Here is a 230686-nt window from a genome sequence, read left to right as displayed (position 1 = left end):
CAGGCGCTAAAGTTTGGCTGCGGTTCGGTAACACCCCGCTCCGTGCCCGCCACTTTCGCCGTATAACCGCTCAGGAAGTGGTACATTGCCTGTGCCTTCGTCAATTTGCTGATGGGCGGCAGCACACCAAAGGCATCGGCCGTCAGGAACATCACGTTGCGCGGATGATGCCCGTACCCTTCCGGGTCGGCATTAGGGATGTGGGTGATGGGATAGCTGGAGCGGGTGTTTTCCGTGTGCGTACCATCATTCAAATCTACCCGGCGCGTATCGTTGTCAAAAATCACATTTTCCAGGATCGTGCCAAAGCGGCGGGTTGTCTCATAAATTTCCGGCTCGCCCTTCGGGTCCAGGCGAATGACTTTAGCGTAGCAGCCGCCTTCAAAATTGAAAACGCCATCATCGCTCCAACCATGCTCGTCGTCGCCGATTAAAGAGCGGGTGGGGTCGGCGCTCAACGTCGTTTTGCCTGTGCCGCTAAGACCAAAGAACAGGGCGGTGTCGTCGCGGTCTGTGCCATAGTTGGCGCTGCAATGCATGCTCATTACTCCCGCTTTGGGCAGGTAATAGTTCATGGCGGAGAAGATACTCTTCTTGATTTCGCCGCCATATTCCGTGCCGCCAATCAATACCAGCCGCTTGCCAAAATCCAACAGGATAAATGTCTGGCTGTTGGTTCCATCTAAGGCTGGCTCGGCTTTAAAGCGCGGCATGTCAATGACGGTGAACTGGGGCACGTGTTTTTGCAGCTTTTCCCGGTTCAATTCACGGATAAACATGTTGCGGGCAAACAGGTTGTGCCAGGCATATTCGTTGATAATACGAATGGGCATCTGGTAGCGCGCATCGGCGCCAACGTAGCCATCAAAGACAAAAATGTCCCGGTTTTGGATGTAGGCCATCATTTTGCGGTGCAGCGCATCGAAGTTTTCTTGGGAAAAGGGACGATTGATTTTTCCCCACCAGATGTCGTTTTCGCTGCTGGGTTCTTTGACAACAAATTTATCGTTGGGCGAACGGCCGGTGTGGTCGCCGGTGCTGACGACAATCGGCCCCAGGTGGACGATGTTGCCCTCGCGTCGGCGGATGATTTGTTCGTACAACATCGAAGTGGACAGGTTCCAGTAGACAGTACCAGGATTGCTGATGCCGTGATTTTCTACGCCATATTCGCTGACAAATGGACCAAAGTTTTGCATGGGTTTTCTCCTCTAGTTAAATGCGAAACGATTTGTGAAATGTATCACAAAAAGAATTGATGACAATGTGACGTGGGTGGTGTAATGGTTTTGGTGACGAATATAGTATACCTGAAACTTTGCCCAGCGTCGTCCGTATAGCGGGTAATAATCGTTTTGGGTGACTACCAGGTCTGTTTGGAAAAGTTGGTTGGTTGGTTGGTTTGATAGTTTGCTTGCCAGCCCGCTCATGAACCAACCAACCCACTGAGGAGTCACCATTTTGGACTAAATTAGGAAGGAGTACGGAGCGATGAGCGATGATATTTCCCGTTTGAAAGAAGAAGAAAAAGCGCAGTACATTGAAATAGGCAAGGAAGAGTTGGAACGGCCGTCACGCCGCGCCAGCCAACCCTGCGCGCCTTCGGCGATTTCAACGCATAAAAATTGGGTTGGGGGCGTGATTCTGATTGCCATTGGTTTGATTTTTCTTTTCACCAATCTGGGCGCTTTTTCGCTGAACAATTGGTGGGCCTTGTTCATCTTGATTCCCGCCGTGTCTAATTTTGGCAGCGCGTGGGAGGATTATCGGGGCAACGGCCGTCTGACCAAATCTGGGCGTGGTTCGATCACTGGCGGCCTCATCCTGACGCTCATTGCCCTTACTTTTATCTTTGAGTGGCCCTGGGGCATTATATGGCCGGTCTTCCTGATCATCGGCGGCATTGGCGCATTGTTGGGTGGCTGGTTTGATTGAGTGAATGTATCGTAGCGTATTGGTAGATTAGACCGGGATGCAGTCAGGCGAGTTGTTTGATTGCATTCCGGTTTTTTGTTTGGTTGTGGCCGGTGGGTTGTGGGTTGTGGGTTGTGGGTTACGGCCGTTACCCCCTTTTCCCTCCCCTTGTTATAATACCCAAAATCAATCCACGCCTGAGAATATATCTGGCAGGTTAACCCATGAACGTTGAAATCCAACAACAAAAGAATGTGACAATTGTGAAGTTGAAGGGCGAGATGGACCGCCAAACCGTGCCGACGCTTCAGGAAAAGTTACTGCCGCTCATTGTCCCTGGCTGCAAAATTTTGCTGGATATGAGCGACGTGAGTTATATGTCCAGCGCCGGGCTGCGGGTGTTTTTGTTGTTCTACCGGCAGGTGGATAACCAACACGGCCGTATCGTTCTGACCGGTTTACAAGAAATGTTGTACGACACCATGTCTATCACTGGCTTTCTGGACTTCTTCCAGACCTACGACACCGTTACCGAAGGGCTTGCCGCCCTGCAATAACCTTTTCAGCTATGCAACGAATAGACATTTACCCTACCCACCGCTACCAAAACTTCCTGCTGCGCGCCGGACGGCCGTATCCCCTGGGCGCCAACTTTGTGCCCGGCGGCGTCAACTTCGCCATCTTCTCCCGCTACGCCGCCGACTGCACCCTGGTCCTCTTTGAAAAAGGGGCTGACCAACCCTTTGGCAGAATCCCCTTCCCCACCGAATTTCGCATTGGCAACGTCTATGCCATGGTCGTGTTCGATCTGGATTACGAAAACATCGAATATGGCTATCAGTTTGATGGACCCAACAAGCCCCATGAAGGCCACCACTTCAACAAAGAGCAATTCCTCCTGGACCCCTACGCCAAAGCGATCAGCGGGCGCGATCTTTGGGGCAGCCCGCCCAAAGACAGCCAGTTTCAGCATCGCGGCCTGCTGGTATACGACGATTTTGATTGGGTCCATGACCGCATGTTGGGCATTCCCGCCGAGGACCTGGTTATTTATGAAATGCACGTGCGCGGCTTTACCCGTCACCCATCGTCCAACGTCAAATACCCCGGCACCTTTGCCGCCATCCGCGAGAAAATACCTTATCTGAAAGAATTGGGCGTCAACTGCGTCGAATTGATGCCCATCCACGAATTCGATGAGCTGCACAACACCTTTGTGGACCCGGACACCGGCGAACCGCTGAAGAATTATTGGGGCTACGGCACCGTCGGCTTCTTTGCGCCGAAGGCGGGTTACGCGGCCACCGGCCGGCTGGGAATGCAGGTGGATGAGTTTAAGGCCCTGGTAAAGCTTCTGCACCAAAACGGTATTGAGGTCATTTTAGACGTGGTGTTTAACCACACGGCCGAAGGGGGCAACGACGATGACCATACTTTCTCGTTTCGCGGGATAGACAACAAGACGTATTACATGCTGCGGCCAGACGGCCGTTATTACAATTTCAGCGGCACCGGCAACACCATGAACTGCAACAACCCGGTGGTGCGCAACATGGTGCTGGACTGCCTGCGCTACTGGGTGGCCGAATACCACATCGACGGCTTCCGCTTTGACCTGGCCTCTATTCTGGGGCGCGATACACGCGGCAACCCGCTGTCGAATCCGCCGCTGCTGGAAGCGCTGGCCTACGACCCGGTTTTGGGCAAAACCAAGCTCATCGCCGAGGCGTGGGATGCCGGCGGGCTGTATCAGGTGGGGTCATTTCCGGCATACGGCCGTTGGAGCGAATGGAACGGCCAATACCGGGACACCCTGCGCCGTTTCGTCACCGGCGATATGGGCCAGGTAGGCGCGCTAGCCGAGTGCATCCAGGGTTCGCCCCACCTCTACCAGGAACGCGGACCCACAGCTTCCATCAACTTCGTCACGGCCCACGATGGCTTTACATTGGCCGACCTTTTCTCGTACAATGAAAAACATAATTGGGCCAACGGCGAAAACAACCGCGATGGCCACACGCCCAATCACAGTTGGAACTGTGGCTGGGAAGGTCCCACCACCGATCCGGAAATCAACGCCCTGCGACGACGGCTCATGAAAAACACGGTCGCTATTTTGATGGTCAGTCAGGGCGTCCCGATGATTTTAATGGGCGATGAAGTCGGCCACACCCGGCAGGGCAACAATAATGCCTACTGCCAGGATAACGAACTCAGTTGGTTCGATTGGACCCAGGTAGAAACGAATTCCGACATCTTCCGCTTCTTTAAAAACTGCATCGCCTTCCGCAAAGCCCACCCCGTGCTGCGCGGCCGCACCCATTTCCGCAACGAAGATTACGTGGGCAGCGGCTATGCCGACATCTCCTGGCATGGCGTTGAAGCCTGGAATGCCGATTGGTCTTACCACAACCGCACCCTGGCGTTTATGCTCTGCGGCCAACATGCCCGGCAGGGCACGGTGCAGGATGATCATATTTATGTCGCCATGAACATGCACTGGGAAAGTCATCAGTTCGAACTGCCCAATCTGCCGGATAAGCGCCGCTGGCGGGTGGCGGCCAATACCGGGATGGCCTCGCCGCAAGATATTCACGAACCGGGTCAGGAAATGCTTTTGGCGGAACAGGAATCTTTTCTGGTTGGCGCGCGTTCGGTCGTTATTCTGGTAGGGCGTTAACGGCGCAGCGAAAACCTGGTCAGGTTAGACCTGACCTGAATGCGCGCTAAAGGCGGCGAAACCCGGATGAAAGCGCTTCGCGTTGAGGGCACGTTACAAGCGATAGAGCCGGCGGTCCAATTTGCGATGCAGGCCGCCGCAGAGGCTGGGCTGGATGACCGGGCGACTTTCCGGGTGCGCCTGGCGGTGGACGAACTGGTCACCAACATCATCACGCATGGCTATCTGGAAGCTGGCCGTTCTGGGGATATTGCCAGTTTCGTCGCAGGTGGATGAAGCAACTTGACGATTTACCTGGAAGACAATGGCGTGTCATATGACCCACGCGGAGCCAACGCCGGATTTGGAAGCGCCCTTGGACGGAACGGCCGTTAGGCGGCCTGGGTATTTATCTCGCTTTATGGGCAGTGGATCAGTTCCACTACGAACATGACCACTTCGGCAATCGGAGCATATTGGTTTTGGAACGGCCGTGTTCCAGACAAACCTGTTGAAAACTCATTCCTCACCCCAACCATGACCATCAGTTATGCCCACGTACTGCTCATCGATACGGATGAAGCCCGCTTAAAAACTTTAACCACCCCCCTGGAAAAATACGGCTGGTACGCCATTACCACCTGCCGCACGATTTCCTCAGCCCTCTTTATTCAACTAAGTTCCCGCCTTTTCGATATCATCCTCATTGAAATTCAACTGGCCACGCAAAACAACGCCGAATTTTTGCGCCGCGTCCAGACCAATCCCCGATTAGCCCAGATTCCCATCATCATTTTAGCCGAAGACGAAGAAACAGATTTGGTCGTTGCCTGTCTGGAGTTGGGCGCCGTAGATTATCTGCGCGCGCCAACCATCCCTGCCCTGGTCAAAGCCCGCCTGACAACCCACTTGCAGCAGCGCGAAGTGCGCTCCCAGGCGCTCTCTTGCCTCAACGCCTTCAACGACATGAAAAAATTAGCCGATGACCTGCGCCAGGTCATTCTGCCCCTGGGCATTTCCCTTTCCACCGAAAAAAACTTCGACCAACTGCTGGAAAGCATCGTTGTGGAAGCCAAAAGCATCTGCAATGCGGATGGCGCCACCCTCTACCTGCGCACGGCTGACGATCATCTCGGTTTTGCTATCTTGCGCACCAACTCGCTCAATCTGGTGTATGGCGGACCCGGCGGGCAGCCCATGCCTTATGCGCCGCTGCCTCTGTTTAAGCCGGAAACGGGTTATCCTAACCATGACAATGTTTCCACTTACGTAGCCCTTCATGGGCAGTCTGTGAACATTCCCGATATTTATAACAGCCCTGAATTTGATTTTTCCGGCGTCAAGCAGTTCGATGCGCAGCACAACTACCACACCGTCTCCTGCCTGACGGTGCCCCTGAAAAATAATGACGTGATTGGCGTTTTGCAACTGCTCAATGCCAAATCGGTTGTTGACGATCACATTATCCCTTTTTCCATTTACCATAAGCTGGTGGCCGAATCGTTGGCTTCGCAAGCGGCCGTTGTCTTACATAACCATGTCTTGCGGCAGCGACAAACAGACCTGCTGCAAGCCGAACGGGAATTGGAAATCGGCCGTAAGGTCCAGACGGAATTTTTGCCCACAAGCATCCCGCAGCCGCCAGGCTGGGACATCGCCTACCATTTTGAACCGTCGCGGGTGGTGGCTGGCGACTTTTACGACGTCTTTCACATGCCCAACAGCAAAATCGGGCTGGTTGTCGCCGATGTGTGTGATAAGGGGGTAGCGGCGGCCATTTTTATGGCTCAGGTGCGCAGCCTGCTGCGCGCCTTTATTCAACAACATTATTTTCTAGGCGATCATGGTTTGTTGGCCCATCAAGTCCCTGTTCCGCCGCCGCCAGGCATTACCGCCTTTCGCCCCATTGATCTTGCCGCGCTGCTGGATTCAGTCATGCTGACCAACGTCCAGGTTGGCAGCAACCATAGCAATTACAATATGTTTGTCACGCTCTTTTTAGCTTTTCTGGACCCGGAAAGTGGCGAATTGATTTATGTTAACTGCGGCCATTTGCCGCCGCTGGTGTTGGATGAGACGGGTGTGCGGCAAAAGTTAATGCCCACCGGCCCGGCCGTTGGCCTGACGCCGAATGCGCGTTATCAGGTTGGTTCGGCCCGCTTGCAACCCTGGCGAGACGCTGCTGGCCTATACGGATGGCATTACCGAAGCGCGTAATGTAGATGGGGAGTTGTTTGGTAAAGAACGATTGGCGGCCGCCGTGGCGATACGGCCGTCGTCCGCCACCGACCTTCTGGAGCATATTGTCTCCCGCGTTTACGACCATCGCCATCCAGCCGACCAATACGACGACATCACGATGCTGGCCGTTCACCGCCAGCCCGCCTGAACCTATGTTATAATCAATTCAGGTTATTGTTGGCCGCATCAGGAAGGGGAATCTCATGGACAAAGAACAAGCAGAAGATGAAAATGACGACATCGGCGAAGAATCGGCAGCGCGCCCTTAAAAATTCTGGATCAAAACGCCGAATTTAGCTCGCGCACCACGCCGCCAGTCCCAATAGGCTACAACGCAGTCGCCACCAATGAACGGCTGTTACCAGCATCGCCGCCGGAATACAAAAGCGACGGCAGCCTGAAAACTGCCTACTACGAAAGTGAATTGGCCCGGCTGCAAGACGAACTGGTGAAACTGCAATATTGGGCGGTCGAAACAGGGCTGCGCGCCATCATTGTGTTCGAAGGGCGCAGCGGCGCAGGCAAAGGGGGCGTGATTAAGCGCATCACCGAAATGACTAACCCGCGAATTGTGCGGGTGGTGGCCTTGCCAAAACCCAGCGACCGCGAACGGACCCAGTGGTGGTTTCAGCGTTATGTGGCCCATTTGCCGGCCGCCGGCGAAATCGTTTTGCTGGACCGCAGTTGGTACAACCGCGCTCTGGTGGAGCCAGTAATGGGCTTTTGCACGGAAGACCAATACCGCGAGTTTTTACGTTCCTGTCCGCAGTTCGAGCGCATGATTGTGCGTTCAGGCATTATTTTGTTGAAGTATTGGTTCTCGGTGAGCGACGAAGTGCAGGAAAAACGGTTCCAGGCGCGGGCAGAAACACCGGCTAAGCGCTGGAAGCTTAGCCCAATGGACCTGGAAGACCGGCGGCGCTGGGTGGAATATTCTAAAGCCAAAGACCGCATGTTCGACTACACAGACATCAAACAAGCGCCCTGGTATGTGGTAAACGCCGACGACAAAAAGAAGGCGCGTCTGAACTGCATTACCCATATCCTCAGCGCCATTCCCTACGATGATTATACGCCACCGCCCATTTCTCTACCGCCACGAGAAGTAGATACCGGGTATATCCGCCCGCCCATCAACGAGCAGACGTTTGTGCCGACTATCTACTAGTATCCGTAGGCCGAAGTCCGTATCCCGTTATCCGGCAATTCCAATTGTGGTAGGGGCGGGACAGCGCGGATAGGCAGCAGCCGCGGCGGATGGCACTTTCTTGCGCCGTCTCGCCCATTTTGGCTTGAACCGGGCGAGACAGGCGGCGGCAGGGGTGTCGGAGAATGGTCGAGACGTTGGCCCGCCTGTCCCGGCCCTACGAGCAGGTTCATCATTGGAATTGCTGCCTGTTATCCGATGGCATTTGCCAGAGTTAGCGTCCTACGGAATACGGGATACGGATTCCCGAATACGGGTATTAGAGTGGTTATTACAAACGATCCATTCGGTTCAATCCGCCGGCCGGGGCAGGTTTGGCATGTGCTGGCGGTTGGACCACCAGGCGTATATCTTCTGGCCGCCAATGACGATGGCGATGACGATGGCAAATTGCAGCAGCGTCTTGAGTACACCGGCGGCAGCCCGGCCGTCGAAACCGCCGGCTTCATCTTGATCGCCGTGTGACGGCCGTTCCCTGAATTCCCCCTCGGCCATGAAATTCGGCCGTTCTCCTCTTCCCTCACCATCCCCGGCACTAATCCAGCCCTGCGCGTTCAGGAAGTAGGTCCCGCCCACAATCAGGCCGATGGTTAGCAGCAGGCCCAAAACGACAAACCCAAAATTCGATTTACCCGGTTGCTTATTTGTAGACATAGTTTCCCTTTTTGCTGCCTCTGTCCCGTAACATTTAGTCGCCTGCTTCCACATTGGGCAGCACGGCCGTTTTCCGTTTTGGCTGCCAGCCGAACAGGTACTTCTTGCTGGCGCTGACAATCCATTTCCAATGGAGGGCGATGTGCAGCCCCACAAGCCAGACCACCGCGTCGGCCGATGTGGTGTGGAGCCATTTCCAGCCGCCGCCATGCGTACCCTGTAAGCCGAGAAAAGGCAGAACCTCTTCGGAAATCATCAGACCGCTGAAGATGATCAGCGTGAACGCTGTCAACAGGACCAGATTCAGAATAAAGTTGATGCGCGATTGGCGGGCCAACTTGCTGAAAAAGCGGCGGGTTGTTTGGTAAACCCAACGCCAGTGGAGCAAAATATGGGTCAGAAAAGCGCCGGCCAAAGCCAGACTGAGCCATTCATGAATCGCCATGCCGGTAAGATGGGGCTGCAATGCCACCAAAAAACCGGATACAATGGCCAGGTTTACCCACAAGTTCTGTTTGGTTGCACTCATTTTCTTTTTTGCTGTCATAGCTGCTGTCATAAAAACCTCTTGCTGTTTTGGGCATGTTCATCTTGCTCAAAATGAATCATGCCTTTTTTGTGATGCGTGCAATGTAGCGGTAAAGGATTCAGAAAAAGTTAAGAAGCGATTGCTAAACGATTCAGGTTGGGGCTGCGGTCTGGCGTTTGTGTTCGGTAATCCGTGTTTCGTAATCCGTGTTTCGTAATCCGTGTGCCGTGTGCCGTAGGGCGCAGCTCTGGCAAATGCCAGCGGAAAACGGCATATGGACCTGGGTTTGCGGCTGCCAGTTTCGTGCGGTGTTGATCGGAAACGTTATAATCTGGCGCAGTCCACACACCTTCGGGATGCCTGCGGGTGCGACGAAACAAAAGCGCAGCGAAAGGGAAAACAACATGAGTATCACCGGTCTTAACAGCAGTCAGGTCGCCGAGAGGCAGCGCAGCGGCCAGGGCAACGACGTTAAATTAGCCACCAGTCGCACGTATCGAGACATTATCCAGGCCAACGTTTTCAACCCAGTTAATGTGGTGTTATACGTTATCGGCCTGGGTATGCTGATCATCGGTGACACCACCAGCGCCATTACCACTGTGGGGTTGGTGGTGTTCAACGCGGCCGTGGGCATCGTGCAGGAAATACGCGCTAAAAAGAAGTTGGACGAGATCGCTTTGTTGGCCCAGGCCAAAATCACCGTCTGGCGCGACGGGACCGAACAGCAGGTAGACTCGGCCGATCTGGTCTTGGGCGACGTGCTGATCATCGCCGCCGGTGACCAGATTCCGGTGGATGGCCTTATCGTTGGCGATGGCAAAATCGAAGTGGACGAATCGGCCCTGACCGGCGAATCGGACCTTGTCGCCAAAGCGCCGGGCGAGGAGGTTCTGTCGGGCAGCTTCTGCATCAGCGGCAAAACGTTGGTGGAAGCCACCCGCGTCGGCGAGCAAAGTTTTGCCAATAATCTCACCCAAAATGCGCGCGAGTTTAAGACGGAATTTACCCCCTTGCAGCGCGATGTGAACCGCCTGCTGCGGGTGCTGCTGCTGATCGTCCTTTTCTTTAGTATTTTGGCGGTTATCAGCCTGTTTGTGCTGGACCTGACTTTTGGCGTCTGGTTGCAAATGATGGCGGTTATCACCGGTTCGGTTTCCGCCGGGCTGCTGACGCTGATCACCCTGAATTATTCTTGGGGCGCGGTGCGCATTGGGCAACAGGGTGGGTTGGTGCAGCAGTTGAATGCTGTTGAATCGTTGAGTAATGTCACCGTGTTGTGTACGGACAAAACAGGCACGCTGACGGCCAACAAGATTAAATATGAAGATGTGTATCCCGTCGGCGCAGCGAAAGCGGATGTGGAACGGCTGCTGGCCGATTTTGCCGCCAGCGCCACGGCCATTAACAAAACCAGTCAGGCCATATTGGATGGTCTGGCGGGGCAAAAACGGCCGTTAGCCGATGAGGTCGCCTTTTCTTCTGCCCGCAAATGGTCGGCGGTAGCCTTTGCCGGGGGCGGCGTCTATGTCTTGGGCGCGCTGGAAATGCTGCAAAGCCACTTCGACATGCCCGCCGCCGCCCGCCAGCAGGTGGCCGATTGGTCCGACCAGGGGCTGCGCGTGTTGGTCTTTGCCGGCAGCGACAGCGCCGTTGCCCTGCACGACGCAGCCAACGAACCGGCCCTGCCGCCCCTCACCCTGATGGGCATCATCAGCTTCAGCGATGAACTGCGCGAACACCTGGCGGAGACTATCCGCGCCTTCATAGACGACAATGTCAAACTCAAGGTCATCTCCGGCGACAACCCGCAGACGGTAGCTGCTCTGGCGCGACAGGCCGGCCTGCCCGGCGACCTGCGCGCCGTGTCTGGCCCGGAATTGGCTGAGATGAGCGAGGGGGAATTCCGGCAAACGGCCGTAGACGCCACCGTTTTTGGCCGTATCAGCCCACAGCAAAAAGAGGCGTTGGTGATGGCCCTGCGCGACAGCGGCGAATACGTCGCCATGATCGGCGACGGCGTCAACGACGTGTTGTCGTTGAAAAAGGCCAATATGGGCATCGCTATGGAAAGCGGCAGCACGGCCACTCGCTCCGTCGCTTCCATGATCTTGTTGGGCGATTCCTTTGCCGCCATGCCCCCGGCGCTGCAAGAAGGCACACGCATCATCAACAGCATCCAAAACATCCTTAAGCTGTTTATGGTGACGGTCTTTGCCCTGCTGCTGCTGATTGTCAGCATTGCTATGTTGGGTCTGGGCTTTCCATTTAATGCCCTGCAAAACACCTTGCTTTCTTTCTTTGCGCGAGGTGTGCCGCCGTTTGTATTGGCGATAACGGCCGTTACCCTGCGCCAGCGCACCACCCTCAGCGAAAATATCTTGCACTTCACCCTGCCGGCCAGCTTCACTCTCTTCCTCTTTGGGCTGTTCATCTACATAGCTGTCTTTTTCATGGCCGGGCAAAACCTTCCCCTGATGCCCGTTACGCCAGATATGGTCGCCGAATTGCGCCAAACTATCCCCACCGGCGCCGGCGACCTGACAGGGGAGCAGCTGCAGCAAGCGGCCGTCCTGTTAACCGCCCAAACGGCGCTGACCTCATTTTTTGTCTTTTCTGGCATTATGTTAATGATTTTCGCCGAGCCGCCGTTGGCCTGGTTTGCCGGTGGCGCGCCCTACCGCGAGCGTAATTGGCTGCCGGTGACCGCCGCCGCTGGCTTACTGGTCAGTTACCTGCTGGTGCTGGCGCTGCCCAGCCTGCGTATCTTTTTCAGCCTGGCCCCACTGCCCCTGCCGCTGCATATCGCTATGGGTTTGTTGACGGCCGTTTGGGTGCTGTTCCAACGCTGGGTCTGGCGCGCCCGCATCCTGGAGCGCTTCCTCGACCTGGAACACTGACCACCTAACGAATCAAAAAACATACCCCTGTCAACAAGATTGGAAGCAGCTAAGCTATGTTGCCTCCCCGCTCTATCCTGGCTAAACTTCTGTCTTAAGTCATTGGTACGCCGGAAACTTCCATGCTGCCAATTAATTGCCAGGTTTGGCACGTTCCATAACCTACCATATCTAGTTTTAAGGAGATATTCATGAGTGATTTGATTGTGTTGTCCTTTGCGAATGAAGCCAGCGCTTTCCAGATGCGCGACAAGCTGCTGGACATGCAAAAGCTCCAGGTTATTACCCTGGCCGACGCTGCCATTGTCGTGCGCGACAGCAATGGCAAACCCAAAGTCAAGCAGCTTCACAGCCTGGTTGGCGCCGGCGCGTTGGGTGGCGCGTTCTGGGGAATGCTCATTGGGCTGCTCTTTTTCGCCCCCTGGCTCGGTTTTGCTGTGGGCGCGCTGAGCGGCGCGTTGAGCGGCGCGCTGAGCGACATTGGCGTAGACGATAATTTCATCAAGGAAGTTGGCGCGGCCATCGAGCCGGGACATGCCGCTTTGTTCTTGCTGGTTGTCCGATATACCGCAGACAAAGTACTGCCGGAACTGGCTTCCTTCGATGCCAAAGTGTTGCAGACTTCCCTGTCTGACGAAGCCGAAGCCAAACTGCGCGCAGCTTTTGGCGCCGACGATATTCAGGAAGATTAATTGTAAGAACCTGAAAAAGGTCCGGCACGGCCGTTTCTGGCCTGCCGGACCTTTTTTTGTACCTGAATCACGTCACAAAACACCCCTAACTGGTCGGGTCCTTCTTTTGCCACCACCCCACGCCCATTTTGCAATTGCTCAAGAAAGGGTATGATTCCCTTGCTTCGCCGCGCTGAATGCGGCGCAAAATTGAACCATGAGATGAGGAGAATTGTATGAAAAAGCTAAGTTTGATCATTCTGCTGGCGCTGCTGTTGGCGCTGGCTGCCTGTGGCGGGCAAGAGCCAACGCCAACGCCCATCCCGCCGACCGTTGAACCCACCGCCGCGCCGACCGAAGCTCCGCCAACGGCCGTACCCACCGAAATCCCACCCACCGTTGAACCCACCACCGCTTCCCCCCTGGACGCCATCGGCCACCAGCCCGACCCCGAGTTGATAGATGTGACCTGGCAGTGGACAGCGGTGACAACGGCCGTTGAACAAACGCAAATCAACGACCCCACCCGCTACACCATCGTCTTCAATGCCGATGGCACGGCCAACATCAAGGCCGACTGCAACACCGTGCTGCTAAACTACGCCAGCAACAACGGCCAGATCGCTACCTTACAAGGCATTTCCAGCCTGGTGGCCTGCCCCGAAGATTCGCTGGACCAGCAGTTCCTGACGCTGTTGAACAACGCCGCCCTTTACTTTTTTCAGGATGGCGACCTGTTCATAGATACCTTTGCCGATGCCGGTACGCTGCAATTTGTAGCCCAGGAAATTGTGGACCTGCCCGAACCGGCCGCTGCCGTGGCTGCGGCCACCGTAACCGCCCCTGATGGCATTTTCTTGCGCAGCGGGCCGGGCACAGAGTTCGCCTATGTCGGCACCGCTCCCACCGGTGACAGCGGCCAGATCATTGGCCGCAACGCCGACGGCGATTGGTGGGCTATCGCCGCCGAGAGTTTGCCGGAAGGTAAAGTATGGGTGGCCGCCGCGTTTGTCGAGGCGGTCAACGCCGGCAGTGTGCCGGTCATTTACCCGGAACCGGAGCTGACGGGCGTGGTCTGGCAGTGGGTTTCGCTGACGACGCCGCTGGATGAAACGGCCGTCACCGACCCCGCCCGCTATACCATCACCTTCAACGCCGATGGCACGGCGGCCATCGAAGCCGACTGCAATGCCGTCGTCGCCAGCTACACCCTGGACGGCAGCAGCCTGACCATCACCCCAGGTCCAACCACCCTGGCGGCCTGCCCCGAAGATTCTTTGGGCGACCAGTTTGTCAGCAACCTCAGCAATGCCGCCATTTACTTCTTCCTGGACGGCGACCTGTACCTGGACATGTTCGCCAGCGCTGGTACGCTGCGCTTCACCGCTCAGGAACTGGTGGATTTGCCAGACCCGGCCGATGACAGCGCGCCGCGCGGGACTGTGACGGCGCCCGACGGCATTTTCTTGCGTTCCGGGCCGGGCACGGAATACCCCTACGTGGGCACGGCTCCGGTTGGCGACAGCGGGACCATTATTGGCCGCAGCGCCAACGGCCAGTGGTGGGTGGTAGACGCCCCCAGCTTCCCCAACGGCCAGGTCTGGGTGTCAGCTCTCTTCGTCGAAGCAGTGAACGCCGACGATGTGCCGGTGATCCCGGCGCCGCCGCTGGAACCCACTTTACAGGGCATCACCTGGCAGTGGGTCTCCCTGACCACCCCCGTGGACGAGACCATTGTCAATGACCCCGGCCGTTACACCATCCGCTTCAACGCCGATGGTACGGCCGGCATTAAAGCCGACTGCAATACGGTGCGGGCCACCTACACCACCGACCAGAGCAGCATCGCCATTACTCTGGGGCCGACGACTCTGGTGGCCTGCCCGGAGGATTCGCTGGAGCAGCCGTTCTTAAGCGGGTTGGGCAATGCGGCCGTCTACTTCTTCCAGGATGGCGATCTGTACCTGGACATGTTTGCCAGCAGCGGCACACTGCGCTTCATCGCCCAACGTTCTGGTGGTTCGGGCACGGCCGTTGCCACGCCCGATACACAAGAACCGGTTTCCACTGTCAGCGGTATCGAGTTTCAGGTGGTCTCCTTTGGCCCATTGAGTGCGGTGCAGCCGGTGTTGGACGGGACGACGCTGACGGCCGTTTTCGGCGACAGTGAGGTCTCTGGTTCGGCCGGCTGCAACACCTACACCGGTCCACTGAATCCGGTCAACGACTTTTTCACTGTTGGTCCCATCGCCAGCACCCTCATGCTCTGCGACGAGCCGATTATGCAGCAGGAACAGGCGTATCTAGCCGCCTTGCAAGCCCTCACCGGCTATCAGTGGGGGTCCGAACGGGTAGACAATACTCGCGTCGTCACCGCCGGCCAACTGTTCTACACGTTGAACGGCGTCAGCGGCGTCATCAACCTGTTGGTTCCGTAAAAATAGTCACCTCCCGGAGGCTGCCAGCCTCCGGGAGGTTTTTTCGAGTGGCAAGCCGATGAAAACGATGACCCGTCCCATGCAAATGCTCACCAGCGGCCTGGCTTATGGCTTTGGGCTGCTGTTGGGCAATATAATGAGCTTTTTCTTGTTTAACCGGGTTCCGGCCAACTGGTTCCTATACGGCAATCCGGTGCTGCGTCTGTTGTTTGGCGTCTTGCTGGCCTTTTTCATCGCCGGGCTGGGCGGGCTGCTGGGCGGGGTCGTCGGCGGCTGGACGCTGCCGACGATTGGGCAGGGCAAGGGGCGTTGGGGCTATGTCTGGCGCAGCGGCATTACCTTTGGCGTCGGTTACGGCCTCTTGCTTTTCCCCATCATCCTCATCGTTTCTCTGTTGGCCTTTTATGATATTTCTTCCACGCCCGTTTTTGTCTTTAACCTCATTTTTGGCATTGTGGGCCTGATTTTTGGCCTGATTGTGGGGAGTTCGTTGGGTTTGTGGACGGCCGGCCGCCGGTTTCCACCCATCACCCGCTGGAGCGCCGCCGGTTTTGGCCTGGGCGGCGCTGTGTTAGGGGCGACTATCTGGCGATTCGTGTTCAACGTATTCGACGGCGATGTGGATACCGGGCCATATGGCTGGCTGCTGTTTGGCCTGTTGCTATTTGGCGCGTTGGGCGGCGCAAGCCTGGGGCTGGCTTATCACCGGATGGCGGCTGACGCGGATGAGCTGCTCTCGCCGACGCGCGCCCTCACCTGGAGCGGCTGGCGTAATCGCTGGCTGATCGCTGTGATTGTGCTGCTGCTGTTGGGCGTTTTCCTGCGCCCCATTCTGGCCGCTGTGGCTGATTTGTTGACGCCGATAGACTCTGGTTTGCAGCCGGTGCTGGCCCTGGAAACGACGGGCGCGCATTGGTTGAATGGGACGGCGCTAACGGCCGTTCCCACCCTTTCCCAACCAGCCATTGCCGCCAACGGCAGCGGCCGTCTCGTCCTAGCCTGGGTGTACGAAGACAGCCTGCTGCTGCAAGAAGGGCAGTGGTCGGCCGCCGACCGGCAAACCGTGTGGCAAACACCTACCACCATCCTGACCAGCGCGCCATCTGAACCGGCTGTCGCCCTGGCCGCCGACGGCCGTGTCTACCTGGCCTGGGCATCCAACAACGACATCTTCGTCAGCCAATGCCAGCAAGGGGCGTGTCTGACGCCAACAGCCATTCCCCCGGCCAATCTGTGCGCCCAGCCGCCGGTTTTAGGTAACAGCCAGCCCGCCCTGGCCGTCCAGGGTGATACGGTGCTGCTGGTGTGGGCCAACCGGGCTGGGATTTTGCCCTACGTCGCCTGGTCGGTGGCCGGCGCGCCGCAGCCCACGGCCGCTGGCTGCGTGCCCACCGCCGCCGCCGCGCCCCAACTAGACGAGAGCTTCCGCCTGGTTTTTACCAACGAGGCGGGCGCCATCGGCCTGGCCCAGTTTGATGGCCTGAATTGGACCGCGCCAGACGTGTTGGCCGACGGCCGTACCCCGACCATCACCCACGACGCCAATAACCAGCCCCATGTCGCCTTTTGCACCGACGAAGGTGTGGTGTACCAATACGCCGGGCAGACGGAACTGGTGGCCGCCGGCGTCTGCCGCAGCCGTCCGGCGCTGGCCCTGGATGCAGCCGGGCAAGTTCACGCGGTCTGGTATGGCAGCGAAGTGACCAACGCCACCGGCGCGGCTCACGCTGCCAGCGTGGTCTACGAAAGCGTGCGCGCCACCAATGGTTGGACGCCGCCGGCTTTGGTGGGGCGCAGTTTCCCAGATGCACGGCCGTCGCTAACGGCCGTGCCCGATGGCAGCCTGCACCTGGCCTGGGCCGCGGCCGACGGTCTGCAATACGCCGCCTACGTGCCATACGCCTGCAACCCAGCCGATTTGTCTTACCTGAGCCAGATTTTGTACGACGTCGCCCGGCAGCCCATCTACCAACCGCCCGATGTCCCGGTTCCCTTCTGCCAAAACCAATATGATCGCCTGGTGTTGACCCCCAACCCGCTGCCGGAATATGGGCTGCCCCAACCGCCCACGCCCAACGGCGCGTTCGACGTGATGGCGGACCTGATTCGCGCCGCCCAGTACGAAGTGTTGTTTTCCACCATGTGGTACGACGCGGCCAGGAACAACGACAGCCCCGGCAGCGTCGTCGCCGGAGCCATCGGGGATTTGTACCGCAATTTGCAGGCCCACCCGGAGCAGTATCCGCGCGGCCTGACGGTGCGCCTGATGCTGGGCAACCCGCCGGAATTGGCGCGCGGCGAAACGTCCGGCCAGCTTTGGACGCTGCTGGGGGATTTACGCGCGGCGGGCATAGACAAAATGGAAGACGAGGCGCTGGGCTGGCGGCTGGAAGTGGCCGATTATGATGGTAATTTTCCCCACAGCCACGTCAAGACGCTGATCGTGGATGGCAAAATCACCATCGCCGCCGGATTTAACATGTCCCACGACCATTTCCCTTCGGACCACCCCTCAGGTCGGGGTGGCGACCGCTTTGACGTGGGGCTGCAAATGACCGGGCCGGTGGCGCAGGGTTCGCTGCGCATGTTCGACGATATGTGGCAGGGGGCCGATGGACGCCACTGCCTGGAATTCAATCCGCCGATAGGGCTGCCCTGGCAGGCCACCTGCTACGACCGCAGCGCCACGGCCGATCATGTGCCCGAAGTGCTGAAGTTTTATCTGCCCGGCGACGACGCCATCGCCTTTTCCCTGTACCGTTCGCGGGTTCATGACCGGGCGGACCAACAGACGGCCGATGTCATTGCCGCTGCGCGAGAGACAGTAGACATCCTCCATGTGATGTTCACCTTGCACATGGTTTGTAACTTGAACGTCTTGTTCAATGTCTGCAATGTGGATGATGCGCCAATTTACACCGATGCGTTGATTCAGGCAGTGCAAAATGGGGCGCGTCTGCGGATTCTGGTGAAACCGGGGCCATTTGAAGGCATTGAGAACAATGTCGCTATGGGCGCCCTCACCACTCGTTTGGACGAGTTGGGATTACTGGATCAGGTAGAGATTCGTTTCTTTAGAGGCCCGGTCCATTCCAAAGTGGTGGTGGTGGATGACCAACTGATGATTATCGGCAGCCAAAACTTGCACTACAGCGCTTTTGGCGTGGGAGGCGGGCTGACAGAATACAGCCTCGCCACTGAAGATGCGCAGGCGATTGCCGATTTTGAGCAGGTGTTTGAGGTGGAATGGGCGCGGGCAAGGTTACGGCCGTAACTTCAAGATACGTTTAGACCTGTCAGGTCTAACCTCAGCCACCCATATTCATGCTGCTGTCCATCGCCTCTTCGCGGATTTCAGCGTTGACTGTCATCTCGCCGGCATTGGCAAAATTGAGAGTCACAGGGATTGTTTCTCCCAATTCCAAAGCGCGCGTCTTATCAATGCACATGACATGCAGGCCACCCACTTTTAGTTCCACCGTCTCGCCGGCCGGGATAACGATGACGCCGCCAGTGACCTGGCGCATCCCCATGGCATTGTTGTCCATCATGTACATTTCATGTAGTTCCACCACGGCGCAGACGTTAGCCGAGGCGCTCAACAACTGCTCGTCTTTATCGGTATTGTTGACGATGGTCATGTAAAAAGCGCCGTTGGGCGCGGCCATGGGCGAATTGCGTCCCCACACGTTCATGACCAGCAACTCATCTGACTCTGCTTGCGATGTCATGCCCATGTTATCGGCAGCCTTCCCTGAACAGCCCACTCCCATGACCAGCAGTGCCATAACCAATGCTGCAATGATACGGTTCATCGTACACGCTCCTCCATCTTCTCAAAATATGTGAAGATGTGATAGATTTTGAGATATATATCATTGTATAACGTCTGTTTTACAAGCGCAAAAACAGGATTCAGGTGGTAGGGAATGGATTACGACATGCAGGGGCCAATGGGAGCGCAGACGGTGATGAACGGCCGTCTCGTAGATTATTTTGCCGGTTGTGGCTATCTGGGGCTGCAAAACCACCCCGTTGTCAGGCAGGCGGCCGTGAACGCCCTGACAACTTATGGTCTGGCGAATTCCGGCGGTTTTGGCAGCAGCCATCCCATCTACCGCCAATTGGAGGAAGCGGCCTGCGCCTATTTTGGCGCGGCGAAGATGTTGTATTATGCTTCGGGCTACCTGGGCAACGCCATCCTGTCTCAGGGCTTGCAAACTCGTTACGAACGGATTTTTGTGGATGAGCAGGCCCATTACAGCGTATGGGATGGGGCGCGCACGGCCGGTAAGCCGCTGCACGCTTATCGCCACCTGGATGCGGACCATCTGGCACAGTTATGTAAACAAGAACTGCGGGCTGGGGAACGGCCGTGCATCATGACCGATGGCGTCTTTCCGGTGTCTGGGGCGATTGCGCCGGTGGGGGAGCTGTTGGCGGCGATACGGCCGTATGATGGCCTGCTCTGCCTGGACGATGCCCATGCCACCGGGGTGTTGGGGCAAAACGGCCGGGGCACGCTGGAGCATTTTGGCATAACCGATACGGCCCAATGCTTCACCGGCCACACCCTCAGCAAAGCGTTGGGCGCATATGGCGGCTTCGTCGTCGGCAGCGCCGCGCTGATAGGCGAACTGTCCGCCTACGCCAATGTACAAGAAGGGGCCAGCCGTCCACCACTTCCGGCCGCTGCTGCCGCCACAGCCGCCTTCAACCTGCTGCGCCATGATGACTCGCTGCGCCGCCAATTGCAAACCAACGTGACCCATGCCCGCCGCGCCATTCGCGCCCTGGGCTGGCCGCTGGCCGAGACGCCGGTCCCCATTCTCTGCCTGACGCAGCAGCCTGGTTTGGACCTGGCGCGCATTCAGGCCCGTCTTTTCGACCAGGACATCCTGGTGGCCCACTCCACCCGCTATACCAGCGTACCGGATGGCGGCGCCTTGCGCATTGCCATCTTCGCCAGCCACACCCCGACGCAGATTGACCATTTGGCAGGCGCGCTGGGGAAACTGCTTTAGGCGTTGGTCTGAGGAATCAGTGACCAGTATTCAGTGTTCAGTACGGAACACTGAACACTGACCACCGACTAACGCGGACGCATCAGGCAGTAGACGAAGCCGTTCATCTGCACCAGTTCCACCGTCTCGTAGCGCTGCCCAATTACATCCAGCACGGGCGGCGGGTAAAACTGCGCCCGCAGGACAACTGAATCAAACGCCTGCGCGTCCAGCATTGCCAACATTTCCGTCAAATCCACCTGATTGTTGTTGTACAGATTGAGAAGCTGCGTCGGATTGGTAACAATGTCGCGGCCCACGTAAAAGTTGAACCCGGCGTCTTCGGCGAAGGCGGCCGTTTGCCCGGCGGCGACAAAATTGGCGATCTGAATCCCGGCGGCCGTGTCCGCGGCATTGGGTGGGCGGCCCAATAGGGAGACCCCGGCCGAATCTACATAGGGGATCATCTCCGGGTCGCGTGGGGCGGAGCAAGAGGTCTGCGGCGCAATCCACACCTCGGTGGGTTTGCCCAGCGCGGCGGCGATGGTCCGTAGGGCGGGCACGTCTGTGGGCATGTGGAACATTTTGTTGGCCTGGATGAGAAACAGCAGGCCGATGGCCGTGAGTACGGCCGTTTGCCAGCCAATCAGGCGACGGCCGTCTCGCTTTTCCGCCCACGCCACCACGCGATAAAATGCCAGTCCGGTCAGAATGCAGCTCGCGGCAATGGCCGTGGCAAAATAAGACTCGCCCGCGCCCCATTTACCGGCCGTCACGCTGTTTAATACCGCCGCCACAAACCAGATGGCATACAGCGACAGCCGCTCGAAATACAATTGGTAAACGGCAAACAGCAGCGCCGTCACAGCGAGAACGGTGTGCAGTGTGAACCACTGCCGGAACAGGCCAATGGCCTGCTCGCGGATGAACGGATTCAGGTTGGCGGTGACGGTGTTGAGCAGCCACATGCCGTTGGTGGACCAATCAATCCACAAAAAGATGAGGCCGGTCACCAGGGCAAAGGGAACAGCCCACAGCACCGCCCGTTTGGGCTGGCGGATGAAGAAGAAGATGAAGACAGCGGCCACGGTGGCATACGCAAGCTGCTTGGTATAGCCGGCGGCCAGAAGCAGGAGCATGACAACCAGAAGACGGCCGTTCAACCGCTTCCCCGTCGCCTCTTCTTTGGCAATCGTTGCCGCCATCAATACCACCGCCACTGTCTCGAACATCACCATGAACATATGCTGCCGGAACAGCGGCCCCACGTGGTAAACGTAATTGGATGCCAGAAACGCCAACCCCGCCAACGCCGACAGCCACCACCGTTTGCCTTCGCGCTGCACGGCATAACCAATAGCTGCGGCGGTGATGAGCGTGCCCAGGTAAGAGACCAGCCGGCCGGTCCAATACTGCGGGCCAAACAACCAGACCAGCGGCACAATGACCACATGGAACAGCGGCGGGTAATTGGAGGAGTAAAATGGATAGGTATTGTTGTCGCGGTACGGCCATTGGCCCTGGCTGAACAGCAGGGTATCCATCAACTCGAACCCTTCGCCCTGATCATAATCGAAGGGGAATTGGAAGAGGCGGTAGGCGTAAATGGCGTAGACGATAAAATAGCCGACGAAGGCGGCCAAAGCCAGGCCGATGAGGACGCGGGGCAGGTAAAAAACGAGCTTGGTGGGCAGGGAAACGGCCGTTGACCCCCCTGCCATCGTAACAGATTCATCGCTCATGCCGGGCGGTCCCCCAGGGGCAGCAGCGTCAGACCCACCAGGATGATGGCCCCGGCGGCCAGCAGCGCCAGCCGCTGCGTCGGCCCAATACCCTGAAAACTGCCACCACCCAGCACGTCGTTGGCAAAAGAACCAACGGCCGCCAACGCGCCCAAAGCAATAAACGCATATCCTAATTGTCGTTTTGTCATTGATCTATCTTTCCCTGCAAAGGTTTCAAACAGCGCCCAAGTTTATCCTAAAACGACGCCGGGTAAAACCGGACGCGAGCAGCCCATCCAACTCTCGCCTGCTGCTGCTGAACCGGCTAAAATCAGGCGCTATCAACTTTTTCCCAATCCGGGGGCCTGAACATACACAGCCCAACCGCTCCCCATTTAGCCAGAGGAGACCAACCATGTTACATGAATCTTTCGTCACTACGACGCGCGGCCTCAACCGCGACATCCCCCCCATGCGCCTGTACGAAAAGGCCAAAAAGTTCGGCATCTGGAACCCCAGCGACATTGATTTCCGCCAGGACATCACCGACTGGCAAAATCTGGCTGCCGACGAGCAAGACCTGCTCCTGCGGCTGACGGCCCTTTTCCAGGCGGGCGAAGAGGCCGTTACATTGGACTTGCTGCCCCTGATCCAGGTCATCGCCCAGGAAGGCCGCCTGGAAGAAGAGATGTACCTCACCACTTTCCTCTTTGAGGAAGCCAAACACACCGACTTCTTTCACCGCTTCCTGGACACTGTTACCGGCACGTCCTTCGACCTGAGCCATTACCACACCCCCAACTATCGCACGATATTCTACGAGACCTTACCCCAGACGCTTCAGGCCCTCAGGCAGGACGTTTCCCCGGCCGCCCAGGTGAAAGCGGCCGTTACCTACAATCTGCTTGTCGAAGGTATGTTGGCGGAGACCGGCTACCATTCTTACTTCACCGTGTTGGAACGCAATAACCTGATGCCCGGCGCGCGGCAGGGCATCCACTTGCTCAAGCAAGACGAATCGCGCCACATCGCCTACGGCATCTTCCTCATCTCTCGCCTGGTCGCCCAAGACGACAGCCTGTGGGATGTGGTCGAAGAGACGATGAATGAGCTGCTCATTCCTGGACTGGGTGTCATCGGCGACGCCTTCGACTGCTACGACCCCATTCCCTTTGGCTTACAAGAGTCGGAATTTATAGACTACGCCACAGCGCAATTCCAAAAACGCATCGCCCGCGTCGAACGCGCCCGCGGCGCTACTCTGGACGACATCTACCGCGTCACCCAGGCCGTTATTGACCAGAATGATGGATGAGGCGGAAGCCGTGAGCCGTAAACCGTAAACAGTAAGCCGTAAGCCGTAAACGGAACACGGAACACGGAACACGGAAGCCACCCGCAAATTTTAAGGCGATGGGGGATTGACGGCCGTTTCCCCCACCATCTATAATGCAAGTAGAACACATTAACAATTTCCGTTTCCATATTACCCCGGTTGATACATAAGCGGGGTCAAAAGCGCGTTACCGAATCTCCTCTGGTGTGCCAGCTCGCTTTCGGCGGTATCATGAGGCCGGAGCCAACATCTGTCGTCGGCCGCTAAGAGATTCAATAAACATACAAACGCCTCCTTATTGACCATCCCCCCGACTTATGTCCCTCACCGGGGTTTCTTTATTAACGCAAAAACGCCCACACAAGTGGGCGTTTTTTGTTTGCCTGTTGCGGGTTTGTATAACCCACTCACCTAACCAACTTCCTCAATCACATATTCTGTGGTCACATGCACTCCGGCCCGCTTGAAAGTGATGCTGGCCGAACAGTATTTGGTCATGGAGAGTTCGATGGCTTTTTCTACGGCCGTTGAGTCAATCCCCTTGCCCTTGATGGTGTAGACAATCTTCACGTCCGTATAAACCATCGGATACTCCCCAGCCCGGTCGCCATCAATAAACACCGTCAAATCCTGCACATCCTGGCGCATCTTCTTCAAGATCGACACCACATCAACGCCGGTACAGCCAGCTACCCCGGCCAAAAGAACTCCATCGGGCTGCCGCCCGTCTCGTCGGCTTGTGGCGCTTTAAATAAAACCTGATACCCTGCCCCCAGCGTCGTCACAAAATTCGTGTCTTCGCCTGTCCAACGCAGGGTCGCTGTTTTACGATGTGCCATTAGCTTTCCATCCTTGTCATCAAATTCAATAAATCATCCACCAACGCCGCCCGCTCTTCGGCGGTACTGTCCTCGTCATTCAACAAACACTCACGGGCATACGCCTGCAAAAACAGATTTGTCGCTGTCTTGACGGCCGACTGCACCGCTTTCAACTGCTGCACAATCTCGCGGCAGTCTCGCTCTTCGTCCACCATGCGCTGTACACCGCGCACCTGCCCTTCAATGCGGCGCAGCCGCACCTGAATGTCATCTTTTACGGCCGTTGATTGTACGTTCATAAGATTTTTCATTACAAAGGAACAAAAGGCACAAAGAACAAACTTTGCTCCTTTGTCCCTTTGTTTCTTTGTATAAATTCCCTTCTTCAATTACCGGCGCACGGCCGGTCTAGCAGCCGCCCGCTCAAGAGAAGGGGCTGCTGGGTGGCCGCACACTCAGCGGGATGCTGCTGCGCGACGCGCCACCAACGGCGGCTACCGCACCAATAGATTTGCGCGTGTGCTGGCTGCCACACGTAGGGCATTCCTGCGCGTCGCCTGCTTCCGACATGCGCAGTTTTTTCTCAAAAGGCTGCCCACAATCGTGGCAAACATAACTGTACATCGGCATAGTTTTGTATTGCTCCTTGCTTCACAATATACTCTGGGGGAGTATAGCGCAGACCAGCGTAAAATTCAATCATCCGTGCAAGAACGTTATATAGGGCGTGTTCCGTAAACCGTAATCCGTGTTCCGTTTACGGACTACGGATTACGGCCAACACCGCCTCTGCCGGCAGTCCATAGCGCGTATTGCCATCCCGCCCCACCACCGTGTGGGCCATCAGCAGGCTGTTGTAGATTGCCTCTTCCACCGACTCAATAACAGCCAGCGAGAGGGCGCTCATGATCGGCTGTTCGTCGAGAAACGGCCGTTGCCCCACCACTTTCTCTGGCCTGTCCAAAATCCGGTACGCCGTACTAAAAGCAATCACAAAATCACCGCTGCCCCCGTGACCGGTAGACCCAGTGCGCGCCAACCCAAACGCCGCCCGGCGGCACAACCGCCCCAACTGCCGCGCATCCAACGGCGCATCCGTCGCCAGCACAACCATGATGGAGCCTTCATTGCGGGGATGGGGATTAAGGGCTGAGGGTTGGTTTCCCTGCCCCGTCCCTAACCCCCTGTCGCCGCCCGCGATCTCCGGCCTTAACTTTGCCCCCACATTCACCCCGGCAATTGTCAATTCCTCCGGGCTGCCAAAATTGCTCTGCACCAGGGCGCCGATGATAAACCGGCCCTGTTCTGGCGGCAGGCGGCGGCTGGCGGTACCGATGCCGCCCTTCCAGCCATAACAGCTTGTGCCCGTGCCCGCGCCGACCACGCCCTCGGCTACCGGGCCGGTGGTCGCAGAAGCCAACGCGGCGTACACGGCCGTTTCGCCAATCGGTCGCGCCTGCATATCGCTCAGAAAGCCATCGCTGGTCTCGCCCACCACCGGGTTGACGCTGGCATAACCCTGCCGCCCGGTGGCCGCAAAACCCAGGCCAATGTGCGGGTTTTGGGCAATCATCACGCTGATCAGGGCGTCGGCCACTCGTGGGCCGTTCAGCGTGCCAGTGAGGGCGATGGGCGTCTCCAGGTTGCCTAATTCGCGCACCTGCTCAAAGCCGATCACCTTGCCATAGCCGTTGATGGTGTGGACGGCTGCGGCCACTTTTTCGGCATACAGATTACCCAGATGTGGCAAAACCACCGTCACCCCGGTGCGAAATGGGCCGTGTCCGGTCCACGCCCCCTCGCCCTCGACCAGCGTAAAATGCCCCACCGCCACCCCGACCACATCCGTAATGGCGTTCAGCGGGCCGGTGGGCAGACGGCCGTCATAAATTCCCAACTCGCGTATTCGCGGCATCAAACCTCCAATATTGCGGATTGCGGATTGCGGCGGAAGATTCTTATCCGCAATCCGCAATCCGAAATCCGAAATTCTTCTCGCTTCCCGTATCAGCGCCCGCGCCAAAATGCGCGTCGGGTCAATGGCGATCATGTCGTGGATCTGCGCGGTCTCAATTGCCAGCGGAATTTCCGTGCAGCCCAGGATGACGGCTTCCGCACCTTGCTGGCGCAGCGCCCGCGCCCCGGCCATCAACTGCGCCCGCGCCTGATTGGTCGGCGCGCCGGTGGCCTTGATACCATACACCGGGTCGTAAATGGCCGGGTGAATTTGCGCCGCCTGCATCGCTTCATCCGGCGCAAGCACAATAAAGCCGACCTCCCCCAACATCTGTGGGTAGATTTGCGCCCGATATGTGCCCGTGGTGGACAGCACGCCAACAGTTTGGATAGCCGGATGGTTATCGCGCAGATGCCTGCCTACTTCGCGGATCATGTGCAGCAGGTGGATCTGGCAGTTGGCGGCGCGCAATTCAGCCATAATCACATCAAAAATGGGCGCGGCGTGGGCTGTGTTGCAGGGGATGCCGGCCACCTGCGCCCCCATCGCCGCCAGCTTTTGCAGCTGGCCGGCGATGGCGTAGGCCGGGTTTTCGGCGACGATGCCCAGCAGGTATTCGGTACGGTCCAGGATTTCGTCTGGCTGCGAGAGGCTGTAGATGGGCAGGTGGTCCTGGTCGCGGTGAACGGCCGTTTCCGCCAAAATCTTGCCCAGTAAATCCAGCCCGGCAAACGGCCCCACTCCGGCCACAATGCCAATCGGTTTATCGCCGACCATCGCTCAGGCTCCGCCAAGATTCTGGGCCAGAAACTGCTTCATCTGCCGCCAGGCGTCGCCGGCCGCGCCTGGTTGGTTGTAATTGTCTTCGGTGACAAAAGCGTGGCCTACCCCCTGGTACACGGTGATGTTTGCCGGTGCGCCCAGGCTGTCCAGGGCGGCGGCAAATGCGTCCACTTCACTCAGCGGAATCTGGGCATCCTCGGCGCCAAATATGCCTAAAAGCGGCTGGCTGGCGATGGGTTGCAGCGCCGCTGGGTCTGTTTCTAGTGACCCGTACAGCACGATGGTCGCCGCCAGATTCTCCGGCTGGCGCAGGCTGATTTGCAGCGACTGTTCGCCGCCAAAACAGAAGCCCAACGCCGCCACCCGCGCCGGGTCTACGCCGGGCAGCGCCCGCAGGTAGGCTAACCCCGCATCCAGGTCGGCGTGAATTTCCTCCGTCGGCGTGGTCAGGCGCAGGAAGAGCGCGCCGGGAACCTGTTCCGCCAGATTGCCCCGGTAAGCATCGGGGACCAATACCACGTAGCCTTCAGCGGCCAGGGCGTCGGCCAATTGGGTGATGCCATCGTTGAGGCCCCACCATTCATGCAGCATCAACACCGCCGGGAAGGGTCCCTCGCCGGGCGGTTGGGCCAGGTAGCCCAGGAGTTTCGTGTCGTCTGCCCCGCTGTAGGCGATATTGCTAAAATCGGCCGTTTGCGAACCAGCAAGCACATCGAACAACATCACACCACCGATTACCAGGATGAACAACAGCAGCAGTACGGCCAACGTCGCAGCAATTCGTTTGATCCATTTCACGGGCAATATCCTCCATCACGCCAAAAATTTGTTCCGATAGTACCATGTTATCGGCAACTGTGTCGGTATCTAAATTTCACACTAATCATGCTGGTTTTTGTATCTTTGATTTGACATTTGTCGAATCATTTTGTATTATTTTACTGTGAAAACACAGCAATAGAATGCCGACTGCCCGTCGGCTTGTCGCCGGCAAAAGGCTGGCACGCTGGACAGAAAGGAGATAAACATGGAACCGCCAAACGATCCTTACATTATGGACAAATATCAGGCAATCATGGCTTCTGGCCTGGCAGAGGTGGACAAAGTCAAAGAAGCCTTTTCCCTGATCACCGACGCCATTATCCGGCACGGCGAGCAGGAGATTGAACTGCGCCGGGCGATGAATGACCGGGAAAATCTGATCAAGGAACAAATCAAACTCAGCACGGTGCGTACGATGCGGGGCGTTTTTTCCGGAGCGTATCACGCGGCTACCGGCAGCAAGCCCTGGGAAAATGAACGATGAGCGCGGAAAGTGACCTGACAGCGCGGGCGCAGTTGTTTAAAGCACTGGGACACCCGGCGCGGTTGTTGATGGTGAATCTGATTCGCAGCAAGCCGCGACATGGTGAAGAGTTGGCGGCTATTTTGAACTTGCAGCCGGGGACTATTTCTCATCATCTGGGGCAGTTGAGTGAGGTGGGGCTGATAACGGCCGTCAAAGACCAATATTACCAGGTGTATTCGCTGGCGGAAGGGGTGTGGCAGCGGTCGTTAGCCGACCTGGTACAACTCCCCCTGCCAGATGTCAACGCCAGCGTAGAAGCAGACGCCTACCGCGACAAGGTGCTGAAAACGTTCTTTCTTCATGGGCAGCTAAAAACTCTGCCGGCGCAGCTAAAAAAGCAGCAAATCGTTCTGGAAAAAATCGCAGAGGCTTTTGAGATCGGGCGCGATTATTCCGAGAAAGAGGTCAACTTTGTTCTGCTCGATTTTCACGAAGACGTGGCCGCTTTGCGGCGGGGCCTGATCGAGCACGGCCTGATGACGAGGGAGAGAGGCGTGTACCGGAAGCCGTAACCAGAAAGCTGTTACCCGGCGGTCTGCTGCGTCTTGGAGCTAAAGCCCCAGGCTAAACAACGACGCCCCGTAAACGGGGCTAGAGACGACCGTGACGGTAACGACAAGCCTCCCGGAGGCTCCCCAGATTATTGAGATGTTACAATCTAAAGGTGTAAATTATTCAAATCTCGTTCCCAGGTCGAGCATATCGCCGATCACGCCGGCGGCCGTCATCTCTACGCCCGCCCCTTTGCCGCAAATCATCAGCGGCTCATCGTCATAGCGACCGGTGCGGAAGCTGATGAATTTGAGGTTTGCCAGGGCGCTGCCGGCGGGCACGGCCGTTAACCCCACCACCCCTTTGCCGTCACGCAGATGGGCCAGGTAGCGCAAAACCTGCCCGTTGGCCTGGGCGACAGCCACACGCTGCCGCACTGCCTGGTCTAATACGCTGACCTGGGCCATAAAATCAGGCACGGTCAGGTCGGCCAGGTTTTGTGTGTACAGTGACTCGACCTGGATGTCGGCTGTTTCCAGCGGCCAGCCGGCCATGCGGCCGAGAATCATCACCTTGCGCATGACGTCCAGGCCGCCCAGGTCTTCGCGGGGGTCGGGTTCGGTGTAGCCGCGCGTTTTGGCCTCGGCGATGGCCTGGGAGAAGGGCACGCCCTGGTCCAACTGCTGGCAGATAAAGCCCAACGTGCCGCTGAGCTGTCCCTGAATCTCGTGAATGGGGTCGTTGGTGTCCAACAGGTAGCGTAGGGTAGCAATCACTGGCTGTCCGCCGCCGACGGTAGATTCGTGGCGCACACGGGGATGGTGGAAATAGTGCTGCGCTGTCGCCCAGGGGCCGGCGAACGCTTTTTTGTTCGCCAGGACAACGCCGTAGCCGAGTTCGAGGGCGCGGTCCAGGGTGGGTTCCAGGCCGGACACGGCCGTTACGTCTACCACGATCACCTGTTCCAGCCCGGATTCGGCCAGGATGTTGATGATTTGCAGGGGTGACGGCCGTTGTTCGCCCACCGGCTGCCCCTGGGCTTTTTGCGCTACAATCTGGCGCAGCTGCGCATCGGACAACCCGGCAGGCTGAAACTGCCAGGTCTGGCTGTCGCACACAGCGACGATGGTGAAGTGGACGTGATTGCGGGTGGCGGTGGGGGAACGGCCGTCTACAATCTGTCGCAGCACCGCCGAACCCACGCCGCCCGCGCCAAAAAGAACAACGGGAATGTGCTTCATAATTTCACTCTTGATCTGTTTTCTCTTGGGCTTGTTGCCACAAATGGGGAAAGTAAGCGAGCGCTTTTTGTTTTACAGCATTGTCCAGATCATCAGGCAATGATTCAAGCAGAAAAATGGGGGATTGCCACAAGGCATTGCTGGCAAGAGGATAATATTTTAGTTGGCCGCCCGACAAACCATACCATTCAAACAATACACCCTGCGCATCTCGACCAATGAGACGTCGGCCATCAACTTGCCAACTCAATTCACGGGGATCTGGCAAATCAACTGGGAATTGAAAAAGTTGATAGCGTCCAGATTTTCTCTCCCATTGCAAAACAAGATAGAAACTTTTGGCCGTGTCCACAAGGCCACCATTCACAATACTGACTTTATTGTGCCACTTTTCAACGACTTGAATCAACATTGCCCCGGCGAGTTGAGGTTTTTTATGATAATCTTCTTGTGTTAGACTTGCGGCTTTAATCGCATCCCAAAACTCTCCTGTTGCATTTGATACTTCTATACAGGGCGTTCGCTCAAATAAACGAGCAAAAGTCCAATTCAGATTGCCATATCGGTGAAGTGGTTCAGAAGCCAGCAAAACCGATATGACAGCTACAAAAAACAAGCACTTTACCAATCAAATACCGTCAACAGGCCCAATCCACCCCTGGTTAACCGGTTCAGGCCACAGTCCAGTTGGTATACAACGTAGCCGACAAGCCTAACAGAGATAAAATGCGCTGCTGCACGGCCGTTAACGGCGTCGCCTGACAGACCCGCTGCCCGGTCAGATGGATAATGCTCAGGTTGATGTTGTCAAAGCCTCCAGCAGCCGCTCCATCGTCGGCCGAGCCGTGGCCCGCTTGGGGTTGCCGGGGTAGATGCCACTCAGTTCTGACTGTTGGTCGGCCAGAGTGCGACGAGCCGTGTAATCGCCTAAGGCCAGCAGTCGCGCCGCCAGCGAGAGCAAATGAAACAAGCCCTGCGCATGGTCATCCCGCTGGACATAGACCGGGGTGATGGAGAGCATATTGCCTTTGGGACGGCGGAAATGTTCTCCTCGATATACTGGTCGCGGTAAGCCAGGACGGCCTCGGTCAAAGAAAGCGACGCCTGCGGCGCATTGGTCAGGTAGATACGCCAACCAGCCCGGAACAGCGCCCATTCAATCGCCGCCTCGTCTCGCTTGACCTGCACCTGGTAACGAATGTCTTGCTCTACCGTGCCGGTTGACCGCGATAGCCGCGGATGGCGCGTTCTGTGACCTGGCGAGTGTAGCTGACCGGCAACAGACCGGCCGCGATACTGCTTTTCAATAGCGGCAATGGCTTTTTGTAAACTCGCTTCATCGGTGATGGGGCGTTTACCCCGCCCTGGCGCAGGCGTTAAGTCCCGCAGCGCCCCTTCCGCTTTGGCCAGCCGCTGCCGCAAGTTCGCCTGTTCGGTCTGTTGGTAGCTCAACGAGCGCACCACCAGACAACGCTCCGACCAGACGACATGCTGTGGCCCACCCCAGCCTGATGGGCGCGGCTGACCTCGAATCCTTCGGCGATGGCCAGGAGCAGTCAGGCTCTTGTCCCTCCTCAGGCTCATCGTCGGGCAGGAAAACCGGCATCGCCGCGCCGCCGTCAGCCCACCACCGGCGCAGGTACTTGTCCAGCAGACCCGGTTCACTCTTGCCATCGGGCAGGGGCGTCAGATAGTGGTCATGGCCCGCCGCAATCGTGGCCCGGGTGTCAAAGGCGCTCATCTTGCTGTCGCCGACAATGAGCAGTCCATTCCGGGCCAGCATCTCTTTCACCCGCTGGTAGCAAGGCACATACAGCGGGTCATCGGCCCGATTGCCAGGAACCACATCCAGCGCCAACAACAAGCCCAACGGGTCGAGGCTGGCCAGCATCGCTTTGAACTGCGGTTCATAGACCCCTTCTTTGTTCTTCCCCACCTGAAACAACAGGTGACCCGCCGGGTCGTGATACACGCCGGCGGTTGTGCCATCCAGCCGCACGATGTTCACCGACCGCAGGTCGTAAACGCGCAGCAACCGATTACCCAACAGGCTCTCGATCCGCCGCCACTGGTCAGGCTCGTGCAGTTCCCGCAGACAAATCGCCAGTCGGTCATCGGTGAAGTCAAGCTCGGTCAGTCCTGTCCGGTCAACTGCCGCAAAGAAACCTGATGGGTTGCCACCCACTCTTGAACCCGATCCATCCGATGGTTGTACGCCGAGATGATGTGGCTGGAGCCAGATGGAGATCACCCAACCCATGCTCAGTCCCTGCCAATTCCCGGTGCGGTTTGATGACGGTATCAATGGTGGACTGAATGCCCATCTTTTCGATAAACCCATACAAGAGCGGCAGGTCATCCAGCCGTTCAACACTGATTGTGAATTCTGGCATAGTCATGCCGCCAATTTTACTATTTACCGCTCAATTTGAGCGAACCTCGAGTCTATAGTTACCCGCTTTTGCTTTTCGACAGTTCCGAGCATTCCGCGCATCTTGCAAGAAATGCCATAATATGCTCCCGTGGAACTTTTAATGGGCAATAACACATCATAGATCCATTTGCTTTCCAACCCTTGTCCATCAAAAGCAATTGCCACGGACCTCTCGAAGTCTCGCCATCCGGGCAAAGTTCTATCGCCATCTTTTAACATACCCGTACCATCTTGATAGGTACTCAGAATTAAGCGAAAGCGCTCAATCTCTTGAGAATTAGGTTTTCTATCTACGAATGGTAGGTTCATAATTTATGTCAAGTTTTGATTGTTGCAGATTTAATTCAAGTTCATCTTTGAGCAAATCGTCTGTTGATACATTGAACAATCTTGCAGTCTTTAAGACAAATTCTACATTTGGTACTTTGTAGCCGGATTCAATTTCGCTAATATAACTATGCGTGGTGTAACCTAATTGATTGGCCAGCCATTTGAGAGTTACATTATGAAATTTTCGCAGATCATGTAATTTTTCACCAAAGCGTTCCATAATTTAGTTTCAGAATACTTTCCATTTAAGCCAAAAAACCTTTATACTCTTGTTGAAGTAGAACAAATGTCTAAAATCAATGTTGCATCCCAAATGATTTCATGATAAAATGTCTCCATTAGAGACATTTTGGATATATTTATGAATACGACGCAGAAAATGATCAATAGTCCAGTGCGATGGGTTGGTGGTAAATCCCGTTTCCGAAAATATATCATTCCTATCCTACCGGAACACACTTGCTACGTAGAACCATTTGCTGGAGGAGCCTGGGTGCTTTTTGGCAAACCGCCAAGCGCTGTTGAAGTCCTCAATGATATTGATCAAGAGCTAATAAACTTTTTCCGCGTCCTAAAACATCAACCAGAAGAACTTATTGCCTCTTTTGAATGGGAATTAGTGTCTCGAAACGAGTTTGAAAGATTGGCTGATTTAGACCCTCTTACCCTAAATGCTATTGAGCGCGCTCATCGCTTTTATTATTTAATCATGGCTGGATGGGGTGGTGAATTAGACTATCCTCGTTTTCAGACAAGTATATCAGACGGTGGGCATGGCAACCGTCTGATCGGAGCTCTAAAACATCTCCGGCAAAAATTAGAGCCTGTACACAAAAGATTGAGTACGGTCATTATCGAGAATCTAAGTTGGGAAGACTGCATAGATCGCTATGACAAACCACAGACGATCATGTACATCGATCCTCCCTATCCGAATAATGGCTGTAATTATAAGCACAATATGCAGGATTGGGCAGATCATCAACGATTGGCGCATCGTCTAACGCAGTCGAAGTGCAAATGGATTCTTTCTTCTTACGATATGCCTGAAATGCACGAAATGTATGACGGCTACAACATCATCACTGTGCAAACATATTCGGGGATGAACACGAAGAAAAATGGTTCCGAGCGGGTGATTAATCAAGAAGTCTTGATCACGAACTTTGATGTACAAACGCAGGAAAAGCTTCAGGAACGTCGGCCAACAACAATTCTACAGCCCTCTTTGCTCGATTTCGGCCCCCAAACCAATCCATAAGAAAGCGAAAGACCCCATCTTGCGATGGGGCCTTTCTTGCGCCGTAGCACTACTTATCTCGAACGAGGAGGTAGTGCTACGGCGCGACTAGCTGAATAACTATCCACAAGCACCACCTCCTTGTCATTAGGATGGCGTCGCAGCGTTTGCTGCCAATCAATGTTAATGATGGGCGCATTATGGCACAGATAACGGGTGATGTCAACCGAGATGAGAAATCCCTCACCCCATTTCCGCCAAAGCGGTTAACACCCGGTCCACTTCTTCGGCGGTGTTGTAATGGACAAAACCGATGCGCACCAGGCCGCCTTTATCCAGCAAACCGAGCCGTTCCATGACGGCAATGGCGTAATAGTGACCGTCCCAGACGAAGATGCCCTGCTCGCCCAATTTTTGAGCGACCTGCGCGGGAGTGAATCCTTCCAGGCTTATGGCAAAAGTTGGTGTGCGGTGTTCCAGACTCTCAATATCTGTGATCCCATATACGTGCAAGCCCGGCACTTTTGTCGCCCCTTGCAGAAACCGTTCGCTCAGGCTCATTTCGTATTCTTTGATACGCGCCATGGCCTGTACGAGTCGTTGGCGGCGGGAGCCTACGGCGTCGCCGATGTCGGCAATGTAATCCACAGCGGCCGTGACGCCAATCAGACTTTCAAAGCTCTGCGTGCCGGTTTCCCATTTGTCGGCCGGTTTTGACGAAGCCGGGCGAACTTTGTAAGCCGTCATAGCGTCAAGCAGATCGTACTTGCCATAGAGAGCGCCAACGTGACCGCCAAAGAATTTATAAACGGATGCTGCCAGAAAATCACAATCCAGGTCTTGTACGTCTATGGAGCCATGGGGAGCGTAATGGACTGAATCCACATAGGCCAGCGCACCGGCTGCATGGACCATTTCGACTGCTCGCTTGACATCAGTAATGCTGCCGACGGCATTGGAGGCTAAGGTGATGGCAACCAGGCGCGTTTTTTCGTTGAGCAGATCAGGCAGCGCTTCTAACTTCAGGGTGCAATCGGCGGGGTCGAAATCCAGCCAACGCACGGTGACGCCGCGGTCTTCGGCAGCCAGCAGCCAGGGGGAGATATTGGCATCATGGTCCAACCGGGTGACGACGATTTCGTCATCGGGCTGCCAGGTGCGGGCGATGGCCCGGCTGATGGCAAAGGTGAGACTGGTCATATTTTGGCCGAAGACAATCTCTTCCGGCCGGCGAGCGTTGTAGAAGTCCATCATCGCCATCCGCGCGGCCTCGACGATAGCGTCACTACGGGCGCTGGTGAAAAAGGGGCCGCCATGATTGGAAATGCCCACAGTGAGTGCTTCGCTGATGGCGTCAATGACGCGCTGTGGAACCTGGGTGCCGCCGGGGCCGTCGAGGTAGACGGCCGTTTTGCCATTGATTTCCAATTGTAAAGCGGGGAATTGTGCCCGCAGCGGAATAGGGTTGAGGAAGGGAGTTTGAGTTAACATGCGTAGATTATAGATGTTACTAAATCGGATGTCATTTAATCTGTACGCAATCTTCGTACAGGTCGGTGAGGTGATAGGATTCAATTCCGACTGCACAAAAATGTGGGGAACGGCCGTTTGCCGCCTTAATCACCTTCCTCACCTGTTTCACTTGGACAAATGAGCCACGGCTACGGCCGTTTCCGTGATCTACGGACGGGTAACAAGCTGCGGCTATTGGGCGTTTTTCAGTGAGACTTTTTGGCTTGCTCATCCGTTATACTAAATAGCAAGACAATTTCGGAACAAAGCACATGCCTGAAGAAGTGACCGCAGCCGTTATCACACGCGCCCAGTCCGGCGATACGAGCGCTCTCACTGATCTGTATGAACATTACAAATCGGACGTCTACCGTTACCTCTATTACCGCGTCGGTCGGCCGCAGGTCGCCGAAGATTTAACCGCCGAACTCTTTATCCGCGTAATGCAGCATTTACCGCGCTACCGGACGGGCCGTGTCCCATTCCGCGCCTGGCTTTTCCAGATAGCGCGTAACCTGGCGATTGACCATATGCGCAAATCGGCCGTGCGCAACCATATTGACCTGGATGAGAACATGCCCGCCGACTATGATGGGCCAGAAACGGCCGTTGACTACAACCTGACCATCGAACGCCTCCAACAAGCCCTACGCCGCCTGACTTCTGATCAATGCGACGTAATCATCCTTCGTTTTGTGGCTGAGATGCCCATTAACCAGGTGGCTCAGACGCTTAACAAAAGCGAAAGCGCCGTCAAAGCTTTACAAGCCCGCGGTTTAGAGGCCCTACAACGCATTCTGGGGCCGCAGAGAGTTTTCTATGGCTGACCGAGATGACATCCTACAACAATACATTGCCAAATTAGAGGCCGGTATACCGCTGGCAGAGCTTTTAGAGCAGATACCGGAAGAGGACCGCTATCTGCGCGACCTGCTGCGCCTGACGTCCGCTATCCGCACGGCGCCCCGACCGGAACCCGATCTATCTCTCAGCCGGAACAACACAGTGGAAAGTTTCATTCAGGAACAGGCCCGTAAGCAAAAGCGACAAGCGCCGGTTCAGAAACGGCCGTTTCTCCCCGATTGGCGCGGTTGGGCTGTGCCACGTCTGGGCCTCTCTGGTCTGGCTGCCACAGCCCTACTGATCCTGGCCATTGCCTGGTTCACCTCGCTAAATAACCAGATACAGTCCGTTGCAGCCCTTACCCTGATGGATGTCAGTGGACAAATCGAGTTTTCTACACAGGATGGCGCCACCTGGCAGCCGATTCGGGCTGGTACGCCGTTGCTAACCGGGCAGCGGCTGCGAAGCGGCCCTGATTCGACGGCCAATCTGCAATTTACCGATGGCAGCCAGTTACATCTGGCCGCGAACAGCGAATTGACGATTGCTGTGCTGGCGCAACGTCCGGACGAGGCGCTGGTGGTGGAATTGCGCCAACACGTCGGCCAGACCCGGCATCACGTCAATCCCTTGCGCAGCGCCAGCGCCTCCTACGTCGTCCACACCCCCTCTGGCGATGCCGAGGTACGCGGTACGATCTTTTCCGTGGCAGTGGCGACCGACGGCCGCGCATTTTTTGCTGTAGACGAAGGGCAGGTAATCGTGACGACGGACGGAACGGCCGTTGCCATTGCTGCCGGGCACGCCGTCGGCACACAGGTTGGGCAGGCCCCGCCCTCACCGCTGCGTTACTTTCGCAGCCAGGGCGAGCTGTTGCGTATGGATCGTTCACTCTGGCAAGTTGACGAGTTGTTGGTTTACGTCACCGAAGAGACTGTCTTGACGGGTGAATTTGCCCTGGGCGATTGGGTGGAGATTACCGGTCGTATTTTACCCAACGGCCGTTGGCAGGTAGACAGCGTAGAGTTGGCCGCCCCCTCAACCCACCAATCCGCCTTTACCGGCGTGCTGCAAGCCATCACCCCCCGGCTCTGGCTGGTAAACAGCATCTCAGTAGAGGTGACAGAGCAGACAGAACGGCCGTCTGACCTGGCTGTCGGCGATCTGGTGCGCGTGGTGTATACACTTGCCGCCGACGGCCAACGTCTGGCCCGGCAGATTACGCTGCTGACCCCTGCCCAAACCGAACGCCCGGAGATCGGCGAACAACCCGCCCGGCCCAGTCTCTCGTTTGGGCCGGATGAATTAGAGGCGACCGGCTGCGAAACCAGCTATCTATTGACCGGTTTCCTGGAAAATAGCGGCGACTCGCCTCAGGATGCCGCAGCCGAAGTAGCCCTGGGTTATGCTCTGCTGCCCGGCACGCAGTTTGTCGAATCCGTCACCCTGAACCCGGCCGATTGGGAGAGTATCGCCGCCGGGGAGACGGTCTCCTTCAATGTTCAAGTGGATTTAGGCGCGGCCTGGCTGGATGCGCCAGCGGAGACGGAAGTGAAGTTGCGGCTGTTTATTACTGCCGAGAGTAACCGCCCCGGCCATCATTTCACCCGGCTGACTATCACCCTGGTCCAGACGTGCCCTCCACGCGAAACCACACCGACGCCTTCAACCACGGCCACGTCACCAACACCTGGGGTAACGATCACACCATTTCCTACAACCATCCCTGGCGACTGCACCGGTGTGTCGCCGCACCCGGAAGGAGCGCGGTTGAGCCAGGTCTATGGTGTACCTTACACCGAGATTATCGGCTGGTTCTGCGAGGGATTTGGCTTCGGCGAAATCGATCTGGCTTATGGTTTGAGCCAGGATACGGGAACGGCCGTTGCCGACATCTTTGCCATGCGCCGCCAGGGACTCGGTTGGGGTGAAATCATGCAGTTGTTGGGCGGGCGACCCGGTCCACCCTCCATCCCACTGCCAACTCTACCATCTGTACCTGGGGCATCGCCAACGGCCGTGCCGATTATCCCAACCCCCCCGGTCAACCTGACCATCCCGGTGACTCCGGTGGTCCCATCGCCGACTGTCCCGCCAACCACGCCCTCAACCACAGAAGAACCAGGCCCGCCGATCACCTTGCCGGTCCCCAGCCTGACGCCGCCAACGCCGCCTGTGTCGCCCAACACGCCACCGACAGCCACGCCATAAAGCGTCACGCAACAAAACGCCGCTTGCCGTTCGCAATCCGACTACCTCACCATCAGCACCGCACCGATAACCCAGACTCGGCCGGCATCACAAATAGAAATCAGCAGTGAACAGAAGCGAATTAGCCTCTGGATAGTTCAACGCGGCTGATTATCGGATAGCGCGGCTGTTTGCTTCACGGCAAACGCCGCACAAGGAGAAAAAAACATGTATAGGATAGCACGCTTATTGGGATTGCTTGCCCTGCTCGCGGCGCTTGGCGTCACGGCCACGGCAGCGCAAGAGAGTTGTATCGCCACCGGTCAATCAACCGAAGAAGTGCTGCCAGGGATCACAATCACCTGGGACAGCGCCTTTCATTGTGAAGATGCGCCCGACGAAGGGGAGTATGAATTCACGGTCGTTGTCAGCAATGACGCGAACAGCAGTGAAGCGGTGATCATTGACACGCTGGCGCTGACGCACACGACCCCGCGGCCCCGCGGCCAGGCTCCAGAAGCCACAACTGAGGCTCCAAGCCTGCCCACCATCATTGACCCTGGCGAAAGCCAGAGTTTCACGGTCAGCGGCAGCTATACACTGGTCTCAGTTGGCGCAGAGAAACAAGCGAACCTGCATTTCCGCGCCAGTGGCTATGGCCCGACGATCGAACCTTTTTACCTGGGATTAAACGCGATGCTGCGTGGCGAGGGTGTGGACGAACCAGGAAATGGCACTGAACCTGGCGGCCCGCCTTCCTGGGTTCCTGGCCCGCCTCCTTGGGCAGGGGACGACGACGATGACGATGGTGATGGTGAAGGACCGCCGGCCTGGGTTCCTGGCCCGCCGCCAGGTGTCGGCCGTCCAGGGAGAGGTGGTGGATAACCATGAAACGGATATTGGTTGTGGATGACCATGGCGGATTCAGAACGGAAATTAGCAAGCTGATTTCTTTGGTTCAGCCACAGGCGCAGATTTTGCAGGCGCAAAACGGCCGTGAAGGTTTAGACCTGGCGCGCAGTGAGCGACCAGACCTGATCTTGCTGGATGTGAACATGCCCTTGATGGATGGTTACGAAACGGCGCGCGCCCTAAACGCCCTGCCAGAGACGCGCACCATCCCGCTTATCGCCATGACACTATCCGGCAGCGAGCATTCGGCCACGCTGGATCACTTACGGCCGTTTTGCCGCTCCGTCCTGTTAAAACCCTTCGGCGCAGCGCAGCTGGGCGCAGCGCTGTATCCGCAAACGTGACAGATTTGGTGAACCTGTCACGCCTCCTAAATTCGTGGAGGTAACAAAATGTTCAAGCCTTTACAATTCGTGATCGTCTTGACCGTGTTACTCCCGAGCGTCATCTTCGCCCGGTATCAACCGGCCCAGGCAGACCCGATGGTCACAGAAACTGTGCAGTTGACCGCTCCCGACGCCAATCCTCAAGCCCGTTTTGGCCTGTCAGTCGCCATCAGCGGCGACACGGCCGTTATCGGCGCGCCGGCCGCCACCAACAACGCCATCCCTACCGGCGAGGTTTACCTCTTCACCTACGACGGCAGCGACTGGCTCGAAAGTGACAAGCTGCTGCCCAGCGCCGTTGGCGATACGTACTTTGGCTTCAGCGTGGCTGTGGATGATGATACCATCGCCGTAGGCGCGCCTTACAGCAGCAGCGGCACGAACAATTCCGGCGCGGTTTATGTCTTTGCCGCAGATGGCGGCGGCTGGAGCGAGGTGGTGCGCTTTGCCACAGGCGGCGGCGGGCCGGTATTGAGCGATCTCTTTGGTTGGGCCGTTGCCCTTAACGGCGATTTGTTGCTCGTTGGCGCACCCCTGGACGACATAGCTTATGTCTACAATCGAGATGCGGCCGGCTGGCAGGAAACGGCCGTTCTCAGCGGCGACGATACGCAGTTTGGCGACCGCTTTGGTTTTGCCCTGGCGACGGATGGGGAACGTATTCTCGCGGGCGCGCCGCAGGATGATAACACCGGTAACAACGCCGGGGCGGCTTTTCTGTTCCTGCCGGACGGGAGCGGCGATTGGCAGCAAGAGGCCAAACTGCTGCCGACTGGCGCCCGCTTTGGCTGGTCGGTGGCGCTGGATGGGGCGACGGCCGTTTCCAGGTTTATAGCTTGCGGCCCGAGACCAGCTACACGTTTCAGGTGCAGTCATGCACCGGGTGGGATGGCCTGACCACCTCTGAGGTGTTGACGTTTACCACACCCGATTTCGTTCAGTTTTTCCTACCGCTTACCCGGCGTTAAGAGGAGGCAAGCAGAGGTTCAATCTAGCCAGCCTGTCGCAAAACTCGCGGCAAAGCAGCCTGAGGTTGTAATGGTAGCACGTGCGGAGAGCGCGGAGGTATGTCAAAAACCTCCGCGCTCTTCACGTTTTTGTGGTTAATTGTTCAGCGCAAAAACGGTGACGACGCCTGGGGTGTCTCGCTGACCGGGAGCGCCGGCGAAGATAACACCGTTGGCGGTGGCAACGGCCGTTCCCATGTGGGCAAACGGCGCAGGGACCGGGGCATATAGCTCGGCCTTACCGGTTGTCTGGCCGTTGGTGATGCGGAAAGCAAAGGCGCCACCTGATTCCTCTACGTCACTCCGGCCTTCGCTTTCACGCATCCCGACTACCAGTACACCCCCATCAAGGGCCACCGACCAGCCAAAGCGGCTGCCGGGGCGCAGACCCTCTGGCGCTAAACGCGCCGCCTCCGTCCAACTTCCGCCTGACTGGCGGGTGAAGAGAACGGCCGTTCCTCCCCGGTTAACTGGCACATTGGCCGCCGGCGCACCCACTACCAGGCTGTTCTGGGAGAGGGCCACGCTGTAGCCGAATTGGTTGCCACCTGTACCGTCGCGCAGCATGGCCGTCTGCCGCCACTGCCCATTGGTGAACTCATAACTATAAACAGTGGCGTTCAGGTAAGCGCCGACGACCAGGCTGGAGCCACGGATGGCCACCGCCCAGCCAAACAGATCGCTGCCGACAGCACCCCCGCTCAGACCACTGGTTAGACGCGCCTGCTGCTGCCAAGCCGGCCCCTGCCGGGTAAAGATGGTGGCTGAGCCGACGTTGAGCATTTCACCCTGGTAGCGGTAGGGCGCGCCAACGACGGCCGTGTCCCCATCCAGCGCCACCGACCAACCAAACCGTATATCTTGGGCGGAGCCGGGTAGCAGCTTGGCAGTCTGCTGCCAACGGCCATTGCTGAATTGGAAGACGTAGGCCGCGCCAGCCTGCCACCTGGCGGCGCTGTGGCCGCTGGCCCCCACCAGGATGGTCTGGCCGCTAATAGCCACAGCGCGACCAAAGTTGTCGTTGGCGGCGCCGTCGCTGGCCGTCAGGTGAGCCGTTTCGCGCCACTGGCCGCCTTGCCGCGTGAAGATGGTGACGGCGCCCTGGCCGTTGTTGGCTTGGGGCGCGCCGATGACGGCCGTTGTCCCATCTACCGCGATAGCCTGACCAAAGCCATCGCCGGGATGGCTTTGGCCGGGTTGCAGGCTGGCAGGGGAGCTGACGGATAACGGTTGGGGTGTCGGCGGCAGCGTGGGAATCGGTGTGGGAACGGCCGTTGCCGCTATAATCGCCCTGTTTACGTCATTGGGCTGGCTGCTGGTCTCCGTTTCCGGCCAGATAGCCACAATCAACATCACGATGATAAAAGCGCTAAACAATTGCAGAATTAGTCTGTTCATGCGGTTCCCTCTCAGGCAGACCTGACAGGTCTCTGAGACCTGTCAGGTCTTATTTTTATTGCCCACTGGCGACAATGCCGGAAGCAGTGCTGTCATAGGCCAGACGCATGGCCTGTTCCAGCGTTTCGCTCATGTACGACTGCCCGCGCATCACCACGACGACACGCTTTAACTGTGTATTTGAGTTTTGCTCTGAACGGATGAAAATGGGTTCCACGTACACCACCTCCTCATCAATCAGCAGCAGGGAGGTGTGGCCGCGAATCACTTCCGTGCCCATGCGGTTCCACCAGGAGATTTTCTCCGAGATGTCCGGGTCCTGGTCTATGATGGCGTCGGCCTGTTCCGGCCCGGTGATGAATAGGCCTTTCGGAACCATGAGGACAAAGAGACGGCCGTAATCCTCACCATCCTGATACACCATCGGCATGGCTCGCAAGTTGCGCGCTCCTTCCGGCGTGAAGGGCATTGTCATCACAAACTGCTGCTTTTCGGCCGCCTCCGGCAGCAAGCCACCCGTCTCCACCAGCATGTGGTATGGCTCCACCGAGAAGGTGATCGCCTTGCCCCGGTCCATCACCGGCCCCAATACCTCGTCCGCATCGTCCCACATATCTTCCATATTGAAGAAGTACATCGGGTCGTTCATGTGGTAGTAGATGTAGAGATCGTCGAAAAGCAGGTGGAACAGCTGCAGCGGGTAGGTAAGCTGCTGGCGCACTTCTGGCGGCATCTGCTCACCGTCGGTGAAGAGCGAGGGGTAGATGGCCGCCCAGCTGTTAATTACCGGGTCGTCGGCGATTTTGTAAAGCTGCACCTGGCCGGTGGCGGCGTTGATGGTGGCCTTGACCGAATCTTCCACGTAGTTGAGCCGCCGCGTTTGCACAGTTTCCGGGGCGCGGCTAAGCGATTTGTCGCCGATGGATTCGTGCTGGCTGTAGGGGTACATATCGGTGGTGGTCATGGCGTTGACCAGCCAGGTGATCTCGCCTTCGACGATGGTGGCATAGGGGTTGGCCTCTAAAAAGAGGAAGGGGGCGACGCGATCCAGGCGTTGCAAAGGCTGGCGGAAGTAGTGGACGCGGGTTTCCGGGGTGATGAGGGTGCTGAAAACCATCTCCCAGAATTCGCCGCTGCGCCAGCCGAAGACCAGCCGCTTGAGCAGCGAATCCACCTCTACGCCGGCCGGCACGTCGGCCGGCAGGACGATTTCCGCCCGTCCCTGGTCGGTGGGGTAATCCAGTTCGGCCATGTCGCGCACGTTGCTGACGGCCATGCTGGCGTTGCCTTCGCCATAGTAGACGGCCTGGTTAACGGCCGTTATCTCCGGCCAATCCGCCTGCACCGGAATTTGGCTGCTGACAAAATCGGGATCGCCATCGGTCGTGGTCTGGCCGACGGGGGCCATCGCCAGGCCATGCCCATGGGTGAAGAGCATGAAACGCTGCCCCCACCAGGCCAGCCAGGGCTGCGGTTCCAGGATGGGCAGTTCGCGCACGGCGCTCGCCAGCACCACTTTCTCGCCGTTGATGGTGTAGCGCAGCACGTCTACATCCAGAAAATTATAATAGGTGCGCAGCTTTTCCTGCTGGCGGAAGATTTCCAGCGAGGGGCCGTAGATCATGTTGTCGCCGCCGGTTTGCAGGATGCGCTGCGAATGCTGCGGGTCTACTATCTGTTCCAGGTAGCTGACGTAGGTGGGCCACAGCGGGGCATTGCGCATAGTGCTGCTGTTCAGGATGTACTCCAGGCTGGGCATGGGATCACTGTTGTTGCGTGGTACAAACTCGATTTCTTCAATCTGATCCAGGCCATAGGCCAGGCGGGTGGCTTCCAGGTGGCGCTCGATATAGGGCAGTTGGATGACGGGCTGATTGGGAGTGACAAGCAGGGCGTCGCGCACGCTGACCAGACCGGCGAAGGCAAAATCGGCCAGAATGAGCAGCAGCACGGCCGTTCCCGCCCAGCGCACTCGTTTCGGCCAACGGCCGTTGCCCCGTCCACTCGTTTGTTGGCGCAGCGCCCACAGCAAGACCACAAAAGCAGCCGTGAGGCCGAGGAGGATAACGGCCGTTACCCAAATCTGGTTCAACGTCGAGAAGAGGCCGGTCACGTCTATGTAGCTGGCCCCCGTAAACACACTGGCGCTGTAACTGTCCTTTAGCAGCAGATTATAGCGACCCAGCCACACGCCAAAAGCAGTGCTGATCCCCAAGCCGGCAAAAGCAACAAGCGTCGGCGCGGTGGCGACTGTGCCCAGCCAGACGGCTACCCGCGACCCGGCGGCGTTTCGGGTGATCTGACGCCGCGCAGCATAGGCGCACATCACCGACGAGACCAGGGCGATGGCGAACGACCACATGGCCGCCCGCCACATCACCCAAAAGGCGGGCAGCGTGAAGACGTAAAAGCCCACGTCCCGGCCAAAGATGGGGTCTGTTTCGCCAAAAGGTTGGCCTTGCAGCAGCAAAAATTCATGGTAATAGGTAGTCAGCCAGGCGCCGGCCAACAGACCGACCAATCCGGCCACGCCCAGCGCCAGGCGGCGCGTTCTGGCGGGCAGGGGATGGACAAATGCGGGCACGGCGACGGCCGTCGCAAACAGCAGTGCGCCGCTGACAAACAATGTCGCGCCCATGCGGAAGTTGGTCCAGAACACGTCGCTAAATCCCATGCTTTGCAGCAGCCAGTAATCGGACAGCAGCAGCGTCAGCCAATCGAAGAAGAGGACAGCCAGGGCCACCCAGGCGACGACGACGGCCCGCCGCCACAGTTGGGCGATGGCGGGCATTTGCGGGATGGGGACGGCCGGGATACTGCTCAGGGCGTCTTCGTCGAGGTCGGTGCTGGTGGGGAAAACGGCCGTAGACCCTGCAGCGTCGGGCATGGGGCGATAGGCCAGCTTCACCACGGCTCGCAGCGGCGTTTGCGCGGCGCGCCAGGCGAGCGTGACCAGGCAGAACAGGCCAAAGGCCAGGTAATAGACGATGCTGTAGAGGATGGCGACGGTGGCCGCTTCCGGCAGACCGACGCCGCCCAGGTAGAGCGCGGCCACAAAACCCCATTCAAACTGCCCGATGCCACCAGGCGTGAGGGGCACTTGCCGCGCCAGATAGCCGCAAACAAAGGCCATCAGGATCAAGTCGAAACCGACGTGCAGCAAGACCTGTTGGGTGGAGAAGGCCATCGTCAGCAGGTAAAGGACGATGTCTTCCATGCCGAAGAGCAGCAGGGAGAGGAGAACGAAGCGCAGCAGGCGCGACGGCCGTTGCAGCAGTTCGCGCAGGTGGGCTTTGGCTGCGGCAAGGGGGGAAACGCCGGTGGTGGGGGAGAAGAACGGCCGTGTCCACCAGTAGGCCACGCCCAAGATAAACAGGGCGCACAACGCCTGGCCCAGCCAGGCGGCCCAGCCGATAGTCAGCAGCCCCAACAGGGCGAATATACTCATGGAAATGAGCAAAAACAGCCGCAGCAAAAACAGCGTCGAGTAAGCCTGCCGGGGAGTTGCGCCTTCTTGTTGCAAAACGGCCGTGGCCGCCGTCTCGCCCAGATGCAATGGCAGAAACTTGCTGTAAATGAGGCCCGCTCGATAAGCGCGGGCGTGTCGCCCAAACGATCCGGGAATGGCATGGTAGCGGGCGAAGTCGTGAAACTGCACGCCGCGCAGAACCCAGAATAGGAAGAGGATGGCAATCGCCAGCAAGACCACCACCCACTCCACCGGCTCCTGGGCTTTCATGTAATACACGTGGTCGGCCACCCCCTGCACAAAACCGGCGTCGCGGTCATGGTATTTCACCACGCCGGCATCAATCAGCAGGCGCAGCAGGCGCGTGTTCGCCAGGATATTCCAGGGGCCAGCAAAGTAGATCAGACTGCCGAGCAAAACAAGGCCGCTCAAAACAGAAAGCATCAGGGATGGCCAGAAATCGCTGGCTTTTCTCGTCTCTTGCCCCTGCTCCTGCGGGGCAGACAATACTGTAGAAGTAATAGGTTTGGATTTCATGGAATATCTACTGCCTTTGTTAACTGGATTTGGAACTACGCGCTAAATCCAGTGCAACTGCATCCAACCATCACTGAGAGTTTGCATCTCTGCTAATAGCCGGACCACACACAATGAGGGCTGTTTACTACCCGGTCAGTCAGATTCTTATACGGTGTGCAAGAATCCTCGCACAGAGGCGCGGAGACGCAGAGAAAAAACTTTGCACATCTACGTCTCTGCGCGAGAAAATTGGTTCTGATTTGTCCAGGTTAGGGAAATAACCTGCCGGGCATTGACATGCCCGACAGGTTGTTGGTAGTCGGGTCAGCAGCTATGTCAGATACAACTCGTATCCGGCATCTTACTGCCAGCCGCTGCGAATTACGGAACGTTAATTACTGTCTCACAAGTAGTGGCTGTGTCGTTGCCAGCGCCACCATCACAAACATCTACACCTGCGTTGCCGGCCAGGGCATCATTACCATCACCTCCGTACAGGCTATCGTGGCCAGCGCCGCCTTGTAGGATGTCATTACTGCCTTCACCATACAAGATATCATCGCCAGCATCACCAAAGAGCCAGTCGTTGCCTTCGCCACCGTACAGGATGTCATTATGCTTATCTCCATGGAGAACATCCGCACCGTCACCGCCGTAAAGCAAATCATCGCCATCGCCGCCACTCAGTACGTCATTGCCAGCGTCACCATGGAGAGTGTCGTTACCGCCATTGCCGGACAGGGTGTCGTTGCCATCGCCTCCATGCATGGTATCAGCACCGGCGCCACCATTCATGTTGTCATCGCCGCTGTCACCATACATGGTGTCGTTGCCACCACCACCATACATCAGATCATTACCTGCACCGCCATACATCATGTCATTGCCAGAGTCTCCGTAAAGGATGTCGTCACCGTCATCACCATGGAGCCAGTCATCGCCGTCACCACTTCTCAGGAGATCATTGCCATTGCCGCCGTGCAGGGTATCATCACCAGCGTTGCCGGTCAGGATGTCGTTGCCATCACCACCATCTAAGGTGTCGTTATCAGCGCCGCCACGTAAGTCGTCGTCGCCGCCTTCACCATAGATGGTGTCGTTGCCGCCACCGCCAAGAACGAAATCATTGCCATCACCGGCACAGATGAGGTCATTGCCATTCAGTCCACGGATCTCGTCATTGCCGCTTGTGCCGACCATGACATCATCTCCGGTCGTACCCCGCAGCAAGCCGTTATATACCTTGCCGTTATCAGGTCCGCCCACGACTTTGCCGAAAGCGTCCACGTAAACCGTGGCTGGCTGGCCCTGGCACGAGGGGAGTGAACTTGCCACCACCACCTGGAACGACTGCGTAGCCGTGCTAAGACCATTGCTGGCCGCAACCTCTACGGCAAACGCACCAGGTGAATTGGGGAGCCAGACGATTAGCCCCGTGCTGCCGTCAATCGTCATGCCATCAGGTGCAGTCAGCAAGCTGTAGGTGATCGGGCCGGGGAAGGCCGTGGCAGCCACAGCATAGCTGTATTCCACGCCGATTTCGCCGCTGGTGATCGCCAACGACGTGATTGTCGGCCCGACCGCGGACACATCTGTCAGGCCGTACTCGCCTAGCACCTGCTGCCGAATCAACACGCCTTCATACGGGGTGCCGAGTAGTTCGGGGTTGGGATCAGGCGCGTAGAACTCAGCGCTGGGAACGAAGCCGGCCATGGCCAGGATGTAACCGAAGTTATCCTCGAAGTCCATGATCCTGGGAGCATCGCCGGGTTGGTTGATGATCACATACCTGATATCTTCCAACGTCATGGGGTCCAGCCAGGTGGCGGTTGTGTTGGGCAGGTAGCCGATGTTCGTGCCTACCAGATGCGGATGGCAGTACTCCAGTTCGCGCTGGTCTTCGCAGTCGAAGTAGCGCCAGGCCCTGGGTGGTGGCAAAGGTCACATTGACGTTACTGTTATTGAGCGTGCCTGGCAGAATCTCCAACATGGCGCCGCGGAAATCGCCGAACTCCTGACGGATGCGCACCGTTTGAGTTTCACCAGGCGCCAGGCCGAGGAGTTGGCTGATGTTGCCGGGGATCGGTTCGCCGTTCTCATCAATCAGGATGGCTGGCTCACCGGCGCAGGCTGCATCGGAATCCTGGTCGGCGGCAAACAGACCGCTCTTGACGCAGATGAAGTTGACGTTGCCCTTGAGGATGGGCGTGAAGGGACCATTTTTCTTCACTGACTCCAACTGGTAAGGCGCCGGGTCGATCCCATTGACCGGATCGACATGGACGAAGTCGAAGATGATCTCTTTCCCCTCGCGGTCAATGTTATTCGTCCAGACCATCTGGCCAAAGAGCAAGCCGTTGCCGATGACGTTGGGGAATTGACCAATGTCGAGGGCGGCATTGTAGCAGGCGCCATCGTCTGTCAGGCTGGTACACAATGGCAGGGTCGGGTCAACACGTACATCCCGCCGATCCTGAGTGTAGCCATCGAGCGTGCCAATGTCCGCCAGGCTGCGCTGCTTGGTCTGGTAGTTGAAGGCCGTCAGGTAGGCATTGGGGTTGGCCGAGGTATTGGCGATGAGCATGGTGAACTCGATCACGTCGCCGCCGTTGATGCCCGCGCCAATGGACACGTCCAGATCGTAGAAATGGGCTGTGGCCGACGTGCGGAGCTGGGCGCACTGCGGTTTCCGGGAATCGGGGTCGGCGATCGGGTCACACGGACCACCCGGATCTTCTTCGGGGATGGTCTCTTCCTTCCAGGCTTCAGCTTCGGTTACGTTGAAGAAGGCGGTATACTGAGTGGCGCTGCCCAATGCGCCATAGCTCCCGCCTACCATTTGCTGCGTCAGGGTGCCGTCACTGTTGACCTTGTAGAACTCGGCAACCGGGGTGAACGGCTTGGCGCCGCAGCGCAGACCATCCGGCACCGCCGGGTTGGCACAGAGCGTGTCATAGGGGAACATGGGGGCGGTGTAGTTGCCGTCGCCGTCGAGGATGGGATTGCCAAACTCGTCTATGGCGTATTCGCCGAAGCCATGCAGGATGGCGGCAAAGTTCTGAATGCCGGGCAGAAGGTCGCCGCTACTCAGGAACCCAAAGACTGGGCTGGCGGTTGGGTTACCGTAGCACGAGGTGCCTTGGATGTGGTCCAACCCGTAGGTCTCGCAGGTGTGGTTGCGTCCCAGGATATCGCTGAAGGATAAGCCGCGCCGCGGCAGGGTCAGATAGATTTGATTATCGAAGGTGAGACCGTCTGCCAGTGGAGCGAAGGTCGGGTTGAAGGCGCCATCGGCATCCCGGAAAACCTTGTTGTCCGCGAAATCAGGGATGGACACGACGTTGGGGTCAATGACTGCCGGATAGGAAATTAAGCTCTGAGAATCGGTATAACCGTCGTTGTTGATGACCGGTGTGTAGTAGGTGATACCGTTCGGCCCGATCTGCTCAACACCCTGAACCAGTCCGCGCAAGGTGCCTGGTTCGACCACATGCAAGGCGCCGTCGGTTGTGCCAGACTCGATGCGGATGCGTACTGTCTGGCTTTGGCCCGGATAGATGCCCATGATGGGGACTTGCAGTTCCGGCAGGCCGTCGAAGTCAGTATCGGCGCGGTTGCCGCCGCATTCCAGTGATTCCTCTTCCAGCCCGGCGTTGAACTCCGGAATGTAGTCGGTTGAACTGTTGATGCAGATGCCCTTCCAACGACCGCCAAAGAGGCCGTTGGAGGTGCCGTTCTTTTTGACCGAGGCCATCATGCCTTCTGCGCCGCCTGAGACGAGTTGGCCATAGAAGGCTTTGTCGCCGATGCGACTGGCCAGTGCTGGTGACTCGGAGAACTTCGACTGGAAGGCAAAGGCAGTCATCACCGCGCCCGGATCCGTTGAAGTGTTAGTCAGGGTAACGTCAAACTCGATGGCATCACCGCCGATGACGCCGTCTCCGGGGAGGACGACAATGTTGCTGATTTCAGCGGTCATAGAGGATGCAAAACTTGGTATTCTGCCGCCAGGAGGGCCGCCGCCGCCTTCTCCTTCCAGTTCAAACGGGTAAGTGATGAACTGGCCGGTTGTGTCGTTGGTACGGCCGGTTTGGAAGGTGCCGCCAGGGGCATCCGGCTCAGTCGGCTGGTTGTTTTCTACGTTGACGATGCGCACGGCCGATGTGGTTGTCTCGGAGCCGAAGGTGGCAACGGCCGTTAGTTCATGGGCGCCATCAGCAAACGCAGTAGTGTCCCATGAGACCGCCCAACCGTTCGAGCCATCCTCATCTGTGCCAATGCTGGTTGCGCCCACAAAGAACTCAACCTCGTCGGCGGTTATAACACTGACAACGCTGGCCGTAACCGGCACAAATCCACCGACATACTGTCCCTCGAATGGGGAGGTGAGGGCGACGAGTTTGACTTCGGCTGCATCCGAATCCGTGTTGGTCACATCCACGTTGGTGCCCAGTTGCGCTGTCCAATCGAGATCGGGGTTGCCGTCGCCGCTGTCCACCGCCACCGAGATTCTGAGGTTAACCTTGCCCTTGAAGACGTCGGTGACGCCTCTGTATTGAACATCGGTGAATTCGATCTTGAACAGCACGCCGTCATCGGCCGGAATGATATCCAACGGTGGATTTCCGTCCGCCTCCTCGGGGGTGAACAGGACACACGGGCGCGGGGTCGTCTCATCGGTGCAGACGTCTTCCGGCATCGAGATGAATTCCGTCGGTCCCGTGGTGGTCTTCCAGATCACCGGGATGACGAGGGTATCACCGACCGTATAGTTGAAATTCTTGAAGGCGGAGGTCCAGTCAATGAACTCGGTCGTGGCGTCGTTGATGCCGTTGCGATTGAAACTGACTACACCGGTATTGCCGACCGGGATGCTGCGCGAGTACGAATCAGTCGTGACGCCGCCATCGTTGCTCACCGTGAGAGTGACCACATATACGCCGGGGGCGTTGTACGTATACGTTGGGAGTTGGTCAGTGGAGTCAACAACATTGTCTCCATCGAAGTCCCATTCCCAGGAAGTAGGTGCGCCGCCACTGCCATCGAGGAAGGCACAGTCGAGCAGATTGCAGTTGCCCCAATCGAACGGGAAATAGGCTTCCAGGTCGGCGACTGGCGCGACCAAATTCACGTCAATGGAGTCGGTGGCGATCTCGGCTCCATCGGGATTGGCGTTAGTGGCTGTGGCGGTAATTGTGTAGGGGCCGGGGGCGAACGCATCGCCGTTCCAGACAGCCCGCCATCTGCCGCTGCCGCTCGGGGTCTCGGTCGCTGGAATGGTCGTGCTGCCGATGGTGAAATCAACCGCGGTTGCCGGCCATAGGCTGCCGGGCGCGGCATTGTCAAAGCCGGTCATGGAACTGGTGCGCGCTTCCAGGGCGACAAAGCGGCTGACGGTATCGCCATCACCCGGGGCGGTGATCGCCACATTGAGGTCATTGAAGATATAGGTTTCGACAAAGTAGGTGGCTGTGCGCCCCCCTGCGTCTTCTGCGGTTGCCACAAGCAGCCAGGAGCCGTCAGGGATCGTTGTGGTGTCCCAGTTACGGTACACCCAGCGCTTTGCCCCTTCCAGGGTGGCGGCGCCGATTGGGTGGATGGGGCTGCCGGTTGGGTATGCGGGAGCGCCAAGAGGCCGACCGTAGTGGGGATTCTCGACCGGCTCTCCGAATGATTCAAATTCACCGAACGGGGTGAGAATCCTTGGGTCGGCATCAGCCAGATCGTAAAGATCGAAGCGCACGCTCGTGACCGCATACTCACCAGTGGTGAGTACTTCAAGGTCTTCAAAACCGCGTATGTCTTCCTGGTTGTCGGGCAGGAAGATTCTCGCCGTGAGCATATTCTGGATGCGAATATTGATGGTGTCTTCGGCGGTGGTCCCACCGGTCTCGGTGACGACGATGCTTAGGTTGTCATTGGTCGGTGGCTTGGTCAGATTAACGGTGGCATCGTCTATGTCATCCCCATCGGTGTCAATGTTGTTGTAAGTGTCAACGACTGTCGTTGTGTCCCAGGAATATTCCCAGAACCCGGTGACCGGGTTGAACACCCCATCGCCGATCTTTGATGGGACTGCGTTCTCATGGGCGCGGTAGAAGAACTCCACGCTGTCAATCCCTACATCACTCGCCGCATTCGCCTGCAGGGGAACGGTCCCATAGAGGATCGCGCCGTCTTCTGGCAAGATAATGCTAGATGATGAGATAGCGGCCGTAACTGTTGGGGGGAGGCTGCTAACCAGGCCCAGGACAAGAGAGGCGGTAACGAACAGTAGCAGCCACTTGGGGTTTTGTCGAAAGATATGCAGATGTTTCATCACGAATTCCTCCTTCGGATGAGCGGATGCCGGGTGTGTCCGCTTGCACAAGTAATTGAGATAAGAGAGTTATGGTAAAAGAGAGGACGTTTTCCACAGATCACTTCATAGACTATCTCCTTGCAGGCATCCTGGTGATTGCTTGAGAAAGGCCATTATGGGTGATACAAGGTCGGCGACTTTGGCCAATACCACGTGATTGAACTGGCAAATAAAAATTCTGTTGTGTACTGAGGAGAGGATGATGAACTGAAAACGGCCGTTTTCCCCCACATGCCTGGCCCTGATAAACAACTCGTCAGTCAGCAACTCCTCGTCTATGATGACGACCAGAGGGCGCTGCTGGTTGATGACCTGCATCATGGTTTGCGGCGCGCCGGGCGTGAGGCGATGAACCTGCAAGCGGCCTTCCTGGTTGAGCAATTGTTCCAAAGCATCGCCCAAGAGCCGCTGCGCGGTCACGACAAAAACGCTTGCGATGGCCGGGACGGCCTCATCTACCGGAGGAACCATCACTACCTCTAGACATGAACCAATACAAAGGGAGGCGCTGAATTAATTGACGTGCGTCGGGCAGGCATCTGCGGGCGGCAAAACACACTGCCTCCTGACAGCTATGGGGCTTGCGTGGCAATGCTGGCAATATATTGTAAGTATAGGGGGAGGCGGAAACGGCCGTCTATGACCCGGCGCGCTATTCTGGGGGGTATGGTAGTACTGCTTTAGGTGGCGATCAGGGGGACTTTTTTAGTACTGGGGTACTACTGACTAGAGGTTGTAACGGCGAGCAAAACTGGCAGCCTCGTAGCGGCTGTTTAGCTTGAGGGTACTCAGGATATGGCTGATATGATTTTTTACAGTCTGCTCGCTGATGAATAAATTGTTCGCAATCTCTCGATTGGTAGCGCCTCGCCGGAGTTCACGTAATACTTCAATCTGGCGCGCTGTTAACTGCGCCGCAATCTCCGGTTCAGATGCTTCGTGGACGGGTGATTGGGCGAATTCTTCCAGGATACGGGAAATAGAAGCGGGGGACAGCGCCACCTCGTCGTTTCCCAGGCCGCGCAGGTAAGCCAACAATTGGTCTACAGGCGTATTCTTCAGCAAGTAACCCCTGGCCCCGCAGCGGATGGCCTGAAACAATCGCTCGTCGTCTTCATGGATGGTGAGGAAGACGATTTTGGTAGACGGCCGTTGCGCCAGAATCGCCTGCGTTGCCTCCAGCCCCGTGCCATCAGGCAGGCTAAAATCCATCAACACCACGTCTGGTTGCAGGCAAAGGGATTTGGTGATTGCTTCTTTGACTGAGCCAGCCCCACCCACCACAGTCAAATCTGGCTGTTTATTCAGCAGGCTGGCAATGCCTTCCTGGAACAAAATATGGTCGTCAACTACAAGGACTCGCATCATAGTTTAGGCAATTGGTTTAGCCACAAAGATCAACCTGCCGCAAGGTCGGCAAGTTAGGCCCCATCGTCACTACCGACTGTAGGCAAAGTAGCACGCTGCTCTTACAAGCAAACTTAATGCGCCAAAAGGGAGTCTGACCGGCTAAATGCCAGGGCTTTGCCCGCAAGCAGGTTGGTAGTGGCGGCTTTACCGCCCTGCCCGGCTAAAGCGTTTACGCCAAGCCAAAACTGGAAGTCGGTCCAGACTGGTCCAATCTAAAAAACCGGAAGTGATTCTTGGACAATTCCTAAGAATCGCCAAAAGGATAATGGAGTCTAACCTGGGTTCCCTGACCCGGCTGCGAACGGATTGACAGCTGCCCCTTGATCTCTTCGGCGCGCTGCCGCATGACAAGCAGACCAACCGGCCCATAGGCTGCCGGTTTATCAGGATCAAAGCCCACCCCGTCATCGGTCAAACAGACCATTAGATCATGTGGCGTCCAGATTATGGTCATCTCTATGTTGGCCGCCTGGGCATGGCCTTGAACGTTGGTCAACGCCTCGCGGAAAATGAACAAAATCTTGTGCTGCGCTAAGGGGGGGATGGGCGCAGCCTTACCTTGAAGTTGATGATGAAACCCAGCGCCAATTCGTTCGGCCATCAGCCGCGTTTGCAGCAGCAGCTCTTCGGTCAGGTCGGGCGTGCTATCCGGCTGAAGCGTGAGCATGGTGTAACGGACCTGTTCATATGCTTCGTTAGCGACATCACGCATACGCTCAATGTCCTGATGAACGGCCGGATCGTGCCGGAGGGTCTCTTCCACTGTCAGTTGGTCCAGTTTCAGGCGCAGGTAGGAGAGATTTTGCCCCAGGGTGTCATGCAGCCGGCGGGCGACACGCTCTCGCTCCTGGCGGGCGGCTTGCGCTCTGAGAAACTCCGGGCGATCCAGGGCGGATGTCTCTAAGGAGATGGCTAACGCAGCAACGAGATGGTTAAAAATGCTGATTTGCTCAACGTTTAATTGCTCGGTGGCCGGCAGATAGATTTGCAATAACCCGATGAAACGGTCGTTGCTCCAAAGGGGGAGGCAGTAGCCGCGCAGAGCAGCGTCAGGGTGTGGCGTCGAGAGGAAGGGATGCAGTCCCTGTTCGGGTGGGTGATGTTTGAGGCCGCAAATGGTGGGAGAAACGGCCGTTTCCCCCAAAACCCCACCTTCTTCATCGCTCAACCAGAATTCAGCCACATGTTTCAATACCTCATCTGCCGGATCGTAATAGAAGAGCGCAGCGCCGACAATCGGCGCGATAAGCTCCGGAAAACTGACGATGACGCGCAGCAGTTCATCCCAATTGGCAGCGCGGTGCAATTCCTGCTGAATCTTCTTTTCCCAGGCTTGTTGGCGTAGGGTCATGTTCCGTTGGTCTTGGGTCTGAAGCAGCAAATTGAGCAGCAATCCGACAGCAACCGGAAAGGCGACGCCGTAAAAGAGGATTTCCCGCACAAAATGGGCGTCCACCGGGTTGGGTTCGCCCCAATGTTCAATCACCTCGAACAGCAGCGCCGAAGCGCCCAGCAGCAGGACGATAAGCCAACGATGATTCAGAAGCGTTTTTATAAAACGGCTCTTTAACCTCTGAAATGAACGCATCGTTCGTTACCTGTCTAAAAAAGTTGTCACCTTGCCAGGAGGATTGTCCGGGGGTTGGTCTGGAAGCGTCACGCGCAGCCCCTCTGGCAACAATTCGTTAATTCTGTTCGCCAACGATTCGATGTCGCGCCGATCTTTCATCACAAAGGCGTTTGCGCCGTTACTCAGTCCGCGCTGCCGCTGATCGCCAATATCCATGACCGACATCAAAATAACCGGCAGCGCCCCGAATTGTTTGTGAGCGCGGATCAGCCTGGTTAGTTCCAAACCATCCAGGTCTGTCATGGACAAATCGGCTATGACCAGGTGAACAGGTTCTCTGTGCAGCAGTTCCCACGCTTCCATGCCGTTTGCGGCTGTAAGGACCTGGAATCCGGTCTTCAGCAGTGTCTCCTGGACGAGAATACGCATCACCAGGGAATCATCCACCACCAATATCTGCGCCGGGCTGTTTCTTTGCGATGTGTTGTTCATTGGTTGGTTAACCTTTCTCAACCGCGCTGCGTTGCGGCCCTGATCAGGTCCGTAACATTCAGCACGAGAATGACCGCCCCTGTTCCTAAAATTGATGCGCCAGAGATATAAGGCATGTGAGCCAGGGGCAGCGGCAATGGCTTGATGACAATTTCCTGGACCTCGCCAGGCTCGTCCACGAGCAAGGCCACCGGTTGTTCCAGCGGGCCGATGAAAACGGCCGTTTGCCAAACCTGCGCCGCCAAGCGATCCGGCGAATGACCGTTTCCTTGCAGCGCCTGGCCCAGGCTGATGGCGGGTATCGGTTCTGCGCCGGGATGCAGCAGGCGTAAACGGCCGTTTTCCCCCTGCACCTGCTCCCACGCTACCCGCGCCAGGTGCGCCACCTGGCGCGTGGGCAGGGCAAACATCTGCCCGGCCGCCCGGACGAGCAAACAACAGGACGAGGCGATGCTGACCGGCAGACTGAGGGAAAAGCGAACGCCCTGGCCGGGGCGGTTTTCTAGCGAAATCACCCCGTGCAGGCTCTCGACAGCCTGACGCACAATATCCAGCCCAACGCCTCGCCCGGAAACGGCCGTTACCGCCCCGGCCAGACTAAAACCTGAGCGAAACAACAGCCAGAGGGCTTCCTGTTCATTCAACCGGTTCGACTCGTCGGCCGTCAGCAGGCGTTGGCGTATGGCCTGCTCTTTTATCCTGGCCTGGTCAATACCAGCCCCATCGTCGCTTATTTCCAGGAGAATGCCGCCACCGCGCTGAACGGCCGTGATGCTGATCTGGCCGGCCATCGCTTTTCCGGCAGCGCGCCGCTTTTCCGGCGTTTCCAGGCCATGATCAATGCCATTGCGCAGAAGATGTTGCAAGGGGGATTTGAGTTGCTCTAATACAGCGCGATCTAACTCGATATCGCCGCCTTCCAGATGCAAGACTACCTCCTTACCCAACTCATGGGCCAGGTCACGGGCGATACGGGGTAAGGCGTCAAATATCGTCGTTAGCGGCAGCATTCGCGCCTGGTGTACATTTTCTTGAAGCTGGGCCAAAAGCTGGCTTAGGCGGCGGTGGTCGGTTTCGGCACGGCGGTACAGATCGCTGATTTGGGTGTGCGCCGGGGGCGGCACGCCCACCTGTGGGACAAATGGGTCGGAGTTATAAGACAGTTGGCGCAGGTACCGCAGATTGCGTTCCAGACTCAGGCGGCTGATTTGCAGCTCATTGACTAGATTGAGAATGGTATCTAATCTGCCCACCGTGACACGGATGGTTTCCTGAGACGCGGGTAGGGCGGCATCTGGCGCCGCGGTTTCCGCCGCCGCCAGCGTTTGGGCCGATTGGGCAAGGGCTGTCTGCGGCGTGTTGATGTGGGCAACGGCCGTTTCCAGCCGGTTCAGCAGCAAATCCAGGGCCGGGTTTCCCTCTGATGGCCCGGCAATCAGGCTGTTAATGCCGTCGAGAGTCTGGTAGATAAGGTCAAAAACGGCCGTCTCTGGCTCAACTCCGGTTTGTTTAATCGCTTCAAACAAAGCTTCCAGCCGGTGCGTCAGGCTGAAGACATCTTCCAAGCCTAAGGCGCGGGCCGTGCCTTTCAGATTGTGGGCTTGCCGCAAAATGTTGGCCGTCAGGTCAGCGCGATGGGCTGCGCCTGGTTGTTGTTCGAGCGCCAGGCAGGATTGGGTGATAGCCTGAATCACATCCTGGGCTTCTCCGGCAAACAGGTTTAGCAACCTTTGCTGTAGCTCGTCGTCAGGTGTCATGGTTTGCCATTGCCTGTCCGGCTTGCCGGTACAGCCAGGCAAGGATCGGCGAACAAGGCGGGTAGATCAATCACGGTGATCTGCTCAGAAGTTGTGCCGGTTATATAGGATGGGCTTGAAGGGGAAACGGCCGTTAACGTCTGGGTATCAATCTGGCATACCGCTGGCATCTCTTCCACCAACAGCCCAATGGCCAGGCGATTAACAACGGTAAACACCACATGCTGCCGGTTTTCAGCCGGGGTCTGCTGTGGTGATAAAACTTGCGCCAAGTCCAACACTGCGTAAAGCTGCCCGCGCAGCGCCATAACGCCGACCCAAAAAGCAGGCAGGCCATAGACAGGCGTGACCTGGGTAAACGGCTGTATTTCCCGCACCCACTTCACGTCAATGCCATACAACAACCCGGCGCAACGGACTATCGCCAGAGCGATGAGAGTTTCAGCCGGCAGCAATGCCATGGGATGCTCGCCATTCTGTGAAAGGTCCGGCGCAGGGGAATCTTGCGTGGTGTTCATCGGTAGGTTCAACTCAATCGGTACTGCTCTGTCATTGATTTCAAATGTTGGGTCAGCTCATTAAGCTGTTTGGCGACAGCTTCCGACTTTTGCCCGGCTTGCACCGATTCGTGGGTCGTCTGGTTAATCTCTTTCATCGCGCGCAGCATCTCGTCAATGGCGTCATTTTGCTGGTGGGCTGCTTCCACAATCTGATGGGAAACATCAGAAGCCTCCTGAACTGTAGTAGATAGCTGCAAAATAATGTCACCGGCACGGTGAGCCAGAATCATGCCATTCTCCACTTTTTCATCGCCAGCCTCTGTCACTAAAACGGCCGCATTGGTCGCCTTTTGAATCTCCCCCAGAATGGCCCGCACCCGGGCTGTCGCCTGTTTAGACTGCTCTGCCAAAACACGCACCTCGTTGGCTACAACGGCAAACCCTTTACCCTGCTCCCCGGCGCGTGCCGCCTCAATAGCCGCATTCAGGGCCAGCAAATTGGATTGATCGGCCAGATCGTTGACCGTCGCCGTAATTTCGCCAATGAGCTTCGTCTTCTCAGCCAGGTTCAAAATGTCCTGCGCAATAGCCTTCACCTTCAGGCGGATGTCTTCCATGCCGTGAATAATGGCCTTAACCGCTTCAGTCCCGTCGTGACTCACGCGCATAGAAGTTTGCGCTTTCTGAGCCAGTTCACGCGCCCGAGCGGCGGCCTGCTCGGAAGCGGCGCGCACTACTTCCATCCGTGACGTTACCTGGCCGATCGAGGTGGCCTGTTCATGAGCCGTGTTGGTGTGTTTGTGGACTGTGCCCAGTATTTCCGCAGCGGCTCCGGCCACATCATCGCTGGCTGCCTGCACTTCCTGGGCCAATTCCGCCAGGCTTTCAACCATACTGTTCAGATGTTGACTCAGGAAATCGAGTTCATCTTCCGTGCGCCGGTCCAACTGTGTGGTGAGGTCGCCGGCAGCCACACGCCCGGCAAAATCGGCATAGTCCTGGATAATCTGGGAAATCTGGCGTGACTGGTACGTAGCGAAGCCTAATGCCAGGAAGATAGCCAGCATCGGGGTCGCGACGGCAAACAAAAGGGCCTGGTTAGCCGCACCTCTGTTATCTTCGGTGCGCTGGCTGAGCAAGCGCTCTTCCTCCTCAATGAAGAGGGCGATTTCGTCGCGTAGTTGGTCCAGGATGAGTTTGCCCGTGCCGGCTCGTACCATCTCCACCGCTTCTTCCCTATTGCCGGCCCGATAGGCTCTGATTTCCGGTTCGACGGCCTGGGCGATCCATTCCTGATGCAGTGATTCGATCCTGGCTAATTGGGCGAGTTGGTCTGGATTGTCGTCAACCAGCCGTCGCAGTTCGACCGCTGTGTGGTCAAAATCGGCCAATCCGCTCTGGTATGGGGCTAAAAATTCATCATCCCCTGTCAGCAGATAACCCCGCGACCCTGTTTCCACGTCAATCGCCGCTTTAGCCAGGGCCGTCGCATCGCTGATAACCAGATTGGTATGGTTCACCCAGGCTCCTGTGTCCAGCCCGAGTTTCAGCGCCCGGTATACAAATAGATCACCTAACACAACGACGCTGAGAGGTATGATGTAAGCCAGCAAAAGCCTGGTTCTTAGCCTTTGAGAACGCATCCTGCGCCTCCTTTCCGGCACATCTTGATTGGAAATAAACGAGCTTCGGATTAATGGGCTGGCTCTCCTGAGGATTAGCCGCCCCATCATGCATGATGGCTACGAAGATTAGACACTTTGTAACATTATAGCTGGTAAACGGCCGTTCTTGTCAAGCTACCCAAATCGCTCTCCTCCAGTGCAAAATCGAGCAGCACGAAGACCTGCGTATCGCCGGGCCATCGAGGAATACGGCCGTTTGTCCATTGACTTCTAATTGCAGCGCCGGGAATTGGGCGTGCAAGGATACGGGGTTTAGGGAAGGCGTATGGGTAGACATGGCTTCATCATCATTGCAAGGTGTGTTTTTACCGAACGGCCGTCGGCAAACCTGTTGCCTTACGCCAATCTCGCATTATAATCAGACTATCGTTTTAGCCATCAGCCCCGTACAACCCCGGCGTCTGGCCCCGGTTGAGCGGCTATCTGGGAACCACACACAGAGGGAGACATACCATGCGCTTAGGAAAAGACCTGATCGGGAAACCCATTATTAGCATAACCGACGGCCGTCTCGTCGGTTATGCCAAAGACCTGTACGTCAATCAGGACCTCTACTGGATCACCGGCCTTTTCACCGGCTCAGAGGGTCTGATCAGCCGCAAAGCCAAGCTCATCCGGCGCGACGACGTTATCGTCTTTGGCATAGACGCCATCCTGGTGAAAAACGCCGAGGTGGAAACCGACAACAAAGAATTGGATGAGGCCGACAAGTGGCTGCGGCTGGAAAAGTTGCGCGGTCGTGGTGTAGACACGCCCGGCGGCACCAAGTTGGGAACCATCGGCGATATTCTTGTCGGCGAAGAAGGAGAGATTACCGGCTTTGCTCTTGCCCGTGTCTTTGTCGAAGGTCCCATCGCCGACAAGGGCACAATGCCCCGCGACGCCATCATAGACACCGGCCAGATAGACGGCCTGATGACCATTGACCTGATTAAAGTTGAACAGTCCCACCTGAACCCACAAGAGGAAGAGAAGGGGGAGTTGTAGTGGGAGAAGTGTTCAGTATCCAGTTTACTGAACACTGGATACTCTACACCGATTCCACAAACCCATTTATTAATTCTGGAGGCAGGGAGCCACTGCCACGCAACCTGGACCCGGACAGCAAAGTCAAGTTAAGGAGAATCGTTTACCATGAGTTTAAATGATGGCGTCAGCTTTGGTCTGACCGACGAACAGCGTGAAATTCAACTATTGGCCCGCGAATTCGCCAGAAACGAAATCGCCCCCAAAGCCGAGCATTACGATAAAACCCACGAATACGCCTGGCCGGTTATCAAACAGGCGCAGGAATTGGGTCTGACCACAATGAATATCCCTGAAGAGTATGGTGGTTTGGGGCTGAGCCTTCTGGAAGAGTGCATTGTCACCGAAGAGTTAGCCTGGGGCTGCTCCGGCATGAGTACGGCCATTGGCGTCAATGGATTGGCGATTTTGCCCATCCTCATCGCCGGCACAGAAGAACAAAAGCATGCGTATTGCGGCCGATTGGCGAACGGCCAAATGGCTGCCTACTGTCTGACCGAACCAGAAGCGGGGTCCGACGTGGCCGGCATCAAAACCGTCGCCCGCAAAGAGGGGGACCATTACGTCCTCAATGGCAGCAAGACCTTTATTACCGGGGCGACGGTGGCTAATTTTTACACGGTGTTCGCTTATACGGATCCGGCCGTGCGCTACAAGGGCATGAGCTGCTTTGTGGTGGAGCGGGATTGGGCCGGCGTCAGCGTGGGGCAGCCATTCGATAAACTGGGCCAACATGCGTCCGATACGGCCGAAGTCGTTTTCGATAATGTGATTGTGCCGGAAAGCCATCGTTTGGGCGCGGAAGGCACAGGGTTTATCACGGCGATGAAGGTGTTCGACCGCAGCCGCCCGGCGACGGCCGCTGGTGCGTTGGGTGTGGCGCGCCGGGCGTTGGAAGAGTCCGTCAAGTACGCCAAAGAGCGCCTGAGCATGGGCAAAGAAATCTGGCAGTATCAGGCCATCGGCCACAAAATTGCCGATATGGCCATGGACCTGGAAGCGGCGCGGCTGCTGGTCTGGAAATCTGCCTGGGCGGTGGACAACGGCCAGCCGGATACGATGGTTTCATCGTTTGGCAAGGCTTTTGCGGCCGACACGGCCATGAAAGTGGCGACAGACGCGGTGCAGGTGTTTGGCGGCTATGGTTATATGGCTGAATACCCGGTGGAAAAGCTGATGCGCGACGCCAAAATCTTCCAGATTTACGAGGGCACCAGCCAGATTCAACGTAATATTGTTGTGCGGGAATTGTTCCGCAAATAATCGTTTCGCCTGATCAGGGCCTGACAGGTCTTGCAAGACCTGTCAGGTCTAAAAATACCTTGCAAAGCAAGGTATGTGCGCCAGGACGTGTGATGTTTCACGCATGACGCATGATACTATTTTGCTATTCGCGCTGGCGCAAGGGTTGAGGGTAGCCGAGGTGGAGGTCGAGGGGGGCATCCAGAAGGGCGACCAGGACGCGGGCGACACGGCCGTTTCCCTTCCCACCCTCCGCTACACCCAAACCCTCGTTCCCAGCGGCCCCAGCGTCCTCAACCCGGCCGCCTGGCAGCGCTGGCAAGAGTCCACCACCCCCAACCCCTCAGCCAGGAGATAGACGCTGAACTGGCCCGCCAGCAACTCATCCAGCCGGCCGCCACAACCCCAATCGCCCAACCCGCTCAACCCGAAACCCTCACCGCCTGGCTGCACATCACCAACGCTTGCAACCTGGACTGCCCCTACTGCTACTTGCGCAAATCCTCCGCCCGCATGAGAGCGAATACGATGGCGGCAGCTTCGCCTTACTGGGCATCATGCTCCTCTCCTACCTCATCTACGTCGTCAGCCTGATGTCTCTCAGCTAACAAGGAGTCTGCCATGATTCCCTTCGCGCTTCTCATCATTTCGAGCTTGTTCTTTTGCTCCTTGTTTATCATGACCGCTTGTAGGCTCTTGGCAAGAATCAGCCAACGAGCGGCCGTTTAGATATATGGCTCATCCCTTAAAAATTGAATAGCCCGTTTGTTAACGATCCTGCTGCTATATAGTAGCAGAGCATTCTCTGAGCAGAATGAAAAATCGCCTGATCTGGGATCAGGCGATTTTTGGTTTTTGGCCTTGTTTGTGAGGAGTGATAAACAAACGGATCGAACGGCTAATTTTTCTACGCGGGAGAGTTTGGCCAGTTCCCCTACTTCTATCTCCCGGAGAAGGCGATTCTTGCGGTGCGAGATCTGTCTGATCCTAACTTTTGTCAGGGTGCTCACCCTTTCGATTGGCCAAACGGACATCTATCTTCTGCTGGCTGTGTTCACGGCCGTTTCCCTCTATCCTGTTGGTAATAGCAAGAAAACCAGACAGGATAATCCTGGCAAAGAGGGAACGAGATGGCACGACCACAAAAATACAGAAGATTTTTCATGAGCATCGCGCTTGGGCTGGCGCTGTTCATCTTCGCCGCGGCCGCAGCTGCTGATGGCCTGACGCCGCGCCTGGACCCGTTAATCAGGCAGTCGCTCAAGCAGGGGTTGATTCATTTCCTGGACGACCCCGCTTGTTTCGCGGCGCAGAAGAATGCCTCCGCTCGCAGCGCCGATCTTTTCCGACCTCTGCCTGAGTGCTGGTTGGTTTTTGCAGCGCAAGTTGAGCCGAAGCCGGGGGCTAACTTTTCCCTTAGGGTGGAATAAAATGGACGTTCGCACAAGTCGTTACCATAACGTGGCGATCCTGTCCGTAAACGGCCGTTTAGATGCCCTCTCTACCCCCCTCCTTACCCAGACCATCCAGGAGCAAATTGCCGCCGGTACCATTTTTCTGGTAGCTGACTTGCAAAAAGTAGATTACCTGAGCAGCGCCGGGATCAAAACATTGCTGAAGGGAACGCAGCAAGTACGGCGACAGGGCGGCGATCTCCGCATTGCCAGCCCGCGAGCGCAGGTGAAGTTTGTGCTGCATCTGGCTGGCGTAGAGAGCGTCATCAAAATCTACTCTCACGTCGTCAGGGCCACTGTCAGCTTTTTACCCGGCGCAGTGAGAGGGGCATAATAATTGCGTTTATCATGTAAAATTGGTAGTGTGGCTGTTGGTACAGGTGGTGAAAGACTCTGAATGACAGGTGGATCGCCCGCAGAAGGTGCTTATGAAGGCGAAAGGGCAGACACAATTTTGGCCTGGTTTGGTTTTGCTGGCAGGCTGTCTGGCGTTGGGGCTGGGATGGGCAACGGCCGTTTCTCAAGCCACCATCAGCTTTACTTTCCGGTAACTGCTTGCCCCAAAAGGGCAAAACGAACAATCCAAAGCCCAGCTTTGGCTCAAAGAACTTTAACAATGTGGGCGAAAATAGCGCCAAATACCGTTTCAGGGAGCCGTTTGGCGTCGTTTCCTTCGCCGATGGGCTAGAATTCCCTTGGGCAAATGGGCCGTAACCGACTGCTTTTCTCGAAGTCGGTCAGCAAAAGGGTATTCATTAGGAAAAACTGCCCTGGCTAACACGCGCCGCAACCGTCCTGAGGTGCGCTTCGGCTGCCTGTCCCAAAATCCGGTAGGCATCGCCGGCAGCACCGCAGCCAGGTAGGTCAGGATGTTAGCCACCAACAACGCCAACTCTGGCAGCCGGAGAACTGAGACGGGGGCAAAAACGAATTGACGATGTAATCCCAACATTTGCTTGGCGACCAGTGGCGGTTGCTCAACGGGCCAGCGGTCAAGGTAGAGAAGAAAGACCGTCTCTGCCGAGGCCGCCAGGTTTGTGCCCAGAACCATTGGCTTCTTATACAAAGGGTCGGAAAAGGTCCAAATGGTGAAGGTTTGCGTCGCATCGGCCACTTTCTGGTCAGCACGCACCAGCTCTTGCCAGCCTTGAACTTGAATGGTGCGTCCTTGAAATTGAAATTGCGTGCTGACATCCGGCGACGTCGCTGCTATCAGGTGTTCGAGTCGTTCCCGCGGCAACGGACGCACTTTTTCACCGTATTGAGCCGGTCGGCCGCGATCCTTAGCCGGCGGCAGATAGTTGCGTCGCCCGGTTACATTCACCGCCTGGCGAATGACATACCGGGCAATGTTGGCTGTCTGCACGTCGGCCAATCCCACACCAGCATCATGAATCCAAACTTCCTTCTCGTCCAGATAGGTGCTTGCCTGGCGCAAAATATCCGCCTTGAGGTCGGCTTCGCTCATCTCTGACCGCTTGACCCGAATTATCCGCTTGAGCAAAGGAACCCGTTGTCCATCCACTTGCCCCACCTGCGTGATGACCCCGTAGCCGACGCCTTTGACGGCCCGATTCGCTAGACGATAAAAGAACTTGCCGGCCCAACCCTGGAGTTTAGGTCGCCAAAAAGCTGTGATGTCCACGGCCAATGGTCGGTAGCCATCATATTCACGGGGCTGCCAACGCCCTTCACGCAGGACGATCGCGCGCCAACGCCCGATCAGTTCGCTGATGGACCAAACGCCATAGCGCAGCGCTGACCAACTCCGCCTGACCTGGCCTGGCGTGAAACCGGATTCAACCAATGCGCCGTGAACAGCACCTCGGCTTCTGAGAAAGGACCCATTGAGCATGACCCACATTAAATGTAAAAGAGCCAGGTTCGTGCCCACAGGCAGAATTTGTACGATTTCTTCCAGAACTTGTATAGTTCGGATGATGGCGATTGACATATGTCCTCCTTGCAGTTTGTGTTTTTGCTACCTGCAATTATGAACAAGTTGGTCGCCATCAGCACCTATGACTTACCGGAAAGTAAAGATCAGCCAGAACCCACCACTCTACCTCCCGCTGATCGCCAAACCCGGCGCGCCACCACGCCTCCAACCTGACCGGCCCCAACTACCCGCCTATGGGCCTGCGCCTGCGTCTGCGGGCCGACTACGACATCTCCAGCTTTGCGCCACCAGTCCAGGTGATTCTGCAAGCCTGCAAAACATACGGCATCATTTTGGCCGATAATGGCTCTCCCTGGTATATTTCCGGCGCGCCGGATGAACGCTGGGACAATAACATCTTACGCTAATTGCGCGTTGTCACCGGAGCAGATTTTGAAGTGGTGGACGTTTCCTCATTGATGATCGACCCAGACTCAGGTCGGGCACAGCAGCCAGAATTCGAGACTCAGGTAGCGATTGATGACAGAATCGAACACGGCCGATTTGACCCGCATCTTGCACCAGCAAGAGAGCCTGCGGGCGATCATCGAATCCATCAGCAGCGAGTTGGAGCTACGGCCGTTACTGACCCGGATTGTGCAACATGCTTGCGAACTGCTGAGCGCCGACCGTGGCACGATTGGGTTGGTGGACGTGGCGCAGCAGCGTGTGCGCACCGAGGCTGTTTACAAAATGCCGCCGGGCGAATTGGGCATGGAAATGCCGCGCGGCGTCGGGTTGGCGGGCAAGGTTCTGGCCACGCAAGAACCCATTGTCCTGAATCATTATGGCGAATTGGATCTGCCTGTGCAGCCAGACCTGATCCAGGACGCGGTGATTGGTTTGCCTATTTTCTGGCGCGGCAAGATGATCGGCTTTTTTGGCATTGGCGCAGAACCGCCGCGCGCCTTTGGGCAGCCGGACGTGGAGCTGCTGACGCAGTTGGCGCGTCATGCGGCCATCGCCATCGAAAACGCCCGCCTCTTCGCCGTCGAAAAACGGCGCGCTGGGCGACAAATTGCCCTGAACCGCATCGGCAAATTGCTTGCCGCCTCGTTGGACCTGGATGAACTGCTGCAAACGGCCGTTTCCGCCATAGGCGAAGAGCTGTCTTACGGCAACACGGCCGTTTTGCTCCTCGACCGTGACGATCCCAACACACTGGTCCTCACGGCTCGCAGCGGCATCTACGCCGATAATGTCCGAGGGCCATACAGCCAGCCCAGAGACGCTGGCATCATTGGCGCGGCGGCGCAAACCCGCCGGGCTGTTTTGATCCCCAACGTCCACGAAGATCCGCGCTACATCCCCATCCCTGGCGCCCACGACATCCAGTCGGAACTGGCTCTGCCCATTGTCGTGGGGAAGCGGCTGCTCGGCGTGCTGAACATTGAAGCCAACCATACCATTGATCAGGACGAAGCCGCCGACATGGAACTGGTGGCCGATCAGCTTGGCGTCGCCATCAGCAACGCCTATCTGTTTGAGGAAACGCAGCGCAATCTGGCCGAGGCCCGCCTTTTGTATGAGACCAGCCGCCGGATCACCGCCTCGTTTGACGTAGATGACGTGATCGAAGCCTATTTGCAGCATGTGGCTGTGCGCGGCCAGTACATTTGCACAGTGGCGCTGTATGAGTTTGCCGAAAGTGGGGAACGAACGGCCGTTATCGTGCGCGGAACCTGGTCCGCAGAAGATGGCCTGCACCTGATACGCCACCACCTGCCTTACCGCCAGGATGCTCTAGACCCGATCCTGGATGCCGGGCAAACCATCCGCATCCGGGACGTTCACAGCGATCCCCGGTGCAGCGAGACGCTGCGGGCGCTGCAACGAGAGACTGGCCGCCCAGCATTGACCATGATCCCATTTGATCGTGCAGCAGCAGCGTATTGGTCTGGTTATCCTCAGCTATCCCGCCATCTATGACTGGTCGGAAAGCGATTTGTGGCCATACCAGGTGACGGCCGCTCAATTGGCCGTCGCCATAGATACCCGCCGCCAACAGCTTTTGCTGCTGCGCAGCAGCCAGCAGGTTGCCGTGTTGCAAGAGCGCCAGCGCCTGGCCCGTGAACTCCACGATTCCGTCACCCAGCTCATCTTCAGCATCACCCTCATCGCCCAATCTATCGCTCCGGCCTGGTCCCGCGACCGGGCTGAAGGCGAAAATCGGGTAAACCGCCTGTTGGAATTGAGCCAAAGCGCCCTGGCTGAAATGCGCGCGCTGCTTTTTGAACTGCGCTCGCCTGAAGATTCTGTGGCTGCGGTCCCTGAAACGCGCCTGCCTGAGATCGCTTACCTGCGCCAGGAAGGGTTGGTGACCGCGCTGCGGCGGCACGTGGAGACGTTGCAGCAAGATGGCCTGACCATTGCTGTGGACGTGGCCGGTTACCGACCGCATCCACCAGAAGTGGAGGTGGCGCTGTTTCGCATCACCCAGGAAGCGCTGCACAATGTGGTCAAGCACGCGCGAGCGACACAGGTTGCCATCCATTTGAGCGAGACGACGGAGGCGATTTGCCTGGAGATTGCCGACGATGGCGTCGGGTTTAGGACGGATACGAATAACGGCCGTTTCCTGGGCGGCCTGGGCATGCACACCATGGGCGAACGGGCTGAAGCGTTGGGCGGCTACCTGAAAATCCGCTCGGCGCCAGGGGAGGGAACGGCCGTGATAGTCCGTCTGCCGCAAAAGGAGGAACAAACGCCATGAGCGAACCGCCCATCAAAGTGATGATTGTTGATGATCATGCCATCGTGCGCGAAGGGCTAACCATGCTGCTCAACGAAGAGACTGGCGTCCAGGTCATTGGCGAAGCGCGTAATGGGGCCGAGGCTCTTGCTCACCTGGATCATTTGCAGCCGGATGTGGTCCTGATGGACCTGATGATGCCAGAAATGGATGGTATTGCCGCCACCGCGGCTATCCGGCAAAAATTTCCGGCCTGTCAGGTGTTGGTATTGACCAGCTTTGCCGAAGATCAGCGTGTACCTGATGCCATTCAGGCCGGGGCCATCGGCTACCTGTTGAAGGACGTGCTGCGGGCCGATTTGCTGCGCGCCATTCATGCCGCCGCTCGCGGCGAACCAACACTGCATCCCGAAGCGCAGCGCCAGTTGATGCAGCGGATGATGACGCCCACGTCACCCGATCTGCTGAGTACCCTGACTGAGCGTGAGTTGGATGTGTTGCGCCAGATCGCCCAGGGGCACAGCAACAAAGAAATTGCGGCCAATCTGCACCTCACTGAAGGAACCGTCAAAGGGTATGTTTCCACTGTCTTGGGCAAGCTGCAAGTGGCCGATCGCACACAGGCGGCGCTGTACGCTGTGAAGCACGGTCTTGGTTAGCCTGTCTACCCCTAACTTTTGTCAGGCTCACTTTCCTGCCTTTTGCCAACCGAGTAAACCAACCACTGATAGTTGTGGCAACGGCCGTTTTTGCCTACCATGTAGCCATCAATACCTACTGCCTGAAGGAGTTACCTGTCATGTCTAGACTGAATGAACCTCTTGTCTATGAACAAAGCGGCTATGCGGCAGCTTTGGCCCCGCAGTTCAACGGCCGTCTCATCCAACCTGGCGACGACGAATATGACGCCGCCCGCGCCGTTTGGAACGGGATGATTGATCGCTACCCAGCCCTGATTGCTCGCGCCACTAACGTGGATGATGTCGTGGCGGTCGTCAACTTTGCCCGCGACAACGATTTGCTGCTATCCGTGCGTGGTGGTGGCCATCAGGTTGCCGGTCACGGGACAAATGATGGTGGCCTGGTTCTGGACCTGTCCCAGATGCGGCAGGTGACGGTTGATCCGCAAGCCAGAATTGCCCATGTGCAGGGCGGGGCTGCGATCGGCGATGTCGATCAGGCGACGCAGCAGTTTGGCATGGCCACGCCGTTGGGGGTCGTCACCGAAACCGGCATCGCCGGGCTGACGTTGGGCGGTGGCTTCGGCCATTTGCGCAACAAATATGGCCTGAGCAGCGACAACATCATTGAGGCGGAAGTAGTGTTGGCCGACGGTCGGGTTGTCATTGCCAACGTTCAAGAAAATGCGGACTTGTTTTGGGGGCTGCGTGGTGGTGGGGGGAATTTCGGCGTTGTGACTCGCTTCACCTATCGACTGTATGCGATTGGGACAGAGGTGTATGTAACGGCCGTTTTCCACGATGGTCACCATGCCGAAGAGGTGATGCGTTTCTTCCGCGACTACACCCTGGCTGCGCCCGACGAAATCAGCCTGCTGGCCGCCATTGGCATTTTCCCACCAGGCGTGGCCCATTTCCCGGCCGAGCTGCACGGCCAGCCTTTTGTCCTGTTCATCGGCCCATATGCCGGAGACCAGCGTACAGGCGAGCAGTTAATGGCTCCGCTGCGCACATTCCGCCAACCTCTACTGGATTTCAGCGGTATCATGCCTTATTTGGAACTACAAAAATTCTTCGATGAAGATTACCCGGCCGGGGAGCTGCGTTACTACTGGAAGTCTTTGAACCTTACCGACCTGAGCGACGAAGCGATCACTGTCCTGGTGGAACATGCCCGGCAGCAGCCATCTTTGCTGAGTACCACCGACGTCTGGCATATTGGCGGCGCAATCCAGCGGATGGGCGACAATGCGTCAGCTTTTCACGGCCGGCACGTCAACTTTCTGGTCAACCCAGAGGCCAATTGGGAAGACCCTGCCGCTGATGCCGCAAATATGAACTGGGCGCGCACGATGCTGGAGGCGTTACGGCCGTTTTCCGACGGCAGCCGCTATCTCAATTTTGCCGGCTTCCAGGAAGAAGGCGACGCGATGATGCAAGCTGCCTTTGCCGCCAAGTACCAACGCCTGGCTGAATTGAAGGCCAGGTACGACCCGACGAATCTGTTTCGCTTGAACCAAAACATTAAACCCGCGTGACGGTGCTCCGTCAGCCTCAGCCTCAGTCGAAAGCTGCGGTAACGGCCGTTAGCTACCTTCACCCACTTAACAAAAAAGCCCGCCTGATTTCAGGCGGGCTTTTGGCTTTTATAACGTGGTGGTGGGGTTAGACAACGGCCGTTTCCAAAACAGCCGGCCTAAATTTATACCGGACAATTTGATTGGGGCGTGTTGGCGCCGGTGTTGGTGAGGGTGTGAAGGAGGGGAAACGGCCGTTGCCCATAATCTCAAAAGCGTTGCAACAACTAGCGTTCAGCCTGATTGGACCATACCTAAATCTTCAACAAGTGCACGCTCCATAAATCAAAAGGTCGGGCTTTTGATCCAGGGCTGGCGGGCGGCATTAGCCAGACGAAGATCGGCCGTCCAGAAGTCGCAGTTCAGGCGCTCCGCCAATGCCAGATAAAAGCTGTCGTAGGCAGCCGCTTGATTCAGGCGGCGCGTCCAGGTGTAAGCGCGGCTAAGCAACTCACCATCAGGCGGGATGAGCTGCACGGTAAAAGCCCCGGCCATTTGCAGCAGCGCCTCGCCTTCGGCTTCCGTGAGGTGTCCAAAATGCACGGTTTTGCTGATGATAGAAGCCGTTTCGTAAGCCCAAAGGGTGGGGGCGATGAGGGTGACTCCTTGCGCTTCCCATTGGTGGAACAACGGCCGTAATTGCTCGTGCGCCTCTCCGGGCAGCAAATAGCGGAAAGTCAGGTTAGCATCAATGACCAATGAGGTCGTCATGTCGCGCCTCCTGTTCTTCTTTGTGGGCGGTAATGATCGCCTCCAAGTCGAGAGGCTCGCCGCCACGCCGGGCCATGATTTGGGCGTGTAGGCTTTCCAGCTCTGTATTGAACGTCTGCCATTTTGCCAGGCGCGACTGCTCATCGGCAATCTGAATCCGCTCATAATCTTCCAGGCTAACCAGAACTGCTTTTGGCCGGCCGCGAGAAGTCAACACAATTCGCTCCCCACCAAATGCCACCCGGTTGACCAGTTCAGAAATGTCCCGCTTCACCTGTCCAATACTGATTTGCGCTTCGCTCATTTTGACCTCCAAAATTGCAATATCCTGACAGACAGTATAAAGTAAAGTGTTTTATTGGGTCAACCCCTTCACCTGGTCAACAGTTCAGGCAGCAGCCTTCGCGAGAATGACTGGCTTAGTAGTTACTTTTTGACTACAGTCTGCTGAGGAATTAACAGAGTAAGTACTCTTGTGATTCCTGATTGACTGACAAAACTTATCTAACCGCGGTGAAAATCTGAGATTTGTCAGTCAACCAGCTTGTGATTCCCTATCTGAAAGCGCAAATTGATCAGACATTTACCCCGGAAGCGCAACGAACGGTTGTGCGCGAATATCTGCAAATGCGGATTTTGCAAAGTTTGCAAAACGCCGGGGCCATCATTCCCCTGGCTTTTCATGGAACGGCCGTATCCCTTACAATCCCCTCATGCACCACGATGAACTCTATGCCACGTTACGCCAATCGGCGGCGGTGAAACTGCTGCAAAGCCAGAAGGCGCCGCTCATTCTCAGCTTCCTGGTTGCTCAGTTCAAACTCAAACAGCGCGTTACCATTCGGCACACGGAACTCATCGAACACCTCACCGCCTATCTGGAAGCGTTACAAGAAAGCCATCCGGTTACCAACTCCCCGACTTGCAACAGCTAGACCCCGCCCAAACCATCCGCCTGCACCGTCTGAAGCGCAGCCTGATTGACGCCGCGGCCAAAATCATCGAATCGAACCGTCGCCTGGGCGAACAACTGCGCAAACTGCTGGACGAGCAAAACCTGACCGAGGCGCGCCGGGTGGTGGAGTTGGCGACGGAGATTAAGCAAACGGCCGTTGCCCTCGCCACCAACTTGCCCGACAATAAAGCGTTTCTCTGGGTGGAAGCGGAACCGGATGTGGATATGCCCTGGGAACGGCCGTCTACCCTCTCACGCATGGTCTGGCCGAACTTATCACCTACATCGCCCTGGCCGCCCACAATGAAGCCCACGAGATTGACGGCCGTGCCTGGGAAGAGGTGGTGATGAGGGCTAACGGCCGTGTTAGAATCACCGTGTGATAACCATTACAACCTTTGCCCACCGCGCTGCGTTTTGCGGCCTATGGCAACCTGGAACCCTGAATACTGGTACCTGACCCACCAATGAAAGGAGCGTAAGCAATGATAGATGACAAAATCCGCCGCGCTTTACAGACCGACAGCACCATAGACATCACCACCATCGGTCGCCAGAGCGGGCAGCCACGACGGATGGAAATCTGGTTTCGACAGGTAGACGGCCGTATCTACATCACCGGCACTCCCGGAACCCGCGACTGGTACGCCAACCTGCGGCACAATCCCCGCTTCACCTTTCACCTGAAAGAATCGCTGCGCGCCGATTTACCGGCGCAGGCGCGATTCATCGCCGATGCCGACGAGCGGCGGCGGATTCTGTCCGCGCCGGAGATGGGCTGGTATCACCGCCAGGTCAAATCGGTGGAAGAGTTGGTCGCGGGTAGTCCGCTGGTGGAAGTGCTGTTTGAGGCTGATGCGTAATCACGGAAAACAGAGATGAAACCGATTACCTTTCAATGCCATACGCTCATTCCCCGCACGAGAGAAGAAATCTGTACGGCGATTGCCGATGTGGACGCCTGGAGCCAATTCGCCGGTTACGGTTTTTTGCCCGGTATCCAAAGCGCCGTCTATGAAAACCGCACCGAAGACATGATCGGGTCGCGCATTCGTGTGCGTAACACCGACGGATCAGGCCACGTGGAAGAAATCTACCGGTGGGTTCCCGGTGAGGAAGTGGCGATGAAGCTGCATGAATTTACTCCGCCGCTCAGTCGTCTGGCGTCTCACTTTACGGAAGAATGGCGCCTGAAAACGGTCCCACAAGGAACTGCTGTCAGGCGCAGTTTTGCCATGTACCCTGTACGACCCCTAACCCGCCCCTTAGTCTGGCTGATTTCACTTCTGTTTAGACGGGCTATTAACCGTCATCTGGCGGAGATGGCCGGGATGTGAAACGTTGTGGGGGTATCGTTGACGATCAACGGCCGTCTGACCAGAGAACACTTTTCAGACGGAAGGGCAAACCGCTTTTCCGTCGGCCAACAACAGCGTTGCGACTGCACAGCGTCGGCAAACCGCTCGGCGGCTCATTGGTTGATGCTCTTCCCGCTCACCTCAGCAGCCATAGCCACGGCCGCATGAATGTCGGGTGGGATGCGCAGCATCAGCTTGCCGGAATAGGGTTTCTGCGGCGGGCGGTTCAGTCTGGCGCACTTCTCCAGGCCCGCCTCAAAGGCGGCGCGTAGCTCGGAGACCGACTCGCCATGAAAGCCGACCACACCTTGAATAGCGGCAATATGGCCGACGAAGCATTGGTCTTCGTCGCTGTACTCAATCCGGGCCGCAAAGCCTTTATATCAGCGGTTCTCATTTTGCAATCCAGCCGTAGGGGCGGGACAGGCGGGGCAACATTTTTGCCAATCACCAATACCTGGCCTCCCGCCTGTCTCGCCCCTCTTTGGGTCCCATTGGGCGAGACGGCGCGGGAAAATGGCGTTCGCTGCGGCTGTTACCCGTCCGCGCCGTCCCGCCCCTACTATCACACCAGGGCAAATTGAGAATTGCTGCCTACGCAGGTAATCTCGTTTATTTCCTTCAACCTGCTTCCCATCCTTCAAGGCGACGAGCGGCGGCGGCCCACAGCAGTTTTAGCCCCAGCCAAAAGATTAGTTGACCAGCAACCAAACTGAGTGGAATTCTCAAGTCGTTCGAGAAAATCCACCCCACAACCGAAATGTCAGCCAGTCCCCGTATAATGAGTACAGCCAGACTGTCTGGAAACAGATGAACAATAAGCCAGATGGAGGTGACGATCGTCAAGAGCACAAAAATGGCGTTCAATCCCATTACCAGGTAGTTTACCAACGGGGATGTTCGTTGTCTTAAATCATCGGCCAAGAAGTCAACCATTAGTCCACCAACCGCCATTGTTGCTGCCGAAGCTCCAGCCAATCCCCAAACGGCCGTTCCCACAAGTACGGCCGTTTGCCAAACTGGAAAGTGCAGCCACACACCTGCTGCAATAAGAACAACTACCCAGGACAAAGCCACCGGTATCCAGGTAGCCCAGAACTTTCCCTGAAGCATGGCCTTCATTGAGACGGGTGTACTCTGAAACAAAGCAATGTTGCGTCCCTCTTGGGCCACCGACATTAGGGCCGTGCCAATGGGCTGCATAGTCAGGAATAGAGCAAGAAACGCAAGGATTGTATAAAAACTGAGCGGGAGCAAAACGTCGGCTCCCTTTCCCGCACCAAGGAAAAGTATGAGCGTGGCGGCAACCAACACAAGCGGCTGCATCAGGTTTAGCAGACCGCGAGGATTTCGCCTCATTTCTAGCCATTCTTTACCCCAGATAAACCGCATGGGCGACGGCAGCCAGGTCGCTGAACCGGGAACTCTTTTGAGGCGACGCTCAACCCAAGACACTGCCGCCTGATCGGTGGGCACTAGTCGGTACCGATTCCAACTCTCGTGAAAATATGAGACAAAGATCCCCAACGCGCCAAGACTAATAACAACAGTCATCCCGCCAAGCCCAACCAGAAGCAGGCTCAGTTTCTGTAGGTTGAATAACGCATCGGTAAAAAATGTGATCAGCTTCACCTGATTTAGAAACCATTGTGTTGCCGACTGCTGCCCCAGCATCATAAGGAGCGTCAAAAGCGCGACAAATAAAGGCATCCAAAAGCGCGTTCTTTGGGCAGGCAGCCAGCGAGCAAGCAAGACAGCTAAAATCATGACAACGGCCGTTGCCATAATCACGATCAGCAAAGTCAACAATACGATAAGCAAGAAATAACTCACCGGAGCATTTCGTGCCAAACCCAACAATGCCAGAGATGCCCCTAAACTTAAGGCTGGTATGAGCGGCGCCCGGCTGCACTGAATTAACTTGACCAAGAAGATAATTGACTTAGGAATTGGAGCAACCATGAGCAATTCAATATCTGTGGCCTGGTACAGTTGGTGCAAGACATCGCCAAACCCCAGAATAGAGAATGCCAGAATTAAGAAAAGTCCAATGGGAAGGGAAGTAGCAACGGCCGTTGCCGCTTGCTCAGAATTAAGAAGCCCCAAGTACTGGCTCACTGCGTTATTGTAAAGCCACTCTCCGCCCCACAACACGAGCAAAAGAGGCGCAATGATGACGATGGGCCGGGTCGCTCGAACCTTACGATCAAGAATCCAATAATGCGGACGCAGAATTTGCCAGATCATGTACCCTTCCCCTCTACGCTAACATGTAAACCATTTCGGCGGTCGTTTCACCGCCTGTAAGTTGAATAAAGAGATCTTCCAACGTGGATTCGGTACTGGATTGAGCCTGGGCACGCAAAGCTTCAATGGTGCCTACCGTGATCAACCGCCCTTTATCCAGAATCCCAACGCGGTCACAGACACGTTCTGCCACCTCCAAAACATGGGTTGACAAGAAAACTGTGCATCCTTGCTGGCTGAGCTGGCGCAGCAGTTGTTTGACGCGCCTAGCACTGAGCGGGTCAAGTCCGGTCAGAGGCTCATCAAGCACCAGCACGGGCGGCTCATGGATCAAACTGCCGCAAAGCCCAATCTTATGCCGCATACCACCAGAATAACCCTCTATAAGGCGATCTGCATCGGCAGAGAGTTCTGTCAGCGCCAACAAGCGATCTGTGCGAGCCGCTATAGTTTCCTCATCAAGACCATAGAGACCGCCCATAAAACGCAGAAACTCCCGGCCAGTCAGTCTATCGTACAAAAGGGGTGTTTGGGCCAGGTAACCTACAGAACGTTTTACAGCCAAAGGATCGGTTTGAATATCATGATCAGCCACAACAACTGTGCCAGAGGAGGGGCGAAGAAGCCCAACAATCATGCGAATTGTAGTGGTTTTGCCAGCGCCGTTAGGTCCAAGAAAGCCAAATACCTCGCCTGGCTTTGTCGTCAAGTTCAGGTCCTTCACCGCGGCCAAAGATCCATATAGACGAGTAAGATTTACAGTTTTGATCATGAAACTACCCCTTTTTGCCCGCTTCCTGCTTGGTGCGGCGGTCGCTGAGAATGAGAGCCAGCATGGCACAACGATATAGACAGTTCTACCAGTTTACATCTGTTTCATAAGACAGCTTTTATCTGCTCTCCGTACGCTTCCAGAGCTTCTCGCCCTTCATCCGTAAGCCGGCATATCGTACGCGTTATTTTCCCAACAAAACTCTTTTCGACATGGACGTAGCCCACTTTTTCTAATCGCGAGAGGTGCGAAGAAAGGTTTCCCTTCGTCAGACCAGTGCGTTGTAATAGGTACAAAAAGTCGGCCTCTTCCACAGCTGAAAGAATAGCAACAATCATCAAACGGGCTGGTTGATGAATATTCGTGTCAATTTCCGACAGCTTCTGAATTGCGTCGCTCATGCTTGCTCATTCCCCGGCTCAGGATGCTGTCGAAGATAGTGGAAGAAGGTAAGAACTCCGGACAACAGGATAAAAACACCAGCGCCGGTAATAGTCAGCCCGGCGCCTTCTATTTCACTAGCAAATATGATTGTGGAAGCTATGCCCATCAGGAAAGCTAAAATACCAACGCCGTAGAAGCGCCGCACTCCAAGTCGAAAACCCAGGTAACTGAGAAAAACGACCAAAAAATAGCCTATGGCAAACTGCAACCTGGAAAAGACTTCTGGGAGAAAGAATACAGCGACCAGCAGAACGAGTGCGGACAGCAACGGAAATAAGCGACTGCCTGTTGGCTCCCCTTCCCGAAAGGATACATACCCAGTGCGCACATACGTGACACGCTCTTTTGCCTTATGGACAAACCGCCTGACCAGAAACATACCGCCAATGATCGAAGCGGGTAAAATTACAACTAAGATCATCACTCTAAATAGCGAAGAAGCTACGTATTGCCAGGAAAACAGCGCGGCTCCCACAACAACCATCAGCAGGCCCACAGCAATTTCGACGAGTCCATCTTCATAAAAGTAACGGTAAGTGTGTTTGACGTACTCTTCAACCATTCGTGCCATAACAATATTCCTTCAAACCGGTCTGTATTACAAACCGATTTGCCAACATTTTAGTAAAAGGTGGCTAACCTTGTCAATAGGAGAAACGGCCGTTCCTTCAACATTTGTTTTACCTGGGTCACCCACTGCGGAAACGGAAAGGTGTCGGCTATGTCCGGCCAAAAGTGGCGCGCCAGGGTGATGATGAGGTCTTCACACCAGGGTGCGGTTGGCTGTGACAAGAGCGCTATCAATTCATTATGGCATTTTCGGAATAATAAATAAGCCTTCAATCCGAAAATGCCTCAAGCGAATTCCGAAATACATCGAACTTTCACTCGATTATTTCTCGGAATTCGCCTTAGTGGGATTAATCAGCGGGACGGTGAGAGGAGCGCATGGTCTGGTTATTGAACCCGATTATTCGCTAGAGGCAGCTGCCCAGACAACCCACGTCTGCGGAATTGTGATTCCGGGGGGGCAGCAGTGCATTTCTTTGTTGACGATGGACCCGCGTGTTCACCGACTTGTGGAAGATGTCATTGACGGCGATGGATTTTTAGCGGTGATGGCAACGGCTGCTCGACGTGAAGCAGGCGAATACGAACCATTATGAAAGCGTATCTGCGAACACTTGTTGCGTCTGCGCCAACCAAACTTCTGGCAATCCACACTGTGTAGATACCAATCCACCATCACATGCGCGCTTAACGACGACTCCATTAGACAAATATGTCCCCCTCAATTTGCAGCACCATGATCCGGCCACGCTTCTGGCCGGAAAACTGAGCGCTCTTTTGCAGCGCGATTATCTCAAAGGGCGTGACGTTTATGATTTGTGGTGGTATTTGAATCAGCCCAATTGGCCTGAGCCGAACCTGGAATATCTGAATCAATGTTTGCAGCAGGGAGGGTGGGGCCATGATGCTTTAACGCCAGCCAATTGGCGAACCTGCCTTCGGTGTGCGCGTAATAGGTAAACGCCGTTAATAACAGCGCTGTGTTACCCATTGCCGGGTCGTCCTTTATGAACGTGAAATCGGTCAGTCCCCAGGATGGCAGTTTTCGACCGGTGCGATAATCCAGAGCTGTGGCAAGCGTAACGGGGTCAGGCGTCAATTCATATTCCGCAAGATGGCGCTGTAAGGTGGGGTCGTCTATCTGGAGGTCGGGGTTGATCCATCTTTTAATCCTCTTCAAACCCATAATGCCTAAACTTCAACGTGCGGCTGTTTTCGCTTACCGTGCGAATCGTCCCCTCGTCAAACCCATCTGGCATCCTGGCGTTGATTTCAACTGAAATCTCCACGTCACAGCCAACGATACTTGTTAAACGTTCAATGACCTCTTCCACAATCAAGCCCATCTCCCGGTTCACACGCTGCGGATCCAACTCGACACGGCCGTAATAACGGGTAGTTGCTTTCGGTTCAGGTGGTGGCGGGACAAAATCATCACCTGGTTTCCGGTCAGTTCTAGGCTTGGGTGGTAACGGCCCTGTGCCAGGTTTGGGTGGCGGCGGCGGCGGTTCTTTGGCATGATCAGGATGAATCAAGATACTCTGATCATCAAAATAAATTTGGCCGGGTGATTGGAAAACCAGACCCGTATGGTAGCCTTCCGCATTGACACCAGTGGCATAAGCAAATGGGGCATCAAGGCGACGGACGCCACTCTGCAACGCTTCAATCAGCACATCCTGATTCATCAGGCGGGGCAGATAACAATATTGAGCAAGATATTCCCACAATTGTTTCAGTCCCACCGTCCAGCCTTTGCCTTCACCCCAGATGTACTTATCCAGCTCCATACGCAGGATGTCGGGAGACCACTCCTTGATAAGTAGCCCGTCTTGTTTCAACTTGCGTGCGGCACGGTCATAGAAGCTGTCATCACCGCTGATGCGGTTGGCCTGGAACTCAATCTTGCCCAACGGGTCTGGCTGCACGGGCGTTAACAACCAGCTATACGCTTCGCGGAGGCGCAGTTCTACCGTTTCATCCCCCTTGTCCAAACTATTCTTTACCTGTCGGCGCTGCTGCGCGTCCAGGTTCAGTTGCTCCCCCTCATTTTGGATGGATTGCCAGGCTAAAAATTCACGGGTGGCATTTTCTAACCCTTCCAGCCCATTATCATCTGGCGCCACAAAAACTAGCATGTTCTTGTAATGGCGCTGCCCGTTACCACGGCTTTCCAGGATAGCCTGAGCCGTCTGGACAGCCTGACTTTGCCCATTGCTCCGCTTGTAAGTCGCCTCTGGAGGTAAAACGACAATACGGGCGCGGGCTTCGTCTGCCACGTCGCCGCTGTCAGGGGGGGCCACATGGAAGGCGGCAAACTCTCGGTTTTTGGGCGCTTTCTTCAACCGCACCACCATCTCTGCCCGCACTTCTTCTATGGGGATTCCTTGGGCGCGATCATGTGCCAGCCGGTTCACCGTAGGCCTGGTGTCGTACCAGTAGCGGCTGCCATCGCCGTAAAGATAGGTTAATTGGCTGCTCATACGGCGTAAGGCATCGCCAAAAACGGCCGTTGGCTCCCCCGGTTGCGCACAGCCCAGACGCACTCTAATTTCTTCGAGACCACGCACCCGCTGACCAGCCACTGAAGGCGCACTGCCCACAAAAACTGTACGCGCCACCCTCCGGGCGGCAGAATAACGACCAAGCATTGGTACATCCCCGTCAATTTGGTGGGGGAGCGACTCGGGACCATCCACATCTTTGTCGAAAACGGCCGTCCACGTATCCGGTAAGTAGCGCAGCAGTTCATTGCGCACCGGCGTAGCGGCTAAAGGAATCGTACCGGGCATAACAAGCAGCGAGGCATCATTTCGTGTCCATAGCTGATGAATGACACCCGCCATCAAGCGCAGCACGCCACGAGTACGTTGGAACCGCTCCAGCGTTGACCAGTCTTGATAAAGCCGATCAAACAATTCAGGATGGATGGGATATGCCGCCACCATGCGGTCATAATAGTCCCGTTCAGCCACGCCAGAGGGAAACTCTCCGGCACTGTTGCGGTACATACTGCTAAACGCCTGCAAAACGGCATCCCGCGCCGCATAATCCACCTCGCTGGCGAAGAGGCGGCGGCGCACGATTTCAAAGCTCTCCGTGGCTGTCACCGGCTTCCACACCGACTCAATCCGACCCACGATGTGGGCCAGCCGGTTCAGCGCTTCTTTGCCCGCTTCGCCGCCCACTTCAATATCTGATTCTGGCAAGGAGATAAGCAGCATTGAATCGGGGGCACGGCGCACCGCTTCGGTAAGCGCCTGAATGAAGGTGGTGACAGAATCAAAAGAACCCGAAGGCAGCCCGTCTACTTTGTAGATGTTGCGGGCATAGGCCACGAACTCGTCAATCATAATCAGACAAGGGCCAAATGTATCCAGCAGTTCTGTCAGGGTGTTGGAGTTGGGACTCACGCCCTTTAGGTCAGCCTGTGAGACGATGGCGTACCCTTTTGCCCCACCAAGCTGGTAGGCCAGTTCTCCCCACAAGGTATGGACGGTGGCATCCGGGTATTCATGGGGGCGCGCCGGATCGAGGGCCGTGCCCACCAGTACCGCACGATTGGCGTCTGGTAAATCTACATGATTGATGCCCTTACCAATACTTTCGCCACCAGCAAAATCACTTAATTTGATTTTGCCGCCGCACAAATGATAGAGCGCCAACATGGAATGGGTCTTGCCACCGCCAAACGCTGTTTGCAACTGCACCACCGGATCGCCGCTCTGCGAAGTCAGGCGCTGCACACCGGTGACCAGCATATTTAGCAGACCTTCGGTGAGATAGGTGCGGCGGAAGAATTCGACCGGATCCTGGTATTCGGCTTCGGCGGTACCGGCCAGCACTTGTGACAGGTCAGCGGCGAATTCGGCTTGCAGGTAACGGCCGTTTGCGACATCACGATGTGGGCTGATTACGTCTCGCCAGGGCTTCAATCCGGCCAGTGTCGTTGTTTCCACAGTTTTCTGGCCTTCTGCTTCTTCCTTGGCTTTTTTGGCATCGGTTTGAAAGCGCAGCCGCAGCAGCTCATGGGCAATTTGTTCCACCTGAGCCGCTTGCTCACCGGCACTGACCATCTTGAGTAAACGACTGGCGGTATCGGCCATGCGGTAGGCGGCATCGTTGCTGAACGGCTTTTGATGTGCCCAATCGTTCCGCGCCTGCATCATTTCACTGACGTAACTGCGTCCCGTGTGCCCCAACTTGTCTTGGAAAACTTCATTCCAGCGCCGCCACATCAAGTTCAAAACGTTGTGGACATCCAGGCTGTTGATGAGCGTATCGGCGTCTTGGAAAGCGTTACGGGGCAGTTCATAAGCATTACTCGTCAATGCCGCATCAATTTCACGGGCAAAATCACCCTTGTAAACCATACGGCATTCACGCACGGCAAAAGGAGCCAACCCTTCCTTTAATGTTTCCAGTACCCGTCCAACTCGTTCTCTATTGCTGAGTGCCATGTCTTCCTCCTACGGAGCGCGAGCATCCCTGCTCGCCTTCTTACGCAGGCAGGCTGCCTGCGCTCCATAATTTCGCGCTGCTAAATTCCCAATCTTCCGCTTTCTCTACCAGGCCAGCTTTCACCGGGTTTTCGTGAATGTAGCGCACAACATTGAAATAATGCCGCTCATCCCGAATATACCGGTCAAAATAATCCTCAAACCAAAAATCACCTTTACGCCCCAATATCTTGTTTGCTTCCAAAGCGATATATGATTTCCAACTGTGCAAAACTTGACCCATCGGAAATCCTTCATACAACTCAATCAGAACATGCACATGATTAGGCATAATAACCCAGGCCAGCAGCCGATAACATTCATTGTCAAAATAGAAAAATACCTTTTCTACCAGCGATGCAATACGTGGATCACGCAAATAACAAGCGCCATAGCCTGCGTTAAGATATTCCTCAATACGAGTGCGCCTCTGGCTATCATTCATTGTCACTTTATCATGAACCAATGCCTGGATCACCCGGGCCGGCAAAGCATCATACAACCGAAAGGTGATACCTTGAATGATGCCTGGTGCATCGAAGTGTGGCAAGTAACCTCGTGAGTGCCAACCTTTATGTTGTGCCATCTTTCCTCTCCTCTAAGGAGCGCAAGCATCCTTGCCGGTTGCGGGCAGGGTGCCCGCGCTCGGGAGCGCGCATTCTTGCTGCCAGGTTGCGGGCAGGGATGCCCCCTGCTGGAGCGCAAGCATCTTGTTGCCGGTTGGCAGGGATGCCCACGCAGCGCACTGCTTGCCAGGCGGGCAGGGATGCTGAGCGCAGCTCCTGCTTGCCAGGTCGGGCAGGAGCCCACGCTCTGCTGAGCGCGCCCCTTGCTTGCCAGGTGCGGGCAGGGATGCCGGCGCCGCGGTTGCCCGAGCGCAGCTTGCAGGGCGAGCAAGGCCAGGTTGCGGGCAGGGATGCCCACGCTCTGCTGGAGCGCAAGCATCCTTGCTTGCCAGGTTGCGGGCAGGGATGCCCGCGCTCCTATTCGATAAGTCTCCTTTGCTGGTACGTCTGTTTTACCTCGGCGGCGCGTTCCTGGCTGGATGACCAGGAGATGACCAGGGCGTTGTAATCGCGGGCGTGGTCGGCCCAGCCTTTGCGCTCGCAGATGGCGTAGAGGCGGTAGGCGAGTTGGCGGGCGTCGGCGGCCAGTTCGGGGGACATTTTTGCCAGCAGCAGGGCTGCCCCTTCTTCGCCGTGGATGTTGAGCCGTTCGATGAGGTGGTGGGTGGCTTCCCAGACGGTGGCGCGTTTGTCGGTGGCCGGGTCCCAACCGGGATCCAACTCTTCCCAGGTGAGCAGGCGCACTTTGCCTGCGCCGGAGGCGATGACACCGGCGTTGACCAGGCCATCGACCGAGGTGTTTTTGGCGCGGGCCAGGACGTCGGCGACGCCAAATTCGCCGGACTTGAAGCCGAACTGCTCGAACCAGGCGACAGCAAAGCGGGAATCGGCGTCCAGGTCGCCTTCGGTTTCGGCCAGGTATTCGTCCAGTACCTGGTTGATGAGCTGCAAGGCGGCGCGCACGGCGAGACGGTCGCCGTTGGGTTCCAGCACCTGGCTGTAACGGCTGTAGACAGCCATGCCAGGGCCAATGGAGGCTTGCGCTAAGTCTACAGGGGCGATGTTGCCGGACAGCATTTCGCGCAGGGCGGCGGGTAATTCCTGACGCAGGGTGTTGACGAATTCACGGCGGCTGGTGATAGGCGCATCATCCGGGCGCGGGCGGCAGACGAGGACGATGGAGGAAGCGAGGGCGTTGGTACCGCTGGCAACCATGCGGTTGCTGAGTTCAGTACGCATAGGCCATGTGCCCACGATGGCAAAACCTGTTTCGATGAGGCCGTTAAGCATTGTTTCCCAACCGGTGCTGGCTGTGCCTTCTTCCACCACAATTTCTTGCTGCTTAAAAGCGTAATAAACGGTCAAAGGATATTCTGGCGGAATAATTTGCCGCATTTTGGAGAATGCCTGCATTAAGCCCGTTTCAAAATGCTCATTTGCTGCATTCGCACTGCCGTTAAAGCGGTAAGAAGATGCTATTAATTCTGGTTTTTTAGGTACAAGCATCGTCCCAAAAACATCTGGAAATACATCACGCAAACTGGGCCGCAACCAAGCATAGAAATAGTCGGATAAATCCGCATAGCCGATATTGTCATAGTATGGTGGGTCAGTTGAAATAGGAATAGCTACTGAATTTTCTAGTTTGGTCGCGTCAGCTTGGTTAACGTATCCTGGTATAACTGATGTATTAGATTCAAGAACTTTTGGAATCCATCCTAACAAGTCGATAAAGTTGCCTGTTGACTCACTGAAAGGATTGCCCTCAGCATAATCCCATGTCATAGGAATTGCTTGTCGAGCAAAAGTGTTCCTAATCTTGGTATATCCAATATCCCAACTGCAAATTGTTGACTGCCGATCTGAAAGCCGGCTTACGCCAAATGTGAGATAAACGCTGACGGCTTCGGCGTAGGCACGGGGGCCACGGCCGTTTTCCCTTAACGGCGTATCATCATCTGGCAAAACGGCCTGAGCGTCCGCTAGGATTTGGGCGCGGGCTTCGGCCACCAGGTCGCTAAAGGTGGTCAGGGCGGCGAGTTGGCGGGGGGTGAAGAGGTCGGCATATTCTGTCATACCGAATAGCGGCGGTGAAAACCAGCGGGCGTTGCCGGGAAGTTCACCCTGAGGCGCCCACTCTGGTATGGCTTGCGCGGCTGTTTTTTCATGGTCTTGGGTGGGAGCATGGTAGTTACGGCCGTTTTTCCCTTCGGTGACAATTGTCATCAACTTTGTACCCATACGTTTGGCAACACCCTCGCTTTTTACGTAAGCATCCGGCGCAATTTCACCACAGACAAGGCATTTGAAATTAGCGCCACGCCCCTGTTTTGGCGGTTCCGGCGCTTTGCCTTTGCCGCTTTTCACGGTAAAAGTCACCGTGCGCTTTTGCCGGTCAATCTGCGGTTCTACCCACGTTTCTTTGCCCTTCTTTTTACTCAAGTCAAAAGAACTCACCAGCGGCATCTGCGCTCCGCAGGCCGGGTTGGGACACTTCACCGTGCGCGCCCACAGCCAGGCAATCACCGTCTCCCCCTCAGGAGCGCCGCCAACATCCTTGGCCCTTGCCCGCTGGAAGCAGGCGTTCCATAGGTGGGGTAGAGGTGGCCTATTCGCTCCCACGCTTTGTCGCGCATCCATTCGCCGTAGTAGCGCACGTCGGCGGCCAGGCCGCCGGCCCCTTTCCACTGGCTGGTGCCCCCCACTTTGGCCCGGTCACGCGGGTTTACGGGCGGTTGGTTGGCAAATTTGGGCGGTATTTCAATCAGCGCCTTGTTGATCATCACCGCCACCGGGTTCAGGTCGCTGGCGTGGGCTTCCAACCCCAACCGCTGCGCCTCCAAGGGAATACTGCCGCCCCCAGCAAAGGGATCCAGCAGCGGCGGCGGATTCCCGTCCGTCGCCAGCATAATCAGCTCCCGCGCCGTCGTCAGGATTTTCTCGTCCGTCGTCGCCTCCCACGTCACCAGCCGCTCGATAAAGTCAAACAGCCGCTGGCGCGGTGTGTCGGCGGAATTGCCCGCAGCGTCAATTCCGCTGGCATTCTTGCCCTTCGGCAATTCCGGCCGCCTGCACCTTTCAAAAAAGCGGGCGGGGCGTTGGGGTCATGGCCGGGGTCATCCACCAGCGAAGTAAAAATCACCGCGCGGGCAGCGGCTAATGGGCGACGCGCCCACCATAAATGCAGCGTGCTGGGGTGCCCATGCCGTATCGATTTCTCACGGGCGCTGGGGCTTGATGGCTTCCGGGTAAGGGCGACTGGGGTTCCCAGCACCCAATTTTGCCGGGGCGCGCCAACCCGGCGAAGCGCCGACCAAAAGAGGCTCCCAGCCTTTCAGGATAAGCGGGGGGAGCGTCAACCCGGCGCATGCCACTCGCTGCCAGTTTACGCATCAGCGGCTTGTCGGCTGTTATCAATGGCAGGGATAGCTGTTGGGCTAAAGCGGCATAACAAGCGTCATACGCCGTCAGGTCATATTGCAAAGCGAGTTCAAAAGCGGGCGTCAGTAAATCAGCCGTGGAGACAGTTTGCAGGCGCAGTGCTTGCAAATCAGCCACATCCTGCCGGGCGCTGGCGGCGTCATAGCCAAAATTGCGCACGTATTTCCACAAGATATTGCCGCATTCCACAAAAAACAGATCTGGCACATAAAAACGGGCGGGGGGATCCGCGCCCAACTGCGCAAACAGGTGGTCAACCGCCTCCGAGCCGTCTTCTAGCAAAAACAGCTTGATGCCCACACTGGCATCCACCACGCAATCACCCACCAGGCCACTGTCCATTACCGTGCGCGATCCTCACGCAGTAAACTGCCGCTGTCCGGCGCACCCACCGCTGCCGGGTTATAAAAACGGCGGCGGCGAATGCTGTCTAGCAGTTCGGTTTGGGTATCTTCACTTTCATCCAGGGCAAAATCGAGCAGGATCAGCACTTCCGCGCTCAAGGAGCGGTTGCGTTCCTGCGCTCGCTCGCGCAATCGGTCATAGAGTGCTTCCGGCACATTACGTACATGTAAGGTTGGCATAGGTTGCTCACTTGCCTGCTGGCAGCAGGCGCTCCGTTTATCCTGCATTTTAATCGCATTGGTTGCACTATGCAACACGCGCCTTGTTCATTCCCCTTTGATCACTCGTTGGCATCCAGAATCATTACAAAACCAGCACTGTCTATGATCGGTGTCTGGCGAAAGGGATGCAGAGCAAGCAGGTCAGCATCATTGGTGACTAAGAGATCGGCCTGACCGGCAGCGGCCAGTTCCAAAAATTTGTTATCTTTCGCATCACGGCAGGCAGTGATGGTCTCGGTCGGCGTGACGTAGTCGGAGCGCAGCCGAATCAGGTGTAAGTAGAGATGAATGTACTGTGGGGTCAGGTTATATTTACGCCGCAAGCGCGGGCGATTGAGCACGTCGATCATCTCATCCAACACGGCATCGCTGACCAACAACTGAAATGTGCCCTGACGCAAATGGATGGCAAAACGGCCGTTAGGTTTGATGGCGGCGCTGACCAGGACGTTGGTGTCGGCAACGATGCGCATGGTTGTTTATGCCTGTTTACGCACTGCGGCCAGGGCTTCGGCGACATCCGCCTGCACTTCTTCTTCCGTGTAGCCTTCATTGGCGGCGGCAATGCTGGCGGCTAAACGGTCGAATCGGCTGAAAACCTCCTGCTCCTGCCACTGCATAAGCTGTAAAAAGGTTTCGTAAGGAATGAGAGCCACCTCAGGACGGCTGCCACGGGTAAGAACGTATGGGGTATTTTCGTTGGCAACTTCGTCAAATACGGCGCGGAAGTTGCGCTGCATTTCTGTGACGCCAATGATTTTTTGCATGGGTCATCTCCTCGTATAAAGTGGCCGAGGATTCCAATCCTCGCCAGCCTACAGCCCATAGCGCGGCAAGGATACCGCAGCGACGGGTTTGCACTCAGCAATGGGGCAGCCGGCGCTCCATTTTCATTTACTGCTCACGTTCCAACAATATGTATTGTAGTATGTATTGTAACACAAAGTAAGCCAATCACGGTTGCCGATTCTATGGCAGCAGCGTGCTGCTGCCCGGCGCATGGCTGACGGCCAACAGATCCGCGAGGTTGTAGTTGACGCTGGTAACGCCAAAATCCGGTTCTTTTTGGAAGGGATGGCGCACGTAACGGGGTGGTTTGGCCTGCCCATTTTCCACTTCCACCAACGCCAGAATAAACTGGTCGGCGCTGTTGATGCCTGTCAGGATTTCGTTTTTGGTGATGGTGACGGTTTTGGCCCCGGCTTTACGCCCTTTCACTTCGATAAAACGAAGACGCCCCGTTTGCGGATCAAAACTTTCAATGTCATAACCCAGATTCTGGCTGCCCACATCCTGGGGGTGATTGCCCAGGTCGATTTCCACTGCCAACACCGCTTTCACAGCAATGGCTTCCGTGATGCGCGTGTCCAGCAAGTCTGGCGGCGTGCGCTCGCCTAGCAGCAAGCCAACAGGCGCCACCAATACCCCACCCACCAACACCGGCGGCGCGGCAGATAGCTGCCGTTCCAGAGCCAGTTCCTCCTTGCGCCGCTTCAGCCGAGCCGACAGATCATCGGCCCGCTGCTGTGCCAACGCTGAATTGAGGCGGGCATTGGGTTTACCTTCTCGTTCCTGGCGGCGTAGGACAGCGGCGCGGGCATCCCAATGGTTAATCTCCTTGGTCAGTCGTTCCTGCACGGCATGGAGGGTTTTATCAATCAATTCCTCACGGCGGGATCGTACCCGTTCCAGATGTTGGGGAATCAACTGTTCGATGGCATAACTAATCACTTGTGCATCCAGGTTTGTTGTCACGGCTGCCGCTGTTTGTCCGCTCAAGTGGCGGCTGCGAATTTGAGCCAATTCTTCAGGGGTGGCAGGGCGATAGTCCAGATACGGCGCGCTGCCTCCGGCACGGATGCCCCCAGCTTCATCAATTTCCACAAAATGAACCTCTTGCGAAATAGGGCGTTGGGCGGCATCACGGATGGTTTGTTCCAGGAAAAACAACACACGCGGCTCCTGACCAGGATCGGTGGCGTCGATTAGCACCGAACCTTCCCGCAGCGATGGGCGATGTTTGTCCAAAACCATCTCAATCGCCGTGTCCAACAAGGGATGGCCGGGGCAAATAAATTGGGCCAATGGTTTGCCAGAGACGCCAATAAGCTCCTTGTCAAAACAGACCCGTTCATATTGCCTCAAGACAGGCAGCCCTTTGCCCAGTGCCTGCGCCCGCTCTCGAATGGCGGCAGGAACATGGGTGATGCGGTAACGCCCCGCCTCACGCTCCTTGATAGCGCCCCCCAACGATTGGAAGGCTTGCAAGAAAAAGGCTTGAATGTAGTGAGGCTGCAAACGGCGGGCGGCGTAACGTTCCATGTCGGCCCGGATACGCTCAATCTGGCTGAGATCGAGGGTTTGGGCGACCAGAGAGCGCGTTTCCAGCAAGCTGCGCACATGGTCACGGTCTACGGCATTATCAACGGCCTTGTCTAACTGGGCACGCACGTCGGGGCGATCTCCGTATAAAACGGCATCCATGAGCAGTTTGCGCAAAGGCGTTTGCTCAAACAATTGGCCCAGGATGTCGAAGACACGGCCGTTTAGCGCCTGGCTTTCCGTTTCCAATTTTCGCAGCAGTCGTTCATAGACATACCCTTCACGGGTGCCAGCGGCGACCAGATTCCAAAGATGACAGACTTCTGTCTGGCCGATACGGTGGATCCGGCCAAAGCGCTGCTCCAAGCGGTTAGGGTTCCAGGGCAGATCGTAGTTGATCATCAAATGCGCCCGCTGCAAGTTAATGCCTTCTCCGGCCGCATCGGTGGCTAACAGAAAATGAACATCCGGGTCATTACGAAAACGGTCTTCGATCACCCGCCGGTCTTCACGTCTGAGACCACCATCAATATGGACAATGTGCTCATCCCGGCCAAAGAGCGTGGTAATGCGTTCTTGCAGGTAGCGCAGGGTATCGCGGTGTTCGGTAAAGATGACCAGTTTGCGCCGGTTGCCCTCTGTGTCCACCATGTGTTCATCATCTTGAATAATTGTGGCTAACTGCTCCCATTTGCGATCCGTGCCGCTTTGCCGCACCCGGAAGGCTTGCCCTTCCAGCCCATGCAGAAGGGAGATTTCCTCTTGCAATTCGGCAGCCGTAAGCGCCGCCGTAGCGGCATCCATGACCAACTCTTCCAAGATTTCCGCTTCTTCAGCGGGAGCCTCATCAAAATCATCCCAATCTTCGTCGTCGAAAAGCGGGAGTTGGTTGTCTGGCTGCCAGCTAGAAGCTGGCGCTCCGACCAGGGATTTAACTTCTTGCAGCCGCTTTTCCAGCCGTTCGCGGCGACGGCGCAATGATTGATAGATTGCTTCAGGGGAAGAAGCCAATCGCCGCTGCAAAACGGTCAGGGCAAAACCAATAGTACCCTTTCGTTTATCGTCCAATAACTTTTCAGCGCGGTTAAATTGGGTGCGCACGTAGTCGGTGACACTGTCGTACAAGGCTTGCTCAGGTGTAGAAAGTTGATAGTTGACAGTATAGGCGCGGCGCTCGGGGAAAAGGGGACGGCCGTCAAAACGGCGCAGATCCTCTTTGATCATGCGGCGCATAATGTCGGACACATCCACCTCATGCACCCCTTCCCGGAAACGACCTTCAAAACGGTCGGGGTCAATAAGGCGCAGGAACATCTGAAAATCTTCTTCTTTGCCGTTGTGGGGAGTAGCGGTCATGAGCAAGAAGTGGCGGCTGATGCGGCCCAGCAGTTCGCCCAATCGGTAGCGCTTGGTGACTTTCATCTCGCCGCCCCAGAAGGAAGCGGACATTTTGTGCGCTTCATCCACGACAACCATATCCCAATCTGTGCGGCTGAGTTTGGCTTGTAGTTCTTCGCTGCGAGCCACTTGATCCAGCCGGATGATGAGCCGGTTTTTTTCTTCAAAGGGATTGCCGCTAACAGAAGCTTCGATGTCTTCACGGGTGAGAATGTCGAAGTGGGTCTGAAATTTAGACCACAATTCATCTTGCCACTGTCCAGCGAGGCTGCCGGGGACACAGATGAGGCAGCGGCGCACGTCGCCACGCACGATGAGTTCTTTGATGAGCAGCCCGGCCATGATGGTTTTGCCAGAACCGGGATCATCCGCCAATAAATAACGCAGGGGTTGGCGCGAGAGCATTTCCCCGTAAACGGCCGTTATCTGGTGCGGTAGCGGTTCCACAACAGAGGTATGCACAGCCAGCACCGGGTCAAAAAGATGAGCCAGGTGGATGCGAAATGCTTCAGCTACCAGACGAAAGGTCTCGCCATCGGCAGTAAAGGCCCATTTCTGTTTGGTTTGGCTGAGGGTCAGGCCGGGTTCGTCGCTGCGGTAGAGGAGTTGGTTGCCAGGACGGCCGTCGGCGCGTTTGTAGATAATTTCGATGGCGGCGGCGCCATGCCAGGTAACATCCACCAACGTGACAGCCTGGTCTGGTAAGATTCCCCGAACTTGTACGCCTGGTTTTAAGTCTTCGAGTCTGGCCATGATGAGCGATTTTGTAGAGTAAACGAGATGTGATGGTGAAGTTGCAATTATGCGGGAATTCCAGTGAAATAATGTCTGGTTTGGCGGCTATTTCCCCTCTAAACTTGCTCTAAATAGGATAGCATAAAGGAGTAAGTGAAACAACGATTCGACAAAGGTGGATAGATGATTAGGGGAGAAACGGCCGTTATCGCCACATCATGATTCCGTTCTATAATTGAGCCACACTTGGATTCACTCACAGACAAGGAGAACGTGACATGGCTCAAAAACAATGGATATTTGACCCGGATTCCGGTGGGATAAAGATTCCCGAAAACAAAAAACGAGAAGTGACCCAGCGCATCGAAAAATTTGCCGCCGAAAACTATGCCGGGAAATACACCCGCCTGGACATCCGCTTTCGCGGTCAGTTTTGCTACATTGATGCCTACACCGAACCATTTATCGCCGATGGCTGGCCGCCAGCAGATTGGCCGGAAACACGCGAAGAAACGATAGAGCGGCTGCGCAATACACCTACGCATCTTTGCCGCTTGCGCTACTTTGGCGGGGATAAATGGGGCTTTGCTTTCTACACCTACAGCAATGAGAAATACGAACTGTCCGTTTTCCCAGATGGAAACTTCTTCGGAATACCCGAGGATGCCTTTGCCGCCGCCGCGATGTATCTGGAGTGAGTCATGCCCCATCACCACAAAGCCTTCAGCAAGTTGTCGGATCACTCAAGTATACAACCTGGGTGGATATGCTGCGGCGTCTGGTGCCAGACGGCCGTACCCACCGCCTGGCGCTGCCTCTGCCGGGTGGCAAACTGCACCTGAGCTATACCGCTTGCCTGGGCGAGGAGATGATAAGGCAGGCCGGTTGGTCTGCATGGTGGCAACGGCCGTTCCCCGCCACCTCACCTACCCCGACAGATGAAGCTGTCAATCTGCGGGCCGATTTGCCAGAAGGCGGCCAGCGATTCGCTGAGGGGTGGGGTGGGGACAACGGCCGTTTTCCTCTGGTGTTGTTGGCGTGAGCCAGTGAAGATGGAGAACGTGCATAGCGTTTTTCAATGACAGCCGTGCCGTCATGACCCATTAAAGTGGAGACCCATTGCTTTCATTCTATTGTGCTGCAATTCACCTGGATTGGCTAGAGGCTTGTTGGCTTGTTTGTCTCAATTTCGTTAAAGAGTTGACGGGAGCGACTCAGGGTGGAACCCGCAGCGGGTGTGGCGTGCAGAAAATAAAAAGCTCTCGACTAAATCGAGAGCTTTTTTAGCTTTTGCCCGGAGCGGGAGCGACGGGCTTGACGCGCTCTCTGGGCGTAGGTGTGTGGTTTGGGCGGGGAGAGATGAGTTGACATATAGCCGGTTTGTTCAGAGACTGCTGGGCATGGTTTAACGGGGGATGGTGAGGCTTGTGGGGAGAAACGGCCACCAGCCAGGTCAGTTAGTCAGATTAACCACGACGGCGTGTAGAGGGCAGCACATAAACGTAAATAAGGCCGCTTTCAGAAGTCGTCGTCATGTCTATCGCCCGCGCAAAAATGCGCTCCGGCTGAAACCAGATGGTCCAGCGGGAAGCAGGCGCTAAATGCCCTGCCTTTTCACTCATCGCTAACAAATCGCCAGGGCGGACTGCGCCATGAACCCGGCACAATGCTGGCCCAGACAAGACCACCTCATACTGGTCAGGACCCAAACCATCGGGGCGCAAGGCCACCACCCCAATCGGCGACTGGGCGCGAGTGGCGCGAACGATGGCGTCGTCGCTTGTGCTGGAATGGGACACAACCTCGCCCATATCCAGGGCTGTTTGCGAGCGATAGGCTCGGCTATCACGGCTGCTTGGGCGCCCGGCAACTTCGTTGAGTTGGGCGCTCAAGTCAGCCAATTGGCCTTGTAACAAAGTGATTGCTTCCTCTTGTGTCTCGTGTTCTTCCTCTGTTTTACGACGAAGATCGTCCAGGGCTTGCCCGGTGGCGGCTAGAGCGGTTTGCAGCCGGGCAAGCCGGGCAAATAGGGCGGCCGGGTTTTCATACACCCGACGGCCGTCACGAATCCGCCAGCCATCAGCCTCATAGAGCAGGGCCAGGGGGGCGTAAACGCGCCACGGCCCCTGCCAGGGAACCTGGACAGTTTCGCCAACGGCATCGCCAATGCGCACCGGAATTTGCCAATAGTCGCCCGGCTGATAACGGCCGTTCTCCGCAAACGTCACCATCATCCCCTGTTCCAACTCAGTCAACGCCCCCGGCTTCAAGGGCAGCATACCGTTCCCTTCCTTAACCCGATGGTCCCATTGGCGCAGCGTCGCCCCTGCTTCCAGCAAGGGCCAGTCGGCCGGAGCGATGGGGCTGAATAGTTGCAGATCAAGCGCCGGCTGCGGGCCGCTGTCCGGGGTGGAAAGCAATCGGGCGGGGATACCAGAACGGCCGTTTAACTCCCACGCCGCGCAGCTCAACTCCAACGCCATCTCACGGGTCAGGTTCACGCTGCCCATCCAGGCGCGGCCGACGGTAGCGCGTAGGTTCTTCATAGATGCGTCTGGCTCCAGATTTGTCAGGCGGTAGGCGCTGGCCCCGTTGTGGCGCGACCATTTCCAGGTGACATCATCACCCTCTACGCTGTGAATTTCCAGGCGATACAGGCGGTTCTCACTGGCATACCCTCGTTTCACCGTCAGCGTCGGTCTGTCGCGCTGCGTCAGCGCCGACCAATCTGGCAGCGATTCCAGCGCCGCATCTTCTGCGGGCGTCTCCGCCAATGGTAGCAGCCGGATTTGCCAGACCAATTGGCTGCGCGTCGTCGTATCCGCACCGCCCAACGCCGGTTCGGCCAGGGCCGGTTCTTCCAAAGCTGTCAGATGCTGCTCCCAAACGGTCAGATAAACGATGGCGGCGTTGTGTTCTCCCAAAGTTTCAGCCAAATGCGCTTGCCAGTCGGGCTGCGCGGGTTGCTGCGCCAGCGGAATGGGGGCGTCTCCGTTTAGCTGACTTAGATAACCGCCAACGTAATACTCACCGGGATGGACGAGCAGATCTGGCAACGGCCGTTGTCCTTCAGCCGCCTCGTCCGCCCCATCCGACTCGGCCAGAGCGATGCGAAAGCTATCGCCGAGGCCGCCATGCGCCCCGATGAGGTGGCGCATGGCGGCGGCGTGGCGCAGATTCAGCAGGTCCGCCTGCTCGTTCCAATCCGCATCCAGCAAGATGCGCCCTTGTTGCAGCCGCACGCTGTGGTACGGATTTTCCGGGTTGAAGGTGTTGCGTGAAAAATCGCCTTTCATGGTTGCCTCTGTTAAGTGATGTGTACAACGGCCAATTCGTAACCCAACGGCAGATAATCATCGCGCAAGCGTAGTAGATTTTGCTGGCGGTGGTGGTTGCGCCAGCGATTGGTCGCGCCCATTTCGCCGCCGTCGCTGGCCCCGGCAGCAATAGCGGCCGGGCAGGCAGCCGCCAATTGCAGATAGCCGGGATCGGCCGCCTGGCGGCTGATGAACAACGGCCGTTCCCCCACCCCCGTCACACAATGCCGCCAATCCGCTGGCGGCGCGGCGGGAGCCAGAAAATAGCTGTACTGCACGGCCGCCGCCGCCGGAGCGTTCAGCCGTCCCAAAATCAAACTGTCCGCCAGCGTTTGCAACTGCGGCAGCTCTGCATCCCCCACGATGGTACTGCGCTCGATGGTCGTCGCGCTCGTTTCGTCGGTTTGCACCGGGCTGACGTCGTCGTCCGGGCCGGGATCAACGATGCTGTCCCGGAGGATTAAACGGCCGTTCCCCTCCTGCAAACGGATTGCGCCCACCACGCTCCTGACCACCTCCACATTCGCCGGATGGTTTGCCCCCTCGTGGCCCGCGCCGGTAACGATGACCGCGCCGGTGAGCGTGCATTGGTCCACTTGCAGCGTAAGGGGGCTACGGCCCCGCTCGCCAACTTCTAGCGAACCATCCAGAAAAAGGCCGCGCAGCGTCAACGCCTGCTCAAAAAAATGTTCTTCATCCCTTGCCAGTGCCAGCTTCATCATCGCCGGATAGCGCACAGAGAGACGGGGACAGCGCAGCAACGGCCGTTCTTCACTGCTCGTTTCCAGGGTTAGCCGGGCATTGTCGGGCAGGCTGATGATTAGCTCTGGCTCATCGTAGATGGCGCTGTCCAGCAACCGGATAGTCGCCGTCGCCCCGGCACTGTTGGCGGCGCAAATCTCCTCCCAACGCGCCAACGCCGCCGCCAACGAAGGCAGCAACGACGGATCGGCCTGAGCGGACGCGGCCCGACTCACCTGAATCAGGTGGGGCGCGGCGCTGAGCGCCATGCGGCGCGGGCGGCTGCCAATGTCGCCGCCACCATAGGCATAGCTGACCATCACCTGTTCACGTGGCTGAAGATCAGCCAGAAGCAAACGGCCGTTTTCCGGGTCCACCACCGCCGTTTTCTTCAGGTGGGCCAATAATTCAAGCCAGGCGGCGCTATTTTGGCCGTTGAGTTCACCGCAAAGCAGTTCACCCGGCCGCAGATAACGGCCGTGCAACCAGATAGCCAGACTGCGCCTGGGGCCAACCAGTTCGCTGGCGGCGCTCTCACCCTGGGAGAGATCGGTCGTCAGCAGCGCCCGCGTGATCGGCTGCGGGAAATGCCGGGGCAGCAGCGGCGCATCCAGATCGTCTATCGCCTCTGGCGCGACGAAAAGCGGCGTGTCGCGTCCCAGCGGATCGAAGCTAAAGTGCCGGGTCTGGCGGCCGCGGGTGATGCGCTGCTGCACCCCCGCCTGAGCGCGGCGCACCGGGTAGCTGTTCAACCGCCACAGGTAAAGAGCAACCGTGCCCAACGTGGCCAGGCTGCCGGGAGAACGGCCGTTTTCCCGGCCCATCCCGCCTATGTCTGCCGCGCGCGCCTGGGTATCGAAGGGCGTATTCACCAGGGCCGCCTGGGCTGAACGCGCCGCAAACAGGCGGTTGGCGGCCGTCAGGGGACGGCGCAGCGGCAGCGTTTGCGCGATCTGCCGCCCCGTTTCGACGGCAAAGGCCGGCCAGGCAGTCACATCGCGGGCTATGTGGGCCACCATCGGCAGCCGCCCCTTGCGCCGCTGATACGCTACCTGGTTCGCCACGCGCCGCCGCTGTCCAAATTGAGGCGTCGCCAGGTCGCTTAGGTCGGAAATGCCCACCAGGTCGGCCAGATAGGGAACCACCCATTGATTGCAGGTTTCAATAAACCAGTCGTCGTAGGCGGCGGCAATGTCGCTTTCCAGCCGCCCCAATTCGCTTTCCAGCACCGCCAACAAAGCCCGCAGCGGTTGGCCGACTGCGGCATCGCGCTGCCGGTAGAGCAGCGGCAGCAGATGATAGAGGCGTTCAGCAGATTGTTGTGGCGGCATCACATCCCCCTCGCTAATTCCAGGCGAATGGTCAGCGCCTGGGGATCGGGTAAAAGCAGTTCGTCCCAGGCGGCCAGAATGTCGCGGGTAGGCTCGTCTGGTCGGGTCTGGGGGTTCGGGTTGGGCGTAACGCGGTGGAGGTGATGGAGGGTAACGGCCGTTATCCCCCGCACCCCTTGCAGCAGCCCATACAGTTCCGCCTCTGTCACCATCTGCCCAATCTGACGCTTCTCAAAAGCAAAAGCTGTTGCCAAGAGCCGCCGAATTGTTTCTTGCAGCTCGTCCCATTCCGCCTGGGGCAAATGCCGCCAGGGCAGGTCCAGGTGACAGGTGACATCAAGCTGAAAGTGGACGAGTTGGTAGGGGGTAATGGCGACAGGCGGCTGCGGCCGGCTGCGGACGTGGGCGACGGCCGCAGCCAGATCGGTTAGCAGTTTGTCATCTTGCTCCAGGTGGCGGGGATGGCGCGGCGCGATGGCGATCTCCAGCGGGGCGCCTCTTCGCGGCCCCGCCTGCCGGGCGGCCGCTTTGCCCACGCCCGGATAGCTGCTGGCGAAGTGCAGGAAGTCGTTATAACTGACAATGCGCTGATTGGCTTGCAGCCGTCGCGGCGCCAGGTAACGTCCCTGGTCCATAGATTCGGCCGGTTCGCCACCGCTGGCCGGGAGAGGATTGCTCACTTTGCTGATCAACGGCAACTGGGAGGGCAGCAGCATCAGGCTGTGGCGCGGCACGTTGCCGGCCGGTCCCCCGCCGCTGCGATAAGACGCGCTGAGCCGCTCCTGGCTGGTGGGCAGCCGCGCCCCTTGTTGACCATCGCCAAAGATAACGGCCGTTGCCCCCGAATCGCTACGGCGGACCATATAAACGCGGGCGTCGGGCGGCTGGCCCAACAGGCTGGGTGTTTTGCGCCAGGGAATGCCGCTCACCATGACGGTCAGCGTCGTCTCGTAATCTCCAGAAGGGGCGGCGACAAAGGCCAGCGGGCGACGCAGCCAAAAGCGCTGGTTGGCTTGCGTTCCGTCGCTGTCGCCCAAGGGTTCATGGTAAATCGTCTCGCCGTGAATGGCTGGGGCCAGATTGCCATAGAGCGTCACGCTGTCACGCTGGTAGTTGTGACGCAGCGGCGCGGCCAGGGTAAGCAGGGTCCGGCCATCGCCCGCCGCGACCGATTGAATTGCGAGTAATTCGCTGCTCAGATGGTCAGTCTGGCCGACGGGCAGGCCCACCAACGCCAGACGTTGGCCGGATTGCAGCCCCAGGTTCTCTTGCTGGAGGTGGAGGCGGTCGCCGCCGACCGGTTGGGGCAGGAAACAGTCGTCGTATAAGGGCAGGGGTTCGCTCTGGTAGTAGAACCGGGTTTGCCCGCGCTGGAAATTAGGCAAATCGGCCGTTTCTTTGACCGTGACGCGGGTAATTTGCCCCCCTTGCCGGACATCGTGGCTGGAAAGATTGGCCGCGCCAGTGAGGGTGAGCAGAGCGGCGCTTTCCGCATCCAGAGCCACCGCGTAGCTGCCCGGCGGCGCGTTGGCGGGTTGCAGCGGCAGGTCAATCGCGCCGGCGCGAAGCTGCGCCCGCGTCCAACGCTTTTCGCCTACCACCTCCACCGGTTGCCCGGCGGCGAGACGGCCGTTTCCCGTATTCAAGATCGCCCGCACACTGGCAAGCGGCAGGTCAGCCTCGCGCCGCCAGTCGTCACCCAGCCGCAGGTAAATGTCACCGGAGGCGGTCCCGGCCATTAAACGGCCGTTTTCATCCAGCGCCAGGGCATAGACCGTGCGCGACGCCTGCTCGTCGGCGGGAGAGTCGCTGATGGGCCAGAGGGAAACGGCCGTCCATGTCTCCGGTTCCGGCCCCCGGAAGAGCCGCCGCAGCCAGGCAGCCCAACGAACGCGCCAGCCGGGAACGGCCGTCAGGCGAAAAATACCCTGGTCGGTGGCCGCATATACTGAATCGCCGACGGGCAGTAAATCATAAACAGATGGTTGGGTTGATTTGGCCTGTAGAAAAGGGAACGCACGGCGCATCAGTCCGGGCAGTTGCCCCAGGGCGGCAAAAAGAAGATTGGCCCCCAGCAAGGCCAATAACAGCAGCAAGAGCGGGTTGATCAGCAACGCGCCATCCACTGCCGATCCTGCTTGCGCCAGTAAATTTTGCAAGAGGAAGATAATCTGGTCGGAAACAACCCACTCGCTCTGGGTGGCGTAAAATGCCAGGGCGATCAGCCCGCTTAACGCTGTCAGGCGGCGGGGCTGGAGCAGGTAGAGCAAGACCAGCAGTGTTACCAACAGGGCGAATTGGGTGAGTGGACCGGTAAGAACGGCCGTTGCGGACTGGAGTAGACGGGCCACCACGGCAGGCAGCAGCAGGACAAAGGCGAGGAAGGCCAGCAGCAGCTTATTGTCCGGCGGGCGAAAGAGCGGCTCGACCGGGAAAACGCCGCTGCTGGTCCCGGCGAGGAGGCGTTTGCCGTTGGCAACGGCCGTTAACGCCCTTACTGACAATGCTGCTTCCCCTGTCTCGCGGTCCAGGTTGGGGAAACGGCCGTTCAGCGGCGTCCAACGATTCGCTTCCGTGACATAGGCAAAGACGCCCTTATCCGTCCCGGCCAGCAGGGAAGGCCCTTTGTCATCGGTATGCCAGAGGGCGCGCACGATGGTCTTGGGGAGTTTGTGGCGCACTGGCTGGAAGAAGCGCCGCCAGCCGGTAAGGATTTCCACCTCACCGGGGCCGCTGAGCGGCGTCCAGCCAGCGCCACCATCTTGCGAGAGAAACACGCTGCCATCATCGCTCCCGATGGCGACCGCGCCTGCGGCGCTGGCGGCGACGGCATAAATCTCTTTGGGGGGCAGGCCGGTGGTCAGCGGTTGCCAGGTGTCGCCCAGGTCGCGGGAGCTGTAAAGCGTCGTTTCCACAGCTACATAGGCGCGTCCGCGCCCGTTGGCCGCCGCCCGCACCGGTTTGGCGGGCAGGCCGATGTTGGCCGGCAGCCAGGCGCCATCGTTGGCGCAAAAGACGGAACCGGCCGCGTAAGCATAGAGTGCGCTCTGGCGGCGTAGGGCGAAGGCTTGGGGCGCAGGAATGCCTTCGGCTGGTGTGGGGCCGTGTGATTGCTGCCAGGTAACGGCCGTGTACCCGGCCGTGGGGTTAGGCGACACGCCATCCAGCAGCAGCAGTTCCCAGGCGGCAAGGTTTTGGCTGCTCGCCGCGCTGCCGCTGATAATAAGCAGGCCATCGCCCGGTTTAAGCCCGGTTTGCAGCCCATTCAGTCGCAAAGTTCGTTCCTGGCCGGGTTGGGCCGCCGGCCAGGGCGCGCCCACGAAACGCGACGGCTTGAGTTCGTTCCATTCAGGGCGGGCCCTGAGGTCGCCGGTTGTTTCAAAGATGATGGGCAGGTTGGCGGTGGGGTCTGCGCCGGTTGTGCCCTGGACAATGGCCTTCACGGCCTCATGGGGGGAAAAAGGGGCGGGCACACTTTGCACGGCCGTGCCGGCCGGAATCCGCAGCGGTCCAGGCGCGTCGGGATTGTTCAGCGCGTAGAAGGCCAGATACGTCGTGGCCGCCAGCGGCGGAGCCAATTCGTACCCGATCGCGCGAGTCAATTCTAAGACGGAACGACGCTCGGTGGCGGTGCGCAGGTAGCCTTCATTGATGATGCGCTCCTGGTAAAAGGCGATGATGTCGGCCACGATGGCCCAGGCGCGAATCAGGGCCAGGGTCATATCCTCCCCGGCAAGCAGATTGAGGTGGCGCAGTGGATATTGGACGTCGCCGTGGCTATCGCCGACCGGTTGCTCGCGCAGGCGTTGCAACATCCGGGTGACGAAGTCGCTGTAGCTACCGGCGCGATAGGTGAGGGCCGTGAGGCCGGGTGGATTCACGCGGGTCGGACCCTCTTTTTGGGGTTGCAGCAGCGGCATGAGGTGGAAGGGGGAATCATTGGGCATGGCGCACCTCGATACTGACCGGGGCCAACAGGCGTAAAACGGCCGTTTGCGGCACGCGAATCTCTTCCTGAGGCTCGGCCTCTGGGCTGGGCCGCAGTTGGCAGGCGACGCGCTGTACGCCGGGCACGGCCAGGGCGTGAGCGACAACCTGGCTCTGGTAGAGCGATTGGCCGATCTGGAAGCGCGGCGGGTAGAAAAAACCGTCCGCTGTCTCGTTGAAGGCGGCGCGCAGCGCTTCGCGCAAGAGGGCGGGGGCGACGCCGGGGCGGGGCGTGACGGTCAGCGCCAGGTAGACGCTGATGATCTCTGGCTCACGAATCTCTACGTCGGCGCCGACGAGGAGGTAGGGGCGAATAAAGTCGGCCAATTCCTGGCGGAATTGATTGTCGAAAGGCAGGTGGCGGCGACGGACGGAGATAACGGCCGTTTGCCACAGCGGGCCGGGTACCAACCTGGCCTGCGCTTCGGCTACCTCTGGGTGCTGCAACATCTGCGCCGCATAATCTTCGGCCGTGACGCAGCGCAGTTGGCCGCCCAGGCTGGCCGGGGCCAGCAGGCGGGCGGTTTCTTGTGGCTCGCGGACCTGGCCGCCCACCGCAGGCAGGGGATTGCTGACGCGGCGCACGGCCGCGCCGGCCGGGTCGCCTTTGGGCAAAACAATATGGTTGATGGCGTCTGGTCCGATGTTGCCGCGGTTGCCGATGCGGAAAACGGCCGTGAACTGGTCGCCGGGTTGGGGCTGCCAGCCCACATCGCCAAAGCCAAAGCGCAGCCGGGCTTCACCGCTGTTGGCGATTTCGACAACGAAATCCCGGGCGAAGGGGCCGCTGTTGAGCAGTTCGCGGCGGACTTGCCAGGGGAGAGTGTGGTGGAAACGGCCGTTTTCCGCCCAAACCATTTCTTGCTCAACCGCATCGAAAATCAACATGCCGCCATCGGGCAGGGGCAGGCAACGGCCTTGGGCTGGTTGAGCGTTGGCGACGTGGTGACGCTGCCAAAGCTGCACGGTGGGCAGGGCGCGGCGCGGATTTTGTCGCAGCAGCAGGCTGAGAGGACGGGGTTCGGCTGGCAGCGGTTCGGCGTAGATGAGGGGCTGGGCGGTGAGACGTGGCAGGTATCGTTGGTCGGGGAGAACGGTGGGGAGGGTGACGGTGGTCGTACGGCCGTCGTCGGCCAATGCCAGGTTGCCCCGCGCCACGCTGATGGGCTGCGGTTGAGATTGCCCCCTACGCCGTTCCAACACCAGGTCGAAGGGCGGCGCGTCGGCGCTATCCCAACCAATCTCCAAGACAGCCCGCCCCTGATGGGCATAGGCCAAGATTCGCGTCAGGCGGACCGCATGGCAGCGGGTGGGGTCGGCGGTCAAAGGATCGCCGGTGGCGCGATTGGCGATCTCCTGGAAAAGCAAGAACTCCCCGACTTGCAAATAGAGGGGCGGATCGTTATGCAAGCGGGCGCTGGTCGCCCCGGTTGGCAGCCAGGGAAGCTCATCGTCAGGGACAAAAAAAGGAATTTCGTTGTGGGCCGGGTAGAGGTGAACCGGCTGCATGGATTCAAAAACGTGGGCTTTTTGGGCGAGCGCCTGCCGGTAGACGGCCGAATCGAGCGCGATGACGGGGCTGCTGTTGGCGGCGGTCAGAAAGAGCGTGCCAGGTGGCAGCGTCGCCTCTTGGCTGACGTTGACGTGGACGAGAACGCGGGCGTTACACCCTTCGTGCAGAAAATAGTCGAGCAGGCGGGCGTGGCGGCGGACGGATTCGCGGCGGCGAGCGGTGCCCAAATAGGCTTCGGTAGCGACGGCATCCTGGAAATAGCTGAGTTGGTCGCCAGCATGGGCCAGAATATCCAGCAAAACGTGGCCGAGGTCGGCCAGATTATCTTCTTGCCACTGCGGCGCAAGCGTGGCCAGATGGTCCAACATCACCTGGCGCAGGCTGGCAAAATCGCGGCTCAGATAGTCAATCTCTGGTGGCGTGAAGGGGTGGCTGGCGGCGGCGTTCTGAGTCATGGGGTTAGCTCTATGAGTTGGCGCTGCCCGTCGTGGCGGCGGATATACTGAATGAGGATGGCGATTTGCGCTTCCTCGCCGCGTAACGACACGGTTTCGACCTGGATCAGGTCGCCTAGCCATTGCTGGAGCGCGCCGCGAATTAGGAATTCGGCGGCGGCGGCCATTTCGTCGTTGTGGGGGGCGAACATGAGTTGCAGCACGCCCGCGCCAAAGTCGGGGCGGTTGACGCGCTCGCCCGGGTTGGTAAAGAGAACCTGGGTAACGAGCTGGTTGATGTGGTCGTCGGGGGTGGCAACGGCCGTTTGTCCCCGGCTGTCTATCTGGTAAGGAAATTGGAGGTGGGCCACGTTCACATCCCCTTGACTCGAGTCTGGACCACGCCGATGGTCAACGGCGTACCGGTCGGCGTACACACCGCATGGCTATCTTGCAGCAACACCGGCTGGCCCATAGAGCGGACGCGCGTCGCGCCCATTACCCAATTGGCCGTGACGCAGGGGCCGTTGCCGGCCGGTGGCGGCGGAAAAGCGCAACCGGCAACCACGAAAGGGGCGCCCAGGGTCACGATAGGCTGCCCCATCACCCGGACGCGCGGATTGGGCGCGGTGGGTTGGGCCAGGCCGCCATGGGCGCACTGCACCGCCGCGCCAACGTGGAGCAAAAATCCAGGCATATTACATCACCTCCAGAGCGCCGTTATTGAGGGAAACAGACGCTGGTGAGAGAACGACGCTGGCCGCGCCATTTTTGATTTCGATGCTAGACGGGCTGAGGGTGATGTCGGCCGCGCCGTTTTTAATGCTGAGGCCGCCCGGCGCGATGTTGGCCGAAGCGCTGGCGTTTTGCAGAGCGATACCGTCCGGCCTGAGCGCCAGACTGGATGGCGATAGGCTGGCTTCGACTGCTTGCAGCGTGATTTTGAAGCTGGTGGGGCCGACGGTCAGGCTGATACCCCCCGGCCCCTGCTCAATTTTGACAGGACCGGAGGGGGTGACGGTGGTGAGAGAAGCGGTGGCGAGCAAATCGTTGATCTCCAGCGTGGTAGCCTGGGTTTTTAGCGTGATGGTGGTGGGAACGGCCGGTTTGGCCGGAGCCTGCCCATCACCCCAAAAGCAGCCGCTCCAGATGGGGTAGTTAGGATCGCCGCCCTCGAATTCGACCCAGACGTTGGCCCCGATGGGCGGCAGGGCGAAAAAACCGACGCCTGGCCCGGCGTAGGGGAGGCAGGGCAACGCCCAACTGAGAGGAAGTTCAGAGACGGCCGGAACCAGGGTGATGAGGCGGCCGCGCATCAGAGGATCGATATTGTTGACGACTTTGCCGCGATATTTGCCGTAAAAGTTGCTCATGGGTTTATCCTGTTGACGATACTACCCAACCCTTCGCGGCCGAGGACAAATTGCTGTTGATACCGTCCCTGGCTGATGGTGTGGGTGACACTTTTAACGTAGTAATAGCCGTCGTGGGCCTGACCGGCGCCGCACAACCCTACGATGCCAGGGGCGCGCAGGATGGCCCCATATTGCAAGGCGTTGAGCGTACCAGTGACTCTGACGACGCTGTCGGCAGATTCATCCACGCGGGCCTGGGCCTGTAGGTAAGCTTCGGTCACGCTGCCCCCTTTGCTGATGGTTTGTCGCTCTTTTTTGATGTAGGGCTGGTTATAGAGAAAGGGGGAGTGGCTGGCCAGCGGGGGTGGGTATATGTTGGTGAGGCTGAGGACGGGGACAGGCACGGCCGTGTTTTCCTGAGCCACCAGGCCGTAAACCTGCCGGGGTTTGCGAGCATCGTACTCGAAGTTGATGGTCTCGATATTGGTGCTGTGGCCCATGTCTACCGTCAACCCTTTTTGGGGTAGGCCCACTTTGATGAGCGGTCCCCAATAGGCCAGGCTGAGGCCGGGCAACGGGCCAGGTCTGATGACGAAGATATAGCCGTTTTCCCCGGCCAGTTTGCGTAGATAATGCAGGTCGCTCCCTTTCTGGAAGAAGGCACGTTCGATTGGCAAGCGGGTGAATTCTTTGATGGTCGGGATGATGGCCGGGGTAATGCCCAGGGGGATGTATTTGGCGAGAATGGCGGTGACAACGGCCGTTATATTCGGCAGCGGTAAGGCCATGTTCACGTCAACCAGGTCCATCAGGCGGCTGACATCGCCGCCGCTTATGGTGATGGTGGCCGCCTGCCCCGCTTGGGGCGGGTTTAGCTGGATGTGGTCTATCACGCCATCCAGCAAGACGCTGGGCGTGGCGTTTAAGGTCATGGCGATGACAAGGCGGCTGCCCGGTTTGAGTTTTGCGGCGTGCAGCAGGGCATAATCCGGCCGGCCGGCCCAATCTCGTTCCGCTCGCAGGGTAAGCGAGAAGCCCTGAGCGCCGCCGTCATCCTGCCTGACCGTCACCTGCTGCACGGCTTTGGTAATGTTGGCCGGGGCCGGCGTGGGATGTCCGTGCCCTAAATAAAGCGCCAGACGGACGGATTGAATGGTCATGTCGCTTCCTTGAATTGGGGGATGGGGATTTTGAGGTTGCGACCAATCTGGGCCGCGCCGGTCAGGTCTGCGGGATTCAAGGCATTGTTGGCGTCGGCGATTTGCCAGAAGGCGAGCGGGTCGCCCAGGGCGCGGGCGGCGATCAGGTCGAGGCGGTCATCGGGAGCGAGGGTGACCTGTTGCAGTTCCGGGATGGGTTCGCCTTGTGGCAAGAAGCGGCGTCGTTTGTAAACGATTTTACGGCCGTTTGGAGCTTCATAAATGGCTTCTTCCAGGTGATAGTAACGGCTGTCGGGGTTAAGCATGGCGCTGCTCCTTTGTTAAAATCTGCCGCTATCAACGCCGGTAAAGGCGCCGGCGTCGCCGGTAGCCCAGCGCTGCGCCAGTCCTTCTTTGATCTGCTGGTAGGCCAGGAAGAGGTGGTAGCCGCGGTGGCTGCTGTCGAGATCGGCGTAGCTGAGACTGCGCATGTTGAGGGTGAGGGTGGCTTGCAGCGGGTTGAGGCGGGTGTCGAAAAGCTGTTCTTGCATGGTAAAGCCGGTGAGAGTGACGGGCATCACACGGCTGCGCCCCCAGACGAAGAGGGTGAGCGGCGCGGTATAGGGGCCGATTTCGATAGCGCCCTGGGCGGCCAAACGGCCGTTTTGCACCACTTGTTGGCTTTGCGGATAGGCCAGAATTTCCAGGGCGGCCAGTTGGGGGTGGATGCCGAAGGAAACGGCCGTTTCCTCCCCTTTGTCCAACTGCTCGGCGGCGTGGATGGTGATTTCCACGTTGATGGTTTCCACGGGCGGGCCGGTGTAGCGCAGCGTTTCCAACTGCTGCCCGCCATCCCCACCCAATAGCCGCGGCTGCAGCGAGCGCTGCACCTTTTCCGGGTTGTACTGAAAAAGGATGGTAAACGGCCGTGGCTGGTTGGCGTCGATGGCCACGATGGCCCCTTTTAAGGTGCGCGGGCTAACAGTTGAATAAACCATCATATCTCTCCTGAGACGTTGTCTATTGCCGCCCCCCGATGACGTTTTGCGTCTTTAGCTTTTCCAGAAATTCTTGCCCGCTTTTCCTCTTTTTGACAGGTGTTTTGGCTTGTAGTAACCGCTTTAGCGGTCTGGACGGCTAAAGCCGTTACTACGAACTTATTTCTGGATGATCACTAAGTAAAGCTTTTTTTGTGCGGTTTTTTCACTCATGACCAAGCTGCTCTATAAATGGCACGGCCGATTTGCTGACCAATTGCTTCCGGCGTCGCGCCTGGCATTGCCGTGATATTCATCGGCAATTGACGATTGACAATTGACAATTGCCGATTAGAAAACGGCGCCTCGCTAAACAGCCGCGTCAGCTCCGCTTCCAGGGCGGCGAGAACGGCCGTTTCCTCCCCCTTGTCAACGCCCGCCAAAACCAACTCTTCAATGTTCAAATTCAGGTTCACAGCCAGCCCTCCGTTTCGCTGCGGGCCAGCTTGCGCTGGAGCTTGGCGTACTCGCGGCGATAATTTGATGGGAGGCCACCAGACCAGCGGGCGAGGGCGGCTCTTCAGTTTCACCGGCGTGACGTGCCAGGCAGGCGTACACACGGGCGACGTGGGCGGCGAGATTAGCCCAATCGCTCATGATCTACCTCCTCCTGCCACGTTGACCCGGATGTCACGCTCCGTACCGGTTGCGCTTCTACCGGCGTCACCTCCGGCTCGATGAAGACAACGGCCGCTTCGTAGGTCAGCGACAGAGTGTAGGGCACTTGCAGCAGCACCGACCACAGCTTTGACATCTCTTCCAGGTCTAACGTCACCAGGGAGAATTTGACCTGTTCCACCTGGGCGTCGGTCTCTAAATGGGAAGCCTGCAAAAGCTGGCTGAAGGCGTGATTGCCAGCCTCAGCGGCGCGGTTTTTCATGTCGGCCAGCAAGGTTGAGGTGAGGATGGGTTGACGCTGAAAGAGGCTGGCGACGGCGCCGAGTAATTTTTGCGGCGCGTAGTCGGCTTCTTTGCCGTAGAAGCTAATCAGGTAATGGAGGTTGAGAGCCAGGCGCGGCTGTTGCACCAACTGGCCCTGGCTGCCGCGCAAAGGAAGGTCGTTGTTGCGCCACAGGCCGTTTTCGATGACCCGGTAGAGGTAGATGTGGACGGCCGGTTGGTCGCCGTGCGGGTCGTTGCGCCTATCTTTGGGCGGCTCAACTTTAACGGCCGTTGCTCCCACGTCCAGTTGGGCTACCGCGTCGCTGATCAAATAGTCGAGAACGGCCGTTACGGCCGCTACAGCCTGATAACTCCCCATCAACCCTTCCCTCCGTTACGTTCCAGATACGTTTGCAGCGAAACGGCGGGCTGGCGACGCCCTACGATTGATGGCGGCGCGGCCACCGTCGGCGGTGGGGCCGCCTGGACGATGACCCGGCCAATGGTGATGGTGACGGTGGGGGCGACGGCTGCCTCGGCGGCCCTGGCCTCTGTTGGGGCTGAGGTGGGCGGCAGGTCGGGGCGAATGGTGGCTAGTTGCGGGTGGTTGGTAGTGGATAGATGATGGACAGATGTTAGCAGGGGTTTGTTGGTGGTTGGGGCGGTTTCGTCGGTTTGGGTAGTTGTGGTAGTGGCGGGCAATGTAGGTTTTGGCAAGGTCGGGGGGGTGCCTGGCGGGGTACTCGGTTGGTGGGCAACGGCCGTTTCCAATCTCGCTGTCTGCGGCGCGGGCATGACCGGCGGGTCGGTGGTTGGTACGGTTGCTGGTTGGGCGGTTATGGCAGGGGGCGGCGACAATGATAAGGTGGGGGAAACGGCCGTTTCACTGTCGGCGATTTGCTCTGCGGGGGGAACAGGTTGGATGGCGACGACTGATTGATTCATAGAGCCAGAATCAGGCTGGGCAGCTACGGCGGCGGTCGGGAGGTTGGGCAGGGGTATAGCGGTTGCGGCCGATGGCTGTGGCGGGCTGGCTGGAATCAGCAAAGCTATCGGCGAAGGCGCGGGCGCATCTACTGGCACAGAGGCCGGGACCAATGGCGCCAGGCCGTCCGGCAAAGGCGGGCGTTCCGCGATTGGCGGGGTCGCAGTGAAGGACGTCGGCATGGCGACTGCGGCGCTTGAGTCAGGTTCGGAGGCGGGCAGGAGCGGGGCTTCGGGCGTTCTATCGGCCGGAGGGTCAGCCAGGCCGGGGGCAAACAGGGGTGGCGAGATGGTCTGCACTGAGGACAAATCTGGAAGCGGGGAAACGGCCGTTGCCAGCACATCGGCAGCCAGGCGCGTGAAAAAGTCGCTCATGCCCCAATCATCTCCAGATACAGGTGACGACGACGACTGCTCAAGGCCAGAATGTCCGGCTCCCGCCAGCCATAAGCGCGGGCAATCTGATGAACCTCCAAGAGCAGCCGCCTGGCCTGGGCTGCTAGCTCGGCCCAGAAAAAGGCGACGACATCGAAATGGGACTGCCACTCATGGGCGCAATCGGCGCAGGTCAGACTAAAACGCATGTCGGCTTGCGGGTCGGTTTCGGCCATAGAACGGGCAATTTCGGCCAGTATGGAGGCGGTGGGCGTGGGCGATGCCGGTTGCCCGGCGTCTGGCTGAACGCAGCGAGCAACAAGCTGTTGGCGGGCGTGGTCAATGGTTGGGCTAGACAACAAGGCGGACAGATCGGCGCTGGTGGGCAGGCGGAGCCGCCATTTCTGACCCTCCAGAATGATGGTGTAGCTGGTGGTGGTTGGTTCCGGCCGTTGGAGTTGGCTGACCGTCAGGCTAAATTCCAACGTCGCGCCACATTGGGGGCAGTTGACCAGGGCGGCCAATTCGTCGCCAATGGTGAGTTGACGCAGGTGGAGCAAACGGCCGTTGCGCTGCCCTATCGTCAGATTTTGCAGATCAACCGGGTCTGCTTCCGGCAAAGCGGCCGTCAACAGCAGTAAAGCGCGGTCAATCGGGTGCATCGCCTGCCCCCTATCCCAAATGGTCACGATGTCGGCCGCATTCAGTGAACGCACGGTTTACGCTCCTTACGTCTAGGCTCTGGCGCTTCAGAAGCTCGGCTCCTGCGGTTCCACAACGCTCTCATCCCGCTGCCACCCCTCGTGTTGCAGCGTAATAGATTGAATGGCGACGGCGTTAGCGTTGGCATCCAGTTCCGGCATGGCGGTGTATTCCGACACCCAACAGCGGAACAGGTTGTAGGCGAGCACCTTTTGTCCCGCCTCGTTGTATAACTCGATGATGATGTCTTTGCGGAAATCCTTGAGCGAGATTTCCTGACCGGACCCAGAGCCATAAGCCCATATTTTGTTGGCCCAGGCTTCAAAATCGGTGTCATGGGTGACGCCTCGTTCCAGGGTGACAGGGCCATAGTCGCTCTGGCCGGGGGATTTGCGGGCGCTGGTGGGGTCACCGCCTTCCCGATAGCTGACGACTTGGGTGGTGCGAGTGAGACCGCCCACTTTGCTAATACCGGCCACGTAACGGCCGTCCCACTTCACGCGGAACTTGAAAGTTTTGTAGGGATCGTAACGATGGGTATTGACCACAAATTGGGAAGGCATACTATTCTCCTTTTATACGGATGTACGGACAGGCTATCAGGCTGCCAGATTGCCCGCTATCTGCTGCAAGTAGATAACGACGAACTCGGCCGGTTTCAGGGGAGCGAACCCCACGATGATGTTGACGATGCCTTTGTCAATGTCGCTTTGAGGTGTGGTCGAAGCGTCGCAGCGCACAAAATAGGCGTCGCCGGGCTTGCCGCCCTGGAATGCGCCCTGGCGGAACAGATCATGCATAAAAACGCCGATGTTCAGGCGTAATTGAGACCATAACGGCTCGTCGTTGGGTTCAAAGACCGCCCATTGGGTGCTGCGGTACAAGGTTTCCTCAATAAAGAGAGCCAACCGCCGCACCGGAAGGTATTTGTACTCATCGCCAAGTTGGTCTGCGCCGCGCAGTGTCCGCGCCCCCCAAATGACCGCGCCCAGGTTGGGAAAAGTACGTAAGCAGTTGACGCCTGACGGGTTGAGCAGCCCATTTTCGGCGTCGGTGAGATTGGCTTGCAGGCTGCGAATGCCGTTGATGGTGGCGTCCAACCCGGCCGGCGCTTTCCAGACGCCGCGTGTGGCATCGGTGCGGGACATGACCCCGGCGATGGCGCCGCAGGCAGGGAAAACATCTGGCTGCCCTTCCCGTAGGGATCGGCCTGCACGATACGGGGAAAGTAGAGGGAGGCGTTACGGGCATCGGGTCCGGCAATGCCCAGATCGCTTAGCCTGGCTTTCGCAGTTGCCGCTGCCGTTTCCTTGCGGGCAGCCCATTCATGGGGTGGGTCTACAAGGTAGATCGCCCGCCGCTTAACGCAATAGGCGGTAAATTCCGCGTGCAAGCTGTTATCTATATTGCCATTACGGCTGTCTGGCGGCACGCACAAGATATTAAAGAGGTCGGCCTTCTCCAGGGCGTAGAGAGCAGTTTTATCTTCTTCACTACCTTTATAGTCCTCAGGTTCCAGCGGTTTACCAGAAGACCCACCAGCCAATGGGACGAACTCATCCACAGAGGCCAACTTTGTTTTGTCACCCAATTCACCCACGCGCAGCAAAGCAGATTCTTGCGTCAACACGCGATCCAGTCGTCGTTTGCCATCAGCGATAGAGACATTGTTGATGCGCTCCTTTGGCCGATCAGGGTTACCTTCAGCGATTTCAAGGTTAAATAGTTCACCCTTCTGAACGCCGAATTTCTGCAATAATTCTTCGTTATTAACGGCAACTAGCTTGACGTGAAGGTGGTTGCCCCATTCGCCGGAATTGGCGGCCTCCAGGTGCAGGGAACCCTCTAGCTCAACGCTGGCGGCTGTACTATCCTTGTGCAGGCGCACGATGAGAGCCTGACCGCCGCCGTTGTTGAAAAAATCGCGCACAGCGTAGCTCATGGGGCTGTCCAGGTCTAACCCGCCGAAGGCGCGTTCGTAGTCGCCATAACTTGAAATGGTGACGGGTTCATTGACGGGGCCACGCGGGGCACGGCCGATAAAGGCTGTAATGGCGGTGGGTACGCCGGTGATGGTGCGCACACCGCTCGGTATTTCCTGGATGTAGACGCCAGGATAGGAAATGGGTGGGGCAACTGGCATAAGGCACGCTCCTTTGGGTGAAAAACAGGCCGTTGGGAAGGGGGATAACGGCCGTTGACCAAACCGTATTTAAACCTCAATCCAACGAGAAGTTGTTAGCCAGACGGAATCGTATTGAAGTGTAGGGTCTCCAGGTGGGGTATGTTACCCAGAGGTTTAAGGTGGTGTGAAAGCGGACATTGGCATGCCAATTCGGCTTGACACCGGATGCTTTTCATTGCGGGACGCTGTGGAGTGTGATGATGATCCTGTTTTGTGAAGCGTACACGTGGTTCCAGCAGTACGCAAGTACTATAGCTTAGTTAGAAACGACCGTCAAGCAAAATTTGCGCCCGGGCTTGATTCATTTAGCGTACGCGGTTCTTCCGGGTAAGATGCGTTAAAACGGGTTCGTCTGGTATAGTTTTTGTCGTTCTTTTGATAAGAGATAGTGAGGCTGACGAGGGAAACGACGGTTTCTCACCCACATCGCATTATACGCTTGCACTTACCAGCGTCGCGCGTCTGACAAAAAACCTGGCTCAACGCGCTGCTACCGCAGCGGATTGCGCTCCCCTGGCGGGAGAGCAGGGGGGTGTATTGGGGGGCCGTTTCCCTCCAGTGTGGTTGACGGGAGCGACTCAGGGTGGAACCCGCAGCAGGTGTGGCGCATAGAAAATAAAAAAGCTCTCGACTAAATCGAGAGCTTTAGCCGCTCTGTGCCCAGAGCGGGAGCGACGGGAGCGACGGGCCTGGCGCGCTTTCTGGGTATAGGTGCGTGTTCTGGTCGGCGACGGATGAGTTGACATATAGTTGGTTTATTCAGAGACTGCTGGACATGATTTGACGGGGAATGGTGAGGCTGGTGGGGAAAACGGCCGTTGCCCATAATCTCAAAAGCGTTGCAACAACTAACGATTTAAGCCATAATAACCATCATGCGCTGGCAGCAACTACAAGAGATCGTGCAAGATCAACCACTGTTTGAGACGTCGTTACTTCTGACCGGTGACGTAACGCACCATCAGGCTAAACGACAGTTAAGCGATTGGACAAAAGATAAGAAAATTGTCCAATTACGGCGTGGTATCTATACGCTGCCGCACCAAAATCCCCATCCCTTTGTTGTGGCAAATCATCTTGTGCCCGGTTCTTATGTGAGTCTGCAAATGGCGTTGGCTTACTACCACCTCATCCCAGAACATGTCGCCGTTGTCACCAGTGTTACCACCCAACGGCCAGGGAAGTATGAAAACAAGTTCGGCCGTTTTTCTTACCGGCACATTCATCCCTCTCTGTTCTATGGCATCGAGTACCGCCTTTTGGTTGATGAAGAAGACGCCTACGTCGCCATGCCAGAAAAAGCGCTGCTCGATCTCATCCATTTCCGCCCGCAGGGAGACTCAAGGGAATATATCGAATCTCTGCGCCTGCAAAATCTTGAAGCGCTTGATATTGGGCGGCTTCATCGTTTAGCAGAACGTTCCCGCAAGCCCAAACTTAAACGCGCCGCCAGCGTGATTGAGGCGATTGCCCGGCGCGAAGCCGAAGAATACGAACCATTATGAAAGCCTATCTGCGCTCACTTATTGCCCCTGCGCCAACCAAACTTCTGGCGATCCACACCGTGCGTGAATATCTACAAGCGCGTACTCTGCAAAGTCTGCAGCGCGCTGGCGCGATGCAAACGCTGGCTTTTTATGGCGGCACAAGTCTGCGCTTTCTCTATGACATTCCCCGCTACTCCGAAGACCTTGATTTTGCTCTCGAATTGCATCCGGAGGCCTATGATTTTCGCGCCTATTTGCAGCAAATCGTGCGTGATTTTTCCGCCGAAGCCTATGAGGTTGATGTTAAGTTGAACGAAAAGCAGGCGGTTCATAAAGCCTTCGTGCGCTTTCGTGGCCTGCTTTACGAACTTGGCTTGTCGGGACACGCGGAAGAAGTCCTGGCAATCAAAATTGAAGTAGACACCAATCCACCATCACATGCTCGCTTAACGACAACCCCATTAAACAAACACGTTCCTCTGAATTTGCAGCACCATGATCCGGCCACGCTTCTGGCCGGAAAACTGAGCGCCATCTTGCAGCGTAACTATCTCAAGGGGCGTGATATTTATGATTTATGGTGGTACTTGAATCAATCCAATTGGCCTGAGCCTAACCTGGACTACCTGAGTCAATGTTTGCAGCAGGGAGGGTGGGGCCACGCCGCCTTAACGCCAGCCAATTGGCGAATGATTGTGCGGGAACAACTATTGCCGTTGCAGTGGTCGCTTGTGATGGAAGATGTTGGCTCGTTTATTGTTGACTCGGACAAGCAACCAGTTTTTTCTAAACAGCAGTTGTTGGCTATGTTGGATGATAGGTAAAAATTGACTAATCTGAGACCCACCTTGTTAATGGAGAACGATGACTCAGACATACCAGATTAAAGAGACCGATATACAGGCCCTCGCCAGCGCCGAATCATTTGCGCGGGGTCAACGCTATTTCGACGAGGGCGCCGTTTTGGAAGTGACCCGGCGCGGCAACCTGATCGCCGCCGAGGTAGCAGGCAGCGATTACGAACCCTATAGCGTCCAGGTAACGCTGGCCGATTCCGGCATCGGCGATACCATTTGTTCCTGCCCCTATGATTGGGGTGGCATTTGCAAACACATTGTCGCCACCCTGCTGGCCGCCATCCACCAACCAGAAACCATCACCGAAAAAACGCCCATCGCCACGCTCCTGGCCGGCCTGACGGCCGAGCAGTTGTGCCAGATACTCCTGGGGGTAGCGGAGATGGGGCCGGAAGTTGCCGACGCCGTGGAGCGGGAAGTGGCCTGGCTGCGCGACCGCCCCATCACGCCAACTGCGGCTGCCGCTGCGAGTCCTTTGCCTGCGGTAGACCTGGGCGCGGTAAGCCGCGAGATTCGCAAGGATTTCCGACTGGCGGGCAAGGGCGACAATTTCAAGCACGGCTACTACGATGAATACGCGGGCATGGAAGTGGACCCGGACGAGATTTTGGAGCCGCATCTGGAAAAGATAGAGGAGTTGTTGGATGGGGGAGATGGGGCAACGGCCGTTTCCCTCATCTCTACTATCATAGACGCATATATAGATGGCCTGACCGAACTCGACGAATGGGTGTACGAATACAACGAGGACGTCCTGGGCGAGGCGGCGCTGACGCTGGGCGCGGCGTTGGCCGAGGTGCTGTTAAGCCTGGAACTGACGCCACAGGATGAGGCAGAGTGGTTAGATCAGATCGAGGAGTGGGCTGAAGGATTGGGCGACCTGGAGATTGCGGAAACGGCCGTTCAGCACGGTTGGTCCTATCCGCCGCTGGTCGCCGCCCTGCAAGGCCAGATCAGCGACAAAGGGGCCTGGGCAGACGAAGCGCCCGATTACTTTGAGGAATTGGCGCTGGCGCGCCTGCGCATTTTAGCGCGGCAGGGTCGAGCGCAAGAATACATCTATCTGGCAGAAGCAGAAGGGCAAACGGCGTTAGCCATCAACATGATGGCCCAAAGCGGCGACGCAGGTAAAGCCATCGCCGCAGCGCGGGCTTACCTCGATGACCCAACGGACATTCTTGCCCTGGCGCATATTTTGGCCGCCAAAGGGGAGATGGACGCCGCCCTGACCATCGCCGAACATGGTCTGAGTCTGGAACGGGCGCAGGGGAAGGTGGCGTTGGCGCGCTGGCTGCGGAAGGGGGCAACGGCCGTTGGCAACCAGCCCTTGGCCATGAAAGCGGCTCAGGCGGCCTTTAGCGGCAGCTATGAATTGGCCGATTACACGGCCGTGCAGCAATTAGCGGGCAGCGAATGGCAGACTATCCAACCGCAGCTACTACAAACATTGGCGAGAAGCGGGCCGGCCACGCACAAGGTCGCCATCTACCTGCACGAGAAGATGCTTGTTCAGGCGATGCAGGCATTGGACAGAGACGGGTTTTGGCTGGAAGGCGAGTTACGCCAGGTGGTTGAAGCGACCAGAGGAAAATACCCTGACTGGGGCATCCAAATATACCAGCGGAAAGCGGAGGCGATTATGGATGCGGGGAAGGCGGGGGCGTATGAAACGGCCGTTGTCTGGCTGCGCCAGGCCCGCGAGATTTACCAGCAGCACCACCGCCTGGCCGAATGGCAGGACTATCTGGACGCTGTTTTGGCAACTCATCAGCGTAAGTACAAGTTGGTTCCCTTGCTGCGGGCCATTCGCTAATCCCCGCTCTTTTGGGGCCACAGATGGCCGGGGCGTTAGACTGGCTGCGTGGTGTTTCAACTGAATCACTCTGCCAGCAATCCTAACGTCATGGCCGCCACACCTGGTCGGCCACCTTGGGCCAGATAGATAAAGTAGCCGTTAAATGGCGAACCATATGGACTTTCCAGGTCGCTGTCCACACGCACCTTTAAGTGAGAGGGCATTTTGTCGGCGAACAAACGGCCGTTGCCATTGCCCACTAATTCGCCATTCTTCATCGCCAACAGATAATTGAAAGGCGGCTCGTCCGAGTAGTAGGCCAGGATCGCCATATCACGACAGGTATACTCGTTTGCCTGCCGTATCAACAACTTGAGTACGCCGATGAAATGCCGGACATCGGTCGCCTCCATTCGCGCCACGCCAAAAGGTCCGCTAGCATAAACCGTTCCATTACGCGCATTCTCCGCGTCTTCCAGCACAAAACCGACTTCCGGATCAAGCGTCAGAGTCACGCTGCCACTGCGATAAACGCGCGGCTGTCTCATCCGCCCTTTGACCAGCGGCCCATAGCGCTGTAACTGCGCAGTTATCGGCGCCGGTGGGTCTTCTGGCTTCGGGCCGGCGCCAGCTTCATACAAAGCTTGTTGCGCCGGTTCATAATCGGGCTGGATGGTTAGCGCTTGCCGCCAGAATGCCACTGCTTCTTCCGTTTGGTTCCATTGCAGGTGAACCTGACCCATCTTTTGCAGGGCCGGCGTGTAGGTTTTGTCTCGCTCCAGGGCGCGCTTGAGCCAAATCAGGGCCTCCTCTGGCTGGTTGGTCTCCATGTAGCAGTAACCGATGTTGTAGAGGGTAGGGACGTATTGTGGTTCCAGGACGTGGGCTGCCAGGAAGCTGGTCAGGGCGGCGGCGGGCTGTTTCTGGCGTAGCAAAGCCAACCCTAGAGCAAAGTGACCTTCCGGCCGCTCATTGATGATGCTGATTAGCCGTCGCGCTTTGCGTTCTACCAGGTCAAAGTCGCCCATGTCTATGTTGGTTTCTAGCTGCGCTTCCAGATGTTGATATAGAAAGTTGCCCGACGGCCGTTCCCCCCGCATCTCTTGCTGCAAATCGTCAATCATCTCGTCTATCCCAAGCTGCTGTGCTTTGGCCGGTTCCAATTGGCGAAATTGTTCAAGCGACTGGATGGCTTCTGCCAATCGCCCGGCGCAGCCATAGGTAATGGCCCGACCAAACTGCATATCGGGATTTTCGGCCATTAATGCGGCTATTTCATCCCAGACAACCAGCGCCTCATCATACAAACCCATTTCCAGGTAACAGGCGGCCAGGTTGTGATAGATGGGCAACCGTTCAAGGGGATTGTCCATGCCTTGCATGAACTTCTTGAAGCGGTCTATCGCTTCGGCCCACTGTTCATTGCCCAGGGCGGCCAATGCCGCCACCCATTGCTTTGCCTGTGGGGATGGCCGGTTGGCAGGTGCGTTTCGTTTGCGTCTGCTAAACTGCCGTCGTTTACTCATGGTGGTTTTTCACTTAAGGCCGCTAATTTTTACCCTCGCGCCGCCGATAGACCAGGCCGTGTCGGCGCGAAAAAGCCATTTTACCATGATCTTACTTTGCCTCAATTGGCCTTGGTGGGCTATGGTTAATTTCGGAGCGCTGAGTTTGATCGCCACGGCTACTGAAACGACGTTCGCCGACCGTCTGGAGAAAATTCGGGTCATTTATGCGCGGCGGGCGGCGTTGATCCGGGGGTTTGATCAGGCGAATTTACTGTGAGGGGAGGTAGATTGTTTCAACCATCTTCGGCGTTTTCCGATTGATAGGCGATCTGCACGGCCGTTTCCGTCGCCGCATCATACGCCTTCACCAGCCAGCGCCGGGCATCCGGCATAAAATCAGGGTCGCCCAGCCGCTCCAGCAGCGGGTAGGGGGCGTCGGGTGGGGCGATGTGGACGGTGAACTGCTCGATCTGCGGGCCGATTTGCCAGAAGGCGGCCAGCGATTCGCTGAGGGGTGGCGCGGGGGTGTATTCGGGGGCAACGGCCGTTTCCCCTTCCGCCGCGCCTGTGCCCAAAGCGGCCACAATTTCATCCTGCGTCTTGCCGCGCAGCCGGAACAGCAGGAATGGGTCTTCGTCGAACCGTTCCGCCAGAATGTAATGGGTCGCCGCCAGATGTTTGCACACATCGGCCCAATCGGGACAGTTACAATCTTGCTTTAAATCCCGTTTACCAGGGAATAAATCCAGCCTGGCGGCCTGAAACGCTTCCTCGATCTCCTGCGGCATCTCCCCGGCGAGCAACTGGGCCACGAAGAACGGCCGTTCCGCCAACGCCGCCAACACCTTCTCCCAATCCCGCTCCGAAAGCGACGTCAATTCAATCGAAATTTTGTATGGCGTCCGCCGCGACCCCTGCACCTTGGCGCTGATCTTGCCCTTGCTCTCCTCCAGCGACAGCACCTGTCCTTTGCGGGCGTAGCTGCGCCCCCGCTGCAAACGGCCGCTGTCCATCACCCGCTCCATCGCCTTAATCCAGCGCGTCGCCCACCAACTCTTCACAAACTCGCCGCGCTTGCTTTTAGACTTGATGCCTTCGTCCGTCTCGATCGGTGTGGTTGGTTTGAAGTTGTAATACCAGCTCATACTAACACGCAAACATCTCTTGTAATACAGCGCACAAGCTGCTTATGGTTTGCCTGTCCACTGCCCCCAATCTTTGATAAAGGCGCTGTTTGTCTACCGCCCGCATCTGATCCAGCAAAATAAACCCATCCTTGTCCTGAAATCGGGTGGCGACACGTCCCGGAAACATAAATCCCTTGCTGGTTAACGGCGCGACAATAACAGTTGAGAGGGGGTTCATCTCATCGGGCGAAATAATGACACACGGCCGCGTCTTGTTAATTTCGCGCCCAACCGTCGGGTCTAAACCGACCAGCCATACTTCAAACCGTTTCATGTAGTTACCACTCCCAATCATCATCTGTGGTCAGAGGCGCATCGAGCCATTCTGTGTCGGCCGTTCCCTCGGCATGGGTCTGCAAAGCCTTACGAATGTGCTGTTCCCATTCCTGTCGTGGCTGTTTGCGAAGGGGTTTAATCAACAAGCCATCCGCCATCACCGCAAACTCAAGCTCCTGACCCGCCAGCCCAGCCTGTTCAATCACTGTTTTCGGAATACGAACGCCTTGGGAATTGCCAATTTTAATGAGGGTAGTCATATCTCTCTCCTGCGCGAACCTTCAGACAGCCAATCATCATCATCATTGTTATTATAATGTAATTACAATCAACCAGCAATCGCCCTCACTGCCTGAGCTTCACCAAATCGCGCAAATCGCTTGTATTCATCTCCGTGAGCCAGTTTTCACCGCTGCCGATGATGCTGTTCGCCAGCGCCTTTTTGTCTTCTATCATCGCGTCTATGCGCTCTTCCAGCGTGCCCAGGCAGACGAATTTGTGAACGAGAACGTTTTTCGTCTGGCCGATGCGGAAGGTGCGGTCGGTGGCCTGGTCTTCGACGGCCGGATTCCACCAGCGGTCGAAGTGGAAAACATGATTGGCGCGGGTCAGATTCAGCCCCGTGCCGCCCGCTTTGAGCGACAGCAGGAAGACAGGCGGCCCATCATCGCGCTGGAATTGTTCGACCATGGCGGCTCGTTTTTTGGGCGGCACGCCCCCATGCAAATAGAGCGTCGGTACGCCGAACGTCTCCTGAATATACCCCTTCAGCAGCCCGGCCATCTCGGTAAACTGGCTGAAGATGAGCAGCCGGTCGCCTTCGGCCAGGATTTCTTCCAGCAGGGCGGTGAGGCGTTCGAGTTTACCGGAACGGCCGTTATCCTCCCCCACATTATACGTTTGCGTCTGGTGCAAATACTGCGCCGGATGGTTGCACACCTGCTTGAGCTGCATCAACATGCTCAACACCAGCCCCTTGCGCGCCATGCCGCCCTCTTCCTGCTCTTCGATGGCCGCCAGCGCATCGCGCACGACGGCTTCGTACAGCGTGGCCTGCTCTTCGCTGAGGTGGCAGTAGACCTTCATCTCCTGCTTGTCGGGCAAATCCTGGATGACGGTGGGGTCGGTTTTCACGCGGCGGAGGAGGAACGGCCGTGTCACCTGACGCAATCGCTGCGCCGCCTCCTGGTCGCCATACTTCTCAATCGGCAGCACATACTCCTCGCGGAACTGCTTCTGCCCGCCCAAAAAGCCGGGGTTAAGAAACTGCATGATAGACCACAACTCCGACAGCCGGTTTTCCACCGGCGTGCCCGTCAGGGCCAGGCGAAAATCGGCCGGGAGCTTGCGGATGGTTTGCGCCTGCTTGGTGTTGGCGTTTTTGATGTTTTGCGCCTCGTCGAGCACCACGCCAAACCAGTCAATCTGCTGCAGCGTTTCCGCGTCGCGCCGCACCAGGGCGTAACTGGTCAGCACCATGTCGCTGGCCTGCGCGGCGGCCACGAATTCCGCTTCGCGCAGCCGGTCGCCGCCCTGGTGGACCATCACCCGCAAGCCGGGGGTGAATTTGCGTTGCTCCAATTCCCAGTTGGTGACAACGGAGGTGGGGCAGATGAGCAAAATCGGCGCGGGCAGGCTTTCAGTTTCTTCCTTTAATTGCTGGATAAGGGAGAGCGTCTGAACCGTGTTGTGGCAAATCATATTGTTCGCCACAAAGTTGTGATGATGAGCAACTTCAAAATCATACACCCACCCTTCATAATCAATTTGCTCAACGCGCTTCACCCGACAATAAAAGACTTCCTCATTCAAGAAACGTTGTAGCCGGGCACTGTACTCAGATAAAACTTCATCATCCAGTTCTTTATACGCAGCCAGGGTCTGCTCAGTCCATTTAGATCGTGGTTTTTGTTGGTACGCTGCTAGCGACTCTCCCGTAATGACACGATTCAAATTGGTGACAACCCGGTTCAGACTTTCTCTGGAGAATTCTTGTGTTCCATTCACGTACACCGTGTTATACATTCCTAAAGGGCGTAGTGGCAGTTTCGTCTCCTGCACTAAACGAGCAATCAAATGCGATGCCGGAACCCCCTCAACATTCGTATTGCTTGCTCCCTGGCAAATCTGGCCTAGTTTTTTCTGCTTCTTTTCGCTTAAAAACCCGATGCTTTGCTGAAACAGCCGGGCACTATGACCGCCAAATGTGCCTACGTAATACGTCTGATAGATGCCACTGCCATTTGTGGCTCTTTTTTGTCTGGCGTTTATGCGTAACCACACGCCAAAACGGCGTAACAAAACAGCCAGTTGCATTACCAGTTCTTGGGAGGCTGAACTTATCTCAACTGTACGCATTTTCAAGGAAACGGAACCTTCTGCCTCAAAGAAATGTTTCAGGAACAGAGCAACGGCCGTACTGTCGGCCTGCATGATAAACGGTGGAATTTTCTTTCCGGCCGACTTATGCCCCCATTCATATCCGTTAGCTTCCAAAAAGGATTGATATGCGCGGCTATTCAGCGTTAAATAGGGAGATTTTGCAGATGGTTCATGAATTTTAGGTTGGTTAATCTCCAGAGCAAATTGTTGGGCAATCTGTTGCAGGCATACTTCTAACTCGTTTAAGCGACTTATCTCCTTTTGGGTAATGTGGACAGTCGCACGCTCTTTTAGTTCATATCCCTCGGCGATTTGCCAGGCCAGAAATTGTACCAATGACGGGGAAACTGCATTGCCATCCCAGGGCAGTTTGGCTGGAACGCCCACATAGTCGCCCAATTGAAAGTGGTTAGTCCAGCCAGAAGGTGTCCATAACTGGTGGCGACAAGTGATGGTTATTGTCGATCCATCCTCTAACACAATCCGCTGCATAGGCTCTCGAATCGCTTGACGATATAGCTTTGTTATTGGGGACGACACGATTTTGCCTGTGTCGTTATCCATCGAGTTGACAATGAGAGATTGGTCTGGTTCAGCCCAGTATCCCTCGCCATCAAATGTTGTCTCCGTGGCAAAGGTTTGCCAAACCTTTTCGGCTGTCAGTAATGTTCCGTTTACAAGAATTTGTGTGTCAGGGGCTACGCACTTGCCCAATCCCATGTCGTCCGCCAGGATGACGCCCAAGCCCCAGCGGCGAGCGAAGTGGAGCCAGGAGTAGCCATATTGTTGATACGGCCGTAACGTCGCCCGCAATCCTTCCGGCATGGGCAGCATCGCCAGCTTTTCCTCCCCTTGCAAGCGATTCAGCCAGCTTTGCAGCCAATCATCCAACTCCACGCCATCCACCGGCAGGCCATTGCGCTGCTGCTCTTCGGCGCTTAAGCCCAGCTTCATCGCCTCCGGCAATGAGAGCGTGCCCTCCATGCCTTGCTGCTCCCAAAAGCGGATGGCGGCCTCGATTTGCTCCGGGTCTAGCTGCACCCATTGGCCGCGAATTTGCACCAGGGGGGATTTGAGGGCCACCAGGGCGTCAAACTCCTCGCGGGTCAATTCGGTATCGCCCAGGGAAAGCTGCCAGCGATAGTTGACGAGCTTTTCCAGGTTCATGTGGCCGGTGGCAACGGCCGTTTGTCCCGTCAACTTCGAGGTGCTGCCCAACTTCAGGCGCACGCCCAATCGCGTGCCCGGTTTGTTCCACCAGGGGGGCACCAGCAGGCCAAATCCGGCGCGCTGCAACTGCGGCGCGCATTGGCGCAAAAAGGCGTAGGCTTCGTCGCCCGTCAGACTCATCCCGGCCGGGCTGCGCTGCTGTAAACTGCGCTCAATCGGCTTAAAGAAGCGGGCGGCGTAGCCTAGGCCGGTGAGCAGCCGCTCCTGCGGCTTGTCGAATTGGCGGTCCAATGCTGGCAGCACGCTGCCTTTCGTTTTCCACACTTCGGCGGCCGGCACGAGCAGGCTGGCGTCGTCGCGGGCTTGCAGCAGGTAGTGAAGCTGCCAGGCGTCTTCCCCTTTTTTGCGGCGCGTGGTTTCTTGCTGGGCGGGCGCTTCCAGGCGCAGGGCGACACGGTACTGTTTGTCGCCGGCGATGGTCAGGGCGCGTTCCCAGGCGCGGAAGCTGCCGGTGAAGTGCTGCATCTGCCCGGCGCTGGCCTGCACGGTCGGGTCGGCGGCGAAGAGCGCCCGCACCCAGGCGGCGGCCGGGTCGGCGGCGGTGGGCAGGAAAAGCTCTTGTTTGGTCGCCCAATCGCGCATGGCGGCGTCGGCCAGGTGGTTGAGGAAGCTGTCTAAAATGGCGCGGGGCGGGATGGTTTCGTCGGGGTTGGCGGCGTCGGCGCGGCAGATGGCGGGCATGGCGGCGGCCAGTTGCGCGGCGCGGTGGGCTTCGGCTTCGCCATCGAGCAAGGGCTGCCAGCGGGCTTCGTAGCGCATGGCTTTCGCGTCGCGCTGGGCAATCAGCGTGGGGCGGATGAGCTGCTGCGCCAGGAGTTCGAGGGTGAAGGTGTAGGCGGTGTGCCAGAAACGGCCGTCTACCCCCAAGCGGTAGGGCGCGGGCATTTCGTTCTGGTGCAGCCAGGTGAGGAGGCGCAGGGTTTGGGCGGCGTCTAGTATGCCGCCGATGACCTGCCAGGGCAGCAAATCGGGCGGATTGTCGTCGGGTTCCCAATCGTGCAGCAGGTCTGGCGAGGGAATTGGCCCGAAGCGGTTGGTGGGCAGCCAGAGGGCGAGGGTTTGGATAGGCAGCTTGCCGCGCAGGCGCACGGCCGTTAACAAACCGCGCAGCCCGTCTCTATCGGCGGCGAAGGGATGGGGTTGGGCCGCTTTTTTGCGCCGGTTGCGGCTGGGTTGGGGAGCAGCGGCCGTTTCTAGCCAGAAGATGGAACGGCCGTTTTCCTCTGGTGTTGTTGGCGTGAGCCAGTGAAGATGGAGAACGTGCATAGCGTTTTTTAATGACAGCCGTGCTGTCATGACCCATTAAAGTGGAGACCCATTGCTTTCATTCTATTGTGCTGCAATTCGCCTGGATTGGCTAGAGGCTTGTTGGCTTGTTTGTCTCAATTTCGTTAAAGAGTTGGCGGGAGCGACTCGCGGTGGACGCGCAGCGGGTGGGGCAGCTAGAAAGCAAAAAGCTCTCGACTAAATCGAGAGCTTTAACCGCTCTGTGCCCAGAGCGGGAGCGATGGGAGCGACGGGCTAGGAGGCATCTCTGGTCACAGGTGTGTGGTTTGGATATGCATGAACTTGGATTGCGTGACCGTTTCATAGAGTTGGGCATTCCTTTGCAGTTAGGCCCGGCCGACAAAGCTGAAGCCCAAGCATTAAGTTCCTGGTTCTCTCAAGAAGAATAGTGCCCAGACCCCATGATGCTGCTGCTGGACAATACAGTTCTCTCCAACTTTGCGTTAACGGGTCGCATTGAACTGTTAACCAAGGCATTGGGGAGCCAGGTCGCCACCACACCGCAAGTAATTGACGAATTTAATGAAGGAATTGCCAGAGGTCGTGTACCAGAAAGATAGACTCGATCTTCGTTTTTCTTGCAACACAAGGGGAATTTTATCATAATCAGCCACATACTAAAGGCTGTCGCCAAAGGTGAATAACCCGGTGTTATTTCTACGCGATTATCTGCCGCCCACGCTGGCCATTGATAGAAAAACGGCCGTTGCCCACGCCGAGAACTTGTACCGAAACGTGATGCAATTGCACATTGATAACGGCCGAAAAACCTATGCAACGGCCGCTTACTACTGCGCCTTGTTGGGCGAAATCGCTGTTTATGATGGACGAGAAGCCGAATTTAAGCAGTTTTACCAGGGAGTACTCGACCGCTATCCCCGTCACCGCGCCCTGCGCCAGGAGTTAGCGGCCAAGGTGGAAAAGGAGTAGGGCCTTGGGGAACTCGCGGGGTTGACAGGTCCCAAAATTGATGTGGGTTGTGGTGAACGGCCGTTCCCTACATCGGTCACAGCTTATACCGGGGAATTTGAGCAGGTGTTTTGTTTCCGGTGTCATTGAGAGTGGGAAAGAGGTGGGATGGTGCAGGCAGCATGTTGTGCGGTTTCTCTTGTTGGACAAATCTGCCAAAACAACAGATAATGTGTGCAAATCCTTCGGTATATCCTAAGGTTATGCACAATGAACGACGAGCCGGATTACAATCTTCTCTATGAAACGGCCGAAAGCCAGGCTGGTTATTTCACGGCGGCTCAGGCGAGAAGGCATGGGTTCTCTTGGGAGCGCCTTTCGGACAATGTGAAGCGTGGCCGGTTCCTGCGCATTGTGCGCGGTGTTTATCGTTTGACCCATTTTCCTGGCTCAGACCATGAAGATTTATTTGTGGCCTGGTTGAGGACAGGCCCCCACTCGGTGATTTCTCATGAGAGCGCTTTGACCCTTTATAACCTGTCGGATGTGCTGCCAGGGGAAATCCACGTGATCATCCCCCGCACTGCCTCCAGGCGACGGCCGGGGCTGCGTCTGCATACCAATCAGTTACGCCCAGAAGATGTGACCAATCGGCAGGGATTACCGGTGACAACGGTCGCTCGTACCATTGCCGACGTAGCCATTGCCGGGCTGGCCAAAGAGCATATCGCCCAAGCTATTACAGAGGCGCTGAACAGAGGGTTGACGACAGTGGACGAACTCGCTACTCAAGCAGTTTATCATGGAGGGCGGGCAAGGGAAATCATCCAGGAAGTGTTATCGGAGGACTTCTAGCAGGCTTATGATTTCCGATGAAGGCAGTGATGAAATGCTGGGGGAGATAAACTTAGCCGCCCAAATCAAAGAAAACCTGCGGCTGATGGCGTTCCACCACCCGTTCAGCCGCCAGGGCCAGCCGCAGCAGCGTAGCCTCCTGCCAGTGGCGGCCCATCGCCTGCATCCCGATGGGTAAACCGGCGGCGCTGTACCCGGCCGGGAAAGCAATGGCCGGATGTCCGGTGAAGTTGGCGGGCGAGGCATACCGCATGATTTCCGCCAACGTCGTCAGGTCCGAGTCGCCATCCGGCAGAGCGGCGGCCGGAATGGGCGGCGCGGGCAGCCCGGTCGCCGGCGTCACGATGACATCCACCTCGGCCAATACCTGGTTGAAATTGTGGATAAGCCGCGTGCGCACGCGCTGCGCCAGCACATAATCGGTGGCGAGAAAGCGGCGGGCCAGCGCCAGATTGACGCGCACATCCAGCCCATGTTCCCGCTCATGGTCGGCATAGGTGGCGCTCATTGCCTGCATCATTTCGCTGGCAATGGTGAGGGTGTGGGCCACTCGCCCGGCCTGCAAATCGGGAATCGCCACCTCGCGCACGGCCGCGCCCATGCCGACGAAGCGGTCGAGCAGCGCTTCGCAGGCGGCCACCACATCGGGCGTGGCGTGACGGAACCAGGGCCAGAAGACGCCCAGGGTCAGGCCGCGCAAATCCAGATTGTCCCAGCCCAAGAGCGTCGGGGTTGGCTGCTGCTGGCTGATGGGATCATGCGGGTCAGGCCCGGCCAGGAGGGCGTAGGCCAGCGCCGCGTCGGTGGCGCTGGCCGCCAGCGGGCCGATGTGGGCGACGCTCCAATCCAACTGGAAGGCCCCCTGTTCGCTGACGCGGCCAAAGGTCGGCTTCAGCCCCACCACGCCACAGAACGCGGCCGGGATGCGGATGGAGCCGCCGCCATCGGCCCCAATCGCCACCGGACAGAGACCGGCGGCCACGGCCGCGGCCGAACCGCTGGAACTGCCGCCGGTGTAATGGCCGGGATGGTAGGGATTGCGCGGGGTGCCGTGATGGGGATTCTGGCCGGTGACGCCGATGCCAATCTCGTGCATGTTGGTCTTGCCGAGCAGCAACGCGCCCGCGCCGCGCAGCTTCGCCACAACGGTGGCGTCGGCGGCGGCGGGGGTGCGACCCAAAAAGCGCGTGCCGACGGTGGTGGGATAGGGCCGCATGTCCAGCTCATCTTTGACGGCGACGGGGACGCCATCCCACAGGCTTAACGGCCGTTGCCCCCGGATTCTCTCTGTGGCTTCAGCCGCCTGCCGCCGCACCTCTTCCGCCTGCACGGCGATGAAAGCGCGTAAAGGCGGGTCCGCTGTGTCGGCCGCGGCGATGGCGGCCAGGAAGCGTTCGGCGACTGCGCTGGGGGTGGTGCGGCCGGCGCGGTAGGCCGCCGCGTACTCCATGACCGTGGGGAAGTGAAAGCCGGGGGCAGCGGGCGGGTCTGACGCGGGCAGTTCGGCCGGGGGGATGCCTGCGCTGGCGGGGGGTTGGCCGTTACGTCCGGCCAGCGGGGTGAAGGTTGGCGGTTCGTCGAACCGCTGGCGGCGCAGCCAGGTGATCCCGGCGCTGTCGAGCAGGCTTTTGGTGGCCGCTCCACCGGCTGAACCGGCCAGGAATGAGGCGAACAGCTTTAACGGCCGTCCTGCCAGGTAGGGCATTTTGACTGATTCGAGGTCATACATGGCTTCGGGGTCGATCATGGTATCCTTGTGTCTTGGGGGTGGGTTGGTAAGCGCTCTTATTGTAACCCGAAACGCAGGCAAAGGAGTACGGCCGTCTGTCACTATCCGCTGATGGTTTATTGATTATTGTTCTCAGGCGCTGGCAACCAGTTGGTCTCTGCGTCAGGTGACTTCGGTGGAGGAGTTGGTGGCGGGCACTCCGTTGGTGGAAGTGCCGTTTGATTTGAGGGCATCAGACGACCTGGTAGCCACGTTTGATGTGCTCTTCCCGGTCAATTCGTTTCAGCAGCGTGTCCATGACAGATAGTAGACAGCATGGGAAACGGCCGTTTTCCTCCAGTATGGTTGGCGGGAGCGACTCAGGGTGGAACCCGCAGCGGGTGCGGCACGCAGAAAACAAAAAGCTCTCGACTAAATCGAGAGCTTTTTTGGCTTTTACCCGGAGCGGGAGCGACGGGCTTAGACACCGTTCCAGGTGCAGGTGTGTGGTCTGGGTGCCGGTGGGCGATCTGACTTATTCCCAGCTTATGCTGCGGGTGGTTGGAGTCACCTAATCAAAAATTTCGTTGCATTAATTGACGATTCTGACTACAATCTACTCATGTATTTTCAACAAGTATTGCCCCAATTAGCTTCCTTGCCCTTATTTGAAAGCGGGCAACTTTACGCGGGAACTGATTCCCCCCAGCAGGTACAGCGGCAGCTCGCAGATTGGGTGCGCGCCGGAAAGGTGATTCAATTACAGCGCGGGCTGTACACTCTCGCCTCGCCCTACCACTTAGAACGACCACATAGCTACTTAATCGCCAATCATCTGGCGCGTGGTTCCTATGTCAGCCTGCATACAGCTTTATCCCACTACGACCTCATCCCGGAGCATGTCGCCGTCGTGACCAGCGTCACGACGGGCCGCCCAGGTACCTGGCAAAATCCTTACGGCCGTTTCACTTTTCAACACATTCAACCAGCGCTGTTTTTTGGCTTTGAATACCGGCAGGTAACACAAACACAATGGGCGTACCTGGCGACACCGGAAAAGGCGCTGCTAGACCTTATCTACCTGACGCCCGATGCGGATAGCGAAGGGTATATTCGCGCCTTGCGGCTGCAAAATCTGGATCAGCTTGATGTTGACCGACTGGCCGATTACGTTAAGCGGGCCAACAAACCAAAACTCAAACGCGCCTTATCGCACATCTTACAAGTTGTGGCCGAGGAATTAACAGAGTACGTGACCTTGTGATCCCCTATCTGAAAGCGCAAATTGAGCAGACATTTATCCCGGAAGCGCAAAGAGCGATGGTGCGCGAATATCTGCAAATGCGGATTTTGCAGAGTTTGCAAAACGCTGGGGCCATGATTCCCCTGGCTTTTCATGGGGGAACAGCCTTGCGACTGCTTTACCACATGCCGCGCCATTCGGAGGACCTGGATTTTGCGCTGGAACGACAACGCGAACAGTATGATTTGCGCCGCTATTTGACCGCCATACAACGTGATTTGCAGGCCGAAACATATGACATCGAGATAAAACTGAATGAGCGCCATGTTGTCCACAGCGCCCTCATTCGTTTTCGTGGCTTGTTTCACCGGCTGAACCTGTCGCCGCATGAAACGGAAGTTTTGGCCATCAAACTGGAGATTGATACGAATCCGCCGGCCCAGGCAAGCCTGGCGACGACTCAGGTTCAGCATCATGTTGCTGTTAATTTACAGCATCATGACCAAGCATCCTTGTTAGCTGGCAAGCTTCATGCTCTTTTGCAGCGGGAATACGTCAAGGGACGTGATTGGTATGACCTTTATTGGTACTTGAGCCAACCGCAATGGGCGCTGCCCAACTTCGCCATGTTGAACAATGCTCTGGCTCAATCTGGCTGGGAGAATGGCGTCCTTACATCTGATAATTGGCGCGAGCATGTACAGACACGATTGGCGCAAGTGGCATGGACGCGGGTGGTGGAGGATGTCCAGAGATTCTTAATGAACCCAGAGGAACTGACGAAATTCAGCGCCGAAACGATCAAGAATTTGTTGTTACGGTAAGATTGTTCCAGAGGAACGGAAGCGACGTTTGCCATCTGTAAGGTTGCGGTACTTTTAGGAGGTGCGTTTAGGTCGAGTGCCAGTGCCGGTAAGGATCCCAACTCATTTGGCCCGTTTTTTCGTCAATGTCGGGATATTGCGGCGGTGGCATCCCCTGGTAGGTGGCGATGCGTGGATAGTCTCCTTTGGGGGCCAGGGGATTGATGGTTAGAACCGTCACATCAAATTCATGGTTGTCGCCATAGTCAAATAGATAGAGAAAGACCTGGCCCTCTTGTAAGTTCAGGCGCGCCATCTGAATCTGGTGGGTGTGGACGGCCGTATCGGACCAGGGGCTGCCGATTTCGCTCCTGACGGTCTTGCTGATCGCCGCTTAAATAAAAAGAATAGAGATGGTCATCCATCCAGCGAAAGGTAGATTGAATCGTCAGGTGCAGGTCTTCGAGGGTGTTGTCTTCCGCCAGTTCGATGTCGCGCCAGACTTCGGGCATGGCGCGATGGTTGACGCGCAGCAGATAGCTAGTGACGCTGCCTGTGTGGGCTTTGCGTGATTGGCGGGCATGGCGACGTCCGTAATCGGGATCATATTCGCGGGGCAGATCGGGCGGGTTCTCAAAGTCGTAAGTCTGCGCCGGTTGGCCGAAAAAGGCGCTGCCCAGTGGGTCTGGTTTGAATTCAGGCGTGGGCGGTTCATCCCCGTAGAGGATGGCGGTTAACACGCCCTCGTGCCACAGTTCGTTAAACGGATCGGGTGGGATGGGGTGATGGTAGAAACCGGTTGCCAGCAAATAGGCGGTGAAATCCCACTCGGCCAGGCCATACGGCCGTTGCTGCATCAATTTCTGACCAATCGCCACCAATTCCCGGTTGCGCGCGGCAATGACCGCTTCGTCCCGGTCGGCGCGAGGTTGGAAAAGGACCCGGTATTGTTTGGCCTCGCCATCCACCACGTCAAAGAGCAGATGGTCGCCCGCAGCGGCATCGAGGCTGTGAAACCAGCCCCAAAACGTGGCGTCGGCCGGCGTACCCCAGATGCCACGCGAGAACATGGTGATGGAGAAGACGGCCGTTTCCCCATTGGGCAGGGCAACCTGAACCGGGCTGCGGTCATTGTGTTTCTGACTGGCGAAGAAAGTTGGGCAAAGGGCATCGCGCAGGTCGTCGTCGTAGTACAACTGGTTTTGGGCCAGTTCGGCGGCCTGGATGGTGTGGCGGATGCGGGCGTTGTTGATCAGGCGAGGTTTCCACCCGAAACGGCCGTCGCCGGTAGACACGAGCAATTGGCTCTGGCTGATGGCGTTGCGGATGGTGTTTTTGGGGTTTTTGGTGGTAATGGGCGCGATGTTATTGACTCTGGCCATAATTTCAGCGAACGGCAGCGGTTCCGGGGAGGATTGAACCACTTCATGGGTTAGTTGGGTAAAATTGACTTTGGGTGTCTTCATAGAGACATCTCCTTTGCTCAATGGCTGGTAATTACTAAGGCTCTCTGGAGAGGTTCGATGGTTGGTCAGTTTGAGGGTTGGCTGAAAACCAACCAGCAAACTAACCAACCGGCAAACTTTTCCAGACAGCCTTAGAGGTTTGTCGGCGTCGGGCGAAAATTTACCCTAGGCCGCCACCAAGTAATTTGATACTTTCTGGCCCTATGACGTCTCGGTTTACCCGGTTTTGGTTGAAGGCGGCCCGGATGGCGGGCACGGCCGTTTTGTCCCCCAACTCATCCAAGGCATAAACCAGATAAGCATTCAGATCGGCATGTTTGGCCGGACTGCCGTTTAACAAGTCTATAAATCTGCGCCCAATCAGCGTACCCCGCAAATGCCCTAACACGGTCAGGGCGTGATAAGGCGCCCAACTAGCCGGCTGCCCCGGCCAGCCATTCACCAGGCCCGGGTCAGCCGCCATTTGGCTCAGTTCTGGCAGCACACTGTGCCACTGCGCCTCCTGGGAAAAGTCGGGCATCATTTTCATGGCGGCTTCGTCCAACTGCCAGCCTAAGTTTAATAAAGGCGTCAACAGGGGGCTATAGTTGCCTGGCTTCGGCGCTTTAAAGTTGATCGGTTGGGGTGGTATGTCTCGCGGTGTTATGTCGGTGGCATAACCCAGATGTGTTAATCGGTCCGATTCAAAAACGTCATCTGGGTTAGACATGCCCATCAACATGCGTCGCAGCTGATTGGGATTCTTCGTTTCTTTCGTGATAGCTTCATCAAAGCCACGTTTGGATAAGAAGGGCCTGTTGCCGCCAAACTGGGCAAATAAGAGGCGATAGTGACGGTAAACGGCCGTTTCATCAGTCAAAAATGACGTATGGATATGTCCTTGGTAGCGTTGTAAAACATAGCCAACCTCATACGCGCCAAATTGGCTGACAAGTCTGGTGACAATATTAGGGTCGTTTCCCACTGAGCCAGCTATTAACTGCCGCAAAATCTGGTCGCGTTGAAAGACAATCCTGCGCCAGGTTTGTTGGTCTGGGTAGGTTGTGGGTGGATGATGGGGCGACTGAACGGATTTTGCCGATTGTGGTTTGGATGTTGTGCGAAAGAGTCGTTTTGCCATGACATTATTGTGCTGCAACCCGTCTTGATTGTCTACGTTTTCCCGGTTTTTAGTGTAATCGTGGTAGGGTCGGCGCTCTGCCTGGGCGTAGGCGCATATTGGGTGGCGACGGATGAGAGGTGAACTGATTGGGGATGGTGGGGAAAACGGCCGTTGTCCACAACCTCAAAAGCGTGATGATAACTGTGGTCGCGTGGTCCCAGAATTAGCCATCTACCGGGGAACGGAAACGACGTTTGCCAGCCGTCTGGAGAAAATTTGGGCCGCTTATGCGCGGCGGGCGGCGCTGACGGGACGGTTTGATAAAGCGAATTTGTCGTGAGGGGAAACGGCCGTTTTTCCCCAGTATGGTTGGCGGGAGCGACTCAGGGTGGAACCCGCAGCGGGTGTGGCGCGCAGAAAACAAAAAGCTCTCGACTAAATCGAGAGCTTTTTTAGCTTTTGCCCAGAGCGGGAGCGACGGGTTTGGAGGTAACATTGGGCACAGGTGTGTGGTTTGGGCATCACATGCCGATCATTATCGAATCATCAGCGAAGTTCTTGGAAAGCTCACAGTGATGTAAATATGGTATACTGTTCTCGTTGAATTATCTTCTAAACTTTAGATGGCAGAACCTATGATGTGGTCAGCAGACTGGACTTTTACCTACTTAACCAAATTGCATAAACAGCAACCCAAGCTGGTTAATACTGCGTTGCAGGGAATGCTTGAAAGTAATCCAGACCTGGCCTGGTCACTGGTTGTCAGTGCTTATTTGGATGAGGAAATCAATCTGGGCAAAGCGGCCGAAATGCTGGGTATGCATGAACTTGAATTGCGTGACCGCTTCATAGAGTTGGGCATTCCTCTGCGAATAGGCCCTGTTGACATAGCCGAAGCACGAGCCGAAGCTCAGGCGTTAAGTTCCTGGTTCTCTCAAGAAGATAATAGTCCGACCCCATGATGCTGCTGCTTGACAATACAGTTCTTTCGAACTTTGCGTTAGTGGGTCATATTGAATTGTTAACCATCGCACTGGGGAGCCAGGTCGCAACCACACCACAAGTAATTGACGAATTTAATGAAGGAATTGCCAGAGGTCGTGTACCAGAAACCAGGTTGGATTGGCTTGAAGTCATCAACTTGGAAGCTAAAGAAGAAACGGTGTTCCAGGAATTGTTGATGCGCGTGAATGCAGGCGAAGCTGCCTGTCTGGCTATGGCTGCCCAACGAAACGGCCGTATCCTCACTGATGATCGAGATGCCCGTAAACTGGCAGCCCAATTGAAAATCCCTGTCAGTGGTACGTTAGGCGTTTTATTGCGCCTGGTTGAAATTGATACGTTGACCTTATTGGAAGCGAATGAAATTCTAGGCCAGATGGTTAGCAAAGGGTATCGATCGCCCGTACAGAAACTGGAAGAACTATGACACAATCAAGTTTGCTTTCATCATATTTCTTACAAAACTTGGGTTTCTTTACCCTATAATGTTGGAATCTTTCCCTCAGGTATAAACTGCCCTGATACCTATAAAACAAAAAGAACCCTCAAGTAATTTTGAGAGTTCTTTGTCCTATAGTACCGTAACTTTCTAAAAATGAGGGGTGAGGTTATCCTTGAGGAATGGAAAAAATCTATCATGTTGACCTTACACCTAAACAAAGAAAGCATTTGGAGAAAATAGTGTGCGTGGGCAGCAATAAAGCAAAAGTGATTACCCGCGCTCACATTCTCTTAAAAAGCGACGAAGGTAAAACGGACAAAGAAATTGCCGCGCTGTTATATATTGGTGAAGAAACTGTACGCCGAACACGGCAGCGTTTTTGGCATGACGGTATGGAAATGGCGTTGAATGGCAATCCATACCCGCCGTCCGAACCAAAATTAACGGATGAACAAGAAGCATATTTGGTGGCGTTAGCCTGCAGCGACCCACCGGAAGGATACGCCCAGTGGACAATTGAGTTGCTGACCGAAAAGATGATCGCTGAGGGCATTGTGATGTCCATTAGTCGAGAAAAGGTACGGCTAACCTTAAAAACAACAACCTCAAGCCCTGGCTGATAAAAAGTTGGTGTATTGTCGATTACGCCCTTGTTCATCAGACGAATGGAAGCGATTTTGGCTTTATACCGGCAAGAATACGACCCCAAACGTCCAACGGTTTGTTTTGATGAAGCCAGTTATCAATTGTTGGGTCATGTACGCGACCCTATTCTGGTAAAGCCAGGTGTGTTGGCTAAACAAGATTCAGAATATAAACGCAATGGTACTCGGAACTTGTTTATGATTGTCGAGCCTAAAGCTGGCAAGCGAACAGTACTCATAACTCGCCAGCGCAAAAAACAAGATTTTGCTTATGCGATGCGCTATTTAGTTGACATTTTATACCCTGATGCAGACTGCATTGATGTCGTCATGGACAATCTCAACACGCACAACACCGCTGTTTTAATAGAAGTTTTCGGTAAAGTAGAAGCAGATCGAATTACCAACCGCCTTTGCTTTCATTACACACCGCCGCACGGTTCATGGCTTAACATGGCTGAAATCGAGATTGGCATTATGCGACACCAATGCTTGCGCCGTCGTCTGGCCGATGAATGGACATTGCAAGCCGAACTAATGTCTTGGGAAATGCACAGCAATGACGCTTGTCGCAAAATTCATTGGGGATTCACCGTTGAAGATGCTCGTCGCGTTTTCAAAGAGTATTACCCCTCAAAATTAGAAAGTTGAGGTACTAGGTAAAGCTGCTGTTGGGCATAACGGCCGTTTTCCAAGCCAATATCACGCTCACATTTTCTATCCAACAGGGCCAGGTCGCAAGTTTCTGGTTAGAAACAAGCATGGGTTTATCAGCCGAAGAAATTGCTGGTGAAATGAACCTGACGTTGGCCGATGTCTATACTGCCCTGGCTTACTATCATCTCAACCAGGCTGAAATCGAAGCTGATATTATCGCCAATAGTGAAACGGCCGTCATGAGAGAAATTACCGGTGGTTGAGCCCATAAGCTTTACCTGGATGAACGAAAAAATCATTTCAAAGCGACACATTGCCCTTGTTAATAGTTTGGGTATACCATTGAAGAAGCGCGCGGTGGGCCGGTATATTCTGCCAAAATGCAGTACGAAGGGCTGAATCGTCTATCTTGTCGGCGACCACCTGCAACCGATCATACGCCTGCCGTAACAGTGCATCCGCACGGCCCTCCCCATTCCCATGTAGCACACGATAACAGTTCAGGTAGATTTGTGTCGGCTCATCCACCCCTTGCAGGGGTTGGTCTGCCAGGAAATCAAGCACTTCCTCAACCTGAGACAGGGCAGCGGCCGTCTCCCGTTGCTGCCAGAGCGAAATGGCCAGACCGGCCGTCGCTTCAATCATCAATCCCCATCGCTCGTGCGTTCGCCAGATATCCCGCGATTGGATGAACGCCTCTGCAGCAGATTTGAAATCTCCCTGGTCGTGGAAGACATAGCCCAGGTGTAACCAGGCATAAGCAATAGGTTCGGCCAGGTCGAAGTGCAAGGCCAGCCGCAGGGCCTCCCGGCCGTGCTGCTCGGCCGCTTCCAGCCGCCCCAACTTGCGACTGACCGTACACAGATTATGGCAGGCGTGACTCTCCTGTAAAAGGTCGCCAATGTCGTGGGAGATGTGGCGCGAGCGCTCATGGTAGGACAGGGCTTTTTCCAACTGGCCCAAAGCGGCGTTGACGAAGCCCAGGGCATTCTGGATCCGTGATTCAAGAGGTCGGTTACCCGTAGCCTGGAGCATCGGCAGCGCTTCTTCAAGATACTGGCGGCCGGCCAGGTAATTCTGCGCCTCAATCTCGTTGACCCCCATATAGAGCAGGATAGCTTGCTCCTGTATCCGGTCGCCGACCTCGCGGCTGATCGCTAAGGCTTGTTGCATGTAAAGATTCCCTTGCACTCTCTCCTCCATACTTTGTATGGTTGTGCCGAGGTAACGAAGGGTTTCGCCTTCCAACGCCAGATCTTGTCCACGTCTTGCTTCAGTCAGGCTGGCCTCCAGATATTGCACACTCTTCCGCAACGCACCGTTCTTGGCATGGGCATTTCCCAGCAGCATGAGTCCACGGCCACGACGAACCGAATCGCCTAACTCTTGGGCAAGGTTCACGGCCGTCTCTGCCTGAAGGAGTGCATCGCCCAGTTTTCCCTGCTGAATGAAGAGCCTGGTCTGTTCCAGAAGCAAGTCTATCTGCAGCGACAGTTCCCTGGCGAGTGCGGCATCGTCCTCCGCGCGCCCGGCCACCAGCGCCTGCCCGATCATTTGCTCTCCCTCTGCCAGCAGGCCGACAGCCTGGTAAAAACGGGACAGCCCGATAACGCTGGCCCGGATCGCTGGCCAAATGCCGTCCCCAACCGCCCAAAGCCACGCCTGCCGCACATTATCCAGGTCTTGCTGGATGATCTTGACGGCTTCCTGCGGGTGGCGCCCGTGTAACGCTTCCACCTGGGTTGCAACAAGATTCGTGAAGGTGTCGGCGTGCTGGCGAAAGCCGTGGGTGGCAACGTTTTTGCCCATCTCCAGTAACTCCTCCGCGGCAAACTGGCGCGTGAGCTCGTGCATGTCAAAGCGGGTGCTTCCCGACTGCCGGATAAGCGAACGATAGCGCAAGCCGGTCAGGCCGGTAGGCGTTGCCGCCGCCACCAGGTTGGCCGCTTCTTGCGTGAAGCCGCCACGAAAGACGGACAGCCGGGCCAGGAGCAGTTGCTCCTCAGCGGTGAGCAGCCGCCACGAGTAATCAAAAACGGCCCGGATGCTGCGATGCTGTGGGGCCACGTCGCGCATCGTTGTGCGCAGGCGGTCTACATTCTCAGCGATCACCTGCGCCAGCTCGGCCGGCGAAAGGTCCCGGATCCAACTGGCCGCCAGTTCAAGCGCTAGCGGCAATCCTTCGACGAGACGGCAGATGGCGCTGACATCGCCCCGGTTGTCCACTGTCAGCTTGAACGACTTCTCCACCCGGTGGGCCCGGTCGCAGAAGAGGCGGACAGCGTCGAAGCTGCCGGCCTGTTCAATCTGCTCTGGCACGGGCACGGGCACCGGCAGCCCACGCAGCCGGAACAGATCCTCCGCCTGAACGTCAAGCCGCTGCCGCGACGTTACCAGCAAGACGATGCCGGGGCAGCGGCGGAGGATCGCCAGCAGGACATCAACGGCATCCATCAGATGTTCCAGGTTGTCCACTATCAACAACATCTTCCTGGCTAACAGGTACTGAATGAGTTGCTCCTCCGGCGCCTGCGACGTAGCTCCCAGGAGGCCGAGGACGTCGGCCACGGCCGCCGGGACGTTCTCAACCCTTTCGACGCCCGCCAGCGAAATGAAAAACGTGCCATCGGGGAAACGGTGCAGGTTGGCCCGCGCCGCCTCCAGGGAAAGCCGCGTCTTACCGGCGCCGCCCGGTCCGACCAGGGTGATGAGCCGGTAATCGGGTTGAGCCAGGCGTTGCGCTAATTCCGCCAGTTCCGACTCCCGCCCGAAAAATGGCGTCAGGTTCTCGGGCAGATTGTGGCGATGGATGGCGCTTTCCGGCGCACGGGCCGCCCCAGGCGCGGGTAGGCTGCGGTCCTGAATCTGCTGCGCCAGTTGGATGAGTTCGACGCTCGGCTCGATGCCAAGCTCATTGCGTAAGGTTGTCCGGAATACCTGGTACTGCTGCAAGGCGACATTGTGCTGGTCCTGATAGGCCAGGAGGCGCAGCAAGCGAGACTGGGCGCTGTCATAAAGCGCGTCCTGTTCGAGCTGACGCCGGGTATAAGTAGTGGCTTCCGGGTAACGGCCGTTCTTTTCCAGCCCCTGGGCCAGATCCTCCAGCACCTCCATTGCCTGCAGCAGAAGCCTTTCGCGGCGCACAAAGAGCCATTCCTCAAAGGCCGGGCAATCGTCGAGGTAGAAGCCTTGCAGCAGGGGACCGCGGTACAGGGCAGCGGCCGCAGCCAGTTTCTCGCGGCAGGTGGGACAGTCCGGCCGCCCGGCGTGGGCATGAGCTTCGGTCTGGGCCAGCAGCGATTCAAAGCTAGCCACATCCATGGCGACGGCCGTACTCAGGCGGAAGCCGACGTCAGTGCGAGAAGCGATGAGCGGGGATTCCGTCGCCAGTCCTTCATCAAGCGACTTGCGCAGCCGGGCCAGGGATACGCGCAGGTTATTGCGGGCGTCGGCTTCGGGCAGTTCCGGCCAGAACAGCCCCATCAGGAACTCGCGGCTGTGAACCTGGGCCGCTTCCAGGGCCAGGAAGGCCAGCAGACCCATTACCTTACGCTGCGACGTGAAGCCCTCGCCCGCGGCGCCCTGTGAGACGCGATAACCGCCGAAGAACGAAATCCGCAGCGTCATGGTCAAAAACCAGGAACCTCCAATTACTGCGGCGAATCAGCCGCTAAGTAATGATGAAGTAATGATGCAACGCCATACTGTGATGAATGCACCATGATGAATGGGCCAGATCGAGAAGAAGTAATTATGACGAAAGGTAAATCAATCTACAAATCCTATTTGCTGCGGCTGTGGTGGAAAGAGGGTACAGACCTCTGCCGCATCAGCCTGGAGGAGGTGAAGGAACAGTCACCCATGATTTATTTTACGGACATTACCCATTTTGTCGGATTTCTGGCGCGCCCGCCAACGGCCAGCGCTGAAAACAACACTCAAGGAGAAAAATAGACATGAAACAATTGATTCAAAAGACCACCCGCTTCAGCCTAAGCCTGACCCTGCTGATTGTAATGCTGGTCGGAATCCTGGCCGCAAGTGGAAACGTCCCTGCCTATGCAGCTACACCCGGCACGGTGGTTGCCTGGGGTGGGAACACCCATGGCCAGACCAATGTTCCCGCCGGGTTGTCGGACGTTACCGCCATCGTCGGCACTCACCTTCACAACCTGGCCCTGAAGAGCGACGGCACGGTGGTGGGCTGGGGTGATAACACCTATGGGAAGGCTACCATCCCTGATGGACTGACAGGCGTAGTTGCCATCGCCGCTGGGACTGACCACAGTCTGGCGCTGAAGAGCGACGGGACAGTGGTCGCCTGGGGTTGGAACTATTATGGGCAGAGCACTGTCCCTGACGGATTGACGGGTGTGACTGCTATCGCCGCCGCTGCCCACCACAGCATGGCACTGAAGAGCGACGGTACGGTGGTCGCTTGGGGTTGGAACTTTGGACAGAACGATGTTCCCGCCGGGCTGACGGGCGTGACTGCCATCGCAGACGGTAGCTTACACAGCCTGGCGCTGAAGGGCGACGGCACGGTGGTCGCCTGGGGGTATAACGGCAATTTCCAGACCAATGTTCCCGCCGGGTTGACGGGTGTGATCGCCATTTCCGTCGGTCATAACAGCAACTTGGCGCTGAAGAGCGACGGCACGGTGGTGGGCTGGGGGGCTAACAGCGAGGGCCAGGTTAATGTTCCCGCCGGGCTGACGGGCGTGACCGCCATCGCCGCTGGTAGGTACCACAGCCTAGCGCTGAAGAGCGACGGCACGGTGGTCGCTTGGGGTTGGAACTATTATGGGCAGGCGGCCCTACCTGACGGGCTGACGGGCGTGACTGCCATCGCCGCTGGGGTGTACCACAGCCTGGCTATCGTACAAACTGCCCCGGAACCATGCCCGGTCGGGCAATATGATAACGGCAGCGGCTGTGTGGATGCCGATCCCGGTTATTATGTGCCCAACGCTGGCGCAACGGCACAGATTGCCTGTCCCCCTGGTTATTATCAGCCAAACAGCGGCGCCGTCAGTTGTTTCGCTGCTCCTGCCGGAACGTATGTGAATGTCAGCGGGGCCGTAGCGGCTATACCGTGCGCGCCTGGCAGTTACCAGCCCCATACCGGTTCACTCCTCTGCCTGACGGCCGAACCGGGTAACTACGTAGCGGCGGCCGGTTTGATAGCACAGACCGCCTGCCAGCCTGGCTCCTACCAGCCCAACGCCAACGCCACATCGTGCATCTTGGCTGAACCGGGCTACTATGTAGATATAAGCGGCGCTGTAGAGCAGATTCCGTGCCCAATTGGCTATACATCCGAAGGGGGAGCAACAGCATGTACTCTGGCAGTAGATACCACAGCGCCAACGATTAGCCTCACAACGCCGGCCAACGGTGCAACCTATTTGCTTAATCAATCCGTCATCGCCGACTATGCCTGTCAGGATGAAGAGGGTGGTTCCGGCTTGAGTTCCTGTGCTGGGACCGTGCCAGATGGCAGCGCCGTTAACACGTCCTCTGTTGGCGTGAAGGCCTTCACCGTGAACGCGGCCGACAATGCTGGCAATTCAAACAGTACGGCCGTTTCGTACAACGTTGTCTACAACTTCACGGGTTTCTTCTCGCCAGTGGATATGGGGTCAACACTTAACGTAGCCAAAGCAGGGCAGACCATTCCGCTTAAGTGGCGCGTTACGGACGCCAATGGTGCCCCGGTGACGAACCTGTCAGGTGTGACGGTCTCGGTATCATCCCTGGCCTGCGACCTGGGAATAACTGAAGACGGCATTGATGAGTACGGCTCTGGCTCGTCTGGCTTGCAGAACCTGGGCGATGGCAATTACCAGTTCAACTGGAAAACACCAAAAACTTATGCCAACTCGTGCAAGACGCTTAAGCTCAATCTAGGCGAAGGCGCGGGCTTCGAGCACACAGCATTGTTCAAATTTACCAAGTAAGAAAGGTAGTAAAACGCAGACCCCAAAGGTCTTTGGTGACCTTTGGGGTCTATGCTGGCAACAAGAAGAAATTGTCGATAACCAACTGGTTGTCGATTTGCCGGAGGATTTAGAAACAGCCGAACAAATGAAAGATATTGCCATCCTGGTTGGAAATCGCCGAGTTACCGTTAAATGGAAAGATGATACGATTTATCCAACCGCCCATTGATAGGAAGGTAAACGGCCGTTGCCCGAGATTGCTTAACGACATACTTGGGTAAGAAGATGACAACAAGCTTTTTACACGTGAATGCCCGAGACCCGTCGGGCACGAGCCTATATTAAACATCTATTACCTCAACTTTCTAATTTTGAGGGGTAATACTCTTTGAAAACGCGACGAGCATCTTCAACGGTGAATCCCCAATGAATTTTGCGACAAGCGTCATTGCTGTGCATTTCCCAAGACATTAGTTCGGCTTGCAATGTCCATTCATCGGCCAGACGACGGCGCAAGCATTGGTGTCGCATAATGCCAATCTCGATTTCAGCCATGTTAAGCCATGAACCGTGCGGCGGTGTGTAATGAAAGCAAAGGCGGTTGGTAATTCGATCTGCTTCTACTTTACCGAAAACTTCTATTAAAACAGCGGTGTTGTGCGTGTTGAGATTGTCCATGACGACATCAATGCAGTCTGCATCAGGGTATAAAATGTCAACTAAATAGCGCATCGCATAAGCAAAATCTTGTTTTTTGCGCTGGCGAGTTATGAGTACTGTTCGCTTGCCAGCTTTAGGCTCGACAATCATAAACAAGTTCCGAGTACCATTGCGTTTATATTCTGAATCTTGTTTAGCCAACACACCTGGCTTTACCAGAATAGGGTCGCGTACATGACCCAACAATTGATAACTGGCTTCATCAAAACAAACCGTTGGACGTTTGGGGTCGTATTCTTGCCGGTATAAAGCCAAAATCGCTTCCATTCGTCTGATGAACAAGGGCGTAATCGTGACAATACACCAACTTTTTATCAGCCAGGGCTTGAGGTTGTTTTTTTTAAGGTTAGCCGTACCTTTTCTCGACTAATGGACATCACAATGCCCTCAGCGATCATCTTTTCGGTCAGCAACTCAATTGTCCACTGGGCGTATCCTTCCGGTGGGTCGCTGCAGGCTAACGCCACCAAATATGCTTCTTGTTCATCCGTTAATTTTGGTTCGGACGGCGGGTATGGATTGCCATTCAACGCCATTTCCATACCGTCATGCCAAAAACGCTGCCGTGTTCGGCGTACAGTTTCTTCACCAATATATAACAGCGCGGCAATTTCTTTGTCCGTTTTACCTTCGTCGCTTTTTAAGAGAATGTGAGCGCGGGTAATCACTTTTGCTTTATTGCTGCCCACGCACACTATTTTCTCCAAATGCTTTCTTTGTTTAGGTGTAAGGTCAACATGATAGATTTTTTCCATTCCTCAAGGATAACCTCACCCCTCATTTTTAGAAAGTTACGGTACTAGATGCCAAAGCAACGGTCAAAATAGGTGAATTTAGTCGCAAAGGGAAGAGCCGCCTCGTCATTAAGGCGGCTGACCATGATTTCCAAGCCAAAGAAACGATGACCCCTTATGGTATTCTTCTGCCCGACCACCATCGGCTCTATCTCTATTGCACCCAAGGGCGTGTGACAAGTGATTTCATTTCCGATTGCATCGCTGATTGTTGGCAACAGATTCAGATGGAACAGCCCCAAGTGCAAACGCTTTTGTTGTATCAGGATAATGGCCCCGAAAATCATAGCCGACGGACACAATTCATGTATAGAATGACACAATTTGCTGATGAGACTGATTTGACCATTCGCTTAGCCTACTATCCGCCCTATCACAGCAAGTACAATCCTATCGAACGAGTATGGAGTGCTTTAGAACAGCATTGGAATGGTTCTCTATTAGACAGCGTGGAAGCCGTACTGGGCTTCACTCAATTAATGACCTGGCAGAAAATTGAACCGACAATCAACTTGGTTACTGGCATTTATGAGACAGGAAAAAAGCTGAGTCTGAAAGCAATGACTTTACTTGAAGAACGGTTTGAGCGGGAGGAAGGACTTGAAAAATGGTTTGTTCAAATCCGACCCCTCACCCCTCAAAACCCTTGATTATTTTTTGGAAGATGCCTTACCTACCTTCAGCTAAACGGTTGATATGATTTTCCGGCAAACCAAACTTATACATGTCTTCCTGAACTGATGCAATATCGTATTCGAGGCGGAAAAAATCAGCTGTCTTCCTCATCTCGTCAACGATTACATAGGCAACTTTTGGATTATTGTCGCGAGGTTGTCCAACACTACCAGAGTTAATGAGAAGTCGCTCGCCAACCTCTAAATCAGCAAAAGAATATAAGAATGTTCCATCCGAGTTATAGTCTGGCAATATTCTTGTGTAACTAAAAAAGAGATCGGTTTCTGATTTAGGTTTGGCCCGGTAAATCGCTGGCTTGTGCGTATGTCCATAAATACCTATGCTTGTCGGTAGGCGTCGCAGTGAATTCTTGATAGTAAAATCATCCTGTTCCATATACATAGAGCGACCAATTGGATCGGCGATTGTGCCGTGAAATATGGTGATCTGCTCAGAAGCAATGATTGGCTTAGCCTGATCTGGTTCTAATGCACCTGGTAAACTTTCTACGCGCTTCAGGTTTTGCGGGGTAATCGCCCCCAGGGTCCATTCGTAACTTTTTTGGGCGGGTATATTTGTGGCAGCTTCCTGGGGATCTAATTTGCAAGCAACTGCACTATCATTATTGCCAGCGATCGCGTGAGTTTGCCAACTATCCGCCATTAAGTCATATAATCTTTCTACACATTCATTGGGATGAGGACCATATACCACTAAATCGCCAATGAACAGGTATTGATCAACGCGATGTTGCACAGCATGATCCAAAACCACTTGTAATGCAGGCAGGTTTGCGTGAATATCGGAAAGAACTGCAAATCTCATGGCTAATTACTCCCTCGGATATAATCGTAGTAGGGTTATCAACTTGTTTGGCCAGCGCTGAAGCTGTTATCTGAGAATGACAATGGGAACGAAGCGAGTGCTGTGGTCGTCGTTAAAGTATGCCGGTAAGGCGGAACAAAGGATGGTTCTAGTTGTTGCCAAAAAACATAGAATAAGGCAACAGAAATTAAAGAGATAAGAAACACGAGTAACAGTCCACTCCTAAAATTTGGACTAATGTGTCCTTTTTGTTTGGAGGAGTACTCTGATATTTCTTGATTTTTCTGTTGAAACCAACTATTGTTCGGCGCTAATTGTGACGCATGTTGACAATAGGCATAAGCTAGTGACCAGTGGCGATATTCTATGGCCGTATTCAACTCATCCCCATAATCACGCAAGGCATCACGGTATATCCGCGCCTGGATCTCCTGTTGTTCCACAGTAATAAGAGTAGTTTCGACTTCGATTGCCAGACGCATTGCCTCTCTTTCTATTTCACGGGCCTCATTGCTTAACTTTTCGCTTTGTTCGATTTCAGTGATAGCCAACCGGGCACGGTTAATAATATCGAGATTTTGTGAGGCCAGGGCGGCAGCCTCTGCAAACGATTCGCTATCAAGAAACTCTTTTGTTTTACTTGTATTATCTTGACCTACCGTTAAATTATGTTGAGCCTGATCTAATTTTTCTTGCAATAATCTCTTGTTTTCGTTTTTTTGACGCACTTCCATACGTACAAGTTGGGCCGTGTCTTGGTTGGTCATAATACAATCAAGCCTCCGCAATATATCGGCCTAACATTTCCCAGGCTTCTCGTGTAACTTGCAGCCGTTGTTCAATGTCTTGCTCGCTCAATACGTTCTCCAACTTGTCCATGTCTCCCAATTTTTTGGCGCTTCCCTCAAATTCACTGATGGCACTGCGAATGCGTTCATAACGATTTCTGTCTGTCACGGTCGCTTCATATACAGTTCGCACCCTATTCCGTTGTCGCTTGAGGCGCAATGGCACACCCTCGAAGGCATCAAATACCCGCTGGAACTCGCCATTTTCTCGCGCCTGTTCTAGGGTGACCTGAGCTTGCATTACATTTTCATCAGCATGTTCAATGGTTTCTTTATGCCTGGTCAATTCCCGGATTAAGTGCGACGCCCATTTTTCTGTATCTTCAGGTTTTTCAACTTGCCATTTTGCAGCTTCATGTATTTCTTCAACAAGCGCAGTTAATTCGTCTGCTGACATATTGTAATCGTTGAGTGCCAGACCTGCTTGGCGACGTCGCTCACTCAACTGGCTTTTGAGATACCGCGCGAGACGTGGGTACGCTTCATCGGTAACTTCTATTTTTTGTACCAGTTGATAATAATAAAGAGCTTCCTGATAATCATGGATATCTTCCGCTAATTGACCTTGCTCACGTATTCTTTGTAGATAGTCTTGACAAAGCGCCTCTACTTGTGGCCAGTTTCGGCTTTCCAGATCAATTTGCGCCAGGTGATTCAATGCTTCTTCTAGTTGATCGTTGCCTGCTTCTTTGGCGGCTTGGTAATGTTTCAGCGTTTCTTTAATTCTGTTGGCTGCTCGCATCCAATCAGGATTGTCGGGATTTAGCCTAGCCACAGCCTCGTAAGCCGTAACAGCCTGCTCAAACTTCTCCTCTTTCTCATGCAGTTGCGCCTGCTTAATTGCCATCTGCAGCTTAAGCGTTTCCAGAATAAAGGTAAGTCGGTGCGGGTCAGCCAGGTAAAAATCGCGCAGCGAGAGGAGCGTCTTCTCTAATTCCCGCAATTCGTGCAACTCCGTACGCAGGCTTTCCACGCTTTGGCCAACGAGTTCCTGTTCTTGTAATGTATCTCGATATCTATACGCTCTGGCGACCGCTTCCCCAGCTTGATACTGTTGTCGCCAACGGGTTAATTCCTGGGACTCTTCTCTGTCATTCTGGTCGGTATAGTTTTGCAGGTCAATCAAGTTAGCCTGGGCAGCACTCAAATCATCGTCGCTCAAGGCGTCAATGAAGGATTGACGCGCCTGCTCACGCTTTACCTGACGCCGGTAGACTTGTATTTCCTCCTGTGACCGTTCGTCAAAGGCAAACTGACTAACCGCGTCTTGGCTTAGCAGGTCGGTCAATGTTTTGTAGTCCTTTGCTTTTGCGGCTACCCTTAACCGATTTAATAGCGCTTTTTCCAGCACCCCACGAATTTCTTCCAAAGCTTTGTCGTTGCGCTCATCAGGCGGCATTTGTTTGAAGAGACGATTCGCTTCCTGCCATATGGACAATGCTTCTAACAGTTGGCCAGCCCTGGCCTGTTGCTCTACTTCAGCAACTCGTTCAAGAAAAGGTTGTTGATAGGCTTCCTTTTCATCATACTTGGCAGCTTCTTCAGCAAACTTTGCTGATAGGGCTGGAGCAAAGTCCAAAACCAAATTGGCTGCTTCGCGCAGCTTTAAGCTGGCCTCACGGTATGAGCGGTCTACCCAGGCTGAACGATGCGCTGCCCGCTCTAACTCGCCTGCGTTTACTAAATCAATTTGGTGCTGATTCAGTCGTGCAACCAGACCTTCATGGTTATTAGTTGGTTTTAATGTAAACGATACGAGAGTATGTTCCAGCGCTTGGTCAAGTCTATGTTTGACTTTTCTTGTTGTATCTACTTCTTCGATCTCTAATTCTAACTTTTCTACTTGAGCAATCTCATCACTAACAGCATTGACCATACTGCGCCATATGTGATGATAATGATTCACGTACTCGCTTTCTGCATCCACCTCCCACGCTTTGGCAACAGCTTGTTCGATGGTAGCCAGCTCTTCACTTGTGAATTGCGGTTGGAGCAAACGTTTCTCGTCGTATTGATCAAGTCGTTTTAACCCTTGGGTTAAGTTTTGTAACTCTAAAGCATTTTCTTTCAGCTCCTGGATCCTGCTTTCATAAAACGGGGAAACAAAAGCTGACTGATTGTTGTTATGATCGCCAGGGTTGCTTTCTGTCTGTGTATAGGCTTTTCGTATTGCCTCTGCAGCGCGATACAATTTCTGCCATTTCCCCTGATGATAAGCTTTCTCGGCTTTGTCTAATCGAGCATTTATATCTTCTACACGTCGACACCAGCGATCTAGGCGGTGATACTGAGCAAGTTCTGAGCTTCCGTCGGTCAGCTCTTTAGCAACAACAGTATCTAATCGTTGCCGTGCTTCTACTATCTCATCTCGATGGAGATACTGTTCAATAAGGATTAAGTCTGCGCCTATCTCTTTTTCCAGGCGTGAGCGCTGCAATTCTTCTAACTGCGTCTGTAGCGTCTGTAAGCGTTCGTAGCGGGGAAGGAGTAGACTGGCTACAACTGTGTCCGATTCTCGTTCCTGTAGAAGTTGTCGGGTTTGTGCGATGGCTGTGGGTAGATAACGGCTATCTTTACGAGCCTGCTGACAAAATGTGATAGCTTCATCTATCTGTGGCGCGGTCTGAGCAGCTTCTCGCAAATCTGATGACAAGCGAGCCATTTCATCCAGTGCATTGATGACCTCTTCGTATTGCCTTGCGTTAGCAGTCTTCAAAAAGCTGTCAACAAGATTGTCCTCTCGTATCGGCTTCCATTTATTGATGGTTTCTGTAACTTGACCCGCCAATTCTGACCAAATGGTTTCTAACTTACGTTCACCTATCCTAGTCAATAAAGAGGACAAATGAAACTGATAATGCCCTGCCAGATAATCTGATGCCGCTTTTTCTAATTGATCTTGATCTTTTTGCAATTCATCTGTTGAAAAGTGGCGGGTTGGAAATTTATAGAACCGTCGAATTTCTTCAACAAGCTTATCGGGCCACTTTTCTTTCGGTATAACTGCATCGAGTGTTTTCCGACTTTCTTCTTTCTCCTTACGAATCGCTGCTTCAAAATCTTTCTGTTCTACGTCAAGGCGCGATTTGAACCAGTCTTCATGATCTTTCTCGAGAGCCTCTCTATACTTTTGTTCACACTGCTCCCAACGTCCATTTAGAAAATCCTCTTGTGCTTCCTTGAGCAAGTCATCAATTTCTTGCCACAGTTGCAGGGCTTCTTCTGTTTGCTGTCGTTCTACCTGGATGCGAGTGTCATGAGGGTTTAGTGTCAGGGCAGCATAATATAGGGAGATGGCTGTAGAAAAATCTTGTTTATCGGCCGCTTCATGGGCTTGACGAATGTAGTCTTCTACTTGCGCCTGGCGCGCTGCTTGCTTTTGCTGGACCCTCTCGATTTGGCTGCCTACACCGGGCTGGTCTTGCCAGGCGCTCAGGAAGATAAGCGCTTCGTCATATTTCTCTTGCTGCTCCAATTCCTCGGCCCGCTCTTGGGCGCGTTTTACCTCCTGGGCTGTCTGCTGCTTCTTTTGGGCTTCTTCCGCCAATTGACTTACCCGTTTATCCTCCAGCACGGCCAATTCTTGGCACAGCGCCAAAGCATCGCTGTACTGTTCAGTAGTAATTAGCTCTTCAATTTCCTGTAGATTTGCAGTCAACTGCAGTTGCAACAGGACAGCCTTTTCTGCTTGCCTCACTTTAGCAACGACATCCTGATAATACTCAAGTTCCACATCTTCCCGCGGGAGTCCAGCATCTTCTAACAGACTGCACGCTCTTCGATAAGCATCTAGCGCTTGCTGATACCGCTTTTGGCTATATGCTTCCCGCCCTTCTTCTACATAATAGTTAACACGAATAGAATCTGGAATGTTTTCTTCTTCATCTGTAGCCGGCAGGTCTTCTTCAACTGTTGGCACGTCGTCTTTGATTTCCTCAGGCTCGATGCCATCTGATTCTGGAAGAACATCTCCATCTGGCATAGCGGTCTTAGCTGTAGAGCCATTTACTCCATCGTTCGCTTCCACTTGCCTATCTTCTAGCTCCAATACCGACAATGCAGCTACTTGATTAGCCAACTCAATATAACTCTGTGGTTCTTCCCATTCTGTAGGCAACCACATGATAACTTGAGCCTCCGCCTCTTGCAGTAAGCTACTTTTTTGCTCCGGATTTGAGGAAGCCAGTCCACCCTGGACGATTTGCAGCAGCTTCTCTAGATGCTCGGCCAGAAATTGGTCGTCTTGGAAACTGCTGTTTGCCAGATTGGCAACGGCCGTGTCACATTCACCACTGTTCCACAAATCGCGCGGATGATCTATTGAGTTGCCTTCCTTGTCCATGTCACACCTATCTTATCTAACCTGTATTATGCTTCTTTTTATCAAAGGTGCTTGAATTACGTACCTTTTGGAGATGGTCTTCATCTGTCATCTTGTATCTAAAATTGTCGGGTCAACTTCGTTTCTAAGGATAGGTTGCAGAGGAACGGGAGTGCGGATCAACAATTCAGCGGGTGCATTGCAGGTTGGAACATTCCCACGCATAACCCATGCTTGACGATACACTTCTTCTCGATCATTCCAATCAATGCCATTTAAACCTACTAACACGATCAGGTATGAGCCATCTGTTGAGATTCCCGATATTTCAACTGGTTGACGATTTAATTCCAAGAATCCTTTTATTTCCCCATTCGGAAGAATTCGTAGGGCAGCGCGTTGGTTAGGATTGGAGCCTAACTCGCAAACAACATTTTGCACGGGGTTCAGTTCTTCAGATTCTTCTTCCGATTCTGACGACTCTTCTGATGGTTTCTCGACTTCCAAAGAGCTTTCTTCAAATGATCTCTCGATTTGGGACTCCAACGTTTCTATACGTTGTTGTATATCGTCAATTTCTGTTCGATTTACTAATAACAAATCATCTTGTTCTTGCAACTTGTTGTTCATTGCCGTTATGTCATTTAACAAATTTGCCCAATCAGCAACTTGTTCTTCTAAGTAAAAAATCTGTGTGTCCTGTGATTCCTCACTGGATTCGATTACTAAAACTCTTTGATTTATTTCGTTAACTATACGTGTGGCACTAGTTAGTTCGTTTTTAAGTGCGGCAAGGCTGGTTGAAACATTATTTATTTTTTGAAACAAGATGTTGCCCCCAAGGAATAAAGCGACAATCAGTAACGCTACTGTGATAAGAATAATGTTAGTGTTTAGACTTGTAAGCCAGGCAAACCGTCTTATTTTCAACTTACCTGCATCCAATTCTTTCTTTAGTTCACTCTGCGCTTGAGTAACATCTTGCTGAATAATTTGCAGTCCATTCGTTATGGCTGTGTTGACCGTTTCTACCCCTCCATCAACGGCCGAGGAAATCTTGGCTTGTCCGTCCTGAGCAGCAGTAGCAACGGCCGTTTCACCTGTCGTTATGGCTGTGTTGACCGTTTCTACCCCTCCATCAACGGCCGAGGAAATCTTGGCTTGTCCGTCCTGAGCAGCAGTAGCAACGGCCGCTGCACCTGTCGTTATGGCTGTGTTGACCGTTTCTACCCCTCCATCAACGGCCGAGGAAATCTTGGCTTGTCCGTCCTGAGCAGCAGTAGCAACGGCCGTTTCACCTGTCGTTATGGCTGTGTTGACCGTTTCTACCCCTCCATCAACGGCCGAGGAAATCTTGGCTTGTCCGTCCTGAGCAGCAGTAGCAACGGCCGCTGCACCTGTCGTTATGGCTGTGTTGACCGTTGCTACCCCTCCATCAACGGCCGAGGAAATCTTGGCTTGTCCGTCCTGAGCAGCAGTAGCAACGGCCGCTGCACCTGTCGTTATGGCTGTGTTGACCGTTGCTACCCCTCCATCAACGGCCGAGGAAATCTTGGCTTGTCCGTCCTGAGCAGCAGTAGCAACGGCCGCTGCACCTGTCGTTATGGCTGTGTTGACCGTTGCTACCCCTCCATCAACGGCCGAGGAAATCTTGGCTTGTCCGTCCTGAGCAGCAGTAGCAACGGCCGCTGCACCTGTCGTTATGGCTGTGTTGACCGTTTCTACCCCTCCATCAACGGCCGAGGAAATCTTGGCTTGTCCGTCCTGAGCAGCAGTAGCAACGGCTGCTGCACCTGTCGTTATGGCTGTGTTGACATTTTCTACCCCTCCATCAACGGCCGAGGAAATCTTGGCTTGTCCGTCCTGAGCAGCAGTAGCAACGGCCGCTGCACCTGTCGTTATGGCTGTGTTGACCGTTTCTACCCCTCCATCAACGGCCGAGGAAATCTTGGCTTGTCCGTCCTGAGCAGCAGTAGCAACGGCCGCTGCACCTGTCGTTATGGCTGTGTTGACCGTTTCTACCCCTCCATCAACGGCCGAGGAAATCTTGGCTTGTCCGTCCTGAGCAGCAGTAGCAACGGCCGCTGCACCTGTCGTTATGGCTGTGTTGACCGTTGCTACCCCTCCATCAACGGCCGAGGAAATCTTGGCTTGTCCGTCCTGAGCAGCAGTAGCAACGGCCGTTTCACCTGTCGTTATGGCGGTATTAACAGTTGCTACCCCTCCATCAACGGCCGCGGTAATCTTGGCTTGTCCGGCTTGAGCAGCAGTAGCAACGGCCGCTGCACCTGTCGTTATGGCTGTGTTGACATTTTCTACCCCTCCATCAACGGCCGAGGAAATCTTGGCTTGTCCGTCCTGAGCAGCAGTAGCAACGGCCGCTGCACCTGTCGTTATGGCTGTGTTGACCGTTGCTACCCCTCCATCAACGGCCGAGGAAATCTTGGCTTGTCCGTCCTGAGCAGCAGTAGCAACGGCCGCTGCACCTGTCGTTATGGCTATGTTCACCGTTGCTACTCTCCATCAACGGCCGAGGAAATCTTGGCTTGTCCGTCCTGAGCAGCAGTAGCAACGGCCGCTGCACCTGTCGTTATGGCTGTGTTGACCGTTTCTACCCCCCCATTAGCGGTTGCGGTAATCATGGCTTGTCCGTTTTGGGTAGCGGTAATAACAACTGTCTTGCTCTTCTCTATAGCCTTATTGAGAGTTTCCATGCCTTCGTCAACAGCATCACCAACTTTTTTCTCACCTTCGCGTGCAGTTATTTTGATAGTCTTTACTTCATCTGCTGTCTCGTTTTCTATGGTTCCCTTGCTATTTATAGCTGTTTTCCGAACAAGCTCTGTTGCGATCCTTGCCCCTTCCCACAAGGAGTCTCTTACCTCGTCCGACAATCGCTTATTGTCAGCTATAGTTGCATTTATCTTTAACAGTTGACTATCTGCTATTTCCGCTATCTCTTCGGCAGTTCGGGAGACTTTTTGCCCTGTTGATTTCAGGCTTGCCAAAGCAGGAGCATTATGAAGCATATCATCCAGACAAGACCATACATGTTCTTGCTCAACAGATGATATTGAGTGATTCAATTCTTCAAGATTTTGAACAGCCTCCCTGAATCTATCTTCCTTTACCAAGTGGTAAAATCTCACAGCTAGACTGGCGAACTTGTATTTTTGCTGAATGTCTCTTTCCCACCACTCGATGTGCTGTTTATAATAAGGGTCAACATACTCTTGAAGTTTCTGTCCAGCATTAATTATCTCAAAAAAAGCATGATCAAGTTTGTCTAGGTGCTCATCAATGGTTTCTTTCCAATCGCTTCTTTGTTGTTGACTGTATTTAACCAGGAGGTCTTCGAGCAAAAGGGTTTGGGCATGTCCACGAATACGGGCAGATAACAATTCCAAATGCTTATCCAGGAGTGTGTTTAAGCTGTTTAGATTTCGCCAACTCAAGAGAATTACTTTAGGTAATCTGTCTTCTTCTAATAACTGTGCCGCACGGTTATATAGACCTTGCTGTATCGCTTTGTCTACATCCCGAAACTGTTGCAACGGTTTAATGGGAAGCGCATGGTTATGAGCAAATTCGTAAAACTGTAGTTGAGTAGAACGAAGCTGAAAGCGCAAAGCTGCTTCAGGCCGGCGCCTTGTTGTGAGTAAATCTATTTCAACAGGGCGAAACTCTTGCCTTTCCAATAGTTCATCCACCTGCTGTAAAGTTAGCGCAACTTTTTGATCTTCCCATTCAGATCGTACTGGTAAACCTAATGTCTTGACCTCTTCTGGTCTGGGCCATTCATCTAACAGCAGCAGACCCTCGCATCTATTTAAGCGTTGAGGCGTTGGTGCAATCTCTTCACCCAGGCCTTTGACGTACTTCCATTCATTGAACCACCACTTCTGCTTTTCTTCTGGTGTTTCGGTTGGTGCGGTAAGCAATCGCTGCCAGAATCGTTCTTGCTGTCCCCACCGTTTCCATAATTCTAAAGCTGGGTTTTTTCCCTTAATGTGACCGAACGCCATTTCATACAAAATAGTTCGCGTTTCATAAGTCAACAAGTCCCATATAGACTGCTCTTCATCTTCTATTGTTCTTCCCAGTTTAGAATGGTCAATCGTGCCAGGCTGGCTTTCCAGGGAGTGGCCTGTAAAGACTTGATGCAGAATTGAAGCTAGTCGTGGTAGAGTGTATTGATAGAATCCCTGTCTTGGGTTTTCGTCATCTACCACATTCCAATCAATAACCTGGATAAGGTTTGGTTGAGCCTTATCATAGAAAAAATTGGCCAGCTTAATGTCAGTTAAAGCAATTTGGGCCAGATAGGCTGTGTTCAGAACGCGGGTGATTTGCGCTGCAATCCGTACTCTTTCATATTCATCTTGTGCCTGCCAGGGTTTAGCTTGCAGATCTCTCTTATTTAGATCATCTACCAGATCGGATAAAGGATCACTGCCTACAAAATCCATGAGCAAAACGTAGCGACCGTCGGCTATAGAGCTAATGCTATAGGCACGAACGATCATATTGTCACGATCTGCACGAGCTAGATGAGTTAATGTAGCTTTTTCCTTTTGCAGTATGGGCAAGTCTTCCTTAGCTACAATCTTGACAGCGCGAGTCAAGACACCCGACCTGGATTTGACCTTCCACACCTCACCGTAGCTACCGCGTCCCAGAAACTGTTCTGAAATAAATACCCCTTCGGGAAATTCAAACTTGTCCATCATTTACCTACTTGCCAGGGTGCGGCGATAATCACCTACCATTATTTCAAAAATAGTGGCTAGATCACGTTCTTCTGGGTCATTTACATCCAGTTGATTGTTTATAGCTTTGGAGAACTCCTGTAAGTGTCGCTGTAATCGCGCTGGTCTATCCACGGGGGTATTTAGTTTGAGGATTATGCGTCCCATGCCTTCTGCAATTTCCTTGTAATGTGATCGAGGGATAAGTTCCTCATATTTCTCTTGCTCAAGTAGCCAGGGTATGATTGTGCTTTGGACTAATTGCTCCAGGTTCATAGTGTGTAACTTTCTGACGTTTCTTACTAGTAAAAACGCAACAGGACTTTCCAAAGCAAAACGATTCGGGCGCAATTCATGATAACTGTTAGCAACATAACGCGAAATTTCATCAACAAGGTCAGCAAGGCCGTAACGAATTAACGCTTCACGCACTTCAACTGCTTCGTTGATTTGGGATAAAGTTGCATAAGCCTGACCATTGGCACGGTCGTTGACCGAAGCAACAATTTTCTCTTTAGTTTGCGGTGGGCGCAAAGGACGTGCGTAAATGAAATTATAAATTGCCTCGAACAAGGATGGTCTACGCCAAGACCGCCCTAGCGGTATTTCCGACAGCTGATCGATTTGGGGTTGAATACGAAGTACATATTGTTTGTACAGCCGTATTTCTGGACTATCCTCTTCACGGATTACTCCCGTAGCAAGGGACTGTACAAACAAGCGCAACTTCTCTTCATCTTCAAACAAACTCTTGACCCGAGCTGTAAAGTGACGGATTTCTTCTTTTTGCAATCCAGGCCCACCTAGTCGCGCTTCATAGGCAACAGCATTTACTTCAGCCGGGAAAATGTGCAAACCACTCCGGCGCACTGCGTCCAGCCGGTTATATTCTGCTTCTACCTGCTGAATAGTGGGAACGGCCGTTATTCCAATCATGTCCGTAGTAGATAGGACAACACATCTATGCGGGTCATAAGCAGGGATAACTTGCACATTATCAGATGACATCCCTTTGTCTCTCAGCTTTTTCTCCAATTCTTTTTTATAATCAACATTTTGGCTGTGATTCAAACTGACAAATATCCGCTTCTCCACCTCACTTGCAGCCGGATGTGCTTTCTGGAAACCAATAAATGTGCCAGTGTATTGCCATATATGATTTGCTAATGTCTCTGGCGAATACATCTCAGAGAGACGGCTAATCACACTCTCCTGTTTGACTGACAAGAAATACGGTTTGATAGCACTGAGCAACCGTTCAGAGTTATCGAGGGTTGCTTGACCATCCAGGGTTCTTTTCAACTGACGATTATCTAATCTTAGTCGAATTTCTAGTCCAGCCTTGGCTCCAGAACACGTCCACTGAAAACGGTTTAGAAGTGCTTCATATTGTTCCTGACAGTGCTGCTGATAAAGCATTTCCTCATATTCGGGATTTGTTAAATAATGACGTAAATGAACCTCGTTGGGCTCTTGGCTGCCAACTTCTTGCTGCTGGCGAAATTGCCGCCAACGAGCAAGTTCCAGTTTCATTTGGGATAACACACCCTGTTCATTGTTCAGAGGATCTCCTGTCACCCAAATCGCAAACCATTGGTTTAATTCATCCATTACATGCTGGATTATATTTAGATGACTCTTAGCCTGATTCAACAACTCATTAATGACCTGCTCTGCAACTTGTAAATTGATTAGCTCTTGCTCGGCAGCTATGTAGGCCCTTTGGGAAGCTATAGCATTTCGCCTGCCCAACATGGGGAAAATGCCACTGTTTTTTGTTTTTTCAAGTTGCGTCGCCATGACTCGAACCTCGTCACGGGCAAATGCCATTTGACCAATTTGATTTCGCTTATTATGAACATTTTCCAGCAGTCTATGAACTGCCTCAAAAATCTGATTAAGATGATCTACAAAAGCGCGTGCAAATCCCAAACGACTATAACCATACTCGGTCGTTGTTAGTATTTGAGTCAATTTTTCTGTTAGAAGCTTTTGGAATTGTTCCACATTGAATTGCCCACTGCTAACCAAGGCATGACGTAACAAACCATCTCTTCCACCATTTTGTTCTACTTCGCCCAGATAATTACGTTTAATGGAGCGTATTTGTTCGGGGATCCGTCGGGCGGCGTTCTCAGCCGAGTCTTCCAGTTCATCGCTTCTCCTAACACTTGTTTCCAAATTTAGGTGTCGTAACGCCTGATCTATGCGTTGGGCAAAGTTGAGCATAGCGCCTTCATCACCGCTGGTTCGCAACAAATCAAGTAAATCTTCATGAATACTGAGCGCCAATTGATCCACATAAGTTGGATTATTGCTTCGCTCCAGATGCATAATCATACCCTGCACAAAAAACGTATTGTGCAAACCGCCAGGGGACAGGTTTTGTTTTAGAAAAGATAAAGCTCCTTGTCCCGCGGTACTTTCAGGATACAGCAATGATGCCATGGAACCCGTTTCAGGCTCTGCAGATGCCGGAGCAAAATGTCTGTCCAAAAATTCTATAGCAAAGCGCAGTTCAAACTCTCGGACGATGTTGACTATGGGTAAAATATAGGTCTGTGTGCCAAAGCTACTGTACATTGCCATTTGCTTGAGCTTCTGGGTAGTAGCTACCCGGTTGTTGACATTTTTATAATGTTGTTGATAACTATCACCCGATACAGGATCGAGAAGCGTCGTAATACAATCTGCAATGGCCGGATATAGGGTCTCGTGTGGAGGTAAATGACTGAGAGTGTGCCGATTGCGTTCGGCATCAACCAAAAAACAACTATCAAACAATTTGCTACTAGAGACAGTTTGCCAAACTGTATTGTTGGCAGATGTATAGTCAATCGGGTAATTATGTCCAAATAGAACCATGAATCGTTCCAATTCTAATAACGCAGCATAAGTGTTTAAACGAGTAGAACGACTCTCGGCCACAGTTTGGAAGGCATTGTGAAGCATAAAAAAACCGCGCACAGCTATCTCAGGCAAGCCGATACGCCGAGCAATAACACGGGACAGATGGGCCAGATCAATAAACATTCCCGAACCAGTACCGCCGGCTAAAGAGCTAACTACGCAAATTTCAACCGTACTTTTCTCCGCGATACTGCCTTTGATCTCTCGCAATGCAAACTCAAGCTTGCCAACAATATCCTGCAAGTTGTAGAAAATAGCCATTCGTCCAAACGGACGACGTGTTCCTGCCCCACGCGCCAGGTTGAAATCGTCATCAGTTAGCTCGGCCAAATAACGATTGACTGGAAACCAACTGGTAATATGACCATAACCAAATGAATTTGCTTTAGCCTTTAAGCAAAGTTCTTTAACACTTCCGCTAAGGTAGATAAATTCCTCTCGTTTTTTTAACCGGAAATCACCAATTCGAACAGCTTCAAGCGAAAGGTTGTCTTTTGCCACTTCTGGCTCATCCGTTGTGGTATCAAAAGCCAATAATTGAACCTGCCTGGGTACTTCTCCATAAGATTCTATTAAGTTTTTCTTTAAGTTAGTTAACACCCATTGCCCGGTCCCCCCAAGGCCAATGATCAACGCCGGAGTTACTTTGTTTGGAAACATCTCTTTTTCTGGTTTCATCTTATCATCTCCTAAACGGAGCAAACCATCATCTTACGCTTCGTATTTCACCCAATAGATAGATGCTTTCTCTGATACGGCACGTGGCCAGCGTTTTTGACCAGGGCTGGTAAAACTCATGGGAAAAATACTTCCCTCTTTGCTAAAAAAATTCCAAATCAATGCCTGGTACTCTTTTATTACCACCAGATGGCCGTGGGTGAATTATTACTTTGTCTATACCGAGAGCTTTTAGCTCCGGAGTAGCAGGTTTCCATATGACTGTGCGTCGTTTTACGCGGCGCTTAAATAGGTTGATCGTATCAATTTGTCGTTCATCGCCTGTTACCGGATTCTGTTCTCTAATTGTTAAAATTCCTTTTGGAAATGGCGGCCATAAGCGCTGAAAGGATTCTGTAATACCACCTGCTACAACGACAATAAATAATAAGGTAATTAAGGTGTTGCGAGTACTAATGATGCCGCGCCACAAACCCGTTGTAACTCGATAAAATGTGATCTGTGTATCAACAAACTGCATATATGGTTCTTGAGAAACAAGAGTAGCCCCATTAAAGTGAAAAGTTGCAGTATATATCCCCTCCTGTCGTAGATTATCTAAATCAACTCTCCATCTGCTAAGATCATTGGGATTCATTGGTTGTAAAACAAGATTTTGTAACACAAACCCATCAGGTCCATGTACAGTAGCAGTTATTAATGTGACAGGATTCTCGACAAAAACATCACCTGGATTAATTGGTAAATCATTACGAATCCACTGAATTTCCAGTGGCATATTTGCTTTATTTATGCCTTCATATAGCGGATAAACTGCTGGCTCAGGTGATAGTATGCGATAGTAAGGGACATCTGTTGTCACCATATAAGTTAAAGTGTCACTAAAAGCCTCAACATTCAAGCCAGCCACATTTGCTTGAGCAGTGATCTCAACAAAGTGTTGGCCTTCAAATTGTGTGGGAATAGGTACATTGGCCACGAATGCAGACTCGTCGGGATCATAGGTTAAACCCATTGGCAGGGGGGGGCCTTGTGGAGGCACGATTCTAGCTTGTAGATCAAGCGTACGGGCCAATCGATCGTTAATTGGCCTACCGGCTTCATCCAACAACTGAACGGCAATAGACGAAAAACCTGCCTGTGGCGGCAGAGCTGGAACAGGTTTTAGTAGTTGGACGTTACGAAAAGTCGTTATGGCATTGTCAGCGCTAAATAGTTCCTCTCCTGATTGGCCAAGTCCAATTATTTCTAGCGATTTGGTTTCGTCACCAGGAAGCGTCACAGGTTGAGATAGCCGGTAAATGCCACTCTCCACCCGATTCATTGGCACCATTTGACTAGATTTGGGAGATAGGTTTATCCGAGCAATTATGTCTAACTCTTCCAAAGGGTCCTCGATAATTGCGCGACCCTGCTCATCGGTAAAGATTGCCTGGATATTAGAAACTGGTTCGTATTGTGAAAATGATAGGTCTGATGGTTCCAGGCTTAACTTGGCATCGTAAGACCGAAAAGAAAACTGATCCTCGGAAATCAAGATTTCTTGAACTTCATTATCCACCCTTAACTGTGCGGCCGCGCTAATGCTAATCTGGTGCTGACCGGCAAATATAGGAACGTAAGGATCTACCGTCCGGAAGCCTTGTCCATCCTCGGATAATATACAACATCTTAAAGTTTGTCCTTGATTGGCCCCAGGTGGCGTAACGACCAATTCAAAAATCAGAGGGTATTGTTCGTAGAATTTTTGTCCCTGTGGCAAGGAAAAGTGAAAATATTTTGGGAAATAGCGGGGTATTTCGAGTAAGGGTGGCTCTAGCTGCACACTACTAAATTTAATTTGCTTTATAATATCAACTCTTTCACCCTCTTGTTGAGATTGAATCGTCCAATTGCCTGGATTAGGATTTCTGATTACAACCAGGTCATATCGGTCCCCAGATGCGCGAACTTCAGCTTGATCAAAATCGTAGGGTTGTAACACACCGTCTATATCAGGGTAGAAAACCTCTACCGAGGCTTCACCGTAGCGAAATATGGAAAAGCTAATCGTATCTAGATATGGTTCAACAAACAGTTCGCCTGCTGATAAGGCATCACTAGCATAACCGAGTTCGTTGGCCAGGATTTGAGCAAGTTCTGTTTTCATCTCATCTGCCTGTTCAACGCGGCTTGATCCTATAGCTATGTTGTCCCAGTAATTGCTTGCACTTGGCCAGTAACGGTTTTCAACGTCAATCCCAATGGCAAACATCCTTGCCTGATCAAAAGCTAGCTCTTGAAGCCTTACGTAACTTTCATCAATTTCTGCAAAATATTCGCGCAAACTTAATTCACGTTCATCATAAGGAGAACCGTCAGTGATGAAGAAAACGATAACCGGGCGGTTTTCGCCCAGCTTCGCTGCGTTTTCCAATTCAGATGCGGCCAAATCAATTGCTGCTGTCATACTTGTAAAGCCAAGCTGTTGAGGCAGAACAGCTTGCTTTATTGTTTCACGTATTTCTGCGGATTGTTCCATCGTTTCACCAGAAACCGGGGTCAAAGGAACCATAACTCGGCTGCGTTCATAAGTGCCAAATCCAATAACAGAGACTCTATTTAGCCGCTCAGAATGAGTCAAAGCATCAAAACCTAGCTGATCAATTAAATAGCGAGCAGTGTCTATCCGCAGGTTATGGGGATCTGTAGGTGGATCGGTTAAAGTGCCGCTCATGCTCTGTGATTGATCGATCAGAATGAATAAATCTACCCCAGGAGTATCTGTCTCAGCGGAGAGATGCAACGGCCTATTTGTTACGAACACAAAAAAACAGAGGCAAATTATTATGCAGCGCAGCCAATATTTCATTTGACTGACTCCTTATATTTCATTCATATTATTGAGTCCACTGAAAAAAGCCTGACTTTTTAGACACTTAGACTGTCGCGCCCAAGAGTGAAAAGCCTGACTTTTCGGCGTTTAGACCCTTTTTTCAGATGGCTTCTTATTACTTGATGACAGTATGCACAATGAGTCACCCACATACATGGCATCCTGATGGCAGTCTTCTGTCAATATCTGTCATCTTTTATTGGCTGTTAAAGCAGGCAACATTTTGTCCATGAATTGACGCACCTTTATGCCCTTGACCACAAACGCCAACTCTTCTTTATCAGCAGCACTATCTAGCAAAGTTTGCCAGGTTACATGTGACATCTGCTTCAGGTAAACCCATAGTTGATCCAGAAGAGGCTCAATCAATTCTTGACGATCGTTAATCTGGCCTAACAAACTGATTCCCTGGTTATAATATTCAAGTGCTTCATGCAGTAACTTTTTGTCTGATGTTGTTCTTTCTTGAACTAAACCTAACCAGCTAAAAGCTAATTGATAATAACTCTTACCCAACAAAAGGAACTTGGTTTCACTACTGTAAACTTGCCCATCAGACCGTCTATGCTGAGTGCGTGTGAATTCGCGCATCCTATTCTCTGCTAGCTCAAGATTGTCTTGAACAACAAGTAATAATCCCTTTCCGCGGACTACATTCTCTTCTATACTCAACGTATACAATGCCTGGGCTGCGAACATGGTCGCCAAATAGGCAGCCCCAAAAGATTCTTCAATTAATGACTTTTGCTGATCAGCAAAGGCATCTTGCATTGCTTTTGGAGCCTCATCCAATTGTGTAATAGGCTCATATATGGAAGATAGAATAAGCCGATGTAGAAAGTGTTCACCCCAGATCAAACTGGCTTTAGCGCGCAGTAACGGCCACACATTGGGGTTATCCCGAAATTGGATATAATGATTCTCCCCAAAAGCTTCGGCAGTAGGCAGGTCTGAATCTGTAGAATTTTGTATACCTGCGGTTTGCACATTAAGTCGGGCGGCAGCCTGTAGGTATAGGAAAGAAACCATCTGCCAATCCAGATGCCAACCAGGCCATTCTTTTTCAGAACGAATTGGCTGTAACACATCCACAGCTTGTAACCAATGTCTTTGTGCGTATTGGTTCGCCGCCAAAATCCACTTAAGATAAGCTTTAACTGTCTTATTGTTGCTTATTTTTGCATTAATACATAGGTTTTTCGCAAATCTTGTGTAATGATGAGTCTGTTCCGGCAAACCTGACTCGGCGCAAGTGTGGGTAATATGAGCTACAGTTTGCAGGGTGTCATGAGCAAGAGCCAGTTCACTATAACGTTGAAGCGCTTCTTGTAGTTCAACCAATGCTTGTTGGTAGAATGCCTGCAAATAATAGGCTTGGCCTCTAAGGAAGTATGCGTCAGCAACGGCCGTAAGCTGCAAGAATCTTTTATACTCTACTTCTTCTCTCCACTCATTTCGCTTGTTGTAAGCGATAATCGCGCCGAGGCGGTCACCGGCTTCTTCTATAGAATTTTCTGTCTCCACGCCAATCCCTGACAGCAATACCTGACTCCGATCGATCCAGTTTCTTACAGTCACAAGCCCATCGGCCTCAGGCATGTCTCTAATTTCTTGATTCAGCTGCTCTTCCCAGGTTAGACCGGATGCCAAGCCTGGCAAAGACTCAATCTGCTCTAATACCCGATTGTATTCGCCGTAAAAAAAATGTTTCCTGATTCGGAGATGATGCCAAAACGGTTCTATTTTCTGTTCGGTAAGCGGCAAAGCTTCAAACAAGTCACCAGACACGTTAAGTAAGCGCCATTCATCCTCAAGTTGTTGGACAAAATCCCAACGCCCATCACGCCAAGCTATCTCTTGTTGATAAAGGAGAAAATCGATGCCTTCTTTCCGATCATATCGGCACAGGTAAAACAGCGTGTCAAACACCCATCTTTCATAATAAGGATGATTAATATCCGTCCGAGCTAAAATACGGCGGCAATAGTTAACTACCTGTTGCTCATAATTCTTGACCAATTCCGATTGGCGAAAAGACCAATGACGATCCTTGCTATCAAGAAAAGCTTCGTGGGGAATAAGAACGGGATCTGGTGAAGCATTCTCTACGCCCACCGGTTGGCGGTATAGTGTGCGAATCAATGGAAATAGTTGTCCTCTAATCAGTTGGAGGTCGGCTGCTGCACGAACAATGTCATCATCGTTTGCCCGGTCTGCTGTGCGCAAAGAAGCCAGAAGTTTCGGGGTTAAGCCCTGGCGTGCTAATGTGAGGAAATCTAACAATTGAGCAAAATCTTTGTCAATATGCTCAACGAGACGAGCGCCCAATTGGCTTAGGAGTTCGTTAATTGCGGGTTCAGCGGATTGTTCTCCTGAAGCAGGTTCTTCAAACTCACTCAACAGCTTTTTGAGGCTGGGAGCAGATAAACGAGTTAACAGAGTTAGAGCCAACGGGTGACCAGCCGTTAACTGATGACACCGCTCAGCTAACAAGTCGTTGTAGTCTACCAGGATAGGTTGAAGGAAAGTGTTGGTTTCGTCAAAGGTGAAGTTTTTTAAGGCAATAGTGGCCGTCGTAAAGGTCTGTTGCTCGGCCTGGGCCGCTTCAACCGCTACTTTGGTTAACCAGGAGTCTAACTGGTCAGAGGTTGACACTATACTGGGTTCGCGGACAGTCAGTATAACAACGGTATTTTCTAACCGGGGAAAAACATAAGCTGCCCAATCAGATAGCAACGTCAACGAGACCAGCAACTCGGCTGAATCAAAGCAGATAACAATCACCTTATTGGCTATCGCCACCCAGGCATTGTAGCATTCGAGCCAAGTGTTATTCAACTCGTGACCTGTCACCCCTTGGCGAAAAGCCTCCTGATAACGCTGGAAGGTTTCTGGTTCTTTGATCGCTTTGGAGATGGCTTGAGCAATAGACATCGTCACGGGACGCGGGTGACGTAGTTCAGCTAATCTGAAATCGAACAGTTGGTCGCCTGGCGCCAACAAGACCTGTGCCTGGTTATCGGCAAAATGATGGCATTGTTCACTCACATGCTGTAGCAATGCTGTTTTGCCTACGCCCACGGTTCCGGTAACTACCAGCACGGTTGAGTGGCCCCGACCTGCTTTTATCTTATGGCAGATCTCATGCTTTTCCTTCTCTCTTCCGACAAAGCGGGGCAACAAAGCTTTATCCAACGCAGAAGCGGCAGGTTCCTGGGGCGGTGAAGGCTCACTTGCTTTAAAGGTGTCGAGCCACTGCACAAAAGATTTAACGCAGGCTGCCGCTGCGACAGATTCTCGTTGGGCTTCCCGTAGTTCAGCGTCATATAACAACTCATTACGGTTATCAAACAGGACTTGCTTTAGTTCATCAATAGCCAACTCGTCGAGAACAACCTGGGTACGTAGATCATCAAGGTACTCCTTAAGTAGGGAGACTTGGTTCTCATGAAGCGTAGCCATCATCGTGTTGTGGTACAAAAATTCATGTAGGTGCGTGATTGGGTTTACGCGATATCGAACTGCGCTGTTATAGTAGTATTGAATGGCCCATTGGTGAAAAATAAGCCACCGTTCTGGATCCGCCTCTTTGAAGGAATTGCTAAGAAAATTTCTATAAACTCCTAGCGTGAACCCCTTCGGCGATTCGTAAATCATTAGCTCCGTTTTCATTAGTTCCCTCATCACTTTGTAACGAACTGCCAGGCCTTGTTCATCTAAAAATCGCTCTAACAAAGGTGGGGAAAAATAACGAAGGACAGATAGAGACTGCAAAACAGGATAATAATCGCGATAATTTTGACTGATGGGTGGATTCATTTGATGTTCTTCATCGCCAACTTCGCCCAACAACCAGCGCTGAGTAAAACTTGCAAGGTCAAAACTCTCATGGCGCCATTTCTCAGAACGTATGGCAGCACAAAAACCGGGAGTTCCTAATGTCATTTTGGTAAAGAATGTCAAATCCTTTTTTGCCTGACTAGGACTTAAGCTACTGCTTACGTTCTTGCTAAAAAACTCCCTCAAGTCATCTTCAGAAAAAACATCTAGCCTGCGGCTGTTAATGTTCAACTCCTCCTGCCAGGCCGTAAGAAGACGCCGGGTTTCTTCCGTTATGGAAGGATCGGATTGCAGAGGCAGCCGGCCAGCAATTATTACAATAGCCCCGTAATTCTTGATCAAATCTGCCACTAAATCGTTTATTTCATTCGTATAAATGGGATTATCGTCAAGTTTTTTGTGATACAGGTTGATTTCATCTAATAAGAGTACAATCTGATAGTCGGGGTATTGTTGCAGAAACAAAGCGAGATTGTTTTCATCCCGTTGAATTATTTGTTCATCGGTATGGGTCGGGCTATGTGATATGAAGTCTGTGAAGGAATTAACTAATTCAGTCCTGAACCTGATAGAATCAGTCCCTACCATTCGCAGATCCAAATAAGCACACAATCCATGCCAACTGCCGTCAATAAATCTGGTTTCTAGCCGGTCGCGTATCAAGTTTTTCAAAAGAGTAGTCTTGCCCATTTTTGCAAGACCGTTTATACCCCAGAGCATTCCTCGCCCTTGGTTCGTAATAATTGCGTCTATAAGTTCCAGAGCCAACTTCCGATCGATAATCACTGGTTTCTCTTCTGTCATTTTATTGGCCTCCTGGATTTGTAGTTTGCTCCAAACGGTAAAAAGCTTGAGTGAAGCATTCGTGGAATCCTTGAGCTACAGTTTGTAGGCTATATGTGGGCACATCGCCACCAAACCGTGAGTGACCACAAAAGTCATCTACCAATTGAAAAGCTGTCTTCGTGCTGAAAGTGGCATCCAACATTTTCTCAGGACCAAGTTGTTTAAGAATGTCTTCTAAGGTAGGGATTGGCAAATTCAAAGAATCCATCGCATGGTTGAATAAACCGACAATATGGTCGTTAGACCAGAACAAGTATTCCCTGGGTACATCTGAGATATCATCACCTTCGAGGTATTCTGACCGGCAAATAAATAATATGTGGAAATCAGCTTCAATTGTGGTTAACCATTCATAGTGATATCGCAACAAATCTCGCAGGTACATTTCTTCGACTGCTGTTAGAGAATCAACCACATAGCAGTTTTGATGGGCTTGAAGAAATGCTAAGATATCAGCCTTGCCTGGTCTTGCTGGTATGGCGGCCGCCTCAGCCCCAAGTAGCCTTGTCAATAACCAGGCTAATTCTCGATCGGGTACATTGGCGAACTCATTTAAGAAATTTGTAGATTTGATAACAGATATACCCTCTAAAGCCTGTTGAGCGAAAACTGTTTTTCCCTCACGGCTAGCACTCAACAGTAATGTTATTTTTTGTTGGTTATACTTGATTCGCAATCGTTCGATTTTATCCTTCTCTGGAGGATATAGCTGACCTTCAGGAGGTTGTTCATTCCTGTTCATTAGCCTGTCGCATATGGCGAATATGCCTTGCACGGTTTGAATCTTTTCTTCCAGGGTATAGGGTGATTGTGTGCGCATGAACCTGTGTTTCCTCCCCATGTCAGGCATCTTTAAGTGTATACCCTAGATAGTCTCTCCCTGACGCACATTGGCCGACCAGAGTGTTCATAGAGGAAAGCCATGACACGATTTCCTCTTATTCTAGCCAATGGGTCATAAATACTATCTAGACTATAATAAAGTTATTTCTCTAACACCTGACACGTTGCTGTCAATTAGTTGTCAAAACCTGTCAGACACGACTGCGACGCCAATTTAACAAAGTGTAACCACGGCCGTGTTCGGTCCGTAAATAAGCTGGATTTTTTGCATCATCATCTAGTTTCTGGCGTAGCCGTTTGACCATAGAAGCTACAGCTTCGTCGGAAACACCGCCAGCGGGATTGTCATAAACAAACGTCACGATTTGCTCGGTTGTAGCAAACCCATTGTTGCCAGCCAAGCAAAGAATGAGGCGAAGTTCATTAGCTGATAAAGAAAGCGCTCGACCCCCCAGGGTAACGATTTCTGTTGCTGGGTTCACTTCTATTTGGGGCTGACCCAACTGCATTTGCCCTGTTAGCGCTAGTTCGTTTGCCATTTCTTGCAACACTTTATCCCATGTAGCCCGGTGTATTTGCCCCGTTGCATTTTGGAGTAAGACGTGCTGCTCTAACAACTGGTTGCCCAGGCGAAGCATCTGTCGGGGGATTCCTTGGGCAGCCTGGATCAGTTCACTATCAATCGTTTTGGCAAGATTTGGTTCACAAAAATCAGCTAAAGAGGAAATGCCCAATGCGTTAAATATGAGCAGACGCTGCCTCAATAGTTGTTGCAGATCCCGCTCAGACCAAGTTAAGTCAGCGTACGCAAGACGATCGGGCCGAACACGAGGTTTACTGAGCAAATCTTCTTTGACTTCGGCCGGTAGGAAAAATTTGAAGGCAATGCCAGGCATATTCATCAAAGGCAGATCGGCCAAAAGGGATTCGATACCTTCTTGCCAGGACCAATTATTCTGTAGATAGACTTCATCAACCCCATCTACCAGTATGTAAATGGTTTGAAAATTTAGAGCCTGACTTAGCCTGACCACATAGGAGAGAGATGAACGCAAAGAACTATTAGTCAGATCATAGCTGGTAGGTTGGGCATCGGATAAACCGGCAAAGAAAAGGGCCGTTGCGTTAAAATTAGCGATTTGCGCGACGAGATTGGATTCTGAAATCGCCTGACGCAGCGCAGTCAGAGAGAGTTCTTCACCTTGTTCCGGAGGGCTGGACTGCCGGATAAATTTGAGTAGGGATGTTGGCTGAAGCAAATCGGGATGGTAGCATTGGCATAACTGTTTCAGAATAGCAGTGTGTTCTGGCTGCCAGCTCCCCAACGGTAGTTTCTTTTTGACGATGGTATCAAAAAGGGATTGCAGGAGTTGCTTTAGAATTGGGCGTATGTGCAGCTGCGGGCCAGGAGGAGAAGCGAGTTCTGACCAAAAAGTGAAATCATTGTAGAGCGTAGACAAAACCGGACTGGCTGGTTGGGCAGGGCTGCAACGCATTTCAACCATGCGTCGATGAGCTGTTTTACCACAGCCACGTCGTGCAAAGAATAAAGTTGTCTGCGGCCGTTCCGGCGTACCCCAGACCCAATCAAGACGGCCGGTATCAATAAAAGCGTCGCGCAAGGATACAGCAGGCTCCTGTTCAGCCGCGTAAGTGGCAAATGGATTATCACTGAACCCCCATCCTGACAACCAGCGCAGTATTTTAAGTTCGATATCTGGACGCAGTATCTGCGGCATGGTTTATTGCTCCTTTTCTAACTCCGATTCATTCGGCTTTTCACTTTCGCTTCTTAACCTTTTGTGTCCCCCACTGATTGCATTTTCGCTATTATTCCCAGTTGGTTTACCCGTTCATCTCCCAACGCTGCCAACTTCTCGCACATAACAAGAGCTTCGGTGTACCTTCCTGCTGCAATTAAACGCTCAATTTCTTGAATGTCTTTATCCAAAAAACGATAACGACGGATCAGTTGATCGCGCAATATCTCCAAGCGCTCATATCGGGGACGCAGGAATAAATCTATAAGACTATCTACCTCTCGCTTATTGATTAATTTCGTGATCTGAGACAAGGCTGGCAGCACGTCACTACTCTTTCGAGCTTGTTCACATAAAGCAATTGCTTCATCCAACTGTAATGACACCTCTGCTGCTGCTTGCACGACCGGCAACAAGCGTTGGATTTCATCTAATACATTGATAACTTCCCGGTATGCGTTACTATTAGCAACCGCCATGAAGGCACTAACAATTCGATCCTCTCGCACTGGTTTCCACTTGGTAACAGTCTCCACTAAGCGATCTTCTAATTCTGATAATGGGGTGTCTATCTCAGGTGTAGATATTTTAGATAGCAGAGGTGACAAATGAGATGTATAATGCCGGGTCAGATATTCGGAGCATGCTTCGAGTAATTCACCTTGCATGTTCGATATCTCGTCATCTGAGGACAAAGATAAAGGAATTTGGTCCCAGTTGAGTATTCTTTCACTCAGAAGACCTGGCCACTTTTCGGTTGGTATAACTAATGAAACTGTTCGCCACCAACTTTCTATCGTTTTGCGAATTTCAGCTTCAATATCCGTGTTCAGATCTGCACTAAACCACCCTTCACTATCTTTACTGCGTGCTTCTTCAAATTTGCCTAAACACTGCTGCCAACGTCCCTTCTGAAAGTCCTCTTGCGCTTCCTCGATCAAGTTGCGGACAGATTCCCATTGGTGTAAAGTCTCTTGCGTTTGTAGTAGCTCTACCTGTATGCGCGTGTTGTTAGGATCTAGTAGCAGAGCAGCTTCATAAAACGAAATAGTGGTGCGAAAATCTTGTTTGTCGGCCGCTTCATGGGCTTGACGAATGTAGTCCTTGATTTGTGCCTGACGCGCTGCTTGCTTTTGCTGAATTCTCTCGATTAGGCTGCCTACACCGAGCTGGTCTTGCCAGGCGCTCAGGAAGATAAGCGCCTCGTCATATTTCTCTTGCTGCTCCAATTCCTCGGCCCGCTCTTGGGCGCGTTTTACCTCCTGGGCTGTCTGCTTCTTCTTCTGGGCTTCTTCTGCCAATTGGTCGTCTTGGATACTGCTGTTTGCCAGATGGGCAACGGCGCTTTCGTACTCACCGCTATTCCAGATATCGCGAGGGCCTAAATCGCGCAGCGCCTCCTGGAGTAGTTGCCTTGCTTCAGCATTATCGTAACAGTGCAAGACGTTTTGACATAATGTCACCACCTGTCGCGGATTGCCCTTCTTAAGCAGGTCGGAAATCTCATCACGGACAAGCAACCAGGCAGCCGCAGCCATCACTTGCCTAATGGATTGTGCTTTGTCAATAAAAGCAGCTTCTGACCAGTCTGGCCGTAAATCGGATAGAGTGCGAATAGGTGAAAGCTTGCGGCTGGCAACCTCAAGACGCCGGCTGATTACGGTCTTGAACTCATCTTCACCCCACCACTCGGTAGTCATAATCTGGCGAGCAAATGCTGACTTCTCCTGATCCATACCGGTGACAAGAACCAAAAACAGACCCCGTTCAGCAAGGTTAAAAATGTGGTTACCCAACGCTTGAACGAGCGACTTGCTGTTATCGCCACCAGCATCAATCAACACCCAACCTCCTGTGCGGTCAGCCAGGACCAAAGACAAATCGTTTATCCATTGCCCCAAGGCCGCGCTATCATTCAGACCCTCCAGGTGCGTATGAGTTCGCTGGGATTTTTTTGGTAGATTGCTTAATAGCTGTTGTCCTAACCAGAACAGTTCCTGGCCTTCAGCAACTGAAATAGCTTTGGCCATCTCGACAGAACTCAGGAATACTGGCTCAAGCCCTCCTTCTTTGAGCGAGTGGCGGAGCCAATGGAGGAGGGTGGTACGGCCGGTACCCTCTGGCCCGGTTATCAACATCGGCTGTTTGCTATTCAATGCATCGCGCAATTTCGCCAGCAGCCCTGGCCGAGCCACAAATAGTCGTTTCCACCAGTTAAATTGTTTTGTTTCTAAATCATAATCAAAGAGGCGTTGAAACCAGATATCCCCTTCATACCGACAGGCAGCTGGATCGAATGGGTTGCCCAGTAGATTTTCGATTAAATTCGTTGGCACCATAAATGCAGGCGGTGTGGGTAAGGTCAATTCTGTAATGAGTTCGGCCGTGTCAGAGGGAAGCGGTCTTTGTAAGAGCTTTGTTAAGTTGTGGCGTGTCTCAGAGGAAGGTTCTTCTTCATGCTTTTCAAGCTGAATAACAAAGTCTAACCTGTTGGCAAAATGCTGATAAGCCTCCGGATTCTTATTCTCGGCCTTGAGTAAGTCCCAATTCAAGATCTGGCCTAAATGCAACGCCTGCCAGCCGGTAAAAATGGGTTGCGCTGTCTTGTGTTGAATCGCTCCGGCAGCCGTATCTGGTTCAAGGATAGCTTTGCTTAACCAGTAATGGGTAGCGCGCATGGTTTCAAAGGGGTAATCACGACCGGTCGCATAATCAAGCACATACTGAGCAACTACGCGTTTCTCTTCTACAGTTAAGCGAGAGACAAGATCGCGCCGTACACGCGGATCCATTTCATAGATACCTAAACGGCTGTCAATCAACTGGCAAAGCGGTGACAACAACAAATCTGCCTCGGCTAACCAATCGGCATCGCTTTCTGGCAAGAACCTGGCTCGCAGCAAATTGAGGATTTCTGGCGTTAGCAGAAGCGGCACGGCGGCAATACAGGCCAAGCGGAAATGGGTGGATTGGACGCCCCCGTATCGTTCGCACTGTTCAAGGTACTTTCCTATCAACCAGTGCGCATCTTCGCCACTCAGCCAGTCGGGCGCATCAGTTTCCAGCTCAATATCTGCAACCTTCTGAGACAAGGTAGTTAACTCCTGGTGCCACTGCTCAACATCAAGGCCATATTGGTCAAGCCATCGGCGTCAATGACATACATGGGCAACAAATCTTTGATTCGATCGGCGGTTGAGCCAGGCCAGCGGTTAGCCGGTAAGGGGTTGAGCCACGCCAGTCTAGGCGTTTCGGCATACAGATCTCGCACCAGCCGTTCAAAAGTCTGGTAGCGTCGTTCTTCGTACGTTTGATTGGCCGCTCCACCATCGCTAATAATCAGTACGCTACCATCAAATTGCAGGTTGATAGTTAAATCAGCAGTTGAGACTGCGTTTGTTAACATCGGATCAAGCAGATCAGGCGGTTCTGACGAGTCCCAATCTTCATCTGGATAGCGATATAGAAAAGGCGAGGGATAATCGTGAAAATAATAAAACAAGACCTGGTGAAAACGGCCGCGCAACGCCCATAAATGATTCAGCAAGGTGTTAACCAATGGACGAAAAGGAAGCATGGAGCCACCATAATCTACCAGCGTTAATAGAGTCAATCGGTTTTTCAAACCTGGACGAAACTGCGGTTCAACAAGTCGCCCAACACGCGCATAACGAGCAATGGTCGCCGCCAAATCCAGTTCAGTTCTAGGACCGTAACGACGCAAGCGCCGAGCTAGCAACCAGGGCCGAATCAGTTGGCGTTCGGTCACATGAAACTGTAACCGGAATTCAGGGCTGGAAGTCATGCTTTCCTTCCACTTCTGGTCTAAGAGCGGTGGACTCACAATAGAGATGTGTCCGTACCATGATGGTTCATCTAATTTCAATTGTTTTTCTTCTGATTTATCTTGCTGTTTGTCTTCCTGTTCTCTGGCCACGTCATCAAGTTCTGAGATATTAGGGGACTGAACAGGCTTTTCCTTATTATTTCTAAGGTCTGCTTGGTCACTTGTTGTTGTCAGCGCAAAATGCTTGTCAAATATTTGATCGAATACAACTTGCTCTGCAGGCGTTGTTGACCAAAGAAGAAGACAGACTGTGCGCATTTGTTCGCGCAGAGAAACGAAATGGTCGTTTTCTTGTGCAATAGAAACTGAACGTAAGCTAAACGGGCTGTTTGGATTGTGCAGCACATCCATCACAAGCGCATACTCTTGTGGCGATATGGGTAAGCCAGCCTGTCGCAGTTCTGACAACAGGGGTCTTAGCAATTCGTCTAACAGAGACCTGATCGCAACATCTATGAGAGTGGATGCTGCTATATCAGACTTCAATAATTCATCAGGTTCCTGATCTAAGTTTTCTGAGGTCATGTTCATTTTTGATTAACAGGTCAAGATACGGTAATTTAGCCAATGTTGATTGACTGATTTGTTCAAGTTTTTGTGAATCAAACCCAGAGTTCCAATTCAACAAAACGTTGACCCAGTCTATAAGTTCACTAGTGCCTGGTTGGTGTCCCCGCAACTGTTTTCGCAACAAGTCAAATTTGTCTATGGCAAGATTCCAGGTTTTTCTGGCCTCAACAAGAGTTAAGTTGTCAGGCACATTAGCCTTAAACTGACGAAAAAGAATTTCATCCAAGCGCTCTGGTTCTGGAAAGGAAACAAAATGATAAACACAACGACGCAGAAAGGGGCGAGGTAATGCTTTTTCACGGTTGCTGGTAATGATAACCAACGGCCGTTTGTATTGTTCGTTAACCGCTTTGTATTGCTCCTCAAAGTCTTCAACCCTGAATTCCAACCGCTCTAATTCTAATAGCAAGTCGTTGGGAAAATCGTAATCCCCTTTATCAATCTCATCAATCAAAACAACCGAGGGAATGCCTTTTTCGGCTGATATGCGAATCGCCCATCCCAGTGGCCCCAACCGAATATAGCGGCTCGAATCATCAAGGTCTGATCGCTGCGAATTGTTGCCACCATTTTGAGCGTCACGTAAGCGTTTCAGTTGGTCAAAACTGTATAACAGATCTTTGGCCTTAGCGCTGGAGTGTACGTAGTATTGAAAGAGTGGATAACCCAGCTCCCAGGCCACAGAAAAGGCAAGGCGGGATTTTCCGCAGCCAGTCTCGCCCTCTAACAGCAACGGCCGTCCCAAATACATGGCTAAATTAACGGCCTGAGCTAAATCTTCCGAAGGCACATATGGTTCCTTTTCCGGGTACTCCATGGTAATTCCCGGATACACATGATCTGGAACAATATGCTTCTTATACACTTCTTCTTCGCGATCACCAAGATAAATTCGTTCCTCAATTTCATTTTTTTTGTTTATTTTTCTTGTCATTGGAGGTTCCTTAATTTGTCACGAATGTAAGTAATTAAATAGAGGTATGAATCCAGATCCAGAATATTTTTTCTTTCTATATGACAGAGAATTTCTAACTCTTCATCGTCTGTATGGTGGATAGTACGATACTCTTTAATCAATTTCGGGAACTCTTCCGCAATATCGTTTCTATAGTTCTCGAAGAGTGGGAAAGGTATATGAGGTTGTAATCGCCACCACTTCGGCTTACTGATTTTAGATGATACCAGGAATATATAGCGACGCGGTGGAAGTTCTAAATCCTCAAATAACTGACTTTGGTTTGGTGCAATATCTTCGAAATGCTTCATACAGTCTATCATGGTCGTGTCTTCCTCCTTTAAACTCAACATCAACAGATATTAAGATATTTTTGATTAAAGAATCCTCTGGGCAAACACCTTTTAACGGCGACCTTACTTGCCGATGAAGAAGATCAGCAAACTTTTGGGCATCTTCTAGGAAATCGTCTTGTAAAGAAAGAGAAAAGGTAATAGGTTGTGTTGCCAGATATTCTTCCTCATCATTAACATGGTTCTCTTCAAAATATGCCTTCAATTTGGGAATCATTAACTTACGCGGTAGTTGTTCTTCAGCGATAAGATGAATGGCCCAGACACCACTTTCTTCACACATTATTTCATCTTGAAGGATTTCTTTAAATTTAGCTTCTAAACTTTTCAGGTCTAAATCATATACATTGAAAGTGCGGATTTTTGATTGCTTGCGGTAAATGCGCTCTAATCTTTCTTGTTGATCAACTTGCAAGTAATAATCGTCAATTTCTTTTAATTTTTGATCGATTCTTTCATGTCTGGCGACATCGGCATCCACATATTCGACAACATGATCATCTGTTCCTATATTCTGTATTTTTCTTGTGAGATGATGTAATAGAATAAACAACGCTAAACGATATTTACCGCTATAGACACCCACAGTGTCAATACAGACCCAACTTTTTAATAATATGAAGTTTGCATCAATGAATGCCTCGTGTTCTGACCCATCATCAAGATGCTTGAATTTATAAAGTTTTCCTCGGAAAGGTTCAATGGCCATCAGGATATCCCGACGATACACCGCAAAGTTATCGGAGCCCTTTAAAATCTCTTTATAAACCTCGTAATCTTCATCTGGCTGTAATGGTGTCGGCATCATTTTGAAACCACTCGTAGATCAGGTGTTTTTTAAAAATCGGTCCTTAAATTCTTGCCACAAAGCATCTAACTCAACCCCGCCGCTTAGGCTAATTTTATAATTTAGCAATAGCGGGATGACCGGCAGCGTCAATTCAAATTGTTCTTCCATACTGAGGCTACTGGTGACTTGTCGGTAAACTTTTTCCATTAATTCCTTCAATTCGTCATCAGTAATTTGATTTTGTTGTAATACCCGCCGCACAGACTCAACTGTGCGCTCCATTTCCGCTTGTTCAAGCCGTTGGTAATGTAATTCCGACAGAATCCGTTCTAATGTTTCTGTATCATCAGCTGGCAGGCGTGCATAAATGGCTCGCAGACCTGCTTTTAGCTCATCTGTTTGACCATCTATATGTGCCTCAAGCTTTGTAAAGCGCTTATCTAGCCAGTCAACAAGCCACCGAATTTGATCGTCAGGGGTAGGCCAGACTGATGATGGTATGTATTGACCAAGTTGTCGTTCTGTTTGGACAGCCTGCTGTATTTTGATCTGTAAAATCGGGTCGGTAGAGGACTTTTTATAGGGTTCAGGTGAAATTTCTTGTAATCTTTGCCAGTAGGTCATTTGATATTGATGCAGTTTTGCCTGGTTGCCTATCAAAGTCTCTCCACTTAACCCTGAAGAGGGTGGCTCGATTTCAGGTGATTCACCTAAAGGTAATGGCTGGTTTTTTCCCGCTGCATACCAGGCGATGGCATAGTTATCGGCCTGGGAAATATCTAATACTGGATATTGTTCTAACTTAAGCGCCCCCGCCCGTTCAGGAACCACTCGACTAAGATACATGGCAATTTCAGCCACATAAACATAGCCGTCTCTTCGTGACGTTCCCCAACCTGCCAATGCTTCACGTAAGGCGCGGCTAAAAATCGTACTGTCCGTGCGAGCGTAAGATTTTTGCCACGGCATACTAGAGGATATAACGACGGTTCCTGTACCTTCAGATAGTTTCTTAATCAAATCATCTGGAACTGGCGTTGACGCGACGTCCATAGGCAGCACATCTATCAATCCGCCAGCGTGGCAGGCATCCAAGATAATCAGTTTTTTCTGTGCCTTTATCTCTTTGATTGCTTCGGTAAGCTCGCTGCCCAGAACAGCGGTTTCTGAAATGTTGCTGATATCGTAACCGTGCGGCACAAGATGATATTGTGGGTTTTCACGACCATGCCCACTGTAGTAGATTAAAGCAGTTGCTTGACTGTTCGCAGCTACCTGTTTTTGTAGCCATGCCAGGCTATCGCGGATGGCCGGAGCTGTTGCTTCTCCTTCCAATAAACATCGAACTTGTTCGGGCGGATAGGCACAGCGACTTGGGTCTGTCAAAAGATCTCGTAACCGTGCAGCATCTTTAGGTGGTGCGGATAGATTGCCGCCCACGCCGATGATTAACGCAAAGCCGTCGTTGAAAGATGTTGTGGGTGTTTCATCTCCTAGTGGAAATGCAGTTTGTACCGCAAGAGCAAGTTGCTGCCTTAATTTCTGCCTATCTCGATCGGCCATTTTTGACATGAGGTAATCCCATGACACTTCAGCCTCTGCCACAGCCAGGCGGTTTAATAAGTTCTCTTCGCGCTCCAGAACTGGCTCGCCTACCTTTATAAGGTAATCAAACAGAACAAAGATAGTGAGGCGCAGCGACAAACCACTCTGAAGAACATTATCTGTAAGAACAGGATACAAGCTACTCGCGAATTGAAGCGGCCCTTCTGCAATGTTCCTCACTCTTCGCACTAGACTTCCAAGACCACAGTTTTTTAGTGTGTCGAGACGGTCACGTGGAGTAAAAAATTCTCATTGCACGATGCCAACAGGTCTATATAGTAAGGAGCATTTGCCTTTATGTCCATTGCATCACCTCTTTCGTAGAAACTATGTTCTGCTTCTGGCATCAGTATACAAGTCAGTCAACCCTTTTTGCATGACTGCTATTGGTCAGATTTTTGTCAGGTAATGACACATCCTGGCAAACTGGCAAATACATTTCGTCGTACTACCTCATTCTTTGATTTTTATTAACATAACATTTCAGTAAACCAGCCTTTGTTGACCGTTAGTTTTTCTTTGTCAACCATTTATCGGCCAGAGAACTGACAGTAGCTCCGCTGACATCACTGGTCACACCCCACAGAAATAGAACCAGATAATCTGTCATCGGGTTTGCGCCAAACGTAATCCCTTGGGCTACATAGAGCGTTTGGAAACCTGTCAGAACTAACAGGGTGACTGTTATAATCCAGACAAGCGGCCGTCCTAAACGTAAACCCAACTCAGGGCGAAAGTTTGTCACCAAACCCAACAACCTCAATTTGATACGAGCTACAAAACGACGCCATCTCGTCTCTTCCTTTAATTCAGATGGTTGCTCAAGGAGAATCTGTTCGTCAACAAATACAGGGGTTGGCGCGGTTCTCATAAGAGCAAGCCGTTCTGCTACACCATCTAACGACAACCTGATAGAGGCTCTGTCATTCTCTTCTAAGACGTCGAAATCACCCATCGGCTGAATGTCATTTTGAGGTTCCAATTCCTCGACCAACTTCTCGCGTATGTCAAACAGACGCTGGAGCGCTTGCTCAAATTGGAATTGTGTTACTTCACGGTGAGCTATATTCAATTCTCTTTCGAGTTTTAGGAGTTCGCGCGGCTTTCCAGAGAAAACTTCTTTGGCTTCTTTTTCGATCCGTACGATATCCGGGAAGATATTTAGGGCTTTGGCCAGATTGTTATGAATGTTGTTGGCTGTGTTCTCTTCACCATTCAACAGCGCCAATCGAGCCGTTCCCAGGTGTTGCATGAAGAAGTCAATCTCTTTTTTTGCGAAATTTGCCGCAGTAATTTCCTCTTCTAGCTGTCTTAGCCGTCTAAGCGGCGCTGCTACTTTGATTAATCTTGATAAATCTGTTTTTACATTCAGGGTCTCGTCATCATGTATACGCTGGCGAATATCCTTTGCATATCTTTCAAGGATCTGAACATCTTCATCAGAAAGATTGTCTTCCTGAAAGGTCTTCTCCAACAGCGGATAGTTTGCTATGTAAAGCCTTAGTTTATCCGGTTTCTTTTCCCAATTCTTCAACCGTTCCGCCAGCATGTCGCTCTTGCCAGTGTAAATGGCGTCGCGAATCATCTTCCCATCTTCTCTTATCCGTTCTAAGTCAGGGTAATACTCTTCTGGAATGTTTGCTTTAACCTTGCGGACTTGATTTTCGAGCCTGTAATATTCGCCAAGCAACCTGACTTGGTCGCTGTTTGCCACATTAACGATACGGCCAAAGATTATCCCTAATAATATAAGAAACAGCGCTAAAGCCGGGCCATTCCGAACGCTTAAATCAACCTGAACCATTTGCTTAATCTGCGACCGTTGTGATCCGCTCACATCGGTGAGCAGCATGGTTATTGCGCCTTTGTACGCTCCCGGCAAGACATCCATCTGAGGCGTTTGTAGTCGCACCACGGCTGTTTCTCCGGCCGGTACTGTCATTGTGGGCGTGGTGACGTTCAATATATCAGGCACTCCGGTGGCGTTAACGGAGCCATAGCGCATAATAGCTGTTTGCACAGATGTTAAGCGAACCGCATCTAATCCGTCATTTTGTATTTGTAAGGTTAAACCATCCTGGCGATAATCTGCTGGCATGAGCCAGCGAGCAAAGAATTCGTTGGGGCCTCCTTTGGGTCGTATTAAGTGTGCAATGACAGTTCCTCCTTGGGGAAGCGTCACTGATGGCGCTCCAAAGACAGTTACGGTTAAGTCTAACTTGAGGGCTTCATCAACAAGCTGATTTTTCTGAACGAAATATATCTGCCCTGTGTAGGTTCCAGGTAAAATATTCTCTCCCGTTATAGATATTGTCACCAGACGTCTGTCGCCTCGACGCAAGTCAACGCTCGCTTCTTTTAAGGAAACCTGAGTTGGCTGAATTACCTCCTGATTACTTGTATTGCGCAATTGTCCGGCAACCAACTTGATCTCTTTCGCGTCACCAAAGGGTGAGGCTAACCATATGGCATGCTGTAAATTGCTGACACTGCCACTAATCATGATTTGTGCTGTTGACGGTGTTATTTCCAAACCTGCATAGGCTATATTTAGTGTTACTACCCGGCTGAGCATTTCCCCTTCATCGGATTGCACCCGCAACTCACCCCGGTAAGTTCCTGTCTTATCTGGCACTACCGGAATAGATAAAAGGACAGTTCGGGTTGTATGAGGGGCTATATTGAAGTTATTGGGAGTAAAAGTAGCCACCGTACCGCTTATAGCTTCATTAGATTGATCGCGGTTTATGAGGACATCAAGGGTGAAAGTGATATTGGTAACGGCCGTTTCACCAGAAATAATTGTCACCGGCGCAACTACTGAGCTGCCAGGTGTGCCTTGAAGTAGTAACTCACCTTCTTCTTGGAAGACTACAAGCCTTTCTTGAGCCTGAGTAGAATTGGTGATCACGCTTGTCAAGAGAAAAAGAGAGGCCAAAAGAAAAAAACGTAGGGAATTATTGATGATCTGATGACGCATTGGATGGAACTCCTATTTCTACGCAATAATCTCTAGCAAAATGGTTGCAATCTTTTCGTGTACTGTCCAGACCAATCATGCTGCTTGATTCTTGCAAAATAGCTTTGGGCTCGCGTATGATCGCCTGTTACCCAATGATATTGGCCCAACTCATACAAACTTAAAAGGTCGGCCGCATCCAGCGTAAGGGCTTGATTGTAATAAGATAAAGCCTGACGCATATGCCCTTCCAAACGATAGGCCCAGCCCAGTTTGCTGAAGACAACGGCCATTCCCGGCCTCTCCTCTCTCACCTCTTCCAACAACCTGATTGCCTGCCGATAATCGGCATCCAGGCCATGTGCCACAGCGAGTTGGAACTTGATATAGACGGGGCGGTTTGTTATTTTCAACAGCCGCTCATATGTGGTTATGGCATGACCATAGCGACTGGTTCTGATATACAAGCGGCCCAGACGTTCTAATAGATCAGCAAGTTGTCCTTCAGTTACCGGATAATCCTGATCATAGACAGTTAAGACCTGCTCATAAGTCGCCAACGCTTTGCTGACATAACCCATACGAAGATAAATGCCGCCTAATAGACGAAGGTAGTTGGGATGTTGGCCGCTGCGGGAAACGGCCGTTTCCGCTGCCTGTAACGCTTGCTGTAGATCATCCTCTGCCAGGAAAGACTTGGCTTGTTCCAGGTAATACAGAGGTGATGACGAATCTGGGCGATAAGGGAGCCGGGTGGGGCGTATCCGCTCTGGCAAGGCCGCGATTTCGCCCTGCTCCACCTGCGTCAATAAAGCGGTTATGTCGGCCAACATAGCGCTGCAGTCTGGGTAACGGTCTTGAGGCGAACGAGCGATGGCCCGCATGATGATAGCTTCAAGCGGACGTGGAACCTGGTCGTTTACTTCACCAGGTCTCCTGATCTCCTGACCAGAAACAAGCTGGAATGGGGAGTGATAAGGCAGCTCACCTGTCACCATCTCATACAACATAATGCCCACTGAGTAAATATCGCTGACCAGACTGCGCTTTTCTTCAAAGGCTACTTCTGGCGCCCAATATGCCTCGGTTCCCTGCCGTTTTGTCCATACCCAGACATCTTCAAGGCGGCGGCTGGTGCCGAAATCCACTAACTTAGCGTTCCCTTCCACGTTGATCAATACATTCAGAGGTTTGATATCACCATGAATGACGTTGGCGGCATGGATAGCTTCTAGCCCCAATAAAATCTGCTGTGCCCACTGCAAGATACGCTGGTAAGAGAGCGGTTTATCCCGGTTAACACCTTCGAGCATATCGGCCAGGTTATGGCCGGGTACATATTCCATCTCAATCACAAACAGGGAGCCGATGGTATGATACCCATACACCTGTACGATGTGCGGATGATCAAAAGCCCGCATAATCTCTGGTTCGCGCTTTAGCGCCTCTTCCCCTAACTCCTGGTCACGTGGTATTTTCAAGGCCACTTCTCGATTATCAGACAGGCGGCGTGCTTTCCAGACGTAACCAAACGACCCTTGACCAAGAGGCTCCAGCAATTCAAACTGTGTCCCCAACATCTCGTGGGGGTGGGCGAACAGAGAAAGTAAAGGCATTATGGTGACTGTACCAGCAAAATGTCGCTGACGACCAATCCCCCGGCGACAGAACGCCAGGTGCATTTAAAGATATACAGAGGGCAGGAAACGGCCGTTACCCGCACCCCACTTCGTACAAAGTCGGTGCGATACCCAAAAGTAGTCTCCCGTATCATTTTTGAGGACACGCCGCTGCGTGCCCAATAAATCAGAACGGCAGCCGTCAGCCGTTGTTGGCTTTGCCAATAAGCAATGACCAGGTTTTCTACCTTTTCGCGCAGTTTGGCTTCGCGCTGCGTTTCAAAACGTTCGAATTCAAACGCCGCGACCGGCAGATTTCTTCCCTTATCGAACCAGACCATATCGGGCCGGACATCCCCTAATTGTGCCCAAGTTTTATCTCCTAACGATATTAGCGGACACTCCACCACACCGCTATAGCCTAATGGTTGGGATAGAGCGGCTAGATAGGAAAGAAAATGGGAATGAATGGTCACATCACTGTCAGAAATTCCGGAAGTTGTCAGCATCGGGAACTGCTGCTGCATAATTGCGCGTGTGCGCCACTCTTCCTGCAATGCATCCATCAGACTCATATTACTTTTCCAGGCGACCCCATTTGGCGACCACATTTGGCGACACGCCACCATGCGCCAGCGCCTTGCTGCCAACCTTCACAATTAACGGCGCGACAATAGCCCGCCCGGTTACTAACGCTTCACCAGTAGACAGAGAAGGTAGTTCGGCCAAATCGGCGGCCGAAAAATAATCGGATGTGCGTTGGATAAAACGCTGGTCATCTGGGTTTTTGATTCGCATGGCCACAATCGTATTGCATTGGCTGGTTACGTCAGCGTCCAGTTTGCTGGGACGCTGGCTGACAATAGCGAACCCGACGCCGAATTTTCGCCCTTCGGCGGCAATTCGTTTGATAATGTTTTTAGAAATAGACACTTCGCCGGCCGGGGCGAAGTTATGCCCCTCTTCGTATACCACAAAAACGGGGCGAATAGGATGTGATTTGTGGGAGGCTGCCCGCAAAATCTCGCTGGAGAGCAGCGCTACCACAATCTGCCGGGCGCTGTCTGACAAACCCTGTAAATCAACAATGATTAAACGGCCGTGCCGGTCATCCGGGTCACCAACCATTTCGTGAACGTCGGTGGGTTGTCCAACGGCCGTTGTGTAAAAACTACGCGCCTCATTGATGACCCGGCGCAGACGAATCGCGGCCACAGCCGCGCTCACGCCGCGTAAAGCCCGCGACTCTGCTTCCGATAACTCGCCCCATTCCCGCAAAACATCCAGATCATCGGTCAATAGTCGCAAGAGATGTTGAATGTCGCGCGGTTCATCCGTCGTCTCTTTCCAGTAACGGATCGCCACGTCTAAGACGCGCTGCTGCGGTTCGGTCAGACCGGGCAGGATGCCGGTCAAATCATCCATTTCAAATTGATCAAACTGAAGCGCTAATTGCCGATTGGTGCCCGCATATTTGATGTTAAATGACGCCTCTTGGGGAGTGTAGGGTATGATACCGGCCCCTTGTCCCTGCAAAAGGCGCAACTGCGCCTGTATTTCCAGCAGTTTAGCCCGGTCTTGCTCATCTTCTATCTGATCAACCGCCGAGTTGAAGTTTAGCTGTCCGCCTAACAAAGCACGGCCGTATTCGCCATGCGGATCAAATACTACGACGGAGCCGTTCAACTGTGCTACTAACCGTTCAATAATTCGCCCGACAGTGTAGGACTTGCCGGAACCGGTCATCGCCAGAACTGCCAGGTGTTCTGTCGCCAGGGTGTTGGCGTCTAGATAAATGGGAACGATTGTGTCGCCTTTCTCATAGCCGACCAGGTTCCCCAGGTGGATGCTGGTGTCTTCAGAAAAATTATAAAACTGCGTCAGAAATGCGTAATCCACTCCGTACACTTTGGCCCCTGGGTCGAGTGGGCGGCGTGGTATACGAATCTCGCCTGTAGTTGGTTCTCTATAACCCACTAACTCAATACGGCCATAGACAGTTTCGCCCGAAACCCGTGTTGTGGGCAGCAACTCCACCTCGCTGATACCCTCACCCATCGCTTCGGTAAACATGATGTTACTGCGCGAAATCTCCACAATGCGGCCCAACACGTCGGTTGTCGCTTCACTCCGTCTTTCTTGATGACGCACGCGCACAAATTCGCCACGGCGGGCGCTGTAACTGTCCCGCAGAGCCACCACCAACTTATCTGGTCGGCCAGTGTTGCCGATTAACTTACCCAAGTAATTGTCTACGTCCATTTCGCTTTCGTTATCCTTTGAGCACTTGCTCAATTAGAGCATGAATTTCCGTGGTTAATTCGTGTAAGCGTTTGCGCCAGTAGCCGACCTCGGCCCAATAGCGGGCTAATGGTATCAGTATGCCTGGGAAATAGACGTTGGTTTGGGCTAATAGCAACGCTTCCATGCCACTTGCAAGCCGGGCGATGGTTTTATCAGGCAGGGCTGGAAGTTGCAGTTCATTCAGTTTGCTAACTGCTATTGAGCGCACTGTAGTTCCAGAGGCCAGCGCCCATAGTTGTTCGCCTAAAATTTGGTGGCGCAGTAATGCCAGCAGCGTTAAACCCTGCTCACGTGAATGGGGCTGCAACAGGGCAAAGGCATCTGACGCCACAAAGGGGTGTGGGGTTTCTTGTACCCACACAGATTTGTGCAGCGCCGAATAGACGCGAGGCAGTAGCAAGTCACCCGGCCGGGAAAGGTACGTGGCGCGTTGGGGCAGTTTACGCGGTGAAATTACACTCAGCCCCGGTCCAATCACCCAACAATCTTCATGGGGTACATCACGAATCTGGCCATAGACGCAATGCTCGAACAGAATGAAGTCGCGTTCGGTGGGCAGACGACGCCCCGGTGGATTCACTTCGGCCCAGGCGGAAAGGGGCAGAAAAGGGCACGCGAGACGTTGCAGTAAACGATCTCGGCGACGGGTGATCACGTAAAAGGATGCGTCTAATCGGCTGGTCATTTCCATTGGCGTTGTCCAATATGTTTGCGCCCCATCCGCCAATTGGGCTGGCAGCCAGCCCAAAGTGCGAAGCGGGGACAAAGGAAATAACGGCCGTTGTTCAACATCTGCCACAATGTCACTCCAGTGAATTGTCCCATGTCGGCGCACCCCCTGTTTCATCGGCGAACTGGTCCACCCCTTCCAGCCACGCCTGTTCCACACTTTGGTCGCGCAGCATTTGCGTCATCGAAGCGCGATAGCCGCGCAGTAATTTTTCTGGCACGCTAGCCAGGCGCATAGCATGCCAGAGCGGTAAAGGGAGTGCCTGAGGATTGTCATAAAGCGTCAGGTAGGCTAACATGGCGGCAATGCGGTCGAGCGCTTCTGATTGCCAATGGTCGGCTGGGCCTAAGACTTCCACCTGCCAGATAGGTGTGCGGTGTCCAACTTGCATGTGCCACCCTAGCAACCCTTGTTCGCCAATCATCTTAGGCGCGGCGCGCAGGGCATCTCGCCCCATAGCGGTATACAGATAAGCGGCAGTGCGTGTTCCCGGACGCAATAGTCCGCGCAAAATGCGATCAACGCCTACCCGGCGTAAATCATCCCATTGTTTCGTGACAAGTTCGCTAAGTTCTGGCGTTATTGGGTCCACCGAACCCCGTAATCCTTCTTTTTGGATAGCGGTTAAAATCGCGCCAAAGTGCCGCTGGCCGATATAAGCCACCGTTGGCCCTTTTGGATTGACGGGATAGCAGTGTGCCGCGTACCGCCCCCAAAAACGGGTGAGCAGCGCTAGAAGGTCTTCCCACTCCTCCCGCACTTCTTCGTCAACCAGGGCGCCTGCCTGCAACCCACGCATGACCAACAACGGCCGATCCATCAAGATAAGGTCGGGTAAAGTCGCTTCGTTAAACAAATCTTCCAAGATTTGGTAAGCCAGATGATATTGCTTCCATATCAGCCGGTTGGCAACCTGGACAAAGGTCATGTCGGCCACATCCACCTGGCTGTCCTGGAAGCCAACTTTGGCTTTGCCAGACTGCACGGTAACATCCTGGCGCAAGGCCACCGCGCCATAAAGAACGCCGCCAAAGGCAGGAATCGAATTGCTGGCGGTGGCAACACCAACCGTCCACAATTGCTCGAACAGCGTAGAGGGAATCGCACGGACAGCGCCTCCACCACGAAAGTGCGGCGCTACTTCGTCAATGTAGCGCATTTTGCGCCCTACCCGGCCGGCCGTGCCTGGCAGGCGAAGCTGCATGGCCGCGGCGATGGATTGCGCCAGGCGAACATCGGATTGACAGTCATCTTTCATAGCTGGCCTCAATGCGCCGGGCTTCACGGACCCAGGCTTGTAAACCCCATTGGTTGATTAGCTGCGTCACTTGCTCTGATAACGGCCGTCCTGCCTCATCCAAAACATGTCGCTGTTGAAAATGGCGTAAAATCGCATCCGTTTGCTCAGGGCTGACTTGCACAAACAACCGCGTCCTCAACCAGTCTGGCAAAGTTTGCGCCGGCAAGTCTGGTCGGACATGGAAAGCAATCACAAAGGCGCGTAGCAAATCTGCTTCAAGCGGGCTTTCCTGATCCGTGGTTATTGTGACGGCTGTCTCCTTTCGGGAATTGGCCAGACCCCATTCAAGCAGGGCAAACCACAGCGCCTCTCGATCCAGTGGATTAGAGCGCGCGCTGGGCAGCAGCAGTTGTACTGTGATTAGGATAATCGGCGTCGCTGCCCTGGTTGGCCGGTAGGCCCAGATGACTGCTTTTTCCTGGCTGGTGGCTAGAACACCAACTTCTAACGGAGTTTCTATGGCTTCAATGCAGTACAAATCCAGATCATGTTTGCCAACGGCCGTTTCCAACCCCGCATCCTTGACTGTCACCCGGTTTGCGGGTTGGGCAATAATCTGCACTGGCGCTGGCGCAGCAAGAAGCGCCGTTACATCTGCCACCGGAAATCCGGGCAAAACCAGCAGAGGGGCCGGGTTTTGGGTTGTTCGCTGCGCCAGCGCTTTGAAATCCGCCGCTGTGATCTTGTCGCCGACCAGGACAAGTGGTTGCGTCCAGCCTTCGCGCAAGAGGTCAGGCAGAGGCTTGAAGGCAGCGGCCGTTTTCGGCAGCCGGTTACCTGCAAACAAAAGTTGTTGTTCAGCCAGACAGATCACAGCTTTCATGGTCACGATGGCTCTACCGTAATTTCACCGTCCGTTCTACCAGTCGCATCTCTTCCAATTCGCGCAGCGCTGTTTCGTCCTCAGATTGCATAGCGTATTGATTAGCGTTTAGCGCAGTGAAAATCTCAACCCATTTGTCCCAGCTTGTCTGTTTGCCTGCTTCTTCAAAGTAATGGCGGCCAGTTGTGACCACCTGAACATTAAAGGCTTCGTAACGGCTGCGAGTTTCAGCATAAGTTGCCCCAAGCGCCGGTTTGGCTAATTGAGAACGACGCTTAACAGTCAGCAGTTTGCCTAACGCTTGCAGGCGGCGCGTATCTATGATCGTCGCCAATTCGGCTTCAACAGCCTGCCGTATCTGTTCGACTTGGGTCGGGAGTTCACGATATTTCGCGGCCGCTGTCACTTCTTCGACAAGCGCGTCAATCAGCTTTTCTTCTCCCTGGTTTAGATTAGCATTGACGATCTGCTGTAGATCGCCTTCAACCAATGCCTGCCACTGCTCCAGGTGGGCGCGGATGGCTTGCGCCCCTTGCCAGGCGGGTGAGGCTGCCCCATCCATGAACCGATCAAGCGCTTGCCAGGCTTCGGAGGCTTTCTGGTAAATATGGAGCAAATCAGCCCACTGGCCGCGGGCGGCCTGGAAACGCGCCCAGAAGGAATCGGGTTGACCGCGTTCAATCAAATACCCGATTTTCTCCAGGCGTCCCCAGGCGTGGGCAAATTGCCCCATAAACAAATAGGTGCTGAAACTTTGCGGATAGCCGGGAATAGCGACAGCGCCGCGTGAGCTGCGCCCGGCCATAGCCGGGGTAGCCGATAGCTCTTGTTGGATTGTTTTCAGCGGCATGGTTAGGGGAGCGATGGGAAACGGCCGTTCCCCTATCACTTTCAGTCCTTCCGCCTCCCGTAGCTGCTCTCGTACCGCATGGATCAACTGCTCCCGCTTTTGCTGGTATTGTTCGCGCAGCCAGTAAAGAAAATTGACCTGTTCCCACAATGGCAAAGAAAACAGGCGTTGCTCATACTCATTGACTTTGTTCAACGCCCCATTAAATTCCGCTCCTGACTGCTGGTAAACGCCTGATGGGCATATTTTGCTGAGCGCCGCCTCGACCTGCGCGATTTGTTGCGCGAGTGAACGAATGCTCTCCGGTGGTGTTTGGCCGCCCAACTTTAAGACACTGAAATCAGCGCCTTGAGCAATTGCTTCCGCCTGGGTCAAATCAGTCGGGGCAAATCGCTGGCTCTGCTTTTGAAGTCGCTCCACTGTCTCATGCGTGAATGTGTCCCCTAGAGCGCCTAGCAACCGCTGGCATTCGCCATGCAGCCAGACTGACGTGGCCTCCCGATAATCTTTTAACGTCTGCGCGTCTACAGCGCGATACGCATTTTTGTGCAGCGTGATCAGCCCCACGGCGCGCATGAGTTCCAGGATTTGTTCCAATTGCTTGGTCGCCTTCATCTTTTTTTCTGGCACAGCAAAGAAAAAGCGTCGCGCCAGGACATCCACCGTCGCCTGACTTTTTAATTCCAGAAGCAGCGCGCCAAAGGCGGGCGGGATTTGTGGCGCGTATGGTTCGTCGCGGCTGATGATGGGTAACAGCGCTTCTTGTCCAGGGCCAGGGTCGGCATTGTATTGGCACGCTTTACGGATGTCATCAAAGATGGCGCTGTCCATCTCTGAATTAACGTCTGGCGCCAGTTGATCAATGTTCCAATTTTCAACCAGCATCTTACGGTAACCACGAGCAAAACGATCGACGGCAATGCGTTGTGAATGCCACAACGGCCGTAACAGATACCCACTTGTTTCCAGTTCGTCTCGCCAGCTTTCAGTGTCTCGTTGCCAGTTCTGCACCATGCCGCCGCGAATCCCTTGCGTTTTGACGCTCAAGATGTCGTGGGGTTGAAAAATGGCGCCACGCCCGGCATATTTGACCAGGAAGTTTTCTTCGGCCCGTGTCAGAGCGCGGGGCAGGGTGCAGAGAGCGACGCGGGACAGGAGGCTGAGGCTGTGCCAGTCATCAGCGGTGAACCCCGAAGGCAGCAAAAGGACAATCGGATGCACCCCTTCGTGCCCGATGAGGTCGCCCAACTCTTGCGCGACTTTTTCTAGCTGCTGGCTGTAAACGATGGTGATACGGCCGTTTGGCGTCACCCGCAGCCCGTCAAAGCGTGGCGATTGGAAGGTGGATTGGAGAGCCACGGCCGTTCCTGACTGCACCTGACTCACTGTAGAGACGTCGGCTGTAATGCTTTCATCCATTAAGCGGGCAAAACCCTGGCAGATTGCCATGCGTCGTTTGCGATCAGACCGTTCAATCTCTTGCGCGTGCCGGTCAAGGGCGGCATCTTTTTGCCCATCTTGCAAGAAGGCTACCGTGCCCACATCTCGCTTGAGCAATACATCGAGCCGTTGTAGCATTTCAAACGATGGCCCTAGATGGTGGCGGTCCGCCACTTCATATTTGCGAAACACAGTATGCAAGGGTTCGGCCACCTGGGTCACGTCTACCGACGGCCGTTCATATAATACGCTCAACTGGGCGGTAAAAGCGGCTAAATCGGCACAAACGAGGAAATTGTCGTTGCTGGCTCCCACCGAAAAAGCGCGCAACGCCGCCAATAGGCTGCTGAGGCTGATCGCGCTGTTGTAGTAGATGTACCCATCGCCGCTGCGTGTCGGATCGATCTTGAAGCCAATTTCTGGTTTGACCAATTCGCTGGCCAGGGTGCGTGCATCCAGGTGGACTTCCATCAACTGCACAAAAGCCGCGCTGCGCATACCGGGCACTTTTATTTGCTGTAACGCTTCGGCCTGAGTTGTGGTGAGGCTGGCATCTAATGGGATGGGTAGCTGTCCAAACAACAACCGTTTGACGGTTGCATCTGCCTGTTCTTGCCGGCCGAGGAGATGGATAACACTCAAGTCAAAAATCCATTTTGCGCGGGATTCCGTCCGGCCGAACTCTTCTATTAACTCCCAGGCGGCCACAAGCTGTCCTTGTTCCCGGCGCAGCCGATAGCTTTCATGGATGGAACTCATCATCACGTTGAACCAGCCGAAGTTGCGGTTGCAGGCGATAAATGCCCCTTCCAGCGTACCTTGGGGATAGTCTACATACTGTCCCAGCGCTTCCGCTCGTTGACGCAGCGAATCCACGTAAGTATGCACGTCGCTGATACGATTTGGCTCCAGCTCGACCGAATCGGTGCGGCGGCGATTGGGGCCGATTTCGATTTTGTCGCGCATCCCGGCCGAGCAGAGGACGAGCAAATTAACGTAAGGATGAGCCTGACGGTAGTTTTCATGCTTAATGACGGTGGAGACCATATCCAGAAAATCTTCGCGTACCGCTTCATGGCTCTCGTCCCGCAGCCCTTTTTTCAAATCGGCCAGCGTTTCTACTTCATCTACCACGACCCATAGATGATGGATACCGGCAGGACTTAATACAGCCATAGCCGCATCAAGGCTGGCCGTGTCGTCGTCTTGTTGGGTTAGCGCTTGTTTGAGCGCCTCTAAATTGACGCCGCGCGCCCGCATGAGCGCCTGTAAATCTTGCAACAGAGCTGGCGGCACGTCGTAGCTTTTCTCTGTTTGCAGCGCCAGGTTTAGGGCGGTGACGGCGACCCGCGCCACCCAGTTGTCGGCGTAGAGATTGTCATCGCAGGCCATTTCGTAACGGATGAAGAGAGGGAGGACGCCTTCCGCCAGTTGAGGTTGCAACAAACGGCCGTCACCCCCATTAGGCGCGATGAACTCTTGCTTGTTTAGCACCCAACCTTCAACATGATTGAAAGTCTGGGCGAACAATTCGTAGCCAATGCGCGTCTTACCTAAGCCCCAATCGCCGATCAGAGCAAAAAAACCGGCGATGTCGTCAGCCTGACTGCCCAGGAAGGCTTGTTTGAATTTGAACAACTTATTGAACACATCATTTTGCCCGACCAGAGGAAACTCTACCGGATATAAGGCGACGCCTTTATTCGACCAAAGACGGGTTGTTTTCATGGCTTCTCGTTGCCTCCCTGGGGTGAGTGGGGGTAATGCAAATGCAGTCTCATAGCGGCGCGAACGGTCATGCCAGGATGCGCCGCGTGTGTAGGAAAGATACTCAATCTGTTGTTTGCTTTCGCTGTAGCTATTGTAAAAGCCAACCGATTCACCGCGCCGATCCCAGGACAGCAGAGGATCAAGCGGCAGCAAGGTTCCGCCATCTTGCGCCTCTTCCAATAAGAACAACTGTCCAGTTTGTAACCAGGACGCCGGGGCAAAGAGAATCTCAAACGGCCGTCGGGTGAGGCCGGTCAGCTTTAGTCCTTCAACGAGTACGTTATCCCCTTGTGGAGTCAACTGCTCAATATAGACCAGGCTTCCCCATAGATATGGTTTTAACGTCTCCAGCGCTATCAATAAACTTGCATCAAGCAGCGGGTTGATGTCCTCGAAAAAGGCGCGGCGAGGCGCGCCGTGCCCCCGCGTTTTGTTACGCATTTCGATCAGGCTGCCGAGCAACTCGTTGAGTGTAACGTGTCGTTTATCGTTTTGTGTATGGCCCAACAGCCGCGTGATTTCGTTGTCCAGGGCTAAAACTGACTCGTCGCGCAGCTTTTTTCGGAGCAATCCCTGTAAGAATTGGGCTGAACGGTCACCGGCCTGGATTAAAATTTTAAGCGACTGCGCCAGAAGTTGCGTCCAGTGACCAGCGCTTGGCTGTTGAAACTCGTTGCGGAGAAAGGTGGTCAGTTCGGGGGTGCTGAGTTCTAGCAGACGGACACGCCCCATCATTCGCGCCGCCAGACTCTTGAGAATGACTTCGTGCAGATAACCGAAACTAGCAAACCGTTCGGCTGGTTCACGGGCGACCAGGCAGTTTTGGTAAGCGGCAGCTAGCGGATTGAGCGCCTGCATAGTCAGCTCTTGTTCAAAAGGTTGTCGGTCAGATGCTTCCATAAAAATTCCTCTCCCCTATACTGCGGTCAGGATGCGCAACTTGACCAGGCGCAAATTATCGTCGTCGAAGAGACCGCGCCCCAGCCGGGGTTGGCCTAAATGTTGGTCTAAAATGTCCACGCGGCCGGTGAAGATGCCCTGACGAATGAAGGCGTCTAAACTGGCGGCCCGCTGCGCTGGAGGGATGTCTTGCAGTGCGCCCCATTTGTCAGCCAGCATGGCGGCGGCCACAAAGCCCTGCTCGTCGGTGAGTTGGGCGATGAGGTGGGCCAATTGTCCCCATTCGTCGTCGGGATCAGGCGCGGCGGCATAGTACAAGCCCAGCAACTCTTGCCCAACTTCGGGGTGAATGTGGCGGGCAAAAGCTTCGGGGTCTACTCGCCAGCCTGCCTCTGTTTCCTGCAAAATATGCAGATCGTGAAAAACGTACAGCGCAGTTTTTAGCGCAGAGTTGATGTAGTTGGTAGATGGTGGACGATTCATAGCCCCTTGCAGAACGTAATTGGGAGCGACATCGAATCCAGCCGCGCTGATTTGGGCTATCCACCAGGGACCAATTGCCAATGGAAGGCGCTCGTAAAGCAATTGGTTGAAAGCTGCTCCCTGTTCAGCAAACAGTGAGTAATTCTGGGGACCAACAATCTGAGCCAAAAATGTATTGCCGGTAAAATAACCTGCCTCAGCAAAGCGTAAGTGATAATTTTGCCCCAGCAAATGAAGTAGTACGCGCGTGCGCGGTTCATAACGGGCCAGCTGTTCGGCCAATAGTTGTCGCCAGCGCAGGCCATTGGGGTCTCGATCATAAGCAATGCCTATTGCCTGAGCAGACTGGGTAGGTTCCCATTTGTCATCAACCTGTTCCCAAAGATTAGCTCTATTGATGCGATGAACGCCATGCGGTGTTATGCGCTGGAAAAGATTAATCCCTTTCAAGAGCAATTTGTCATGACCAACCTGAACCATGCCAAACAGATTGTTGATCTGGCTTTCGCGTCGTTGGCGACCATCCCCTTTGGCGGCCAGGCCGAATAACTCTTCGGCAATTTGTTGGCGGGTGTAGGCGCGGCCCGGTTGCAGGCGGGCAAGCGCCTGGGGATAGGTCTGGAAGCGGGTGGCTTCACTCCAAAGGAAGAGCTTGTTGAGGCCGAGGCGATTGATGAGAACGGCCGTCATGCACCCCTCCTGAGCAACGCATTGACCTGCTCTTGTTCTGCCCGTGCCGCGCCGCGCAATAGCTGTTGGGCGCGGCGGCGTTCGTGGAGTGTGCGGGCGTAGGCGTCGGTCAGCGTCAAACGGCCGTCCGCCGTCGCGCTAATCACTTCAACTTTATGCCAGTGGGCCAGGACGCGCTGTAAATCGGCCGGGGCAACGGCCGTTCCCGGCCAATACCCCATCCCTTGCACCAATCCCGGCCACAAGGCCGCCAGACTGTTGCCCGGTTTGTCCGCCCAGTAAAGCCTGGCGGTTGACCAATCATCGGCAAAGCGGACGGCGCAGGTTTCGCCGCTGTAATCGCTGAAACGGGCGGCGATGAAGAGGCGCAGGATAGCCCGATAGTAAGGCTGTTGCGCCAACATATCCTGCCAGATGATCAGGGCGTGTTGCGCGGCATCGAACAACGGCCGTTCCGCCCCATCATAAAATGGCAAACTGCTATGAACCCGCTGCCGCGCTCGTGTCCAGGGGCATGGCGGTGGCAGGGCCAGGCTGCCGGAGCCGTTGGGCGTCAATTCAAAGGGAGGTAACAGGGCGATGGGTTGCTGCTGCTGTTCTGGCATAGGCGTGGGGGTAGTGAAGGCGGCGGCGTGGTGGAGAACGGCCGTAAACAACTGCTCCGGCGCGCCACTTACCCCCAACAACTGGCGATCCCATTCGGCGAAGCTTTCGTGGCCTTCGTGCCAGGCGGCAAAGTGGGCAGTGACTTCGGCGGGAGGCCGATCAATGAGGCGGTCACGGCCGTTTTCCCAACCATCCAGCAACTGATTCAGTTCGCCAGCCAGATGGGGCAGGTCACGGCTGACCCAGTGGGCAACGCGCTGCCGATACTCGTCACCAGGCACTTGCCCGGCGCCTACCAGTCCGTGGGCTAGAATGGCAAGCAGATAAAGACGATAAAAAGGTATGCCAAAGCAAATGCCTCGCAAGAAAATATCCGGTTTAGAGTCATTGGCGCATAGTTGCAAATAGCTAGGAGTAACAGTCAGGGTTTCGCCATCTATTGACATCATCCAATTGGCTTCGAGCAATGGGTTTGTCAAACCTATCTGTCGGCGTCCCAGTTCCAGGGTTGAAGCTTCGCCGTAGTGGCAAAGGTGTGTTAGGAAGGAGGATAAATCCGAGAGAGTTGGCAACATGGTGACTGTAACGTTTTTATGGTTGATCAAACTCAGCCGGTGGCGGGGCGATGTCGAAGTTCTCATAAGGAGCTACTTGCATCAGTAAAATCCGATTGGATACCTGACAGCGCCAGAAATGCAAGCGAAGGCTGATCGGATTACCAGTTATGTGCATGCGCCACGCTCCCCAATTCCGCTCAACAATTTGATTGTTTAGATGCAAAGTATGATTTTCACGGGTGTTAAAGGGAATCTTGCCGGCCAAAAGCAAAACGATTTTCCGGAAAATTTGATTCAGATCACCACCATTGTTATGCAAATGGTTCTCCAAAATACTTTCGTTAAAGGTATCTGCGACAAGGTAAGGGGAAAAATCTGTTTGCGCCAGAGTCGGGTCTTGAAGTGTCAAATAATACCGTTGCCACTCTATGGCACGTCTTGTGTCTTGCCAGATATCCGCTAACTTCTCGCATGCAATGACTTCCTCTGGTGAAGTGAATAAGGGAACGTTTGTGGATACCTTTTCGGTGTCTACTTCAGTTTCAACTCGGGAAGCAAACATTAAGGTCGCTTCAATAGCGGCGTGATGAGTGTTTTCAATCGGATGCGTGACTAAACCCATACTTTGAGCAGTGACATCTTTTGTGTAGGCTTTTGCATACGCTAACCTACCTAAAGCAGCGCGAAAAGTATCAGCTACAGATGTTGGCAAACGATTTAACAAATTCGGATCAACCAGAAAATCATTGTCCTCTACTAAAACATCATCTAAATTTATGTCAGAAAAAAAATCTTCAAAACGTAGACCTCCTCCAAGCGGGCCGTGGCAGACACCAAAAATAGTTTTAGGATCGGTTCCGGCTTCAAGAAGCAGTTGGGTCACCTGCCGTAAATTAGCAATGACTGGATAATTGCCTGTCTGGCTGAGGGCATACATGTAGTCTCGCGAAACTAGATAACGATCGGGACGTCCACGAAATTCGCGTTCCCACAAACTGAGGCATCGGGCATACTCTTTAAAGATTTCTTTTTTGCTATCCTTATTTGGTATAGCAAATACAACCGGATCCACAAGAAAATGCATACAGGTTTACTCCCCAAAAATGTTTTTTTGCGATGCAGGAAACTGTCTTCTCATCTGAGCTTCTAGGATTCTACTAGCTGTGTTTTCAGCTTCGTCAAAGAATCCTTCTGGCCATTCAAGCAGTGCGCCAAACGCATTGGATTTGACTTCACGGAAGCGAGAAACAGCGTTGTGTTTTTCCACAAAATAAATGCGTAGCTGTTGTAAGATATCGTTCACCTCTGATTCTACGATACGCAGTCGTAAACGGTTGATAAGATGTTCGCTGTGGGTTTCTACCAGACATTGTTTACCCATGAGACTGATACCCAGGAAGAAATCGGCCATCACCGATTGAACTTTGGGGTGCAAGTGTAGTTCTGGTTGTTCAAAAATGAGAGTACTATCTGCAGGGGCGAGTAATGCCAAAACCAAGGTCGGTAAGGTTTGACTAACACCCACGCCGACATTGGTTAAGTCCAGTTTTTTAGACAAGGATTTATCGCTTACGGTTAACTGATAGCCAACTTTGGCTGTTTCCTCTGTGTCTATGCCGTCTACCAGACCCATCCGCTGCAACCAGGTTGTGATCGCTTCAATAAGCGGAGCTTCTTTATATAAAAAGCGGCCAGTAAAGTCTGTTCCTGGGGGCGAAGGATAGATGACAGGTTCATTTCGATACTGATCCAGCATTGCCGCCGTATATTCTCCTTTTAAGCCTACACTTATACGTTCTGACAAAGGCGGAATGGCATAGATGACACGTGGGTCTTCACGCAGGGGGCCGAGGTAATAGATTTTTTGACCCATTACTTCGTTAATCTGATCAATTGCTTCCGCGTAAGCAGGGGGCAACAAGCGAGCTTCAAAATCAGCCTGTGTGCGGTCTTGCTGGGAAAATTCAGGTTGATCACGTAAATATTCAGCTAAAGCTGTTGTCAGTCGGCGACCAAAATCACCAATAGCATGTGTAGAAAATTTCCCACGACGCAGAAAGGTAAGTAGTTCGTCGCGAGCCAACAGTGGTTTGTTTCGATCCGTAAGGGCATTGTAAAAAGGGGTTAAATCGTTGGCGAGTCTATCATCCACACGTCGATAGTCAACGTTTGAGGCACGGACTCTACCACCCGAAAAGCGCAGACGGCGTATTACATCTGGTAATTGAGGCGATAATTGTGGCAAATTGGGTCCCAGGAGTGGTATCTTTTCTTTTAATTCGATCTCATCAAAAGTTTGGATCAGCCACTGCACATCCTTCACTAAGGTGTCTAAACGGCTATTAAGGCCAACAAGTAACCTCCAGGGGATAAGTGTAGACATGGCAATGCGTTCTACCCGTTCCAGAGAGCGGTCACGCACAAATTCACCAGAATCTGGTTCAACAATAGAAAAATCATAGATGCCAGCTTTGATTTGAGCTTTTAAGTCCGGGCGGACATGAGTCAAGCTGACCTTCATGTCAGCCTCTGGTAGGGCCTTGATGTGCAGAAAATGGGATCTGCTGCCTTTTTCTTTACGTGCGAAGCGGAGTTTACTGTATTCAATACGGGGATAAAGTTGATGTTCTTCTTTGGCTACTGAATGACGACGAGTACGGGAAACCAGTCGCGTTTCAATAGAAAAAGCCAGAGTACCTCGTTCTCCGGGTAAATATTCAATGCCAATTTCCATCGGTTCGCTCTCATTACCGGCATGAAGTAAGTCGGCGAACCTGCCTAACTGAGTAAGGCTGCCGTTGAGGGCAATGGGTTCGGTAGCTACACCAGCCATAAAGGATTGGGCGACCATGAGGATGGACTGGATGAGGGTGCCTTTACCGGCGCTGTTGATGCCGGAGAAGATGGTGAGGGGGGCCAGATCGAGGGTGACTGGCTCACGGATGGATTTGAAGTTGCTGATTGTCCAACGGGTTAGCATGGCACACCTACCTTTGTGTTAGCTTAGACTGGTTCGCTTACTGATTTTGTTAAGGATAGCTCTTGTTGGATACTGGGCCAGGTGGGAGGCTGTAGCCGGCCGTCCATAATTCCCGCCACATCCAACCGCCCTTCGATGAGGGCTTCGACGTCGGCTTTAGCTGCTTTTGTTAATTTCGTAGCTTTGTCGAATAGCATGTACTGCTTTTGCACTATCGCTGAGATATATTTGCTATTGTCTGCACCAATATTGGGAATGGGCAAACCCATTAGTAATTCCTGGCCAATTTGAGGTTGTACAGCGCCGTAGGTTATTCGTTCTTGCAGTAGCTTCCCTGCCCAACTGTTCAAAAAGAACACAATCCACGGGGCTTGTTGCGGTTGCTTTAATCGTAGACGAATGAAATGCGAACTTATGATGGCTTCTGAATCATCAATCCGCACGAAAGCAGATTGCCCGATTGAACCTGTTCGTACTATCAAAATGTCGTTGGCTTTGATTTTTCCCCTTTCTGGAATGGAAGGGTCATTGGGGATTTTAGGGGCGTTTTCCAAATCTAAACGGCCATCTCGGATGTTACCCACTGTTAAATATGGTATCCCGTCTGCAACGAAGTCCCGATATTCCACACCGTTGGAAATACTACTGACCAACTCCCCTATGGTTTTATAGCCTTCTGGATGGGTCACGATATATCGTTCGATATCAATGTAAATTGATTGATAGAATTTAGCATCCAACCGTTCAGTAACGATTTCTGATGGTTCGATAGCATTTGTTTGTACTGAGTTGGAAGTTGGGGAGAGTCTTTTAAGAATACGATCAAAAAAGCCTTCTGTTTCCTGATCAAGCTCACGGCCGTTTCTGCGGCATTGTTCAGCGAGACGGACTTTAGCGCCAATGTAGGTTTGTAACGGCCGTGGGGGCACAAGCACAGACATCTGGCAAATATCGTCTGGGTTGATCCACTTGATAATCGAATTGCTCATCAAGCGTTCTTTCAACGTCTGGCAAGTTTGGGAAGTCAGATATGCCCAAAGGTAATGAACATCTACATCATTTTTGGGTACGAAACGATACATACTGCCACTAACAAAGGTTAATGATGGCACGTCTTCCCGAACAACGTGTACTTTGCGAGCATTGCCTTTCACTTCCACCAATAAATCGCCTGGTTGCACCAACGCGCCTGGCATGTCATTGGCCCAATGTCGCTCAATTGTTGTCAGATCATCATACTCGATCCAGCCATCATCAGTCGCTTCATTTGGGCGTATATAGGGGATATGGGTGCTGGATATTGGCTCGTCTAAGCCTTTAATACCCCAGTAAACACGGGATTTATAGGAACTGAGTTTTTGCAGGGGTCTAAGAGGGAAACCAGCAGATTTTAATGCCTCTACTGTTCGCAAATAGACAGGTTGGTAGAATTCAGCGTCAAGACGATCTTCCAACAATTTTCCGGGTATCCACACCTCTACGGGCTTTTCGGAAACGACAGTATACGCGGTTTGCATTTAGCTTTGCCTGCCCTTGATGTATGCTTCAGCAATATCTAGCAGATCGTTGCCATCTGGATCAACCACTTCCATGTTCCCTTTCTTCAAAAAGCCCACATGCTCGGCCACCGCCATAAAAATTGGCCCCTGTGGGTCAGCGGCATGGCGTTTCTTTTGCAAGTAGAGGAAGCTGGTTTTAGCCCCCGTGCCGCTCATGGCAAAGGTCTGCGTCGGCAGGCTTACCACCGCCTTCACAATCGCCTTGCCACCATGAAACTGCCCCGTCTGCCCATCCTTTACCCCCATCAAATATTCCCGGATGAAGCGGTCGCTGGTATTGGAAAGCAGGCCGTCGGGCACCACAATCAGCAGACGGCCGCCCGGTTTCAGCAGTTGCAGGTTGCGGTCCAGAAACAGCGCCGCCGGGTCCGCTTTATCCAACTCCTTCTTCTTCTCCGGCTTACCCGCCGGCCAGCTATACCCTAATTGCAGTTCCCCCTGCCGCATCTTCTCCAGCCCGGCCGCGTCATCATACTTCCCCTTGCCAAAGGGCGGATTGGTCATCAGCAGGTCAAACTTACGCTCCAGCCGGTCAATCACCGGGTCGGTAATCGAATCCTGGGTGCGCAGCAGTTGGTGGGCGCTGGCGCCAAAGGTCAGCAAATTCAGGTGCGCCTTCGTAATCGAAGAGGGGGAAGCATCCGCGCCAAAGAGGCTGTACTGTTTCAACTTTTGCAGCCAGGCAAGCTGATCATCAGGAGTGTAGCCTATGTTATCTAGCACACGTCGCTTCATCTCCGCCAACATGCCTACTAAAAACGAGCCGGTGCCGCAGCAAATATCCCCGGCCAGGAATTGTGGCCGTCCATCCAAATCCCTTCGCCATAAATCTTCGTCGGCGATGTCGTGGAAAACCATGCGCGCCATGCAGTCTACCACCTCCTTGCGCGTCAGATAGGTAGCCAGGCCGCCGGAAGAATCATATTTGCCGCGCAAAAAGGTGTTAAACGCCCAACCCAACAAATCCTCCGCCACCCGATCCGGGTCGCGGTCCTGATCCACCGTCAACTGCCAATCGGCAAAAATATCCACGGCAAAGGCCAGCACGCCAGGGTTGTTCAGGCGGAATGGCTCATCGGGCGGGAAGATAGCGGTGCGCCCACCGTTGGTCAGGTCGGGCATCTCATACTCCGGCAGCGCTGCCACCTCCTTAAAGACGCGGGCAAACCATTCCACCGCCTTGCCCTCCGCCTGCCGGATATAGTCGCCATTAAAAGCGTCGCGCAGCCGCTGCCCGCCATAGGTATAGTGGGGATGCCGTTCACTATGAATTTTGAGGAAGATGAGCTTACCCACCTCGTCTATCGCCTCATTGGTGGTGCTGACGCCGGCCCTTTTTTTGTAAATCTCCTCGTGCAACTGGTTGAACTTGCTTTGCAGCGCCAGATAGTTGCCCCGCTTAAACTCCCGCGCTTCCGCTTGCAGGCGGGTGCGGCGGCTGGTGGAAAGGCCGTCGCGGGCCACGCTGCGCCAATCTGCCTGGGCGGGCAGGGCCGGTACCGGCGTACTGCGGGCAATGTCGAAAAAGTAATCGGCTTTCCCATCGCTAATCCAGACAAAGCGGACCGACTCGCCGACAATGGCCGACGCCTGATATTTGGCCGCTTCCTGCAAGGCCGGGTTGTCACTCTGCCCGGAGGCTACCGGGTAACACAACACGACGGGCGTTTCGCCATCAAAAGCGATCAGCGCAGCATATTCCAGGTCGGCCACATCGGCGAAAGCGGTCAGGGGGTAATCAAGGCGTAAATCGACATAACCCAACCCGGCGAGCGTGGTTTGCATGTGGGTCAGAGCGCTGTTGGTGGTTACTGGCATTCTCTCTCCTGAAAGGCACGAGATTATTTCTGGCGCGGCTTGAAAAGCATGTTGTGGCGGACGGTAAATTGCTGCACCAAGACCGCGCGAACCTGTTCGGCCGGATAGTGGGTCTGCTGCGCCACATGGTCTACGACTGAGGTGATTAGCGCCCCAGGGGTGGGTATCTGGTCGAGGAAACTTTGGGCTTCACTGTGGATGCGGTCGGCCGGGGTGGTTTCGGCGAGAGTGAGGGTGTAACGGCCGTCGTCCAAAGGCTGTACGCGGGGGTCCAGGCGCAGCAAAAGACGCACCACCTCTAAGCCGTGGGGATGATCGGCGAAGTCGGGAACGGCCGTAAGCAGTTCGTTGGCGTTTTTCGGTTGTTCCTTAAGCTGATACAGCAGTTGTTCACTTACGTCCATGCTGGCTCCATGATAACTTCCGTGACAGGAAGGTATTGTACCGTGAAGCGGGATGACTGCCCAAAGGAATATAGTACCAGATGGCTATGAAACTCAAGGGGGGAGCAGGTTGTATTGTTAGACTGATTCATTAACCAAAGCAAATTCTGCAAAGAAGGTAAAAAGAACGGCCGTTACTACAAAGTGGGCCGGTTTCCTGACTGGAAGCCGGCCTTTTTCATTCTCCCAAAATCACAACTATGTGAAATACCTGTCCCCTTCTTTGCAGCCTCTTTGGGCGAGCCAGTCAGGGCGGCCTACGGCCGCAGGCAGGTGAGAATGGGCCGGCGTCTTGCCAGCCCAATAAACCCCATTTAGCCATAAGGAGAGACCCACATGCTAAACAAGCAACTCTTTCACCTCATCACCCGCCTGATGACCAGCCGCTGGGCGCGCCACGACGACGAACACCACAGCCCCTACGAAGAGGCCTGCACGGCCGTTCTCGGCCCCTTCCGTCTGGACGCCAACACCTGCTTGGTCCTCGACCACCGGGACGTGAGCATTAGCCTGATGCTGCCCATGCCCGGCGGCAAGCTGCACCTGAGCTACACCGCCTGCCTGGGCGAAGAGCCGGTACGATGGGCCGGTTGGTCTGTCTGGTGGCAACGGCCGTTCCCCGCCACCTTACCAACCCCGGCAAATGAAGGCGATTACGTTGTAGGCAGACGGCCGTTTACCAACTCTATCAAACAACCGCATATGTGATTTGGAAAGAGGCAGTCTCAACAGGCTGCCTCTTTTGCATTCCAGGAGCGAGAGCTAGAGCTAGAGCTAGAGGAGGAAGCGACCTCTTCCTCTAGCTCTAGCTCTTGCTCTCGCTAAGGAGGACTCATGAACAAACCAGACCCACAAAAGGTAATTCACCTGAAAGCCAATCAGCGGCGCGTGCCCGGCAAACAAAGCAGACGGAAGCAAACGGCCGTTCAACCCCAATGGGAAACTCACCAGGGCGATCAGGCCCTCGACGCCTGGGGCGTCGCCCTGCGCGCCCTCAAAGAGCAGGGTCACACTTACTAATCCCAACGATAAGGAACCATTTTCCCCAAAAAATGAAGCCGGTTGAGTTCGCACCTCAACCGGCTTCCCAAGTTTACGGCTGATGGAGGGCCGAAAACATGTTCACGCATTCTAATCCAGAAATAACCGTTTCACAAGCGCCGGATACCCCGGCAACCACCCAGCTGACCCGCGACGTGCCCCTGGCTGAACTTCAGCAGCGGGCCGGTGGGCTGGCGCGGGAATTGGGGCAGCAACATGGCTTTGACGGCCGTGAGTGGCGCACCCACTGGCAAGACATGACCCAGACCGCGCTGCTGGCTTTTCTCGAAAACAGCGACCAGCCCTTGGCCTATGCCTACACCTGCGCCCGCACCGCCCTGAAGAACTATGCGTGGGTTCACATCCGTGGGCTGAACGGCGGTTGGAAATCCCTCGTCGCCCGCAACTACTGTGTGATAGACACCGCCGACAGCATAGACAGCGATGACGACAATGGCGATGACAATCTGGCCTCGCGGCTGCCCGACAACCGCGATTACGACCTGGTGCCGCGCCCGGTGGAGTGGGCGGTGATGGGCCGGGAAGATGGCCCGCCGCCCGAAGTGGCCGACCTCTTTCGCGATTTGCTCATCATCCTGGTGGGCATGAGCAGTGAACGTTGGTATCCAGAGCAGATGTATCGCGGCGCGCTCATCCTGGCGATGAAGCTGACTGGTCATCTGTGGGAGGAGGTCTCAACGGCCGTTGGCGACCTCGAGTGGGATTCGTTGGTCAACATCTACCAGGAATACCGCCACGACTACCTGTTACCCTTCGCCGAATTATCCCCGTTAGGGCGCGAGGTCATCCGGCTGCGCGGCGAAATGCGGGTGCAGTGGTTTGAGGCGTTGAGCGAAGGCTGGTTGCAACTGGCGCAGCGCAAAATAGTCGTCTTTCCGCATGGCATTTACACCATCACTTATCGCCAGGACAAACGGAAGCCGGGCAAGATGGTGGCGGCATTACAGAAGGGGCGGCGGGTAAACGGCCGTATCTGCTCCCGGCAAGTGCATCTGGGGCCGGCCGGATCGCTGACCAAAGAGAAGCTGTGGGAGAAGTCGCTGGCTCTGGAACGGAAGCTGGTGGATTTCCTCGAAGAGGCGACGGGCAACCTGGGGCGGATCAATGAATCGCGCCAGGTGATGTTTGGCGTGATTTAGAAGCAAAAAGAGAAGGTCTGGCGGGCAACCGTCAGACCTTCTCTTTTTTCTTTTGCCAGAGGCGGGAAAGGAAAAGCCGTTTTTCGTCTGCCACCAATGGCCCTACGTCTGTACAGCGTCGGCAAATTGCTCGGCGGCCCATTGGTTGATGCTTTTGCCGCTCACTTCGGCGGCGATGGCTACGGCTGCATGGATGTCGGGCGGGATGCGCAGCATCAGCTTGCCGGAATAGGGCTTTTGCGGCGGGCGATTCAGCCGGGCGCACGTCTCCAGGTAATCGTCCACCGCCTCTTCAAAGGCGGCGCGTAACTCGGAGACCGACTCGCCATGAAAGCCGACTACATCTTGAATCCCGGCAATATGGCCGACGAAGCATTGGTCTTCGTCGCTGTAGGCAATCCGCGCCGCATAGCTTTTGTAGGTCATTGTTTTCATGGTTCTATTCCTGCCGATTCCAAAAAACGTGGCGCACATCTTAGCGGTTTATATATCTCGGTTTGGCAAAGATTTGTCGTCGCCCACCAGGTCTGGTATCCGCCCAACGGTCTGGCCCCTCGGCCCCAACGCCAGGCAGCCTGCTTTGTCCCATTCTTAAGGAAGGGACAGCGCCCCGCGAAAAGCCTGCTCAAATGATGACTTTCTGACCGCTTCATTGTAAAACGGCAGGCCAATCAATTTATATTCATCCGTATCATACAGGGTGGGCAGCTTATGCTGGTTGGCAATAGCCAGTAAAAACTGCTCTTTATGCTCGTCTGTTTTAAGCAGGTGATCCCCTTTTGGCTCGATAAACAACTGGTATGAGACCGGCTTTTGCGTCGCTTTCTCGACGGCGAACAAGACGAAGTCTGGCTCAAAGGCACGTCCGTTGGCGAAGGTGTAGAGGGTAAACAGCTTTTCGTTGCGGATCAGGTAAAGCTGCTCATACCGCTTTTCTAGCTCAGCCATAGCGCCGTGCAAGAAACGGACGAAATACTTTTCCTCGGCCGTGCCATAGTTTTCATCGTAGACATACCACGCTTTGTCGTCTAATGTCAGTTGGAGGGCGCTGTTAGATGTCTGGCTTTGGGCAAGGCCATACTCCTGATCGCCGCCTTCGTTGATGCTGATTTGCAGCGTCTTGTCTTTCAGGCAATGTTGGATGAAGAGGGGTTCAAACAGGTCTGTACCGATGTAGTCTGGCGTGCTGGTCTGGATGGCCTGGCCGATTTTTGCCAGAACGCTCAGGGCGATTTGCAGCTTGTCGGCCTGGGAGAGGTGGTCTAACTGCGTTGGCGTGCCGGTGAGATCTATGGTGACCCACCCTAAATAGTCGGCGGACGTGATTAATTCGACACTGGATTGCAGGTGGGGCAGGTAGCGTTTTAGCTGGTCGAAACGATAGGCGGGCAGCCGGTGCAGGGCGGCGCGGATGACATTTTCCCCTAACTCTTTGAGGGATATTGAACGGGTCATGGTGGCGACGCCGGGCGCGGCGGCGGTGTTGGCGTCGAGGATGGTGGTTTCTTGCGTCTGGCCGGTTTGCAATTGGTAGTGATGGCGCAAGGGAATGTTGAGGGTGGGCAGCCCAAATATATTGGCGCGGGGATTGGCAACCCGCTTGTTGACGAAGATGAAGCCGTTTTGCCAGAGGTCGGTTGTTTTGAAGGATTCTTTGACGCGCAGGGTGACGGCGCGGCTGCGGTCGGGCATGATGCCGGTCTGGATGAGTGCCTTGTGCAGTTCGTCTATGTAGCGGGGGTTATGGGCGCTGTGGTAATAGAGGCTTTCCAGAATGCGCATCTCGTGGTTGAGATCGTGGTCGAATTTGCGCTGGTCAAGCGGCTGGCCGTTATAGGCGAAGGGGAAGTAGCGCGCGCCGCGCCCGATAAGCTGCGCTTCGGCGATGGTGGTTTTGCCGGGAATGCCTTTTTTAGCATCGCGGGTGTCGTAGAGGCGCACGATGTCGAACAGGTTAAGCACGTCCCAACCTTCGTTAAGTTTGTCTACGGCGAAGATGACGCGAATGGGGTTATCGCGCTCTTCGAGAGAGTTGACCAGGAGTTGTTTTTCTTCGCTGTCGGCCTGAGAGTTGACGCTGAGGCTGTGATGGGGAGCGAATTCCTGCCGGAGTTCGGCGGCCAGGTCGTCCAGGTGGATGGTTTGGGCGGCGAAGTAGGCAAAAGCGCGTTGCAGGGCGCCGCTGGCCTGTTGGCTAAGCGGCTGCAACTGTTCCCCGTCTAGCTGCCCGATCATCTGTTGGAATTCGTCGGCGTGGGTTTTGGAGTCGGCGATGGTGCGCGACTTCATGAGGATAACAGGCTTGAGATCTAGCCCTTGTCTGGCGGCGACTTTGCGGCGGTATTGGCTGAGGATGACAGCTTGCAGAGCGCGCTGCATGGGGGGCAGGTCGGCCTGGAGGACCGTGACTTCTTTGGAGTAGCCGTCCTGGCGGAACTTTTTCAAGTCATACTGGCAGAGGATTTTGTCGGCGTATTTGGCGGCGATGGCCGGGTTGTCTAGCTCGATGGTGGCGGTGAATTCTAGCAGCAGGTTGCCGGGGCGGGCGGTGAAGATGCGGTTAACGGTGGCTTCCCAGGTGTTGAGTTCATCTAATTCTGATGGAGCCAGGTCATTGGATTGGAATAATCCCGGCTGGTTGGGATTTGCCTGACTTTTAGTGAGGGCGTTAATGTGGTGGGCTTCGTCGGAGATGAGGACCAGGTTGTGCTGGGCAAAATCGTCGTAGGTGAGGCTGTTTTCACGGGGCTGATTGAGGCGGCTGTGCAATCCCTGTACGGTGGTGAAGAGGATGTTAATCTCGTCGGGGTGGGCAGTTTGGAAGTTGTCTACGGCGCGAAGTTGCGTTTGTTTTGCGCCGAAGGTGAGGGTTTCGGCGAAGAGGTATTTGCCGGAAAGTGGGTTGAGGAAGTTGTCACGGGTCTTTTCGATGATGTTGGTGCTGTTGACGAAAAAGAGGAAGTTGCGGTAGCCCTGCTGGTAAAGATAGAGAATGGCGGCGGCCATGACCAGAGTTTTGCCGGAACCGGTAGCCATGTGAAAGAGCAATTGCGTCGGGTTGACTCGTTTGGGAAAGCCGCTGAAGTAGTAGAAAAAACGGGCCAGGGCTTCTTCCTGATAGGGGCGCAGGGGCAAGGTGGGCTTGAGATTGCCTTTGATGTCATCAGGTATCAGGCGGGGGATAACCTGATATTCCCACAGAGTATTGAGGTCTTGGTATAAAAACTGCGGCATGATTATTCCTGCTTATTCCCCGTAGAATTGGCGGTTGAGGGCTTTGTCGGCATCGCTGACGGCGTAGAGGGCGTCGTCGCGTTCGCTGTAGGGGACGTAGAGCTGGTTTTTATCCAGGACTTCGAGAAGGAAGCGGCGCTGGTCTTGAAGGGAGAGGTCGGCGAAGGCGGCGGCGTGGGCGTCGAATTCTTTGAGGTTGAGGCGGTAGCTGAGGTGCGCTTTGGCTTGCATCTCGGACCAGATGGCTTGCAGGCTGTCTGTGTCGGCGGCGGCCTGAATGAGGGGGATGAATTGCTCATTCCACTGCATTAGTTCTGCGTAGACAAAACTGCCGCCGCCCTGCCAATTAACTGACTTTGAAACACCAGTTTGATCGCCATTAATAACATTTTGCAAGCGAACAACACAATCATCTTCCCCGTAATCAAGTTGTTCAATACCGATATACTGATGGTTCATTTTGTGAGCAACAGCCGTAGTTGTTCCACTTGCAAGAAAGAAATCTAATACCAAGTCACCTTCTTCCGTAACTATCTCTAAAAGTTGTTTTATAAGCTTCTCTGGTTTTTTCCCATTTTTAAGCTTTACATATCCTTCTTTTGCTATTCCTGCCCAAGAAATATGATCCCAGAAATTTGATAATAATTCTGTAACTTGAGGTTTTCCATCTACTATGTGTATTTTTCGAGAATAAAAAGTTAATTCACCACCACGGTAAACATATGTGTATAAACCATCTTGTTTTTGATGGATAAAAACCTTATCTCTTTCTACACGTGATTTCACTTGAAGCTCTTTAATTACTTTGGTTGGCTTATGAAAATCTCTAACGCTTGCAACCTTATCTGCGTTTTGAAAAGCAAATTCAGCGATTAAACCGCTTAATATTTCTTTGTAAAGTGACTTGAATTGCTCTTTTACTTCTTTTTCACTAGCAAAGCCATATGCAGGGCGTTCGCTCAAATAAACGAGCAAAAGTCCAATTCAGATTGCCATATCGGTGAAGTGGTTCAGAAGCCAGCAAAACCGATATGACAGCTACAAAAAACAAGCACTTTACCAATCAAATACCGTCAACAGGCCCAATCCACCCCTGGTTAACCGGTTCAGGCCACAGTCCAGTTGGTATACAACGTAGCCGACAAGCCTAACAGAGATAAAATGCGCTGCTACGGCCGTTAACGGCGTCGCCTGACAGACCCGCTGCCCGGTCAGATGGATAATGCTCAGGTTGATGTTGTCAAATGCCTCCAGCAGCCGCTCCATCGTCGGTCGAGCCGTGGCCCGCTTGGGGTTGCCGGGGTGATGCCACTCAGTTCTGACTGTTGGTCGGCCAGAGCGCGACGAGCCGTGTAATCGCCTAAGGCCAGCAGTCGCGCTGCCAGCGAGAGCAAATGAAACAAGCCCTGCGCATGGTCATCCCGCTGGACATAGACCGGGGTGATGGAGAGCATCTTGCCTTTGAGACGGCGGAAAATGTTCTCCTCGATATACTGGTCGCGGTAAGCCAGGACGGCCTCGGTCAAAGAGAGCGACGCCTGCGGCGCATTGGTCAGGTAGATACGCCAACCGGCCCGGAACAGCGCCCACTCAATCGCCGCCTCGTCTCGCTTGACCTGCACCTGGTAGCGAATGTCTTGCTCTACTCGTGCCGGTTGACCGCGATAGCCGCGGATGGCGCGTTCTGTGACCTGGCGAGTGTAGCTGACCGGCAACAGACCGGCCACGCGATACTGCTTTTCAATAGCGGCAATGGCTTTTGGAAACTCGCTTCATCGGTGATGGGGCGTTTACCCCGCCCTGGCGCAGGCGTTAAGTCCCGCAGCGCCCCTTCCGCTTTGGCCAGCCGCTGCCGCAAGTTCGCCTGTTCGGTCTGTTGGTAGCTCAACGAGCGCACCACCAGACAACGCTCCGACCAGACGACATGCTGTGTGCCCACCCCAGCCTGATGGGCGCGGCTGACCTCGAATCCTTCGGCGATGGCCAGGGAGCAGTCAGGCTCTTGTCCCTCCTCAGGCTCATCGTCGGGCAGGAAAACCGGCATCGCCGCGCCGCCGTCAGCCCACCACCGGCGCAGGTACTTGTCCAGCAGACCCGGTTCACTCTTGCCATCGGGCAGGGGCGTCAGATAGTGGTCATGGCCCGCCGCAATCGTGGCCCGGGTGTCAAAGGCGCTCATCTTGCTGTCGCCGACAATGAGCAGTCCATTCCGGGCCAGCATCTCTTTCACCCGCTGGTAGCAAGGCACATACAGCGGGTCATCGGCCCGATTGCCAGGAACCACATCCAGCGCCAACAACAAGCCCAACGGGTCGAGGCTGGCCAGCATCGCTTTGAACTGCGGTTCATAGACCCTTCTTTGTTCTTCCCCACCTGAAACAACAGGTGACCCGCCGGGTCGTGATACACGCCGGCGGTTGTGCCATCCAGCCGCACGATGTTCACCGACCGCAGGTCGTAAACGCGCAGCAACCGATTACCCAACAGGCTCTCGATCCGCCGCCACTGGTCAGGCTCGTGCAGTTCCCGCAGACAAATCGCCAGTCGGTCATCGGTGAAGTCAAGCTCACGTCCTGTCCGGTCAACTGCCGCAAAGAAACCTGATGGGTTGCCACCCACTCTTGAACCCGATCCATCCGATGGTTGTACGCCGAGATGATGTGGCTGAGCCAGATGGAGATCACCCAACCCATGCTCAGTCCCTGCCAATTCCCGTGCGGTTTGATGACGGTATCAATGGTGGACTGAATGCCCATCTTTTCGATAAACCCATACAAGAGCGGCAGGTCATCCAGCCGTTCAACACTGATTGTGAATTCTGGCATAGTCATGCCGCCAATTTTACTATTTACCGCTCAATTTGAGCGAACCTCGAGCATATGATTCTAGAACCTTTTGTTTTAGTGGTATAACCTTCCAGCTAGAAACATCTTCCTCTCCTTTAACCTTTTCCACATACTTATTGTAATTAGAATGATATGCCGCTGGTACGTAGTTTGTTCTAAATTGGAAACGCGACTTATCTTTTGTGTAAAATAATACAAATTCTGTAACATCAATTGGCCCTGGATTATAAGCCTTAAAACCAGAAGGAGATGCAGCTTTAATTGAGATGATTTGTGCTCTGTTTTCAACCCCAAATAACTCGTCTAATATGGCAGTTAGATAAGCAAGTTCATGATGATCTATTTGAACAAATAAGGCCCCATCTGGTCTTAATAACTCTTTTGCTACACTAAGGCGATTTTTCATAAACGTAAGCCACGTAGAATGATTAAATCTGTCATTATACTGAAAACTATCACCTCCCATATTGTAAGGCGGGTCAATATAAATCAGCTTCACTTTGCCAGCGAAACGTTTCTTTAGCAAGGCCAGGGCCAGCAGGTTGTTGCCCTTAATAATCAAATTATCGGTCGCCTGAAGTTCAGTCACTTCGTGACGGCCGTTGGCGTCATAGCGCCGCCAGTTGGTGAGCAATTTGGGGGCCAATAGGCGGTCCACGTCGTCGGGGGCCAGGGTTTCATTCCAGAAGATTTCGTCTCGTTTTTGTTCCTCTTTGGTTTGCCCGCCCTCCAGCACGCAATCTTTATAGGGCCAGACCAGAACCACGTCGCGGTTTTCATGCAGGTAACGGCCGTCGGCCGTCGCCAGCCCAATCTTGTTCTTAAAGCTGGTATAAGAGTCGGGCAAAAAGGCTTTGTGGTTGATGAAGCGGACAAATTTGTCCCGGTCAAAGACCAGCACGCCATCAATATCTACAAAAAAGTGGGCTTTCAGCCGGTCGTGGCTTAGGAGCAGGCGCAGCAGTTCCCGGTCTAGTTTCAGGGCGTATTCGGTGACCTGGTTTTTCAGGAGTTGGTTATTGGCGTAGAAACGGCCGTCTTGTTGCAGTAACGCGGTGAGTTGGCTGGCTAATTCCATTTGTTGCTCCTCAAGGCAAAGTGGTTAGAGATTGGCTTCAAGGTCATTCATAACCGAATCAATCTTGTGACTTTAACAAGTCTGCCCGCTAAAGCCGGGCAAAGTATAACCGAAGGGGTGAGGCTTAGGCTACAAAGAGAAGCGAGACCTGCTGCCAGACCTCGTGGGGTTTTGGTCAAAATCACGCGAGATTTTAAAAAAATGTCGTGAGATTTTTTAAAAATGTCGTGAGATTTTTGGAAAATCTCACGACATTTTGGGCCAAACCTCACGACATTTCCGGCAAAAGCACCTGTACTGCGTTTGCGCCGGTCGCGGGGATTGTTTAGACGCCTGACTTGCTGTTCACCTTCTCGAACTGAATCTTGGCTAACTCCTCCTTAAACGCGGGGCCAGGGACAAAGCGCACGGAGACCCGTTTGATGTTGCGCGAACTCACCAGGTCGGGTGAAGCGGAGCCTTCGCTGCTGATACTCAGGCGAAAGCTGCCGAAATCGCCCAGGTCCACCACCCGCCCCATCGCCAGATGCTTGGGGATGAGGGCCAGCATGTTGGCCAGAGCGGCGGCCATGTCGGCGTCGCTCAGGGTCGAACGGTCGGCGGCTTCGGCGGCCAGGATGCGCTGGTTAGAACGGCCACTGCTTTGCAATGAGGGGTAAAATTTACGTGGGGCCTCCCGGTTGCTAGGGTTCACCTTCTCCACAACTTTATACTTCGCTGCCATTGTGTCCTCCATATGATGGTATGTGCTGCACGGAAAACGCTGTTTGGGTTGGCGACCTTCCGGCAAAAGAAAAATAGACTGCCGCTAAGATAATGAAGCGGGGGACGTCTGGCAATAGGATGATTGGGGGATGGGGCGCGGGGCTGCGCCGGGGAAATAAAAAAAGCCCTCGAATGATTCGAGAGCTTTTCTTGCTACGGGAGCGACGGGCTTGGATACCGCTCCGGGCGCAGGTGTGTGGTCTGGGTAGCGGTGGGTGATTTGAGTTATTCCCAGCTTATGCTGCGGCTGGTAAGAGGTGGCTAATCAAAAATTCATTGCATTAATTGACGATTCTGGCTACAATCCATTCATGTATTTTCAACAAGTATTGCCCCAATTAGCTCCCTTACCCTTATTTGAAAGCGGGCAACTTTACGCGGGAACTGATTCCCCCCAGCAGGTACAGCGGCAGCTTGCAGATTGGGTGCGCGCCGGAAAGGTGATTCAATTACAGCGCGGGCTGTACACTCTCGCCTCACCTTACCACTTAGAACGCCCACACAGCTACTTAATCGCCAATCATCTGGCGCGTGGTTCCTATGTCAGCCTGCATACAGCTTTATCCCACTACGACCTCATCCCGGAGCATGTGGCTGTCGTGACCAGCGTCACGACGGGTCGCCCAGGTACGTGGCAAAATCCATACGGCCGTTTCACTTTTCAACACATTCAACCAGCGCTGTTTTTTGGCTTTGAATACCGGCAGGTAACACAAACACAATGGGCGTACCTGGCGACACCGGAAAAGGCGCTGCTAGACCTTATCTACCTGACGCCCGATGCGGATAGCGAAGGGTATATTCGCCCTTGCGGCTGCAAAATCTGGATCAGCTTGATGTTGACCGACTGGCCGATTACGTTAAGCGGGCCAACAAACCAAAACTCAAACGCGCCTTATCGCACATCTTACAAGTTGTGGCCGAGGAATTAACAGAGTACGTGACCTTGTGATCCCCTATCTGAAAGCGCAAATTGAGCAGACATTTATCCCGGAAGCGCAAAGAGCGATGGTGCGCGAATATCTGCAAATGCGGATTTTGCAGAGTTTGCAAAACGCTGGGGCCATGATTCCCCTGGCTTTTCATGGGGGAACAGCCTTGCGACTGCTTTACCACATGCCGCGCTATTCGGAGGACCTGGATTTTGCGCTGGAACGACAAAGCGAGCAGTATGATTTGCGCCGTTATTTGACCGCCATACAACGTGATTTGCAGGCCGAAACGTATGACGTCGAGATAAAACTGAATGAGCGTCGTGTTGTTCACAGCGCCTTCATTCGTTTTCGTGGCTTGTTTCACCGCCTGGGTCTGTCGCCGCATGAAACGGAGATCCTGGCGATCAAACTAGAGATTGATACGAATCCACCGGCCCAGGCAACCCTGGCGACGACTCAGGTGCAGCATCATGTTGCTGTTAATTTGCAGCATCATGACCAGGCATCCTTGTTAGCCGGCAAGCTTCATGCTCTCTTGCAGCGGGAATATGTCAAAGGGCGTGATTGGTATGACCTTTATTGGTACTTGAGCCAACCGCAATGGGCGCTGCCCAACTTCGCCATGTTGAACAATGCTCTGGCTCAATCTGGCTGGGAGAATGGCGTCCTTACATCTGATAATTGGCGCGAGCATGTACAGACACGATTGGCGCAAGTGGCATGGACGCGGGTGGTGGAGGATGTCCAGAGATTCTTAATGAACCCAGAGGAACTGACGAAATTCAGCGCCGAAACGATCAAGAATTTGTTGTTACGGTAAGATTGTTCCAGAGGAACGGAAGCGACGTTTGCCATCTGTGGGGTTGCGGTACTTTTAGGAGGTGCGTTTAGGTCGAGTGCCAGTGCCGGTAAGGATCCCAACTCATTTGGCCCGTTTTTTCGTCAATGTCGGGATATTGCGGCGGTGGCATCCCCTGGTAGGTGGCGATGCGTGGATAGTCTCCTTTGGGGGCCAGGGGATTGATGGTTAGAACCGTCACATCAAATTCATGGTTGTCGCCATAGTCAAATAGATAGAGAAAGACCTGGCCCTCTTGTAAGTTCAGGCGCGCCATCTGAATCTGGTGGGTGTGGACGGCCGTATCGGACCAGGGGCTGCCGATTTCGCTCTGACGGTCTTGCTGATCGCCGCTTAAATAAAAAGAATAGAGATGGTCATCCATCCAGCGAAAGGTAGATTGAATCGTCAGGTGCAGGTCTTCGAGGGTGTTGTCTTCCGCCAGTTCGATGTCGCGCCAGACTTCGGGCATGGCGCGATGGTTGACGCGCAGCAGATAGCTAGTGACGCTGCCTGTGTGGGCTTTGCGTGATTGGCGGGCATGGCGACGTCCGTAATCGGGATCATATTCGCGGGGCAGATCGGGCGGGTTCTCAAAGTCGTAAGTCTGCGCCGGTTGGCCCGAAAAGGCGCTGCCCAGTGGGTCTGGTTTGAATTCAGGCGTGGGCGGTTCATCCCCGTAGAGGATGGCGGTTAACACGCCCTCGTGCCGCAGTTCGTTAAACGGATCGGGTGGGATGGGGTGATGGTAGAAACCGGTTGCCAGCAAATAGGCGGTGAAATCCCACTCGGCCGGGCCATACGGCCGTTGCTGCATCAATTTCTGACCAATCGCCACCAATTCCCGGTTGCGCGCGGCAATGACCGCTTCGTCCCGGTCGGCGCGAGGTTGGAAAAGGACCCGGTATTGTTTGGCCTCGCCATCCACCACGTCAAAGAGCAGATGGTCGCCCGCAGCGGCATCGAGGCTGTGAAACCAGCCCCAAAACGTGGCGTCGGCCGGCGTACCCCAGATGCCACGCGAGAACATGGTGATGGAGAAGACGGCCGTTTCCCCATTGGGCAGGGCAACCTGAACCGGGCTGCGGTCATTGTGTTTCTGACTGGCGAAGAAAGTTGGGCAAAGGGCATCGCGCAGGTCGTCGTCGTAGTACAACTGGTTTTGGGCCAGTTCGGCGGCCTGGATGGTGTGGCGGATGCGGGCGTTGTTGATCAGGCGAGGTTTCCACCCGAAACGGCCGTCGCCGGTAGACACGAGCAATTGGCTCTGGCTGATGGCGTTGCGGATGGTGTTTTTGGGGTTTTTGGTGGTAATGGGCGCGATGTTATTGACTCTGGCATAATTTCAGCGAACGGCAGCGGTTCCGGGGAGGATTGAACCACTTCATGGGTTAGTTGGGTAAAATTGACTTTGGGTGTCTTCATAGAGACATCTCCTTTGCTCAATGGCTGGTAATTACTAAGGCTCTCTGGAGAGGTTCGATGGTTGGTCAGTTTGAGGTTGGCTGAAAACCAACCAGCAAACTAACCAACCGGCAAACTTTTCCAGACAGCCTTAGAGGTTTGTCGGCGTCGGGCGAAAATTTACCCTAGGCCGCCACCAAGTAATTTGATACTTTCTGGCCCTATGACGTCTCCGGTTTACCCGGTTTTGGTTGAAGGCGGCCCGGATGGCGGGCACGGCCGTTTGTCCCCAACTCATCCAAGGCATAAACCAGATAAGCATTCAGATCGGCATGTTTGGCCGGACTGCCGTTTAACAAGTCTATAAATCTGCGCCCAATCAGCGTACCCTGACTGGCGTCTGTTTGCGCTATTTTTAGTAAACCGGCCACGAGAATGCCCAGCTTTTTGTCTGAATAAGCCCTCTTCTCCACCATTTCCCAGAGAGGGAGCGCTGCCTCCTGCCCCATTTGCCCCCAAATATCTGGCAGCCGGTCAGAAAGCCAATCGTCTTTTACGGTGATCAGGGGAAGCAAAGCAGCGGCGAACGCGACTGCCCGCAAATGCCCTAACACGGTCAGGGCGTGATAAGGCGCCCAACTAGCCGGCTGCCCCGACCAGCCATTCACCAGGCCCGGGTCAGCCGCCATTTGGCTCAGTTCTGGCAGCACACTGTGCCACTGCGCCTCCTGGGAAAAGTCGGGCATCATTTTCATGGCGGCTTCGTCCAACTGCCAGCCTAAGTTTAATAAAGGCGTCAACAGGGGGCTATAGTTGCCTGGCTTCGGCGCTTTAAAGTTGATCGGTTGGGGTGGTATGTCTCGCGGTGTTATGTCGGTGGCATAACCCAGATGTATTAATCGGTCCGATTCAAAACGTCATCTGGGTTAGACATGCCCATCAACAGGCGTCGCAGCTGATTGGGATTCTTCGTTTCTTTCGTGATAGCTTCATCAAAGCCACGTTTGGATAAGAAGGGCCTGTTGCCGCCAAACTGGGCAAATAAGAGGCGATAGTGACGGTAAACGGCCGTTTCATCAGTCAAAAATGACGTATGGATATGTCCTTGGTAGCGTTGTAAAACATAGCCAACCTCATACGCGCCAAATTGGCTGACAAGTCTGGTGACAATATTAGGGTCGTTTCCCACTGAGCCAGCTATTAACTGCCGCAAAATCTGGTCGCGTTGAAAGACAATCCTGCGCCAGGTTTGTTGGTCTGGGTAGGTTGTGGGTGGATGATGGGGCGACTGAACGGATTTTGCCGATTGTGGTTTGGATGTTGTGCGAAAGAGTCGTTTTGCCATGACATTATTGTGCTGCAACCCGTCTTGATTGTCTACGTTTTCCCGGTTTTTAATGTAATAGTGGTAGGGTCGGCGCTCTGCCTGGGCGTAGGCGCATATTGGGTAGCGACGGATGAGAGGTGAACTGATTGGGGATGGTGGGGAAAACGGCCGTTGACCACAACCTCAAAAGCGTGATGATAACCGTGATCGCGTGGTTCCAGAATTAGCCATCCACCGGGGAACGGAAACGACGTTTGCCAGTTGTCTGGGTAAAATCTAGGCTGCTTATGCGTGCCAGGCGACGCTGATGGGACGGTTTGATAAAGCGAATTTGTCGGGAGGGGAAACGGCCGTTTTTCCCCAGTATGGTTGGCGGGAGCGACTCAGGGTGGAACCCGCAGCGGGTGTGGCGCGCAGAAAACAAAAAGCTCTCGACTAAATCGAGAGCTTTTTTAGCTTTTGCCCGGAGCGGGAGCGACGGGCTGGATACCGCTCCGGGCATAGGTGTGTGATCTGGGCTGGAAGAGGTGATCTGAGTTATGCCCGGCTTATGCGGTGGGTGGTAGGAGGGGAGGTGTTGGGGGATTGAGAAGGGGGAACGGCCGTTGCCTGTAAAAGGAAACGGTCGTTTCTCATTCAAACCGTAGTTTTCGCTGCGACGTTAATCACATCTTTTGCCAATGGTCTGGCTAGATGTTGTTGTCGCCAGGTTAATGAATTGTAACTATACAGGTGTGAGTTGAGGCATGAGAACATCATCGTCAAACAGAGACCCTAAAGCTTCCCATACATTGAGACCCTGTTTACGAATCGTGGAAATATAGGTGCGCAGCGAACAGAATTGTTCAGCGCCTTCCCAACTGCGAAAAGAGCCTGAGATTTTCTGCTGCACCTTCATCATTCTGATGTCTCGTTCAGCCAAGTTGTTATCAAACGGCACCTTAAAATCATGGACAAAACGTAAGATAGCCTCCTGCTGCTTGTCAAATCGTTCCACCAAATTACGCGCCTTTGTTTTTTTGCGCCGCCTCGTTTGACAGGGGCGGATGTTCATCGGGTAACGGGTTTTCTCTAAACCGAAGGCAACAATGGTGTCATACACCTGGTGGATTCGTTGCAGTTGCTCGACTGACAATTCGGTTTCACCTGCCTGATAGGCTTCGGCAACCAATTGTTTGGCCGCTAACAAACAGACAATCATGAGGGCTGCCCATTGCTGTTGGTCATTCTCAACCAGAGCCGTCAACTCGCGCAAATGATGCGCATTGCACAAGGCATGAAGCAACAATTGGTACTGGAAATAGGTCGCCCAGTTATCGTGAACAAGGGCGCCGGTGAATTCAGGCAGAATGCCAATGGCGTCGGTAGCCTTTTTGCCCCGACTTTGATGCGGTTCATAGTAGGTTAATTCTGAAGCCTTTTTGACGGCTTCTTTAATGGCTTCTGTCGCTGGCTTCACATTTTCTGCGGCGGTCTCTAAAAAGTTTTGCAATGAACCAGTGGAAATGGGCAATTCAAACAAGTCGGCCAACATCTGTCGCTCTCGTTCATACGGGATGAACTGCTCATTGCGCAGATAAACTGACAACCGCTTGACTTGCGAACCATACTGCACCGGATTGCTCACATCCGCTGGAAATTCACCTGTTGTTGCTTCACCACAACAGGGACATATGAGGGTTTCGGCTTGGTGTTCGATGGTCACATAGCGCAGAGGCGGTAATTCAAAGACCTGCCGTTTGGTAACTTTACTGGCTGCAATTTCTTCGGGCAATGGGGCTTGGCAATGGCTACATTGGGCTGGACGGTGCGATTCAATGAGATCTGGTTTTGGATTGAACTCAAGCGTATGCCCTTCATGTCCTTCCTGTCCACCAGCTTTGCGCTCTGTTTGTGGCCGTAGACTTTTGGGCTTAGGCTTTTGTCGGCCTTTATCGTGGCTGGACGGCCAACTGGAGTTGTGGCTATTTTGACCAAGCAACTCGGCTAAATGCTTGATTTGAGCCTCAGCAACGGTCAACTTTTCGCGGAGTTCTTGGACTTCTCGCTTAAGTTGCTTGTTTTCTGCTCGCAGTTGTTGTACTTCGTCCATGCTTATCATTTATACCACAGGTTTTAGACCTGTATAGTTACAATGAATTTTTGTAAGAGAAGTTATTGCCTTCATACGCATCGTCGCTTGCTCATAGAGCTTTGAGCAATCCCAACCCTCATCGAACAAAAGTGGTGACAGACCGCCCGCAATGTGCCACAATAAGACAATCAGCTATATCGCCAGAAGGGAGAAGCGCCGATGAGCCAGCACAAGAACACCTACCTGACCGACCACGCCACCGCGCGTGACTTGTTGCACTATGGGGATTTCCAGAACGCCCTCGACGACATCATTTGCCACGCCGACACCCCCCTGACAGTGGGCGTCTTTGGGCCGTGGGGCAGCGGCAAGACCAGCCTGATGCAGATGTTGCACCAGAAGCTAGAGAAAGAAGGGCTGGCGATGCGACGCACCGTCTGGTTTACCGCCTGGAAATACGACCGGCAGGATGCCCTGTGGCGCGCCTTCATCTTGCGCGTCCTGGATGCCCTGTACCCCCGCGAAAACGAACCGCAGGACCGGCCGCGCGTCGAGCGCCCGGTGCTACAAAACCCAGGCCCCCGCGAAGCGCGCCTGATTACTCTGCTCAACCGGCTGGAAGAGAGCGTCTACCAGGCGGTAGATTGGGAAGAAATCGGGCCGCGCGCCATCAACTGGTGGCAGTTCATCAGCAACACCGGCAAAGCGGGGGCGGAGGTGGCGGCCAACATGGGCAGCGGCGGACTGTTCGGGACGTTTAAGAAGGCGCTGGGCGGAGAAGATACGCCGGTCGAGGAAATCCAGAGGGCAGCCGAGGCAATCAGCCGCGAGACGCGGAGTTACCACCGCCGCCAGTTGCAGCACATGGAAGAGTTCGAGGCGACGTTCCGGGAGGCGGTCAGCCTGCTGGACGAAAAGGGACGCGGCCGTCTTGTCGTTTTTGTCGACGACCTCGACCGCTGCCTGCCGGAGAAAGCGCTGGAAGTGCTGGAGGCCATCAAGCTGTTTCTGGAAGCGCCAGGCGTTATTTTTGTCCTGGGGATGGACCAGGACGTGATCCGTCAGGGCATCGAGGCGCGTTACGCCGCTGCCTTCCGCCGCCAGGGCAAAGAGGGGGAACGCCTGGAACTGCCGATTCAAGGCGACAGCTACCTGCAAAAGATTGTGCAAATCCCCTTCCACCTGCCGGCGCTGGCGGTAGACGACGTGGCCGGTTTCATCCGCGACCTGAACCCTGGGTTGTCGGAGCGGACGCAGGCGGTGCTGGCGCGCGGCGTCTACCCCAACCCGCGTCAGGTGAAACGGACGCTCAACATTTTGCGCCTGCTGCGCGGCATTGCCCAGAGCCGGTTAGGGTCAGACGGTGACGTGGTCATAGCCGAGCCGCTGCTGGCTAAAACGGTGATTATCCAATCCCAATACCCCCAGCTGTACCAGTTGTGGCGGCAGTATCCGACGTTGGTGCAAACGCTGGAGGCGGCTTACGCCCAGCGCCCGACTAGCGACGAGGAAGTGCTGATGGGCATTCGACAGGCGGGCAAGCGCCAACCGGTCGCGCCGGACGTTTCGGCCGAAACGCCGGACACGCCGTTGGCGGCCGAGGTATCCGCGCCGGGGCGGGATGGCGCGTTGGGTGAGTACCTGAACAACCGCGGCCGCTATGCCTTGCTGGAACGGCTGCTGACCTACCCGCCGGAGAGTGAGGCCGGCCGGGGCGCAGAGCGCGCTCGTTTCAGCGGCCTGACGCGGCCGCAGGTGGAAGTGTACGTGCGCCTGGCCGGGGCGGTGGAGAGTGACCCAGTACCGGTGGACGTGCCAACCGACCTGATGGGCGGGCTGCTCAGCGGTGACGTGGTGAAGATAGGGGATGCGGTGGGGCTGTTGCAGACGAAAGAGGCGGAGTCTGGCGGTCCGCTGCATCAGGCGGCGCGGCAGCAGTTGGTGACAATCCTCAGTGACCCGCAGCAGCCGACCCCACAGCGCCTCAGCGCTGGGGATGCCCTGGGCCACTTGGGCGACCCGCGCTTTCATGATGCCGGCGGCTTCTTTTTGCCCAACGATAACCTGTTGGGCTTTGTCGAGATTCCTGCCGGGCAGTTCCGTATGGGCAGCGACCCGGAGCAAGACCCGCAGGCAGAAAAAGAAGAGCAGCCGCAGCACTCGCTGCACCTGGAGAGTTTCTACATGGCCCGTTACCCGGTGACGGTGGCGCAGTACCGGCTGTTTGTGGAAAAAAGCGGCTATAAACCGGCCAACCAAGACAGCACCAAGGGGCTGGTTAACCATCCGGTGAGATATGTCACCTGGCGCGACGCCATTGCCTACTGTGAATGGCTGACGGATGCGCTGCGCCAATGGAAGCCGATGCCGACCGCATTGCGCCTAAACAACGGCTGGTCGGTGACACTGCCCAGCGAGGCGGAGTGGGAGAAGGCGGCGCGGGGCACAGACGCCCGCCTCTACCCCTGGGGTAATGAATGGGATGCGGACAAGGCTAACCACAAGGGTACAGGGTTGGACAATACCAGCGCCGTGGGCTGTTTTCCCGGCGGGGACAGCGCCTTCGGGCCGCTGGATATGAGCGGCAATGTGTGGGAGTGGACGCGCAGTTTGTGGAAAGGGTACGAGTACAATCCCAAAGACGGCCGTGAGAAAGTCAAGGGGGTTCAAGATGACGATCTGTTTGTGCTGCGTGGTGGTTCAGCCTGGAATCAAGCCAAACACATGCGCTGCGCGTCCCGCGGCAGGAACGACATTCTCGGCGGCCGCAGGATCGTCGGTTTTCGTGTGTGCGTTTCCCCATTTCTCTCCCACTCTGGACGATGAACCCTCTGAACTGTGTTACTCTGAAGTAGGCGGCGATAGCCGCCGCTCTGAACTCTGGCGGCGCAGCCGCCCTGCGCCGGTAGGCGCGAACTGGCAACTTGACGAATAGGGGCAAGAAAATGATAGATTCCGAAAATCACAGCAACCTGCGCCAGCAAATCCACGCCAGCCTGCGGCAGTGGCGGGCGCGGTTGAACCACCTGGGCAGCGATTCCCTCTATCTTTTCCTCTCGGCAGCGGCTTTTGCGCCAGCGGCCATGGCCGTGGCCCAGGGGCAACCGGCTGGCATCGAACTTATGATGTTACTCGGCGGTCTGGGCGGCAACCTGCTTGCCAACGTGGTGCAGAAATTCCGCGACGCTCCCGACGAAGCGGCAGCGATGGCTTTGTTGCAAGAGGCGCTGGCGCAGACGCCCGCCCTGCAAGCGGAGCTGGACGCCTTGCTGACAAAGCTGGAGGTGTTCACCACCGCTCAGGAGGAACTGCCGGAGTCTCAGCGCGCCTGGTTCGCCGAGACGCTGCGCACCGAACTGGAGCAGCGCGGCAACTGGCCGCAGTTTCAGGCGGCGTTCATGGCCGTCGGACCGGGGGCGCAGGCGATAGACAACCGGGGCGGCCTGATCATCCAACAAGGTAATCAGAGCGTCATCCACATCATCCAGCAGGCCGGTGCGCCGGAGCCGGAACGAGAGGCACTTCGAGGGCAAATCGGTCGCTATCTGGCCTGGGTGCAGGACAAATACGGTACCATTGAGCTGCGGGGTATCAAGCGGGAAGGGCAGCAGGTGATGCAGTTGGCCCTGGAGACGGTCTACGTGCCGCTGGCGGCGACCCTCTACCGGCGACAGGCGATGGGCAGCCAGCGTGACGAGATGTCCATGGAAGTGGAAAAGCCGATAGACATCGCCATGCAGCAGTTGTTGGGACTGGACCACCGTCTCATCGTCACCGGTGGGCCGGGCTGTGGCAAGACGACGGTGCTGCTGCATATCGCCTGGGCGCTGGCGCAGGCGTTGGCCGGCGATGACGCGGCGCTGGCCGAACGGCAGTTGGGCTTGCGCGGGGCGCTGCCGCTGCCCATCTTCATCCCGCTCAGCACTTATGCCCTCTACCTGCGCGAACTGCCCCGTGCCAGTGACCCGCAGAAGCGAACCCTGGCCGCCTACATTTCCCATTACCTGATCGAAAGCCAGGCCGGCTTTGATTTACCCCCTGACTTCTTCCAGCAGTTGCTGCGTCAGGGCGAGGCGGTGATTCTACTCCTGGATGGCCTGGACGAAGTGCCCAACGAGGCGGAACGGGTGAGGGTACGCCGGGCGATTGAAGACCTGGTGACTGGCCGGGAGACCATGCGTGTGGTTGTCACCTGCCGCACGGCCGCTTACCAGGGGCGCACGGCCCTGGGCAAAAATTTCCGCGAGGTGAAGGTCAAGCCGCTGGCTGCGGAACATATTGAGGCGCTTGTGACGCAGGCGTACCGCCACATCTACCGCACTGACCCGCTGGCGCAAGTAAAAAAGAGCGCCGAACTGCTGGCGGGCATTGACCACCTGGAATCTGAACGGCGGCGGTTGGGCGAAGACGTTCCGCGGCTGGTGGATAGCCCGTTGATGGTGCGCTTGCTGCTTATCGTCCATTACAGCGAGCGGCGGCGGCTGCCGGAACAGCGCGCCGAATTATATATGAAGGCCACCGACGCCATGCTGCTGCCCGATTACGCTCCCGATGAGGATGTGAGCGAGCAGATAGGGCGGGCCGTGGGCGGCAGCATGGAGACCCACCGTGACCTGATGCAGCATCTGGCCTTCCACATGCACCAGAAAGGGGAGAAACAAGGGCGAGAAATTAGTGAAGATGGGCTGCGGGAGATGATGGCCCAAGAGCCACTGTACGCGGGGATGGTGGACGACCTGATCACCCTGACACGGATGCGCGGCACGCTGCTGGAAGAGCGGATGGGGATGTACCGCTTTTTGCACCTGGCCTTCCAGGAGTATCTGGCGGCGCGCTACCTGGCGGAGATTGTGCGCGGGGTGGGGGGTGTGGCCGCCATCGCCGAGTTTCTGGAGCAGGGGCCGCTGTTGGACAGTTGGTGGCGGGAAGTGGCGCTGCTGACGCCGGGCTACCTGATGGTGACATCGGCGCCGACGGCGCAACTGTTGTTGCAGCGGCTGGCAGGGTTGGACAAGGAAGCTGAGGCGCGACAACTGACAGCCGAGATGGAACTGGCGACGGTGGAGATAGCGGCGACCGCGTTTTGGGAGTGGGGTGTGCCCCGACCGGAGCTGCAAGAGGCCATTAGCCAGAAGTTGGCCGGGTTGCTGGCTGACCAGGAGCGGGCGAGCCAGAGCAAGCCGCCACAGCGGGCGGCTGGGGGCGTGGCCCTGGCGCGGTTGGGCGACCCGCGCCAGGAGGTGATGGACGTAGACGCGATGCAGTTCTGCTACGTGCCGCCTGGCCCCTTCTGGATGGGCAGTGACGAGGGGCGTGACAACGAAAAGCCGCAGCACTGGGTGGAGATGCCCCATCCTTACTGGCTGAGCCGCTTCCCGGTGACGAATGCACAGTATACTCAATTCATAAAGGAAGATGGTTACATGACAGAGCGGTACTGGAAGGAAGCAAAGGCGCTTGGAGTATGGAGGCGGGGTAAGGTCAAGGGACTACTAAAGAACGAGATGCGCAACCAACCGGTGGAGGCCAACCACCCCTTTGATTTGCCGAACCATCCGGTAGTCGGTGTGACTTGGCATGAGGCGCTGGCCTACACTCGCTGGTTGATGGAGCGGTGGAGAGATTGGCTACCACATACATCGCAGGAATGGGGTGTGCGGTTGCCGACGGAAGCGGAGTGGGAGAAGGGGGCGCGGGGCGGCGTACAAATTCCAGAGCAGGCAGTGATTCAGCCTATCATCAAACTGCGCGATTCTGTGGTTGCGACTGTTCCGTTGCAACAAAACCCGCGAAACCAGACAGCCTATATCTGGGGTAATGCCCCAGATGACAACCGGGCAAACTCTAGTGAAAGCGGTATTGGTAGTAGCAGCGCTGTTGGCTGTTTTCCTGGCGGTGCATCTCCTTATGGACTGGAAGAGATGGCGGGTAATGTATGGGAATGGACGGCTAGCCAATTGAAAGATTCCGAAAATGATGTTGGCAAAAGTATGGAAGTTGTGTATACATCAGACGGTTTTCGCGTTTTGCGGGGAGGTTCGTTTATTGACAAGAACGGTGATGCACGCTGTTCGTATCGCTATGGGCTTGATCCTCTGAACGTTTATTGGTACTTTGGTTTTCGAGTAAGCATTTCCCTATTCCCTGTCAACTTTCTACAATAACACAAATAGTGTCCATCTCTTATCTCGATGCGTAATCGTTAGAAACGCTGTTAGATTTTCGGAGGTGATTATACACAGGTTAAGAACTTGGAGATGTGACTTGTTTAGTCACCCTGTTTACTTATCAAAAACAGCAGAGATGTTCTCGTGGTCAGGCAAGGAACCTAAACGGTATTTGTAAGAAAAACCTTGTGACAAGCTACCAGAATCTTATTGAAGTAGCCCGCTGTACTTGAGTAGTCGAAGCCCCTCTAAACGTAAGACTTCAGGAAAAAGCGTTTTGTAAATACGGCAATTAGGAGATCTCAGATCATATCGGCCTGTCACCCGATATGTCAAGGCTGGACAGCCACCAGCGCACCAGGTTTGCCACTCGCAGGTTCGACAACCTTCCTTCTCCGAGAAGGGTAAATTTTGAATACCGATCTGGTCTAATTGGATGAGTTGGAGTGGATCATCATCTGTAATGGCGGCAACGACCTCATCCAAGGCCATATGGCATTTAGCTACTCCTCCCTTGTGATTGATAACCATGTAGGATTGACCAACACCACAAGTACGTTCGTGCGAATTATCCAGATGGGCTAAATCAAGCACATTGCCCAGTAGACTATATGGGGGCAGATTGGTTTCAATAACTCTAAAAGCATTTAACATTGCTTCAACAATTTGGTCTTCCTCGTAAGCTAAATCGAACAAAGAGGTTGTACAAGCGTTGTCGCGGAAAAAGTTTAAGGTAAACGGGAGGTTCCTTTGTAAGACATAGGCCACGACGTCTGGCAAGCCCACCAAATTACGCTGTGAAATTGTGATTGAGATTGATGGTATGAATTGATGCTTGGACAGACGATTTAACGTACGTTCTACATGTTCAAAAGATCCGTGACCATTGACAAACGGCCGTTGCCCATCATGATACTCACCTATCCCATCCAGGGAAATCATCAATCGTAAACCAGCCTCTTTCAAGGCTACAATCATCCGATCACTGATCGCAACCCCGTTGCTCAACACAACCCCATCCAGTTCAAGACCATGCACAATGGCTAACTGCAGGGCATGGTGATGCAAAGCCAACACGGTGGGAAAATTGAGTGTGGCTTCCCCTCCAGCATATTTCAGCTTGACTCTCTTAAGGTTTTGTTTGATGGTTGATCGGAAAACTGCCTCAATTGCCTGGTATCCTTTTTCTAACGCCATTTTGTCCGGCGTCTTGTCTATATAACAGTAATCGCAACGCAAATTACAATCATTGGTGACGTGCAGCCAGGCGGTGAGACTGTTTGCAACTGATTGGGAGAGGGTGGCAACGGTCGTTACCGGTCTTAACAGGCCAGTTTGTATCAGGTGGTCTACAGCCGCTTTCGCTTTAGCTTTGTGGGGCGCAGCTTGTAGCCCGGCTGCTACTGATTGTGGCGTCTGAAATTGTTGCAACAAGAAATAGGCGTCATCGTTTACCACTGCCATCCCCCCACCTTGCCCTTGTATATCAAAGCAAAGGTGATAGGTGGGGGATAACGACCGTGTATAACCAGTCCACTGAACGGCCGTTTGTTGATCAACAATCGGTGGGCAAGGGCTTAACGAAGGGGATGGCGCGGCGCAGGCGCAATTAGATTCAAAAAGGCGTTCAGCGGGTGTGGAACAGGCGCAATCAGATTCTAGAAAATTCAAAAGATGAGACCGACTGTCATTTTCTGGGAAACGGCCGTTTGCTGCGCTTCTCTTTCCCTTGGGTGTTTCTCTTGCATCATCAAAAATAGTTCGCGCTGTTATAATCACGTAATTACTTGCCAGGTGTGATTTCATTTTCCCTTCCTGATGCCCTCTATCTCTTCCCTTCCTGATGCCCTCTATCTCTTATGTAAATCCTACGAACAAGTGCAGCAGATCCTCAGTGGATTTATTCCACTCATTGGCGACTTGCTCAACTTGCTGATGCAACGCTTCTTCTGTAACGCGGGTTTGTTGCAATAGACGTTTGATCATACTTTGACGGGGATCGTACGAAGGAATGCCAGGCCAATAATGATAAAAACAATAGGCCGCTTTTATCAAATGAGTTATCCCCTGCACAGAATTACTGTGGGATTGCTCTAGTAACCACATCCCCTGTTGTAGATGTGCCTTACCCAAGACCAACCAATAAGCCTCCCCGCTTGGCCAGTTGGGCGCCAACTCGTTACTTACTTCTTGTCGTTGCGAGATTACCTGCAAACCATATCGCAATTGTAAACTCGATTCCTTTGTATTCCCCCACTCAGCGTAGAGTTGTGCCAGATCATCATAAGTATCTACCAGTTGCCAGTGCAGGCCATGGCTTTGGGCTACCGCCACCGCCTTACTTTGGAATGTAAGGCTTGAGTGATAATTGGTTTGCGCTTGAACCCAATCCTGGTTTTTTCGGCAGAAATTTGCCCAATCGCCATACAAGCTGCCTAATTCATTGTACGCTTCCCACAATCGTAGTGGTTCATGAACTTCATCGGCTGATGGCGAAGGGATGCTGTCGAAAATATCTATAGCGTGTAACAGATAAGACTCCGCTTCTTCAAAAATTTCATTGACTCGCTCTGCGGTTATCCCCTCTTCCTTCTGGCAAAAATTTTCTGCTTTGCGGCGTAAAATAAAGCCGAGCGCATTACAGGCTAACCCAATTCCGCGATGAGCTTCAATTTCACTGAATTTATCCCACGCCAGCTTACATTCGCGTTCTCCCCAATCAAAATCCCCTGCATTGCGTAAATTAAGCCACGTGTATTGTGGCTTAAGGCAACCGGGTAGATTTGTCCCACTTGTTGACGCAACTTTAATCCAAGATCGGCATGATTTTTAGCTTGCGAATAATCTCCTAATACTGCTAACAAAAAGGCAAGATTGTTCAATGTATCAGCCTGTTCATCAGACAGATCAAAAGACGCAAAGCAGTCCAGCGCTAACCGATAAGCATTTACTGCCGCGCCATAATGACCATATATCCATTCCAGGTAAGCCAAAACATTATAGGCGCGCCCCAGAACTTTTTGCCGCAACCATGCCGGCGCAATATGCTCGTGGCATTTTTGAAGCAGGCAGATGGCTTGGACCAAAATTGCACGCGTTTCTTGTTCCGATGCGCCTGTATAGGCTAACGCTTCACCATAGTAGGTCAACAAATGACCCCATAAGAAGTCATTATCTATATCAAAAATAATAGCAGCCTCTTCGTTCAGTTGGTTTGTTTTACCGACATTGGCCGGGTTGATGGCAAATGCGGCATATGGACCAAACTGGAGTATATTAGCTGCCACCTGAACCGCTTGTTGATACTGGCCCTGGATCAACAAGCGTTTAATCCAGCGAACACCACTATCTCGTTCAATTTCCGATTCAGTCAATACTGGTTTATTAGGCATCGGTTTATTGACCGACGAGTGCAAAAAACGAAGCAGTTCGTCACGTAATTGCAAATCCAGTCCAATCTCACTCCCTTTGATAGCCGATTCGCTCCAACGCAAATAACTCTCATAAAACGCGGTATGGGCATCGTATTGCAGTTCGTAATACAGCAAGTTGACGGTAGCAGCCACCCAGTCGGCCCGATTTTCCCGTAATGCCGCCTGATGATCACGATGATAATTCACCAGATGTTCTTGCCACTGCATTAGTTGTGGCCAGGAATGTTCAGCGGCGTCAAACAATTCATACAGAACATCATGTAAGAAAAGCGCAGTAGCCTCGTGGTTTTGTCGGGTTTTGATAATACTTAAACCGCCTAATCGCTGTAGCCATTCTTCACAAATTTCGTATGACCACTCAGGTTCCAAGTAATGTAACAAATCAACTGTTAAACCTTTGCGTGCAAGCGCCAAAAAAAAGAGCGGGCGCGTCGCCTCGTTGTCATAATCAAATATCTGCTGAATGATCGCTTTTTCCCATCGCTCAGGGTCTCTTGGCAAATTGGCAAATAGGCCGCCCCCGGATTCTATATGTAACAGAACCTCAGCCAGGATTGCCAGTTGCACTGGCAATCCTTTGGTAACATGCCACAGGTGGTCAGCGTGTGCTTGAACCTGGCTTGCAAAAGGTGAAGGATGCTGCTGCAAGAACTTCGCCAAGAGCATTTGACTGTCTGCCCGGCTCAAACCAGCCAACTCTATCTCTTCAAAACCGCCCGGTATCTGTTGATTTATTTGGCCCAAATGACTTGAGAGATGGGGTTGTGAGCGACCGGCTAATAAAATGACTGTGTTTGGCAATATGCCACAATGCTGCACCAGCCAATCATATCCTTCTACTGGATAAGCCTGATTAAGCTGACACAAGGTTTGAATCAGGTCAGACTCCCGTTGCAATGTCTCCAGGGTGTCAAAACGCAATACCAGCCGAACTGATTTCGCCAGTTCCGCATAATCGTCCAGAAACCGAGCGTTTAAATTCCCCGTTCAACATTGAGACTTTGGCTGGCTATTCCTTGACGACGACGACGATCAAATTGGGAACAGGCTTCCCGATACTGGACAAAATGTTTCTCAGTAGGGTCTAAAGCCTGTACGATCGCATTTTGGATGGCCGAAACACTGTGTAAATCGGCGTGATACAAGTCAATAATTTGCCCATACCGCAGTGATCGGCTGCGCTTCGCCTGGCGAAAAATACGTTCTGATTCTTGTAACAGGCGTGTTTTTCCACTTCCTCCAGGCCCATTAAAATAAACCACCCTCGACTGAGTTTCTCGTGCGGCAACAGCCGCAGAAATGACCCGTTGCTCATTATCGCGATCTATCATCTCCACTGGCGCCACAAAAGGGTGGACTAACTGCCTTTGTCGCTGCGACCATTTCTGCTTTATCTGCGGGGATAATTGCTTCAGGATATATTCCAGAAACAACTCAAGAAAGACTTCCAATAAAATCATTGTCCAGCACCCAGAGGATTAGAGGAATAGAGCCATCTGTAGCAAGTCAATATATTCGTTGCCGGTTTTGATTTGTCGTTTCAGGCAGCCCTCTTGCTGAAAACCAAACCGTTCATAGAGGCGAATGGCTAATAAGTTGGAGGCAAAGACAACAAGCATGATTTTCTCCACCTTGTTGATCCGTGCCCATCCCAAGGCTTCCGTCATCAGACGTGTGCCAATACCTAAACGACGATAAGGCTTCAGGATAAACAGGCCTAAATCGGATACATGCTCATACAAGGTGTACTCTTCACCGGTAAACAAGCGCAGTGAGCCAGCAAATTGTTGGTCCCATTCGGCCACCAGGGACAAGTGGTTTGAGTTGGTTTTGGGTTGGTACAACAGTTGGTGCCATTTTTCGGAAAGAACAAACCTGGTGACGTAAAATGCCCCTCCTTCTACGCAAATCTGATTGATACCATCGGCAATCTTTTCCGCGTCGGCTGAATCCGCTCGCCTAATAATGAGTTTCTGCGACACAAGAGACCCTCAGGGAGTATTATTTCCTAATACACAACTAAATCGTTTGGCCTACATGCCCAGCGTATTATCAATTGTATTGATCAATCTACGTAAATTGAAACCAGTTTCTGCTTCGACTTGTCCTACCGTCTCTCGGGCTAATTCTGGCGGTACTTTTAAGGAATCAAGCCGTTTAGTAAACGTGGATAACATTTTGCTCAGATGGGCTGATTGTGGTCCATAACGCTGGAAATAAGCAAAGGAAAGCGCTTGATAACGTACTAATAACTCCATAGACGCAAAACGCTCTAAACCAAATGTCACTTCACGATATTCAAGTTTCTTCGCTTCCCATTCACTTCGTTGCAGATATAGTTTTCCTAAAGATTGCCAATAAGTAAGGCCTGACTGGGGCAACGATCTGGTTTTTTTGGCTGGCTGATGTTTCATGAACTGAAATTCCGCAGGAACTAGATGGTTTTCAATCTTTAACAAATGCTTCTCAGCCTTCTTGAAAAATTGTCCGGCCTCCTCTTCTTTGCCCATTCGCTTTAATAATCTTGCATAATCATGATACACTTGGGCTAAATCATCATACGAATCAGTCGTTTGAAACTTGAGACCTTTACTAACAGCGATGTCTAGTGACTTTTCTTGGGCAGCGATGGCCTGATTGTAATAATCAGATAAGACGGACTCGTTCTCCTCGATATTCAGCGCTAAATACGCCCGGTCACAATAAAGGCTCCCTAGCTCATTCAACCCTTCCCACAGGCGAATCGGTTCATTAACCCAAGTCCGATTTGCTTTGTCTGTCCAAGAATGCAAAGACTCGTCTTTTGGATTACTAAAGACAGTAATAGCGCGCTCCAAATACGCTTTGGCTTGCGCAAAATCTGATACAGCCCGTGTTTTCGTGGAAATCAACGCCCCACGTTTCCACTGCTCTCCTCTGCGCCTTAACGAAAACCCCAGCGCTAAACAAGCTAAACCAATTCCCCTTAGTTCACCGATATCTTCACAGATGGCTAAGGCCTGCTGACACTCCTGAATGCCAACCTCAAAATCACCTTTCATGGCATAAATCAAACCACGAGTATTACGGCTCAGGGCTATGGTATACCGCTTACTTTGATCTAACCTTTCACGAATCTCAATCGCCTGTTCAATCTGGTAAATAGCTGTATCTGCTTCACCCATTAGCGCTAATAGATAAGCAAGGTTGGTTAATGTATTTGCGCGTTCATCCGCTAAATCTATTTGCCGAAAATAACCTAAGGCGTGGCGATAATCATCATATGCCTGCCCGTAGCGGCCATGATACCTATGAAAATAACCACGATTATTATACGCTTTGCCCAGAATTTGCTGTTCCAACCATATGTCATCATCTACGTCGTCTGACGTCATTTCTCCGCTTTGGTGACCATTAGGCAGCAAGGTAAACACTTCATTCAACTTATCTAAAACAAATTGCTCGTCAGTATTAACAATGTAAAGTAATGCTTCACTCCACGCTGTTAACAATCCGGCTTTATAGATAGGATCATCGGCGGTAACCCAATTAAAGAGATAGTCCTGACTGTGATACACATTTTGAGCCGCTTTATGCGCTAACTGGAAATCACCTCGGGCTAGATGCCTTTTCACCCAACGGACAGCACAATCCCGGTGAATCCTCTTCGCATCAACTCGGGTTGCCACACCACTATCGTAAAAAGGAGATTGTTCATCAAAGGCATACCGATTGTAAAAACGCAAAACCTCGTCCCGTAATCGCATGTCAAAACCAGTCTCATGCTTTTTTATCGCTTCTTCATCCCAACGAACATAGTAACGAACATAAGCTACATCATGTTCACATTGCAGCGCATAATAAAGCAGCGCCAGTTTTATATCTTCAATTTCATGTGTTGATAGTTTTTCCTGGCTGTCTGTATCCAAATATTTTTGATAAGCGAGATCTAGGTTTTTCTGGTAGTAATCCTTCAATGGCTTGAAAAATTCAGGACGATAACGAGGGTCTCCTAGAAAGTAACGATCAAATAAATCATACAATTCGTCATGCAAAAACAGTCGCGTCTTATCGCCTTGGTATGTTTTGGTTACTATAAGATTGCTCATCCTTTTCAGGATTTCTTCTGGAGCGGGATCCTGGTCCTGTTGTTGGCCCCACAAGTGACGCAACAGTTCTGCATCAGCCCTTTACGAGCTTAGTAACAAAACCGAACAGCAGGACCTATTGGCATGGGTAGGCCCATCAATCGCTCAACAAGCTCCTTGTCGATGTCTTCTTTTGGCAAACGAATATTGACGGGCTGCTCGTACCGAAATAAATCAACAAGTATAGCAAGACGAATTGGTTTGCCCTCAGATACAGGGTAAATATCAGGCGGGTTATCAGAATAAAAGATTGGGTTAAGTTGCTCTGGGTATTGTTGGCACATCAGCTGGATGAATTCTTTACATTCTTTTTCATCTAGCGATGGCAAAACAAATGGTTCAAAATGACAATCAGATTTGCTGAAGATAATTTGAAATTCTTCTTCGACACTACGGGGTTGATTATCCTCTATGGCGTGGTGTTCGACTATTGGACGAGGGCGACCTGCGAAGATCGTGACGGAGTTTTTCAGTTGTGGAATGACTTCAAGTAGCCAATTCTTAATGACTGTATTGACATCATCTACCAGGCAAGTCGTTTGCACACTGTCGTGTTCATATTGCAGTAATTCCAATGTATCAAATCGGAGAATGATGCGCTGGTGGTTGGAAATCTGGTTGTACTCTTGAATGAAAGCCTTATCTAATTCAGCGCGCATCTCTTCCAAGGCTGCGCCGCCCTTACCAAACTCCCGTTTTTCTTCAAACTCAAGTCTTTTCTGGTTGTAATTGAGAAATTTCTTGTTGCCTAAACCTTTGACGATTGCCTGACGTAATCCACTGGGGCTGTGGTTGCTTTGATGGTATAGATCAATAATAGGGGGGATCAGAACTGGTTTTTGAATCCGCTCAACTTCTTCGAGCAATCGGGTTTTCCCCATCCCACCGCCAGCCACAAAATACAGAATACGTTGCGATCCCTTATCATTAATCGCCTGTTTGATAGCGGAAATCTCGCTTTTACGCCCAACAATCTTAGGTGTTTTAGGTGAAAGCAGGGGATTCTCAGTTGTCATGTTGCTGTGTTCCTCCACAATGAAATACGGCCGAGCAGGAACGTATTAAACTGGCACAAAAACAGCGATATTGAGTAAAGGCAATAAAATAGTTTAGTTAGATGATTACGTCTATTTGACCATTTCTGTCCAAATTCTTTCTGCCTGATTACGCCAATCGCCAGGCACTAGATCATATAACTCTTTGTCATACTCTGTATCTTTGTCGTGCGGTTCCAGTTGTTCCCTATGACCAGTTTTCCTCTGTTTCCATGGCTAGCCATTTCTAAGGTTTGCTTAAATTTCTCATCCAGTTCATGTCTGAGAGTTTTTATTTGCCAGAGGTTTGCCAGATGAAACCACGCTTCTAAAATAAAATCTTCACTGGTTATTTTGTGTTCATTTGCCCATTCTAGATACAGGGTAAAAGCATTTCGGTGCGACTGGATGAAAAGATCAGGCTCAGCCAGAAATCTTTGCTGATTAATCACTCGGCGTGCAATGTAATCAGTTGTATAAGCGCGACGATCCTTATTCCACCAGACAATTTCTGTCTGATCGAGATCACGTAAAATACGAAGATAATCCCCATCAGCCCAATCTTGATACTTCTCGTCATCCTCTTTTTTAAGCATAAAACGCAATGCTTCCATACGGTAGGCCCGCAAAGGAATAA

At 54.1% G+C, this 230686-nt stretch carries 191 protein-coding genes and 2 pseudogenes (1 of these 193 cut by a window edge); 67 read left to right on the top strand and 126 right to left on the bottom strand.

Annotation, left to right across the window (positions count from 1 at the left end; genetic code table 11):
- Positions 1 to 1199, bottom strand: partial view of a phosphoenolpyruvate carboxykinase (ATP) gene (pckA, locus tag IPM39_20180; protein MBK8988355.1) — the 5' portion only. It extends 412 nt beyond the left edge of the window; 1199 of the gene's 1611 nt are visible here — the first part of the coding sequence; its start codon is at positions 1197 to 1199; its stop codon lies off the left edge, out of view.
- Between the two features lie 292 nt (positions 1200 to 1491).
- Here pckA and IPM39_20175 point away from each other — a divergent pair, with 292 nt between their 5' ends.
- The 7 genes from IPM39_20175 to ppk2 all read left to right on the top strand — a co-directional run bounded on the left by IPM39_20175 (position 1492) and on the right by ppk2 (position 7982).
- Positions 1492 to 1935: a hypothetical protein gene (locus IPM39_20175; GenBank protein MBK8988354.1), complete on the top strand. Its 444-nt coding sequence runs from the start codon at positions 1492 to 1494 to the stop codon at positions 1933 to 1935.
- A 203-nt stretch (positions 1936 to 2138) separates the two neighbouring features.
- Positions 2139 to 2471 (top strand): anti-sigma factor antagonist, encoded by a 333-nt coding sequence (locus IPM39_20170; protein MBK8988353.1) that lies wholly within the window; start codon positions 2139 to 2141, stop codon positions 2469 to 2471.
- 11 nt (positions 2472 to 2482) lie between these two features.
- Positions 2483 to 4594, top strand: coding sequence for a glycogen debranching protein GlgX (gene glgX, locus IPM39_20165; protein MBK8988352.1), 2112 nt, complete (start codon positions 2483 to 2485; stop codon positions 4592 to 4594).
- 66 nt (positions 4595 to 4660) lie between these two features.
- Positions 4661 to 4870: an ATP-binding protein gene (locus tag IPM39_20160; GenBank protein MBK8988351.1), complete on the top strand. Its 210-nt coding sequence runs from the start codon at positions 4661 to 4663 to the stop codon at positions 4868 to 4870.
- A gap of 153 nt (positions 4871 to 5023) precedes the next feature.
- Positions 5024 to 6790, top strand: a complete 1767-nt coding sequence (locus tag IPM39_20155) for a SpoIIE family protein phosphatase (protein ID MBK8988350.1) — start codon at positions 5024 to 5026, stop codon at positions 6788 to 6790.
- On the top strand, positions 6720 to 6962 hold the full coding sequence (locus tag IPM39_20150) for a SpoIIE family protein phosphatase (protein MBK8988349.1): 243 nt from the start codon (positions 6720 to 6722) through the stop codon (positions 6960 to 6962). The genes IPM39_20155 and IPM39_20150 overlap by 71 nt, the downstream gene beginning before the upstream one ends.
- A 123-nt stretch (positions 6963 to 7085) precedes the next feature.
- Positions 7086 to 7982 (top strand): polyphosphate kinase 2, encoded by an 897-nt coding sequence (gene ppk2, locus IPM39_20145; GenBank protein MBK8988348.1) that lies wholly within the window; start codon positions 7086 to 7088, stop codon positions 7980 to 7982.
- A 330-nt stretch (positions 7983 to 8312) separates the two neighbouring features.
- Here ppk2 and IPM39_20140 read toward each other — a convergent pair whose 3' ends face one another.
- Positions 8313 to 8675 carry a hypothetical protein gene (locus tag IPM39_20140; GenBank protein ID MBK8988347.1) on the bottom strand — a complete coding sequence of 121 codons (363 nt, stop codon included), beginning with the start codon at positions 8673 to 8675 and terminating at the stop codon, positions 8313 to 8315.
- A 34-nt stretch (positions 8676 to 8709) separates the two neighbouring features.
- A complete protein-coding gene (locus tag IPM39_20135) occupies positions 8710 to 9204 on the bottom strand; it encodes a DUF4405 domain-containing protein (protein MBK8988346.1) in 495 nt (164 codons plus the stop codon).
- Positions 9205 to 9608: 404 nt separating this feature from the next.
- Between IPM39_20135 and IPM39_20130 the strand changes: the two genes are divergently transcribed.
- The 4 genes from IPM39_20130 (at position 9609) to IPM39_20115 (ending at position 18487) form a co-directional block, all read left to right on the top strand.
- Positions 9609 to 12104 carry an HAD-IC family P-type ATPase gene (locus IPM39_20130; protein ID MBK8988345.1) on the top strand — a complete coding sequence of 832 codons (2496 nt, stop codon included), beginning with the start codon at positions 9609 to 9611 and terminating at the stop codon, positions 12102 to 12104.
- Positions 12105 to 12295: 191 nt separating this feature from the next.
- Positions 12296 to 12796, top strand: a complete 501-nt coding sequence (locus tag IPM39_20125) for a DUF1269 domain-containing protein (protein MBK8988344.1) — start codon at positions 12296 to 12298, stop codon at positions 12794 to 12796.
- Between the two features lie 215 nt (positions 12797 to 13011).
- The gene (locus IPM39_20120) at positions 13012 to 15213 is read left to right on the top strand and encodes an META domain-containing protein (GenBank protein ID MBK8988343.1); all 2202 of its coding nucleotides are present in this window, start codon (positions 13012 to 13014) and stop codon (positions 15211 to 15213) included.
- A 58-nt stretch (positions 15214 to 15271) separates the two neighbouring features.
- Entirely contained in the window at positions 15272 to 18487 is a 3216-nt protein-coding gene (locus tag IPM39_20115) for a hypothetical protein (protein ID MBK8988342.1), read from the top strand.
- A 34-nt stretch (positions 18488 to 18521) separates the two neighbouring features.
- Here IPM39_20115 and IPM39_20110 read toward each other — a convergent pair whose 3' ends face one another.
- On the bottom strand, positions 18522 to 19028 hold the full coding sequence (locus tag IPM39_20110; protein MBK8988341.1) for a copper chaperone PCu(A)C: 507 nt from the start codon (positions 19026 to 19028) through the stop codon (positions 18522 to 18524).
- A 114-nt stretch (positions 19029 to 19142) separates the two neighbouring features.
- On the opposite strand from IPM39_20110, the gene IPM39_20105 reads away from it, so the two are divergent.
- Positions 19143 to 20237 carry a pyridoxal phosphate-dependent aminotransferase family protein gene (locus tag IPM39_20105; GenBank protein ID MBK8988340.1) on the top strand — a complete coding sequence of 365 codons (1095 nt, stop codon included), beginning with the start codon at positions 19143 to 19145 and terminating at the stop codon, positions 20235 to 20237.
- Between the two features lie 68 nt (positions 20238 to 20305).
- Here the strand turns inward: IPM39_20105 and IPM39_20100 are convergent, their stop codons facing one another.
- Positions 20306 to 21958 (bottom strand): hypothetical protein, encoded by a 1653-nt coding sequence (locus tag IPM39_20100; GenBank protein ID MBK8988339.1) that lies wholly within the window; start codon positions 21956 to 21958, stop codon positions 20306 to 20308.
- Positions 21955 to 22149, bottom strand: coding sequence for a hypothetical protein (locus tag IPM39_20095; GenBank protein ID MBK8988338.1), 195 nt, complete (start codon positions 22147 to 22149; stop codon positions 21955 to 21957). The genes IPM39_20100 and IPM39_20095 overlap by 4 nt, the downstream gene beginning before the upstream one ends.
- Positions 22150 to 22355: 206 nt before the next feature.
- On the opposite strand from IPM39_20095, the gene IPM39_20090 reads away from it, so the two are divergent.
- Positions 22356 to 23255: a R2-like ligand-binding oxidase gene (locus IPM39_20090; protein ID MBK8988337.1), complete on the top strand. Its 900-nt coding sequence runs from the start codon at positions 22356 to 22358 to the stop codon at positions 23253 to 23255.
- Positions 23256 to 23687: 432 nt separating this feature from the next.
- Here the strand turns inward: IPM39_20090 and IPM39_20085 are convergent, their stop codons facing one another.
- From IPM39_20085 to IPM39_20060, 6 genes are all read right to left on the bottom strand, one after another.
- Positions 23688 to 23978, bottom strand: a complete 291-nt coding sequence (locus IPM39_20085) for an OsmC family protein (protein MBK8988336.1) — start codon at positions 23976 to 23978, stop codon at positions 23688 to 23690.
- Positions 23966 to 24115 carry a hypothetical protein gene (locus tag IPM39_20080; GenBank protein MBK8988335.1) on the bottom strand — a complete coding sequence of 50 codons (150 nt, stop codon included), beginning with the start codon at positions 24113 to 24115 and terminating at the stop codon, positions 23966 to 23968. Before IPM39_20080 ends, IPM39_20085 begins: the two co-directional genes overlap by 13 nt.
- The gene (locus IPM39_20075) at positions 24115 to 24408 is read right to left on the bottom strand and encodes a metal-sensitive transcriptional regulator (GenBank protein ID MBK8988334.1); all 294 of its coding nucleotides are present in this window, start codon (positions 24406 to 24408) and stop codon (positions 24115 to 24117) included. The genes IPM39_20080 and IPM39_20075 overlap by 1 nt, the downstream gene beginning before the upstream one ends.
- A gap of 112 nt (positions 24409 to 24520) precedes the next feature.
- The gene (locus IPM39_20070; protein MBK8988333.1) at positions 24521 to 24727 is read right to left on the bottom strand and encodes a zinc ribbon domain-containing protein; all 207 of its coding nucleotides are present in this window, start codon (positions 24725 to 24727) and stop codon (positions 24521 to 24523) included.
- 127 nt (positions 24728 to 24854) lie between these two features.
- Positions 24855 to 26831 carry an amino acid racemase gene (locus IPM39_20065; GenBank protein ID MBK8988332.1) on the bottom strand — a complete coding sequence of 659 codons (1977 nt, stop codon included), beginning with the start codon at positions 26829 to 26831 and terminating at the stop codon, positions 24855 to 24857.
- A 3-nt stretch (positions 26832 to 26834) separates the two neighbouring features.
- Positions 26835 to 27635 carry a dienelactone hydrolase family protein gene (locus IPM39_20060; GenBank protein ID MBK8988331.1) on the bottom strand — a complete coding sequence of 267 codons (801 nt, stop codon included), beginning with the start codon at positions 27633 to 27635 and terminating at the stop codon, positions 26835 to 26837.
- 229 nt (positions 27636 to 27864) lie between these two features.
- Here IPM39_20060 and IPM39_20055 point away from each other — a divergent pair, with 229 nt between their 5' ends.
- Together IPM39_20055 and IPM39_20050 are read left to right on the top strand one after the other, a co-directional pair.
- The gene (locus tag IPM39_20055) at positions 27865 to 28143 is read left to right on the top strand and encodes a hypothetical protein (protein MBK8988330.1); all 279 of its coding nucleotides are present in this window, start codon (positions 27865 to 27867) and stop codon (positions 28141 to 28143) included.
- Positions 28140 to 28697 (top strand): DUF2087 domain-containing protein, encoded by a 558-nt coding sequence (locus IPM39_20050; protein MBK8988329.1) that lies wholly within the window; start codon positions 28140 to 28142, stop codon positions 28695 to 28697. The genes IPM39_20055 and IPM39_20050 overlap by 4 nt, the downstream gene beginning before the upstream one ends.
- A 159-nt stretch (positions 28698 to 28856) precedes the next feature.
- Here IPM39_20050 and IPM39_20045 read toward each other — a convergent pair whose 3' ends face one another.
- The 4 genes from IPM39_20045 to IPM39_20030 all read right to left on the bottom strand — a co-directional run bounded on the left by IPM39_20045 (position 28857) and on the right by IPM39_20030 (position 32103).
- Positions 28857 to 29918: a hypothetical protein gene (locus tag IPM39_20045; GenBank protein ID MBK8988328.1), complete on the bottom strand. Its 1062-nt coding sequence runs from the start codon at positions 29916 to 29918 to the stop codon at positions 28857 to 28859.
- A 4-nt stretch (positions 29919 to 29922) separates the two neighbouring features.
- Positions 29923 to 30534 (bottom strand): hypothetical protein, encoded by a 612-nt coding sequence (locus tag IPM39_20040; GenBank protein MBK8988327.1) that lies wholly within the window; start codon positions 30532 to 30534, stop codon positions 29923 to 29925.
- A gap of 177 nt (positions 30535 to 30711) precedes the next feature.
- Positions 30712 to 31074, bottom strand: a complete 363-nt coding sequence (locus IPM39_20035) for a hypothetical protein (protein ID MBK8988326.1) — start codon at positions 31072 to 31074, stop codon at positions 30712 to 30714.
- A 198-nt stretch (positions 31075 to 31272) separates the two neighbouring features.
- Positions 31273 to 32103, bottom strand: a complete 831-nt coding sequence (locus IPM39_20030; protein MBK8988325.1) for a transposase — start codon at positions 32101 to 32103, stop codon at positions 31273 to 31275.
- Between the two features lie 55 nt (positions 32104 to 32158).
- Here IPM39_20030 and IPM39_20025 point away from each other — a divergent pair, with 55 nt between their 5' ends.
- The gene (locus IPM39_20025; protein MBK8988324.1) at positions 32159 to 32350 is read left to right on the top strand and encodes a hypothetical protein; all 192 of its coding nucleotides are present in this window, start codon (positions 32159 to 32161) and stop codon (positions 32348 to 32350) included.
- A gap of 288 nt (positions 32351 to 32638) precedes the next feature.
- Here the strand turns inward: IPM39_20025 and IPM39_20020 are convergent, their stop codons facing one another.
- The gene (locus IPM39_20020) at positions 32639 to 32902 is read right to left on the bottom strand and encodes a helix-turn-helix transcriptional regulator (protein ID MBK8988323.1); all 264 of its coding nucleotides are present in this window, start codon (positions 32900 to 32902) and stop codon (positions 32639 to 32641) included.
- 159 nt (positions 32903 to 33061) lie between these two features.
- Between IPM39_20020 and IPM39_20015 the strand changes: the two genes are divergently transcribed.
- Positions 33062 to 33943 carry a DNA adenine methylase gene (locus IPM39_20015; GenBank protein MBK8988322.1) on the top strand — a complete coding sequence of 294 codons (882 nt, stop codon included), beginning with the start codon at positions 33062 to 33064 and terminating at the stop codon, positions 33941 to 33943.
- A gap of 222 nt (positions 33944 to 34165) precedes the next feature.
- On the opposite strand, the gene IPM39_20010 is transcribed toward IPM39_20015, so the two are convergent.
- Positions 34166 to 35413, bottom strand: a complete 1248-nt coding sequence (locus IPM39_20010) for a cysteine desulfurase-like protein (protein MBK8988321.1) — start codon at positions 35411 to 35413, stop codon at positions 34166 to 34168.
- 293 nt (positions 35414 to 35706) lie between these two features.
- On the opposite strand from IPM39_20010, the gene IPM39_20005 reads away from it, so the two are divergent.
- From IPM39_20005 to IPM39_19985, 5 genes are all read left to right on the top strand, one after another.
- Entirely contained in the window at positions 35707 to 36261 is a 555-nt protein-coding gene (locus IPM39_20005; protein ID MBK8988320.1) for a sigma-70 family RNA polymerase sigma factor, read from the top strand.
- The gene (locus IPM39_20000; protein MBK8988319.1) at positions 36254 to 38488 is read left to right on the top strand and encodes a FecR domain-containing protein; all 2235 of its coding nucleotides are present in this window, start codon (positions 36254 to 36256) and stop codon (positions 38486 to 38488) included. The genes IPM39_20005 and IPM39_20000 overlap by 8 nt, the downstream gene beginning before the upstream one ends.
- Positions 38489 to 38695: 207 nt before the next feature.
- Positions 38696 to 39352: a hypothetical protein gene (locus IPM39_19995; protein MBK8988318.1), complete on the top strand. Its 657-nt coding sequence runs from the start codon at positions 38696 to 38698 to the stop codon at positions 39350 to 39352.
- A 2-nt stretch (positions 39353 to 39354) separates the two neighbouring features.
- A complete protein-coding gene (locus IPM39_19990; protein MBK8988317.1) occupies positions 39355 to 39723 on the top strand; it encodes a response regulator in 369 nt (122 codons plus the stop codon).
- A 48-nt stretch (positions 39724 to 39771) separates the two neighbouring features.
- The gene (locus IPM39_19985; protein ID MBK8988316.1) at positions 39772 to 40662 is read left to right on the top strand and encodes a hypothetical protein; all 891 of its coding nucleotides are present in this window, start codon (positions 39772 to 39774) and stop codon (positions 40660 to 40662) included.
- Between the two features lie 206 nt (positions 40663 to 40868).
- Here the strand turns inward: IPM39_19985 and IPM39_19980 are convergent, their stop codons facing one another.
- The 11 genes from IPM39_19980 to IPM39_19930 form a co-directional block, all read right to left on the bottom strand.
- A complete protein-coding gene (locus IPM39_19980; GenBank protein MBK8988315.1) occupies positions 40869 to 42170 on the bottom strand; it encodes a hypothetical protein in 1302 nt (433 codons plus the stop codon).
- Positions 42171 to 42225: 55 nt separating this feature from the next.
- Positions 42226 to 46176 (bottom strand): UPF0182 family protein, encoded by a 3951-nt coding sequence (locus IPM39_19975; GenBank protein MBK8988314.1) that lies wholly within the window; start codon positions 46174 to 46176, stop codon positions 42226 to 42228.
- Positions 46177 to 46539: 363 nt separating this feature from the next.
- Positions 46540 to 47967 (bottom strand): hypothetical protein, encoded by a 1428-nt coding sequence (locus tag IPM39_19970; protein MBK8988313.1) that lies wholly within the window; start codon positions 47965 to 47967, stop codon positions 46540 to 46542.
- Entirely contained in the window at positions 47891 to 52477 is a 4587-nt protein-coding gene (locus IPM39_19965) for a PKD domain-containing protein (GenBank protein MBK8988312.1), read from the bottom strand. Before IPM39_19965 ends, IPM39_19970 begins: the two co-directional genes overlap by 77 nt.
- 105 nt (positions 52478 to 52582) lie before the next feature.
- Positions 52583 to 52990: a hypothetical protein gene (locus IPM39_19960; protein ID MBK8988311.1), complete on the bottom strand. Its 408-nt coding sequence runs from the start codon at positions 52988 to 52990 to the stop codon at positions 52583 to 52585.
- A 255-nt stretch (positions 52991 to 53245) separates the two neighbouring features.
- The gene (locus tag IPM39_19955; GenBank protein ID MBK8988310.1) at positions 53246 to 53887 is read right to left on the bottom strand and encodes a response regulator transcription factor; all 642 of its coding nucleotides are present in this window, start codon (positions 53885 to 53887) and stop codon (positions 53246 to 53248) included.
- Between the two features lie 286 nt (positions 53888 to 54173).
- Positions 54174 to 55517 carry a hypothetical protein gene (locus IPM39_19950; GenBank protein ID MBK8988309.1) on the bottom strand — a complete coding sequence of 448 codons (1344 nt, stop codon included), beginning with the start codon at positions 55515 to 55517 and terminating at the stop codon, positions 54174 to 54176.
- A 6-nt stretch (positions 55518 to 55523) separates the two neighbouring features.
- On the bottom strand, positions 55524 to 55991 hold the full coding sequence (locus IPM39_19945) for a response regulator (protein ID MBK8988308.1): 468 nt from the start codon (positions 55989 to 55991) through the stop codon (positions 55524 to 55526).
- Positions 55992 to 56008: 17 nt separating this feature from the next.
- A complete protein-coding gene (locus IPM39_19940) occupies positions 56009 to 57748 on the bottom strand; it encodes a chemotaxis protein CheW (GenBank protein MBK8988307.1) in 1740 nt (579 codons plus the stop codon).
- Positions 57745 to 58209 carry a chemotaxis protein CheW gene (locus IPM39_19935; GenBank protein ID MBK8988306.1) on the bottom strand — a complete coding sequence of 155 codons (465 nt, stop codon included), beginning with the start codon at positions 58207 to 58209 and terminating at the stop codon, positions 57745 to 57747. The genes IPM39_19940 and IPM39_19935 overlap by 4 nt, the downstream gene beginning before the upstream one ends.
- Positions 58210 to 58274: 65 nt before the next feature.
- The gene (locus IPM39_19930) at positions 58275 to 59891 is read right to left on the bottom strand and encodes a methyl-accepting chemotaxis protein (GenBank protein ID MBK8988305.1); all 1617 of its coding nucleotides are present in this window, start codon (positions 59889 to 59891) and stop codon (positions 58275 to 58277) included.
- A 495-nt stretch (positions 59892 to 60386) separates the two neighbouring features.
- Between IPM39_19930 and IPM39_19925 the strand changes: the two genes are divergently transcribed.
- From IPM39_19925 to IPM39_19900, 6 genes are all read left to right on the top strand, one after another.
- A complete protein-coding gene (locus IPM39_19925) occupies positions 60387 to 60920 on the top strand; it encodes a hypothetical protein (protein ID MBK8988304.1) in 534 nt (177 codons plus the stop codon).
- A gap of 147 nt (positions 60921 to 61067) precedes the next feature.
- Positions 61068 to 62222, top strand: a complete 1155-nt coding sequence (locus tag IPM39_19920; protein MBK8988303.1) for an acyl-CoA dehydrogenase family protein — start codon at positions 61068 to 61070, stop codon at positions 62220 to 62222.
- A gap of 103 nt (positions 62223 to 62325) precedes the next feature.
- Complete coding sequence (locus tag IPM39_19915) at positions 62326 to 62559, top strand: hypothetical protein (GenBank protein ID MBK8988302.1); 234 nt, start codon at positions 62326 to 62328, stop codon at positions 62557 to 62559.
- Positions 62560 to 62665: 106 nt separating this feature from the next.
- Positions 62666 to 62809, top strand: a complete 144-nt coding sequence (locus IPM39_19910) for a hypothetical protein (protein MBK8988301.1) — start codon at positions 62666 to 62668, stop codon at positions 62807 to 62809.
- 522 nt (positions 62810 to 63331) lie between these two features.
- The gene (locus IPM39_19905) at positions 63332 to 63631 is read left to right on the top strand and encodes a hypothetical protein (protein MBK8988300.1); all 300 of its coding nucleotides are present in this window, start codon (positions 63332 to 63334) and stop codon (positions 63629 to 63631) included.
- A 1-nt stretch (position 63632) separates the two neighbouring features.
- The gene (locus IPM39_19900) at positions 63633 to 63989 is read left to right on the top strand and encodes an STAS domain-containing protein (GenBank protein MBK8988299.1); all 357 of its coding nucleotides are present in this window, start codon (positions 63633 to 63635) and stop codon (positions 63987 to 63989) included.
- A 312-nt stretch (positions 63990 to 64301) separates the two neighbouring features.
- Here the strand turns inward: IPM39_19900 and IPM39_19895 are convergent, their stop codons facing one another.
- Entirely contained in the window at positions 64302 to 65462 is a 1161-nt protein-coding gene (locus tag IPM39_19895; GenBank protein MBK8988298.1) for a hypothetical protein, read from the bottom strand.
- A gap of 326 nt (positions 65463 to 65788) precedes the next feature.
- Here IPM39_19895 and IPM39_19890 point away from each other — a divergent pair, with 326 nt between their 5' ends.
- From IPM39_19890 to IPM39_19870, 5 genes are all read left to right on the top strand, one after another.
- Positions 65789 to 65962: a hypothetical protein gene (locus IPM39_19890; GenBank protein ID MBK8988297.1), complete on the top strand. Its 174-nt coding sequence runs from the start codon at positions 65789 to 65791 to the stop codon at positions 65960 to 65962.
- Between the two features lie 112 nt (positions 65963 to 66074).
- Entirely contained in the window at positions 66075 to 67523 is a 1449-nt protein-coding gene (locus IPM39_19885; GenBank protein ID MBK8988296.1) for a GAF domain-containing protein, read from the top strand.
- Positions 67471 to 68307 (top strand): sensor histidine kinase, encoded by an 837-nt coding sequence (locus tag IPM39_19880; GenBank protein ID MBK8988295.1) that lies wholly within the window; start codon positions 67471 to 67473, stop codon positions 68305 to 68307. The genes IPM39_19885 and IPM39_19880 overlap by 53 nt, the downstream gene beginning before the upstream one ends.
- Entirely contained in the window at positions 68304 to 68945 is a 642-nt protein-coding gene (locus IPM39_19875) for a response regulator transcription factor (protein ID MBK8988294.1), read from the top strand. The genes IPM39_19880 and IPM39_19875 overlap by 4 nt, the downstream gene beginning before the upstream one ends.
- A gap of 140 nt (positions 68946 to 69085) precedes the next feature.
- Positions 69086 to 70504 carry an FAD-binding oxidoreductase gene (locus IPM39_19870; GenBank protein ID MBK8988293.1) on the top strand — a complete coding sequence of 473 codons (1419 nt, stop codon included), beginning with the start codon at positions 69086 to 69088 and terminating at the stop codon, positions 70502 to 70504.
- 324 nt (positions 70505 to 70828) lie between these two features.
- On the opposite strand, the gene IPM39_19865 is transcribed toward IPM39_19870, so the two are convergent.
- Together IPM39_19865 and IPM39_19860 are read right to left on the bottom strand one after the other, a co-directional pair.
- Positions 70829 to 71254 (bottom strand): type II toxin-antitoxin system VapC family toxin, encoded by a 426-nt coding sequence (locus tag IPM39_19865; GenBank protein MBK8988292.1) that lies wholly within the window; start codon positions 71252 to 71254, stop codon positions 70829 to 70831.
- Positions 71232 to 71558, bottom strand: a complete 327-nt coding sequence (locus tag IPM39_19860) for a type II toxin-antitoxin system Phd/YefM family antitoxin (GenBank protein MBK8988291.1) — start codon at positions 71556 to 71558, stop codon at positions 71232 to 71234. Before IPM39_19860 ends, IPM39_19865 begins: the two co-directional genes overlap by 23 nt.
- 242 nt (positions 71559 to 71800) lie before the next feature.
- Here IPM39_19860 and IPM39_19855 point away from each other — a divergent pair, with 242 nt between their 5' ends.
- From IPM39_19855 to IPM39_19835, 5 genes are all read left to right on the top strand, one after another.
- On the top strand, positions 71801 to 72016 hold the full coding sequence (locus IPM39_19855; protein ID MBK8988290.1) for a hypothetical protein: 216 nt from the start codon (positions 71801 to 71803) through the stop codon (positions 72014 to 72016).
- Positions 72013 to 72189, top strand: coding sequence for a DUF3375 family protein (locus IPM39_19850; protein ID MBK8988289.1), 177 nt, complete (start codon positions 72013 to 72015; stop codon positions 72187 to 72189). The genes IPM39_19855 and IPM39_19850 overlap by 4 nt, the downstream gene beginning before the upstream one ends.
- Positions 72177 to 72557, top strand: a complete 381-nt coding sequence (locus tag IPM39_19845; GenBank protein ID MBK8988288.1) for a DUF3375 family protein — start codon at positions 72177 to 72179, stop codon at positions 72555 to 72557. The genes IPM39_19850 and IPM39_19845 overlap by 13 nt, the downstream gene beginning before the upstream one ends.
- A 137-nt stretch (positions 72558 to 72694) precedes the next feature.
- Entirely contained in the window at positions 72695 to 73072 is a 378-nt protein-coding gene (locus tag IPM39_19840; GenBank protein MBK8988287.1) for a nitroreductase family deazaflavin-dependent oxidoreductase, read from the top strand.
- 15 nt (positions 73073 to 73087) lie between these two features.
- Entirely contained in the window at positions 73088 to 73546 is a 459-nt protein-coding gene (locus IPM39_19835; GenBank protein ID MBK8988286.1) for an SRPBCC family protein, read from the top strand.
- 134 nt (positions 73547 to 73680) lie between these two features.
- Here the strand turns inward: IPM39_19835 and IPM39_19830 are convergent, their stop codons facing one another.
- The 6 genes from IPM39_19830 to IPM39_19805 all read right to left on the bottom strand — a co-directional run bounded on the left by IPM39_19830 (position 73681) and on the right by IPM39_19805 (position 77822).
- Positions 73681 to 73929, bottom strand: a complete 249-nt coding sequence (locus IPM39_19830) for a type II toxin-antitoxin system HicB family antitoxin (protein MBK8988285.1) — start codon at positions 73927 to 73929, stop codon at positions 73681 to 73683.
- Positions 73930 to 74188: 259 nt separating this feature from the next.
- Positions 74189 to 75814: a hypothetical protein gene (locus tag IPM39_19825; GenBank protein ID MBK8988284.1), complete on the bottom strand. Its 1626-nt coding sequence runs from the start codon at positions 75812 to 75814 to the stop codon at positions 74189 to 74191.
- Positions 75815 to 75827: 13 nt separating this feature from the next.
- Positions 75828 to 76586, bottom strand: coding sequence for an ABC transporter ATP-binding protein (locus tag IPM39_19820; protein ID MBK8988283.1), 759 nt, complete (start codon positions 76584 to 76586; stop codon positions 75828 to 75830).
- Positions 76587 to 76690: 104 nt separating this feature from the next.
- Positions 76691 to 76987 (bottom strand): transcriptional regulator, encoded by a 297-nt coding sequence (locus IPM39_19815; GenBank protein MBK8988282.1) that lies wholly within the window; start codon positions 76985 to 76987, stop codon positions 76691 to 76693.
- Positions 76984 to 77601 carry a hypothetical protein gene (locus IPM39_19810; protein ID MBK8988281.1) on the bottom strand — a complete coding sequence of 206 codons (618 nt, stop codon included), beginning with the start codon at positions 77599 to 77601 and terminating at the stop codon, positions 76984 to 76986. The genes IPM39_19815 and IPM39_19810 overlap by 4 nt, the downstream gene beginning before the upstream one ends.
- Before the next feature lie 50 nt (positions 77602 to 77651).
- On the bottom strand, positions 77652 to 77822 hold the full coding sequence (locus IPM39_19805) for a hypothetical protein (protein MBK8988280.1): 171 nt from the start codon (positions 77820 to 77822) through the stop codon (positions 77652 to 77654).
- Here IPM39_19805 and IPM39_19800 point away from each other — a divergent pair.
- Entirely contained in the window at positions 77816 to 78196 is a 381-nt protein-coding gene (locus IPM39_19800) for a DJ-1/PfpI family protein (GenBank protein ID MBK8988279.1), read from the top strand. The two genes, IPM39_19805 and IPM39_19800, sit on opposite strands and share 7 nt — an antisense overlap.
- Positions 78168 to 78560, top strand: a complete 393-nt coding sequence (locus IPM39_19795; protein ID MBK8988278.1) for a nucleotidyl transferase AbiEii/AbiGii toxin family protein — start codon at positions 78168 to 78170, stop codon at positions 78558 to 78560. The genes IPM39_19800 and IPM39_19795 overlap by 29 nt, the downstream gene beginning before the upstream one ends.
- A gap of 206 nt (positions 78561 to 78766) precedes the next feature.
- Here IPM39_19795 and IPM39_19790 read toward each other — a convergent pair whose 3' ends face one another.
- The 8 genes and pseudogenes from IPM39_19790 to IPM39_19755 all read right to left on the bottom strand — a co-directional run bounded on the left by IPM39_19790 (position 78767) and on the right by IPM39_19755 (position 91205).
- The gene (locus IPM39_19790; GenBank protein ID MBK8988277.1) at positions 78767 to 82060 is read right to left on the bottom strand and encodes a DUF499 domain-containing protein; all 3294 of its coding nucleotides are present in this window, start codon (positions 82058 to 82060) and stop codon (positions 78767 to 78769) included.
- A gap of 40 nt (positions 82061 to 82100) precedes the next feature.
- Positions 82101 to 82685: a transposase gene (locus IPM39_19785; protein MBK8988276.1), complete on the bottom strand. Its 585-nt coding sequence runs from the start codon at positions 82683 to 82685 to the stop codon at positions 82101 to 82103.
- A 397-nt stretch (positions 82686 to 83082) separates the two neighbouring features.
- A pseudogene (locus IPM39_19780) lies at positions 83083 to 85939 on the bottom strand (DUF1156 domain-containing protein).
- Positions 85822 to 86448 carry a type II toxin-antitoxin system VapC family toxin gene (locus IPM39_19775; GenBank protein ID MBK8988275.1) on the bottom strand — a complete coding sequence of 209 codons (627 nt, stop codon included), beginning with the start codon at positions 86446 to 86448 and terminating at the stop codon, positions 85822 to 85824. The pseudogene IPM39_19780 and the gene IPM39_19775 overlap by 118 nt, the downstream one beginning before the upstream one ends.
- Positions 86448 to 86690 carry a hypothetical protein gene (locus IPM39_19770; protein ID MBK8988274.1) on the bottom strand — a complete coding sequence of 81 codons (243 nt, stop codon included), beginning with the start codon at positions 86688 to 86690 and terminating at the stop codon, positions 86448 to 86450. Before IPM39_19770 ends, IPM39_19775 begins: the two co-directional genes overlap by 1 nt.
- Positions 86691 to 86791: 101 nt before the next feature.
- Entirely contained in the window at positions 86792 to 87205 is a 414-nt protein-coding gene (locus IPM39_19765; protein MBK8988273.1) for a putative toxin-antitoxin system toxin component, PIN family, read from the bottom strand.
- 6 nt (positions 87206 to 87211) lie between these two features.
- The gene (locus IPM39_19760) at positions 87212 to 87499 is read right to left on the bottom strand and encodes a type II toxin-antitoxin system Phd/YefM family antitoxin (GenBank protein MBK8988272.1); all 288 of its coding nucleotides are present in this window, start codon (positions 87497 to 87499) and stop codon (positions 87212 to 87214) included.
- 202 nt (positions 87500 to 87701) lie between these two features.
- Positions 87702 to 91205, bottom strand: a complete 3504-nt coding sequence (locus IPM39_19755) for a DUF3883 domain-containing protein (protein ID MBK8988271.1) — start codon at positions 91203 to 91205, stop codon at positions 87702 to 87704.
- Between the two features lie 260 nt (positions 91206 to 91465).
- On the opposite strand from IPM39_19755, the gene IPM39_19750 reads away from it, so the two are divergent.
- Positions 91466 to 91885, top strand: a complete 420-nt coding sequence (locus tag IPM39_19750) for a hypothetical protein (protein MBK8988270.1) — start codon at positions 91466 to 91468, stop codon at positions 91883 to 91885.
- Positions 91886 to 91953: 68 nt separating this feature from the next.
- Entirely contained in the window at positions 91954 to 92229 is a 276-nt protein-coding gene (locus IPM39_19745) for a hypothetical protein (protein ID MBK8988269.1), read from the top strand.
- A gap of 424 nt (positions 92230 to 92653) precedes the next feature.
- Here IPM39_19745 and IPM39_19740 read toward each other — a convergent pair whose 3' ends face one another.
- The 17 genes and pseudogenes from IPM39_19740 to IPM39_19660 form a co-directional block, all read right to left on the bottom strand.
- Complete coding sequence (locus IPM39_19740) at positions 92654 to 94483, bottom strand: hypothetical protein (protein MBK8988268.1); 1830 nt, start codon at positions 94481 to 94483, stop codon at positions 92654 to 92656.
- An 11-nt stretch (positions 94484 to 94494) separates the two neighbouring features.
- The gene (locus IPM39_19735) at positions 94495 to 96576 is read right to left on the bottom strand and encodes a hypothetical protein (protein ID MBK8988267.1); all 2082 of its coding nucleotides are present in this window, start codon (positions 96574 to 96576) and stop codon (positions 94495 to 94497) included.
- Positions 96576 to 100523 carry a hypothetical protein gene (locus tag IPM39_19730; protein MBK8988266.1) on the bottom strand — a complete coding sequence of 1316 codons (3948 nt, stop codon included), beginning with the start codon at positions 100521 to 100523 and terminating at the stop codon, positions 96576 to 96578. The genes IPM39_19735 and IPM39_19730 overlap by 1 nt, the downstream gene beginning before the upstream one ends.
- Positions 100513 to 102531, bottom strand: a complete 2019-nt coding sequence (locus tag IPM39_19725) for a hypothetical protein (GenBank protein MBK8988265.1) — start codon at positions 102529 to 102531, stop codon at positions 100513 to 100515. Before IPM39_19725 ends, IPM39_19730 begins: the two co-directional genes overlap by 11 nt.
- Positions 102528 to 102881 carry a GPW/gp25 family protein gene (locus IPM39_19720; GenBank protein ID MBK8988264.1) on the bottom strand — a complete coding sequence of 118 codons (354 nt, stop codon included), beginning with the start codon at positions 102879 to 102881 and terminating at the stop codon, positions 102528 to 102530. Before IPM39_19720 ends, IPM39_19725 begins: the two co-directional genes overlap by 4 nt.
- Positions 102882 to 102883: 2 nt before the next feature.
- The gene (locus IPM39_19715; GenBank protein MBK8988263.1) at positions 102884 to 103207 is read right to left on the bottom strand and encodes a hypothetical protein; all 324 of its coding nucleotides are present in this window, start codon (positions 103205 to 103207) and stop codon (positions 102884 to 102886) included.
- A gap of 1 nt (position 103208) precedes the next feature.
- Positions 103209 to 103883 (bottom strand): baseplate assembly protein, encoded by a 675-nt coding sequence (locus tag IPM39_19710; GenBank protein MBK8988262.1) that lies wholly within the window; start codon positions 103881 to 103883, stop codon positions 103209 to 103211.
- Positions 103880 to 105025, bottom strand: a complete 1146-nt coding sequence (locus tag IPM39_19705; protein ID MBK8988261.1) for a hypothetical protein — start codon at positions 105023 to 105025, stop codon at positions 103880 to 103882. The genes IPM39_19710 and IPM39_19705 overlap by 4 nt, the downstream gene beginning before the upstream one ends.
- Positions 105022 to 105330, bottom strand: a complete 309-nt coding sequence (locus IPM39_19700; protein ID MBK8988260.1) for a hypothetical protein — start codon at positions 105328 to 105330, stop codon at positions 105022 to 105024. Before IPM39_19700 ends, IPM39_19705 begins: the two co-directional genes overlap by 4 nt.
- 15 nt (positions 105331 to 105345) lie before the next feature.
- Complete coding sequence (locus IPM39_19695; GenBank protein ID MBK8988259.1) at positions 105346 to 106002, bottom strand: hypothetical protein; 657 nt, start codon at positions 106000 to 106002, stop codon at positions 105346 to 105348.
- A gap of 209 nt (positions 106003 to 106211) precedes the next feature.
- Complete coding sequence (locus IPM39_19690; GenBank protein MBK8988258.1) at positions 106212 to 106457, bottom strand: hypothetical protein; 246 nt, start codon at positions 106455 to 106457, stop codon at positions 106212 to 106214.
- Positions 106435 to 106638: a hypothetical protein gene (locus tag IPM39_19685; protein ID MBK8988257.1), complete on the bottom strand. Its 204-nt coding sequence runs from the start codon at positions 106636 to 106638 to the stop codon at positions 106435 to 106437. The genes IPM39_19690 and IPM39_19685 overlap by 23 nt, the downstream gene beginning before the upstream one ends.
- Positions 106622 to 107302 (bottom strand): DUF4255 domain-containing protein, encoded by a 681-nt coding sequence (locus tag IPM39_19680; GenBank protein ID MBK8988256.1) that lies wholly within the window; start codon positions 107300 to 107302, stop codon positions 106622 to 106624. Before IPM39_19680 ends, IPM39_19685 begins: the two co-directional genes overlap by 17 nt.
- A complete protein-coding gene (locus IPM39_19675; GenBank protein MBK8988255.1) occupies positions 107302 to 108282 on the bottom strand; it encodes a hypothetical protein in 981 nt (326 codons plus the stop codon). Before IPM39_19675 ends, IPM39_19680 begins: the two co-directional genes overlap by 1 nt.
- On the bottom strand, positions 108279 to 108998 hold the full coding sequence (locus IPM39_19670; GenBank protein MBK8988254.1) for a phage baseplate protein: 720 nt from the start codon (positions 108996 to 108998) through the stop codon (positions 108279 to 108281). The genes IPM39_19675 and IPM39_19670 overlap by 4 nt, the downstream gene beginning before the upstream one ends.
- 33 nt (positions 108999 to 109031) lie before the next feature.
- On the bottom strand, positions 109032 to 109547 hold the full coding sequence (locus IPM39_19665; protein ID MBK8988253.1) for a phage tail protein: 516 nt from the start codon (positions 109545 to 109547) through the stop codon (positions 109032 to 109034).
- Between the two features lie 36 nt (positions 109548 to 109583).
- Positions 109584 to 111127: pseudogene (locus IPM39_19660) on the bottom strand (phage tail sheath family protein).
- 944 nt (positions 111128 to 112071) lie between these two features.
- Here IPM39_19660 and IPM39_19655 point away from each other — a divergent pair.
- Genes IPM39_19655 through IPM39_19645 form a run of 3 tightly spaced genes read left to right on the top strand, consistent with a single transcriptional unit; the run spans position 112072 to position 115326 of the window.
- Entirely contained in the window at positions 112072 to 112674 is a 603-nt protein-coding gene (locus tag IPM39_19655) for a hypothetical protein (GenBank protein ID MBK8988252.1), read from the top strand.
- Complete coding sequence (locus tag IPM39_19650; GenBank protein MBK8988251.1) at positions 112671 to 113480, top strand: nucleotidyl transferase AbiEii/AbiGii toxin family protein; 810 nt, start codon at positions 112671 to 112673, stop codon at positions 113478 to 113480. Before IPM39_19655 ends, IPM39_19650 begins: the two co-directional genes overlap by 4 nt.
- A 40-nt stretch (positions 113481 to 113520) precedes the next feature.
- On the top strand, positions 113521 to 115326 hold the full coding sequence (locus IPM39_19645; GenBank protein MBK8988250.1) for an SWIM zinc finger domain-containing protein: 1806 nt from the start codon (positions 113521 to 113523) through the stop codon (positions 115324 to 115326).
- A 65-nt stretch (positions 115327 to 115391) separates the two neighbouring features.
- Here the strand turns inward: IPM39_19645 and IPM39_19640 are convergent, their stop codons facing one another.
- Positions 115392 to 116834 (bottom strand): tetratricopeptide repeat protein, encoded by a 1443-nt coding sequence (locus IPM39_19640; GenBank protein ID MBK8988249.1) that lies wholly within the window; start codon positions 116832 to 116834, stop codon positions 115392 to 115394.
- A gap of 121 nt (positions 116835 to 116955) precedes the next feature.
- On the opposite strand from IPM39_19640, the gene IPM39_19635 reads away from it, so the two are divergent.
- Complete coding sequence (locus IPM39_19635) at positions 116956 to 117093, top strand: hypothetical protein (protein MBK8988248.1); 138 nt, start codon at positions 116956 to 116958, stop codon at positions 117091 to 117093.
- A gap of 16 nt (positions 117094 to 117109) precedes the next feature.
- Here the strand turns inward: IPM39_19635 and IPM39_19630 are convergent, their stop codons facing one another.
- The 4 genes from IPM39_19630 to IPM39_19615 form a co-directional block, all read right to left on the bottom strand.
- Positions 117110 to 117961 (bottom strand): hypothetical protein, encoded by an 852-nt coding sequence (locus IPM39_19630; protein MBK8988247.1) that lies wholly within the window; start codon positions 117959 to 117961, stop codon positions 117110 to 117112.
- Between the two features lies 1 nt (position 117962).
- Positions 117963 to 118277 (bottom strand): type II toxin-antitoxin system PemK/MazF family toxin, encoded by a 315-nt coding sequence (locus tag IPM39_19625; GenBank protein ID MBK8988246.1) that lies wholly within the window; start codon positions 118275 to 118277, stop codon positions 117963 to 117965.
- Between the two features lie 4 nt (positions 118278 to 118281).
- The gene (locus tag IPM39_19620) at positions 118282 to 118539 is read right to left on the bottom strand and encodes an AbrB/MazE/SpoVT family DNA-binding domain-containing protein (GenBank protein MBK8988245.1); all 258 of its coding nucleotides are present in this window, start codon (positions 118537 to 118539) and stop codon (positions 118282 to 118284) included.
- An 85-nt stretch (positions 118540 to 118624) separates the two neighbouring features.
- Entirely contained in the window at positions 118625 to 123157 is a 4533-nt protein-coding gene (locus IPM39_19615; GenBank protein ID MBK8988244.1) for a helicase, read from the bottom strand.
- Positions 123158 to 123579: 422 nt separating this feature from the next.
- Here IPM39_19615 and IPM39_19610 point away from each other — a divergent pair, with 422 nt between their 5' ends.
- The 3 genes from IPM39_19610 (at position 123580) to IPM39_19600 (ending at position 124942) form a co-directional block, all read left to right on the top strand.
- Positions 123580 to 123738, top strand: a complete 159-nt coding sequence (locus IPM39_19610; GenBank protein ID MBK8988243.1) for a hypothetical protein — start codon at positions 123580 to 123582, stop codon at positions 123736 to 123738.
- An 88-nt stretch (positions 123739 to 123826) separates the two neighbouring features.
- Positions 123827 to 124108, top strand: a complete 282-nt coding sequence (locus IPM39_19605; GenBank protein MBK8988242.1) for a hypothetical protein — start codon at positions 123827 to 123829, stop codon at positions 124106 to 124108.
- A 249-nt stretch (positions 124109 to 124357) separates the two neighbouring features.
- Positions 124358 to 124942: a hypothetical protein gene (locus IPM39_19600; protein ID MBK8988241.1), complete on the top strand. Its 585-nt coding sequence runs from the start codon at positions 124358 to 124360 to the stop codon at positions 124940 to 124942.
- Positions 124943 to 124994: 52 nt separating this feature from the next.
- Here IPM39_19600 and IPM39_19595 read toward each other — a convergent pair whose 3' ends face one another.
- Positions 124995 to 126671: an amidase gene (locus IPM39_19595; protein ID MBK8988240.1), complete on the bottom strand. Its 1677-nt coding sequence runs from the start codon at positions 126669 to 126671 to the stop codon at positions 124995 to 124997.
- A 730-nt stretch (positions 126672 to 127401) separates the two neighbouring features.
- Between IPM39_19595 and IPM39_19590 the strand changes: the two genes are divergently transcribed.
- Together IPM39_19590 and IPM39_19585 are read left to right on the top strand one after the other, a co-directional pair.
- Complete coding sequence (locus IPM39_19590; protein ID MBK8988239.1) at positions 127402 to 127914, top strand: hypothetical protein; 513 nt, start codon at positions 127402 to 127404, stop codon at positions 127912 to 127914.
- Positions 127911 to 128717, top strand: a complete 807-nt coding sequence (locus IPM39_19585) for a nucleotidyl transferase AbiEii/AbiGii toxin family protein (GenBank protein MBK8988238.1) — start codon at positions 127911 to 127913, stop codon at positions 128715 to 128717. Before IPM39_19590 ends, IPM39_19585 begins: the two co-directional genes overlap by 4 nt.
- Positions 128718 to 128784: 67 nt before the next feature.
- On the opposite strand, the gene IPM39_19580 is transcribed toward IPM39_19585, so the two are convergent.
- From IPM39_19580 to IPM39_19570, 3 genes are all read right to left on the bottom strand, one after another.
- Positions 128785 to 129012, bottom strand: a complete 228-nt coding sequence (locus IPM39_19580) for a hypothetical protein (protein MBK8988237.1) — start codon at positions 129010 to 129012, stop codon at positions 128785 to 128787.
- Positions 128963 to 130162 (bottom strand): hypothetical protein, encoded by a 1200-nt coding sequence (locus IPM39_19575; protein MBK8988236.1) that lies wholly within the window; start codon positions 130160 to 130162, stop codon positions 128963 to 128965. Before IPM39_19575 ends, IPM39_19580 begins: the two co-directional genes overlap by 50 nt.
- 160 nt (positions 130163 to 130322) lie before the next feature.
- Positions 130323 to 131282 (bottom strand): hypothetical protein, encoded by a 960-nt coding sequence (locus tag IPM39_19570; protein ID MBK8988235.1) that lies wholly within the window; start codon positions 131280 to 131282, stop codon positions 130323 to 130325.
- A gap of 112 nt (positions 131283 to 131394) precedes the next feature.
- On the opposite strand from IPM39_19570, the gene IPM39_19565 reads away from it, so the two are divergent.
- From IPM39_19565 to IPM39_19540, 6 genes are all read left to right on the top strand, one after another.
- Positions 131395 to 131604 (top strand): hypothetical protein, encoded by a 210-nt coding sequence (locus tag IPM39_19565; protein MBK8988234.1) that lies wholly within the window; start codon positions 131395 to 131397, stop codon positions 131602 to 131604.
- Positions 131605 to 131899: 295 nt separating this feature from the next.
- Positions 131900 to 132226, top strand: a complete 327-nt coding sequence (locus IPM39_19560) for a UPF0175 family protein (GenBank protein ID MBK8988233.1) — start codon at positions 131900 to 131902, stop codon at positions 132224 to 132226.
- Complete coding sequence (locus IPM39_19555) at positions 132223 to 132693, top strand: DUF3368 domain-containing protein (protein ID MBK8988232.1); 471 nt, start codon at positions 132223 to 132225, stop codon at positions 132691 to 132693. The genes IPM39_19560 and IPM39_19555 overlap by 4 nt, the downstream gene beginning before the upstream one ends.
- 194 nt (positions 132694 to 132887) lie before the next feature.
- Positions 132888 to 133328 (top strand): helix-turn-helix domain-containing protein, encoded by a 441-nt coding sequence (locus tag IPM39_19550; GenBank protein MBK8988231.1) that lies wholly within the window; start codon positions 132888 to 132890, stop codon positions 133326 to 133328.
- Between the two features lie 45 nt (positions 133329 to 133373).
- The gene (locus tag IPM39_19545) at positions 133374 to 134003 is read left to right on the top strand and encodes an IS630 family transposase (protein MBK8988230.1); all 630 of its coding nucleotides are present in this window, start codon (positions 133374 to 133376) and stop codon (positions 134001 to 134003) included.
- Between the two features lie 110 nt (positions 134004 to 134113).
- Complete coding sequence (locus IPM39_19540; protein MBK8988229.1) at positions 134114 to 134272, top strand: hypothetical protein; 159 nt, start codon at positions 134114 to 134116, stop codon at positions 134270 to 134272.
- 37 nt (positions 134273 to 134309) lie between these two features.
- Here IPM39_19540 and IPM39_19535 read toward each other — a convergent pair whose 3' ends face one another.
- Positions 134310 to 137636 carry a tetratricopeptide repeat protein gene (locus tag IPM39_19535; protein ID MBK8988228.1) on the bottom strand — a complete coding sequence of 1109 codons (3327 nt, stop codon included), beginning with the start codon at positions 137634 to 137636 and terminating at the stop codon, positions 134310 to 134312.
- A gap of 126 nt (positions 137637 to 137762) precedes the next feature.
- Between IPM39_19535 and IPM39_19530 the strand changes: the two genes are divergently transcribed.
- Positions 137763 to 137963 (top strand): hypothetical protein, encoded by a 201-nt coding sequence (locus IPM39_19530; GenBank protein MBK8988227.1) that lies wholly within the window; start codon positions 137763 to 137765, stop codon positions 137961 to 137963.
- 2 nt (positions 137964 to 137965) lie between these two features.
- Complete coding sequence (locus IPM39_19525) at positions 137966 to 139969, top strand: PxKF domain-containing protein (protein MBK8988226.1); 2004 nt, start codon at positions 137966 to 137968, stop codon at positions 139967 to 139969.
- A 339-nt stretch (positions 139970 to 140308) separates the two neighbouring features.
- Here IPM39_19525 and IPM39_19520 read toward each other — a convergent pair whose 3' ends face one another.
- Together IPM39_19520 and IPM39_19515 are read right to left on the bottom strand one after the other, a co-directional pair.
- Positions 140309 to 140989 (bottom strand): IS630 family transposase, encoded by a 681-nt coding sequence (locus tag IPM39_19520; protein ID MBK8988225.1) that lies wholly within the window; start codon positions 140987 to 140989, stop codon positions 140309 to 140311.
- Positions 140986 to 141426: a helix-turn-helix domain-containing protein gene (locus IPM39_19515; GenBank protein ID MBK8988224.1), complete on the bottom strand. Its 441-nt coding sequence runs from the start codon at positions 141424 to 141426 to the stop codon at positions 140986 to 140988. The genes IPM39_19520 and IPM39_19515 overlap by 4 nt, the downstream gene beginning before the upstream one ends.
- Before the next feature lie 68 nt (positions 141427 to 141494).
- Between IPM39_19515 and IPM39_19510 the strand changes: the two genes are divergently transcribed.
- A complete protein-coding gene (locus IPM39_19510) occupies positions 141495 to 142115 on the top strand; it encodes a transposase (protein MBK8988223.1) in 621 nt (206 codons plus the stop codon).
- 19 nt (positions 142116 to 142134) lie between these two features.
- On the opposite strand, the gene IPM39_19505 is transcribed toward IPM39_19510, so the two are convergent.
- From IPM39_19505 to IPM39_19360, 30 genes are all read right to left on the bottom strand, one after another.
- A complete protein-coding gene (locus IPM39_19505; GenBank protein ID MBK8988222.1) occupies positions 142135 to 142965 on the bottom strand; it encodes a metallophosphoesterase family protein in 831 nt (276 codons plus the stop codon).
- A gap of 38 nt (positions 142966 to 143003) precedes the next feature.
- The gene (locus IPM39_19500) at positions 143004 to 143732 is read right to left on the bottom strand and encodes a hypothetical protein (protein MBK8988221.1); all 729 of its coding nucleotides are present in this window, start codon (positions 143730 to 143732) and stop codon (positions 143004 to 143006) included.
- 7 nt (positions 143733 to 143739) lie between these two features.
- Complete coding sequence (locus tag IPM39_19495) at positions 143740 to 148155, bottom strand: phage tail tape measure protein (GenBank protein ID MBK8988220.1); 4416 nt, start codon at positions 148153 to 148155, stop codon at positions 143740 to 143742.
- 87 nt (positions 148156 to 148242) lie between these two features.
- Complete coding sequence (locus IPM39_19490; protein ID MBK8988219.1) at positions 148243 to 150642, bottom strand: hypothetical protein; 2400 nt, start codon at positions 150640 to 150642, stop codon at positions 148243 to 148245.
- Between the two features lie 5 nt (positions 150643 to 150647).
- Positions 150648 to 152864 (bottom strand): protein kinase family protein, encoded by a 2217-nt coding sequence (locus IPM39_19485; GenBank protein MBK8988218.1) that lies wholly within the window; start codon positions 152862 to 152864, stop codon positions 150648 to 150650.
- A complete protein-coding gene (locus IPM39_19480; GenBank protein MBK8988217.1) occupies positions 152865 to 156470 on the bottom strand; it encodes a hypothetical protein in 3606 nt (1201 codons plus the stop codon).
- Positions 156471 to 156612: 142 nt separating this feature from the next.
- The gene (locus tag IPM39_19475; protein MBK8988216.1) at positions 156613 to 159321 is read right to left on the bottom strand and encodes a VWA domain-containing protein; all 2709 of its coding nucleotides are present in this window, start codon (positions 159319 to 159321) and stop codon (positions 156613 to 156615) included.
- Positions 159322 to 159534: 213 nt separating this feature from the next.
- Positions 159535 to 163989 (bottom strand): hypothetical protein, encoded by a 4455-nt coding sequence (locus IPM39_19470; protein ID MBK8988215.1) that lies wholly within the window; start codon positions 163987 to 163989, stop codon positions 159535 to 159537.
- Between the two features lies 1 nt (position 163990).
- A complete protein-coding gene (locus IPM39_19465; protein MBK8988214.1) occupies positions 163991 to 164851 on the bottom strand; it encodes a hypothetical protein in 861 nt (286 codons plus the stop codon).
- Between the two features lie 214 nt (positions 164852 to 165065).
- Complete coding sequence (locus tag IPM39_19460; GenBank protein ID MBK8988213.1) at positions 165066 to 166613, bottom strand: winged helix-turn-helix transcriptional regulator; 1548 nt, start codon at positions 166611 to 166613, stop codon at positions 165066 to 165068.
- 53 nt (positions 166614 to 166666) lie between these two features.
- On the bottom strand, positions 166667 to 169726 hold the full coding sequence (locus tag IPM39_19455; protein MBK8988212.1) for a hypothetical protein: 3060 nt from the start codon (positions 169724 to 169726) through the stop codon (positions 166667 to 166669).
- A gap of 5 nt (positions 169727 to 169731) precedes the next feature.
- Positions 169732 to 171006: a hypothetical protein gene (locus IPM39_19450; GenBank protein ID MBK8988211.1), complete on the bottom strand. Its 1275-nt coding sequence runs from the start codon at positions 171004 to 171006 to the stop codon at positions 169732 to 169734.
- On the bottom strand, positions 170975 to 171985 hold the full coding sequence (locus IPM39_19445) for a MoxR family ATPase (GenBank protein ID MBK8988210.1): 1011 nt from the start codon (positions 171983 to 171985) through the stop codon (positions 170975 to 170977). Before IPM39_19445 ends, IPM39_19450 begins: the two co-directional genes overlap by 32 nt.
- Before the next feature lie 285 nt (positions 171986 to 172270).
- A complete protein-coding gene (locus IPM39_19440; protein MBK8988209.1) occupies positions 172271 to 173167 on the bottom strand; it encodes a hypothetical protein in 897 nt (298 codons plus the stop codon).
- 18 nt (positions 173168 to 173185) lie between these two features.
- The gene (locus IPM39_19435; GenBank protein MBK8988208.1) at positions 173186 to 174892 is read right to left on the bottom strand and encodes a caspase family protein; all 1707 of its coding nucleotides are present in this window, start codon (positions 174890 to 174892) and stop codon (positions 173186 to 173188) included.
- Between the two features lie 370 nt (positions 174893 to 175262).
- Positions 175263 to 177734: a hypothetical protein gene (locus tag IPM39_19430; GenBank protein MBK8988207.1), complete on the bottom strand. Its 2472-nt coding sequence runs from the start codon at positions 177732 to 177734 to the stop codon at positions 175263 to 175265.
- A 32-nt stretch (positions 177735 to 177766) separates the two neighbouring features.
- The gene (locus IPM39_19425) at positions 177767 to 179395 is read right to left on the bottom strand and encodes a protein kinase (protein MBK8988206.1); all 1629 of its coding nucleotides are present in this window, start codon (positions 179393 to 179395) and stop codon (positions 177767 to 177769) included.
- Positions 179329 to 179943 (bottom strand): hypothetical protein, encoded by a 615-nt coding sequence (locus tag IPM39_19420; GenBank protein ID MBK8988205.1) that lies wholly within the window; start codon positions 179941 to 179943, stop codon positions 179329 to 179331. The genes IPM39_19425 and IPM39_19420 overlap by 67 nt, the downstream gene beginning before the upstream one ends.
- Positions 179909 to 181594 carry an ATP-binding protein gene (locus IPM39_19415; GenBank protein MBK8988204.1) on the bottom strand — a complete coding sequence of 562 codons (1686 nt, stop codon included), beginning with the start codon at positions 181592 to 181594 and terminating at the stop codon, positions 179909 to 179911. The genes IPM39_19420 and IPM39_19415 overlap by 35 nt, the downstream gene beginning before the upstream one ends.
- Before the next feature lie 10 nt (positions 181595 to 181604).
- Positions 181605 to 182327, bottom strand: coding sequence for a hypothetical protein (locus IPM39_19410; protein ID MBK8988203.1), 723 nt, complete (start codon positions 182325 to 182327; stop codon positions 181605 to 181607).
- 112 nt (positions 182328 to 182439) lie between these two features.
- Complete coding sequence (locus tag IPM39_19405) at positions 182440 to 183624, bottom strand: hypothetical protein (GenBank protein MBK8988202.1); 1185 nt, start codon at positions 183622 to 183624, stop codon at positions 182440 to 182442.
- A complete protein-coding gene (locus tag IPM39_19400) occupies positions 183614 to 184489 on the bottom strand; it encodes a hypothetical protein (protein ID MBK8988201.1) in 876 nt (291 codons plus the stop codon). Before IPM39_19400 ends, IPM39_19405 begins: the two co-directional genes overlap by 11 nt.
- A gap of 13 nt (positions 184490 to 184502) precedes the next feature.
- Positions 184503 to 189449, bottom strand: coding sequence for a hypothetical protein (locus IPM39_19395; GenBank protein MBK8988200.1), 4947 nt, complete (start codon positions 189447 to 189449; stop codon positions 184503 to 184505).
- Positions 189450 to 189464: 15 nt separating this feature from the next.
- Positions 189465 to 190622 (bottom strand): hypothetical protein, encoded by a 1158-nt coding sequence (locus IPM39_19390; GenBank protein MBK8988199.1) that lies wholly within the window; start codon positions 190620 to 190622, stop codon positions 189465 to 189467.
- Positions 190619 to 191677, bottom strand: coding sequence for a hypothetical protein (locus IPM39_19385; protein MBK8988198.1), 1059 nt, complete (start codon positions 191675 to 191677; stop codon positions 190619 to 190621). The genes IPM39_19390 and IPM39_19385 overlap by 4 nt, the downstream gene beginning before the upstream one ends.
- 142 nt (positions 191678 to 191819) lie before the next feature.
- Entirely contained in the window at positions 191820 to 192869 is a 1050-nt protein-coding gene (locus IPM39_19380) for a hypothetical protein (protein MBK8988197.1), read from the bottom strand.
- A gap of 6 nt (positions 192870 to 192875) precedes the next feature.
- The gene (locus IPM39_19375; GenBank protein MBK8988196.1) at positions 192876 to 194765 is read right to left on the bottom strand and encodes a DUF3696 domain-containing protein; all 1890 of its coding nucleotides are present in this window, start codon (positions 194763 to 194765) and stop codon (positions 192876 to 192878) included.
- Between the two features lie 23 nt (positions 194766 to 194788).
- The gene (locus tag IPM39_19370; GenBank protein MBK8988195.1) at positions 194789 to 196282 is read right to left on the bottom strand and encodes a hypothetical protein; all 1494 of its coding nucleotides are present in this window, start codon (positions 196280 to 196282) and stop codon (positions 194789 to 194791) included.
- Positions 196283 to 198142 carry an N-6 DNA methylase gene (locus tag IPM39_19365; GenBank protein ID MBK8988194.1) on the bottom strand — a complete coding sequence of 620 codons (1860 nt, stop codon included), beginning with the start codon at positions 198140 to 198142 and terminating at the stop codon, positions 196283 to 196285.
- 23 nt (positions 198143 to 198165) lie between these two features.
- Positions 198166 to 198546, bottom strand: a complete 381-nt coding sequence (locus tag IPM39_19360) for a hypothetical protein (GenBank protein MBK8988193.1) — start codon at positions 198544 to 198546, stop codon at positions 198166 to 198168.
- Positions 198547 to 198921: 375 nt separating this feature from the next.
- Here IPM39_19360 and IPM39_19355 point away from each other — a divergent pair, with 375 nt between their 5' ends.
- The 3 genes from IPM39_19355 to IPM39_19345 all read left to right on the top strand — a co-directional run bounded on the left by IPM39_19355 (position 198922) and on the right by IPM39_19345 (position 200786).
- Positions 198922 to 199293, top strand: a complete 372-nt coding sequence (locus IPM39_19355; protein MBK8988192.1) for a hypothetical protein — start codon at positions 198922 to 198924, stop codon at positions 199291 to 199293.
- A 126-nt stretch (positions 199294 to 199419) separates the two neighbouring features.
- Positions 199420 to 199605: a hypothetical protein gene (locus IPM39_19350; protein ID MBK8988191.1), complete on the top strand. Its 186-nt coding sequence runs from the start codon at positions 199420 to 199422 to the stop codon at positions 199603 to 199605.
- Positions 199606 to 199703: 98 nt separating this feature from the next.
- A complete protein-coding gene (locus IPM39_19345; protein MBK8988190.1) occupies positions 199704 to 200786 on the top strand; it encodes a hypothetical protein in 1083 nt (360 codons plus the stop codon).
- Between the two features lie 102 nt (positions 200787 to 200888).
- Here IPM39_19345 and IPM39_19340 read toward each other — a convergent pair whose 3' ends face one another.
- The 9 genes from IPM39_19340 to IPM39_19300 all read right to left on the bottom strand — a co-directional run bounded on the left by IPM39_19340 (position 200889) and on the right by IPM39_19300 (position 208668).
- Entirely contained in the window at positions 200889 to 201221 is a 333-nt protein-coding gene (locus tag IPM39_19340) for a type II toxin-antitoxin system HicB family antitoxin (protein ID MBK8988189.1), read from the bottom strand.
- 156 nt (positions 201222 to 201377) lie between these two features.
- Positions 201378 to 204020 (bottom strand): DEAD/DEAH box helicase family protein, encoded by a 2643-nt coding sequence (locus IPM39_19335; GenBank protein MBK8988188.1) that lies wholly within the window; start codon positions 204018 to 204020, stop codon positions 201378 to 201380.
- A 12-nt stretch (positions 204021 to 204032) separates the two neighbouring features.
- A complete protein-coding gene (locus tag IPM39_19330) occupies positions 204033 to 204983 on the bottom strand; it encodes a site-specific DNA-methyltransferase (GenBank protein MBK8988187.1) in 951 nt (316 codons plus the stop codon).
- 93 nt (positions 204984 to 205076) lie between these two features.
- The gene (locus IPM39_19325) at positions 205077 to 205286 is read right to left on the bottom strand and encodes a hypothetical protein (protein ID MBK8988186.1); all 210 of its coding nucleotides are present in this window, start codon (positions 205284 to 205286) and stop codon (positions 205077 to 205079) included.
- Positions 205247 to 205747 carry a transposase gene (locus IPM39_19320; GenBank protein MBK8988185.1) on the bottom strand — a complete coding sequence of 167 codons (501 nt, stop codon included), beginning with the start codon at positions 205745 to 205747 and terminating at the stop codon, positions 205247 to 205249. Before IPM39_19320 ends, IPM39_19325 begins: the two co-directional genes overlap by 40 nt.
- Complete coding sequence (locus tag IPM39_19315) at positions 205663 to 206349, bottom strand: hypothetical protein (protein ID MBK8988184.1); 687 nt, start codon at positions 206347 to 206349, stop codon at positions 205663 to 205665. The genes IPM39_19320 and IPM39_19315 overlap by 85 nt, the downstream gene beginning before the upstream one ends.
- 112 nt (positions 206350 to 206461) lie before the next feature.
- The gene (locus IPM39_19310) at positions 206462 to 206845 is read right to left on the bottom strand and encodes a DUF4277 domain-containing protein (GenBank protein MBK8988183.1); all 384 of its coding nucleotides are present in this window, start codon (positions 206843 to 206845) and stop codon (positions 206462 to 206464) included.
- A gap of 19 nt (positions 206846 to 206864) precedes the next feature.
- Entirely contained in the window at positions 206865 to 207944 is a 1080-nt protein-coding gene (locus tag IPM39_19305; GenBank protein MBK8988182.1) for a site-specific DNA-methyltransferase, read from the bottom strand.
- A gap of 325 nt (positions 207945 to 208269) precedes the next feature.
- Positions 208270 to 208668: an HU family DNA-binding protein gene (locus IPM39_19300; protein MBK8988181.1), complete on the bottom strand. Its 399-nt coding sequence runs from the start codon at positions 208666 to 208668 to the stop codon at positions 208270 to 208272.
- Positions 208669 to 209020: 352 nt separating this feature from the next.
- On the opposite strand from IPM39_19300, the gene IPM39_19295 reads away from it, so the two are divergent.
- Positions 209021 to 209641: a hypothetical protein gene (locus IPM39_19295; protein MBK8988180.1), complete on the top strand. Its 621-nt coding sequence runs from the start codon at positions 209021 to 209023 to the stop codon at positions 209639 to 209641.
- A 16-nt stretch (positions 209642 to 209657) separates the two neighbouring features.
- Entirely contained in the window at positions 209658 to 210464 is an 807-nt protein-coding gene (locus IPM39_19290) for a nucleotidyl transferase AbiEii/AbiGii toxin family protein (protein ID MBK8988179.1), read from the top strand.
- A gap of 67 nt (positions 210465 to 210531) precedes the next feature.
- On the opposite strand, the gene IPM39_19285 is transcribed toward IPM39_19290, so the two are convergent.
- The 4 genes from IPM39_19285 to IPM39_19270 form a co-directional block, all read right to left on the bottom strand.
- Positions 210532 to 211737, bottom strand: coding sequence for a plasmid pRiA4b ORF-3 family protein (locus tag IPM39_19285; GenBank protein MBK8988178.1), 1206 nt, complete (start codon positions 211735 to 211737; stop codon positions 210532 to 210534).
- A gap of 370 nt (positions 211738 to 212107) precedes the next feature.
- The gene (locus IPM39_19280; protein MBK8988177.1) at positions 212108 to 212686 is read right to left on the bottom strand and encodes a hypothetical protein; all 579 of its coding nucleotides are present in this window, start codon (positions 212684 to 212686) and stop codon (positions 212108 to 212110) included.
- Positions 212687 to 212781: 95 nt separating this feature from the next.
- Positions 212782 to 213249 (bottom strand): hypothetical protein, encoded by a 468-nt coding sequence (locus tag IPM39_19275; GenBank protein ID MBK8988176.1) that lies wholly within the window; start codon positions 213247 to 213249, stop codon positions 212782 to 212784.
- A gap of 688 nt (positions 213250 to 213937) precedes the next feature.
- Positions 213938 to 215305, bottom strand: a complete 1368-nt coding sequence (locus tag IPM39_19270; GenBank protein ID MBK8988175.1) for an IS66 family transposase — start codon at positions 215303 to 215305, stop codon at positions 213938 to 213940.
- A 201-nt stretch (positions 215306 to 215506) separates the two neighbouring features.
- On the opposite strand from IPM39_19270, the gene IPM39_19265 reads away from it, so the two are divergent.
- Positions 215507 to 218113: an SUMF1/EgtB/PvdO family nonheme iron enzyme gene (locus tag IPM39_19265; protein MBK8988174.1), complete on the top strand. Its 2607-nt coding sequence runs from the start codon at positions 215507 to 215509 to the stop codon at positions 218111 to 218113.
- A gap of 119 nt (positions 218114 to 218232) precedes the next feature.
- On the top strand, positions 218233 to 221451 hold the full coding sequence (locus tag IPM39_19260) for an SUMF1/EgtB/PvdO family nonheme iron enzyme (protein MBK8988173.1): 3219 nt from the start codon (positions 218233 to 218235) through the stop codon (positions 221449 to 221451).
- A 210-nt stretch (positions 221452 to 221661) separates the two neighbouring features.
- Here the strand turns inward: IPM39_19260 and IPM39_19255 are convergent, their stop codons facing one another.
- The 8 genes from IPM39_19255 to IPM39_19220 all read right to left on the bottom strand — a co-directional run.
- Positions 221662 to 223260, bottom strand: a complete 1599-nt coding sequence (locus IPM39_19255) for a radical SAM protein (protein MBK8988172.1) — start codon at positions 223258 to 223260, stop codon at positions 221662 to 221664.
- A 51-nt stretch (positions 223261 to 223311) separates the two neighbouring features.
- Entirely contained in the window at positions 223312 to 223914 is a 603-nt protein-coding gene (locus tag IPM39_19250; protein ID MBK8988171.1) for a hypothetical protein, read from the bottom strand.
- Between the two features lie 185 nt (positions 223915 to 224099).
- Positions 224100 to 225809 (bottom strand): hypothetical protein, encoded by a 1710-nt coding sequence (locus IPM39_19245; GenBank protein MBK8988170.1) that lies wholly within the window; start codon positions 225807 to 225809, stop codon positions 224100 to 224102.
- Positions 225810 to 225862: 53 nt separating this feature from the next.
- Entirely contained in the window at positions 225863 to 226348 is a 486-nt protein-coding gene (locus IPM39_19240; GenBank protein MBK8988169.1) for a hypothetical protein, read from the bottom strand.
- Between the two features lie 18 nt (positions 226349 to 226366).
- The gene (locus IPM39_19235; GenBank protein ID MBK8988168.1) at positions 226367 to 226870 is read right to left on the bottom strand and encodes a GNAT family N-acetyltransferase; all 504 of its coding nucleotides are present in this window, start codon (positions 226868 to 226870) and stop codon (positions 226367 to 226369) included.
- 51 nt (positions 226871 to 226921) lie between these two features.
- The gene (locus tag IPM39_19230) at positions 226922 to 228976 is read right to left on the bottom strand and encodes a tetratricopeptide repeat protein (protein MBK8988167.1); all 2055 of its coding nucleotides are present in this window, start codon (positions 228974 to 228976) and stop codon (positions 226922 to 226924) included.
- An 89-nt stretch (positions 228977 to 229065) separates the two neighbouring features.
- Positions 229066 to 230031, bottom strand: coding sequence for an ATP-binding protein (locus IPM39_19225; protein MBK8988166.1), 966 nt, complete (start codon positions 230029 to 230031; stop codon positions 229066 to 229068).
- Between the two features lie 167 nt (positions 230032 to 230198).
- Positions 230199 to 230686, bottom strand: a 488-nt coding sequence (locus IPM39_19220; protein ID MBK8988165.1) for a hypothetical protein, incomplete at its 5' end; no start/stop codon positions are given.

The sequence above is a fragment of the Candidatus Leptovillus gracilis genome, from assembly GCA_016716065.1.
Classification (GTDB): domain Bacteria; phylum Chloroflexota; class Anaerolineae; order Promineifilales; family Promineifilaceae; genus Leptovillus; species Leptovillus gracilis.
Note: the sequence above shows the minus strand (reverse complement) of the source record. Positions and strands in the feature narration are given on the sequence as shown.

Coding starts and splice junctions, on each gene's coding strand:
- IPM39_20175 (MBK8988354.1), top strand. CDS start 1,492: ATGAGCGATGATATTTCCCGTTTGAAAGAAGAAGAAAAAGCGCAGTAC.
- IPM39_20170 (MBK8988353.1), top strand. CDS start 2,139: ATGAACGTTGAAATCCAACAACAAAAGAATGTGACAATTGTGAAGTTG.
- glgX (MBK8988352.1), top strand. CDS start 2,483: ATGCAACGAATAGACATTTACCCTACCCACCGCTACCAAAACTTCCTG.
- IPM39_20160 (MBK8988351.1), top strand. CDS start 4,661: ATGAAAGCGCTTCGCGTTGAGGGCACGTTACAAGCGATAGAGCCGGCG.
- IPM39_20155 (MBK8988350.1), top strand. CDS start 5,024: ATGACCACTTCGGCAATCGGAGCATATTGGTTTTGGAACGGCCGTGTT.
- IPM39_20140 (MBK8988347.1), bottom strand. CDS start 8,675: ATGTCTACAAATAAGCAACCGGGTAAATCGAATTTTGGGTTTGTCGTT.
- IPM39_20135 (MBK8988346.1), bottom strand. CDS start 9,204: ATGAGTGCAACCAAACAGAACTTGTGGGTAAACCTGGCCATTGTATCC.
- IPM39_20130 (MBK8988345.1), top strand. CDS start 9,609: ATGAGTATCACCGGTCTTAACAGCAGTCAGGTCGCCGAGAGGCAGCGC.
- IPM39_20125 (MBK8988344.1), top strand. CDS start 12,296: ATGAGTGATTTGATTGTGTTGTCCTTTGCGAATGAAGCCAGCGCTTTC.
- IPM39_20120 (MBK8988343.1), top strand. CDS start 13,012: ATGAAAAAGCTAAGTTTGATCATTCTGCTGGCGCTGCTGTTGGCGCTG.
- IPM39_20115 (MBK8988342.1), top strand. CDS start 15,272: ATGAAAACGATGACCCGTCCCATGCAAATGCTCACCAGCGGCCTGGCT.
- IPM39_20110 (MBK8988341.1), bottom strand. CDS start 19,028: ATGAACCGTATCATTGCAGCATTGGTTATGGCACTGCTGGTCATGGGA.
- IPM39_20105 (MBK8988340.1), top strand. CDS start 19,143: ATGGATTACGACATGCAGGGGCCAATGGGAGCGCAGACGGTGATGAAC.
- IPM39_20100 (MBK8988339.1), bottom strand. CDS start 21,958: ATGAGCGATGAATCTGTTACGATGGCAGGGGGGTCAACGGCCGTTTCC.
- IPM39_20095 (MBK8988338.1), bottom strand. CDS start 22,149: ATGACAAAACGACAATTAGGATATGCGTTTATTGCTTTGGGCGCGTTG.
- IPM39_20090 (MBK8988337.1), top strand. CDS start 22,356: ATGTTACATGAATCTTTCGTCACTACGACGCGCGGCCTCAACCGCGAC.
- IPM39_20080 (MBK8988335.1), bottom strand. CDS start 24,115: ATGGCACATCGTAAAACAGCGACCCTGCGTTGGACAGGCGAAGACACG.
- IPM39_20075 (MBK8988334.1), bottom strand. CDS start 24,408: ATGAAAAATCTTATGAACGTACAATCAACGGCCGTAAAAGATGACATT.
- IPM39_20070 (MBK8988333.1), bottom strand. CDS start 24,727: ATGCCGATGTACAGTTATGTTTGCCACGATTGTGGGCAGCCTTTTGAG.
- IPM39_20065 (MBK8988332.1), bottom strand. CDS start 26,831: ATGGTCGGCGATAAACCGATTGGCATTGTGGCCGGAGTGGGGCCGTTT.
- IPM39_20055 (MBK8988330.1), top strand. CDS start 27,865: ATGGAACCGCCAAACGATCCTTACATTATGGACAAATATCAGGCAATC.
- IPM39_20050 (MBK8988329.1), top strand. CDS start 28,140: ATGAGCGCGGAAAGTGACCTGACAGCGCGGGCGCAGTTGTTTAAAGCA.
- IPM39_20045 (MBK8988328.1), bottom strand. CDS start 29,918: ATGAAGCACATTCCCGTTGTTCTTTTTGGCGCGGGCGGCGTGGGTTCG.
- IPM39_20035 (MBK8988326.1), bottom strand. CDS start 31,074: ATGGGCGCTGTTCCGGGCTGGTTGGCGTATCTACCTGACCAATGCGCC.
- IPM39_20025 (MBK8988324.1), top strand. CDS start 32,159: ATGGAGATCACCCAACCCATGCTCAGTCCCTGCCAATTCCCGGTGCGG.
- IPM39_20020 (MBK8988323.1), bottom strand. CDS start 32,902: ATGGAACGCTTTGGTGAAAAATTACATGATCTGCGAAAATTTCATAAT.
- IPM39_20015 (MBK8988322.1), top strand. CDS start 33,062: ATGATCAATAGTCCAGTGCGATGGGTTGGTGGTAAATCCCGTTTCCGA.
- IPM39_20010 (MBK8988321.1), bottom strand. CDS start 35,413: ATGTTAACTCAAACTCCCTTCCTCAACCCTATTCCGCTGCGGGCACAA.
- IPM39_20005 (MBK8988320.1), top strand. CDS start 35,707: ATGCCTGAAGAAGTGACCGCAGCCGTTATCACACGCGCCCAGTCCGGC.
- IPM39_20000 (MBK8988319.1), top strand. CDS start 36,254: ATGGCTGACCGAGATGACATCCTACAACAATACATTGCCAAATTAGAG.
- IPM39_19995 (MBK8988318.1), top strand. CDS start 38,696: ATGTATAGGATAGCACGCTTATTGGGATTGCTTGCCCTGCTCGCGGCG.
- IPM39_19990 (MBK8988317.1), top strand. CDS start 39,355: ATGAAACGGATATTGGTTGTGGATGACCATGGCGGATTCAGAACGGAA.
- IPM39_19985 (MBK8988316.1), top strand. CDS start 39,772: ATGTTCAAGCCTTTACAATTCGTGATCGTCTTGACCGTGTTACTCCCG.
- IPM39_19980 (MBK8988315.1), bottom strand. CDS start 42,170: ATGAACAGACTAATTCTGCAATTGTTTAGCGCTTTTATCATCGTGATG.
- IPM39_19975 (MBK8988314.1), bottom strand. CDS start 46,176: ATGAAATCCAAACCTATTACTTCTACAGTATTGTCTGCCCCGCAGGAG.
- IPM39_19970 (MBK8988313.1), bottom strand. CDS start 47,967: ATGACGTTGGAAGATATCAGGTATGTGATCATCAACCAACCCGGCGAT.
- IPM39_19965 (MBK8988312.1), bottom strand. CDS start 52,477: ATGAAACATCTGCATATCTTTCGACAAAACCCCAAGTGGCTGCTACTG.
- IPM39_19960 (MBK8988311.1), bottom strand. CDS start 52,990: ATGGTTCCTCCGGTAGATGAGGCCGTCCCGGCCATCGCAAGCGTTTTT.
- IPM39_19955 (MBK8988310.1), bottom strand. CDS start 53,887: ATGATGCGAGTCCTTGTAGTTGACGACCATATTTTGTTCCAGGAAGGC.
- IPM39_19950 (MBK8988309.1), bottom strand. CDS start 55,517: ATGCGTTCATTTCAGAGGTTAAAGAGCCGTTTTATAAAAACGCTTCTG.
- IPM39_19945 (MBK8988308.1), bottom strand. CDS start 55,991: ATGAACAACACATCGCAAAGAAACAGCCCGGCGCAGATATTGGTGGTG.
- IPM39_19940 (MBK8988307.1), bottom strand. CDS start 57,748: ATGACACCTGACGACGAGCTACAGCAAAGGTTGCTAAACCTGTTTGCC.
- IPM39_19935 (MBK8988306.1), bottom strand. CDS start 58,209: ATGGCATTGCTGCCGGCTGAAACTCTCATCGCTCTGGCGATAGTCCGT.
- IPM39_19930 (MBK8988305.1), bottom strand. CDS start 59,891: ATGCGTTCTCAAAGGCTAAGAACCAGGCTTTTGCTGGCTTACATCATA.
- IPM39_19925 (MBK8988304.1), top strand. CDS start 60,387: ATGCGCTTAGGAAAAGACCTGATCGGGAAACCCATTATTAGCATAACC.
- IPM39_19920 (MBK8988303.1), top strand. CDS start 61,068: ATGAGTTTAAATGATGGCGTCAGCTTTGGTCTGACCGACGAACAGCGT.
- IPM39_19915 (MBK8988302.1), top strand. CDS start 62,326: ATGACGCATGATACTATTTTGCTATTCGCGCTGGCGCAAGGGTTGAGG.
- IPM39_19905 (MBK8988300.1), top strand. CDS start 63,332: ATGGCACGACCACAAAAATACAGAAGATTTTTCATGAGCATCGCGCTT.
- IPM39_19900 (MBK8988299.1), top strand. CDS start 63,633: ATGGACGTTCGCACAAGTCGTTACCATAACGTGGCGATCCTGTCCGTA.
- IPM39_19890 (MBK8988297.1), top strand. CDS start 65,789: ATGGGCCTGCGCCTGCGTCTGCGGGCCGACTACGACATCTCCAGCTTT.
- IPM39_19885 (MBK8988296.1), top strand. CDS start 66,075: ATGACAGAATCGAACACGGCCGATTTGACCCGCATCTTGCACCAGCAA.
- IPM39_19875 (MBK8988294.1), top strand. CDS start 68,304: ATGAGCGAACCGCCCATCAAAGTGATGATTGTTGATGATCATGCCATC.
- IPM39_19870 (MBK8988293.1), top strand. CDS start 69,086: ATGTCTAGACTGAATGAACCTCTTGTCTATGAACAAAGCGGCTATGCG.
- IPM39_19865 (MBK8988292.1), bottom strand. CDS start 71,254: ATGACGACCTCATTGGTCATTGATGCTAACCTGACTTTCCGCTATTTG.
- IPM39_19860 (MBK8988291.1), bottom strand. CDS start 71,558: ATGAGCGAAGCGCAAATCAGTATTGGACAGGTGAAGCGGGACATTTCT.
- IPM39_19840 (MBK8988287.1), top strand. CDS start 72,695: ATGATAGATGACAAAATCCGCCGCGCTTTACAGACCGACAGCACCATA.
- IPM39_19835 (MBK8988286.1), top strand. CDS start 73,088: ATGAAACCGATTACCTTTCAATGCCATACGCTCATTCCCCGCACGAGA.
- IPM39_19825 (MBK8988284.1), bottom strand. CDS start 75,814: ATGATCTGGCAAATTCTGCGTCCGCATTATTGGATTCTTGATCGTAAG.
- IPM39_19820 (MBK8988283.1), bottom strand. CDS start 76,586: ATGATCAAAACTGTAAATCTTACTCGTCTATATGGATCTTTGGCCGCG.
- IPM39_19815 (MBK8988282.1), bottom strand. CDS start 76,987: ATGAGCGACGCAATTCAGAAGCTGTCGGAAATTGACACGAATATTCAT.
- IPM39_19810 (MBK8988281.1), bottom strand. CDS start 77,601: ATGGCACGAATGGTTGAAGAGTACGTCAAACACACTTACCGTTACTTT.
- IPM39_19790 (MBK8988277.1), bottom strand. CDS start 82,060: ATGGCACTCAGCAATAGAGAACGAGTTGGACGGGTACTGGAAACATTA.
- IPM39_19785 (MBK8988276.1), bottom strand. CDS start 82,685: ATGGCACAACATAAAGGTTGGCACTCACGAGGTTACTTGCCACACTTC.
- IPM39_19775 (MBK8988275.1), bottom strand. CDS start 86,448: ATGGACAGTGGCCTGGTGGGTGATTGCGTGGTGGATGCCAGTGTGGGC.
- IPM39_19770 (MBK8988274.1), bottom strand. CDS start 86,690: ATGCCAACCTTACATGTACGTAATGTGCCGGAAGCACTCTATGACCGA.
- IPM39_19765 (MBK8988273.1), bottom strand. CDS start 87,205: ATGCGCATCGTTGCCGACACCAACGTCCTGGTCAGCGCCGCCATCAAA.
- IPM39_19760 (MBK8988272.1), bottom strand. CDS start 87,499: ATGCAAAAAATCATTGGCGTCACAGAAATGCAGCGCAACTTCCGCGCC.
- IPM39_19755 (MBK8988271.1), bottom strand. CDS start 91,205: ATGGCCAGACTCGAAGACTTAAAACCAGGCGTACAAGTTCGGGGAATC.
- IPM39_19750 (MBK8988270.1), top strand. CDS start 91,466: ATGGCTCAAAAACAATGGATATTTGACCCGGATTCCGGTGGGATAAAG.
- IPM39_19745 (MBK8988269.1), top strand. CDS start 91,954: ATGCTGCGGCGTCTGGTGCCAGACGGCCGTACCCACCGCCTGGCGCTG.
- IPM39_19740 (MBK8988268.1), bottom strand. CDS start 94,483: ATGAAAGGCGATTTTTCACGCAACACCTTCAACCCGGAAAATCCGTAC.
- IPM39_19735 (MBK8988267.1), bottom strand. CDS start 96,576: ATGCCGCCACAACAATCTGCTGAACGCCTCTATCATCTGCTGCCGCTG.
- IPM39_19730 (MBK8988266.1), bottom strand. CDS start 100,523: ATGCCCAATGATTCCCCCTTCCACCTCATGCCGCTGCTGCAACCCCAA.
- IPM39_19725 (MBK8988265.1), bottom strand. CDS start 102,531: ATGACTCAGAACGCCGCCGCCAGCCACCCCTTCACGCCACCAGAGATT.
- IPM39_19715 (MBK8988263.1), bottom strand. CDS start 103,207: ATGCCTGGATTTTTGCTCCACGTTGGCGCGGCGGTGCAGTGCGCCCAT.
- IPM39_19710 (MBK8988262.1), bottom strand. CDS start 103,883: ATGAGCAACTTTTACGGCAAATATCGCGGCAAAGTCGTCAACAATATC.
- IPM39_19705 (MBK8988261.1), bottom strand. CDS start 105,025: ATGACCATTCAATCCGTCCGTCTGGCGCTTTATTTAGGGCACGGACAT.
- IPM39_19700 (MBK8988260.1), bottom strand. CDS start 105,330: ATGCTTAACCCCGACAGCCGTTACTATCACCTGGAAGAAGCCATTTAT.
- IPM39_19695 (MBK8988259.1), bottom strand. CDS start 106,002: ATGGTTTATTCAACTGTTAGCCCGCGCACCTTAAAAGGGGCCATCGTG.
- IPM39_19685 (MBK8988257.1), bottom strand. CDS start 106,638: ATGAGCGATTGGGCTAATCTCGCCGCCCACGTCGCCCGTGTGTACGCC.
- IPM39_19680 (MBK8988256.1), bottom strand. CDS start 107,302: ATGGGGAGTTATCAGGCTGTAGCGGCCGTAACGGCCGTTCTCGACTAT.
- IPM39_19675 (MBK8988255.1), bottom strand. CDS start 108,282: ATGAGCGACTTTTTCACGCGCCTGGCTGCCGATGTGCTGGCAACGGCC.
- IPM39_19665 (MBK8988253.1), bottom strand. CDS start 109,547: ATGCCTTCCCAATTTGTGGTCAATACCCATCGTTACGATCCCTACAAA.
- IPM39_19650 (MBK8988251.1), top strand. CDS start 112,671: ATGAAAGCCTATCTGCGCTCACTTATTGCCCCTGCGCCAACCAAACTT.
- IPM39_19645 (MBK8988250.1), top strand. CDS start 113,521: ATGACTCAGACATACCAGATTAAAGAGACCGATATACAGGCCCTCGCC.
- IPM39_19640 (MBK8988249.1), bottom strand. CDS start 116,834: ATGAGTAAACGACGGCAGTTTAGCAGACGCAAACGAAACGCACCTGCC.
- IPM39_19635 (MBK8988248.1), top strand. CDS start 116,956: ATGGTTAATTTCGGAGCGCTGAGTTTGATCGCCACGGCTACTGAAACG.
- IPM39_19630 (MBK8988247.1), bottom strand. CDS start 117,961: ATGAGCTGGTATTACAACTTCAAACCAACCACACCGATCGAGACGGAC.
- IPM39_19625 (MBK8988246.1), bottom strand. CDS start 118,277: ATGAAACGGTTTGAAGTATGGCTGGTCGGTTTAGACCCGACGGTTGGG.
- IPM39_19620 (MBK8988245.1), bottom strand. CDS start 118,539: ATGACTACCCTCATTAAAATTGGCAATTCCCAAGGCGTTCGTATTCCG.
- IPM39_19615 (MBK8988244.1), bottom strand. CDS start 123,157: ATGCACGTTCTCCATCTTCACTGGCTCACGCCAACAACACCAGAGGAA.
- IPM39_19610 (MBK8988243.1), top strand. CDS start 123,580: ATGATGCTGCTGCTGGACAATACAGTTCTCTCCAACTTTGCGTTAACG.
- IPM39_19600 (MBK8988241.1), top strand. CDS start 124,358: ATGAACGACGAGCCGGATTACAATCTTCTCTATGAAACGGCCGAAAGC.
- IPM39_19595 (MBK8988240.1), bottom strand. CDS start 126,671: ATGTATGACCTCGAATCAGTCAAAATGCCCTACCTGGCAGGACGGCCG.
- IPM39_19580 (MBK8988237.1), bottom strand. CDS start 129,012: ATGGCGCGCCTGAACTTACAAGAGGGCCAGGTCTTTCTCTATCTATTT.
- IPM39_19575 (MBK8988236.1), bottom strand. CDS start 130,162: ATGAAGACACCCAAAGTCAATTTTACCCAACTAACCCATGAAGTGGTT.
- IPM39_19570 (MBK8988235.1), bottom strand. CDS start 131,282: ATGGCAAAACGACTCTTTCGCACAACATCCAAACCACAATCGGCAAAA.
- IPM39_19565 (MBK8988234.1), top strand. CDS start 131,395: ATGAGAGGTGAACTGATTGGGGATGGTGGGGAAAACGGCCGTTGTCCA.
- IPM39_19560 (MBK8988233.1), top strand. CDS start 131,900: ATGATGTGGTCAGCAGACTGGACTTTTACCTACTTAACCAAATTGCAT.
- IPM39_19555 (MBK8988232.1), top strand. CDS start 132,223: ATGATGCTGCTGCTTGACAATACAGTTCTTTCGAACTTTGCGTTAGTG.
- IPM39_19550 (MBK8988231.1), top strand. CDS start 132,888: ATGGAAAAAATCTATCATGTTGACCTTACACCTAAACAAAGAAAGCAT.
- IPM39_19545 (MBK8988230.1), top strand. CDS start 133,374: ATGGAAGCGATTTTGGCTTTATACCGGCAAGAATACGACCCCAAACGT.
- IPM39_19540 (MBK8988229.1), top strand. CDS start 134,114: ATGGGTTTATCAGCCGAAGAAATTGCTGGTGAAATGAACCTGACGTTG.
- IPM39_19535 (MBK8988228.1), bottom strand. CDS start 137,636: ATGACGCTGCGGATTTCGTTCTTCGGCGGTTATCGCGTCTCACAGGGC.
- IPM39_19530 (MBK8988227.1), top strand. CDS start 137,763: ATGACGAAAGGTAAATCAATCTACAAATCCTATTTGCTGCGGCTGTGG.
- IPM39_19525 (MBK8988226.1), top strand. CDS start 137,966: ATGAAACAATTGATTCAAAAGACCACCCGCTTCAGCCTAAGCCTGACC.
- IPM39_19515 (MBK8988224.1), bottom strand. CDS start 141,426: ATGGAAAAAATCTATCATGTTGACCTTACACCTAAACAAAGAAAGCAT.
- IPM39_19505 (MBK8988222.1), bottom strand. CDS start 142,965: ATGAGATTTGCAGTTCTTTCCGATATTCACGCAAACCTGCCTGCATTA.
- IPM39_19500 (MBK8988221.1), bottom strand. CDS start 143,732: ATGACCAACCAAGACACGGCCCAACTTGTACGTATGGAAGTGCGTCAA.
- IPM39_19495 (MBK8988220.1), bottom strand. CDS start 148,155: ATGGACAAGGAAGGCAACTCAATAGATCATCCGCGCGATTTGTGGAAC.
- IPM39_19485 (MBK8988218.1), bottom strand. CDS start 152,864: ATGATGGACAAGTTTGAATTTCCCGAAGGGGTATTTATTTCAGAACAG.
- IPM39_19480 (MBK8988217.1), bottom strand. CDS start 156,470: ATGAAACCAGAAAAAGAGATGTTTCCAAACAAAGTAACTCCGGCGTTG.
- IPM39_19475 (MBK8988216.1), bottom strand. CDS start 159,321: ATGAAATATTGGCTGCGCTGCATAATAATTTGCCTCTGTTTTTTTGTG.
- IPM39_19470 (MBK8988215.1), bottom strand. CDS start 163,989: ATGACAGAAGAGAAACCAGTGATTATCGATCGGAAGTTGGCTCTGGAA.
- IPM39_19465 (MBK8988214.1), bottom strand. CDS start 164,851: ATGCGCACACAATCACCCTATACCCTGGAAGAAAAGATTCAAACCGTG.
- IPM39_19460 (MBK8988213.1), bottom strand. CDS start 166,613: ATGCCGCAGATACTGCGTCCAGATATCGAACTTAAAATACTGCGCTGG.
- IPM39_19450 (MBK8988211.1), bottom strand. CDS start 171,006: ATGACCTCAGAAAACTTAGATCAGGAACCTGATGAATTATTGAAGTCT.
- IPM39_19445 (MBK8988210.1), bottom strand. CDS start 171,985: ATGACAAGAAAAATAAACAAAAAAAATGAAATTGAGGAACGAATTTAT.
- IPM39_19440 (MBK8988209.1), bottom strand. CDS start 173,167: ATGATGCCGACACCATTACAGCCAGATGAAGATTACGAGGTTTATAAA.
- IPM39_19430 (MBK8988207.1), bottom strand. CDS start 177,734: ATGCGTCATCAGATCATCAATAATTCCCTACGTTTTTTTCTTTTGGCC.
- IPM39_19425 (MBK8988206.1), bottom strand. CDS start 179,395: ATGCACCTGGCGTTCTGTCGCCGGGGGATTGGTCGTCAGCGACATTTT.
- IPM39_19420 (MBK8988205.1), bottom strand. CDS start 179,943: ATGTGGTCGCCAAATGGGGTCGCCTGGAAAAGTAATATGAGTCTGATG.
- IPM39_19415 (MBK8988204.1), bottom strand. CDS start 181,594: ATGGACGTAGACAATTACTTGGGTAAGTTAATCGGCAACACTGGCCGA.
- IPM39_19410 (MBK8988203.1), bottom strand. CDS start 182,327: ATGGAAATGACCAGCCGATTAGACGCATCCTTTTACGTGATCACCCGT.
- IPM39_19405 (MBK8988202.1), bottom strand. CDS start 183,624: ATGAAAGATGACTGTCAATCCGATGTTCGCCTGGCGCAATCCATCGCC.
- IPM39_19400 (MBK8988201.1), bottom strand. CDS start 184,489: ATGAAAGCTGTGATCTGTCTGGCTGAACAACAACTTTTGTTTGCAGGT.
- IPM39_19395 (MBK8988200.1), bottom strand. CDS start 189,449: ATGGAAGCATCTGACCGACAACCTTTTGAACAAGAGCTGACTATGCAG.
- IPM39_19390 (MBK8988199.1), bottom strand. CDS start 190,622: ATGACGGCCGTTCTCATCAATCGCCTCGGCCTCAACAAGCTCTTCCTT.
- IPM39_19385 (MBK8988198.1), bottom strand. CDS start 191,677: ATGATGTCAATAGATGGCGAAACCCTGACTGTTACTCCTAGCTATTTG.
- IPM39_19380 (MBK8988197.1), bottom strand. CDS start 192,869: ATGCATTTTCTTGTGGATCCGGTTGTATTTGCTATACCAAATAAGGAT.
- IPM39_19375 (MBK8988196.1), bottom strand. CDS start 194,765: ATGCTAACCCGTTGGACAATCAGCAACTTCAAATCCATCCGTGAGCCA.
- IPM39_19370 (MBK8988195.1), bottom strand. CDS start 196,282: ATGCAAACCGCGTATACTGTCGTTTCCGAAAAGCCCGTAGAGGTGTGG.
- IPM39_19365 (MBK8988194.1), bottom strand. CDS start 198,142: ATGCCAGTAACCACCAACAGCGCTCTGACCCACATGCAAACCACGCTC.
- IPM39_19360 (MBK8988193.1), bottom strand. CDS start 198,546: ATGGACGTAAGTGAACAACTGCTGTATCAGCTTAAGGAACAACCGAAA.
- IPM39_19355 (MBK8988192.1), top strand. CDS start 198,922: ATGCTAAACAAGCAACTCTTTCACCTCATCACCCGCCTGATGACCAGC.
- IPM39_19350 (MBK8988191.1), top strand. CDS start 199,420: ATGAACAAACCAGACCCACAAAAGGTAATTCACCTGAAAGCCAATCAG.
- IPM39_19345 (MBK8988190.1), top strand. CDS start 199,704: ATGTTCACGCATTCTAATCCAGAAATAACCGTTTCACAAGCGCCGGAT.
- IPM39_19340 (MBK8988189.1), bottom strand. CDS start 201,221: ATGAAAACAATGACCTACAAAAGCTATGCGGCGCGGATTGCCTACAGC.
- IPM39_19335 (MBK8988188.1), bottom strand. CDS start 204,020: ATGCCGCAGTTTTTATACCAAGACCTCAATACTCTGTGGGAATATCAG.
- IPM39_19325 (MBK8988186.1), bottom strand. CDS start 205,286: ATGGAGCGGCTGCTGGAGGCATTTGACAACATCAACCTGAGCATTATC.
- IPM39_19315 (MBK8988184.1), bottom strand. CDS start 206,349: ATGCTGGCCAGCCTCGACCCGTTGGGCTTGTTGTTGGCGCTGGATGTG.
- IPM39_19310 (MBK8988183.1), bottom strand. CDS start 206,845: ATGCCAGAATTCACAATCAGTGTTGAACGGCTGGATGACCTGCCGCTC.
- IPM39_19305 (MBK8988182.1), bottom strand. CDS start 207,944: ATGGAATTAGCCAGCCAACTCACCGCGTTACTGCAACAAGACGGCCGT.
- IPM39_19300 (MBK8988181.1), bottom strand. CDS start 208,668: ATGGCAGCGAAGTATAAAGTTGTGGAGAAGGTGAACCCTAGCAACCGG.
- IPM39_19295 (MBK8988180.1), top strand. CDS start 209,021: ATGTATTTTCAACAAGTATTGCCCCAATTAGCTCCCTTACCCTTATTT.
- IPM39_19270 (MBK8988175.1), bottom strand. CDS start 215,305: ATGGACGAAGTACAACAACTGCGAGCAGAAAACAAGCAACTTAAGCGA.
- IPM39_19265 (MBK8988174.1), top strand. CDS start 215,507: ATGAGCCAGCACAAGAACACCTACCTGACCGACCACGCCACCGCGCGT.
- IPM39_19260 (MBK8988173.1), top strand. CDS start 218,233: ATGATAGATTCCGAAAATCACAGCAACCTGCGCCAGCAAATCCACGCC.
- IPM39_19255 (MBK8988172.1), bottom strand. CDS start 223,260: ATGAAATCACACCTGGCAAGTAATTACGTGATTATAACAGCGCGAACT.
- IPM39_19240 (MBK8988169.1), bottom strand. CDS start 226,348: ATGATTTTATTGGAAGTCTTTCTTGAGTTGTTTCTGGAATATATCCTG.
- IPM39_19230 (MBK8988167.1), bottom strand. CDS start 228,976: ATGAGCAATCTTATAGTAACCAAAACATACCAAGGCGATAAGACGCGA.
- IPM39_19225 (MBK8988166.1), bottom strand. CDS start 230,031: ATGACAACTGAGAATCCCCTGCTTTCACCTAAAACACCTAAGATTGTT.